General features: G+C 37.2%; 224 protein-coding genes, 2 tRNA genes, 6 pseudogenes, 1 riboswitch and 2 other annotated features (1 of these 235 only partly in view). Of the genes and pseudogenes, 182 read left to right on the top strand and 50 right to left on the bottom strand.

Annotation, left to right across the window (positions count from 1 at the left end; genetic code table 11):
• The first annotated feature begins 77 nt into the window (after positions 1-77).
• Positions 78-1,709, top strand: a complete 1,632-nt coding sequence (locus IGL17_RS02720) for a peptide ABC transporter substrate-binding protein (protein WP_016616963.1) — start codon at positions 78-80, stop codon at positions 1,707-1,709.
• Between the two features lie 106 nt (positions 1,710-1,815).
• Complete coding sequence (locus IGL17_RS02725) at positions 1,816-2,064, top strand: GlsB/YeaQ/YmgE family stress response membrane protein (protein ID WP_002355684.1); 249 nt, start codon at positions 1,816-1,818, stop codon at positions 2,062-2,064.
• A 65-nt stretch (positions 2,065-2,129) separates the two neighbouring features.
• Here IGL17_RS02725 and IGL17_RS02730 read toward each other — a convergent pair whose 3' ends face one another.
• Entirely contained in the window at positions 2,130-2,453 is a 324-nt protein-coding gene (locus IGL17_RS02730) for a DUF960 domain-containing protein (protein WP_002355697.1), read from the bottom strand.
• A 251-nt stretch (positions 2,454-2,704) separates the two neighbouring features.
• On the bottom strand, positions 2,705-3,313 hold the full coding sequence (locus IGL17_RS02735) for a 50S ribosomal protein L25/general stress protein Ctc (RefSeq protein WP_002358773.1): 609 nt from the start codon (positions 3,311-3,313) through the stop codon (positions 2,705-2,707).
• Positions 3,314-3,643: 330 nt separating this feature from the next.
• On the opposite strand from IGL17_RS02735, the gene IGL17_RS02740 reads away from it, so the two are divergent.
• Complete coding sequence (locus tag IGL17_RS02740; protein ID WP_002361308.1) at positions 3,644-4,426, top strand: pseudouridine synthase; 783 nt, start codon at positions 3,644-3,646, stop codon at positions 4,424-4,426.
• Positions 4,423-5,103, top strand: coding sequence for a YjjG family noncanonical pyrimidine nucleotidase (locus tag IGL17_RS02745; RefSeq protein ID WP_002355700.1), 681 nt, complete (start codon positions 4,423-4,425; stop codon positions 5,101-5,103). Before IGL17_RS02740 ends, IGL17_RS02745 begins: the two co-directional genes overlap by 4 nt.
• A 176-nt stretch (positions 5,104-5,279) precedes the next feature.
• Here the strand turns inward: IGL17_RS02745 and IGL17_RS02750 are convergent, their stop codons facing one another.
• The gene (locus IGL17_RS02750; protein WP_016618180.1) at positions 5,280-5,735 is read right to left on the bottom strand and encodes a GNAT family N-acetyltransferase; all 456 of its coding nucleotides are present in this window, start codon (positions 5,733-5,735) and stop codon (positions 5,280-5,282) included.
• Between the two features lie 174 nt (positions 5,736-5,909).
• Between IGL17_RS02750 and udk the strand changes: the two genes are divergently transcribed.
• From udk to cshA, 27 genes are all read left to right on the top strand, one after another.
• Positions 5,910-6,539: a uridine kinase gene (gene udk, locus IGL17_RS02755; protein WP_002355702.1), complete on the top strand. Its 630-nt coding sequence runs from the start codon at positions 5,910-5,912 to the stop codon at positions 6,537-6,539.
• Between the two features lie 168 nt (positions 6,540-6,707).
• Positions 6,708-7,049, top strand: coding sequence for a type II toxin-antitoxin system PemK/MazF family toxin (locus IGL17_RS02760; RefSeq protein WP_002355703.1), 342 nt, complete (start codon positions 6,708-6,710; stop codon positions 7,047-7,049).
• 247 nt (positions 7,050-7,296) lie between these two features.
• Positions 7,297-7,626: a DUF1310 family protein gene (locus tag IGL17_RS02765; protein ID WP_016618179.1), complete on the top strand. Its 330-nt coding sequence runs from the start codon at positions 7,297-7,299 to the stop codon at positions 7,624-7,626.
• Between the two features lie 86 nt (positions 7,627-7,712).
• Positions 7,713-8,111, top strand: coding sequence for a DUF1310 family protein (locus IGL17_RS02770; protein ID WP_078126872.1), 399 nt, complete (start codon positions 7,713-7,715; stop codon positions 8,109-8,111).
• The gene (locus IGL17_RS02775; RefSeq protein ID WP_016618178.1) at positions 8,095-8,880 is read left to right on the top strand and encodes a hypothetical protein; all 786 of its coding nucleotides are present in this window, start codon (positions 8,095-8,097) and stop codon (positions 8,878-8,880) included. Before IGL17_RS02770 ends, IGL17_RS02775 begins: the two co-directional genes overlap by 17 nt.
• Before the next feature lie 53 nt (positions 8,881-8,933).
• The gene (locus IGL17_RS02780) at positions 8,934-9,341 is read left to right on the top strand and encodes a hypothetical protein (protein WP_146098374.1); all 408 of its coding nucleotides are present in this window, start codon (positions 8,934-8,936) and stop codon (positions 9,339-9,341) included.
• A gap of 17 nt (positions 9,342-9,358) precedes the next feature.
• A complete protein-coding gene (locus tag IGL17_RS02785; protein WP_229206990.1) occupies positions 9,359-9,700 on the top strand; it encodes a hypothetical protein in 342 nt (113 codons plus the stop codon).
• Positions 9,701-9,702: 2 nt separating this feature from the next.
• Positions 9,703-9,951, top strand: coding sequence for a hypothetical protein (locus IGL17_RS02790; RefSeq protein WP_002373479.1), 249 nt, complete (start codon positions 9,703-9,705; stop codon positions 9,949-9,951).
• A 148-nt stretch (positions 9,952-10,099) separates the two neighbouring features.
• Positions 10,100-11,065 carry a Gfo/Idh/MocA family protein gene (locus IGL17_RS02795; RefSeq protein WP_025193399.1) on the top strand — a complete coding sequence of 322 codons (966 nt, stop codon included), beginning with the start codon at positions 10,100-10,102 and terminating at the stop codon, positions 11,063-11,065.
• 369 nt (positions 11,066-11,434) lie between these two features.
• Entirely contained in the window at positions 11,435-13,354 is a 1,920-nt protein-coding gene (locus IGL17_RS02800) for a BglG family transcription antiterminator (RefSeq protein WP_002388793.1), read from the top strand.
• Complete coding sequence (locus IGL17_RS02805) at positions 13,320-13,643, top strand: PRD domain-containing protein (protein WP_002386165.1); 324 nt, start codon at positions 13,320-13,322, stop codon at positions 13,641-13,643. Before IGL17_RS02800 ends, IGL17_RS02805 begins: the two co-directional genes overlap by 35 nt.
• A gap of 14 nt (positions 13,644-13,657) precedes the next feature.
• Positions 13,658-14,014 (top strand): glycine-rich SFCGS family protein, encoded by a 357-nt coding sequence (locus IGL17_RS02810; protein ID WP_002355707.1) that lies wholly within the window; start codon positions 13,658-13,660, stop codon positions 14,012-14,014.
• 30 nt (positions 14,015-14,044) lie between these two features.
• Positions 14,045-14,401, top strand: a complete 357-nt coding sequence (locus IGL17_RS02815) for a DUF4312 family protein (RefSeq protein WP_002355708.1) — start codon at positions 14,045-14,047, stop codon at positions 14,399-14,401.
• Between the two features lie 15 nt (positions 14,402-14,416).
• On the top strand, positions 14,417-15,196 hold the full coding sequence (locus IGL17_RS02820) for a DUF4311 domain-containing protein (protein WP_438839732.1): 780 nt from the start codon (positions 14,417-14,419) through the stop codon (positions 15,194-15,196).
• Positions 15,197-15,215: 19 nt separating this feature from the next.
• Complete coding sequence (locus IGL17_RS02825; protein WP_002361314.1) at positions 15,216-15,911, top strand: DUF4310 family protein; 696 nt, start codon at positions 15,216-15,218, stop codon at positions 15,909-15,911.
• A 130-nt stretch (positions 15,912-16,041) separates the two neighbouring features.
• Entirely contained in the window at positions 16,042-17,355 is a 1,314-nt protein-coding gene (locus tag IGL17_RS02830; RefSeq protein ID WP_016618174.1) for a PTS sugar transporter subunit IIC, read from the top strand.
• A gap of 25 nt (positions 17,356-17,380) precedes the next feature.
• Positions 17,381-17,680 (top strand): hypothetical protein, encoded by a 300-nt coding sequence (locus tag IGL17_RS02835; protein ID WP_016618173.1) that lies wholly within the window; start codon positions 17,381-17,383, stop codon positions 17,678-17,680.
• 8 nt (positions 17,681-17,688) lie between these two features.
• A complete protein-coding gene (locus tag IGL17_RS02840; RefSeq protein ID WP_002358782.1) occupies positions 17,689-18,777 on the top strand; it encodes a DUF871 domain-containing protein in 1,089 nt (362 codons plus the stop codon).
• 8 nt (positions 18,778-18,785) lie between these two features.
• Complete coding sequence (locus tag IGL17_RS02845; RefSeq protein ID WP_002355715.1) at positions 18,786-19,895, top strand: amidohydrolase/deacetylase family metallohydrolase; 1,110 nt, start codon at positions 18,786-18,788, stop codon at positions 19,893-19,895.
• Positions 19,885-20,991, top strand: coding sequence for a DgaE family pyridoxal phosphate-dependent ammonia lyase (locus tag IGL17_RS02850; protein WP_010707792.1), 1,107 nt, complete (start codon positions 19,885-19,887; stop codon positions 20,989-20,991). Before IGL17_RS02845 ends, IGL17_RS02850 begins: the two co-directional genes overlap by 11 nt.
• Before the next feature lie 3 nt (positions 20,992-20,994).
• On the top strand, positions 20,995-21,738 hold the full coding sequence (dagF, locus tag IGL17_RS02855; protein WP_002361094.1) for a 2-dehydro-3-deoxy-phosphogluconate aldolase: 744 nt from the start codon (positions 20,995-20,997) through the stop codon (positions 21,736-21,738).
• A 9-nt stretch (positions 21,739-21,747) separates the two neighbouring features.
• Entirely contained in the window at positions 21,748-22,758 is a 1,011-nt protein-coding gene (locus tag IGL17_RS02860; protein ID WP_002415894.1) for a sugar kinase, read from the top strand.
• A 93-nt stretch (positions 22,759-22,851) separates the two neighbouring features.
• Entirely contained in the window at positions 22,852-23,880 is a 1,029-nt protein-coding gene (locus IGL17_RS02865) for a DNA topoisomerase II (protein ID WP_016618067.1), read from the top strand.
• Entirely contained in the window at positions 23,877-24,323 is a 447-nt protein-coding gene (locus tag IGL17_RS02870; protein WP_002376042.1) for a YaiI/YqxD family protein, read from the top strand. The genes IGL17_RS02865 and IGL17_RS02870 overlap by 4 nt, the downstream gene beginning before the upstream one ends.
• A gap of 140 nt (positions 24,324-24,463) precedes the next feature.
• Positions 24,464-25,534, top strand: a complete 1,071-nt coding sequence (locus IGL17_RS02875; RefSeq protein WP_002355721.1) for a D-alanine--D-alanine ligase — start codon at positions 24,464-24,466, stop codon at positions 25,532-25,534.
• Positions 25,535-25,612: 78 nt separating this feature from the next.
• On the top strand, positions 25,613-26,986 hold the full coding sequence (locus IGL17_RS02880; protein WP_002355722.1) for a UDP-N-acetylmuramoyl-tripeptide--D-alanyl-D-alanine ligase: 1,374 nt from the start codon (positions 25,613-25,615) through the stop codon (positions 26,984-26,986).
• A gap of 302 nt (positions 26,987-27,288) precedes the next feature.
• Entirely contained in the window at positions 27,289-28,836 is a 1,548-nt protein-coding gene (cshA, locus tag IGL17_RS02885; RefSeq protein ID WP_002355724.1) for a degradosome RNA helicase CshA, read from the top strand.
• A gap of 60 nt (positions 28,837-28,896) precedes the next feature.
• Here cshA and IGL17_RS02890 read toward each other — a convergent pair whose 3' ends face one another.
• On the bottom strand, positions 28,897-29,163 hold the full coding sequence (locus IGL17_RS02890) for a hypothetical protein (protein WP_016618066.1): 267 nt from the start codon (positions 29,161-29,163) through the stop codon (positions 28,897-28,899).
• Between the two features lie 304 nt (positions 29,164-29,467).
• On the opposite strand from IGL17_RS02890, the gene acpS reads away from it, so the two are divergent.
• The 7 genes from acpS (at position 29,468) to lepB (ending at position 34,810) form a co-directional block, all read left to right on the top strand.
• A complete protein-coding gene (acpS, locus tag IGL17_RS02895; protein ID WP_002355727.1) occupies positions 29,468-29,821 on the top strand; it encodes a holo-ACP synthase in 354 nt (117 codons plus the stop codon).
• Positions 29,822-29,850: 29 nt separating this feature from the next.
• Complete coding sequence (alr, locus tag IGL17_RS02900; RefSeq protein WP_010712068.1) at positions 29,851-30,966, top strand: alanine racemase; 1,116 nt, start codon at positions 29,851-29,853, stop codon at positions 30,964-30,966.
• A 15-nt stretch (positions 30,967-30,981) separates the two neighbouring features.
• Positions 30,982-31,359: a type II toxin-antitoxin system PemK/MazF family toxin gene (locus IGL17_RS02905; protein ID WP_002355729.1), complete on the top strand. Its 378-nt coding sequence runs from the start codon at positions 30,982-30,984 to the stop codon at positions 31,357-31,359.
• Between the two features lie 321 nt (positions 31,360-31,680).
• Positions 31,681-32,376, top strand: a complete 696-nt coding sequence (locus IGL17_RS02910; RefSeq protein WP_016618065.1) for a hypothetical protein — start codon at positions 31,681-31,683, stop codon at positions 32,374-32,376.
• 24 nt (positions 32,377-32,400) lie between these two features.
• Positions 32,401-33,696, top strand: coding sequence for a hypothetical protein (locus IGL17_RS02915; RefSeq protein WP_010775656.1), 1,296 nt, complete (start codon positions 32,401-32,403; stop codon positions 33,694-33,696).
• Positions 33,677-34,003 (top strand): hypothetical protein, encoded by a 327-nt coding sequence (locus IGL17_RS02920; protein WP_016618064.1) that lies wholly within the window; start codon positions 33,677-33,679, stop codon positions 34,001-34,003. Before IGL17_RS02915 ends, IGL17_RS02920 begins: the two co-directional genes overlap by 20 nt.
• A gap of 57 nt (positions 34,004-34,060) precedes the next feature.
• On the top strand, positions 34,061-34,810 hold the full coding sequence (gene lepB, locus IGL17_RS02925; RefSeq protein ID WP_016618063.1) for a signal peptidase I: 750 nt from the start codon (positions 34,061-34,063) through the stop codon (positions 34,808-34,810).
• 54 nt (positions 34,811-34,864) lie between these two features.
• Here the strand turns inward: lepB and IGL17_RS02930 are convergent.
• Positions 34,865-36,339: pseudogene (locus IGL17_RS02930) on the bottom strand (helix-turn-helix domain-containing protein).
• 173 nt (positions 36,340-36,512) lie between these two features.
• Between IGL17_RS02930 and IGL17_RS02935 the strand changes: the two are divergent.
• From IGL17_RS02935 to IGL17_RS02960, 6 genes are all read left to right on the top strand, one after another.
• The gene (locus tag IGL17_RS02935; protein ID WP_016618060.1) at positions 36,513-37,265 is read left to right on the top strand and encodes a tyrosine-protein phosphatase; all 753 of its coding nucleotides are present in this window, start codon (positions 36,513-36,515) and stop codon (positions 37,263-37,265) included.
• Positions 37,266-37,343: 78 nt separating this feature from the next.
• Positions 37,344-37,574, top strand: coding sequence for a hypothetical protein (locus IGL17_RS02940; protein ID WP_002355737.1), 231 nt, complete (start codon positions 37,344-37,346; stop codon positions 37,572-37,574).
• A gap of 120 nt (positions 37,575-37,694) precedes the next feature.
• Positions 37,695-40,367 (top strand): YhgE/Pip domain-containing protein, encoded by a 2,673-nt coding sequence (locus IGL17_RS02945; RefSeq protein ID WP_078126792.1) that lies wholly within the window; start codon positions 37,695-37,697, stop codon positions 40,365-40,367.
• Positions 40,368-40,587: 220 nt separating this feature from the next.
• Positions 40,588-41,757 carry a cation diffusion facilitator family transporter gene (locus IGL17_RS02950; RefSeq protein WP_016618058.1) on the top strand — a complete coding sequence of 390 codons (1,170 nt, stop codon included), beginning with the start codon at positions 40,588-40,590 and terminating at the stop codon, positions 41,755-41,757.
• 297 nt (positions 41,758-42,054) lie between these two features.
• Positions 42,055-43,878, top strand: a complete 1,824-nt coding sequence (locus IGL17_RS02955; protein WP_002379167.1) for an APC family permease — start codon at positions 42,055-42,057, stop codon at positions 43,876-43,878.
• A gap of 110 nt (positions 43,879-43,988) precedes the next feature.
• Positions 43,989-45,133 (top strand): IS3 family transposase gene (locus IGL17_RS02960; protein WP_202255333.1). Its coding sequence is split into 2 segments (ribosomal slippage): positions 43,989-44,262 and positions 44,262-45,133, totalling 1,146 coding nucleotides; the frame shifts between segments, so codons are not numbered across the junction.
• Between the two features lie 63 nt (positions 45,134-45,196).
• Here IGL17_RS02960 and IGL17_RS02965 read toward each other — a convergent pair.
• The 6 genes from IGL17_RS02965 to IGL17_RS02990 form a co-directional block, all read right to left on the bottom strand.
• Positions 45,197-45,661 (bottom strand): GNAT family N-acetyltransferase, encoded by a 465-nt coding sequence (locus tag IGL17_RS02965; RefSeq protein ID WP_010828598.1) that lies wholly within the window; start codon positions 45,659-45,661, stop codon positions 45,197-45,199.
• A 71-nt stretch (positions 45,662-45,732) separates the two neighbouring features.
• The gene (locus IGL17_RS02970; protein ID WP_002363261.1) at positions 45,733-46,395 is read right to left on the bottom strand and encodes an ABC transporter permease; all 663 of its coding nucleotides are present in this window, start codon (positions 46,393-46,395) and stop codon (positions 45,733-45,735) included.
• Between the two features lie 3 nt (positions 46,396-46,398).
• Positions 46,399-47,319 (bottom strand): osmoprotectant ABC transporter substrate-binding protein, encoded by a 921-nt coding sequence (locus IGL17_RS02975; RefSeq protein WP_002355743.1) that lies wholly within the window; start codon positions 47,317-47,319, stop codon positions 46,399-46,401.
• Between the two features lie 2 nt (positions 47,320-47,321).
• Positions 47,322-47,957 carry an ABC transporter permease gene (locus tag IGL17_RS02980; RefSeq protein ID WP_438759943.1) on the bottom strand — a complete coding sequence of 212 codons (636 nt, stop codon included), beginning with the start codon at positions 47,955-47,957 and terminating at the stop codon, positions 47,322-47,324.
• Positions 47,958-47,960: 3 nt separating this feature from the next.
• Positions 47,961-49,154 carry a betaine/proline/choline family ABC transporter ATP-binding protein gene (locus tag IGL17_RS02985; protein ID WP_002355745.1) on the bottom strand — a complete coding sequence of 398 codons (1,194 nt, stop codon included), beginning with the start codon at positions 49,152-49,154 and terminating at the stop codon, positions 47,961-47,963.
• Positions 49,155-49,780: 626 nt separating this feature from the next.
• Complete coding sequence (locus IGL17_RS02990) at positions 49,781-50,671, bottom strand: ring-cleaving dioxygenase (protein WP_002361334.1); 891 nt, start codon at positions 50,669-50,671, stop codon at positions 49,781-49,783.
• 165 nt (positions 50,672-50,836) lie between these two features.
• On the opposite strand from IGL17_RS02990, the gene queA reads away from it, so the two are divergent.
• On the top strand, positions 50,837-51,868 hold the full coding sequence (gene queA, locus IGL17_RS02995) for a tRNA preQ1(34) S-adenosylmethionine ribosyltransferase-isomerase QueA (RefSeq protein ID WP_002355747.1): 1,032 nt from the start codon (positions 50,837-50,839) through the stop codon (positions 51,866-51,868).
• 344 nt (positions 51,869-52,212) lie between these two features.
• On the opposite strand, the gene IGL17_RS03000 is transcribed toward queA, so the two are convergent.
• Entirely contained in the window at positions 52,213-52,518 is a 306-nt protein-coding gene (locus IGL17_RS03000) for a helix-turn-helix transcriptional regulator (protein WP_002355748.1), read from the bottom strand.
• 821 nt (positions 52,519-53,339) lie between these two features.
• Here IGL17_RS03000 and IGL17_RS03005 point away from each other — a divergent pair.
• On the top strand, positions 53,340-55,985 hold the full coding sequence (locus tag IGL17_RS03005; protein WP_016618006.1) for a calcium-translocating P-type ATPase, PMCA-type: 2,646 nt from the start codon (positions 53,340-53,342) through the stop codon (positions 55,983-55,985).
• Positions 55,986-56,318: 333 nt separating this feature from the next.
• Positions 56,319-58,325, top strand: a complete 2,007-nt coding sequence (locus tag IGL17_RS03010; protein WP_002381294.1) for a KUP/HAK/KT family potassium transporter — start codon at positions 56,319-56,321, stop codon at positions 58,323-58,325.
• A 69-nt stretch (positions 58,326-58,394) separates the two neighbouring features.
• On the opposite strand, the gene IGL17_RS03015 is transcribed toward IGL17_RS03010, so the two are convergent.
• On the bottom strand, positions 58,395-59,093 hold the full coding sequence (locus IGL17_RS03015) for a helix-turn-helix domain-containing protein (RefSeq protein ID WP_016618007.1): 699 nt from the start codon (positions 59,091-59,093) through the stop codon (positions 58,395-58,397).
• Between the two features lie 125 nt (positions 59,094-59,218).
• Between IGL17_RS03015 and IGL17_RS03020 the strand changes: the two genes are divergently transcribed.
• The 16 genes and pseudogenes from IGL17_RS03020 (at position 59,219) to IGL17_RS03095 (ending at position 80,194) form a co-directional block, all read left to right on the top strand.
• Positions 59,219-61,363, top strand: a complete 2,145-nt coding sequence (locus tag IGL17_RS03020) for a heavy metal translocating P-type ATPase (protein WP_016618008.1) — start codon at positions 59,219-59,221, stop codon at positions 61,361-61,363.
• A 123-nt stretch (positions 61,364-61,486) separates the two neighbouring features.
• Positions 61,487-62,910, top strand: a pseudogene (locus IGL17_RS03025) (helix-turn-helix domain-containing protein).
• A gap of 68 nt (positions 62,911-62,978) precedes the next feature.
• Entirely contained in the window at positions 62,979-63,890 is a 912-nt protein-coding gene (locus IGL17_RS03030; protein ID WP_002355754.1) for an aldo/keto reductase, read from the top strand.
• A 188-nt stretch (positions 63,891-64,078) separates the two neighbouring features.
• Entirely contained in the window at positions 64,079-66,727 is a 2,649-nt protein-coding gene (polA, locus tag IGL17_RS03035; protein ID WP_010828604.1) for a DNA polymerase I, read from the top strand.
• A gap of 99 nt (positions 66,728-66,826) precedes the next feature.
• Positions 66,827-67,669 (top strand): DNA-formamidopyrimidine glycosylase, encoded by an 843-nt coding sequence (mutM, locus tag IGL17_RS03040; RefSeq protein WP_002355756.1) that lies wholly within the window; start codon positions 66,827-66,829, stop codon positions 67,667-67,669.
• The gene (gene coaE / locus IGL17_RS03045; RefSeq protein WP_002358808.1) at positions 67,666-68,265 is read left to right on the top strand and encodes a dephospho-CoA kinase; all 600 of its coding nucleotides are present in this window, start codon (positions 67,666-67,668) and stop codon (positions 68,263-68,265) included. Before mutM ends, coaE begins: the two co-directional genes overlap by 4 nt.
• A 178-nt stretch (positions 68,266-68,443) precedes the next feature.
• Positions 68,444-68,926: a transcriptional regulator NrdR gene (gene nrdR, locus IGL17_RS03050; RefSeq protein ID WP_002381296.1), complete on the top strand. Its 483-nt coding sequence runs from the start codon at positions 68,444-68,446 to the stop codon at positions 68,924-68,926.
• A 15-nt stretch (positions 68,927-68,941) separates the two neighbouring features.
• On the top strand, positions 68,942-70,351 hold the full coding sequence (locus IGL17_RS03055; RefSeq protein ID WP_016618010.1) for a replication initiation and membrane attachment family protein: 1,410 nt from the start codon (positions 68,942-68,944) through the stop codon (positions 70,349-70,351).
• A complete protein-coding gene (dnaI, locus tag IGL17_RS03060; protein ID WP_002355760.1) occupies positions 70,351-71,280 on the top strand; it encodes a primosomal protein DnaI in 930 nt (309 codons plus the stop codon). The genes IGL17_RS03055 and dnaI overlap by 1 nt, the downstream gene beginning before the upstream one ends.
• Positions 71,281-71,361: 81 nt before the next feature.
• Complete coding sequence (locus IGL17_RS03065; protein ID WP_002385036.1) at positions 71,362-72,570, top strand: hypothetical protein; 1,209 nt, start codon at positions 71,362-71,364, stop codon at positions 72,568-72,570.
• A 13-nt stretch (positions 72,571-72,583) separates the two neighbouring features.
• Positions 72,584-74,104 (top strand): glycan biosynthesis hexose transferase WsfD, encoded by a 1,521-nt coding sequence (wsfD, locus tag IGL17_RS03070; protein WP_202255335.1) that lies wholly within the window; start codon positions 72,584-72,586, stop codon positions 74,102-74,104.
• Positions 74,094-75,677: a hypothetical protein gene (locus IGL17_RS03075; protein ID WP_002355763.1), complete on the top strand. Its 1,584-nt coding sequence runs from the start codon at positions 74,094-74,096 to the stop codon at positions 75,675-75,677. Before wsfD ends, IGL17_RS03075 begins: the two co-directional genes overlap by 11 nt.
• Positions 75,674-76,936: a glycosyltransferase gene (locus IGL17_RS03080; RefSeq protein ID WP_002355764.1), complete on the top strand. Its 1,263-nt coding sequence runs from the start codon at positions 75,674-75,676 to the stop codon at positions 76,934-76,936. Before IGL17_RS03075 ends, IGL17_RS03080 begins: the two co-directional genes overlap by 4 nt.
• Positions 76,937-76,950: 14 nt before the next feature.
• Positions 76,951-79,017, top strand: a pseudogene (locus IGL17_RS03085) (cellulose biosynthesis cyclic di-GMP-binding regulatory protein BcsB).
• A complete protein-coding gene (locus tag IGL17_RS03090) occupies positions 79,007-79,867 on the top strand; it encodes a hypothetical protein (RefSeq protein ID WP_002385041.1) in 861 nt (286 codons plus the stop codon). The pseudogene IGL17_RS03085 and the gene IGL17_RS03090 overlap by 11 nt, the downstream one beginning before the upstream one ends.
• A 15-nt stretch (positions 79,868-79,882) precedes the next feature.
• A complete protein-coding gene (locus tag IGL17_RS03095; protein ID WP_016618012.1) occupies positions 79,883-80,194 on the top strand; it encodes a hypothetical protein in 312 nt (103 codons plus the stop codon).
• 45 nt (positions 80,195-80,239) lie between these two features.
• On the opposite strand, the gene IGL17_RS03100 is transcribed toward IGL17_RS03095, so the two are convergent.
• From IGL17_RS03100 to IGL17_RS03110, 3 genes are read right to left on the bottom strand one after another with little or no spacing between them, the layout of a single operon-like run.
• Positions 80,240-81,394, bottom strand: a complete 1,155-nt coding sequence (locus IGL17_RS03100) for a pyridoxal phosphate-dependent aminotransferase (protein WP_016618013.1) — start codon at positions 81,392-81,394, stop codon at positions 80,240-80,242.
• Positions 81,395-81,409: 15 nt separating this feature from the next.
• The gene (locus tag IGL17_RS03105) at positions 81,410-82,132 is read right to left on the bottom strand and encodes an amino acid ABC transporter ATP-binding protein (RefSeq protein WP_002355769.1); all 723 of its coding nucleotides are present in this window, start codon (positions 82,130-82,132) and stop codon (positions 81,410-81,412) included.
• Complete coding sequence (locus IGL17_RS03110) at positions 82,125-83,588, bottom strand: ABC transporter substrate-binding protein/permease (protein WP_438839733.1); 1,464 nt, start codon at positions 83,586-83,588, stop codon at positions 82,125-82,127. The genes IGL17_RS03105 and IGL17_RS03110 overlap by 8 nt, the downstream gene beginning before the upstream one ends.
• A gap of 170 nt (positions 83,589-83,758) precedes the next feature.
• On the opposite strand from IGL17_RS03110, the gene IGL17_RS03115 reads away from it, so the two are divergent.
• The 9 genes from IGL17_RS03115 to IGL17_RS03155 all read left to right on the top strand — a co-directional run bounded on the left by IGL17_RS03115 (position 83,759) and on the right by IGL17_RS03155 (position 93,466).
• Positions 83,759-84,865 (top strand): iron-containing alcohol dehydrogenase family protein, encoded by a 1,107-nt coding sequence (locus tag IGL17_RS03115; protein ID WP_016617482.1) that lies wholly within the window; start codon positions 83,759-83,761, stop codon positions 84,863-84,865.
• A 158-nt stretch (positions 84,866-85,023) separates the two neighbouring features.
• Positions 85,024-86,169, top strand: coding sequence for a tRNA guanosine(34) transglycosylase Tgt (gene tgt, locus IGL17_RS03120; RefSeq protein WP_002355772.1), 1,146 nt, complete (start codon positions 85,024-85,026; stop codon positions 86,167-86,169).
• 60 nt (positions 86,170-86,229) lie between these two features.
• On the top strand, positions 86,230-86,628 hold the full coding sequence (yajC, locus tag IGL17_RS03125) for a preprotein translocase subunit YajC (RefSeq protein ID WP_002383336.1): 399 nt from the start codon (positions 86,230-86,232) through the stop codon (positions 86,626-86,628).
• Between the two features lie 261 nt (positions 86,629-86,889).
• A complete protein-coding gene (locus IGL17_RS03130) occupies positions 86,890-87,195 on the top strand; it encodes a post-transcriptional regulator (RefSeq protein WP_002355774.1) in 306 nt (101 codons plus the stop codon).
• A gap of 157 nt (positions 87,196-87,352) precedes the next feature.
• The gene (gene adhE / locus IGL17_RS03135) at positions 87,353-89,950 is read left to right on the top strand and encodes a bifunctional acetaldehyde-CoA/alcohol dehydrogenase (protein ID WP_010774536.1); all 2,598 of its coding nucleotides are present in this window, start codon (positions 87,353-87,355) and stop codon (positions 89,948-89,950) included.
• A gap of 312 nt (positions 89,951-90,262) precedes the next feature.
• A complete protein-coding gene (locus IGL17_RS03140; RefSeq protein WP_016618016.1) occupies positions 90,263-90,628 on the top strand; it encodes a lactococcin 972 family bacteriocin in 366 nt (121 codons plus the stop codon).
• An 87-nt stretch (positions 90,629-90,715) separates the two neighbouring features.
• Positions 90,716-92,632 (top strand): hypothetical protein, encoded by a 1,917-nt coding sequence (locus IGL17_RS03145; protein ID WP_010828613.1) that lies wholly within the window; start codon positions 90,716-90,718, stop codon positions 92,630-92,632.
• Positions 92,626-92,844, top strand: coding sequence for a hypothetical protein (locus IGL17_RS03150; RefSeq protein ID WP_010828614.1), 219 nt, complete (start codon positions 92,626-92,628; stop codon positions 92,842-92,844). Before IGL17_RS03145 ends, IGL17_RS03150 begins: the two co-directional genes overlap by 7 nt.
• Positions 92,834-93,466 (top strand): ABC transporter ATP-binding protein, encoded by a 633-nt coding sequence (locus IGL17_RS03155; RefSeq protein ID WP_010828615.1) that lies wholly within the window; start codon positions 92,834-92,836, stop codon positions 93,464-93,466. The genes IGL17_RS03150 and IGL17_RS03155 overlap by 11 nt, the downstream gene beginning before the upstream one ends.
• Positions 93,467-93,528: 62 nt before the next feature.
• On the opposite strand, the gene fni is transcribed toward IGL17_RS03155, so the two are convergent.
• From fni to IGL17_RS03185, 6 genes are all read right to left on the bottom strand, one after another.
• Complete coding sequence (fni, locus tag IGL17_RS03160) at positions 93,529-94,551, bottom strand: type 2 isopentenyl-diphosphate Delta-isomerase (protein ID WP_010828616.1); 1,023 nt, start codon at positions 94,549-94,551, stop codon at positions 93,529-93,531.
• A complete protein-coding gene (locus IGL17_RS03165) occupies positions 94,535-95,641 on the bottom strand; it encodes a phosphomevalonate kinase (protein ID WP_002355777.1) in 1,107 nt (368 codons plus the stop codon). The genes fni and IGL17_RS03165 overlap by 17 nt, the downstream gene beginning before the upstream one ends.
• A gap of 2 nt (positions 95,642-95,643) precedes the next feature.
• Positions 95,644-96,639, bottom strand: coding sequence for a diphosphomevalonate decarboxylase (gene mvaD / locus IGL17_RS03170; RefSeq protein ID WP_002358822.1), 996 nt, complete (start codon positions 96,637-96,639; stop codon positions 95,644-95,646).
• Entirely contained in the window at positions 96,639-97,583 is a 945-nt protein-coding gene (gene mvk, locus IGL17_RS03175) for a mevalonate kinase (RefSeq protein ID WP_002355780.1), read from the bottom strand. The genes mvaD and mvk overlap by 1 nt, the downstream gene beginning before the upstream one ends.
• 269 nt (positions 97,584-97,852) lie before the next feature.
• Positions 97,853-98,488: a pentapeptide repeat-containing protein gene (locus IGL17_RS03180; protein WP_002376088.1), complete on the bottom strand. Its 636-nt coding sequence runs from the start codon at positions 98,486-98,488 to the stop codon at positions 97,853-97,855.
• The gene (locus tag IGL17_RS03185) at positions 98,485-99,558 is read right to left on the bottom strand and encodes an FUSC family protein (RefSeq protein WP_002355782.1); all 1,074 of its coding nucleotides are present in this window, start codon (positions 99,556-99,558) and stop codon (positions 98,485-98,487) included. The genes IGL17_RS03180 and IGL17_RS03185 overlap by 4 nt, the downstream gene beginning before the upstream one ends.
• A gap of 243 nt (positions 99,559-99,801) precedes the next feature.
• Here IGL17_RS03185 and opp1A point away from each other — a divergent pair, with 243 nt between their 5' ends.
• Positions 99,802-101,472, top strand: coding sequence for an oligopeptide ABC transporter substrate-binding protein Opp1A (opp1A, locus tag IGL17_RS03190; protein WP_010816372.1), 1,671 nt, complete (start codon positions 99,802-99,804; stop codon positions 101,470-101,472).
• A 78-nt stretch (positions 101,473-101,550) separates the two neighbouring features.
• On the opposite strand, the gene IGL17_RS03195 is transcribed toward opp1A, so the two are convergent.
• Entirely contained in the window at positions 101,551-101,901 is a 351-nt protein-coding gene (locus IGL17_RS03195; RefSeq protein WP_002355784.1) for a DUF3899 domain-containing protein, read from the bottom strand.
• Positions 101,902-101,991: 90 nt separating this feature from the next.
• Here IGL17_RS03195 and opp1B point away from each other — a divergent pair, with 90 nt between their 5' ends.
• From opp1B to rplT, 8 genes are all read left to right on the top strand, one after another.
• Positions 101,992-102,933 carry an oligopeptide ABC transporter permease Opp1B gene (gene opp1B / locus IGL17_RS03200; RefSeq protein WP_002381304.1) on the top strand — a complete coding sequence of 314 codons (942 nt, stop codon included), beginning with the start codon at positions 101,992-101,994 and terminating at the stop codon, positions 102,931-102,933.
• A complete protein-coding gene (opp1C, locus tag IGL17_RS03205; protein WP_002355787.1) occupies positions 102,933-103,985 on the top strand; it encodes an oligopeptide ABC transporter permease Opp1C in 1,053 nt (350 codons plus the stop codon). Before opp1B ends, opp1C begins: the two co-directional genes overlap by 1 nt.
• 9 nt (positions 103,986-103,994) lie before the next feature.
• Positions 103,995-105,053, top strand: a complete 1,059-nt coding sequence (opp1D, locus tag IGL17_RS03210) for an oligopeptide ABC transporter ATP-binding protein Opp1D (protein WP_002355794.1) — start codon at positions 103,995-103,997, stop codon at positions 105,051-105,053.
• Positions 105,053-106,009, top strand: coding sequence for an oligopeptide ABC transporter ATP-binding protein Opp1F (opp1F, locus tag IGL17_RS03215; protein ID WP_002355795.1), 957 nt, complete (start codon positions 105,053-105,055; stop codon positions 106,007-106,009). Before opp1D ends, opp1F begins: the two co-directional genes overlap by 1 nt.
• Before the next feature lie 40 nt (positions 106,010-106,049).
• Positions 106,050-107,120 (top strand): RNA-guided endonuclease TnpB family protein, encoded by a 1,071-nt coding sequence (locus IGL17_RS03220; RefSeq protein ID WP_010775667.1) that lies wholly within the window; start codon positions 106,050-106,052, stop codon positions 107,118-107,120.
• 213 nt (positions 107,121-107,333) lie between these two features.
• Positions 107,334-107,465 (top strand) — a sequence feature (ribosomal protein L20 leader region).
• A 54-nt stretch (positions 107,466-107,519) separates the two neighbouring features.
• Positions 107,520-108,041 (top strand): translation initiation factor IF-3, encoded by a 522-nt coding sequence (gene infC, locus IGL17_RS03225; RefSeq protein ID WP_002355797.1) that lies wholly within the window; start codon positions 107,520-107,522, stop codon positions 108,039-108,041.
• A gap of 113 nt (positions 108,042-108,154) precedes the next feature.
• The gene (gene rpmI, locus IGL17_RS03230; RefSeq protein ID WP_002355798.1) at positions 108,155-108,355 is read left to right on the top strand and encodes a 50S ribosomal protein L35; all 201 of its coding nucleotides are present in this window, start codon (positions 108,155-108,157) and stop codon (positions 108,353-108,355) included.
• A gap of 60 nt (positions 108,356-108,415) precedes the next feature.
• The gene (gene rplT, locus IGL17_RS03235) at positions 108,416-108,775 is read left to right on the top strand and encodes a 50S ribosomal protein L20 (protein WP_002355799.1); all 360 of its coding nucleotides are present in this window, start codon (positions 108,416-108,418) and stop codon (positions 108,773-108,775) included.
• A 47-nt stretch (positions 108,776-108,822) separates the two neighbouring features.
• On the opposite strand, the gene IGL17_RS03240 is transcribed toward rplT, so the two are convergent.
• Positions 108,823-109,203: an MmcQ/YjbR family DNA-binding protein gene (locus IGL17_RS03240; protein ID WP_016618020.1), complete on the bottom strand. Its 381-nt coding sequence runs from the start codon at positions 109,201-109,203 to the stop codon at positions 108,823-108,825.
• A 67-nt stretch (positions 109,204-109,270) separates the two neighbouring features.
• On the opposite strand from IGL17_RS03240, the gene IGL17_RS03245 reads away from it, so the two are divergent.
• The 3 genes from IGL17_RS03245 to IGL17_RS03255 all read left to right on the top strand — a co-directional run bounded on the left by IGL17_RS03245 (position 109,271) and on the right by IGL17_RS03255 (position 110,725).
• Positions 109,271-109,630 (top strand): DUF1304 domain-containing protein, encoded by a 360-nt coding sequence (locus IGL17_RS03245; RefSeq protein ID WP_002358829.1) that lies wholly within the window; start codon positions 109,271-109,273, stop codon positions 109,628-109,630.
• A gap of 67 nt (positions 109,631-109,697) precedes the next feature.
• Positions 109,698-110,192 carry a GNAT family N-acetyltransferase gene (locus tag IGL17_RS03250; RefSeq protein ID WP_002368164.1) on the top strand — a complete coding sequence of 165 codons (495 nt, stop codon included), beginning with the start codon at positions 109,698-109,700 and terminating at the stop codon, positions 110,190-110,192.
• Between the two features lie 17 nt (positions 110,193-110,209).
• Positions 110,210-110,725: a GrpB family protein gene (locus IGL17_RS03255; protein ID WP_002361365.1), complete on the top strand. Its 516-nt coding sequence runs from the start codon at positions 110,210-110,212 to the stop codon at positions 110,723-110,725.
• A gap of 15 nt (positions 110,726-110,740) precedes the next feature.
• On the opposite strand, the gene IGL17_RS03260 is transcribed toward IGL17_RS03255, so the two are convergent.
• Positions 110,741-111,916, bottom strand: a complete 1,176-nt coding sequence (locus IGL17_RS03260) for a SulP family inorganic anion transporter (protein WP_016618021.1) — start codon at positions 111,914-111,916, stop codon at positions 110,741-110,743.
• Between the two features lie 167 nt (positions 111,917-112,083).
• Here IGL17_RS03260 and IGL17_RS03265 point away from each other — a divergent pair.
• Positions 112,084-113,228 (top strand): IS3 family transposase gene (locus IGL17_RS03265; RefSeq protein ID WP_202255337.1). Its coding sequence is split into 2 segments (ribosomal slippage): positions 112,084-112,357 and positions 112,357-113,228, totalling 1,146 coding nucleotides; the frame shifts between segments, so codons are not numbered across the junction.
• A gap of 63 nt (positions 113,229-113,291) precedes the next feature.
• Here the strand turns inward: IGL17_RS03265 and IGL17_RS03270 are convergent.
• A complete protein-coding gene (locus tag IGL17_RS03270) occupies positions 113,292-114,320 on the bottom strand; it encodes a YeiH family protein (RefSeq protein ID WP_010775670.1) in 1,029 nt (342 codons plus the stop codon).
• A gap of 112 nt (positions 114,321-114,432) precedes the next feature.
• Here IGL17_RS03270 and IGL17_RS03275 point away from each other — a divergent pair, with 112 nt between their 5' ends.
• The 9 genes from IGL17_RS03275 (at position 114,433) to IGL17_RS03315 (ending at position 123,462) form a co-directional block, all read left to right on the top strand.
• Positions 114,433-115,263, top strand: a complete 831-nt coding sequence (locus IGL17_RS03275; RefSeq protein ID WP_010817110.1) for a LysR family transcriptional regulator — start codon at positions 114,433-114,435, stop codon at positions 115,261-115,263.
• A gap of 64 nt (positions 115,264-115,327) precedes the next feature.
• Positions 115,328-116,200: a VOC family protein gene (locus tag IGL17_RS03280; protein WP_002355807.1), complete on the top strand. Its 873-nt coding sequence runs from the start codon at positions 115,328-115,330 to the stop codon at positions 116,198-116,200.
• Positions 116,201-116,474: 274 nt separating this feature from the next.
• Complete coding sequence (locus IGL17_RS03285; RefSeq protein WP_002355808.1) at positions 116,475-116,699, top strand: hypothetical protein; 225 nt, start codon at positions 116,475-116,477, stop codon at positions 116,697-116,699.
• A gap of 88 nt (positions 116,700-116,787) precedes the next feature.
• Positions 116,788-117,462 (top strand): two-component system response regulator SapR, encoded by a 675-nt coding sequence (sapR, locus tag IGL17_RS03290; protein ID WP_002355809.1) that lies wholly within the window; start codon positions 116,788-116,790, stop codon positions 117,460-117,462.
• 13 nt (positions 117,463-117,475) lie between these two features.
• Positions 117,476-118,501: a two-component system sensor histidine kinase SapS gene (sapS, locus tag IGL17_RS03295; RefSeq protein WP_002358842.1), complete on the top strand. Its 1,026-nt coding sequence runs from the start codon at positions 117,476-117,478 to the stop codon at positions 118,499-118,501.
• 147 nt (positions 118,502-118,648) lie between these two features.
• Positions 118,649-119,512 (top strand): GRP family sugar transporter, encoded by an 864-nt coding sequence (locus tag IGL17_RS03300; protein WP_002355811.1) that lies wholly within the window; start codon positions 118,649-118,651, stop codon positions 119,510-119,512.
• A 40-nt stretch (positions 119,513-119,552) separates the two neighbouring features.
• Positions 119,553-120,944 carry an amino acid permease gene (locus IGL17_RS03305; protein WP_002361373.1) on the top strand — a complete coding sequence of 464 codons (1,392 nt, stop codon included), beginning with the start codon at positions 119,553-119,555 and terminating at the stop codon, positions 120,942-120,944.
• 187 nt (positions 120,945-121,131) lie between these two features.
• Positions 121,132-123,141, top strand: coding sequence for a methionine--tRNA ligase (metG, locus tag IGL17_RS03310; RefSeq protein ID WP_002355813.1), 2,010 nt, complete (start codon positions 121,132-121,134; stop codon positions 123,139-123,141).
• A 99-nt stretch (positions 123,142-123,240) separates the two neighbouring features.
• The gene (locus tag IGL17_RS03315; protein ID WP_002366304.1) at positions 123,241-123,462 is read left to right on the top strand and encodes a hypothetical protein; all 222 of its coding nucleotides are present in this window, start codon (positions 123,241-123,243) and stop codon (positions 123,460-123,462) included.
• 57 nt (positions 123,463-123,519) lie between these two features.
• Here IGL17_RS03315 and IGL17_RS03320 read toward each other — a convergent pair whose 3' ends face one another.
• Together IGL17_RS03320 and IGL17_RS03325 are read right to left on the bottom strand one after the other, a co-directional pair.
• Positions 123,520-124,125 carry a hypothetical protein gene (locus tag IGL17_RS03320; protein ID WP_016617966.1) on the bottom strand — a complete coding sequence of 202 codons (606 nt, stop codon included), beginning with the start codon at positions 124,123-124,125 and terminating at the stop codon, positions 123,520-123,522.
• Between the two features lie 120 nt (positions 124,126-124,245).
• The gene (locus IGL17_RS03325; protein WP_002397939.1) at positions 124,246-126,468 is read right to left on the bottom strand and encodes a HelD family protein; all 2,223 of its coding nucleotides are present in this window, start codon (positions 126,466-126,468) and stop codon (positions 124,246-124,248) included.
• 134 nt (positions 126,469-126,602) lie between these two features.
• On the opposite strand from IGL17_RS03325, the gene IGL17_RS03330 reads away from it, so the two are divergent.
• From IGL17_RS03330 to IGL17_RS03345, 4 genes are all read left to right on the top strand, one after another.
• A complete protein-coding gene (locus IGL17_RS03330; RefSeq protein WP_002358846.1) occupies positions 126,603-127,373 on the top strand; it encodes a TatD family hydrolase in 771 nt (256 codons plus the stop codon).
• Positions 127,370-127,954, top strand: a complete 585-nt coding sequence (rnmV, locus tag IGL17_RS03335; protein ID WP_016617967.1) for a ribonuclease M5 — start codon at positions 127,370-127,372, stop codon at positions 127,952-127,954. The genes IGL17_RS03330 and rnmV overlap by 4 nt, the downstream gene beginning before the upstream one ends.
• 18 nt (positions 127,955-127,972) lie before the next feature.
• Entirely contained in the window at positions 127,973-128,860 is an 888-nt protein-coding gene (gene rsmA / locus IGL17_RS03340; protein WP_016617968.1) for a 16S rRNA (adenine(1518)-N(6)/adenine(1519)-N(6))-dimethyltransferase RsmA, read from the top strand.
• A 126-nt stretch (positions 128,861-128,986) separates the two neighbouring features.
• Positions 128,987-129,604: a hypothetical protein gene (locus IGL17_RS03345; RefSeq protein WP_002355821.1), complete on the top strand. Its 618-nt coding sequence runs from the start codon at positions 128,987-128,989 to the stop codon at positions 129,602-129,604.
• Between the two features lie 50 nt (positions 129,605-129,654).
• Here IGL17_RS03345 and IGL17_RS03350 read toward each other — a convergent pair whose 3' ends face one another.
• On the bottom strand, positions 129,655-130,758 hold the full coding sequence (locus IGL17_RS03350) for an ABC transporter ATP-binding protein (protein WP_002355822.1): 1,104 nt from the start codon (positions 130,756-130,758) through the stop codon (positions 129,655-129,657).
• Between the two features lie 185 nt (positions 130,759-130,943).
• On the opposite strand from IGL17_RS03350, the gene mgsA reads away from it, so the two are divergent.
• Together mgsA and IGL17_RS03360 are read left to right on the top strand one after the other, a co-directional pair.
• Positions 130,944-131,366: a methylglyoxal synthase gene (gene mgsA, locus IGL17_RS03355; protein ID WP_002355823.1), complete on the top strand. Its 423-nt coding sequence runs from the start codon at positions 130,944-130,946 to the stop codon at positions 131,364-131,366.
• 66 nt (positions 131,367-131,432) lie between these two features.
• A riboswitch (THF riboswitch) is annotated at positions 131,433-131,600 on the top strand.
• A 30-nt stretch (positions 131,601-131,630) separates the two neighbouring features.
• The gene (locus tag IGL17_RS03360; protein ID WP_002385065.1) at positions 131,631-132,179 is read left to right on the top strand and encodes a folate family ECF transporter S component; all 549 of its coding nucleotides are present in this window, start codon (positions 131,631-131,633) and stop codon (positions 132,177-132,179) included.
• Positions 132,180-132,230: 51 nt separating this feature from the next.
• Here IGL17_RS03360 and IGL17_RS03365 read toward each other — a convergent pair whose 3' ends face one another.
• Together IGL17_RS03365 and IGL17_RS03370 are read right to left on the bottom strand one after the other, a co-directional pair.
• Entirely contained in the window at positions 132,231-133,997 is a 1,767-nt protein-coding gene (locus tag IGL17_RS03365) for an ABC transporter ATP-binding protein (protein WP_002355825.1), read from the bottom strand.
• Entirely contained in the window at positions 133,987-135,714 is a 1,728-nt protein-coding gene (locus tag IGL17_RS03370; RefSeq protein WP_002364705.1) for an ABC transporter ATP-binding protein, read from the bottom strand. The genes IGL17_RS03365 and IGL17_RS03370 overlap by 11 nt, the downstream gene beginning before the upstream one ends.
• Before the next feature lie 125 nt (positions 135,715-135,839).
• Between IGL17_RS03370 and IGL17_RS03375 the strand changes: the two genes are divergently transcribed.
• The 3 genes from IGL17_RS03375 (at position 135,840) to IGL17_RS03385 (ending at position 138,736) form a co-directional block, all read left to right on the top strand.
• Positions 135,840-136,607: a putative ABC transporter permease gene (locus tag IGL17_RS03375; RefSeq protein WP_025193352.1), complete on the top strand. Its 768-nt coding sequence runs from the start codon at positions 135,840-135,842 to the stop codon at positions 136,605-136,607.
• 248 nt (positions 136,608-136,855) lie between these two features.
• The gene (locus tag IGL17_RS03380) at positions 136,856-138,076 is read left to right on the top strand and encodes a 3D domain-containing protein (RefSeq protein ID WP_002385067.1); all 1,221 of its coding nucleotides are present in this window, start codon (positions 136,856-136,858) and stop codon (positions 138,074-138,076) included.
• Between the two features lie 96 nt (positions 138,077-138,172).
• Positions 138,173-138,736: a GNAT family N-acetyltransferase gene (locus IGL17_RS03385; RefSeq protein WP_016617970.1), complete on the top strand. Its 564-nt coding sequence runs from the start codon at positions 138,173-138,175 to the stop codon at positions 138,734-138,736.
• A gap of 184 nt (positions 138,737-138,920) precedes the next feature.
• Here IGL17_RS03385 and IGL17_RS03390 read toward each other — a convergent pair whose 3' ends face one another.
• Together IGL17_RS03390 and IGL17_RS03395 are read right to left on the bottom strand one after the other, a co-directional pair.
• The gene (locus IGL17_RS03390; protein WP_002355833.1) at positions 138,921-139,445 is read right to left on the bottom strand and encodes an LURP-one-related/scramblase family protein; all 525 of its coding nucleotides are present in this window, start codon (positions 139,443-139,445) and stop codon (positions 138,921-138,923) included.
• Positions 139,446-139,496: 51 nt separating this feature from the next.
• A complete protein-coding gene (locus IGL17_RS03395; RefSeq protein WP_010826433.1) occupies positions 139,497-140,366 on the bottom strand; it encodes a Cof-type HAD-IIB family hydrolase in 870 nt (289 codons plus the stop codon).
• Between the two features lie 133 nt (positions 140,367-140,499).
• Here IGL17_RS03395 and IGL17_RS03400 point away from each other — a divergent pair, with 133 nt between their 5' ends.
• The 5 genes from IGL17_RS03400 (at position 140,500) to IGL17_RS03420 (ending at position 143,848) form a co-directional block, all read left to right on the top strand.
• Positions 140,500-141,180 (top strand): uracil-DNA glycosylase, encoded by a 681-nt coding sequence (locus IGL17_RS03400; RefSeq protein WP_002363309.1) that lies wholly within the window; start codon positions 140,500-140,502, stop codon positions 141,178-141,180.
• 155 nt (positions 141,181-141,335) lie between these two features.
• Positions 141,336-142,319, top strand: a complete 984-nt coding sequence (pta, locus tag IGL17_RS03405) for a phosphate acetyltransferase (RefSeq protein ID WP_002355836.1) — start codon at positions 141,336-141,338, stop codon at positions 142,317-142,319.
• 141 nt (positions 142,320-142,460) lie between these two features.
• The gene (gene tsaE, locus IGL17_RS03410; RefSeq protein WP_016617971.1) at positions 142,461-142,955 is read left to right on the top strand and encodes a tRNA (adenosine(37)-N6)-threonylcarbamoyltransferase complex ATPase subunit type 1 TsaE; all 495 of its coding nucleotides are present in this window, start codon (positions 142,461-142,463) and stop codon (positions 142,953-142,955) included.
• Positions 142,948-143,469: a GNAT family N-acetyltransferase gene (locus IGL17_RS03415; RefSeq protein ID WP_002366315.1), complete on the top strand. Its 522-nt coding sequence runs from the start codon at positions 142,948-142,950 to the stop codon at positions 143,467-143,469. Before tsaE ends, IGL17_RS03415 begins: the two co-directional genes overlap by 8 nt.
• 169 nt (positions 143,470-143,638) lie before the next feature.
• Positions 143,639-143,848 carry a hypothetical protein gene (locus IGL17_RS03420; protein WP_002355840.1) on the top strand — a complete coding sequence of 70 codons (210 nt, stop codon included), beginning with the start codon at positions 143,639-143,641 and terminating at the stop codon, positions 143,846-143,848.
• Positions 143,849-143,921: 73 nt separating this feature from the next.
• Here IGL17_RS03420 and bopD read toward each other — a convergent pair whose 3' ends face one another.
• Genes bopD through IGL17_RS03440 form a run of 4 tightly spaced genes read right to left on the bottom strand, consistent with a single transcriptional unit; the run spans position 143,922 to position 148,908 of the window.
• Positions 143,922-144,932 (bottom strand): LacI family transcriptional regulator BopD, encoded by a 1,011-nt coding sequence (bopD, locus tag IGL17_RS03425; protein ID WP_002358859.1) that lies wholly within the window; start codon positions 144,930-144,932, stop codon positions 143,922-143,924.
• Between the two features lie 23 nt (positions 144,933-144,955).
• Positions 144,956-145,963: an aldose epimerase family protein gene (locus IGL17_RS03430; RefSeq protein ID WP_016617972.1), complete on the bottom strand. Its 1,008-nt coding sequence runs from the start codon at positions 145,961-145,963 to the stop codon at positions 144,956-144,958.
• On the bottom strand, positions 145,953-146,621 hold the full coding sequence (gene pgmB, locus IGL17_RS03435) for a beta-phosphoglucomutase (RefSeq protein WP_016617973.1): 669 nt from the start codon (positions 146,619-146,621) through the stop codon (positions 145,953-145,955). The genes IGL17_RS03430 and pgmB overlap by 11 nt, the downstream gene beginning before the upstream one ends.
• A complete protein-coding gene (locus tag IGL17_RS03440; RefSeq protein ID WP_025193353.1) occupies positions 146,614-148,908 on the bottom strand; it encodes a glycoside hydrolase family 65 protein in 2,295 nt (764 codons plus the stop codon). The genes pgmB and IGL17_RS03440 overlap by 8 nt, the downstream gene beginning before the upstream one ends.
• Positions 148,909-149,188: 280 nt before the next feature.
• Between IGL17_RS03440 and IGL17_RS03445 the strand changes: the two genes are divergently transcribed.
• Together IGL17_RS03445 and mapP are read left to right on the top strand one after the other, a co-directional pair.
• Positions 149,189-151,357 (top strand): PTS transporter subunit IIBC, encoded by a 2,169-nt coding sequence (locus IGL17_RS03445; RefSeq protein WP_016617975.1) that lies wholly within the window; start codon positions 149,189-149,191, stop codon positions 151,355-151,357.
• A gap of 65 nt (positions 151,358-151,422) precedes the next feature.
• Positions 151,423-152,247, top strand: coding sequence for a maltose 6'-phosphate phosphatase (gene mapP / locus IGL17_RS03450; protein WP_002397929.1), 825 nt, complete (start codon positions 151,423-151,425; stop codon positions 152,245-152,247).
• Positions 152,248-152,306: 59 nt separating this feature from the next.
• On the opposite strand, the gene proC is transcribed toward mapP, so the two are convergent.
• Entirely contained in the window at positions 152,307-153,122 is an 816-nt protein-coding gene (proC, locus tag IGL17_RS03455) for a pyrroline-5-carboxylate reductase (RefSeq protein WP_002355848.1), read from the bottom strand.
• Positions 153,123-153,248: 126 nt separating this feature from the next.
• On the opposite strand from proC, the gene IGL17_RS03460 reads away from it, so the two are divergent.
• The 12 genes and pseudogenes from IGL17_RS03460 (at position 153,249) to IGL17_RS03515 (ending at position 159,656) form a co-directional block, all read left to right on the top strand.
• On the top strand, positions 153,249-154,211 hold the full coding sequence (locus tag IGL17_RS03460; RefSeq protein ID WP_010828632.1) for a helix-turn-helix domain-containing protein: 963 nt from the start codon (positions 153,249-153,251) through the stop codon (positions 154,209-154,211).
• Entirely contained in the window at positions 154,192-154,491 is a 300-nt protein-coding gene (locus IGL17_RS03465) for a hypothetical protein (RefSeq protein ID WP_002358867.1), read from the top strand. Before IGL17_RS03460 ends, IGL17_RS03465 begins: the two co-directional genes overlap by 20 nt.
• Positions 154,484-154,801 carry a nucleotide pyrophosphohydrolase gene (locus IGL17_RS03470; RefSeq protein WP_002403727.1) on the top strand — a complete coding sequence of 106 codons (318 nt, stop codon included), beginning with the start codon at positions 154,484-154,486 and terminating at the stop codon, positions 154,799-154,801. The genes IGL17_RS03465 and IGL17_RS03470 overlap by 8 nt, the downstream gene beginning before the upstream one ends.
• Positions 154,802-154,945: 144 nt before the next feature.
• Positions 154,946-155,377: a VOC family protein gene (locus IGL17_RS03475; RefSeq protein ID WP_002355856.1), complete on the top strand. Its 432-nt coding sequence runs from the start codon at positions 154,946-154,948 to the stop codon at positions 155,375-155,377.
• A 305-nt stretch (positions 155,378-155,682) separates the two neighbouring features.
• Positions 155,683-156,048 carry a hypothetical protein gene (locus IGL17_RS03480; RefSeq protein ID WP_002388829.1) on the top strand — a complete coding sequence of 122 codons (366 nt, stop codon included), beginning with the start codon at positions 155,683-155,685 and terminating at the stop codon, positions 156,046-156,048.
• A gap of 12 nt (positions 156,049-156,060) precedes the next feature.
• A pseudogene (locus IGL17_RS03485) lies at positions 156,061-156,336 on the top strand (hypothetical protein); the annotation flags it as partial.
• Positions 156,337-156,417: 81 nt separating this feature from the next.
• Positions 156,418-156,801, top strand: a complete 384-nt coding sequence (locus IGL17_RS03490) for a hypothetical protein (protein WP_016617977.1) — start codon at positions 156,418-156,420, stop codon at positions 156,799-156,801.
• Positions 156,802-156,846: 45 nt separating this feature from the next.
• Positions 156,847-157,062 (top strand): hypothetical protein, encoded by a 216-nt coding sequence (locus tag IGL17_RS03495; protein WP_029679792.1) that lies wholly within the window; start codon positions 156,847-156,849, stop codon positions 157,060-157,062.
• Between the two features lie 35 nt (positions 157,063-157,097).
• Complete coding sequence (locus tag IGL17_RS03500) at positions 157,098-157,496, top strand: hypothetical protein (protein WP_078126798.1); 399 nt, start codon at positions 157,098-157,100, stop codon at positions 157,494-157,496.
• The gene (locus tag IGL17_RS03505; RefSeq protein ID WP_016617979.1) at positions 157,483-159,039 is read left to right on the top strand and encodes a cutinase family protein; all 1,557 of its coding nucleotides are present in this window, start codon (positions 157,483-157,485) and stop codon (positions 159,037-159,039) included. Before IGL17_RS03500 ends, IGL17_RS03505 begins: the two co-directional genes overlap by 14 nt.
• 19 nt (positions 159,040-159,058) lie before the next feature.
• The gene (locus IGL17_RS03510; RefSeq protein WP_016617980.1) at positions 159,059-159,343 is read left to right on the top strand and encodes a hypothetical protein; all 285 of its coding nucleotides are present in this window, start codon (positions 159,059-159,061) and stop codon (positions 159,341-159,343) included.
• A gap of 7 nt (positions 159,344-159,350) precedes the next feature.
• On the top strand, positions 159,351-159,656 hold the full coding sequence (locus tag IGL17_RS03515) for a hypothetical protein (protein WP_016617981.1): 306 nt from the start codon (positions 159,351-159,353) through the stop codon (positions 159,654-159,656).
• A 49-nt stretch (positions 159,657-159,705) separates the two neighbouring features.
• On the opposite strand, the gene IGL17_RS03520 is transcribed toward IGL17_RS03515, so the two are convergent.
• Positions 159,706-159,779, bottom strand: a tRNA-Arg gene (locus tag IGL17_RS03520).
• 172 nt (positions 159,780-159,951) lie between these two features.
• Positions 159,952-160,027 (top strand) — a sequence feature (ribosomal protein L21 leader region).
• Between the two features lie 19 nt (positions 160,028-160,046).
• On the opposite strand from IGL17_RS03520, the gene rplU reads away from it, so the two are divergent.
• From rplU to psiE, 4 genes are all read left to right on the top strand, one after another.
• Positions 160,047-160,355 carry a 50S ribosomal protein L21 gene (gene rplU, locus IGL17_RS03525; protein ID WP_002355866.1) on the top strand — a complete coding sequence of 103 codons (309 nt, stop codon included), beginning with the start codon at positions 160,047-160,049 and terminating at the stop codon, positions 160,353-160,355.
• 32 nt (positions 160,356-160,387) lie between these two features.
• Positions 160,388-160,732 (top strand): ribosomal-processing cysteine protease Prp, encoded by a 345-nt coding sequence (locus tag IGL17_RS03530; protein WP_002355867.1) that lies wholly within the window; start codon positions 160,388-160,390, stop codon positions 160,730-160,732.
• Positions 160,733-160,744: 12 nt separating this feature from the next.
• Positions 160,745-161,032, top strand: coding sequence for a 50S ribosomal protein L27 (gene rpmA, locus IGL17_RS03535; protein WP_002355868.1), 288 nt, complete (start codon positions 160,745-160,747; stop codon positions 161,030-161,032).
• 195 nt (positions 161,033-161,227) lie between these two features.
• Positions 161,228-161,680: a phosphate-starvation-inducible protein PsiE gene (gene psiE / locus IGL17_RS03540; protein WP_002355869.1), complete on the top strand. Its 453-nt coding sequence runs from the start codon at positions 161,228-161,230 to the stop codon at positions 161,678-161,680.
• A gap of 70 nt (positions 161,681-161,750) precedes the next feature.
• On the opposite strand, the gene IGL17_RS03545 is transcribed toward psiE, so the two are convergent.
• A complete protein-coding gene (locus tag IGL17_RS03545; RefSeq protein WP_002363393.1) occupies positions 161,751-162,566 on the bottom strand; it encodes a metallophosphoesterase in 816 nt (271 codons plus the stop codon).
• A 171-nt stretch (positions 162,567-162,737) separates the two neighbouring features.
• On the opposite strand from IGL17_RS03545, the gene IGL17_RS03550 reads away from it, so the two are divergent.
• The 11 genes from IGL17_RS03550 to recN all read left to right on the top strand — a co-directional run bounded on the left by IGL17_RS03550 (position 162,738) and on the right by recN (position 171,871).
• On the top strand, positions 162,738-163,802 hold the full coding sequence (locus tag IGL17_RS03550; protein WP_025193354.1) for a M24 family metallopeptidase: 1,065 nt from the start codon (positions 162,738-162,740) through the stop codon (positions 163,800-163,802).
• A 13-nt stretch (positions 163,803-163,815) separates the two neighbouring features.
• Positions 163,816-164,136, top strand: coding sequence for a MazG nucleotide pyrophosphohydrolase domain-containing protein (locus IGL17_RS03555; protein ID WP_002355872.1), 321 nt, complete (start codon positions 163,816-163,818; stop codon positions 164,134-164,136).
• Positions 164,137-164,468: 332 nt separating this feature from the next.
• Complete coding sequence (locus tag IGL17_RS03560; RefSeq protein ID WP_002355874.1) at positions 164,469-164,900, top strand: Asp23/Gls24 family envelope stress response protein; 432 nt, start codon at positions 164,469-164,471, stop codon at positions 164,898-164,900.
• A complete protein-coding gene (nusB, locus tag IGL17_RS03565; RefSeq protein WP_002355875.1) occupies positions 164,893-165,345 on the top strand; it encodes a transcription antitermination factor NusB in 453 nt (150 codons plus the stop codon). Before IGL17_RS03560 ends, nusB begins: the two co-directional genes overlap by 8 nt.
• A 103-nt stretch (positions 165,346-165,448) precedes the next feature.
• Positions 165,449-166,294: a bifunctional methylenetetrahydrofolate dehydrogenase/methenyltetrahydrofolate cyclohydrolase gene (locus IGL17_RS03570; protein WP_002355876.1), complete on the top strand. Its 846-nt coding sequence runs from the start codon at positions 165,449-165,451 to the stop codon at positions 166,292-166,294.
• Positions 166,295-166,303: 9 nt separating this feature from the next.
• Entirely contained in the window at positions 166,304-167,650 is a 1,347-nt protein-coding gene (gene xseA / locus IGL17_RS03575; RefSeq protein WP_002355877.1) for an exodeoxyribonuclease VII large subunit, read from the top strand.
• A gap of 1 nt (position 167,651) precedes the next feature.
• Positions 167,652-167,882: an exodeoxyribonuclease VII small subunit gene (locus tag IGL17_RS03580; protein WP_002355878.1), complete on the top strand. Its 231-nt coding sequence runs from the start codon at positions 167,652-167,654 to the stop codon at positions 167,880-167,882.
• Positions 167,882-168,763: a polyprenyl synthetase family protein gene (locus tag IGL17_RS03585; RefSeq protein ID WP_002379200.1), complete on the top strand. Its 882-nt coding sequence runs from the start codon at positions 167,882-167,884 to the stop codon at positions 168,761-168,763. Before IGL17_RS03580 ends, IGL17_RS03585 begins: the two co-directional genes overlap by 1 nt.
• Before the next feature lie 13 nt (positions 168,764-168,776).
• A complete protein-coding gene (locus IGL17_RS03590; RefSeq protein ID WP_002364633.1) occupies positions 168,777-169,592 on the top strand; it encodes a TlyA family rRNA (cytidine-2'-O)-methyltransferase in 816 nt (271 codons plus the stop codon).
• A gap of 138 nt (positions 169,593-169,730) precedes the next feature.
• A complete protein-coding gene (locus IGL17_RS03595; protein WP_002358881.1) occupies positions 169,731-170,180 on the top strand; it encodes an arginine repressor in 450 nt (149 codons plus the stop codon).
• A gap of 17 nt (positions 170,181-170,197) precedes the next feature.
• Positions 170,198-171,871, top strand: a complete 1,674-nt coding sequence (gene recN, locus IGL17_RS03600; RefSeq protein WP_002387037.1) for a DNA repair protein RecN — start codon at positions 170,198-170,200, stop codon at positions 171,869-171,871.
• 90 nt (positions 171,872-171,961) lie between these two features.
• On the opposite strand, the gene IGL17_RS03605 is transcribed toward recN, so the two are convergent.
• Both IGL17_RS03605 and IGL17_RS03610 read right to left on the bottom strand, forming a co-directional pair.
• Entirely contained in the window at positions 171,962-172,072 is a 111-nt protein-coding gene (locus IGL17_RS03605) for a DUF4044 domain-containing protein (RefSeq protein ID WP_002383399.1), read from the bottom strand.
• A gap of 67 nt (positions 172,073-172,139) precedes the next feature.
• Positions 172,140-173,105, bottom strand: coding sequence for a magnesium transporter CorA family protein (locus IGL17_RS03610; protein ID WP_002387038.1), 966 nt, complete (start codon positions 173,103-173,105; stop codon positions 172,140-172,142).
• A 244-nt stretch (positions 173,106-173,349) separates the two neighbouring features.
• Between IGL17_RS03610 and IGL17_RS03615 the strand changes: the two genes are divergently transcribed.
• The 17 genes from IGL17_RS03615 to ileS all read left to right on the top strand — a co-directional run bounded on the left by IGL17_RS03615 (position 173,350) and on the right by ileS (position 191,845).
• Positions 173,350-173,742 (top strand): DUF3397 domain-containing protein, encoded by a 393-nt coding sequence (locus tag IGL17_RS03615; RefSeq protein ID WP_002383401.1) that lies wholly within the window; start codon positions 173,350-173,352, stop codon positions 173,740-173,742.
• 233 nt (positions 173,743-173,975) lie between these two features.
• On the top strand, positions 173,976-174,461 hold the full coding sequence (mraZ, locus tag IGL17_RS03620; RefSeq protein ID WP_002383402.1) for a division/cell wall cluster transcriptional repressor MraZ: 486 nt from the start codon (positions 173,976-173,978) through the stop codon (positions 174,459-174,461).
• A 14-nt stretch (positions 174,462-174,475) separates the two neighbouring features.
• Positions 174,476-175,432, top strand: a complete 957-nt coding sequence (gene rsmH / locus IGL17_RS03625; RefSeq protein WP_002355891.1) for a 16S rRNA (cytosine(1402)-N(4))-methyltransferase RsmH — start codon at positions 174,476-174,478, stop codon at positions 175,430-175,432.
• A gap of 16 nt (positions 175,433-175,448) precedes the next feature.
• Positions 175,449-175,856, top strand: coding sequence for a cell division protein FtsL (gene ftsL, locus IGL17_RS03630; RefSeq protein ID WP_002358883.1), 408 nt, complete (start codon positions 175,449-175,451; stop codon positions 175,854-175,856).
• Positions 175,856-178,084: a penicillin-binding protein gene (locus IGL17_RS03635; protein ID WP_010777493.1), complete on the top strand. Its 2,229-nt coding sequence runs from the start codon at positions 175,856-175,858 to the stop codon at positions 178,082-178,084. The genes ftsL and IGL17_RS03635 overlap by 1 nt, the downstream gene beginning before the upstream one ends.
• A gap of 27 nt (positions 178,085-178,111) precedes the next feature.
• Positions 178,112-179,077, top strand: coding sequence for a phospho-N-acetylmuramoyl-pentapeptide-transferase (mraY, locus tag IGL17_RS03640; RefSeq protein WP_002355894.1), 966 nt, complete (start codon positions 178,112-178,114; stop codon positions 179,075-179,077).
• Positions 179,078-179,099: 22 nt separating this feature from the next.
• Positions 179,100-180,470, top strand: a complete 1,371-nt coding sequence (murD, locus tag IGL17_RS03645) for a UDP-N-acetylmuramoyl-L-alanine--D-glutamate ligase (protein ID WP_016617985.1) — start codon at positions 179,100-179,102, stop codon at positions 180,468-180,470.
• 4 nt (positions 180,471-180,474) lie between these two features.
• Positions 180,475-181,566 (top strand): undecaprenyldiphospho-muramoylpentapeptide beta-N-acetylglucosaminyltransferase, encoded by a 1,092-nt coding sequence (gene murG, locus IGL17_RS03650; RefSeq protein WP_002355896.1) that lies wholly within the window; start codon positions 180,475-180,477, stop codon positions 181,564-181,566.
• A gap of 8 nt (positions 181,567-181,574) precedes the next feature.
• Positions 181,575-182,699: a cell division protein FtsQ/DivIB gene (locus IGL17_RS03655; protein WP_016617986.1), complete on the top strand. Its 1,125-nt coding sequence runs from the start codon at positions 181,575-181,577 to the stop codon at positions 182,697-182,699.
• A gap of 173 nt (positions 182,700-182,872) precedes the next feature.
• Positions 182,873-184,195 carry a cell division protein FtsA gene (gene ftsA, locus IGL17_RS03660; RefSeq protein ID WP_002355898.1) on the top strand — a complete coding sequence of 441 codons (1,323 nt, stop codon included), beginning with the start codon at positions 182,873-182,875 and terminating at the stop codon, positions 184,193-184,195.
• Between the two features lie 26 nt (positions 184,196-184,221).
• Positions 184,222-185,454: a cell division protein FtsZ gene (ftsZ, locus tag IGL17_RS03665; protein WP_002355899.1), complete on the top strand. Its 1,233-nt coding sequence runs from the start codon at positions 184,222-184,224 to the stop codon at positions 185,452-185,454.
• Positions 185,455-185,470: 16 nt separating this feature from the next.
• Positions 185,471-186,148, top strand: a complete 678-nt coding sequence (locus IGL17_RS03670; protein WP_016617987.1) for a YggS family pyridoxal phosphate-dependent enzyme — start codon at positions 185,471-185,473, stop codon at positions 186,146-186,148.
• A 13-nt stretch (positions 186,149-186,161) separates the two neighbouring features.
• The gene (locus tag IGL17_RS03675) at positions 186,162-186,806 is read left to right on the top strand and encodes a cell division protein SepF (RefSeq protein WP_002355901.1); all 645 of its coding nucleotides are present in this window, start codon (positions 186,162-186,164) and stop codon (positions 186,804-186,806) included.
• Positions 186,807-186,834: 28 nt separating this feature from the next.
• The gene (locus IGL17_RS03680; RefSeq protein ID WP_002355902.1) at positions 186,835-187,092 is read left to right on the top strand and encodes a YggT family protein; all 258 of its coding nucleotides are present in this window, start codon (positions 186,835-186,837) and stop codon (positions 187,090-187,092) included.
• A 26-nt stretch (positions 187,093-187,118) separates the two neighbouring features.
• Positions 187,119-187,901, top strand: coding sequence for an RNA-binding protein (locus tag IGL17_RS03685; RefSeq protein WP_002355903.1), 783 nt, complete (start codon positions 187,119-187,121; stop codon positions 187,899-187,901).
• Between the two features lie 151 nt (positions 187,902-188,052).
• Positions 188,053-188,754 carry a cell division protein DivIVA gene (gene divIVA / locus IGL17_RS03690; protein ID WP_002355904.1) on the top strand — a complete coding sequence of 234 codons (702 nt, stop codon included), beginning with the start codon at positions 188,053-188,055 and terminating at the stop codon, positions 188,752-188,754.
• 310 nt (positions 188,755-189,064) lie between these two features.
• Entirely contained in the window at positions 189,065-191,845 is a 2,781-nt protein-coding gene (gene ileS, locus IGL17_RS03695) for an isoleucine--tRNA ligase (RefSeq protein WP_010713806.1), read from the top strand.
• 51 nt (positions 191,846-191,896) lie between these two features.
• On the opposite strand, the gene zwf is transcribed toward ileS, so the two are convergent.
• From zwf to IGL17_RS03710, 3 genes are all read right to left on the bottom strand, one after another.
• On the bottom strand, positions 191,897-193,420 hold the full coding sequence (gene zwf, locus IGL17_RS03700) for a glucose-6-phosphate dehydrogenase (RefSeq protein WP_002355906.1): 1,524 nt from the start codon (positions 193,418-193,420) through the stop codon (positions 191,897-191,899).
• Positions 193,420-194,088 (bottom strand): metal-dependent transcriptional regulator, encoded by a 669-nt coding sequence (locus IGL17_RS03705; protein WP_002358896.1) that lies wholly within the window; start codon positions 194,086-194,088, stop codon positions 193,420-193,422. The genes zwf and IGL17_RS03705 overlap by 1 nt, the downstream gene beginning before the upstream one ends.
• A 171-nt stretch (positions 194,089-194,259) precedes the next feature.
• Entirely contained in the window at positions 194,260-194,628 is a 369-nt protein-coding gene (locus tag IGL17_RS03710; protein WP_002355908.1) for a DUF4828 domain-containing protein, read from the bottom strand.
• 198 nt (positions 194,629-194,826) lie between these two features.
• On the opposite strand from IGL17_RS03710, the gene sfsA reads away from it, so the two are divergent.
• From sfsA to IGL17_RS03790, 16 genes are all read left to right on the top strand, one after another.
• Positions 194,827-195,558, top strand: a complete 732-nt coding sequence (gene sfsA / locus IGL17_RS03715; RefSeq protein WP_002379206.1) for a DNA/RNA nuclease SfsA — start codon at positions 194,827-194,829, stop codon at positions 195,556-195,558.
• Between the two features lie 105 nt (positions 195,559-195,663).
• A complete protein-coding gene (locus tag IGL17_RS03720; protein WP_002355910.1) occupies positions 195,664-196,662 on the top strand; it encodes a Gfo/Idh/MocA family protein in 999 nt (332 codons plus the stop codon).
• Between the two features lie 26 nt (positions 196,663-196,688).
• The gene (locus IGL17_RS03725) at positions 196,689-197,990 is read left to right on the top strand and encodes a DEAD/DEAH box helicase (protein ID WP_438759972.1); all 1,302 of its coding nucleotides are present in this window, start codon (positions 196,689-196,691) and stop codon (positions 197,988-197,990) included.
• 44 nt (positions 197,991-198,034) lie between these two features.
• Positions 198,035-200,740, top strand: coding sequence for a sigma 54-interacting transcriptional regulator (locus IGL17_RS03730; protein ID WP_002373633.1), 2,706 nt, complete (start codon positions 198,035-198,037; stop codon positions 200,738-200,740).
• 228 nt (positions 200,741-200,968) lie between these two features.
• A complete protein-coding gene (locus IGL17_RS03735; protein WP_002355913.1) occupies positions 200,969-201,286 on the top strand; it encodes a PTS sugar transporter subunit IIB in 318 nt (105 codons plus the stop codon).
• A gap of 141 nt (positions 201,287-201,427) precedes the next feature.
• On the top strand, positions 201,428-202,891 hold the full coding sequence (locus tag IGL17_RS03740) for a PTS sugar transporter subunit IIC (protein ID WP_002369870.1): 1,464 nt from the start codon (positions 201,428-201,430) through the stop codon (positions 202,889-202,891).
• A gap of 43 nt (positions 202,892-202,934) precedes the next feature.
• The gene (locus IGL17_RS03745; protein WP_002355915.1) at positions 202,935-203,153 is read left to right on the top strand and encodes a hypothetical protein; all 219 of its coding nucleotides are present in this window, start codon (positions 202,935-202,937) and stop codon (positions 203,151-203,153) included.
• A 13-nt stretch (positions 203,154-203,166) separates the two neighbouring features.
• Positions 203,167-203,367, top strand: coding sequence for a DUF3188 domain-containing protein (locus IGL17_RS03750; RefSeq protein WP_002355916.1), 201 nt, complete (start codon positions 203,167-203,169; stop codon positions 203,365-203,367).
• Entirely contained in the window at positions 203,367-203,777 is a 411-nt protein-coding gene (locus IGL17_RS03755; RefSeq protein ID WP_002355917.1) for a DUF3284 domain-containing protein, read from the top strand. Before IGL17_RS03750 ends, IGL17_RS03755 begins: the two co-directional genes overlap by 1 nt.
• A 275-nt stretch (positions 203,778-204,052) precedes the next feature.
• On the top strand, positions 204,053-204,379 hold the full coding sequence (locus IGL17_RS03760) for a PTS sugar transporter subunit IIB (RefSeq protein WP_002355918.1): 327 nt from the start codon (positions 204,053-204,055) through the stop codon (positions 204,377-204,379).
• A gap of 22 nt (positions 204,380-204,401) precedes the next feature.
• A complete protein-coding gene (locus IGL17_RS03765; RefSeq protein WP_002355919.1) occupies positions 204,402-204,722 on the top strand; it encodes a PTS lactose/cellobiose transporter subunit IIA in 321 nt (106 codons plus the stop codon).
• 65 nt (positions 204,723-204,787) lie between these two features.
• Entirely contained in the window at positions 204,788-206,065 is a 1,278-nt protein-coding gene (locus tag IGL17_RS03770; protein ID WP_002355920.1) for a PTS sugar transporter subunit IIC, read from the top strand.
• 83 nt (positions 206,066-206,148) lie between these two features.
• Complete coding sequence (locus tag IGL17_RS03775; RefSeq protein WP_002355921.1) at positions 206,149-207,543, top strand: glycoside hydrolase family 1 protein; 1,395 nt, start codon at positions 206,149-206,151, stop codon at positions 207,541-207,543.
• A gap of 57 nt (positions 207,544-207,600) precedes the next feature.
• Positions 207,601-208,794, top strand: a complete 1,194-nt coding sequence (locus IGL17_RS03780) for a GNAT family N-acetyltransferase (RefSeq protein WP_002355922.1) — start codon at positions 207,601-207,603, stop codon at positions 208,792-208,794.
• Between the two features lie 320 nt (positions 208,795-209,114).
• Positions 209,115-209,188, top strand: a tRNA-Arg gene (locus IGL17_RS03785).
• A 33-nt stretch (positions 209,189-209,221) separates the two neighbouring features.
• Positions 209,222-209,554, top strand: coding sequence for a putative quinol monooxygenase (locus IGL17_RS03790; protein WP_002358903.1), 333 nt, complete (start codon positions 209,222-209,224; stop codon positions 209,552-209,554).
• Positions 209,555-209,667: 113 nt separating this feature from the next.
• Here the strand turns inward: IGL17_RS03790 and ppdK are convergent, their stop codons facing one another.
• Positions 209,668-212,313, bottom strand: coding sequence for a pyruvate, phosphate dikinase (gene ppdK, locus IGL17_RS03795; protein ID WP_016617845.1), 2,646 nt, complete (start codon positions 212,311-212,313; stop codon positions 209,668-209,670).
• Positions 212,314-212,482: 169 nt separating this feature from the next.
• Between ppdK and IGL17_RS03800 the strand changes: the two genes are divergently transcribed.
• Both IGL17_RS03800 and IGL17_RS03805 read left to right on the top strand, forming a co-directional pair.
• Entirely contained in the window at positions 212,483-213,112 is a 630-nt protein-coding gene (locus IGL17_RS03800) for a helix-turn-helix transcriptional regulator (protein ID WP_002355926.1), read from the top strand.
• 12 nt (positions 213,113-213,124) lie between these two features.
• Positions 213,125-213,937, top strand: a complete 813-nt coding sequence (locus IGL17_RS03805) for a pyruvate, water dikinase regulatory protein (RefSeq protein WP_002396488.1) — start codon at positions 213,125-213,127, stop codon at positions 213,935-213,937.
• 70 nt (positions 213,938-214,007) lie between these two features.
• Here IGL17_RS03805 and mprF read toward each other — a convergent pair whose 3' ends face one another.
• Together mprF and IGL17_RS03815 are read right to left on the bottom strand one after the other, a co-directional pair.
• A complete protein-coding gene (gene mprF, locus IGL17_RS03810) occupies positions 214,008-216,539 on the bottom strand; it encodes a bifunctional lysylphosphatidylglycerol flippase/synthetase MprF (protein ID WP_002358907.1) in 2,532 nt (843 codons plus the stop codon).
• A complete protein-coding gene (locus tag IGL17_RS03815; RefSeq protein WP_002361424.1) occupies positions 216,536-217,270 on the bottom strand; it encodes an alpha/beta fold hydrolase in 735 nt (244 codons plus the stop codon). Before IGL17_RS03815 ends, mprF begins: the two co-directional genes overlap by 4 nt.
• A 176-nt stretch (positions 217,271-217,446) precedes the next feature.
• On the opposite strand from IGL17_RS03815, the gene IGL17_RS03820 reads away from it, so the two are divergent.
• Both IGL17_RS03820 and IGL17_RS03825 read left to right on the top strand, forming a co-directional pair.
• Entirely contained in the window at positions 217,447-218,031 is a 585-nt protein-coding gene (locus tag IGL17_RS03820; protein ID WP_002364651.1) for an AAA family ATPase, read from the top strand.
• Between the two features lie 22 nt (positions 218,032-218,053).
• Positions 218,054-219,109 (top strand): endonuclease/exonuclease/phosphatase, encoded by a 1,056-nt coding sequence (locus IGL17_RS03825; RefSeq protein ID WP_016617844.1) that lies wholly within the window; start codon positions 218,054-218,056, stop codon positions 219,107-219,109.
• Between the two features lie 48 nt (positions 219,110-219,157).
• Here IGL17_RS03825 and IGL17_RS03830 read toward each other — a convergent pair whose 3' ends face one another.
• A complete protein-coding gene (locus IGL17_RS03830) occupies positions 219,158-221,395 on the bottom strand; it encodes an ATP-binding cassette domain-containing protein (protein WP_016617843.1) in 2,238 nt (745 codons plus the stop codon).
• A gap of 161 nt (positions 221,396-221,556) precedes the next feature.
• Here IGL17_RS03830 and IGL17_RS03835 point away from each other — a divergent pair, with 161 nt between their 5' ends.
• The 8 genes and pseudogenes from IGL17_RS03835 to IGL17_RS03870 all read left to right on the top strand — a co-directional run bounded on the left by IGL17_RS03835 (position 221,557) and on the right by IGL17_RS03870 (position 230,470).
• The gene (locus IGL17_RS03835) at positions 221,557-223,815 is read left to right on the top strand and encodes an amidase family protein (protein WP_438759976.1); all 2,259 of its coding nucleotides are present in this window, start codon (positions 221,557-221,559) and stop codon (positions 223,813-223,815) included.
• A 214-nt stretch (positions 223,816-224,029) separates the two neighbouring features.
• Positions 224,030-224,236: pseudogene (locus tag IGL17_RS03840) on the top strand (aminoglycoside phosphotransferase family protein); the annotation flags it as partial.
• Between the two features lie 89 nt (positions 224,237-224,325).
• Positions 224,326-225,470 (top strand): IS3 family transposase gene (locus tag IGL17_RS03845; RefSeq protein ID WP_202255337.1). Its coding sequence is split into 2 segments (ribosomal slippage): positions 224,326-224,599 and positions 224,599-225,470, totalling 1,146 coding nucleotides; the frame shifts between segments, so codons are not numbered across the junction.
• A gap of 45 nt (positions 225,471-225,515) precedes the next feature.
• Positions 225,516-226,256 (top strand): annotated as a pseudogene (locus IGL17_RS03850) (aminoglycoside phosphotransferase family protein); the annotation flags it as partial.
• A 42-nt stretch (positions 226,257-226,298) separates the two neighbouring features.
• A complete protein-coding gene (locus IGL17_RS03855) occupies positions 226,299-226,952 on the top strand; it encodes a DUF4767 domain-containing protein (RefSeq protein ID WP_002376227.1) in 654 nt (217 codons plus the stop codon).
• A 109-nt stretch (positions 226,953-227,061) separates the two neighbouring features.
• Positions 227,062-227,472 carry a nucleoside-diphosphate kinase gene (gene ndk, locus IGL17_RS03860; protein ID WP_179117017.1) on the top strand — a complete coding sequence of 137 codons (411 nt, stop codon included), beginning with the start codon at positions 227,062-227,064 and terminating at the stop codon, positions 227,470-227,472.
• Between the two features lie 159 nt (positions 227,473-227,631).
• Complete coding sequence (gene aspD, locus IGL17_RS03865) at positions 227,632-229,242, top strand: aspartate 4-decarboxylase (RefSeq protein WP_010828674.1); 1,611 nt, start codon at positions 227,632-227,634, stop codon at positions 229,240-229,242.
• A 142-nt stretch (positions 229,243-229,384) separates the two neighbouring features.
• Positions 229,385-230,470, top strand: coding sequence for a hypothetical protein (locus tag IGL17_RS03870; protein WP_016617838.1), 1,086 nt, complete (start codon positions 229,385-229,387; stop codon positions 230,468-230,470).
• Positions 230,471-230,584: 114 nt separating this feature from the next.
• On the opposite strand, the gene IGL17_RS03875 is transcribed toward IGL17_RS03870, so the two are convergent.
• Positions 230,585-230,686, bottom strand: the 3' end of a protein-coding gene (locus tag IGL17_RS03875) for a Cof-type HAD-IIB family hydrolase (RefSeq protein ID WP_002355941.1). 702 nt of this gene lie beyond the right edge of the window; 102 of the gene's 804 nt are visible here — the last part of the coding sequence; its start codon lies off the right edge, out of view — the gene reads right to left on this strand; its stop codon occupies positions 230,585-230,587.

Here is a 230,686-nt window from a genome sequence, read left to right on the forward strand (position 1 = left end):
GTGCTGAAAAAAGACAAATGTATGGAAAATCATGTAAAATGTAGGTAAGTTGTTTGAACAGAAGGAGGAGTTTTGGTATGAAACAGAAAAAGTGGTTAATCGGACTTGTTGCACTGGGCTTGGTTTTAGCAGCATGTGGAAGTGGCGGTTCGAAAACAACCTCGAACGAACCAATTACACAGAAAATTAACGTCGCATCTGGTGGTGAACTCTCGACATTAGACAGCGCTCATTATACAGATGTCTATAGTTCCGATATGATTGGTCAAGTAGTTGAAGGCTTGTATCGACAAGATAAAAACGGAGATCCTGAGCTAGCTATGGCGAAAGCAGAGCCACAAGTTAGTGAAGACGGGTTAGTCTATACATTCAAGTTACGAGAAGCAAAATGGACAAACGGGGATCCAGTTAAAGCAGGGGATTTTGTAGTTGCGTTTAGAAACGTGGTCGATCCAGCGTATGGTTCAAGTAGCAGTAATCAAATGGATATTTTTAAAAATGGGCGTGCGGTGCGGGAAGGACAAGCCACGATGGAAGAATTTGGTGTCAAAGCAATCGATGACCAGACACTAGAACTAACATTGGAAAATCCAATTCCTTATTTAGCCCAAGTCTTAGTTGGAACACCTTTTATGCCTAAAAATGAAGCCTTTGCCAAAGAAAAAGGTACTGCCTATGGGACTTCTGCAGATAATTTTGTTGGCAATGGACCATTTGTAATTTCAGGTTGGGATGGCAATTCCGAAACTTGGAAATTGAAGAAGAATGATCATTATTGGGATAAAGAACACGTAAAATTGAATGAAATTGATGTTCAAGTAGTGAAAGAAATTGGCACAGGAGCCAATCTTTTTGATAATGGCGATTTAGATTACACTGTTTTAGCAGATACTTATGCACTTCAGTATAAAGAGTCAAAACAAGCGCATTTTGTGCCTAAAGCCATGGTGGGTTATTTAAGTCCCAATCATCGCCGTGAAATTACCGGCAACGAACATGTTCGAAAAGCTTTTTTACAAGCGATTGATAAAGAAACTTTTGCAAAAGAAATTTTAGGAGATGGCTCGACAGCTTTAAATGGTTTTGTACCAGCTAATTTTGCAAAAAATCCAGATACAGGTGAAGATTTCCGCAAAGAAAATGGTGATTTATTGCCATATAATATTAAAGAAGCCCAAGCTAACTGGAACAAAGCGAAAGAAGAGTTGGGCAAAGATAAAATTGAATTGGAACTAATCTCAGCGGACTCAGCGATTGCCAAGAAAACCATTGAATTTGTTCAAGGGCAATTGCAACAAAATTTACCAGGTTTAACAATCAAATTAAAATCATTGCCTTTGCAAAATCGTTTGGATTTACAAACAGCAGGTAATTACGATTTAGCCTTTGGAACATGGACACCTGACTATGCTGATCCCATTAATTTTTTAGAATTTTATGACTCAAAAAGTGGCTTAAATACTTCTGGTTATAACGATTCAGCGTATGATGCGGGTCTCCAAAAAGTTAGAAAAGATTACGCCAATGAACCTGAAAAACGCTGGAATGAATTACTAAGTTTAGAAAAAACATTAATTGAAAAAGATGCCGGCGTTTTACCACTATTCCAAGGAGCCATTGGTTACTTGAAATCAGATCGCTTACAAGGTTTGCAAGTATTTTCTTTTGGTCGCACAGTATCCTATCGTTTAGCTTATGTAGAAGAATAAATTGACTTCTGAAAAGTCCTATCTTTTGAAAAAGTCTGCTTTCTGTTTTATCCTTAAAGTAGGAAAATTAACTAAAAAAATCAACTATGAAAGGTAGGTTTTTCAAATGTTTAGCTTTCTATGGGCATTAATTGTCGGAGGAATTATTGGCGCAATTGCTGGCGCAATTTTAGGAAAAGATGTGCCAGGTGGCATTATTGGAAATATTATCGTGGGCTTTTTAGGAAGTTGGGTAGCATCACTCTTGTTGCCTTCTTTAGGACCAGTCATCGGCGGCTTTCCAATTATCTCAGCGTTGCTAGGAGCGATTATCTGTATCGCAATTTACTCTTTTATTGTAAACCGCAAGGCGTAAAATTTTAAAATTAAAAAATACCACCGAGTGTTTCATTCGGTGGTATTTTTGTTTGTTGAAATTATTTAAGATTCTAACATTTCTGCAGGTAATAAAATCGTTTCACGATGGCCATCATCAAAAGCAAAAATTCGCGACGGATATGCCGTAGAATAACTAAATGGTAAGTCGATGGCCATTTCTACTGAACTATTTTCTTGAGAAAAATGGACAGTCACTTTGCCATTATTGTTCAACAAATCAAAGTGAAGTAAGTCGTTTAAAGGGATAACCCCTTTTAGATTTAAGTCAATAATCAACCAAATACTATCAATTAAGCCACTAGGTAAGCTGGAAACAACACCTAATGAAGCATAGCGGCTACGGTCACTATCAAAACGTTCAAACATATGGATGACCTCCTTTTTGTTTACTTACTTTTAGTATACTGCAAATTTAAAAAAAAGAAATTGTTTCGTTTGAAAATATTGCGTAGATTAGCAAAAATTTAATATTCCTCTGTAGCTTCCTAGCTTTGCAGGTGTCATCATTTATGTGAAGAAATCAAGACATGCAGTAAAAAGAAAATGGGACGTACGTTGTTTCAACGTACATCCCATTTCTAAAACTTAAGAGAATCAGCTGAACAAAAGTGTACTCTTTATTCGGCTAATTCTGGTTCAGTCGTTTCAGCAGCTGTTCCTTCTTCTTCTTCAGGAGCAGTTTGTGCTTCAACAATAGCAACTAGTTGTTCTTCTGGATCAGTTAAAATTTCATAGTCTTTGTGTTCAGGTAAATCAGCGATTGTAAGAGCATCACCAATTTCTAAGTTTGTAATATCTACTTCAATTGATTCTGGCAATTTATCTGGTGTGGCTGCCACTAAAACAGTGTACAAGTTTTGAGCTAAGGTACCCCCAGCTTTCACACCTGCAGATTCACCAATTAATTGAACTTCTGCTTCGACTTCTGTTGTTTCTTTCATATTTACAGATAAGAATTCAACATGAAGCATTTGACCAGTAAAGGTATCTAATTGTGCTTTCGACATTAATGTGTTGATGTTTTTCCCATCAACTGTCATTTTAATAACGGTGTTAGCACCATGTTCGCGTAAAATTTTTGATAAGTCTTTTTCTTCAAAATAGATTGGTGTACTTTCAATTTGGTAACCGTAAACAATGGCAGGTACTTTCCCTTCGTGACGTAGCTGATTTCTTAGTGAACGTGGACGGATAGCTCTTTCTTTAACTTCTAATTGTACTGACATAACCTAATTCCTCCTTGAAATAATGAGTGATTTGGTTAAACTCAGAAACAAAACATAATGGAAAAAAGAAACTCTTTTTTCAGTTGTTCTTGTCTAGAAAAATGCTAACAATAATCAAAAAATCCCCACAAATATTGCCAGGCAACACTCATGGGAATGGTTCATTGTTATCGTTGTTCTCTCCCAGGTCATTACGCTGTTTTTGAGAAACCTTTATTTACTTTACTTATTAACCGTAACACTTATATTTTTATACGTCAAGGAATTACCTTTTTCCACTTTTCATCTTTAACGGATTCCACTATACTTATACCAGAATGGAGCTGAACAATGCGATTAGATAAATTACTAGAAGAACTTCAGTTTGGATCACGCAAAACGGTGAAACGATTAATCAAAGGCAAGCAGGTCACTGTGGATGGCATCGTGACTTTAAATGAAAGCCAAAATGTCGATGCGCAATTACAAATGATTAAAGTAAAAGGACAATTAATTTCGCATAAGACCCATGTGTACTATATGTTGAATAAGCCAAAAGGTGTGGTTAGCGCTGTCTCAGATGCATCTAAAAAAACAGTTATTGATTTGATTGCGCCACAAGACAGACGCCCTGGTCTTTATCCAGTGGGCAGACTCGATGGCGATACGGAAGGGTTACTTCTATTAACAGATAATGGACAATTAGGGTATCAATTAATTCGGCCAAATAAAGAAGTAGCGAAATGTTATGAAGTGAAAGTCAATGGTTTGGTCTCTGCAGAAGATTGTGCTAAATTTAAAGATGGGATTGTTTTGCAAGGAGGCATTCAATGTAAGCCAGCAAAAATAACTGTTCTTGCAGCGACTGAAACGGAGAGTCATGTTTTCCTGACTATTCAAGAAGGAAAATTTCACCAAGTGAAAAAAATGTTTTTATCTGTGGGGAAAAAAGTGACTGCTTTAAAACGTCAAACTATGGGGCCGTTGCGGCTAGATCCGCAATTACCTTTAGGTGCTTATCGTTCATTAACAAGAGAAGAGTTACAATTGCTATTGCCTTATTTTTTTATTGAAAAACAACAAACAAGCAAAGCGTTACCGAGTAATTTGAAAAGAGAAGAGGAACGGAAATGAAAACATTGCTTTTTGATGTTGATGATACATTGTTAGATTTTAAATTGGCTGAAAAGAAGGCGCTCCATGCCTTATTTGAAGAAGAAAATGTACCATTTACATCTGAAGTCGAGTCAACATACCACCGAATTAATCAAGGATTATGGCGTTCATTTGAAGAAGGAAAAATAACAAAAGATGTTCTCCTTGATACACGGTTTGGTTTATTGTTTGACGCGTTTAATCGAGAAGTTGATAGCGTTAAAATGGGAGAAAACTACCGAGAATATTTAAGTCAAGGACATGACTTGCTTGGCAATAGTCAACGTATCTTGGAAAAATTAGCACCCCATTATGATTTATATATTGTGACAAATGGAGTGGCAAAAACACAGTATCGTCGATTGGAAGATTCGAAATTAATGCCTTATTTTAAAGATATTTTTGTTTCAGAAGAAGTGGGTTATCAAAAACCAATGAAAGAGTATTTTGATTTTGTTTTTGAACGGATTCCTAATTTTAGTCGAGAAAAAACAATGATTATTGGCGATTCTTTGCATTCAGATATTCAAGGAGGCCAACAAGCGAAAATTCAAACTGTTTGGCTCAATCCGACCTCCGCTCCAGCAACACCAACCATTCAACCCAATTATACGATTCAACAGCTAGATGAGTTGTTACCAATTCTTGGGCATTAAAAAGAGCGTGGGACAAAAATCACTTTGGATTTTTGCTCCACGCTCAAAAACTGATAAACGGCGGGAACAGAACCAACTCCTTCGGAAATAAGCCGAAATTCTCCAAAAATTAAAGAGCAATTTTCGGAAATTTCTTCTTATTTCTCGGAGCTAAACGGTTCTGTCCCGACCTCTTTTTAACTTAAATGTAACCGTAAGCGAACCATATCCTTTAAAGGCAAGCCGTTTTCTATAATAGGCTCATCATAATGATGGATAAAAAAATCTGGTTCAATATGTGTCATTCGAAAACCGACTTTTTGGTAGAGATATAGCTGTTGAAAGCCTGTGCTCCCAGTCCCAATCTCCAAGTAATCATACTTTTCTTTTTTGGCAAAATCAATGGCAAAATGTAATAATTCTTGCCCGATGCCCCGCTCTCGGCTTTCTTCTGAGACAGCGATGTTTACGATTTCCAATGTCCGTGGGTGAGTCGGCAACAAGACTAAAATTCCTTGAAGTTCTTCAGTCTGATAGTCAAAGCAAATGCCGCGGGTAATATAATCTGCCACCATTTTTTTTGCTGGATCTGCCTCATAAAGAAGAGCGTAATGCGCCGTTGTAAGTGTTTCTTTTTTGACTTTTTTAATCATAGGTAGGATTCTCCTTTTATTGATAAGTATACTGTAATTGAAAGAAGTGTGGGCAGATTTTTCATAAGAAGATAAAAATCACATGAAAAGTCTTGGAAAAGGTCTGGCATTCTTCAGAGTTTTCATTATAATAGTAAAAGACAATGAAGTTTTTGAAAAGAAAGAGGTTTATACATGAAAGATAGTCAGCCAATTATCATTGGTGTTACTGGCGGATCAGGAAGCGGAAAAACCAGTGTTAGCCGTGCGATTTTTAATAATTTTCCCGATCATTCAATTATGATGTTAGAACAGGATTCTTATTATAAAGATCAGAGCCATTTGAGTTTTGAAGAACGTTTAAATACCAATTATGATCATCCTTTTGCGTTTGATACAGATTTATTGATTCAACATGTTGAACAACTGTTAAACTATCAAGCCATTGAAAAGCCAGTTTATGACTATGTTGCGCATACAAGAAGTACAGAAACGGTGATCCAAGAACCGAAAGAAGTAATTATTCTTGAAGGGATTTTAATTTTAGAAGATCGCCGCTTAAGGGATTTAATGGATATTAAAGTGTATGTGGATACAGATGATGACATCCGTATTATTCGTCGAATCAAGCGTGATATGGAAGAACGTGGCCGTACGTTGGATTCTGTGATTGAACAATATTTGACAGTCGTCAAGCCCATGTATCACCAATTTATTGAACCTACGAAACGTTATGCAGATATCATTGTGCCAGAAGGTGGCGAAAACCACGTCGCTATTGATTTAATTAATACAAAAGTGGATAGTATTTTAACAAAAATGTAATAGTTAGCTTAAATAGCCGTCTCTATATCAGAGTCGACTGTTTAAGCTTTTTTTGACTTTTAAAGGGTGGTTTTATCAAATATTTTAAGGGATAGCTAAAAAGTTGAAAATATTGCAAGAAACAATATGCTATAATTTTTTAAAGGAAAAGGAGGGAAGGGAATCTGAATGATAAAAAGAGGTGAGGTTTTTTATGCGAATCTCTCACCAGTTGTTGGTTCTGAACAAGGTGGGATTCGACCTGTCCTGATTATTCAAAATAACAAAGGTAACTTATTTAGTCCAACGTTGATTGTTGCACCGATTACCCGTAACGTAAGCAAGCGGCTGCAACCAACGCAAGTCCTCATCGAAATTCCCCATAACGAGTGCAGGACGCCATCACTTATTTTGTTAGAACAAATTCGAACATTGGATAAAGAACGAATGCTACACAAGGTTTGTCAGCTTTCTCGTGAAGAGATGGAACAGGTCAATCAAGCTTTAAAAGTTAGCGTTGGTATCCGTTAATTTACATATAAAGAAATCGTTTTGGGGAAACGGTTTCTTTTTTTTGAAATAGTTTCTAACTATTCGCTTTTCTCGTATAGTAAAAGAATTTCGTACATATCTAAATGATATTCAGATGATGGAAAATACTTTAATTTAGCAATCAAAGTATTTGAGGAGGGTAACCATTGACTAAAAAAAAGAAAACCATCATTCTAATTAGTTGTTTATTGCTCATTTTCATTTTAGGAATAGGAGGAAAAAATACATGGATAGTAAAAGATTTCATGAAGAAATGTTGGTGATTGTTAAAAGTGATGAAGCGAAAAAAGTGTTTGAAGAAGGACTGCGAAATTTGGATTCAAAAGCTTTAACTAGTGAAGGAATTATTAAGTCCTATGAAATTGATGAGGAGAGTGTGAAGCATAACCCAATGGGAGGGATTGATGGGACACTATATATAAATAAAGATAAAGAGTTATACATTTATTTTCATCTATTAAGAGAGAATAATCTTTCTTTTTCTAGTGAATATGTCATTTCAGGTAATTCACATAGGTTAGGGAAACAACTTAGAAAGGAAGATGGAAATGAGTAAATCATATTCTGGTGCATAGCGAGTAGAACAACGAGAATCTCTTTTTAGAAAAAGGAGGTGAACCATTGACTAAAAAAAAGAAAACCATGATTCTAATTAGTTGTTTATTGCTCATTTTTATTTTAGGAATAGGAGGAAAAAAATACATGGATAGTAAAAGATTTCATGAAGAAATGTTGACGATTGTTAAAAGTGATGAAGCGAAAAAAGTGATTGAAGAAGGACTGCGAAATTTAGATCCAGATGCTTTAACTAGTGAAGGAATTATTAAGTCCTATGAAATTGATGAGGAGAGTGTGAAGCATAACCCAATGGGAGGGATCGATGGTGTAATATTTATCAATTCGGATAAAAATTTAGATATATTATTTAATTTAGATAAAAATAAGGATAATGGATTTTCCAGCAAATATGTAATTTCAGGATATTCAAATGATTTGAAAGAGGAATTAAAAAAGGAGAGAGAGAATGACTTTTACAGGTAATGAAAGAGTTGAAATCGCAAAAAAAGAATATCAAAATTGGGGTTTAAAAAAAGTAGTAGTACTTGATAATGGAAAAACAATTGGTTATGTCTCCCAAGTAAACGATAAATCCACTGGTGAACAATCTTTTGTCATAACCGATCAATACGTTCCACCGACAGCATCTTTAAGCGAACGACAAGCGGTTACAGAAGTTACTGTTTTGTACCGAGGTTCAACAGCTCCTGATAAAGGGAATTTATTTGATTCGTCTAATCCGACGTATCAAGATGTTCGTTCAGATTGGTTGGAAAATGATATCCCTGCCGCGATGCAAATTATGAATGGCGGTGAAAGCGCAATTCCTCAATTAAAATCAGCCTCAATTACGTTACAAGAAACAATGAAAGCGTATCCGAATGCTTTAGTAGATATTTATGAACATTCGTTAGGTTCGATGAATGGTCAATATGCAGTTTCGGATTTGCCAGAAGTTTTTCATACACGTATTTCTGGTGTCTATATTTATCAAGGCCCTAACATTTATAGTATTTTAAATGAACAACAACAAACCACTGCTGATAAGTTAACGGATGCTGGGAAAATTTTTAATTTTATCGACACAAAAGATTTGATACCAATTGATTATTCTTCTTCAAAAAAACAAGTGGGAACCTTGATTGAGGTGGAATCAAAAAAGTTGATATGGTCACGCAACATATGTGGGGAGGCTATCAGTTCGATAAAGCGGGGAATATTATTTCTCGTTCTAAAGGAAATGCTCAGTTAGCACAACATGAGGCCAACAAAGAAATTGAGCGACTTACTACACTTCGTAAAAAAATGATACAAGTAAATGGTGGCTTATCTTCGGCACAAGAAATTTTTATTGATGCGATGCAAGCAAAAGCAATTACTACAGGCTATAAGCATATAATTCAGACAGAAATTGATGGCCTTACAAAATGGTTAAAAAAAGAGATAGAGAATGCCCATGAACTTTGGCAACATACAAAAGCAGATGCTCAGCGTTGGGGGCAGCATCTAAGCGAAACAGAAAAAATAACTGCACTCGCAGAAGGAAATGTGACCGAATTTTCAACTGTTCATCAGCCAGTGAATGAATATGAAACTATTTTAACAATGTTACGAAATATCCAAGCAGAATTAGATCAATTAGTGGCTCAAATTAAGGCAACGATTGATCAACAAGTTGCAACAGATAGCGAGTTAGCAAATTATTTTTCTTAACTATGGGAGGACTTAGGATGGAAAGAGAACTGGATAATCAATTTATGCTAAAAGAGGACCATTATTTTTCAGAAAAGAGACAATTAGAGAATCAGTTAGCACAAGTAATGGAGGAGAAAAGATTTTTTTTACGATATTTAGAGCAGCTCTCTCTCCAAGTGCAACGACCGGCACCTTATTATGATGTTGAGCCAAATCGACAAATCGTATATCGGCTATTAATGAATAGCCGAGAAGAAGCAGAGCAACGCGTCAAAAAAGAGCAAGTAGCGATTGATCATCAATTAGAAGAGATAAAACGAGTATTTTATCAAGAACGACAGCATTATGAAGAAATGAAAAGACGAGCGAGGAGATAGGGATGTTAGAAGAATTACAAAAATCATTAGAAAAACAACTTATTCGAAATTTTGTTGCTAGTCAAAGTCAGGCAACGACTCAAAATAGAAAAAAGATGACTCAACAAACGCTTCAACAAATAAAGAAAACAATAAACGGAGCAACGACTACGTATTCAACTGATTTAAGCAAAGCAGCACAAGGAAAATGGGTAACTGCAGCAAAACAAGCTACTGAGAAAGTGACAAAAAAATTAGATTGGCTTGCTTAAGTAAAGAAGTGAAAATAATCTCTAAAAATAGTGAAGTATGAAGGATTGTCTCCTAAAAGAAATTTATTTGATTACATAGCTCTTTAATTTTTCAATGAGATGCTTTATCTTTATAGAAGTATCAGAAAAAGAAAGAGGAGGCGATCATATGGATAAAATTCGTTATGGAATTATGAGTACTGCCCAAATTGTCCCAAGATTTGTAGCAGGGCTTCGAGAAAGCGCGCAAGCTGAAGTGCGCGGGATTGCATCAAGGCGTTTAGAGAATGCTCAAAAAATGGCTAAAGAATTAGCGATTCCGGTGGCTTATGGCAGTTATGAAGAGTTATGTAAGGATGAAACAATTGATATTATTTATATTCCCACCTACAATCAAGGACATTACTCAGCAGCTAAGCTTGCGTTATCACAAGGAAAACCCGTCCTACTGGAAAAACCATTTACATTAAATGCTGCTGAAGCAGAAGAACTCTTCGCAATCGCACAGGAGCAAGGGGTTTTTCTAATGGAAGCTCAGAAGTCTGTCTTTTTACCAATTACCCAAAAAGTAAAGGCGACGATTCAAGAAGGGGGATTGGGAGAAATTTTATGGGTTCAGTCAGTTACTGCCTATCCCAATGTGGATCATATTCCCTGGTTTTACTCGAGAGAAGCGGGTGGTGGAGCGCTTCATGGCTCAGGAAGTTATCCATTACAATACTTACAATACGTATTAGGGAAAGAAATTCAAGCGGTTACGGGAACCGCAACATATCAGCAAGGGGCGACGGATAGTCAATGTAATTTAGCTTTGAAATTTGCTGAAGGGACGTTGGGCAATATTTTTATTAATGTTGGTTTAAAGATACCTAGTGAAATGACCATCTGTGGGACAAAAGGGCAAATCGTTATTCCTAATTTCTGGAAAACAGATTGTGCTTATTATACAGATGCTCAAGGCAACACTGTCAAATGGTCTGAACAATTCACTAGTGAATTTACCTATGAAATCAATCATGTGAATCAATGTTTACAAGACAAAAAGTTAACTAGCCCCGTAATGACGAAAGAATTAACGATAGCAACCGTTAAAATTGTTGAAAGTTTTTATCAAGAATGGTTCGATAAAGAATAATTACCATCACTTGCTATCCAAACTATTCTGTGTTAAAGTGTGTTTTATGCGACGAGTTGACTCAATCAGATAGCTTCGGCTATTCCGTTTTGACGGCTAGTGATTGTCAAACACAACGACACCCGATAGTACGGCTATCAGTTACCGGATTTGTAACGTGTCGGACAGAATACTTTTGTGGAGAAGGTTTCTGTCTATTTATGCAAATAAATAGTGTGGTATCCCTTAGCAGTTACTACTGTTAAGGGATTTTTTTGTATGAAAAGAGAAGTGTTGCACTTTTATAAGTGCAACTTTTTTGTGTTGTGGAACAGATAAAATAACGCTATAGTTTTAAGTGTAAAGGGAAAAGAAAAGAGGTGACAAGGTATGACCGTGTTGTTGTCCAAAAGAGCGATAAATATTTTATTGATGCTTTTGGATTTGGAAGGGAGTATTACCACGCAAGAATTAGCTGAGAACTTTACTGTCAGCGTTCGAACAATTAAGTATGATTTAGAAGATATTCGTGCTTGGTTTGAACAGCACGATGAGACACTTTATTCAAAACGGAATAAGGGAATCTGGCTAGATTTACCTGACTCTAAACGCTTACTGTTAAAAAATGAAATTATCGATGTCGATCGATTTGAAACCTATCCTGATCAAAAAAGACGAGTCAATGTATTGATTTTTCAGCTATTGTCAGTCAAAGGTTACTTAACGGCACAGCAGCTAGCAGATGAATTATTAGTGAGTCGAAACACAATTGTCAGTGATTTGGAACAGGTCGAACGGTTGCTGCAAGCATATGATTTAACCTTAATTCGCCAAGCACGGCAAGGGTTTACAATCAGTGGTGAAGAAAGCAATGTACGCTTACTGATGGAATTTATCACTCAAAAAGAACTTACAGAATACGATATTTACCAAATTATGAACTATGTGACAAAGACAAAAGGGGCTGAAAAAATCCCTAAAATTAAATTTGGGTCAGGGACATTGTTTCAAGGTTGTTATCGTAGTGCATTGAAAAAAATGCGAAATTTAATTAATCCACTCGATCAAAATCAATTTGATTATGCCGAAATATTATCTATTACGTTGAGAGTGGCAATTGCCGCAGCACGTATGCAGATGGCACATACAATTGGGACTTACCGAGTATTATCGCAAAAAACACGCTTTGAACAACGGAACGAAGTACCACTTTTACTTTTACAAGAGGTGTTTGAACGTTATGACTTGCCTTTATTAGCGGATGAATATTTTTATATTTATAGTGATTTATTCGGAACCCATCAACGGCAAGATATGGTTCAATTAACAAAGCAAGTGATTGAAAGCGTTTCAAAAGAGCTGAATTATCCTTTTGTAAATGATCGCCAATTATTTACGAACTTGTTTGCACACCTGTCCTTACGTTTTACAAAGAAACATTTATTTATTAATGAATACAATCCGTTTTCTGAAGAAATCAAAGGAAAACACCCAGCGTTATTTTTAGCTATTCAAAGTGCTTGTAAACAATTAATTCAACGTTCTGTTTTGTTAGTCAACGATTCTTTCTGCGCATATATTGCGTTGCATTTTTTGGCAGCTCAGGAACGACAACAGCAGGAAGCTAAAGTTGTTAGGATTGTGTATGTTTGCTCGACGGGCTTAGGTGTGACCAGTTTAATTGAACAAAAAATTTTAGAGGAAGTACCAAACGTTGAACTCGCAGGATTTGCTTCTGTTTTAAATGCAACTGAAGTGATTCAAGCAGAAAAGCCCGATTTGGTATTGAGTATTTTCCCAATTGAAGAAATGACATACCCATTTATTAAAGTTAGTCCATTGTTGACGGACACAGACTTAAGTTTGATTCGGGAAGAGGTCGATAAAATTTTATTAGGGAAACGTCAAGGAAAAGGTACTGCTCGCTCCACGAAATCTGATGTAATTGAAAAAAATGAACGGATACAAAGCCAAGATTTATTAGTAAAAGCGTATATTATTTATGAAGAGTTAAAACGAATGTTTCAAACAAAGTTACTGAGCGAATATCAAGAAGCCTTTTTACTTCACGTTTTATTAATGACACATCGGATTACGTTTAATAAACAATACGAAGAGATTCCTTGTAATAGAGAAGTATCTCATGAACGGCAAGAAGAAATTCGGCAAATTGAATGTTTATTTGCTAAAAATGAGTTACCTGTCAATCATGCTGAAATTTCAGCATTACTTAATTATTTAGAACAACCAAAGGAGGAAGAGGATGGAACTAGCAATGGAAGCACAGGAGATCATTCGACAAAGTGCTGAACCAGAAAAGCTACAATCGATTATCAAACAAACCAGTGCGCGATTAGCAGAAGCACAAATTGAACCAACGGAATTACAGTGGACGATTTTGATTAACCATCTCAATGAGATGCTGAATCGTTCAAGAGAAGGAACGACATTAGCTGGTGTTGATCGGACGTTATTTACGGAACTAACACCAGAAACGTTGAAAATTGCACAAGAAACAACAGAAGCAATTGGTCAGTTATCAGAAGATGAATGGTATGTTTTAGCTGTTCATTTTGAAGTTGCTAAACAAAACAATTAATAGGAGGAAAAGTTATGATTACAGTAGTTATCGCAGATCGTTTAGGAAAAGGACAAAATGTTGCAAAAGGAGTGGAGCAAGCCGGTGGTCGCGCGGTTGTTGTTCCAGGAATGGGCGCTGATATGCGTTTAGGAGATGTGATGCAACAAGAAAAGGCTGATTTAGGCATTTCTTTCTGTGGCAGTGGTGGTGCAGGAGCGTTAACGGCTGCTACTAAATACGGGTATCCCGAAAGACATGGCATGCGATCAATCGAAGAAGGGGTAACAGCAATTAACGATGGGAAAACTGTTCTTGGATTTGGTTTTATGGATCAGGAAGAACTTGGTAAACGAGTAACTGAAGCATTTATTAAGAAACACGGAGCATAGAAAGTAGTAACTTAGAAAGGAGCGGTAATTATGGATGCCACAAAACGGTCAACACAAACCGTGATTGTTTCTGGAAAAGGTAATAAGAAGAATGAAGCTTTTGCAAGTGCGTTGAATGATGTTTCAAAAAAAGTATTAAAAGAAACAACAGAGGTCCTCATCCGGATTGAACCGAAAGAAGTAACTATTCGTCAGGCAAAAGAACAAGTTTATACAGAAAAATTTCTGTTCTTCTTCTTTCCTAGAAAGAGAGTGATTTATCATGTCGAACTAGCTGTAGAAGTGGAAATCCAAGCCATTGCAGTCGAAGAAGTTGATTTTTTAACGGAAACAATTAAAGAACCGAACGCAGTAGTAGTTCCGTTTCTTTCAAAAAGAGGCGTATAAAGGGAGGAAGAAGGAATGGAATTTGTAATCATTTTGCTGAAGTCATTGCTTATTGGTGGTTTACTAGGTTTTGCAGCTGGCGCAGGCGCTGCTCGGATGTTTCATGCACCACAAACGCAAGGGTTAGGGGCATTTAGAACATTAGGAGAAATGAACGCGGCACAAGGAGATCCAGCATCACACTTTTCTTTTGGTTTAGGTTTTTTCTTTAATGCTTGGGCTTCGGCCGTCGGAGCAGGTGCCTTTACACAAGATGTGACCCACCGGATTGTGCCTAACTGGGCTGCAGCAATTTTATTGGTAAAGGATAAAGATGTCACTAAAACGATGCATAATCCCAAAAAAATGGGGATTGTCGGGGCCTTTGTAGGAATGGCGACTGTGGCTTTCTTAAATAGTACAGCTGCAGCAATTCCAGAATCGCTACAAGTAACAGCAGTTGCGGTGTTGGTACCTGCAGCAACGATTTTAATCAATACTGTGATGCCCGTTTTATTCTGGCTAGCGGCTTTAGATGCAGGAAAACGGACGGGTTTTTGGGGAACGTTATTTGGCGGATTATTTCAATTAGTCATGGGCAATGCTGTCCCAGGAGTTGTATTAGGGATCTTAATCGGTAAAGGTGTCGATGATTTAGGGTGGACCCGAATGACACGCGGCATGCTTGGTGCCATTATCTTATTATTTATTTTAAGTGGCTTCTTCCGAGGGTTCGACTTAGAAATGATCGAAAGTTTCCGCTTGTCTATTCCTCAATGGTTAAATAATTTACACAATGTCTTCACCGTTAAATAGAAAAAAGGAGGTCTCATAGATGGAACAGCAAGAAAAAAATGAATGGGCACAACAAGAACAAGAAATTCAAGAAGGTTTAAAAGGCAAAAGTTTTTGGTATGCTGATTGGGGCTTTCCCATTTTAGTCGGGATTATGTCAGCGGCAATTTTTGCAGGAACACATATGTATGTAGTTTATGGTGTGGGCGCCTTTAATGAAGTTTCAATTGTTGCGATGCTAAAAGCTGGTTTAGATGGTGGTTCTTATGGCGCTGCCGCAGCATTTGGTGCAAGTTTCCTGTTTGCACGAATTTTAGAAGGTTCTTTAGTCGGAATTTTAGATTTAGGTGGCTCAATTTTAACGGGGATCGGGATTGGCGTACCTGCAATTTTCCTCAGCATGGGTATTAAAGCACCTGTAGAAAACTTTGGCTTAGCACTTTTAACAGGTGCGCTACTAGGGTTAGCAGTTGGTGGCGTAATTGTGTTGATTCGGAAATTTACTATCAATCAAGGAAATTCCACTTTTGGTGCGGATGTGATGATGGGGGCTGGTAATGCCTCAGGACGTTTCTTAGGCCCGTTAATTATTTTGAGTGCGGCGGGTGCTTCGATTCCTATTGGGATTGGTGCTACATTAGGAGCTTTAGGTTTTTACATTTGGAAAAAACCAATCGCTGGGGGCGCAATTTTAGGCGCAATGATTTTTGGTGCAATATTTCCGGTTTCTTTATAATAAGAAAAAGCCTTTTGATTTGCACTTTCTCTGTCACAAATAAGAATAAGCGTTTACATTATAATGTTACTATGTTATTATAAATGCGAAATAATTATTATTTTTATTAGTTGAACGGAGGAATTAACAAATGAATGGTTTTGTACAGTGGATGGAAGTTAAGTTAATGCCGATTGCGAATAAATTTGGTTCGCAACGCCATATGACAGCGATTAGAAAAGGATTAATTGCAACGATGCCTTTAACAATTGTGGGCTCATTCTTTACAATTTTTCAAAATATTCCAATTGAGGCATACACAAAATTGATTGAACCTTATCAAGCAATTTTAGATATTCCTTCCCGCTATACGATGGGGTTACTTGCACTTTATGCAACATTTGGGATTGCTTCATCATTGGCCAAAAGTTATAAGCTTGACTCTTTGACGTGCGGAATTTTAGCATTAATGGCCTTTTTAGTAACAGCGGCACCACCAACACGTGTCTTTGAAGATGTTGACAACGTCATTACAGCAGGGCGCTATATTAATTTAGCAAATTTAGGTTCAGCTTCTTTATTTGGTGCGATTGTAACAGCGCTGTTATCTGTTGAAATTTATCGCTTCTTTATTGAAAAAGATATTATGATTAAGATGCCAGATGGCGTACCGCCTGAAGTGTCAAATTCATTTATTGCGTTAATTCCAGGAGCAGTTATTCTTTTATTATTCTGGGTTATTCGCCACGTAATTGGTTTTGATTTGAATGGTTTCTTGAGTACGTTATTAATGCCACTTAAAGGTATCCTTGCTGGTAACAGTTTATTTGGCGGCTTACTAACAGTCTTCTTAATCTGTTTCTTCTGGGTTTTAGGGATTCATGGTCCAGCGATTATGGGCCCAGTTATTCGTCCTTTCTGGGATATGTCGATTGCAGAAAACCTTGAAGCTTTTACCAATGGCGCAAACGTTCATCAGTTACCTAATATTTTTACAGAACAGTTTTTACAATGGTTTATCTGGATTGGTGGCGCTGGAACTACGCTTTCTTTAGTTGTTTTAATGATGTTTTCTAAATCAACGTATCTGAAAAGTCTTGGCCGTTTATCGTTCTTACCAGGCTTGTTTAATATTAATGAACCAGTTATTTTCGGAACGCCGATCGTAATGAATCCTATTTTAGGTATTCCGTTTATCGTGGCACCGTTAATTACCACAACGTTATCTTATTTCTTAACAGTCGCTAATATAATTCCGATGATGGCTGCACGTTTAGCGTTTGCAATTCCAGCACCAATTGCTGCTTGGATGAGTACCAATTGGAGTTTCTCGGCCGCAGTATTAGTGATTGTTAACTTCTTAATTACAATGGCTATCTACTATCCATTTTTCAAAGTTTATGAAAGACAACAATTGGATAAAGAAGCAGAAGAATTAGCAGCTGAACAAGCAGCGAAAAATTAAAAAATGTTAGGGCGGGTGTTCTGATATGGATATCCTGCCCCTTCTAAGTCAGAGAAGAAAGTCAGGAGCGTATAAGATGATTATTTGGTTCATTTTCTTTTTTATCGTTAGTCAAATTATTATAGAAAAAGGGCAGTTGCCTACTGTTGTTTATCAACTTGGTTTAGTAAAGACATTGGTTTTTACGGCAGTTTGTATTACTCTTTCCATGATAATTGGCGGATTTCTAAATCAACCAGTATTGCTCGTTGGCTCTACAACAATCCTGTGTAGCTCGGTGATTGCTTGGAAATTTCGAAATAAATTTGAAAATAGCGGAGTGTGAGAACGAAGATGAAAAGAGCATTAGGTGTATCAGTTTATCCAGATCATAGTGATATCAATCAAGATAAAGCGTATTTAAAAAAAGCCAGCGAATGTGGGTTTACTCGAATTTTTATGAGTATGTTAGAAGTGACCGATGGCAAAGAAGCGGTTCAGAAAAAATTTAAAGAATTAATTAGTTATGCGAAAAATTTAGGATTTGAAACAATTTTAGATGTCGTTCCAAGTATCTTTGATGAATTGGAAATTTCATATGATGATTTGACTTTTTTCAGCGAATTAGGAGCTGATGGGATTCGGTTGGATACAGGGTTTGATGGAAATAAAGAAGCCATGTTGACGTTTAATCCATTCGGCGTGGCTATTGAGTTGAATATGAGTAATGATGTCGCTTATCTTGATAACATTTTGACGTATGAAGCGAATCGATCTTTTTTATATGGTTGTCATAACTTTTATCCACAAGCGGGAACTGCATTGCCGTATGATTTCTTTGAAAAATGTAGCATCCGTTTTAAAAAGGAAGGTATTCGGACAGCTGCTTTTATTTCATCACAGGTAGGTGAAATTGGTCCTTGGGATGTGAATGATGGGCTACCTACTTTAGAAATGCATAGACAGTTGCCAGTCACTGTTCAAGCTAAACATTTATTTGCAACAAATTTAATTGATGATGTTGTTATTGGAAATGCTTATGCTTCCAACGAAGAATTAGAAGCATTGGGTCAGTTGAATCGTTATCAAACAGAATTGACCATTGTTTTTGAAGAAGCGACTTCTGAAATTGAAAAAGAAATCGTAACAAAAAATCAACATTTTCGCCGTGGAGATATCACTCAGCAGATGATTCGTTCCACAGAAGTGCGTAAAAAATATAAAAATGAAGCTAATCCCCCACATGATAATCAAGCAATGCTACAACCTGGAGATGTTGTTGTGGGAAATGATGCATTTGGAAAATACAAAAATGAATTACAAGTCGTTTTAGAACCACATCAAGACTCACGCAAAAATCGAGTAGGGCGTATTATAGAAGAAGAACTTGTATTATTAGAATTCATTAAGCCTTGGACAAAATTTAGATTTATAGAAAAGTAGGGAAGAATATGGACTACGATTTACTTATAAAAAATGGACAGACAGTAGATGGTATGCCTGTTGAAATTGCAATTAAAGAGGAAAAAATAGCTGCTGTTGCAGCAACTATTTCAGGTTCTGCAAAAGAAACTATCCACTTAGAACCAGGTACTTATGTATCCGCAGGCTGGATAGATGATCACGTTCATTGTTTTGAAAAAATGGCTCTTTATTATGATTATCCAGATGAAATTGGGGTCAAAAAGGGTGTTACGACAGTGATTGATGCTGGGACAACAGGTGCTGAAAACATTCATGAATTTTATGACTTAGCGCAGCAAGCAAAAACAAATGTTTTTGGATTAGTCAATATTTCTAAATGGGGCATCGTTGCTCAGGACGAACTCGCAGATTTAAGTAAAGTACAAGCGAGTTTAGTCAAAAAAGCGATTCAAGAATTACCAGATTTTGTTGTAGGGATTAAAGCCCGTATGAGTAGGACCGTTATTGGCGATAACGGCATTACGCCTTTAGAATTGGCCAAACAGATTCAGCAAGAGAACCAAGAAATTCCCTTAATGGTTCACATTGGATCAGCACCGCCTCATTTAGATGAAATTTTAGCCTTGATGGAAAAAGGGGATGTCCTAACCCATTGTTTTAATGGGAAAGAAAATGGCATCTTAGACCAAGCAACGGATAAAATAAAAGATTTCGCTTGGCAAGCGTACAACAAAGGAGTCGTATTTGATATCGGGCATGGTACGGATAGTTTCAATTTTCACGTAGCTGAAACAGCGTTGCGCGAGGGAATGAAAGCTGCATCAATTAGCACAGATATCTACATCCGTAACCGAGAAAATGGTCCTGTTTATGATTTAGCCACAACGATGGAAAAACTCCGTGTGGTCGGCTATGATTGGCCAGAAATTATTGAAAAGGTAACCAAGGCTCCTGCTGAGAATTTCCATTTAACGCAAAAAGGCACGTTGGAAATAGGTAAAGATGCTGATTTAACGATTTTCACGATTCAAGCAGAAGAAAAAACATTGACTGATTCTAATGGATTGACACGAGTAGCCAAAGAGCAAATTCGCCCAATCAAAACAATTATTGGAGGACAAATCTATGACAATTAGTTACGAAAAATTCCACTTAAAAGAAGTCATCAATGCTTCTGGCAAAATGACCATTCTAGGTGTCTCCAAAGTTTCGGAGGCAGTCCTAGCAGCTCAACGATTCGGCGGCGAACATTTCTTTGAAATGAGTGAACTTAGTGTGCAAACAGGGGCCTTTTTAGCCAACTTGTTGAAGGTAGAAGATGCCCAAATCGTTTCCTCGGCTTCGGCGGGGATTGCCCAATCGGTGGCTGCCTTGATTGGAAAAGGCAGCTTGTACCACGCATATCATCCCTATACAGAAAAGATCGAACAGCGAGAGATTGTTTTACCTAAAGGGCACAACGTGGACTACGGCACGCCTGTAGAAGTCATGGTAGCGCAAGGCGGCGGCCAAGTGGTGGAAGCTGGCTACGCCAACATGTGCAGTCCAGAACACGTGGAAATGATGATTTCCGAAAAAACAGCGGCCATTCTATACATCAAAAGCCACCATACCGTGCAAAAAAGTATGCTGACGGTGGCCGAAGCGGCCAAAGTGGCGCAACGCCACAAGGTGCCGCTAATTGTTGACGCGGCAGCAGAAGAAGATCTTTTCAAATACACCGAAGCAGGCGCTGATTTGGTGATTTACAGCGGCGCCAAAGCCATTGAAGGGCCAAGTGCTGGTTTAGTGGTCGGGAAAAAAGAATACATTGACTGGGTGCGCCTGCAAGGCAAAGGCATTGGTCGAGCAATGAAAATTGGCAAAGACAATATCCTAGGCTTTACGCAAGCAGTGGAAGAATACTTGGCACATGGCAGTGAATCAGGGGCTTCGATGCAAGAGCGCTTAAAACCGTTTGTTGAAGCCATCAACAACCTGTCAGATTTAACCGCTAAAATCGTCCAAGATGGCGCCGGACGAGACATTTATCGCGCCAGTGTCAAAGTGGACGGCAGAAAAACCGCCAAGGAAGTCATCCAAGCGTTAAAAGCAGAAAGTCCAGCCATTTATACGCGAGAATATCAAGCAAACAATGGCATCATTGAGTTTGACATTCGTTCTGTCAATCAAGAAGAAATGAACAAAATCGTGCAACGATTACAAGAAATTATGGACACAAAGGAGAAATAAGCCATGTCATTAAAACCTAATTATTTAGAAGAACGCATTTGTTTAAACGTTTTAGCCAATTCAGTAGAAAATGCCCAAGCCTGTTATGAAGCAGCAGAAGGGCATGTTGTGTTAGGCGTCCTTTCAAAAAACTATGAAACCGATGAAGCAGCCATTGACGATATGAAAAAATACCAAGCAGCAACCAACAACGCTTTATCTGTCGGTTTAGGAGCTGGTGATCCAAATCAAAGTCAAATGGTGGCTCGCTTATCAGAAGTTTTACAACCGCAACACGTGAACCAAGTCTTCACAGGTGTCGGCGCTTCGCGGGCCTTACTTCGTCAAGACGAAACAGTGATTAATGGCTTGGTTTCACCCACAGGCAAAGTTGGCTATGTCAACATTGCGACAGGTCCGTTAAGCTCTGGTGCGCCAGCGGCGGAAGTACCTATCGAAACCGCCATCAAATTGTTGAAAGACATGGGGGGCAGTTCCATTAAATATTTCCCGATGAAAGGCTTGGCTCACAAAGAAGAATACCAAGCAGTAGCAGCAGCTTGTGCCAAGTATGACTTTTATTTAGAGCCAACAGGGGGCATTGATTTAGAAAACTTTGAAGAAATTGTTCAAATTGCGGTGGATGCCGGCGTTAAAAAAATCATTCCTCATGTCTACAGCTCAATTATTGATCAAGAAACAGGGGACACTAGAACAGAAGACGTGAAAACGTTACTAACCATGATGAAAAACACATTGAATAAGTAGGTGGCAAAGATGAAAATTGCTGCGTTTGGTGAAGTCATGCTTCGTTTCACTCCGCCAGAGTATCTAATGTTAGAACAAACAGAGCAGTTAAGAATGAACTTTGTAGGGACTGGCGTAAATCTCTTAGCAAATTTGGCTCATTTTCAACTAGAAACAGCATTGATTACGAAATTACCTGCCAATCGTCTTGGTGAAGCTGGCAAAGCAGCGCTAAGGAAGTTAGGAATTTCAGATCAATGGGTAGGAGAAAAGGGCGATCATATTGGTAGTTTTTTTGCAGAAATGGGTTATGGAATCCGACCCACACAAGTAACTTATCAAAATCGCCATCAGAGTGCTTTTGGCATCAGCGAGGCGAAGGACTACGATTTTGAGGCCTTTTTAGCGGAAGTAGATATGGTGCATATTTGTGGTATTTCGTTAAGTTTAACTGAAAAAACTCGTGATGCTGCTTTGATACTTGCTCAAAAGGCGCATGCCTGTCAAAAGAAAGTTTGTTTTGACTTTAATTATCGACCTAGTTTGAATACAGCAAATAGCGCACTCTTTATGCGTCAACAGTACGAACGCATTTTACCTTATTGTGATATTGTTTTTGGCAGTCGACGTGATTTGGTCGAGCTATTGGGTTTCATTCCGCGAGAAGATTTAGAAGGTGAGGCACAAGAAACTGAACTGATTCAGCGTTTCATGTCTCAATACAATTTGGAATGGTTTGCTGGGACAACGAGAAGTCATTCCCAAAATCAAAACTACTTAAGTGGGTATTTATATACCCAAAATGAGTACCAACAGAGTGAAAAAAGACCGCTTCTTAATCTTGATCGAATTGGTGCTGGTGATGCTTATGCGGCGGGGATTTTATATGGCTATAGCCAAAATTGGTCGTTAGAAAAGGCAGTTACCTTTGCCACAGTCAATGGGGTCCTTGCACATACGATTCAAGGAGATATTCCTTTGACAACGGTCAAACAAGTGAATCACGTTCTTGAGCATCCGAATATTGATTTAATTCGTTAAAGAAGAAAACCAGAAGAAAAGTCGTGTGTGGCTTTTCTTCTGGTCTTTTTTTCATTATAATTAAAAGAAACAGATTGCAAAGGAGGCAGCAGGATGAGTGTTGCACATCTTTTAACAGTTTTAGAAAATGATGAATTTATTGAACGGATTCAAAAACGACCAGAAGCGTTCATTGGAACGACTGGCTTAGTCGGCTTAGAGAATTTACTTGTTCAGACAATTAACGGTTTATTAGAGTTTTTCATTGAAAAGAATCAAGGGAAAATTGCTATACAGTTATCGCGTCAACAAATCTCTTTTCAGGTATCTTCCACACGACCGCTTGTTTTTGAACAAAAGCAAGTCGATTTAGAACCACCTTTTCTGTATTTATCTGTTTTACAAGCCTTCTCAAAACAAGTAGGAATCAGTATCGATCAAGAAAAACAGCGGACTATTTTTATTTATCATCAAGGGCAATTGAAAAAACGATTATTATTACCTATTGAAGAAACCCAGGAACGAATTGAAGTCTTGTTTTGGCCAGATACGCAAATTTTTGGTACAGAATCACTTTCTTATATGCGTGTTTTACAACAATGTCAACAGATTGCCATGTTGAATCCAGGCTTAAAGATTCTCTTAACACAAGAAGAGGAACAAAAAAATCTTTGTTATTACCCTAAAGGTTTAAGTAATTATTTATTTGAAAAAGATAACCCATTAACTAGAAAAGCTGCACCGATTATTCAAGCAAAGCAAACAGAATTGGCCCTTGTTCAATTTATTTTGAGTAAAAATCATGCACCGCAAGTGCAAAAAACATTTGTTAATGGGCATTATCCCAGTCTTGGTGGAACCCACTATGAGGGTTTTCTTGATGGCGTAGTGGCCGCCTTTAATCAATTTTTAGAGGAACAACATTACTCATTATCTGTGACAGCAGATAGTTTTTTAGCAGAATTTGATTTTGTTTTAGCCATTACGATACCAAAGCCCCGCTACACGGATGCAACGAAAACCATTTTAAGAAATACAGAGTTATATGAAGTGGTTAAAGAAGTCGTTTTTGACGAATTACAACACTACTTTCAACGTCATCCCAAATGGTTAGAGCAAGGAAGAATCGAGAGAAATGAATGAAAATTTTTGTCGATGGCGATGGTTCACCTGTGAAAGAGACGGTTATTGAAGTCGCTGTAGAGAAAGCTTTGGATGTGGTGATTGTTACTAGTGTAGATCATTATTCCTTAAAAGATTATCCAGAAAATGTCTCTTTTGTGTATGTTGATAAAGGAGCGGATGCTGCTGATTTTAAAATTGTGCAGTTAATAAAAAAAGGGGATCTTTTAATTACACAAGATTATGGCTTAGCTTCCTTGGTTTTGCCAAAAGGAGTGTTGGTTTTACATCAACTGGGTTATCAATATACGAAAGAAAATATTGATGGCTTGTTAGAACAACGCTATTTTAGTGGCCAAATTCGGCGAAAAGGTGGCCGAACGAAAGGACCTAAACCTTTTACAGACAAAGATAGAACAACGTTTAAACAAGCCCTTATTGAGCTGGTGGAACGGAGTCTTTAGCAAGGAAAAGGCAAGCAAAGAATTTTTCCTTCACTAAATTTGCTTCTATTATGAAACTGGGTTTTATGCTAAAATAAGTAAGGATAATTTGAAAAATAATTTTTTCTAAAAGACAGGAAAGAAACTAGGAGGACAAGCATTTGAAGATTATTTTGTTGTATGGCGGCAGAAGTGAAGAGCACGATGTGTCTGTTTTGTCTGCATATTCCGTTTTAAATGCAATCTATTATAAATATTATCAAGTACAGTTAGTCTTTATTAGTAAAGACGGTCAATGGGTAAAAGGCCCTCTCTTATCTGAACGACCACAAAATAAAGAAGTTTTACATTTAACTTGGGCACAAACACCTGAAGAAACAGGCGAATTTTCAGGAAAACGAATCAGTCCTTCGGAAATTTATGAAGAAGAAGCGATTGTTTTCCCTGTTTTACATGGGCCAAATGGTGAAGATGGAACAATTCAAGGATTCATGGAAACCATTAATATGCCTTATGTAGGCGCAGGTGTCTTAGCTAGTGCTAACGCAATGGACAAAATCATGACGAAATATCTTTTACAAACTGTTGGCATTCCACAAGTACCATTCGTGCCAGTTTTAAGAAGTGACTGGAAAGGAAATCCAAAAGAAGTCTTTGAAAAATGTGAAGGTTCTTTAATTTATCCGGTCTTTGTTAAACCTGCCAATATGGGTTCTAGTGTCGGAATTAGCAAAGCGGAAAATCGTGAAGAATTGCAAGAAGCATTGGAAGAAGCTTTCCGTTATGATGCCCGAGCAATTGTTGAACAAGGGATTGAAGCACGTGAAATTGAAGTAGCCATTTTAGGAAATGAAGATGTCCGTACGACTTTACCTGGTGAAGTGGTGAAAGATGTCGCTTTCTATGATTATGATGCAAAATACATCAATAACACGATTGAAATGCAAATCCCAGCGCATGTTCCAGAAGAAGTAGCTCATCAAGCGCAAGAATACGCTAAAAAAGCGTATATTATGTTAGATGGAAGTGGCTTAAGTCGCTGTGATTTCTTCTTAACAAGCAAAAACGAATTATTCCTGAATGAATTGAACACCATGCCTGGTTTTACTGACTTTAGTATGTATCCTTTACTGTGGGAAAATATGGGCTTGAAATACAGTGATTTAATTGAGGAACTGATTCAGTTAGCTTTGAATCGTTTTAAACAACGCCAAGAATTTTATAATAACTAAGAAGAAAAAATCACACAAGACTGGGACATGACAAGACTTTGGCATGTCCCAGTCCCTGTGTCAGAGGAGCAAAACATAATGAAATTAACCTTCTGGGAAGTAGCGCAAGCGGTTGAAGCCAGTAATGATTGGCAACAATGGCCTGATTTTCCTTTAACAGGCATTGAATTTGATAGTCGTAAAATTGTGAAAGGAAATCTCTTTGTTCCTTTACAAGGTGAAAATGATGGTCATCGTTTTATTGAGAGTGCCATGGCTAATGGCTGTCAGGCCGCTTTTTGGGGACAGGATTTAGTCGATGCGCCGCAACAATTGCCTGTTTTGCATGTTACTGATCCACTGGTTGCTATGCAAAAATTAGCTACCTATTATTTAAATAAAATGCAACCGAATGTCATCGCTGTGACTGGCAGTAATGGAAAAACTACCACTAAAGATTTGATTGCTGCTGTGTTATCTGAAAAGTTTGTGACTTACAAAACGCAAGGCAATTACAATAATCAAATTGGCTTACCCTATACTATTTTACACATGCCTGATGAAACAGAAAAACTGATTTTAGAAATGGGCATGGATCATGCTCAGGAAATTTCTTTCCTTTCCAATCTGGCTCAGCCAGAAGTTGCTGCCATCACAATGATTGGCGAAGCCCATGTGGAAAATTTAGGCTCACGAGCAGGCATTGCACAAGCAAAAATGGAAATCGTAGATGGTTTAGCCAAAGACGGTAGTTTATTTGTGCCAAGCGATGAACCTTTGCTAGAACCATTGGTGGAAAAAGTCACGCAACAAGTGATTACTTTTGGTTTTAGCCAGGAAAGTCAACTTCAAGGAATCGTCACAAATGAAGCCAAAGAGCAAACCTCATTCAAAATCAGTGATACACAAATGACGTTTACGATTCCAGTGCCAGGAACCTATAATGTCACCAATGCATTAATCGCAATTGGCATTGGTCGGTATTTCCAATTAACGGATAGTGAGATTCAAAAAGGGTTGGCTACAGCGGAACTAACAAAGAATCGGACAGAATGGCTGAAAGCAGCGAATGGGGCCGAAATTTTAAGTGATGTGTACAATGCCAATCCGACAGCTATGGGTCTTGTTCTGGACAGTTTTAGCAAAATGTCCAAAGTAGGAAAACGAATTGCTGTTTTAGGAGACATGCTGGAATTAGGTCCTGATTCTGCTGCCATGCATCAAGCAATGGCGCAGCATTTAGCCCCAGATGCGATTGAAGAAGTCTTTTTATATGGTTCTGAAATGGCTTATTTAGCTGATAAATTGCAAGAAACCTATGCACCAGCTAACATTCATTCTTTTAAAAAAGAAGAAAAAAATGAGTTGATTGAAGCTGTCAAAAAAGTTTTACAGCCAGAAGACATGGTGGTTTTAAAGGGAAGTAACGGGATGGGACTTCGTGAAGTCATCGATGCACTTTTGGAAAAGTAAATAAGTTTCATAAAACTTGCTGAAAATGGGATTCTATGATAGAATGACCTATTGCCGGAAGATGACGAGAAAAATTGAATCGTAGTAAATAAAATAGATCTATTTCTATGTTTAATAATAAATGTGAAGCTGAACGACCACGTTTGGCTTTTCTAATGCCATAAGGTGAATTTTTCGGTGAAATCAGGAAAGAAGAAATAGTTGGCACACTATAATGGATTTCTTTTTAACAACTGAAAGTGAAGACACCTGAAACTAGGAAGAAATCGTTCTTTCCGAAACAAAATCTAGGAGGATATCATTTGAAATTTAAAGAACTTGGTTTAGCGCCAGAATTATTATCAGCGGTAGAACGCGCAGGCTTCGAGGAAGCAACCCCTATTCAATCAGAAACAATTCCGTTAGCGTTAGCAGGAAAAGACGTAATCGGACAAGCACAAACAGGAACAGGGAAAACCGCTGCTTTTGGCTTACCAATGCTTAACAAAATTGACGCAGACAACCGCGTTATTCAAGGATTAGTCATTGCACCAACCCGTGAGTTGGCTATCCAAACACAAGAAGAGTTATTCCGTTTAGGCCGCGATAAAAAGATTCGCGTCCAAGCCGTTTACGGTGGGGCTGATATCGGTCGCCAAATCCGTGGACTAAAAGATCGTCCACATATCGTTGTAGGTACACCAGGACGTTTACTAGACCATATTAACCGTCGTACCTTGAAATTAGAAACTGTTGAAACATTAGTTTTAGACGAAGCAGATGAAATGTTAAACATGGGCTTCTTGGAAGACATTGAAAAAATCATCTCACAAGTGCCAGAACAACGTCAAACACTTCTATTTTCAGCAACTATGCCGCCAGCAATCAAGAATATTGGCGTGAAATTCATGAAACAACCAGAACATGTGAAGATTAAAGCCAAAGAAATGACGGCTGATTTAATTGATCAATATTATGTACGTTCAAAAGACTTTGAAAAATTTGACATTATGACACGTTTACTAGACGTGCAAACCCCAGAATTGACCATTGTCTTTGGTCGGACAAAACGCCGTGTTGATGAACTTGCCCGCGGGTTAGAAGCGCGTGGTTACAAAGCAGAAGGCATCCATGGCGACCTATCACAACAAAAACGGATGAGCGTTTTACGTTCATTCAAAAATGGTAACTTAGATATCTTAGTGGCAACAGATGTAGCAGCACGTGGGTTAGATATTTCAGGTGTCACCCATGTCTATAACTACGATATTCCACAAGATCCAGAAAGTTATGTTCACCGTATTGGTCGGACAGGTCGTGCTGGTAAAGGCGGTATGTCTGTGACGTTTGTAACACCTAACGAAATGGGTTACTTACATGTCATCGAAAACCTAACGAAAAAACGGATGACACCATTACGCCCACCAACCGAAAAGGAAGCATTTAAAGGACAATTAAGTGCAGCTGTTGAAACCATCGAAAGTGATCTAGAAGAAAATGGTTTAGACAAATATCTAGAATCTGCTGAAGCGTTATTAGAAAAATATTCAGCGACAGACTTAGCTGCGTTATTATTAAAAACAGTAGCGAAAGATCCAGCAGATGCGGTTCCTGTAAAAATTACCCCAGAACGTCCATTGCCTTCAAATAAAAAAGGCTTTAACAAAAATGGCCGTGGTGGTGGCGGTGGGAACAACCGTAATCGCAACCGTGGTGGCAATGGTAAAGGTGGCAGCTATCGTGGCAACAAAAACCATAAAGATGGCGACCGTAATTACAAAAATAGCGACCGCAAAAATAAAGATCAACGTGGCGGCAAACGTCATAACGATAAAAAACGTGGTTTCGTCATTCGCGAAAACGCTAAATAATCAAAAGAGCGAGTGTTCCGTCTATGAACGGAACACTCGCTCTTTTTTGGTAGATAATCGTTAAATAGAAAAACTTAAAAAAAGTAAAAAAGGCATCAAAATGATATAGAAAAAGAAAAACGCCAAAATTATCCAAGTTTTCAACGAGGAAGTTAGATTGAAGAGTTTCAGTTTTTGTTGTAGCAAATGAATGGTTATAATCCAAACCAGTTGCAAGAGAAAAAATAGGCTGGGATTTTTAAAGAAGATTGGAAATATGTAGAGCAACAAAGTAAAAATAAACAGGGCGCAACGAAGTAACTTTTTTTGCCGAGAAGTTAAAGTCATACGTTTTTCTCCTTTTTCTTTTTATTCTCCCATAAGTAGACAAAATTTGCTATAAAATATTAGAACATCCGCTTAGTTTCCTGATTTTTTTCCGATACTTCTTAGTTGTTGTCTTACTTTTATAAAAATTCAGAAAAATTTTATAAAAATGTAAATAGGAAGAAAACGTATGGTACTTCAATTTGTGTGAGGATCTTGTAAAACATTCTTTATTTTTTTAGCGAATCAGTGGAAAAATTTTGAAATTTTGTTAAAATGAAAGGTAATTCGGAGTAACTATATTAAATAGGAAGTAAGGCGGAAAATGATAAAGGGAATTGGTATTGACGCAGTAGAATTAAGTCGGATAAAACCGATTGTTGAAAAACAAGGATCATTTATTCAACGGGTTTTAACACCTAACGAATTGACCCTTTTTGAAAAGTTATCTACAAAACGTCAAATAGAATTTTTAGCTGGTCGTTTTGCTTGTAAAGAAGCGTTCTCTAAAGCATGGGGCACAGGGATTGGTAAAGTTGGTTTACAAGATATTGAGGTGCTGACTGAAAAAACAGGTGCACCATACGTAGCAAACTCGCCCCATAATGGTAAAGTGTTTGTCTCGATTACGCACACAGATACTATGGCGATTGCACAAATTGTTTTAGAAAGCGAATAATAGAAGCAACGAAGAAAGAAGGATGTACAATGGTCGTTGGATGGCATCGTCCTACACGGTTACATATCGATACGCAAGCAATTACTGAAAATGTCCAAAAGGAATGTCAACGTTTGCCAGAAGGAACCGCTTTATTTGCGGTTGTAAAAGCGAACGGCTATGGGCATGGCGCCGTAGAAACCGCCAAAGCGGCGAAAAAAGGTGGCGCGACAGGCTTTTGTGTCGCCTTATTGGATGAAGCAATTGAATTGAGAGAAGCAGGTGTTCAGGACCCCATTTTAATTTTGAGTGTGGTAGACTTAGCTTATGTGCCTTTGTTGATTCAATATGATTTGTCTGTAACGGTAGCTACACAAGAATGGTTAGAAGCTGCTCTTCAACAACTAACGCCTGAGAGTAACACGCCATTACGTGTTCATTTAAAAGTCGATACTGGCATGGGACGGATTGGCTTTTTAACCCCGGAAGAAACTAAGCAAGCAGTGCGGTTTGTTCAATCCCACAAAGAATTTTTATGGGAAGGGATTTTTACTCATTTTTCAACAGCTGATGAAATCGATACAAGCTATTTTGAAAAACAAGCAGGGCGTTTTAAGGCTGTTCTAGCAGTTTTAGAAGAGTTACCTCGGTATGTCCATGTTAGCAATAGTGCGACAGCGTTATGGCATCCTGATGTGCCAGGAAACATGATTCGCTATGGGGTAGCCATGTATGGATTGAACCCTTCAGGTAATAAGCTTGCCCCAAGCTATGCGTTAAAGCCGGCCTTACGGTTGACCAGTGAACTCATCCATGTAAAACGCTTAGCGGCTGGTGAAGGGATTGGCTATGGCGAAACCTACGTAACTGAAGCTGAAGAATGGATTGGGACAGTGCCAATCGGCTATGCAGATGGCTGGTTGCGTCATCTCCAAGGATTTACAGTGCTCGTGAATGGTAAGCGTTGCGAAATCGTCGGACGAGTGTGTATGGATCAATGTATGATTCGTTTAGCAGAAGAAGTTCCTGTCGGCTCAGTCGTTACATTAGTTGGAAAAGATGGCAATGAAGAAAATACGTTACAAATGGTAGCCGAAAAATTAGAAACCATTCATTATGAAGTTGCATGTACTTTCTCACAAAGAATCCCCAGAGAATATAACTAGATAGGAGGTTCCACTATGGTCAAACGCGGAGATATTTATTTTGCAGACCTTTCCCCAGTAGTGGGCTCGGAACAAGGTGGCGTCAGACCTGTCCTTGTTGTCCAAAATAACTTAGGTAATCATTTTAGCCCAACGATTATCGTTGCGGCGATCACAGCCAAAATGGCAAAGCCAAAATTGCCAACACATATCGGGATTAATTCTGATGAAACGGGCATTGAAAAAGATTCAGTGATTCTTTTAGAGCAGATTCGAACAATCGATAAGGGTCGCTTGAAAGAAAAAGTTTGTCATTTGAGACTTGATATTATGGAAGAAGTTGATCGTGCCTTAGGCATCAGTGTTGGACTTAGTAGCGATTCAGCCCCAGCAAAAGCAAATTCAGCTACATAAAGAACGATAGCTACTATGAAATCAACAAAGACTAATTGGATTTTTTTAAAAGCGACTGATCTAGTTCGGTTCGTTAAACATAGTTTGAGTAAAAGCGAGAGAGATAGCCAAGTGGCATCTCTCTTGTTTTTTTGTTTTGTATTTAAAAAATTAAAATATAAATATAAAATTCAAATTTTTATCATCTTATTTTAAATAAAGTTGTTGGCAAGGCTCAAACGGAATGTTACAATCAATACTATATAGAGTTTTTAAAGAGCGTAACAGGTGATTTTACAAGTTTTGATTGTCGAGCGATGACATAAAGGAGATTATATTTGTATGATGATTGTTGTACTTTTAATGAGTAGTTGCTTATTTTTATTTGTAAGCTATCAATTGTATTTGCGATTACTTGTCGAAAAACTGGATTCAGAGGACCGGATATTAAAGAGGAAAATAAATTTCTATAAGTATCAGAAAAATAGTCGTTTAATGATTTATTTATTGTTTAGTGTTTGTCTACTTAGCGTATTATTGTTAGGAATTGTTTATACATATTATCAATTAAATCAACGAAATATCCGCATGGAACAACGGATCGAGCGTTTGGCACAGGGCCAAGCTACTCAAGGTGACAAAATAAAAAAACAAGCGATTAAAAAAACAGCCTTAAATCAGTTTCCCTGGAAGCAAGCTGTTTCGGCAGAATCGGCCGCTGTCTTGACGAATTATGAATTACAATTAGCGCGTGAATGGCGTCCTTACCTCGGAGAGACGAGTATCACAATGATTAGAAGTGAAAAAACACAAACCTTGACACTGTCTGTTTTTTTAGTTGGCTTAAGTTACCATGAATTTCAAACAGGCCAAGACAATATTGTAGCACTTATTGCAGCGTTGAATTCAGTTAAAGAAATTACCATGATTGATTTTAATTTTACTTATCGAGATCAAGAGCAAACCCTTGTCAAATCCATTGATACGTATGCTCGTGAGACACTTGAAACAAATTTGGAGCCTGTAGTGATTAGTTAAAAGGACGAGAGAAAGGACATATATATGACAAAAAGACGTTTAATCAAAAAAATTAAAGATATTTCGGATGATACGCTTGAAAAAGAAGTCTTTTTTCAGCCAGGATTCGAACCAGAAAAAATAATTAGCGGAATCAAACCAGAACAACAGGAAAAAGAAATGGCGACGTTAAGAGAAAGGCTCGCCTACTATCAGAAAAAAGAAACAGCCTTTAAAAAACTTCAAGAAGAAAATGAGCAATTAAAGAACCAACAAGAAACGGAAAAACAAGCATTAGAAGAAAAAAATCAGGCATTACTTGAAACACTAAATCAAAAAGAACATGAAATTTTTGAATTGGAAGAGCAACTGGAAACGAACAGTGAAACCACGACAGAGGCTACTGCTCTTCAAACAAATCTGCAAAATGCAGAAAAACAATTAACCACTGTACATAATCAAATGGAACGTTTAGAAAGTGAATTAACGCAGCAAGTGGCAGAATTAGAAAAAGAATCGGCTGAACAGCAACAACATATCCAGACATTACACAACCAGTTAGCAGAAGAAAAAGGAAAGTTGGAGAAAAAAGGGGATATTACAGGAATGGAAAAGCAAGTAGAAACGTTAACGACAGAATTAGAAGAAAGTACAACGACTCAACAAGCATTGCAGGAACAAATTGAAAAACTAACTGTACAATTACAAAAAGTAGAAGCCGAAAAACAAGCCTTACAAGAGGCTGCCCAACAAGAAGTGATTGTGAAACAGCGCATGGAGGAGCTAAAGAATGAGCTTCAAAATAGTTTACAACAAAAAAATGAAGCAGAAGTAAAACTAGGTCGACTACAAGGTGTCAATGACAAACATCTTGCTGAAAAGCAAGTTTACCAAGGAGAATTAGCTGCTCTAAGAAAAGAAGTAGAGGCCAAAGAAGACAATTTAGAACAAGTTCAAAAAGAATTGAAGACACTACAAGCCGTTTCAAAAAATATTGAACCGAGTAGTGAGCAGTTAACAGAACTGCTACGCGCAAAACAGCAAATTAACGATTTATTAATGAAAAATCAGCAATTACAAGAAGAGGCTTTAAAATCGCAACAAGAAATTGGCGAAGTGATGGTTTCTGCCAAAAAAGAAGCCAATCGGATTGTTAATGAAGCGAAAGTAGAAGCAAAACACCTAATCAATTCTGCAGAATTAGAAATGTTAAATATTGGTAATCGAGCGAAAAGTATTTCGAATGAAGTCGAAGCATCAAAAGTAGAAGTACTTGAGATTTATCGCGAATTAGAGGAACGCTTAACTAAACTGACACGTCTTGAACAAGATAACTATTAATAAAATGGTCAGTAAAAAGTTAACGGGAGCAAGGAAACTACATTGTCTTGGGGTCCTTTTTTTAGCTGTTACACTAAGTGGCTCTGCAGAACGATTACAGGCTGCTGCTGTCTCAAAGGAAGAGCAGTCGCTAAGGCAACCGCTTATCAGGAAAAACATAGTAACAGAGAAGAGCGAATATCTTGTAGAAGCAAATCAAAGTATTTGGGAGCTGGCACAAGATGCGCAGAAACCATTGAATCAGTTTATGAAGGAAAACCAGTTACGTAGTAGCTATATTAAAAAAGGAACGCAATTAGTTAAATAGAAAAAAGGAGCAAGAAAGGAAAAGTTTATTTAAGAAGCTTTTCCTTTTAAGAAAACGATGAAAGAATGGATAAAGCCCGTTATGCGAACAATTCGCCACATTAAGCGCGCCTTCTTGAAGCAAAAGTTGCCTGCGACATATCAGCTAAAAAAGCAAAAGACTAACAAAGCAACGGAATATTTGCTTGAGCAAACAGATAACCATCAATCAATAAGAGGACCGAAAAGAAAAATGACTGCTGAAGAGATTAAAAAAAAGCGGCAAGCCTACCAAAAGAAACAACGCATCCAAGTCGTTAAATTTTTTATGCCAGCTATTCTTTTCGCCATTTTTGTGTTCTTTTTTGTGTTAAAGACATCTAGCTACCCAATTGCTGGGCAATCCATGAAGCCGACACTTAACGCAGGGGAACGAGTCTTAGTACAACGGACGAAGCAAGTAACAAGGTACGATGTGATTGCATTTAAAGCACCGTTGGCTAGCACAGGTACGTACGTCAAGCGAATTATCGGGGTTCCTGGTGATCAAATTTGGGTAAACGAGACAAAACTTTATCTTTCGGAAGGACCTACAGCAAGTGATAATGAGGCACTGCCTGAGAATGCCAGTCGTTTTGACTTATCAGAAGAAGCGGCAGCCCAACTTCGCCTGTTTCAGAAGATTCCAGCTGGTCATTACTTTGTCTTAGGGGACAATCGTACGCATTCAAGTGATAGTCGTACGTTCGGCTTTGTCGAGATACAAGCGATTGAAGGAATCGTGGTGTTTAAAATGGCGCCGTTTAAGGAAATAGGGAAAGTAAAATAAAAAGCTTAAGTCAGCCATTTAAGAGTAGGGCACTTAAGCTTTTCTTTTTAGAGATTATTTGCCCAATAACAATTGAATGATTTTTTCAATTGATTGCAGGTCATAACGATTACTAATATCCGAAAAAATATAGTAATGGTCATACTGGGCAACGAGCTGTTCATTATTGGTATTCATTAAAAGCAAATCATAATGGTTTTCTGCGTTGTAAGGCTCAATTTTCAGCGGATATTTTCCAGCGATACTCTGTTGTATTTTTTGTGCTACCAACTCGCTATAGGCACTGCTCAGTGAGTGATAAACACCAATCGTTATTTTTTTTTCATTTAATTCAGCAATGTGATTCAAAATAAGCGTATAATTAATTTCAGTAAATTGATTTTGGTATTTAGAAATAGTGGCTTCTGTGGCAAAGTTCGTTGTAGCGATTTCCACTAATTCGTAAACTTCACTTTCACTAAAAGGATGACGTAAGACTTTCAAAAGTGACTGAATTGTCCAATAATCAAAGGGTAAAATAAATCCAGAAAAATAGTAGAGTTGCGCATGTAATTGAAAAAGTAAATTTTCAATATAAAGTAATCGAATAGGCAGTACGTAATGAGATAGATAACCATGTGCTTTAAGATACGTTAAAATAACTCGGTTCATTTCGTTAAGATACGTTTTTTCGATTCGTTGTTGTTTTGCTAAACGAAAGGCGAAAGCAGCATTCGCAGAATAATTATGCATGGAACAGAAAAAGTCATAAAACATATAGGCTTCGTTGATTGTATATGGACGGTCGATTCTTTTCATATATGTATAGATAAATTAATTTCTTCAAATAAAGGTCGATCAAGTTGCGCATCATGCGGACTAATCGTTGGCAGAGGTTCTAAAACCATACGACGAAAAGAAATTTTCATCCAAAGCTTAATTTGAAGAATTTCTGTATGGTCAAAGGTAATTCTGGGGATTTCTTGTAATATCTCGATTAATCCTAGGTATTGATTGGCCAGTTCTTTTTCTAAATCTGTTTTTTCTTCAAAGATAAACCAGAAAAAATTAAAAAAGAAAAAGCGAATTTGTTTTTCTTCGCCGATAAGTTTTCCTCGTTTGATACATAAATTAAACTCATTGAGTAAGTCATTTAATTCAACAATTTTTCGATAATAGGTAGCAGAGCTGATGGCATAATTCTGTTGAAAATACCCGCCATTTATTTTATTTTTATGAAAGAGTTGCTGAACCATATGAAACTTAATAGATTTATTCAAGAACAACATGATCATTGCTTTCATGGAAAAGGTTGGCGCTTTATTTAGATAAAGGGTATCACCTAGTACAGTCATGGTGAGGCTTTCTTGGAGTTGCTCTTCTTTCAAAAATTGCTCTAAAAAAGAAAGATATTCATTCAATGTTGGTAAACTAATATTGAAAAAATCTACTAATTCATTTCGTGTCGCTTGGCCTTTATTATTATATAGGAACAATAGAATATCATTCATATAATCATACGGTTTTTCTAAAAAATCTCGTTTTAACATCGTTGCTCACCTCTCTTTTAAGAATACTGTATCTATGATAAAATGGCAATAAACAACTGATAAAAAGATTGTTTTTTGAAGTGTTTTTTATTATCATTGAGAAAAAGAAATAAAAAGAAAAAACAAAGTATTTAAATGACAACAAAATAATTAAAATGAAGGAGCGATAGAACATGAACAGCGTAGTGAACTTTAGAGATATTGGAGGATTTCCAACGCAACAAGGTACAGTTGTCAAGACAGGGCATTTTTTTCGGAGTGGTGAACTCGTCAATGTTGCACAAGCGGATCAACAGAAACTGGTAGAGGACTATCAAATTAAACGAATCTATGATTTTAGAAGTGCAGCAGAAACGCAAGAACGACCAGATGATTCAATTCAAGGAACCAACTATTTACATATAGATATTTTGGCCGATATTCAGGCACAGACCGCTTCATTAGAAGGAATGCTTAAAACGGTTGGTTCACCCGATGCAGCAATGGACATGGCTTATAAAGAGATGGTTCTTTCCAATTCGGGCCGCAAAGGTTACCAAACATTTTTTGAAAACTTTTTAAGTTATCCACAGGAAGCTATTTTATTTCATTGTTTCGCAGGAAAAGATCGAACAGGAATCGGTGCAGCCTTGATATTAAGTGCTTTAGGTGTGGAACATTCATATATTTTAGAAGATTATTTAAAGACGAATGAGCAAAGAAAAGCCGCTAACGAGCAGATTATTGCACAATATCAAGCAAATGGAACCTCTTCAGCAGAAATTCAACAATTAGAAACGCTGCTTTATGTGAAAAAAGAGTACTTAGCGACCGCTTTACAGGCGATTGAAAAAGAATTTGGTTCGGTAGAGGGCTATTTAAAAGAGGGACTCGGCTTACCTTTATCCGCCAAAAAAGACATGCTAAGTCTGTACACAAAATCATAGATCCTAAAAAAAGGACTATCCTTTCTAAAAAAGAAGTTTTATAATAGAAAAGAATCTGTTTGTAAGGAGGGATAGGGAATGAAAGAAGGACAAGAACAATTCTTAACGTTCATACTAGATCGAACAAAAGAAGATAAAAAAGAAAAAATGCAAGCGCTACTTGCAGAAATGTTTGAACGCCAACAAACAGGCAAACTAGATAAAATGTACTTGATGACAAAAGCACCAAAACTTTTGGCTTATTTAAAACCAGAAGCCATTGATGAAGTTAAACAAGTCGTTTCGGAATTTTCTAAAAATATGAAATAAACAATCTTAGCTTGAACTTACGACATTTTAAAAATGTGTCGTAACATTCAAGCTTTTGTTTGTTATTCTCTTGTATTTTATGCTAAAGTTATTCAGGCACAAAAAAAAGCAGGTGATTTTATGAAACATATAAAAAATACATGGGAACTATTTATTTTAGATTGGAAAAGAATTTTTAAAAACCCAGTAGCAACATTTTTGATTGTTGCCTTAATGATTATTCCATCATTATATGCATGGTTTAACATTAAAGCACTATGGGATCCGTATTCAAATACAGGAGAGTTACCAATAGCGGTCTATAGTGATGACCAAACAGCAACTTTTCAAGATAAATCGGTCAATATTGGTGATGAAGTCTTGAAAAACTTGAAGAAAAACAAGCAATTAGGTTGGCGTTTTGTTGATTCGAAAAAGGAATTAGACAAAGGGGTCCAATCAGGAAAATATTTTGCCGGGATTTATTTACCTAAAGATTTTTCCAAAGATTTGCTAAGTTTTACTTCTGGTGATATCAATAAACCTAAAATTGAATACTCAATCAATGAAAAAATTAATGCAATTGCGCCGAAAATTACGTCAAAAGGCGCTTCTTCCATTCAGTCACAAATTTCGGAAGAATTCATCAAAACAGCAAGTAGTACGTTAATCAAAACATTCAATGATATTGGCTATGATATTGATAAAAACATGGTCAGCATTCAAAAAGTTAAGAGCATGATTTTAGATACAGATGCCAACATTGGAACCATTGATACGTATGCAAAACAAGTCACAGACTTACATGGTAAGATGCCTGAGCTAAAAGAAAAATTAGCGAAAGCCAACGATGCGATGAAATATTTACCTGAAGTGGATGCTTTAGGAGAGAAGATTGTTGAGCTAAATGGCAAAATGCCAAGCATCAAAGAACAAGCTAGTGTTATTTTGACGTTACAAGAAAAAATTCCAGAAATTCAAAACGCTGGCCGACAAATTGCTATGATTGATGAAGACTTTGCCTCTGTGGAACAAACAATGAGCGAAGGAATCCAAGAAGCAAAACAAGGATTAGAAATCATTCAACAAGTTCAAACGGCGTTACCAGATATTCGTAAACTAGGTGATCAAGCCAATGATTTAGGGAATGTCACATTAGATGGCGCCACTCAATTGGAAAAGGCGTTACCTGGAATTACTCAAAGTGTGGGGACGATTTTAAAAGCAATTGGAACAATTAGCGCTGGTGTAAATACAGCACTAGAAGATTTAAAAAATCATCGTTTACCAGTTGAAGAAAGAGAAGCAATTAAGCAACAACTGTCTGAAAGTTTAGGAAAACAACATGAAAATATCCAACAGCTGATTCAACTGTTTACACAAATGCAAGAAGCAACAGGTAGTGAGGCGTTACAAGATACTATCAATAAATTGAAAACGATTGATGGTATTGTAGTTAGGTTAAAAACAGATGTTGATAACATTGATGTGAACGCGGTAACTGATGAACGATTGGAAGAAATTCAAAAAGAAGCACAACAAATTGAGAGCTTCGTAAGTGAAAAAAATATTGACCCTGATGCAATTGAAAATACAGTAAGCACCATTTTAAACAAACTAACTAGTACCATCCAAAACGCTCAAGGTCAACTAAACAAAGCGCAACAAATTGACTTTGAAGGATTATTGAGCTCAACAAGTCAAACGGTCACTAATGCGATTTCTTTATTAGAAAAATATCAAGCCGAAATGCCGGCAATTAAACAAGAAATTCATGATGCGAATACGATGTTGAATGGCAATATGGAAACCATTGTCAATGGCATTAATCGTGGTGCTGATTTGTATAAAAATGATTTACCAGTCATTCAAGACAAAGTCAGCAAAGCGGCAGCCTTTATGCAAAATGACTATCCAGGTATCCGAAAAGATTTAACGAATACCTTGAAAACAGTCAATGAGAAAATGCCAGATGTTGAAGCGGCCTTAGACAAAGCCAACGAGCTGATTATTAATGATTGGCCAAATATCAAAACAGGATTACACAAAGCAGCGAATGCAATCCGTAAAGGTGAAAAAGAAGTTGACTTAGGCGAAATTCTTAAATTACTAAAATTAGATGCCAATAAAGAAAGTGACTTCTTTACACAACCAGTTGAAGTCAAAGAACATGCTGTTTATCCGATTGCTAATAATGGTTCGGCAAGTACGCCATTCTATACAGCTTTGTGTTTATGGGTTGGCGCTGTGTTATTCTCAAGTGTTGCGACAACGGATGTTTATCTCGAAGGAAAAGATAAAAAACGCTTCTCTAAACGGGAACAATTTTCAGCACGGATGTTTACCTTCATTGTCATGGGGATTGGTCAAGCACTGATTGTAACCTTAGGTAATTACTTTGCGTTAGGCGTAGATGTTCGTAATCCAGCGTATAGTGTCTGGTTTGCGGTATTGATTGCCATTACGTTTATGATAATGGTTTATGTGCTCGTTGCTCTCTTTGGCAATGTAGGGAAAGGAATTGCGATAATAATCTTGGTACTATCCATCTCTGGTGGGGGTGGGAACTACCCAATTCAAGTCTCAGGTAAATTCTTCCAAATGATTAATCCGTTCTTGCCGTTTACGCATGCCGTGAACTTGCTAAGGGAATCAGCAGGAGGCATTTACTGGCCAAATGCTTGGTTTGCCATTTGGATTATGGTGGGGATTTCAGTCGTCTTTAGTATTGGCGGCGCAATTCTTTATCCACATCTGGAACACAGATCGAAAAAATTTGCGGCTTTAGCACAAAAGAGCCATTTATTCCATTAAAAAACAAAAAGCTGAAAACGTCTCTAGCGTTTTCGGCTTTTTGTTTTTCTTTATTTTCAAGGCAACCCTAACAAAGAAGTTTTGGGGGCTCTTGCTTTTGACTTTTTGGCAATGCTAAATAATAAAATCTCCCTCAGAAAGTGAGGTTTTTTGTGTACAAATGTATAAAAAGGTTTTATAGTATTTTTTTAAGAAATAAAAAGTGGGTAGGGGTTGTAAAATGATTCAAGCATTGCTTCAACGATATGAGAAAAAAATTGAACGTCGTAAATTGGAAAAACGAACAGCATTCGGTGCTTTTGCCGGGCGGATTGGGCTTGTTTCTAATTTATTTTTATTCGTTAGTAAATTTATGATTGGCTTGCTTTCAGGTAGTGTTTCAATCATGGCAGATGCCATTAATAGCTTGTCCGATACTATTTCTTCAGTTTTAACATTAGTCGGTTTTTATATTGCTGGTAAGCCAGCGGATAAAGAACATCCCTATGGCCATGAACGTTTTGAATATATTAGTGGAATGCTTGTATCATTAGTGATTACGTTTATTGGGTTTGAGTTTCTAACGACCTCCGTTGATCGCATCCTGCATCCAGAATCAATCAAGGTGACACCCATTTTATTTGCTGTTTTAGCTTTATCAATTGGGATTAAAATTTGGCAAGGGCTGTTTTACAAAAAAGTATCAGCAAAAATTGATTCTCAAGCATTAGTTGCTTCTGCTAAGGATAGCTTTAATGATGTTTATACTACATTAGCTGTTTTGGTTTCTGCATTTATTGAAGGCGTCACTGGTTTGCGAATTGATGGATATATTGGTTTTTTAATTGCTGCATATATTATTTATAGTGGCTTGCAGTTAATTCGCGAATTTATTAATGAGTTGATGGGCATGCGTCCGAGCCAAACAGAAATTGATGAAATGAAGAATGTCTTATCAAAAATGGAAACAATTGTAGGGTATCACGATTTACTGATTCATAATTATGGTCCTAGCCAAACGTTTGCGTCTGTTCACATTGAAATTGATGATCGCTGGGATTTAAATAAAGCCCATCAGACAATCGATGCGATTGAAGAGAAGTTTAAAGAAGAATTGGATGTTAATCTTGTTTGTCATATTGATCCAGTGAATTTGTATGACCCAACACAACAATTTGTTCATCAAACAATCAAAAAGATTATTCGTTCTTTTGATGCGTCTTTAAAAGTTCATGATATCCGTTTAGTTACCCATGGCGAAGAGCCGAAGATTTTGTTCGACTTGGTTTTGCCTACAGAATCAAAATTATCTGAATTTGAACTGGGTGTGGAAATTCAGCGGCAAGTTTATGAAAAAATTGGTCGTTATAAAGTGGAAATTACCTTCGATCATACGTACTTGTTACAATAAAAGGGAATAATTAACTAAGTTTTTAAGCGAGAGCCAAAAGGTCAAATAGACTTTTAGCTCTCGCTTTTTTGTTTAGAGAATGCAAATCCTTTTGTTATCTGGATTCTCTTGATAAGATAAAGGAAGCGGGGGACTTTAAATGAGTGTCTGATTAAAAAAAGATGGTGATTTTTTTATCTTTTTCAGTAACAAAAATCAATTGACTTTTCATTGTGAGAAGCGTAGCATATGGATTTGTTTGATAAAAAATAATGAAAAAAGTGAGCGGGTCACTCTAGAGAAAAGGAGTAGAAAAAAATGGCGGATTTAAAACGACTGTTCATTGGGAAACCATTGAAATCAGCCGAAAATGATGAACATAAATTAAGCAGATTTGCAGCGCTTGCGTTGTTATCTTCTGATGCACTTTCATCCATTGCGTATGGTACAGAACAAATAGTGGTGGTTCTGGTTACTTTGTCGGCGGCTGCGATTTGGTATTCATTGCCAATTGCTGCATTTGTTATTATTTTACTTATTTCTTTAACATTGTCGTACCGACAAATTATTCATGCGTATCCGCATGGCGGCGGCGCATACGTTGTTAGTAGTGAAAACCTCGGCAGAAATGCCGGTTTATTGGCTGGTGGTTCGTTGTTAGTCGATTATATGCTAACAGTAGCCGTTTCAGTTTCAGCGGGCGCAGAGGCGATTATATCGGCGATTCCGGCGTTATATGGTCATCAAGTAGCAATTTCTATTGGGATTGTGATATTGATTACCTTAATGAACTTGAGAGGCCTGCGAGAATCTGCTTCGTTCTTAATGTTGCCAGTGTATAGTTTTATCGCAATTATTACCTTACTGATTGTTGTTGGGCTATTTAAAATTGTGACTGGCGCACAGCCATTGAATGCGACAGCTTTACCAGGAGCCGTGGTTCCAGGAATTTCTATTGCCTTAGTTTTACGGGCGTTTTCATCTGGTTCTTCTTCCTTAACAGGGGTTGAAGCAATCAGTAATGCAGTGCCATTCTTTAAGAAACCACGAGCAAAAAATGCTGCTGGGACGTTAGCGTTAATGGCAACGATTTTAGGGTTCTTCTTCGTGGGGATTACGTTTATTAACTATTGGTATGGGATTGTGCCAAAAGAAGAAGTGACAGTTCTTTCACAAATTGGGAAAGCGGTCTTTGGTCAAAATATTTTATATTATTTATTACAGTTTGCGACAGCCTTAATTTTAGCGGTTGCCGCTAACACAGGATTCTCAGCCTTTCCAGTTTTGGCTTATAACTTAGCCAAAGATAAGTTTATGCCGCATATGTATATGGATCGTGGCGACCGTTTAGGCTATTCAAATGGTATTTTAACTTTAGCTGCTGGTTCCATTGTTTTATTATTGATTTTCCAAGGTTCCACAGAACGTTTAATCCCATTGTATTCAATTGGTGTGTTTATTCCGTTTGCTTTGTCTCAATCGGGGATGGTTGTAAAATGGCGAAAAGAAACTAAAAATTGGTTGCCAAAATCAATTGCTAACATTGTCGGCGCCTTTATCTCTTTCGCGATTATCGCCATTTTGTTTATTTATCGATTAGGGGACATCTGGCCGTTCTTTATTATTATGCCGGTGTTGATTTATGCATTTTATCGAGTCAATACTCACTATAAGAATGTGGCGGAACAGCTACGTTTAGAAGATGGGGCACAGTTGCATGAGTTTGATGGGAATACAGTTATTGTTCTAGTAGGGAACGTAACCAAGGCAAATGTCGGCGCCTTGAACTATGCGCGTTCCATTGGTGATTATGTTGTTGCTATGCATGTCTCAATGGATGAAAACGTTGAGAAGGAAAAAGAAATTCAGGAAGAGTTTAAAAAACACTTCCCGGATGTTCGTCTATCAATTGTCCATTCTTCGTATCGTTCACTGCAAAACCCTATCTTACGTTATGTTGATTTGGTTAGTAAAAATGCCACGAAGCATAACTACAGTACAACGGTTTTAGTACCACAATTTGTACCGAATAAACGTTGGCAAAATATTTTGCATAACCAAACAAGTTTACGCTTGCGGATTCGTTTAGCGTGGCGGGAAAATATTATTGTGGCTACCTATAGTTATCACTTGAAAAAATAAATAAAAAAGTCTGCCATCTTTTGAACTGACCCAATAAACTGAGACAAAATAAAAAAGCACCTCTTGTTGAATTCACGTTAAAATGAATTTAACTAGGAGGTGCTTTTTCAATGGGAAATCGAGTGTCTTATCCGATTCACATCAAAGAAATGGCTATACAGATGAAAAAAGAGAATATTCCTGTAAAAATGATTATGGAAGAATTAGGCATTAAAAACAAAACACAAATTGAAACATGGTGGCGTTGGTACCGTAATGGCGAGAATCATCGTCTGGTTCAACCCGTTGGAAAACAATATGCTTATGGAAAAGGTCCAGAAATTCGATCAAATGAACAACAGCTTAGAAATGAAAATAACTATTTAAAAATGCATATTGAGGTGCTAAAAAAGTACAAAGAATTGGAAAGGACGTGGAGCCAGAAATATTTGTAGAATTAGTTAAAAAAATGAAAGGAAAAATAACCATTACTGCATTGTGTCAACTTTTCGGCGTTTCGCGAGCTACTTATTATCGTTGGACTCATCGAAAAGACTTGGGAAAGTTAACACCTCTTGAAGAAGCCGTTCGTCGACTTTGCTTCCAGCATAAGTTTCGATATGGCTATCGAAAGATTACTGCGTTGATTAATCAGGAATACAAAGTAAACAAAAACACCGTACAAAAGATTATGCAGAAATATCATTGGAATTGTCGCGTGAAAATGAAGAAACGCAGTAAAGTGGGACAACCTTACACGGTTGTCGAGAACAAGCTAAATAGACAATTTTCTTCAGACGCTCCTTTAAAGAAATTGGTAACAGATATTACTTATCTGCCTTTTGGTCAAAAGCAATTGTATTTGTCTTCAATTATGGATTTATACAATGGTGAAATTATCGCCTATACCATCGGTGATAAGCAAGATACGGCTTTTGTTCTGGATACACTTGATCAATTGCCCCAAACAACGGATTGTCTATTGCATAGTGATCAGGGCTCTGTTTATACTTCTTTTGACTACCAGAATCAAATAAAAACAAAAGGCATTACCATGAGTATGTCCCGCAAAGGGACACCTTCAGATAATGCCTGCATCGAATCGTTTCATGCCTCACTAAAGTCTGAAACGTTCTACTTAGATGGGCTCACAAATGAACCTACATCTATTGTAATAGAAATTGTAAAAAAATACATTACTTATTATAATGAAAGTCGAATTCAACAAAAACTAGACTACCAATCGCCGATAGATTATCGGAAATCAGCAGTCTAGGAAAATGCTTTTTTATTCCTGTCTCACAATCTTAGGTCAGTTCCCTTTTGATGGCAGATTTTTTTATTGACGTAATTGTTTTTGATAAATTCTAGCGCAAGACTGCTCTTCAGTGGTTACCATTGTCAAAAATTCCCAGTCATATCTTTCATAAAAAGTAGTATGGTCTGTAAGCAAATAAAACTTTTTAAATCCAGAATTAGCAAGAAAATCACCAACTGTTGTTAAAAGAATTCCTGCTAAGCCTTGGTGACGAAATGTTGGTTCAACATACAATGCACAAAGGTTTGGCGTAAGGTCTGCACGATGGTGGAAGTCATTATCAATTACGCCCACGCCTGCAACGATGTCCTGCTGTTTATTCAAGCAGACCCACCAATGTGGTACGTGGTTTTCACTAGTTAGCATTTCCTGCATACTTGCTTGATACGCTTCAGCGGGGATTTGCCACTTTTGGCTAAACCATTGAGCAGCTGACGGAATTAAGCGTGGTTGTTGGTTTAAATCGATAATAGTATAGTTAGACATTATTAATCTCCTAGATAAAAGAACAGATCCCATTGAAAAGAAACAATGTTGGATCTGCTCTTTATTTTTTATTAATTGGAATGTTTGCTAGCTGGGTCTAAACGACGTTCAATAATCCCTAGAACCCAATCTGTGATAATCGCCATAAAGGCCGTTGGTAAGGCACCGACTAAAATGATAGAAGCACCATCTGTGGCATTGGTTCCACGAATAATAATATCCCCTAAACCACCAGCACCAACGAAAGCACCAATCGCAGTAATCCCGATTGCGACGACTAACGCATTTCGAATACCTGCCATGATTACTGACACAGATAAAGGTAACTCGACCATATAAAGGAGTTGTACTTTTGTCATACCCATTCCTTTACCAACATCTAAAATATTGCGATCCACTTGAATCATACCAGTGTACGTATTTTTGATAATTGGTAGGAGAGAATAAAGGAAGACCGTTACAACCACCGTGTTGACGCCTAAGCCCATTCCCAACATTAAAATCGAAAGCATTGCCAAAGCTGGTACTGTTTGGATAATGTTCGCTAAACGGATAATCCAGTTGGCTAAGCTACGTTTACGTGAAATCATAATCCCGATAGGAATCCCGACAATTGCAGCAAAGATTACGCCATAAATCGAAATTAAAAAGTGACGTAAAAATTGTTGAAAGACGTAGCCGCCATTTTGTTGGAAATAGTAGATAAATTGTTGGAATAAATTCATATTATTCATCTGTTACTCCCCCTCAAAATAGTTATTTTCTTTTAAGAAACGTTCGGCTACGACCGCAGGTTCAATTAAATCATTATCTGCTTGATAGTTCAATTCTTGCATTTTTTTGGTAGAAATTTTACCATCTAAGCGATTTAAGACATCTTTAATTTCCGGCGTTTCTTTTAATAATTTGTCACTAACCACAGGAGCGGCATCATAAGGCGGGAAGAAGCGCTTGTCATCTTTTAACATGACTAAATCGTAACTACCAATCCGGCCATCTGTTGAGTAACCTAAGATGACGTCCATTTTTCCAGCGTTGACTGCATCGTACACCAAGCCAATTTGCATTGGTAAAATAGATTTAAATTGGAAGTTGTATTCCTTTTTAAAGCCTTCATAACCGTCGCCTTCACGTGTGATCCACGCAGTATCGACACCAGCAACTAATTTGTCTGCGACTTTCCCTAAATCACTGACTGTTTTTAAATTGTATTTCTCAGCCGTTTCTTTTGTAACTAAGAATACATAAGTATTTTCAAACCCATATGAAGGGAACCAAGTTTGTTGATAACGTTTTTCAAATTCTGATTGAACTAGATTGAACGCTTTTTTAGGGTCTTTTTCCGCTGGTAAACCAAGCGTAGTAGTCACGTCAGTACCAGTATAACGAGCTGCAGAAATTGAGGCATCTCCGTTTAACATTGCTTGGTGATTGATGGTAGTAGTGGCTAAGTTGTTAATCACATTTGTTTTTTTATCTGTGTAATGCTCAACCATATCCGCTACAATGCTCCCTAAAATCTGCGCTTCTGAAGTAATCCCACCTGTAATGGCGACAGTGTTATCATCAGAAGTTGAAGCGAGACCAGGTAAAGAACAACCTGCCAATAAAAGTAAACTGCTTAAGAAGAGTAAGCTTAACTTGAGTTTCTTTTTCATCATTATTCGCCCTCCCTTAAAGCTTTTGGCGTTAAACGATTTTCTAATAATCCAAGAAGAACATCTGCTAAAAGCGCTAAAATAGTTATCGGAATAGTCCCGCCAAAGATTAATTCTGGCTGATAGTTATTTAATCCACTGAAAATCATATCACCAAGACCACCTGCACCAATATAAGAAGCCAGTGTAGCCCAAGCTATGACATAGACAGCAGCTAAACGAATGCCGGCCATAATTGTTGGCATGGCAATGGGTAATTCAACACTAAAAATAGACTGTAAATTGGTCATGCCCATGCCTTTAGCAACATCTCGGTAATTTTCATCGACATTTTTCATTCCGATATACGTGTTTCTTAAAATAGGTAGAAGGGAATAGATGAATAGCGCGATAATAGCGGGTGTTTTGCCGACACCAAAAATTGGAATCATCAAAGCTAATAAAGCCAACGAAGGAACCGTTTGTAAGGCACTTGTTAAACCAATGACAATATTGGCTACTTTGGGCAAACGTGTTAACCAAACGCCAACGGGCACAGCGATAGCGACCCCTAATAAAAGTGCAAAGAATGAAATATAAATATGTTCAATACTTTTTGAAATCATTTCTGATCCATATTCTTGAAAGAAGCTACTCATTGCTTACGCCTCCTCTTTATCAGTTTCGGACTCGCTTTGTTTTGCTTCTACAGCTTCACTAATCGTTGTTTCATCGCCCCAGATAACATCATAAACAATGTCAACAAGGGAAGCACGTGTTAAGATGCCCACCACTCGTTTTTGTTCATCAACGACTGGCACATATTTTAAGCCACGTTTTAAGATTCTTTGTAAAGCATCACGTAAAAGAGCGGTTTTTTGAACAAAGAAGACATCTTTATTCAAGATATCACCGACACTAGAAGCTTTGCCACGTTGCTGATCTAATGTTTCAACATCGATAAAGCCTTTAAGCACATGGGAATTATCAACAACTAATAAGGTATCAACCCGTTTTTCACGCATCAATTTAATCGCTTCTTGTAAAGATTTTTCCGGCGTGATAGTAATAGCTGAATTTAACATGACTTCATCAACAGTGGTGAAATCAGGTTTGGCTTGTAATAGGCGATCTTCTCCGATGAGTTCTTCTACAAATTCATTGGCTGGATGACGTAAAATATTATCTGGTGTGTCAAATTGAATTACTTTGCCTTCGCTCATAATGGCAATTTTATTTGCTAATTTCAACGCTTCATCCATATCATGAGTAACAAAGACGATAGTTTTTCCTAAACGTTCTTGCAAATCTTTCACTAAATCTTGTAATGAATCACGGGTGATAGGATCTAAAGCACCAAAAGGTTCATCCATTAGAATAATATCTTGATTGGCAGCTAAAGCCCGCACAACGCCGATTCTTTGTTGTTGTCCGCCAGAAAGTTCATTGGGATAGCGGTCCAACATTTCTCGTGGTAACTCAACCAAATCAATCATTTTTTCAGCTATCTTATTGCGTTCTTCCACAGGTACTTTTAATAATTTAGGCACTAAAACGATATTTTCACGAATGGTCATGTGAGGCATCAAGCCGATATTTTGAATGACATAGCCAATTTGGCGACGTAGCTCTACAGGATTGATTTTTTGAATATCTTGGCCATCAATTAAAATTTTTCCTTTTGAAGGGTCGGTCATGCGGTTAAGCATCCGCATTGATGTTGTTTTTCCACTACCACTTGTTCCGATGAAGCAGATAAATTCACCTTTATCGAAAGACAAATTAATGTCATCAACGGCGACTTTTCCGCCTTTATAAAATTTTGATACATGCTGAAATTCTATCAACTTACTCACCTCAACTAAATATTTTGAAAATGTATCTTATTACTAGTATGCTATAAAAATGCGATTTCGACAAATGTAATCTATTTTTAATGGGAAAAAGAAGGCGGTAAAATTTTTTTAATTCGTTCTAAAAAAAAGAAAAGATAACTATTGTTTAGTAAAAGTTATCTGAACGAAACAAGATGTTAAAAAGAGTATTCTGAGAAGGAAGAAAAGCCGCTATAACAAAGAAAAGTGTCCTTTGTAGCAAGTTGACGGGAGCTGAGTTTTTCATTAGAATGGAAAGAGAACAAGGGAATAAAATAAAAAAAGGCGCTTCATGATTTAGCGGCAACTAAATCACGAAGCCTTGAATAGTCACCTGTGCAAGTGGACCATCAAGTTGCCCGTTCAATCAATGGAAACCATTGATCACTTTTATTTTACTGAATTTTTGAAAAAATTACCAGTTTTTTTAAGAAGTAAGAAGTGGAAGAACGAAGGATGCTTTTTATGGAATGTGCAATGACGTTCAGAAAAATCTGAAGGTCATTTTTTATTCTCTTGTTCAAACATTCAAACATAGGGGAAGAGAGACGGACGTAATTTTGTCACCGATTATTACGTCCGTCTTCCGTTGTTTTCTAAAGCGTTGGTTACATGTCTTTGTAGAGGTTGGCTTCAATTGCAGTCCGTTTTGGTTCTAAAAAAGGCGGTAAAGCCAACGTTTCCCCTAAATGTTCCAGAGGCTCATCCAATGTAAAACCAGGAGCCAAAGTAGCAAATTCAACCCGATTCCCGCCTGGTTCACGAATGTATAAACTTTTAAAATATCCACGACTTACATACATTTCAATTTCCCAGCCTTGTGCTAAAGCGCGCGTGTGTAGTTCTTGTAATGCTTCATCATCAGCCACAGAAAAAGCAATATGATCCATACTGCCACGCCCCATTCGGCTTGTTTTATCCGACGTTGTTTGATGAACAGAAAAGCTTTCCGTCTCACTTAAAATAATCGTATTGCCAACTGCTTGCCAACCAAGAAATGTTTCAAAAAAGGCCAAGGTTTTTTCAGAATCTGGCACATGAAATTCAGTAGAGGCCAAACCGATAATTTGAACCGCTGCTGGAATGTCGTTAGAAACAACGAGTGTTTCTTTTAATGGATTTTCAGGAACTTCTGTCAGGATAATATGCGTATCATCTGGATCACTGAAATGTAGGCTCTTTTCTTTTTTGTTAAATGGAATTTTGTTTTCTGTTAAACGTTGTTCCCAAAAGGAAAGGCTGTTTTGGGGAATTTTTAAGCCAATCGTGGCTAAATAATTTTTTTCTTCATAGCGGTTGCCTAATAAGGGCACGATAAAAAAAGTTACTAAGCTTCCCGGTGTGCCTTGATAATCGCCATAAAAATAATGAGGCATGCGATTGTTGTCTTGATTGACGGTATTTTTGACAAAACGTAAGCCTAACAATTTTGTATAGAATGATTGGTTTTCTTGACCATGACGCGCTAATAGTGAAACATGATGAAATTGAGCATGCATTTTGAGTTCCTCCTCTAAATAACTATGTATACTTACTTAAAGTAAGTATAGTGCTTCTGACATTTTTTGACAACTATTTAGTTTGATTCAGAAGGCTGACATAGCCAGAAACAAGAAAAAGTGTTAGAATAACCAAGATAAAAACTAGTAGAAAGAGTGACGGAAATGCTAAGTACAGAAGATTTTGATTTTGATTTACCAGAAGAATTAATTGCTCAAACCCCACTAAAAGATCGCGCTAGTTCACGATTATTAGTTGTAAATAAAGAAACAGGGGACATGGAGGATAAACATTTCCATGATATTCTTGATGAATTACAGCCTGGGGATGCATTAGTCATGAATAATACCCGGGTACTGCCGGCCCGTTTATATGGAGAAAAACCTGAAACAGGCGGTCATTTGGAAGTTTTACTTTTAACAAATACAGAAGGCGATACATGGGAAACCTTGATTAAACCCGCGAAACGTGCAAAAGTCGGCACGGAAATTCAATTTGGCGATGGTCGCCTAAAAGCGGTGGTTAAAGAAGAGTTGGAACATGGTGGTCGAATCATTGAATTTAAATATGATGGTATTTTCTTAGAAATTTTAGAATCGTTAGGAGAAATGCCATTGCCGCCATATATCAAAGAACGTCTAGATGACCCAGATCGTTATCAAACGGTTTATGCTGAAGAAAATGGTTCAGCTGCAGCACCAACAGCGGGTTTGCATTTTACAAAAGAACTATTAGAAGAGATCAAAGCAAAAGGTGTTCATCTCGTTTATTTAACTTTACATGTCGGTTTAGGAACATTCCGTCCCGTGAGCGTTGATAATATAGAAGAACATCATATGCATAGCGAATTCTATCGTTTAACTGAAGAAGCGGCTAAGCAATTAAATGAAGTGCGCCAAGCAGGCGGTCGGATTGTTGCGGTTGGAACAACTTCTATTCGTACGTTGGAAACAATTGGCACAAAATTTAATGGTGAAATCCAAGCTGACAGTGGCTGGACCGATATTTTTATCACACCAGGGTATCAATTTAAAGTCGTAGAGGCTTTTTCAACGAACTTCCATTTACCAAAGTCTACGTTGGTGATGCTTGTGAGTGCCTTTGCAGGAAAAGACTTAACATTGGCTGCTTATCAACATGCAATTGAGGAAAAATATCGTTTCTTTAGTTTTGGCGATGCAATGTTTATTAAATAAGCGACACTTTGTGAGCAGAATACTTGGGATTGAAACAAAAATATATTATGATAAACACGTGATTTTTGGAATCACAGTAAAGGTGTGCTTTATTTTTTCTTCCCCTGTAAATAATAAAGTTAGAAACCAAAACGCTACTAGAGCAAAAATGCTTAGTAGACAATCTTAGAATAAAAAGAACGACGCAACCAAGGTTGCGCCGTTCTTTTTTTATGTAAGAAAAGATTAATTATTGAAACAACAATACGAAGAAGTGCTTTCTTCGTATTGCCGGTACTAAGTTGTACCTCGGCAACTCCAAGTACAATCAGAAAAATTGTCTTGTTAAGTACAGCTTATACTGTTTAGGCTTCTTGTTCTACATCGTCATTCAGTGTTTCTTTGAAGGTGAACACATCATCAATGGTTACGCCAAAGACGTTCGCGATGTCATGCGCAAGAAGTAATGAAGGATTGTACTTGTTTCGTTCCAGTTGAATAATTGTTTGTCGAGAGACACCGACTCGATTAGCCAAATCTTGCTGGGTCATACGAGCCATAGCACGATAAACATGAATTGAACTTTCAAACGAAGATTTTTTCTTTTTTCGCATAGCATTCCCTCCTTTAAAAGAAGATAAAATAGAATGTGCACCTTGAATATAACACATATGATTATTTGATACAAATATATTTTATTGCCTAAAAGAAAAAACCGAGCTTAAATTTAAGCTCGGCCTTGTTAACGGGAAGACATCAATTGGTTGAATAAGTGTTTACATTTCGCGATACATGTAAAGCAAAAGGTGAACGTGATGTGGTGAAACTAAAACCTTGTTTTCATACAGTTTCGACGCTTGGATGGTGGATAACTTGCGTTAGGTGATAACAGATAGGGTAAATGCTTTATAGAAACTCCATCCTTCTATAACCTTTCCCTATTTTCCGATACGAGTTATCACTAACAATTACTCTACACGTATTGTTTACAGGTGAATCTTGCAATTCTAACAACTTTGAGTTTACCGATTTTTATCTACTGAGAAAATCTTCAACCAATTGATTTGCATGTCCTCCTTACACTTAAAGAATAGCACCTTTTGGAAGCGTTTGCAAGTTATAACACTTATTAATAAGATTAAATATAATATTTTTCTGGTTATTTTATAACATGTAAAATAAATAATTGTGCGAACTAAATAACATTGTATTTTTTGTTGTTTTTGTGTTGAATATATAGAAATAAACTATTTTTTATCAGACAAAATGAAAAAAATGTCCATTGCTTTTTGGCTGAATTCGTTTCTTTTTTCATAAAATTCCCATAATCAAATAGAAACATTGCTGTAGCAACAACGAAAATACCAGTTTTTTCTGGACATATGAGAGAACGCTAAGCCAAAGATGAAAAAAGTTGCGTGTTCAAAAAAAATCATGTTATATTTAATAGAGACACTATTATATAGGAAGAAAAAATTAGAGGGGGAATAGGATGGAAGCTTACAAGCAAACTGTCGATACTGTCACAAAAGAAGTTTCAGTCAATACTGAAACTGGTTTAACACAACAAGAGGCCCAACAACGGCTGAAAGAAAATGGCCGCAATCAATTTGAAGAGGCTAAGAAGGATTCTGTGTTAAAGAAATTCATTCACAGTTTATCTGATTTTACAACGATTATTTTATTAGTTGCTGCGGCAATTTCGTTTTATACAGCAATCGTAACAGAACATGGCGAATATTTTGAAGGAATCTTAATTATTGCAATTGTGATTATCAATGCTGTTTTAGCCATTGTTCAAGAAGGAAATGCTGAAAAATCTCTGGCGGCTTTACAAGACATGAACAAGCAAAGTAGTGCAGTCTTACGAGATGGCAAGGTAATCGAAGTCGATGCTGAAGAACTAGTAGTAGGAGATGTTCTAGTTCTTGAAGCTGGTTCAATGATTACAGCCGATGCACGACTTATTCAAGCTTCTCAAATGCGCATAGAAGAGTCAGCACTAACAGGTGAAAGTGAACCTGTTGAAAAAGATCCTACATACGTGGGGCATGACGATGATGGCTTAGGAGATCAAATAAATATGATTTTCAAAGGCTGTACCGTTGTGAATGGCCGCGGACGAGCAGTAGTAACTGCAACAGGAATGAATACAGAAATGGGTAAAATTGCTGGGTTACTGAATAACAGCGATCAGCAAAAAACACCATTACAAAAACGCTTGAATCAATTAGGTAAACGTATTAGTTTGTTAGCCTTAGGGGCTGCGGCAATTGTTTTCATTATTGGTGAACTGCAAGGAGAACCGCTTCTTGAAATGTTTATGACAGCCGTTTCCTTAGCGGTGGCAGCTGTACCAGAAACACTAACCGTGATTGTAACGTTAACCTTAGCATATGGTGTTCAAAAAATGGCTAAGAAACATGCGATTATTCGTCGATTGCCAGCAGTAGAAACGCTAGGAACTGCGAATGTTATCTGTTCTGATAAGACAGGAACACTGACACAAAATAAAATGCGCGTCCGCCGAGTATGGCATCGTGGTGATGAAGTAACGGATACGGAAGATGCCATGACCGATGAAGCCATGGAAGTATTGAAAATGGCTGCTTTATGTACAGATGTCATTGTGGAAAAAGAAGGCGATGAACTAACTGTTACAGGGAATCCGACAGAAGCGGCAATTGTTCGTGCTGTCGAAGAAAATTATCATACTAAAGAAGAACTTGAAGAAAAATATCCTCGTATTGGTGAAATTCCCTTTGATTCAGAACGAAAAATGATGACTACGGTCCATCAATGGGGGAAAAAGTACATCTCAATTACTAAAGGAGCCTTTGATGTGTTACTACCACGTTTTGGTTTCGGAGATGTCGATCAAGCGGCTATTGTTAATGATCGTTTCGGAAAACGAGCGTTACGAGTTATTGCTGTCGGTTATGCCGTATATGATGAACCACCCAAGGAAATTACATCAGAGGCTTTAGAAAAAAATCTTCGCTTGTTAGGCTTAATTGGCATGATTGATCCACCACGTCCAGAAAGTAAGGGCGCCATTGCTCGTGCGAAAAAAGCTGGAATTAAAACAGTCATGATTACTGGTGATCACGTGGTAACAGCCAGTGCAATTGCTAAAGAATTAGGAATTTTAAAAGATAAAAGTGAAGCCTTATCTGGTTCAGAACTGAAAAAAATGAGTGATGAAGAATTAGATAAACGTGTTAAAGATTTATCCGTTTATGCACGTGTAACCCCTGAAGATAAAATTCGAATTGTTCAATCATGGCAACGTTCTGGCGCTGTTGTAGCAATGACCGGAGATGGCGTGAATGATGCGCCAGCCTTGAAAGCTAGTGATGTCGGTTGCGCAATGGGGATTACTGGAACAGATGTGGCCCAAGGCGCTTCAGATATGATTTTGACGGACGATAACTTTGCAACTATTGTTGATGCAGTGGCGCAAGGACGTGCCGTGTACCGAAATATTCGTAAAGCCATTAACTTCTTGTTAAGCTGTAATATTTCTGAGATTTTTATTGTTTTAATTGCCATGTTACTTGGTTGGGGTGCGCCATTTACTGCAGTTCAATTGTTGTTTGTTAACGTGGTCGCAGATGGGTTACCTGGTTTTGCATTAGGAAAAGAACCAGCGGAAAAAGGAATTATGGATGAGGCACCAATCCCTAAAAACGAAGGGATTTTTGCACGAGGCTTATGGCAAAAGATTGGGATTAATGCAGCAGTGTTCACAGTCATTACTTTGTTTGGTTTTTACCTAGGTGCCTTTGTACCAGGTGTTTCAGCCTATGTTTCAAACAGCTATGAAGTTGGACAAACAGTGGCATTTTTAATCTTAGCTTATTCCTCTATCTTACATGTCTTTAATGTTCGTAGTGCGAACTCTGTTTTCCGTGTAAAATTATCAAGCAACAAGTCGCTCTTTGAAATGGTCGTTTTAGCATTACTAATTACCACAACCATTGCTTTATTACCATTCACACAAGAACTATTTGGATTAGTGCATATTAGTTTAAATCATTGGATGTTAGCAATTTTCCTATCCTTTGTGCCAATTTTCGTCAATGAAATGATTAAGTTCCATTTCTCTGAAGTCGAAGAGGAAGAAGAAGTAATTTAAATTTAACAGGAATAAAAGGAGCTACCTTTGTTCAGAAAATTATCTTAATAGTTAGCAAGTGGGGCAGCAGTCGTTTCGACTGCTGCCCCACTTATTTTTGATTTTTCTTTTTTCAAAATAGGTGGGTTTCTTATCTAAGATGAACATTCTCTAACAAAAAGACTTGCTAAACGATTTAAAACGTATTATAGTGAGTAGCATCGTTAGTCAAAAAGCGCTTTTTGACTAATGAAAAAGATATATAAAACGTTATATAATAAAGAGTTTTAAAAGTTTTTATGGAGCTGTTGGTTAAACTAAACGAAGTCATTTCTTTTGTAGGAGGAAAGTATTGTGTTACACAAAGCAGAGGGGTTTGATCGTCGGAAATTTACGATGGCAGGGATCTTAGTTGCCATGGGCGTTGTCTATGGAGATATTGGAACGAGCCCTTTATATGTAATGAAAGCCATTGTAGGAGATAATGGTGGCTTGGCACGGGTTTCTGAATCGTTTATTTTAGGTTCGGTCTCGTTAATTTTTTGGACATTGACTATCTTAACCACGATTAAATATGTTGTTATTGCTTTAAATGCTGATAACCATGGAGAAGGTGGGATTTTCTCTCTTTATACATTGGTTCGTAAAAAAAGTAAGTATTTGATTATTCCCGCAATGATTGGCGGCGCCGCTTTACTGGCTGATGGCGTTTTGACCCCAGCTGTGACAGTGACGACAGCGATTGAAGGCTTACGGGGGATTCCGGCATTTTTTGAACGTTTTGGCAATGACCAAACGATTATAGTGGTCATTACGTTGACGATTATTTTAATTCTTTTTTCTGTTCAACGATTTGGAACAGAATTGGTCGGGAAAGCTTTTGGGCCGATTATGTTCTTGTGGTTTACTTTTTTAGGCATCATTGGTTTAATGAATTTTAGCCAAGATTGGACGGTTATTCGTGCATTAAATCCATATTATGCTTTGCAATTACTAGTCAGTCCAGAAAATAAATTAGGTCTATTTATTTTAGGGAATATTTTCTTGGCTACAACTGGTGCTGAAGCTTTATATTCTGATTTAGGGCATGTAGGAAAAATGAATATCCGCATTAGCTGGCCGTATATTAAGATTTGTTTGATTCTTAATTATTTAGGGCAAGCTGCGTGGTTGTTAACGGTCAAAGAAAACCCTGAAATGCAGGCATTAGCTGAAATTAACCCGTTTTTCCAAATGATTCCACGAGGTATTCTTGTATTTGGCGTTGTTTTTGCAACAATCGCCGCAGTGATTGCTTCGCAAGCGTTAATATCAGGTTCGTATACTTTAGTTTCTGAAGCGATTAAATTGAAGTTATTACCAAGACTTAAAATTATTTATCCTGGGAGTAATATCGGTCAAATGTATATTCCAGCGGTGAATTTAATTTTATGGTTAGCTTGTTCAGCAATCGTGCTGGCTTTTAGAACATCGACACACATGGAAGCTGCGTATGGTCTATCGATTACGATTACGATGTTAATGACAACCATTTTATTGTTGTTTTATCTTTTGGATAAAATTCCAGCTTGGTCTGCGTATCTAATTTCCTTGTTCTTTGCTGCCATTGAAGTTGTCTTTTTCTTTTCAAGTGCTGCGAAGTTTTTCCATGGTGGATATGTTGCTGTGGGAATGGCAGTCTTCTTGTTATGCATCATGATTATTTGGGAACGCGGCAACGAGATTAAGGAAGCGACGGCGGAACAAGTGTCGTTGGAAAAATATGTACCACAACTTAAAGCTTTGAAAGAAGATACATCTGTACCTATGTATCAAACCAACGTGGTCTTTTTAACCTCCGATCGAGTGGACGGCGAAATTAATCGTAATATTATTTATTCGATTTTGGACAAACAACCAAAACGAGCGAATGTTTATTGGTTTGTTAATGTTCAGGTAACAGATGAACCCTTTACTCAAGAGTATTCTGTTGATATGTTAGGGACTGATTTTATTGTGCAAGTTCAGCTATATTTAGGCTTCCATATTTCTCAAGAAGTGAATGTATATTTAAGACAAATTGTTCATGACTTGATGAAAACAGGCCGCTTGCCAAAACAGCCACAACGTTATTCATTAACGCCAGGAAGAGAAGTTGGCGATTTCCAATTTGTATTAATTCAAGAAGAATTATCTAACGTTTCTGAACTGAAAAAATGGGATCGACAAATTATGCAGGCAAAATTAGCTATCAAAAACTTAACTACCTCTCCTGAAAGTTGGTTTGGCTTGGAATACAGTGAAGTCAAATATGAATCCGTTCCTTTAATCATTGGTCCACAACGGAAAACGCACTTAGTTGAACGAAAGAATCGTTCATAAATAGAAGAAATTTAACTAAAAGATTGAGCCTAAGTCCTTGAGATACATGGCTCAATCTTTTTTGTAGAATCAGAGTAAATACTGTAATTCCACAAAGAATTCATTTAAAAGTGTTTGGTCTTTAAAGGAATTCATTCGCTTAAAGATGGCCAGTAAGACTTCTTTTTGTGGTTCAGTTAATTGATCTACTTTTAACAAAGGAAGAAAAGCGATAATCAGAGAATAATCCAATTCTGGATTTTGAGAATGTGTAAATAATTCATGGAGTTCTGACAAAATAAACGGATGATAATAAGATTGGTCAGACTGTTCTTCTGCAGTTGTTGGTTCATAAATAGAAATACTCTCTCGGGAATGAGAGGGGGCTTCTACTGTTAAAGGAAAAGCATAAAAGGACTGCTGTAACTTTTGCGCTTGAATCATAATTTTTAAGGAATCGTGATAGGATAGCTGTTCTTCAGATAAACGTACCATCAACTGAGTAAAAAAAGGTGGTTTTAGCAGTTGTTTATTTTGAAAATTTTCTTTTAATAGCTGGCGCACAAATCGATCAAAATCACCATAAAGTAGCCAATCTACTGTTGTGTCACAGGCTTTAGCGATTTTTTTTAAGTATCGTTTATTGGGTAAATTCAAACCTAATTCCCAGTTACTAATTGTACTTCCACTAGATAAACCAATTTTATTGGCTAAATAACGTAAAGTGTACTTCTTCTTTTTTCGAGCTTCACGCATGCGCGCCCCGACTTGCTTTGTAGTAATTTTCATTGAAACACTCCTTTTGTAATAAATATGAGGATAAGGTGTTCTTAAAATATACATACGCAAAATTCGGCTCTTTTTTTTTCTAAACTAAAAAAAGTAATTATTTCTAACAATTTTCATCTTGTGCTATGCTTAAGATGAAAATACTTAAGAAGAGAAGGGATCATATGTCAGCAAAACATAATCATGAACAACACCAGGAAAAACAGCCAACAGTGTCCCACGATAAAATGAATCACATGAATCATGACATGGCGCATGAACAAATGGCTATGTCACACCAACATGAAGGAATGAAGGGAATGGACCATTCAATGCATATGGGGAATTTTAAACAAAAATTCTGGCTGTCATTGATTTTAGCTATTCCGATTATTGTTCTTTCACCAATGATGGGTTTTCAATTACCTTTTCAATTTACTTTTCCAGGTTCTGATTGGTTGGTCTTAATTTTAGCAACAGTGTTATTTTTTTATGGTGGACAACCATTTTTAAGTGGCGCTAAAATGGAATTACAGCAAAAGAGTCCAGCAATGATGACGTTAATTGCGATGGGGATTTCGGTATCATATTTTTACAGCCTATATGCGTTTTACATGAATCATTTTACGAATCAGGCCCACGTGATGGACTTTTTCTGGGAATTAGCCACTCTGATTGTTATTATGCTTTTAGGCCATTGGATTGAAATGAATGCTATTTCTAATGCTGGTGATGCCTTGAAAAAAATGGCTGAACTGTTACCTGACACAGTCAAGCGAATGACTGAACATGGGGAAGAAGAAATTCCTTTGCAAGATGTTCAAGAAGGCGATCGCTTGATTGTTCGTTCGGGAGATAAAATTCCGACAGATGGTAAAATTTTGAAAGGAAGCACAACAGTCGACGAATCGATGGTTACAGGGGAATCAAAAACAGTAGAAAAAAACATTGGCGACTCCGTGATTGGTGGAGCTGTCAATGGCAACGGAATGATTGAAATTTCAGTAACTGGCACGGGTGAAAATAGTTACCTGTCAAAAGTTATGGAGATGGTTAAACAAGCGCAATCGGAAAAATCAAAACTAGAATCCATTTCAGACCGTGTAGCCAAGTGGTTATTCTATATTGCCTTATTCGTAGGTGTGTTAGCATTTATCGGTTGGTTACTCGTAACGAAAGATCTGTCGCTAGCATTTGAACGAATGGTTACAGTTTTTATTATTGCCTGTCCCCATGCGTTAGGCTTAGCAATTCCTTTAGTGATTGCTAGAAGTACCTCCATTGCTGCTAAAAATGGCTTACTTTTAAAAAATCGGAATGCATTAGAACAAGCCAATAAGGTTGAATATGTGTTGCTGGATAAAACTGGTACTTTAACAGAAGGACAATTTACAGTTACTGGCTTAGAATTAATGAGTAAGCAGTTTACTAGAGAAGAAGCACTTAAATATATTGGGGCATTGGAAAAAAATGCAAACCATCCGTTGGCAATTGGGATCATGAACTATTTAAATAAACAAGCCGTTCAACCTTATGAAGCCCATAATCTGCAAGCTTTATCAGGCGTAGGACTGGTTGCTACTGTTCAAAACCAAGAAGTCAAAATAGTCAATGAAAAAGAAGTTGCACGGTTACAGTTAACCTTCGATGAAACAATTAAAACAAACTATCAAGAGCAAGGAAACACCTTGAGCTATTTAATCATCGCTGGTCAATTAGTCGCACTGCTTGCTTTAGGGGATAAAGTCAAACCAGAAGCTAAAACATTTATTGCAGAGTTACAAGCGCAAGGAATTACGCCAGTCATGTTAACAGGGGATAATCAAACAGCTGCCAGTGCAGTTGCTAATTATTTAGGAATGAAGGAATACTACGCAGAGCTCTTACCAGAAGATAAAGAAAAAATTGTGCAACAGTATCTTACTGAGGGGCATCAGGTCATGATGGTAGGAGACGGTATTAACGATGCACCAAGTTTAGCCCGTGCTTCAATCGGCATTGCGATAGGCGCTGGTACAGATGTAGCGATTGATTCGGCAGATGTTGTACTGACGGATAGTGATCCTAAAGATATTTTAAGGTTCTTAGATTTAGCCAAACAAACACGACGTAAAATGATCCAAAATCTTTGGTGGGGAGCTGGGTACAATATTGTCGCCATTCCTTTAGCGGCTGGGGTTCTTGCACCAATTGGGATTGTTTTAAATCCAGCTGTAGGTGCTGTCTTGATGTCATTAAGTACAATTATTGTAGCAGCAAATGCTATGACACTGCATATTTCAAAAAAATAATTCGATATAATTGTAGAGAGCGGAAAGTAATCAATACTTTTTGTTCTCTATTTTTTTCTTCTTAAAAAAATTTTTGCCTTATTTGACGTATTCTTATAACAAGGGAGTGAAAGGGGACGATATATGGATTTCAAGGAATTATTGTCTTTTGAACATAAAAATATGTTGGAATTGTTGGATTTACTGCAACAAGAGCAGACATTTTCTGTTTTGATGGCTGCAGAAAAACTAAAGGTGAGCGACAAAACCATCCATTGTTACATTCAACGTTTTGAAAAAAAGCAGGAAACGTTTAAGATAGAAGGGCTTTGTAAGATTTATACAACGACCAAAGGAATTGTAAAATATCGTGAATTATGCGTTTGTGGCTTGGCTCGATTTAGACAAAAATTTTGTTATTTTATTCCCGAATTTTATATTTTACGTTGTCTAATTGAAGAGCGAATCAATTATGCGCAATTGACCCAGGTATTGGGATTACAGGAATCAACTCTTCGGAAGAAACTTTCTAATATTCGACGTTGGCTAGTTAATTTTGATATTATTGTACGTCAAAAACATTACGATTTAACTGGCAATGAATGGCAAATTCGACAGTTAATCCTTTGTTTTTATTTGTTTTTTCAAGAAAGCTGTCTGGAAGAAAACAGAGAAATGACTCGGAAAATCATTACCTTTTTTGAGTTGGATTTAAATGTAGCACAACAGAATCATCTTAGTTGGCTAATTTATATTTGGGAGAAACGATATAGAGGCGGGCATGAAATTTCAGTGCCAAATGCTAATTTATTTCAACAAACAAGTGCTTTTTTTTATTTATTTCGTGTGGAAGTGTTGAGCACTTCTTTTATGTCTCTTAAAGAACAAAAAGCGTTATTTGTGATTCTTGAAGCACATTTTGGTGGTTGTTTTGGCAAGAGAGCGCGAAAGTATTTTATTCATGAGCAAATGAAAATAGAAAGTTTATGCTTAAAAACAGCTATTTTTATTATGAAAGAAATTAGGAGAAATTTTACACAACATCATTTTAATTATCAAGAAATTCATTTATGTCGATTTTTAAGTACGCATATGAATAGTTTATTAGACGGACAAGCATGGTTGCCAGCTCATAAACAGGAACAAACACTTGCTGCTCGTTATCAACAAACCTGGCACAGATTACAAAAACTTATTAGGCTTTTAAAACGCCTATATCCAGTCTTTACTTCAGTAAAAGAACGGGAATTGACGAGTTGCTATTTTTATCACATCCTAGATTTATTTGACCCGATTTTATATGAAAAAAATATATTATTTGCCTATTGACGGACTTTCCTCCAGAAAAGGAACAAGCGTTGGGACAATCTATAAAAAGCTATTTCAGTGAAAAAAAGAATATTACAATTATTTATGGAAAACCAACGTATCAACTTCACCAAGCACATCTAGTAATCGTCAATCATTTGTTTCAGATGAACGTAGCGCTTTCTTCTGAGACAGTTGTTTATTTGCCAGAGGAATTATCTCCTGCTTTTTTTGAAAAAGTCGAAGCGAATCTATCGTAAGAAGTCCAATTTTGTCTAAATAGTGTTAAAATGAAGAAGTAAGAGGAATGGATGAGGAGGATATTAAAATGAAACAACTGCAATTTGGTACAAGTGACGAAACAGTTTCTTCGGTTATCTTAGGATGTATGCGCTTAAATGGTGCTGAAAATCCTCAACAGGTAATTGAAACTGCTTATGATCATGGCATTACATTTTTTGATCACGCCGACATTTATGGTGGCGGCGACTGCGAAACCATTTTTGGTAAGGCCTTAAAAGAAAGTACCATTCGTCGTGAAGATATTTTTATACAAACAAAATGTGGGATTCGTCAAGGCTTTTTTGACTTTTCAAAAGCTCATATTTTAGAAGCGGTCGAAGGGAGTTTACAGCGTTTAGGTGTAGATTCAGTCGATGCATTATTATTGCATCGTCCAGATACTTTAGTGGAACCAGAAGAAGTAGCTGAGGCTTTTCATTTATTAGAAAAACAAGGGAAAGTTCGCTATTTTGGTGTAAGTAACCAAACGCCAGGACAAATTGAACTTTTAAAAACAGCTGTTAAACAACCATTATTAGCCAATCAATTACAATTTGGCATCAAGCATACTGGCATGGTGGATCAAGGCTTACAAACAAATATGGAAATATCAGGAAGCATTGATTATGATCATGGTATTTTAGATTATTCACGGTTGAAACAAATGACTATTCAAGCATGGTCACCGTACCAATATGGTTATTTTGAAGGTGTCTTTATTGGAAATGAAAAATTCCCTGAGTTAAATCAAAAATTAAGCGAATTGGCTGAAAAATATCAAACAACGCCAACTGGCTTAGCCAGCAGCTGGATTCTGCGCCACCCTGCTAATATGCAAGTCATCGCAGGAAGTATGAATCTTGGTAGAATTGAAGAAATTGCTAAAGCAGCAGACATTGTGATTAGTCGCGAAGATTGGTACGATATTTATCGTGCAGCGGGAAATGTTTTGCCGTAAAAAAGATTCTCATACTTGTGAAGATCCAGCGTGTATTGCTGATTGATTTTGGTATTTGATATAGTTGTCACTAAGGAACTATGTCAAATACCTTTTTCTTTCATTCTGCAATCGCCGTCTACTGCAAATTCTGTAGTTTTTTGTTAAAATAGAAAGGAAACTAGTTTGCTAAAGATGAGGGGAAAAAAATGACCAAAAAAAAATTATTACTCGTTGATGGAAACAGTGTAGCCTTTCGTGCATTTTTTGCGCTACATAACTCATTAGAACGATTCAAAAATAAGAACGGCTTGCATACAAATGCTATTTATGCATTTAACAATATGTTTGAAAATGTAATGCAAAAAGAAATGCCTACTCATGTTTTAGTCGCTTTTGATGCAGGGAAAACCACATTCAGAACAGAATTTTATTCAGAATATAAAGCCGGACGTTCAAAAACACCGGGGGAATTTAAAGAACAAATGCCGTATATTCGTGAACTTTTAGAAGGTTTAGGCGTAAAATATTATGAACTACCTAACTATGAAGCAGATGATATTATTGGTACATTAGCCAACAAAGTTGATAAAGATGAATTTGATGTTGTCGTGTTATCAGGGGACCGAGATTTGACACAATTAGCGACGGACACTGTCAAAGTAGATATCACTGTTAAAGGAGTTAGCGATATTGAATCATATACGCCTGAGCATATTGCTGAAAAATATGATGGGTTAACGCCTAAGCAAATTATTGATATGAAAGGGTTGGCTGGCGACACGTCGGATAACATTCCAGGTGTAACGAAAATCGGTGAGAAAACCGCGATTAAGCTGTTAAAACAATATGGCTCAGTTGAAGGGGTTTATGAGAATATCGATGAAATGAAAAAAAGCAAAATGAAAGAAAACTTGATTAATGATAAAGAGCAAGCCTTTCTTTCTAAACGTTTAGCGACAATTGAAGTCAATGCACCAGTCGAAGTCAATGTGGAAGACTTGGCATATGAAGGGAAGAACTTAGAAAAATTGGTTCCTTTTTATAAAGAAATGGACTTTAAACAATTTTTAGCTAAGTTGGACATTACAGAAGAACCTGTTGAAATGGAAGATATTTTATTTGAAGTAGTTGAAGATCAGTTAACCAATGAAATGTTTACAGACGATATGGCTCTTTATGTTGAGATGATGGCAGATAACTATCATACGTCACCGATTGTCGGCCTTGCTTGGGGCAATAACAAGAAGATTTATACCACGAATAATTTAGCTGTTTTTGAAAGTCAGCCATTTATCGACTGGTTGATGGATGAGACACGTAAAAAAAATGTCTATGATGCAAAACGTACGTACGTTGCACTAAATCGCTATGTAGGAAAAATGACAGGAATTGCCTTTGATGTTTTATTGGCTGCTTATTTACTTGATACCAATGACAATAACGCTGATATTGAAGGCGTAGCACAACATTACGGATATGATGCGATTCAATCTGATGAAGCGATTTATGGAAAAGGGGCCAAAAAAGGCTTGCCAGAGGACGAAGAAGTTTTCTTTGGTCATTTAGCACGTAAGATTAAAGCAATTCAATTTTTAACAAGCAAATTAGATAGCGAATTAACAGAAAAGAATCAAGCTGATTTATTCTATAAAATGGAATTACCACTTTCTCGTATTTTAGGCGATATGGAAATAACTGGTATCCGTGTTGATGCCACGCGCTTAAAAGAAATGCAAGTAGAATTTTCAGAACGTCTGAAAGAAATCGAAGAAAAAATCTATGCAGAAGCTGGCGAAGAATTTAATTTGAATTCACCTAAACAATTAGGCGTTATTTTATTTGAAAAAATGGGCTTACCTGTGATCAAAAAGACGAAAACCGGCTATTCAACAGCGGTAGATGTTTTAGAACAACTAAAAGAACAAGCACCAATTGTGGCAGATATTTTAACTTATCGTCAAATTGCCAAAATTCAATCGACCTATGTTGAAGGACTCTTAAAAGTAATTCAGCCAGATAATAAAATTCATACTCGGTATGTACAAACACTGACACAAACAGGACGATTAAGCTCAGTAGATCCCAATTTACAAAACATTCCTATCCGTTTAGAAGAAGGCCGAAAAATTAGAGAAGCCTTCGTACCAAGAGAGGATAATTGGTTGATTTTCTCTTCTGATTACTCTCAAATTGAGTTACGTGTGCTCGCGCATATTTCTAATGATGAGCATTTAAAAGAAGCGTTTGTGGAAGGACAAGATATCCATGCCAGCACTGCAATGCGAGTTTTCGGTGTTGAAAAAGCAGAAGATGTCACACCTAACATGCGTCGTCAAGCTAAAGCAGTGAATTTTGGAATTGTCTATGGTATCAGTGATTATGGCTTGTCCCAAAACTTAGGCATTACTAGGAAGCAAGCACAACAATATATTGACACCTATTTTGAAAAATATCCAGGCGTGAAGCAGTATATGGAAGAGATAGTCCGCGATGCCAAAGACAAAGGCTATGTGGAAACATTGTATCATCGCCGTCGTTATTTAAGTGATATTAATTCAAGAAACTTTAATCTACGTTCGTTCGCTGAACGTACAGCGATTAATACACCGATTCAGGGAAGTGCCGCAGATATTTTAAAAATTGCGATGATTGAAATGGCGCGTCGTTTAAAAGAAGAAAAATTACAAGCGACAATGTTATTACAAGTGCACGATGAATTAGTTTTTGAAGTACCAGAATCAGAATTAGAACAATTAAATCAACTCGTCAAAGAAGTGATGGAGCACGCAGTTTCCTTACATGTGCCACTTATCACCGATAGCAGTTGGGGAAAAACATGGTATGAAGCAAAATAATAGCTTACCCATTAAGAACGATGAATAAAATAAGGATAAGTAGGATCTGGACGTTGATATCTAAGCGTTCAGACCTCTTTATATAAAGGAGCAAAAATAATGCCAGAATTACCAGAAGTAGAAACAGTGCGAAAAGGACTTGAAAAACTTGTTGTAGGAAAAACCATTCAAGAAGTCATTGTTTTTTGGCCAAGAATTATTGAATCACCAGAAGTTGATGTATTTCAAGGTCAATTAGCTGGTCAAACGATTGAAGGGATTGAGCGAAGAGGAAAATTTCTGATTTTTAAATTGTCTGATAATGATATGATTTCTCACTTACGGATGGAAGGAAAATATGAGTTTCATCAGGCTGATGATGAAATTGCCAAACATACCCATGTAATGTTTACTTTTACAGATGGCACGCAATTACGTTATTTAGATGTACGGAAATTTGGCCGTATGACATTGGTTCCTAAGAATCAAGGTCATCAATATAAAGGTATTTTAGCTTTGGGCCCAGAGCCAACACCAGACGTTTTCCAATTAGCTACTTTTCAACAAGGCTTGAAAAAGCATCATAAAGCAATTAAGCCATTGCTGTTAGATCAAAAGCTAGTGACGGGTTTGGGGAATATTTATGTAGATGAAGCACTTTGGCAAGCGCAAATCCATCCAGAACAACCAGCAGATTCCTTAAAACCTGCGGAAGTTGCTACGTTGTATCAAGCAATCATTGACGTCTTGGCACGCGCTGTTGAAGCAGGTGGAACCACCATCCGCACCTATCTAAACGCGTTAGGAGAAGCAGGGACTTTTCAAGTAGCGTTGAATGTCTATGGGCAAACAGGCTTACCTTGCAATCGTTGTGGTACGCCAATTGTTAAAACAAAAGTGGCGCAACGTGGTACGCATTATTGTCCACAATGCCAACAATTGAAAGGTCGTCGATTGAAATGACAAAAGTTTTAGGCATTACAGGAGGGATTGCGACAGGTAAAAGTACGGTTGTTGCTCTTTTTAAAAAAGCAGGTTATCCAATTGTTGACGGCGACATTATCGCCCGCGAAATTGTTGCAAAAGGGCAACCAGCCTTAGCCGCAATCGTTGAAACTTTCGGACCAGAAATAGTATTAACAACTGGTGAATTGGATCGGAAAAAATTAGGACAATTAATTTTCGCTAGTCCTCAAAAAAGAGAGCTGTTAAATGAAACGCTGAAACCTTTTTTAAGAAAAGAAATTTTACGTCAAATTGAAGAAGCTAAAAAGAAAGCCTCCCTGGTTATTGTTGATATTCCTCTGCTTTATGAAGCTCATTATGAGGCGATTATGGATCAAGTTGCTGTGGTATATGTACCAGAAAAGATTCAAAAAGAGCGTCTGATGGCCCGAAACCAATTAACAGAAGAAGAAGCGCAACAACGAATTGCTAGCCAATGGCCGATTGAAATGAAAAAAGAACGAGCAGATATCGTGTTTGATAACCAAGGAACTAGAGAAGAAACGGAACAGCAAGTGAAGAAGTGGCTAGAGGAACAAACTGGAAAGAAGTGAATATTTTTTAAATGGCGTAAAATGTTTTGAAAATTTCAGAAAAACAGTGAAAGTCTTTGTTTTTATTAAAGAATGGCAAAGATTCAACTAAGAACCAGTTCTAAAGACCTAGTAATAGCGCAATTTCATGTTATAATATAGGCAACAAAAATTATACAGAATAGAAGAGGTGAACGTTATGCGTTGTCCAAGATGTCATCATAATAATTCCCGTGTTATTGATAGCCGTCAAGCAGATGATGGACGTGCAATTCGCCGTCGTCGTGAATGTGAAAATTGCAGTTATCGGTTCACTACATTTGAAAGAATTGAAGCGGCGCCATTACTTGTAATCAAGAAAAATGGGGATCGTGAAGAATTTAATCGTGATAAAATTTTGCGTGGGCTCATTCGCTCTGCGGAAAAAAGACCCGTTGCTATGGAACAAATGGTTCAGATTGTCGATAATGTTGAAAATCGAGTGCGTAGTTTAGGGGAAAATGAAGTCTCTACAACGCTTATCGGTGAATATGTGATGGAAGATTTAGTCAATCTAGATGAAATTGCCTACATCCGCTTTGCGAGTGTTTATCGACAATTCAAAGATATGAGCGTGTTTTTGAAAGAGTTACAGGACATTGTCGACAAAGCAAAATCTTCTTCTCCTGACTCAGAAAATTAAAAAGGAGGTCTTTCTTTGAAAGGAAATCGGCAAAGAATCCAACCAAAAAATATTTTTCAAGCGGTTATTGATTCACCGCTTTCTGATCAAGAGAAAGAGGTTTTAACCTTTTTATATCAACCAATTGTCGGCGCCAATGCGTTTAGTTTATATTGGCTTTTGTTATCTGAAACAACAGACTCAGAGGAGGATGGCTCGCTGTTTCATGCAGATTTAATTAGTTTGCTGGACTTGAGTTGCCAACAATTAGAAGAAGCTTGCTACAAATTAGAGGGCATTGGGTTGCTAGAAACGTATAAAAAAACAGATCGGGAATTAGGAGATTGTTATTTATATTATTTAAAAGCACCTGAAACAGCCGCTCGTTTTTTTAAAGATGAAGTGTTAGCTTTAGTGTTATTTAATCGGGTTGGACAACGGAAATTTGATCAATTAGTGCAAAAGTTCCAACCGCATCCTACTAAAACAGAGGGCTATCAAAATGTTTCCGCTAGCTTTCAAGAGGTTTATGCCTTTAAAGAAGAACAAATTGTTTCCGAAGCGAACCGATTGACAACGATTCAAGAAACTTTTTCTCAACAAGAAAAAGCGAAGAAAATTTCTGTATCAACGGATTCTTTTGATTGGCACTATTTTGTGGAAGGTTTGCACCGCTTAGGTTTACAATTGCCTGAAGATGAGGCTAGTTTTCAAGAAGAAGTCTATGTTTTTCATCAATTATATGGCATCAATGAGTTAGATATGGTAGACTTTGCTTCGAAATCATTTGACTATTATACAAGTCGAATTTTGCCTAAGGAATTAGTGCGAACGATTCATCAAGCGTTTGATCCTGATAAAAAACCACAACCAACAAACGTAGTGACAAACAAGCAAGCACAATTGACGGTGGAAGAGCAACAAACGTATCGATATAACGCATTAAAAATGAATGGTTTTTCTGAACTGGATATCCAAATGATTATGGATAGTGAAAAGAATCCGCCTATTCAATATTTAGAAGCTTTAAAAAATAGTCGAGGCGGCTATACGACACCACAAGAACGTTCATTAGTGAAATATTTGGTTGCTAAATCAGGCTTACCGACTAGTGTGATTAATATTTTGATTAACTATGTTTACAATATTCAACAACAACCGACTTTAAAAGCGGAGTATGTGAATCGAATCGCGAATGAATGGGGACAAAGTGGCATTCATTCACCAGAAAAAGCAATTGAACATGTCAGAGAATTGGCAAAACAAAGCCAAACCAAACAAAAACAGCGACAACAAAATTATTCAGGGAAACGCCAAACTGTTCGACAAGAGCGATTGCCAGAATGGGCAGATCAGCCAAACGATGAAACAAAACTTTCCCCAGAAGAACAAGCCGAGTTAGATCGACAAATTCAAGAATTTTTAAACCAAGGAGGTGACCAATGATGGAAGACGTAGGAAAAGAAATGTCAAAAATTATCCAGAAGCGTGACATCAATGAACGATATGAAGAGCTGGTTAACGAAGTATTGAAAGATCAAGATGTTCAAGCCTTTATACAAGCAAACCGAGAGCGTTTAACCGATGAAGATATTCGTAAAAGTTATGCTAAGCTGTATGAATTTGTTCAAGAAAAAAAGAAATTTCAATTAAACGATCCGGCAATGATTGCTCCAGGCTATGAGCCAAGATTAATGTTGAATTTTCATTACATTGATGTAACGTATGTCCCAACGGCTGATTTAATCGCCCGTCAGAAGGAAGAAGAAATTCGTAATCGAGTAAGGGCAATGGACATGCCAAAAGATGTCCGAGAAGCAAATTTACGAGATTTCGATCCATCTTCTCAAGGTCGAGCCAAAGCGTTAGCAGAAGCAATGCAATTTTTAAGAGAATATCCTGCGACACCAAAAGAATTTCATAAAGGGCTCTATTTACAAGGCCCCTTCGGTGTAGGAAAATCTTTCTTATTAGGTGCGATGGCTAATGCTTTAGCAGAACGTGGATTTACTACGACAATTGTTCATTTTCCAACATTTACAGTAGAAATGAAGCAAGCCATTGGTCGCGATCAAGTTGGTGAAAAGCTCGATGCAGTAAAAAAATCCCCTATATTAATGATTGATGACATTGGTGCGGAATCCATGACTAGTTGGATTCGTGACGACGTTTTAAGCGTAATCTTGCAATACCGAATGCAAGAACAATTAGTTACTTTTTTCTCTTCCAATCTAGATTTAAAAGCTTTAGAAGAGCATTTAACCGTGACGCAACGAGGAGAACAAGAGCCGCTAAAAGCCAGACGAATTATGGAACGTGTGCGTTATCTGTCAAAAGAGATTACGATGACAGGAAATGATCGACGAAACGGTTAAAGCAATCCTTTTATTTTTATGGATTGCTTTTTTTCTTGCGCTTGAAGAGGTAGCGTAAGTTTCGCAAAAACAAGTACTTTTGTGTACACTGACAATAAAGAAGTGAGGAAAAGAGGCGTAACAATGAAGAGAAAACTTTGGATTTTTATTGGGGTATTCGTGGTGCTTCTGGGAGGATATTTTCTTTTGTTTAGAGAAAAATCCTATAAAGTAGAGGTGGAAAAAGTGAATCCAAAAATTCAACGCTTAATGTCGACAGACAAACAACATTTTTTAACAAAACATGAATTTCACACAAAAGAAACCGCTGAACGCAAAGATTTGTTGAAATTTTTTATTGAAACCCGGCTCAAAACAGACGGCGGCTTTTTAACCAATTATTTACCAGATGCTGAACGCAAAGATGTCGCCACAGGACATGAGTTGCTAAGTGAGTCTTCGGGTCTATATTTGCGTAATTTAGCTTTTGATACGCAGGGACGTTTTGATAATTTTTACAAGCAGACGAAAGACACCTTTTACGACGGCGTCCAATTTAGTTACCGAATTGACGAGCAAGGCAATAAGTACAATGTCAATGCCTCGATTGATGATTTACGGATCATTCGTTCATTAATTGAAGCAGGGGGGCATTTTAAAACAGATCAGTACGATCAAGAAATTAAAAAATTAGGCAAGAGTTTTATGAAAACCTCTATGAAAGATAATATTCTAATTGATTTTTATGATAGTAAATCAAAACAACAGTCTTCAGAAACTTCTTTGTTTTATATTGACTTAATTACGCTGGGTTATTTATACAAAGAATTTGGGATTTCAGCAGACTACTTGCAGTATCATTACCAATTAATAGACGATGGCTATATTTCTGATGATTTACCTCTTTATCAAACGAAGTTTAATCATCAAACAAATAAATACGAAAACAACGGAACACTTAATATTATTGAATCTTTATTAACGATTGTTCATTTAAGTGAAGTGGGTATGGCGAAACAGACTAGTATTGATTTTGTACGAAAACAAGTTCAGCAAGGAACGCTTTTTAACTCGTATGATTTAAATGGATCGCCCGTGGATAAAAATCAATCTGCAGCTAGTTATGCGATAGCGGCTTTAATTGGTGTTGCCGAAAATGACAAAGAGTTGTATCGTGCGGCAATTACAGTACTTAATAATTTTCAAATTATGGATTCAAGCAGTCCGATTTATGGAGGATTTGGTGATAAAGTTACGAAACAAGTCTATTCCTATAATAACTTAATGGCTCTTTTGGCCTATGATTTCTAGATGAGGTGAAAGCATGGAAAAGATCAAAAAATACATGAACTCGGCTTTTGAATGGTTGAGTCGTTATATTTCTCCAAGTCTTTTGGCCGTTTTAGGGATTGGGTTAGTGACAAGCATTTTGTTATTTGTTTATCCGATTAATGGCTTGGGAGATAATGGCGAGTATTTTCGTGTGTTAAATTCAAATAGTCTTTATCGTGTCAATGGTGATAGCTACGACAATGTGGCCTATTTTGTTAAGGACTTTTCAATTATGCGTTATTTTAATGAAACAACGACGCACTTTGTTTCCACTCAACAATTTTTCATCACCGTTGCCATTTGGCTTAATAAACTTTTTTATAGTCAGACACTTTTCGATATTCGTTTCTTAGGTTTCGTTTATCTTAGTTGTTTTTTAGTGTCAATTTATATTCTGGTACGAGGCTTAACCGAAGGCGTATCTTTGAAAAAAAGTTATCTTATCTCCTTGTTGGTTATTTTCATCTTGGGGGATACCTCCTATACGATTTATTTTAATTCCTTTTATACAGAAGCGACGAGTTTTTTACTTTCTGTGAGTGTCTTAGCATTTTCAGTCTATTTTTATCGGGTGACGAAACCACGAACTTGGCTCAGAAGAATAGTTTTGGTTATCTTGGCACAAGCAGTAGTACTTTTAATAGGGACAACACGCCAAGAATATTTGCTGATTATTGGCGTAATTATTGCTGGATTAGGATTTTTTGTCTACTTGTCACAACGTTACCAAAGATTGTCAATGATGGCCTTTTTAATTGCGTTGATTGGTTTTACAACGTTAGCAGCTTTTATCGTTCCTAACGATATCTATGAACGTGATGTCTACCACAGCATGACGCGCGGTGTAATGAAGGATAGTAAGGTTCCGGATAAACGGATGTCAGAGGGCGGAATCAACCCGCAATATGGGTTGCAAAAGGGACGTTCCTACTTTGAAGAATACAGTCCTGTATCACCAACTTCTGAACAAATGAAAAAAGATTTTTTTGATAAAACGAGTTTTGGATGGGTGTTATTGAATTATTTAAATTATCCATCTGAATTATGGCAAGGACTGAATTCAGCGGTCCCAAATGTTTACTTAGTAAAGCCTAATAATGTGGGGAATTTTGAGAAAACGACGGGGCGTGCACCGCTGGAACAATCTAAATTTTTTATGGTGTATAACCGTATTAAAGCCAGTTTTTTCCCTAAAAACTTTGCTTTCTATCTATTATTAGGCGTGATTCTGTTTGGTTTATATGGCGTTGGTTTATACAGAGGAATCAAGAGAAACGAACCCAGATTAGTTTTTCGCTTCTTTTTAATGACAGGAATTTATCTAAATTTATTAGTTGTTTTCATTTCAACAATTATTATTGATGGGGATAGTGACTTAGTACGTCATTTGTTTTTAGTCTCAGTATTTTTAGATTTTCTCTTGTTACAAATTGTTTCTGATGTTATTGGTAAACGAATGTGGCAAGATACAACACCACAAGTCATTGGGGAGGTAGAGGGAATTGAAAAATAAACAATATCTTATTGGCTGGGTGTGTTTCTTACTCTTTTTCGTTTTTTGTGGCTTTGCCAAACCGGCGCTGGCTGCACCAAGTAAACATGTCTTACTTGTCTATGACAGCTTGAATATTGCTGGGAAAAAAGAAAATGATGTGGATGCTTTACAACGAGTGTTGACGAGTTTTGGGGTAGAAGTTCAGAGTGTGGCGGTGTCAGACTATGTGCCTGGCGAATTGCTAAATGATGGCTATGACAGTTTGATTTCTATGGTGAATTGGCCTGAACAAGCCGGCGTTATTGCCTCTGATTTTCTAGCAGATCGAGTTCATTTTAAAGGCAAACAATTACACATTGGTCGAAACATGCGTGACGATGAAAAACAATATTTTAGCGGTACGTGGAAAGAATTAAGTCATCGTCAATATCGGTTAGAAGATGAAAAAAACCGCTTTTCTCAAGTATTGCCTTTTCAAGATCAATCAGTTGTGCTGGAAAATACGCAAGGTCAGACGGTTGGCCGATTAAAAACACAAGAATTAGCACCAGAAGAATATCCATTTGGTGTAATTGAGAATGGGCATGCTTTTCTCCCAATGTTTGAACGCAAAGGCGCTGTTTTTTTAGAAAGCTTAGACGTAATTAGTCAATGGCTGGAAAGTGAAAAAATGTCACGGCCGTTTTTGACGATTTCTGATTTTAACCCGTTAAGAGATATGTCTGTGGCAACCTATTTGCAAGAAGAATTAGTTAAAACCACGTATCCTTATATTTTATCCAGTACGAGCGTTTCACAAAACAATACGATTTTACCTTATAAACTATTTACGAATGCGTTACGTGCGTTTGCTTCGACGGGGGTCATTTTCTTAGAAACACCGGTCGTTAACAATGTTGATTTAAATGACCAACGTGCCTTGAAACAATTGATGGAGCAGCAGATTAGTTTATTGGTCGACAGACATGTCTATCCAGTAGGCATTTCTGCTCCAGGATACTGGAATCAAGACCTTCAATACCAAGAGGATGGTCTAGCAATTAGTGATACAGTGATTCTAAGAGAAAATCCGCCGATTGAACGCGTTTTTTATCGGAACCAAACGGGAGAATCAATCACTTATAAGAATGCTTTGTTTGATTTACCGTATGATTATTTATCGGGGATTGAATGGACGGATAAAGATAATCCGAATGACTATCGATTTCCAATGCCGACCACCATTAGTTTTTCATTTCCAAATTCTAAAAAAGAAGTGGATCATCTAATTCAAGAAGTCAAGGAAGCACCAATAGTGTTTAGTGTTTCAGAAGCGGATCAACATTTCACTGTTCAAACACAAACGCAGAAAATCGAATTTCGGAATAATCGGTTCTTCTTAAACAATCAAATTGTCAATGGTTTGGCTGATACAGGGGCCTCAACAGTTGAAAAACAACGATTTACAGGCTTATTTTCATTCTTTTTCAGTATTACAAACAATATTTTGATTGGCGTTGTCACGCTGACTTTAATCATCCTGATTATTTTGTTTATGATTGGACGAAAGAATTATCGGTCGAAATATATTAATAAGGAGGAAGACAAATGACCATTGCTGACATTGTAATGTTAACAGCAACTATCATTATTTGGAGTCTACTAATTGTAAATATTCTCTTAGTTATTTTTGGCTATGTTTATTATTTAAAAACAGATCCTGTCGCACCACCACCTGTAGAGGACGAAGACGCGCCGTTTGTTTCAATTATGGTGCCGGCCCATAATGAAGGAATTGTCATTGTGCGGACAGTTGAAGCGTTATTGAATTTTAATTATCCGCAAGATCGCTATGAAATTATTGTGATTAATGACAACTCAAGTGATAATAGTGCTGAGCTTTTAGCTAACGTCCAAAAAAAGGCGGTTAATCGAAATTTGCAGATTATTAATACAGACAATATAACAGGTGGGAAAGGTAAGTCTAATGCCTTAAACATTGGTTTCAAGCAAGCCAAGGGGGACGTGATTGCCATTTATGATGCGGACAATACACCTGAACCGAATGCACTCCGTTATTTAGTTGGAGAGTTAATCGCTAGTGAGGAATACGGCGCGGTTATTGGTAAATTTAGAACGAGAAATCGCAATGCAAGCTTGTTGACACGCTTTATTAATATCGAGACACTGGCCTTTCAATGGATGGCACAAGCCGGTCGTTTTCAATTATTTAAGTTATGCACGATTCCTGGCACAAATTTCATTGTTCGTCGTAGTATTATTGAAGCCATTGGCGGCTGGGATGACAAAGCGTTAGCCGAAGATACAGAAATCAGTTTCCGCATCTATATGATGGGCTATAAAATTAAGTTTCAACCAAAAGCAGTGACGTGGGAGCAAGAGCCACAAACTTTGTCAGTTTGGTTCCGACAACGGACGCGATGGGTCAAAGGCAATATTTATGTCATTGTTAAAAATGCTAAATTATTGTTTAATCCTAAAGCGAGTCGGATCCGTTTTGATATTTTATATTTCTTGTCCATTTATTTTCTCTTAATGACATCGCTCGTTTTGTCAGACATCATGTTAGTTTTATCAATGTCTGGTTACTTAACAACGACCCTGCAAGGATTTAGCAATTCCTTGTGGTTGTTAGCGATTTTGTTATTTATTTTCAGTACTTTTGTCAGTATTACAACCGAAAAAGGCGAAATGACTTTAGAGAATATCTTAATTATTGCCTTGATGTATATTACATACAGTCAGATGTGGCTAGTAGTCGCCGCTTATGGCATGGTGATGTATATTAAAGAAAATGTTTTTCATAAACAAACACAAACAAAATGGTACAAAACTGAACGATTTAAATAAGGAGGAAACGTGCAATGAAACAAAAAACAGTCACTTTAATAGGGTTGTTCTTTCTGGCAATTCTGATTGGTGTCGCAAGTCCGACCGTATACGCCGAAAACAAAGAACAAGACAACCATACCTTTACACAATCTTTTCAAAATAAAACAATCTCTTTAACAGGTACTTCTGTCCGTAGCACCATGTATTTTACAAAAATTGATTATTGGGACGTAAAAAAAGCATCATTCAATATGACTTACCAAATCACACAATTAAAAAATAATCAGACCTCAGATTTAACTGTGGCAGTTAATGGTGTGAAGTTTTATTCTTGGCGTCCTGAAAATACGACTGGTATTCAACAAAAGACGATTGAAATCCCTTTGGAACTGATTAAAGAGACAAATACATTGACTGTTGAGGGCCAAATTATTAATCAGGCAGGAAACGACATGTATAATTTAATTGAAACTCCGGCAAATTGGTTAACGATGTATGAAGGATCTAACGTAAACTTCCAATACGATTTACAATTACCAGAGAATACAATTCATTCTTTTTATAATCATTTTGTGGGAGCAGACACGATTGCAAATAAACACAGTGTTATTTTGACACCAGAAAATGCATCGGAAAAAGAATTAGCTGCAGCGACCCATGCGTTAGCTGGTGCTGCTCGTTTGATTACTACCTCAGAAGAATTGTTGCCAATGGCTTCTTTGAACAAAGAACAGTCAGCACCCTATCAGTTGATTATTGCCAGCTATGATAAATTACCAGATCAGTATAAAAGTCAAATTGATAGCAAACGTGTGTAGGACCAGGCTGTCTTAAAATTTTTCAATCAACCAGATAAGCATGTTTTAGTAGCTACTTCTAAAGATGAGGACTTACTTGTTCGTGCGGGACGTTATTTAGCCAATTATGAATTAATGACCCAAACAGATAAAGAAGAGACAACAGTTGATGAGAATACCGATACGTTTAGTTCAACTTTAGAATTTGATGGAAATTATCCATTAACCTCAACGGGGGACAAACTAGAAGGGGCCTATCACCAAGAACAAACGTACTTTGTCAATTTACCAGTGGATCGAAACAATGCCAATGGAAGTCGCGTGCATTTACATTTTAAATACGCTGAAAACTTAGATTTTGATTCTTCTTTAGTGACGGTCTATGCCAATGATAAACCAATTGGCAGCAAGAAATTAACCGCTGCTCGTGCGAACGGTGATGAATTAAATCTCGAATTTCCAAAGAACTTAGAAATTGCTGATAGTTTTGTTTTAAAAGTTGCTTTTGATTTGAATGTTAAATCACCAGAAGTTTTGCGAAATGGTCAGACTCCATGGGCCTTTATTGAAAATAATTCGAATGCGTTTATTCAAACAGAAGAACTGAATGACATATTATTTAACAACTATCCGAACATTTTTATCAGAAGCCGTTCTTTTGCTGATTTAGCGATTTTATTACCAGAAAAAATGGACGACAACTATTTTAAAGTGTTGACCAATTTATTTAACTTAATTGGTAATTATGCCGAAAGTAATGTCGGTGAGATTACGTATTATAAAAAAGCGCCTAAAAATGCGGCATTAGAAAATCATAACTTGATTATTTTTGGTACGCCTAAGGATAATCCGATGATTCGTAAGTTAAACGATCAGTTATATTTCCATTATGATAAGGACTTCACACGTTTTGTTTCAAACGAGAAACTAAGCATTGAAAAAGATTATGGCAAACAAATCGGTACGGCGCAGCTAATGTTTTCTCCATATAATGCGAAAGCCGCGGCGTTAATCTTAACGGGAGCTAAATCACAAGGTGTCTTTTTAGCCTCTACACAAGTGAATACAGAGAAGAATACTTCTATGTACAAAGGAGATGCCATTGTGGTCGATCCGAACTATCGTCGCTATGATTATCGTTTCAAAAAACGTGTAAGCAACGTTAGCAACGAATCATTAGGTAAACGAATTGTCAATAATCATAAATTAATGATTTATCTATTTGTCTTCTTAATTGGTATGACCATTATTGGATTAAGTGCGTTCTTCATCGTGAAGAAGAATTTGAAAGGTGGGGAATAGAGTGAATCAAAAACGAGTGACCTTACTTTTGGATTTAACTTTGTTGGTAGGAATTGTTTTGGTTGTCGGCACAACCATCTTTATGGCCTTAGGAACGAATGATTTCTTTGTGGACTTAAGTTGTCTATTAATTTCAGTTATCTTAATTATTGTTACCTATTTTGTAGGAATTACAGCGGGGTTAACATTTTCGCTTATATTTATTTTTCTACAATTGACTTATGTTGTATATCAGTATGTCTATCATGATTTGTTTAGCTATGGCTCATTATTTTGGCTAATCATGCCGCCACTCTACTGTTTAACAATCTATGCAGTGACTTATCAAATTCGTACGATTGAAGAAGAAAATATTCGCTTACGTAAAGAAACTTCACGGTTAAATGCGTTAGATGCAGTAACTAATTTAAGAACAGCAAAAATGTACGAGGAAGGATTCGATTTATTTTCTGATATTTCTACACGTTATGAAGCGCCGTTATATTTAGTCGTAATCCGAGTGGCCTATTGGGAAAGTATTCGTAACTTATTAAGTCCTGAACAAAAGAATGAATTGCTACAAATCGTGACAGCGGCGATTAAAGAGACAACGGATGATCGCTTCTTACCATACTTTATCGACGGCACACCGCCGACTTGGGCGTTATTAATTTTCCGCGATGGGGATGACGGATACACTACTAGAAAAGAATTCAAACAACAAGCTCAAGAGAAATTTGCCCATTCTGAAACCTTAAGAAATATTACTTTGACATTACAAGTTTCCTATACCAAATATGATCCTGCCGAATTTAACAACGCTTCAGAATTTTTAGGGGATGGAATTAATTCTCTTCAATATGATGTTTAAAAAGGAGGCAAACAAATGACTGAAAAAATTGCTGTTTTTACAGGGAAATTAGCAGAGGCTGGTGTGTTAAATGAGACGCAGCCATTGTCAATGCGATTACATTTAGAAAATATCCAAGCAGAAAGTGATCCAGAATCCATTGTTCCCTTATTTTCTCATGGGGTAATTTTAAACATATTTGTTGAACAGTTAGAGGAAAGTATCCCACTGTCTCACTTGAAAAAAGGAACCAAAGTCCGTTTCACAGTCGTGGGCTTGCCACCGATGACTATGTCGATTCCACCGCATGTTGGTGGGCAAGCGATTGAATTGATAGAAGAAATCTAAAAAGCTTCTGCATTAGCTATGATTATTAGCTAATGCAGAAGCTTTTTATTCAAAGGTCATTCTTTCAATTCGATCGAACGCTTCCTTTAATAAATCTAAATTTTGTGTTGCGGCTAAACGAATGTACTCATCGCCCGTTTTTTCACCAAATGCTTTTCCAGGAATCACTAATACCTGTGTCTCTTTTAAAAGCTTTTCCACAAAAGGAACGGAAGTTAGTCCGGTTTTTTGAATGTTAATGAAGGCGTAAATACTTCCTTTGACTGGATGAAGCGAAAGGAAAGGGATCTTTGCTACTCGTTGGGCCACATACTCTAAACGTGTTTGGAACACTTCAACGATTGGGTCTACAAATTCGTCAAAATGTTGTAACGCATAGATTCCTGCTTGCTGTGACAACGTAGGCGCAGAATACGTAACGCCTTCATTAATTAATTTGGCTACTTCGTTAATATAGTCTGGGGCAATCATATAACCAATACGCCAACCAGTCATTGCAAAGGCTTTTGAAAAGCTACCAAAAGTGATAGTATTTTCTGGAGCAAACGTAGCCATGGGAGTAAACGTTTCTTGGAAACAAAAGGCTTCATAAACTTCATCTGAAAGAATGTATAAGTTGTGTTCAATCGCTACCTGTGCAATTTCTCTGAAAGTTTCTTCAGAGAAAACAGCGCCTGTCGGGTTATTAGGTGAATTAAGAATAATCGCTTTGGTTTTAGGCGTGATTTTTTCTTTCAAAAGAGCTACATCAATTTGGAAACCATCTTTTTCATAGGTTGGTAAAAAGACCGGAACGCCATCTGCTAAAAGAACTTGGTCTTTATAAGGAGAGAAGTAAGGTTCATGAATAATCACTTCATCTCCAGGATTTAGAATCACTTGTAAGGCAAGGTACATCCCGTGCAGAGCGCCAACTGTGGCCCGGACTTGATTCGGTTGAAAAGATAATTGATAATGTGACTGATAAAACTGAATGACCGCCTCAATGAATGCCTCGCTACCATCAGAAGCGGTATATTTTGTATGCCCATTTTTGGCATCGTTAGCTGCTTGTTCGATAATCCGCTCATCGGTAATTAAGTCAGGATCACCAATCGATAAATCGATTAAATTTGGGGTCTTTTTCGCCAATGTTGCAATATCCATGAGTAAATTTTCAGTAGGTTGTTGGTAACGTGTTGCGATATTCTTGCGATCCATACCAGGTGCTCCTTTTTATAAAACTTTTCTTAGAAAATCTTGTGTTCTTGGGTTTTGTGGCGCATCAAAAATTTCTTCAGGTGTGCCTTCTTCTTGAATAATTCCTGCATCCATAAAAATGACACGGTCCGCGACTTCTTTTGCGAAGCCCATTTCGTGGGTAACCACTACCATTGTCATCCCTTCAATAGCTAAATTTTTCATAACGGATAGCACTTCACCCACCATTTCAGGGTCTAAGGCAGAAGTTGGTTCATCGAACAGCATCACGTCAGGGCGCATGGCTAAAGCACGAGCAATCGCTACCCGTTGTTGTTGCCCACCAGAAAGTTGAGCGGGATAATTTTCTTTTTTATCTGATAAACCAACTTGTTCCAGTAAAGAAAGAGCATGTTCTGTGGCTTCGGCAGCGGCTTCTTTTTTTACTTTAACAGGACTAATCGTTAAGTTCTCCAAGACATTTTTATGCGGGAAAAGATTGAAATTTTGGAATACCATGCCCATTTTTTGACGAAGTTGATCAATGTTGGTATTTTTATCTAATAAATTTTTTCCTTCAAATTCAACGCTGCCACCAGTTGGTGTTTCTAATAAGTTTAAGCAACGTAAAAAAGTACTTTTACCACTGCCAGAAGGGCCAATAATTACGACAACTTCACCAGCTTCAATTTCTAAGTCAATTCCTTTAAGTACTTCATTTTTTCCGAATGTTTTCTGTAAGTTTTTAATGTTAATCACTAGTACTCATTCTCCTTTCAGCAACACCTAATAGACGTGAGATAGTAAAGGTTAGGACGAAATAAATCAACGATACAATTAAGTAAGGTAAGAAGGGTTTAAAACTTGCTCCTTGAACGTTGCCAGCTTGGAAAATTAGTTCCGAAACACCAATGACTGAAACAACGGAAGATTCTTTAATTACTGTAACAAATTCATTGCCTAACGCTGGTAAAATATTTTTAATAGCTTGTGGGAAAATGATGTATCGCATTGCTTGGTTTTGATTCATTCCCAAAGAACGAGCAGCTTCCAATTGTCCTTTATTAACCGCCTGAATACCAGCACGAATAATTTCTGCTACATATGCACCACTGTTTAGAGAAAGGGCAATACAACCAGCTGCTACTTTTGATAAGTCTAAACCAAGAACGCCTGTCCCGAAATAGACAATAAAAATTTGAACAAGCAAAGGAGTGCCACGAACATATTCAATATAAGCAATGGCAATGCCACGTAAAATTTTGGAATTGGCTAACTTCATTAAGGCAAGTAATGCCCCTAAAATGGCACCAAACAAAACACCAATGAAAGCTAGGAAAATGGTATAGCCTGCACCGTTAAGGTAGAACTTTCCATACTTTTGTAAAAAGCTTTGATCTTTTTGGAACATTAATTGATTGGCTTCTTTTTTATAACCGTCCATTAATTTTTGATCATTAATTTGTTTAATAGAGGCATTTACTTTCTCCGTCAAAACGGGCGCATCTTTAGGAAAAGCAACGGCAGTATCTTTTGAGACTTTTTCAAAGGTAACATCAGCAAAAGCTAAATCCTCATTTTGAGAAACATAGGCTTCGCCAACCGGTTCTTCCATAACGACTGCATCTAATTTATTATTTTTTAGATTCATAATTAAATCTGGAATTTTTTGAAGAGAAGTAGGGACAGCACCGGTTAATTCGGTTTTAATTAATTCTTCTTGTGTCGTTTGCTTTTGGGCACCTGCACGAACGCCTTCGAAATCTTTAGTGGAATGAAATTTATCTTTGTCTTCTTTCCGAACAATGACTCTTTGTTGAACGTTCATATATGGTTGAGAAAAAGCTACTTCTTTTAATCGTTCAGGCGTTGGCGACATGCCAGAGATGACCATGTCAATCTTGCCAGTTTTTAAGGCCCCTAACAGAGCATCGAAGCCTAGTTCTTCGATTTTTAATTTAACGCCTAAATCGTCGGCAATTTTTTGAGCAATAGAAATATCAAAACCGACAATTTTATCTTCACCATCTACTTTTGCATGAAATTCATAAGGGGCATAGTCTGCGGATAGGCCGACAACTAGTTCTCCCTTTTGGATGATTTTGTCATAGACTGGATCGTTTTCGGCTGCAAAAGTTTCTTTAATAGGTAATAATGAGAGCAACAAGAATAAAATTGGTAAAATCGTCTGTAGCCATTTTTTACATTTGGTCATTTGCGTAAACTCCTTTTTGTATTATTTTTATAAATATTCAAAAAAAGCGAATAAATGTATAAAAATTTATTGTGTTATGATGTGGTTTATCATATCATAGAATATGTAAAAGGAAAAGTAGTAGAGTTGAAAAAATACAACTTTTTCAAAAAATTTTTCAAAAGTCAAAAATGAAGGGGATTTTCAAGATGGAACAATCATTAATTGTGAGAGGGACACCACAAGAGTATCTTTGTGAAATTGGTTCGTGGGAATTATTAGAAGGACAACTATTATGCAGAAATATTCATCGTGTATTCATTTTACACGGGACTGAGTCATGGCAAGCGGCAAAACCGTATTTTCCGACGTTTCAAAAAGTAACAGCTGTTTTTGAAAACTATGGAGGTGTTTGTACAGATCAACGTGTGCAAGAGTTAGAAGCACAAGTGCTGGACAATCATTTAGAGGCCATCGTCGCTGTTGGTGGAGGAAAAGTGGCCGACTTGGGCAAAGCCTTAGCACACAAAATGGCATTACCGGTAATTATTTTACCCACTTTAGCAGCTACTTGTGCGCCGTGCACGCCATTGAGTGTAATGTATCGAGAAGATGGAGCAATGGAACGGTATGACGTTTTTCCGCAAGCAAACGCTTTGGTGTTGGTAGAACCAAGAGTGTTATTGCATTCGCCTCGGTCCTTAATGGTGGCAGGTATTGGGGATACATTAGCTAAATGGTACGAAGCAGATGCGATTATTTCGCAGTTAGATGTCCAAGTGTTACCTATTCAAGTTTCTCATTTTGCCGCGGAAAAATGTCGCGATATTTTGTTAAATGAAAGTATCAATGCTTTAAAAGCGATGGAAGAGCAGCAATTAAATCAATCGTTTATTGATGTCATCGAAACGAATTTAATTATTGGTGGAATGGTGGGTGGCTTTGGCGATGATTATGGTCGGACAGCGGGTGCCCATTCCATTCATGATGCACTAACTTTGCTGCCAGCTAGCCATCAACAATTGCATGGAAACAAAGTGGCGTATGGTGTGTTTGTTCAATTAGCCATTGAAGAGAAATGGCAAGAAATCGATGAATTAATTCCTTTCTATCACCAACTAGGTTTGCCTATTTCTTTAAAAGAAATGGAGATGGACTTAACTGAAGCCGAGTATCAAGAAGTAGCAGAACGTGCTTGTATAGAAGGCGAAACGATTCATTATATGAAACAAAAAATTACCCCTGAAATTGTGAAAACAGCGATGCAAGATTTAGAAAAATATACAGCGACAAAATAAGTGCCAAACAGCAACTAGCTCATTTGAATTATTTGAACTAGTTGATGTTTTTTAAGGATCCTTTTTTGAAAAAAGAAACCTTGAGAAATCCTTGCAAATTCAATAAAAAAAAAGTATGATGATGGGAGGACAAATTATAGTAGAAAGTAGGGAAATGAATGACGGAACCAGCCATTCGTTATCGTTTAATCAAAAAAGATAAACACACAGGTGCGCGTTTAGGTGAATTAATTACTCCTCACGGCACATTTCCAACACCAATGTTTATGCCGGTAGGTACACTTGCGACAGTTAAAACAATGTCACCAGAAGAATTAAAAGAAATGGGTGCCGGTGTTATTTTAAGTAATACTTACCATTTATGGTTACGCCCAGGTGAAGATTTAGTCGAAGAAGCAGGCGGTTTACACAAATTTATGAACTGGGATCAACCTATTTTAACTGATTCAGGTGGCTTCCAAGTCTTCTCATTAAGTGATATGCGGAAAATCGAAGAAGAAGGTGTGCATTTTAGAAATCATTTAAATGGTTCAAAAATGTTCCTTTCTCCAGAAAAAGCGATCAATATTCAAAATAAATTAGGATCAGATATTATGATGAGCTTTGATGAATGTCCACCATTTGATGAAAGCTATGAGTATGTCAAACGTTCGATTGAACGGACTTCTCGTTGGGCTGAGCGTGGCTTAAAAGCCCATGCGAATCCTGATAGACAGGGATTATTCGGTATTGTTCAAGGTGCGGGATTTGAAGATTTACGTCGTCAAAGTGCTAAAGATTTAGTGAGTATGGATTTTCCTGGCTATTCGATTGGTGGCTTATCTGTTGGTGAGTCTAAGGAAGAAATGAACCGAGTCTTAGACTTTACGACACCGTTAATTCCTGAAAATAAACCACGTTACTTAATGGGTGTGGGTGCCCCTGATTCATTAATTGATGGAGTGATTCGTGGGATTGACATGTTTGATTGTGTGCTACCAACACGTATTGCGCGCAATGGTACTTGTATGACTTCACAAGGTCGCTTGGTTGTTAAAAATGCCCAATATGCAAGAGATTTTCGTCCGCTTGATGAAAAATGTGATTGTTATGTTTGTCGTAATTATACGCGGGCCTATATTCGTCATTTGATTAAATGTGATGAAACATTCGGAATCCGTTTAACATCGTATCATAATTTATACTTCTTGTTAGACTTAATGAAAAATGTCCGTCAAGCAATTATGGACGACAATTTATTAGAATTCCGACAAGCGTTTTTTGAAGAATATGGCTTTAATAAAGCGAATGCAAAAAGTTTCTAAAAATTAGAGGAAAAAACTAGTTCTTCAAGCATTTTTTTGATACAGTTAGTAGTGTGAATAATGCAGAGTGAGGTGAAACAAATGGGTGGCGGATTTACAATGATTTTTACATTAGTCCTTTTAGGAGGAATGATGTTTTTCATGACGCGTTCTCAAAAGAAACAACAACAAGAACGTCAAAAACAACTAAACGCAATGAAAACTGGCGATAGTGTTGTCACAATTGGTGGTTTACATGGTGTTTTAAGTGAAATCAACGAAAAAACAGTTTTAATCGATTGCGAAGGTATTGTCTTAGAATTTGACCGTGCAGCAATTCGAACTGTAACACCTGGAACTGCTGTTACAAATGATTCAGCAGTAACTAGTGTACCAGTCACAGAAGTTGAAGAGACAGTCACAGAAGAAGTAACTGAAGTTCCTGAAACATCAGATCCTTCAAAAGAAAAGAAAGACTAAACGGTTCAACTAATTCATTTAATGGTTAGAGAGAGCGGAACAGGCTTTTCAAAGGCGAAACTGTGACCAGTAGTCACACGAGAAAGCCAATAAGAAGAGATAATTCCTATTCCGCTCGTGTCGTTTATCTTAAAATGTAGGACTAGGAAGGTAGGTCATTTGGACTTACGTCCTAAGTCCTTTTTAACTATTAAGTTTACAAAAAAGGTTCCTTTTTATAGTGTTGGAAGATAGTTAAAAAGTGAGCAATCTTTCGCTTGGTTGGAAGGAGAAGAGCCCATGACAAAGGAAAAATTAAGTTGGTTACAACAAAAAATGCTCAATAAAAGTATTAAAAAGAAGTGCCAAAATTTTCGTGAACTAGGTTATTCTTCCATCAACGAAGAAGATTTATTGACTTATTTACTCACCTATCGTTGGAAAAAACAAACCCATTTATCTGTCAAAGACTGTCGTAAAGACATTCAGAAGGTTAAGCCAAATGAATTTTTTGACTATCAACAATTATTGGCACAGACATCAAAAAATCCTTTAAGGGACTGGCATGATATTGAAGACTTATTCTAGAAAAAAGAATAGGTCTTTTTTTTTGAGATAAAAAAAATTATAAATAGTTGTGAAAAATATCACAAAAACTATTTACAAGATTCGTTTTATGTTGTATGATGTGAATGTGAAATAGTTAACAAAGTTTTTTTAAAATGAAACTCTTAGGAGGATGAACATGGTTAAAACAGTAAAAAAAGAAAAGACAGAAACGGTTGATGTTTCATCAATGATTGATGAATTAGCAACAAAAGCGAATGTCGCTTTAAAAGCAATGGAAGATTTTACACAAGAACAAGTAGATCACATTGTCCATCAAATGGCGATGGCGGCGTTAGACCAACATATGCCTTTAGCAAAAATGGCTGTCGAAGAAACTGGCCGTGGAATCTATGAAGATAAAGCAATCAAAAATATGTATGCATCTGAATACATTTGGAATAATATTAAACATGATAAAACAGTGGGTGTAATTAACAAAGACGAACAAACCGGTTTAATGGAAATTGCTGAGCCAGTTGGCGTGGTATGTGGGGTCACACCAACAACAAACCCAACGTCAACAACTATTTTTAAATCACTAATTGCCTTAAAAACAAGAAATCCAATTGTTTTTGCTTTCCATCCTAGCGCACAAAAATGTTCGGCAGAAGCGGCACGTATTGTACGGGATGCGGCGATTGCAGCAGGTGCACCAGAAAATTGTATTCAATGGATTGAACAACCATCGATTGATGCAACATCTGCTTTGATGAATCATCCAGGGATTGCCATTGTTTTAGCAACTGGTGGCGCAGGCATGGTAAAATCTGCGTACTCAACAGGTAAACCAGCACTAGGCGTTGGTCCTGGGAACGTACCAGCTTATATTGAAAAAACGGCTAAAGTAAAACGTGCGGTTAATGATTTAATTGTTTCAAAATCATTTGATAATGGAATGATTTGTGCTTCTGAGCAAGCGATCATTGTGGATAAAGAAATTTATGCTTCTGTCAAAGCTGAGTTTGAAGCACACAATGTTTACTTCGTGAAACCGAATGAATTACAAAAACTAGAAGATGCAGTGATGAATGAAGGTAAATACGCAGTAAATCCAGCGATTGTCGGTAACTCTGCAGAAAAAATTGCTGAATTAGCAGGAATTAGCGTACCAAAAGGCACAAAAATTTTAGTCGCTGAATTAGAAGGTGCAGGTCCAGAATATCCATTATCAAGAGAAAAATTATCGCCAGTTTTAGCAATGATGAAATCAAACAATGCAGAGCATGCATTTGAACTATGTGAAGCGATGTTAAACTTAGGTGGTTTAGGACATACAGCAGTAATTCATACAGAAGATGAAGAGTTACAAGTTGCTTTTGGTTTACGTATGAAAGCTTGTCGTATTTTAGTGAATACTCCATCAGCAGAAGGCGGTATCGGTAACATTTATAACGAAATGATTCCATCCTTAACACTTGGTTGTGGTTCATACGGGAAAAACTCTGTTTCTAAAAACGTATCAGCCATTAACTTAATTAATATTAAAACGGTAGCGAAACGGAGAAATAATATGCAATGGTTTAAATTACCTCCAAAAATTTTCTTTGAAAAAAATTCTTTACAATATCTACAAAAAATGGAAAATGTTGAACGTGTCATGTTAGTTTGTGACCCAGGTATGGTTCAATTTGGCTATGCAGATATCGTACGTAAAGAGCTACAAAAACGTAAAAATGATGTGAAAATCGAAGTATTTTCTGATGTTGAACCAAACCCATCAACAAATACTGTTTATGCAGGTACCAAAATGATGGTTGATTTCCAACCAGATACAGTGATTGCCTTGGGTGGCGGTTCTGCAATGGATGCGGCGAAAGGCATGTGGATGTTCTATGAACACCCAGATACAGAGTTCTTTGGTGCAAAACAAAAATTCTTAGATATCCGCAAACGGACATATAAAATTGCCAAACCAGAAAAAACACAATTTGTTTGTATCCCAACTACTTCAGGAACTGGTTCAGAAGTTACACCATTTGCCGTTATTACTGATAGTGAAACACACGTGAAATATCCGTTAGCAGACTATGCGTTAACACCAGATGTAGCGATTGTTGATCCACAGTTCGTAATGTCTGTGCCAGCTTCAGTCACTGCAGATACAGGTATGGATGTTTTAACACATGCTATTGAATCTTATGTTTCCGTGATGGCTTCAGATTACACACGTGGTTTAAGTTTACAAGCAATCAAGTTAGTTTTCGATCATTTAGAAAATTCAGTGAAACGTCCAGATATGGAATCTCGCGAAAAAATGCATAATGCATCAACCATGGCAGGGATGGCATTTGCCAATGCATTCTTAGGTATTTGTCACTCTATTGCTCATAAAATTGGTGGGGAATATGGCATTCCACATGGTCGTACAAATGCGATTTTATTACCACATATTATTCGTTACAATGCGAAAGATCCATCAAAACACGCAATGTTCCCTAAATATGATTACTTCCGCGCCGATACTGATTATGCAGACATTGCAAAATTCTTAGGCTTAAAAGGAAATACTACCGCAGAATTAGTAGAAGCTTTAGCAACAGCAGTAGCAGACCTAGGTAAATCAGTCGGAATTGACATGAACTTGAAAGCCCAAGGTGTCTCACAAGAAACATTAGACACCACGGTTGATCGTATGGCAGAACTTGCATATGAAGACCAATGTACAACTGCAAATCCGAAAGAACCATTAATTAGTGAACTAAAACAAATTATCTTAGATGCTTATGTAGGATAAAAGTATTTAGGAAAAGACCTGGCAAAAACGCCAGGTCTTTTATAATTATAATTTTAAATTATTTTTATTATAAAAAAATGATTTAAAAAATTATAAATATTTCTTCATATTTATTTAGAAACTTGAATTTTCAGTATCTTTGATGAATTATAATTTATATGTGTTTTTTTGTAGGTGTTAATATTATATAGTAAGGTTACTTTCGATAGTTCGTTATTTTTATAAAATATTTATTAATTTTTTTTTGAAAACCCTTTTAATTTATTTTTGATTATAGTATAATTAATTTATTCTTAATTAAGGGGTGTTTTTATGAGGAAAATTATTCTTTTAGGTTTGTTGGTTGTTGTATCAGTCTTTGGAAGTGGGTATGCTTATGCTAACGGGAATGAGGACAGTGAGGCAATAGCTGGTGGTGGAATGGATGCAACTTTTGTTGGAGAACCTGATGAATACAAAACTAAATTTAGAGCTGCTGCAGGGGGCGGAGATTTTTCTTGTGGAGTAAATGGCTTTAAAGTATGGGCTAGTTACTCTCACGGAAGATTAACTCACAGTGCTACAGCAAAGAATGGTTGGGGAGGCTCTGTCCGAGACAAACAAAGAGCTGGGAGACGAGCTTATGCTACTTGTAATGCAACGTTAAGAGGAAATACAGGTTGGTGGAATATTTATTAAATAATAAGCTTGGAATATAAATTAGTTCTTATATTCCAAGCTATTTTTTATAATAAGAAAATAATTATTGATTAGGGAAGAAAAGAGATGCTAAAAAAGTTAATTTTTTTATTGAGTAGTGTGATATTCACATTATCAATGTTTACTTTATTTATTGTTTTAGAAAATAATCTTTTAGAAAATCTGTTATATGATGACGTAAAGGAACTCCATATAACTTATGATAAAGATAAAGATACCGATAAGTTAGCCGAAGAATTACAAAAAGTTTCTTTAGAAACAAAAAGTACAGTGGCTCAATATAACTTTACTGAGATAAATAAACTAATGATTATTTCGGCAAATCCACAGAAACAATTAAAGTTAGAATCTGGGGGATATCCTACAAATAATTCGACTAAGTTTGCTTCAAATAGGAGCGGGAAAAACAATATAGGAAGGTTGAAAATTCCTAATAATCTTATGGAAGTTAATTTATTTTCATTTTTCCAATTGAAAAATGTAGGCATGGGTAGCGTTTTTTATGTTAAAGGGGATTTAAAGAAATTCATTGAGGTATTCAAAAATTATGGACATGTTACAGTGCAAGAATCAATAAAAGCTTCAATATTAAATGCTGACGATATCCAATTAACTATTCTACTTTATTTAGTGCTTTTCTTTAGTATAAGCCTTGTTATGTTAGTATTTACCCAAAAAAAAGTGGTTGCTATAAAAAAAATGTTGGGGTATCCTTTGAAAAGTATGCTAATTGCTTCGTTTAGGAATTTTTTACCGGTTCTATCTGGTTTTTTGTTAGCAAGCACATTTTGTATCATTCGTTTTTGGACTGTAGATAGAACACTAATAGTAAAAACAATTCTATATACTACTAGTGCTGTTTTGCTGTTAAGTTTGGTTTATTTATTGTTAATGGGAATTTTGATACAAAATATTAACATTATAAATATAATAAAAGGTTTTTTTAGAGGAAGAGTAGCATTAGCTGTTTTAGCAGTTTTGTTAGTTCTTTCTTTAACACTGTTTTTTAAACAATCTATGGTTACACAAAATAATTTTCAAAAATTAGTTAAGTTAAATTTACAAGAAGAAAATTGGCTACAGACAAAAAAGTTATATACCTTGAGAATTACGAATCAATTAAACAGAAATAATCAACAGGAGGAAAAGGCTTATCTTGAGAAGGCTCAAAAATTTTATCATAATATTTCCAAAAAATATCCTACATTTATTGTAGCACCTTACAACTACGTAGAACTCCAAAAAAACAAAGCAAACAAGCCTATTTATGTAGGTGAGATGCGGGGGTTAACTGCTGAAGAATTTTTAACAGAACCAGGTGGAATTGATATTATTATCGATAAAAATTATTTAGAAAGAAATCCAATTGCTTTTGTCAATAATAATGAGGTAGATAGGATAAACACGCATTCAAATGAATTGTACGTGTTAATTCCAGAAAAGTACAAACATTTAATAAGTAAAATTAAAGAAAATTATGAAGAAGCAACACGTTTTTATTTACAAGAAGAACCACCGAATCAAGAGATTATATTGAAAGAAATAAAAGTAACACCTATTTTAGTAAAAAATAATCAGAGATATTTTACTTATAGTACGTATTATGGAACAGAAGAAAATCAAAATATGATTGTAGACCCGATTGCAATAATTATGAACCCTCATCTTATGAGTGGTTTATTCTGGGGGAATATTTTAACTGAAAATGGTGGTTTGGTTATTGATTTTGAACATATAGGAGTAGATGAACCGTTTAATTTGTTGCAAACAGATATTAGAAGAGAGAATTTACAAAATGTAATCATTTCAACAGAATCTGTTTACAGAAATGTTGGCGATGCTATTTTTCGAAATAAGAAACGTTTTATTGAAAATAGTGTTCAGTTAGCTCTTTTGATTGTCTTACTTACAGCATTAAATAGTTTGTTTGTATCAGGAATCTATACTTTATATCTAAAAAAAGTGTTTGTAAAAAAATGTTAGGCTATTCAATCGTAGAGCAAGCAATGGATGTTATTTTTTTTCCGATAGGGTTAGAATTACTTACGTTAATCGTCACTCAATATTGGCTGGGCATAAATCAATTAAATGTAGTATTTATTTTATATTTAATTTTATTAAATATTATTTGTTTTACTGTTTTTTCAAAAAGAAAGACAAAGGAATTTTTTAAGGAGAGTATTTATGATTATTGAAGCTGAGAATTTATCGATTAAGAGAGGGAATAAACAAATCGTTTCCAATTTTTCTTTTACAGCAGATTTTGGAGAATTCATTATTATAACTGGAAAAAGTGGTTCTGGAAAGACCACATTAATCAATGAATTGAGTTTGTTAGAAAATCAGCATTCTGGCATATTGAATTACTATAATAAAAGTGAATTAACAAATAAAAGAATTCAATTGTTGAGAAGAAACTGTATTAGTTATATGTTTCAAAATTATGGGTTAATCGAGTCAATGAGTGTACTTGACAATCTTAAATTAGCATTGAAATTTAATAAAGAAACAGATGAATCAGCTGTCGATGCGTATTTAGAAAAATTTGAATTGTCTAACTTAAAAAAGAAAAAAGTTTCTTTTTTAAGTGGAGGTGAACAACAAAGAGTGGCTTTAATTAGAAGTTTGTTGAAACCCTTTGATATTCTTTTCGCAGATGAACCTACAGGAAATTTAGATCAAGAAAATGGAATGATTTTAGTAAACTATTTACAAAATTTAGTTACACAAAGTAATAAGTCAGTAGTTATGGTAACCCATGATGAAAATCTGTTTCAATATGCAAATCAAATTATACATTTGACAGAAAATAAGTAAATTTTTGGTAAATAAAAAATAAGCAAGATTTAAGTATTCTTACTTAGACCTTACTTATTTTTTTATTTAATTCCTCGTTGTTGGCACCAATTGACTAAGATTGGATCGAGCACCAATTCAGCTGTTCTTATCTCAGCTGTGGTTCTTTTACCTAAAAGAGTATAAAGCATTTTCACTTCTTCTTGCCATTGCTGTACAAGGGCTAGGGTATTTTCTAAACCATTTTTACTCATAAGGGAAGCTAAGATAGTCCCAGCAACTCCCATGCTTTTGGCACCTAAAGCGAGTCCTTTGACAATATCAAGAGAGTTACGCACACCGCCAGAACCGAGAATAGTTAGTTTCTTTTGCCAATTTTGTGATTCCAGAAGAGAGATGACCGTTGATTGCCCCCAATCATCTAAGAAAGAAAGTTCTCGTTTTTTCCGCCGGGCATTTTCAATTTGTGTAAAACTCGTTCCGCCTTGGCCGCTCACATCCGCTGCTTGAACGCCGATAGAGGTAAGTTTTTCTAAGGTTTCTTGGCTCATGCCAAAGCCAACCTCTTTGACAATGACAGGCACTTCTACGGCCTGTACGATAGCTTCAATTTTGGTTAGCCAATTAGTGAAATCACGATCTCCTTCAGGCATGACCAATTCTTGGGGCACATTTACATGGATTTGTAAGGCATTCGCTTGAAATAAATCAAGCGCTCGCTTTGCTTCTTCCACACCCAAGCCTGCACCAATATTGGCAAAAATGAGTCCATCTGGGTTTTCTTTTCGCATAATTTGATACGTATCCGCTAAACTAGCATCTTTTAACGCTGCCGAGACAGATCCTGTCGCAACTAAAAGGCCAGTTTCTTTGGCAATAATGCCTAATTGCTGATTAATTTCTTTTGCACGCTGACTACCACCTGTCATTGCATTGACATAAAAAGGTTGGGGAAGCTGAAAAGAAAGAAACGAAGTGGAAATATCCACTTCGTTAACAGCGGATTCAGCAAACGATTGGTGAACAAAACGCACACGATCAAAGTCATTACTTTTTTCTTTGTGGAACGCTTTAGCTAATGATAGATGTTCATCTTTTCGATTCATGCTTCTCCTTACACTCCTTTTGACCATAGGTATAGACGTGAAGTGGCAGTGGGGTAATTCCGTCTTTTTCCCAAGCAGTCATTAATGGTAAAATCCCAGATTTTTGGCGGAAAATTACAATCCCACAATCGCCCCCGCCAGCGCCAGAAGATTTCGCAGCTCCTGTATAAGATTCAGCCAAATCACAAAGATTTTTCAAGGCTTCTGTTTCGATTACCACACCAGTCAGTGAAGATAATTCGGCGAGCAATTGGCGATTTTTAGTAATTTGTTTTTGAATAACAGAAATTTTTCCTGTGTTAAAGCCATTAATCATTGTTTCGACACAAAGCCGACTTTTCATTAAGAACTGCTCATAAGCCGCTTGTTTTTCTTCTTTTGATTGATGGACTCGATCAACTAAGTCTGAAGTGGACGCAGGACTACCTGTCCAACCAATTAGTAAACGTAGTTGTTTCGGTACTTTTAACGGAAAAATCATTAATTCAGGCCAGTCCATTGCTAACAAATCAGTTAATGTTTCAGTGGCTACTTTTTGATTGACCCAATCATGATCGAAGGTTGAAAAGGCAATCCAGCCCCCGTAACAGCTGGCGGCGATATCTCCGCAAGAACCATTTCCTTGAACGGCTAAGTGAGCTAATGCTGATAATTTGAAAATTTCCTCATTTTCCAAACCTAAATCATAAAAAATATTCAAGGCTTTGACAGTTCCAACGGTTACCGCACCGCTTGAACCAAGACCATATTTTCTTCCATTTGAACTATCTAATTCACTCGTCACTTTTAAATGATAAAATGACAATTCTTTGTTTTGCTCTTGCGCATATTTTTCAGTTAGATGAATCGCCGCTAAAACATAATGAAAAGGATTTTCGCGAATATCTAATACAAGCTCACCATTTCGGCGTGTCCAACGAATAGGTAAAGAGCTGTATTGTGCAGATTGAATACTGCCTTCATCTGTTGTTTCTTCGACAGTTACAGTTACGAATTGATCCACAGCAACGATAATGGCAGGGTGGCCAGGTTCAACAACGGCATATTCTCCTGCAATAAATAACTTTCCTGGCGTAGTAACTTCAATCATGCTTATTTATCCATTCCTTTCGTTTCAAACAATTCAATTCCGGGACCAGCAAAAGCTGGGACTAACTGCTCTTTTGAAAAATGTTCACTTAAAAATGTTTTTAATGCTTCTAAGTTTTTCTTTTCGACTAAGACCTTGACATTCGGACCTGCATCCATTGTAAAGTAGCAAGGAATTCCTTTGGCCCGTGCTTGGCGAACTAAAGCCATCGCTTGTAAGCTGCCTGGGGACCAGTAAGTAAATGGAGGGACAGCGCCTAAGGTTGTTCCATGCATCCTTAACCCATTGGCTTCAATGATTTCTCCTAAACGAGGGAAGTCTTTTGTTTTAATTGCTTCATGAACTTGGGATAAATCTTTTTCCACATTGTCCAACCAACCTTGATAAAAGCTAGAAGTTTCTACTGTTCGTTTCATTCCATCACGGCTGGAAACATCTTTTTCGCCATCGTTAATTAAGATAAAGAGCATGGCCAATTCGTTTTCCCAATTATTGGCTGGAATATTTTCAGCAAACGAAGTTTCATCAGAGTGGCCTTTGTTCCATTGAGCAAAACCACCAAAAATGCTGCGACAAGCAGAACCTGAACCACGTCGCGCTAAACGGGATAAGTCTTTTGCTGAAAGATTTAATCCTAAGGCTACGTTACAGGCCCCAGCTAAAGCAGCTAGACCACTCGCTGAAGAAGCCAAACCAGCTGCAGTAGGCACAAAATTTTGACTTTCCACTTTTGCAAACCAAGTACAATCGGCTTGTTGACGAACAAGGTTCAAAAATTCTTTGACTTTTTTTGTTTGTTTTTCGTTTTGCAAGGTACCATCTAAAATAAATACATCTTCTGAATAATGGGCATCAAATGTCACAGTTGTTTCTGTGTAAAAGGCATCTAATGTTAATGATAAACTACTATTCATTGGTAAAATGTATTCTTCATTGGCTTTTCCCCAATATTTAATCAGAGCAATATTTGTATGCGCTCGTGCTTTTCCTGAAAGCATTACTTTTTCACCTCTAATGATTGAATCCATGTAGCAACAGCTCCATTTTCTTCTAAAGTCTGTGCAATGGTTTGTGCGGTCTTTTTATTATCTGTTAAGGCAATCATACAGCCACCGCGACCGCCGCCGGTTAATTTTGCTCCTAGAGCGCCATGTTCTAGAGAGAGAGCCACTAGTCGATCCAGCATATCGTTGCTGACGGTTAATTGCTGGAGTTGCTCTTGCGCTAACGTCATTAGCTGACCTAATTTTTGTTTATCATCTTGTAAAATCGCTTGCTTTGCTTCTTTAGTAAAAGAACCTAATTGTTTCATTGTTTCAGCGATTGCTGTGGGATTATTTTGAGCTAGCTGCGCAATGTCTTTCACGGCTTCACGTGTTTGACCTTTAATTCCCGTATCAGCTACTACTAAGTAGGCATTAGATAAATTCATCGAGAAATGTGTGGGCGGAAATCCTCTAGTAAAAAATAAGGGATCAGCGCCGCTTGTTGCTGCGGCATCGATACCACTAGGATTGCCATGAGCAATTTTCTCACTTAAGGAAACAAGCTCAAACAATTCTTGATATGTATAAGCGTAATCAAAATAATCAAAAAGGCTTCGAACGATGGCCACAGCGGTTGCTGCGCTTGAGCCCATTCCTCGTTCAGCGGGAATCGTACTTGTTAAGGTCAAAGTGCCTTTAAACGTATCTTCCTTTAAAAAATGTAAGGTTTGCTGAACAACTTCCTTGATATTTGCTAGCTCTTGGGGCACGTCTTCAAGCAATCCTGTAAAATATGCACAATCTATCTGCATAGTTTTTGCCGGGGTAAAGACGGCTGTGATTTCTGTCGCTTGAAAAGGAAAGGCGATTGCTGGTTCGCCGTAAACAACGGCGTGTTCCCCCATTAAAATGATTTTTCCCGTCGCTTGACCGAGGCCTTGTTTTTTTATATTCATTCACTGACATTCCTTTTGAGTAGAATCGAGTATAGGACAAAAGACGTTCTTGGATTAGAAGAACGTTTGTCATAATCTCTTCATGATTTATAGGAAATGATTCCAAAAGTTTCTCTTGTTCCAAAAAAAGAGATTGCTTAACCTAAGATAGTTTACCTAAAAATAAGGCACAAGTAAAATGGTTCCGTTGGTTTTTCCAAAAAATTAATAACAATTTAATAAGAAAGAACCGACAGAACCAGTTATTCGGCTATTTTTTTAAAATTTTCTTAGGTAATCACCAAACCAAGGGCACTTGCTAAATAAATGGCTTGTTCAGGGGTGACTTTAAGACCTGATAAATAGTTTGGTGAGAAAGTCAAGCGTTCAAAGGTGTTTTGGGAAAAATCCAATCCTTTTAAAGAAGTATTTAACCAATTACTTTCGGTTAAATCGCAAGCTTCTAGAAGGAGTTTCTTCCAAGTGACCTCGAAAAATTCACTTTCGACTAAACGAGTCTGATTAAAGTGAACAAGATTAAAATTTGCAAAACGAAAAGAAGCATAATCGGCTTTGCAATCCTCAAATAGACAATCTTTTAAATAGCTATCTGCAAAATTCGTTCCTGTCAAATTGCAACGAAGGAAAGTCACTCGATGAAAACTGCCAGACAGCCATTCGACGTTAGAAAAATCGCAAGCTTCAAAACGCACATTACTACAATCAAAAGAAGCAAACTGGCCATTTGCTAATGAAAGATGATCGAAAACAGCATCCCGAAAGACTAAGTTACGAACTTCTTGATTCGATAAATCAATCTGCTGATACAAATGATTTTCTAAGATTGCCTCATCTTCTAATTGACAGTTCGTTAATAGAGGAAGTTGTTCTGGCAGATTTGGTGGCAAGGGATAAGTTATTTTCATAAAACGCCTCTTTCTTCTTGTTGATTTTCAAAGGTTTCATCAATTGAGTAGGCCCGATTATAGAAACGTAGCGCAGTTGTGAAAACATAAGCGCCGGCAAAACCAAGTAAACTACCTAACACAATCCCGACTAATCGATAGTTTAAAAGATTACTAATGACTTGCTGTCGTGCAAGATTTGATAATAATAAGGACATCGGGGTAATAAAAAAGCTGGCAATCGCATAGTTTCTGTTAATGAATCCTTCAAAAGCTGCATATAGAATACTAATGATACCGATTGTTTGTAAAGGTGTAAAGGGAATCATTAATAAAATTGCAGAAAGCAACAAACCAAGACTCGTACCTAGAATCCGTTGCACATTTCGCTGCATCACAGAATGTAAATTTTCCCCTTGTAAAATGGCTGCGCAAGTAAACGTCATCCAATAGGCGTTGACTAAATGAAGCGATTGACTTAAATAAGCCGCTAAAAATAAAATGGCCGCATAATGCAAAGCATCTAATAAAGAAGCGGGATCGATATAAAGTCGTTCTTGAAGAGACATCCGTTTTTGAAAAACGTAGGGGCGCTTGTCGATGAAATGAAGCACAATGCCCATGATAATGCCGGTCACTACTCCTAAAAGAACAAAACTGGCCATGATGGGAATCTTATGTAAAGGAAAATTGTTGCTTGTTCCCATTGCGGTTGACATGATAACTAACAAAGCACCAGGCTTCTCAATGCCATACAATCTAAAAAGTAAGCGTGCAAGAAAAGCGACGATGGCAATTGTAATGGGAATCAACCAAGGTACATGGTGACTTAGCATTCCTAAGCTGTTGCCCAGAACAATAAAAAAGCCAACAATATTCAGTCTGCGCAATAATTGAGGCAAAGGAAGCGGCTGATAATAAATAAACGTATAAATGCCCATCGAGCCAAAGGTCCCAATGAGTAAATTATTGGAAAAATAACCAATTAATAATGGAATTGCCATACAAATTGCGACACCAACTAACCGAAATAATTCGTCATTTGCTTTATCGATAGCAAACAAATCCTTTAAAAACGTAGAATTTTTCATATTTTGTCACTCCTTTACTTCCTAATTTACCATAATGTTTAGAAAACTGACAAAAGAATTGCAATAAAAGACAGGAAGAAAAAGAGTGGTTTCTGATAGGAAGAGAAGAAAAATTAAAAAAAGTTAACATTTTGACTTGCAATTTTAATATGAAAAATGTAAGATATATTCCATAGCAATAAATAATTATTAAATTCTGATTTTTCAGAAAATACAGATTGCATTATTTTAGGAGGCAACACTATGAAATTGAAAAAGTCATTAACATTCGGTGTGATTACATTATTTAGCGTAACAACTTTAGCGGCTTGTGGAGGCGGCGGAACGTCAGATAGCTCAAGCGCGTCTGGTGGCGGTAAGGCAAGTGGCGAACAAGTTTTACGTGTCACAGAACAACAAGAAATGCCAACAGCTGATTTATCACTAGCAACAGACAGAATTAGTTTTATTGCATTAAATAATGTATATGAAGGAATTTATCGTTTAGACAAAGATAACAAAGTCCAACCTGCAGGTGCAGCGGAAAAAGCAGAAGTTTCTGAAGATGGACTAACATACAAAATTAAATTAAATAAAGATGCAAAATGGTCAGACGGTAAACCAGTGACTGCTAATGACTATGTTTACGGATGGCAACGAACAGTTGATCCAGCGACAGCTTCTGAATATGCTTATCTGTATGCCTCTGTAAAAAATGGTGATGCCATTGCTAAAGGGGAAAAAGATAAATCAGAATTAGGAATTAAAGCAGTCAGTGATACAGAATTAGAAATCACTTTAGAAAAAGCAACACCATACTTTGATTACTTATTAGCTTTCCCATCATTCTTCCCGCAACGTCAAGATATTGTGGAAAAATATGGTAAAAATTATGCATCAAACAGCGAAAGTGCTGTCTACAATGGTCCATTCGTCTTAGACGGCTTTGATGGTCCTGGTACAGATACAAAATGGTCATTCAAGAAAAACGATCAATATTGGGATAAAGACACAGTGAAACTGGACTCAGTAGATGTGAATGTTGTGAAAGAATCACCAACCGCGTTGAACTTGTTCCAAGATGGACAAACAGACGATGTCGTTCTTTCTGGTGAATTAGCCCAACAAATGGCCAATGACCCAGCTTTTGTTAGTCAAAAAGAAGCATCAACACAATATATGGAACTAAATCAACGTGATGAAAAATCACCATTTAGAAATGCGAACTTACGTAAAGCAATTTCTTACTCAATCGACCGTAAAGCGTTAGTTGAATCAATCTTAGGGGATGGTTCTATCGAGCCAAACGGTTTAGTACCAGCAGATATGGCAAAAGACCCAAGTGGCGGCAAAGACTTTGCTAAAGAAGCAGGTAGTCAAATTGAATATGATACGAAAAAAGCTAAAGAATACTGGGAAAAAGCGAAAAAAGAATTGGGGATTTCAACCTTAACAATGGATATTCTTTCTTCAGATGCAGATTCTTCTAAGAAAACAGTTGAATTTGTTCAAGGGTCAATTCAAGATGCTTTAGATGGTGTGAAGGTAACGGTTAGTCCGGTTCCATTCTCCGTTCGTTTAGATCGTTCAAACAAAGGCGACTTTGATGCAGTAATCGGTGGTTGGAGTGCTGACTATGCTGATCCAAGTAGTTTCTTAGACTTATTTGCTTCAGATAACTCATATAACCGTGGACGTTATAACAATCCAGAGTTTGACAAGTTAGTGAAAGCTGCAAGTAGTGCAGATGCGACAAATCCTGAAAAACGTTGGGATGATATGTTAAATGCAGAGAAAACGATTATGGGAGACATGGGTGTGGTACCATTATTCCAAAAATCAGAAGCGCATTTACGTGCTGAAAAAGTCAAAGATGTCGCAGTTCATCCTGCTGGCGCAACGTATGACTACAAATGGGCATACATTTCAGAATAACCTGACAAAAGATCGATAGCAAACAAAAAAGGACCTTTGCCATGGAATAAAAGGCAACGGTCCTCTTGCTATCTTGTCTTAGACCAAGTAAAATAGTAGAAAGCCTAAAGACAGAATCAGTAAGATGCCCCCAGTTTTTAGCCAGAAAGAGCGATGTGCATCGCCAATGACTGAAAGCGGGATAAACTCTTTCGGTTCATTTTTCTTTTTAAAACGAAACGCGTTTTTCATTGAGCGCTGAAAGTTATCGAAAAAGCCAGAGGACATAATCCATAAAGCAATGCCGATAATTAAAAAGAAAAGCGAAACGATAAAGAAGGTATCTGATAATGAGGAGGTAGTGATAGGTTCTTTACTTATTAATAAGTAAAGAAAAATGCCGATACTGGAAATAACGGCTGTAATAATTGGCCATTTAAAAGTTTTCATGTGTTCACCCTATCTATTATTGTGGTCTATCTAGTCATTACTTTAACGAAAATAACTGAGGAAGTCAAAAAAATCTCGGAGGTGTCATTATTGAATAGTTTTGGAAAATATTTTCTTAAACGGATCTTTTTCATGATTATCACTTTGTGGTTAATCGCAACGATTACGTTTTTCTTAATGCAATTATTACCAGGTACGCCTTATACCAACCAAGAAAAACTTAGTCCAGAAACAATCGCTATGTTGAATAAACAATCTGGCTTAGATAAACCAGTGATTGTTCAATACGGAATTTACTTAAAGAACCTGGTAACAGGAGACTTTGGTATTTCATTCCAATTTAAAAACCAACCTGTTGCTAAGTTATTAGCTGGTCGAATTGGGCCATCCCTTCAACTGGGAGGACAAGCGATTATCTTTGGTACGTTAGTCGGTATTTTATTGGGGATTATCGCAGCGATGCGTCAAAATACTTGGGTAGATACGTTGGCAACATTGTTAGCCATTTTAGGTCGTTCTATTCCAAACTTTGTTTTCGCGGTATTATTACAATACATTTTTGCAATGAAATTAAGAATCTTACCAATTGCTATGTGGAATGGTTTTGCCTACACAATCTTGCCAACTATTGCCTTGGCAATGAGTCCCATGGCCGATTCGGCTAGGTTTATTCGAACCGAGATGGTAGAGGTCTTGCATAGTGATTATGTCGAATTAGCTAAAGCAAAAGGCTTGAGTCGCTGGCAAGTTGCATTCCGCCACGGGTTAAGAAACAGTTTAATTCCATTGATTACCTTATTAGGACCTTTAGCCGTTGGTTTAATGACAGGTTCTTTAGTAGTAGAAAATATTTTTGCCATCCCTGGAATTGGGGAACAGTTTGTAAAATCAATTATGACAAACGACTATCCAACAATTATGGCAGTAACTATTTTGTATTCAACAATGTTAGTTGTTGTAATTCTGATTGTTGACTTACTTTATGGTTTAATTGATCCAAGAATTCGCGTATCAGGAGGTGCAAAAGGCTAATGGAAACAGTCAATAAAAATAATCTACCACAAGCGATTAAAGATATTCCGGCAGATGAGTTTCAGCCTCTAAACACTTCAACTCTAAAAGAAAGAGAGCGTATTGCCACACCGTCTTTAAGTTTCTTACAAGACTCATGGCGTCGTTTGAAAAAGAATAAAGCTGCAGTTATCTCAATGAGTTTCTTAGCAGTTATTATCTTTATCTCTATTATTACCATTTGGGTTTCACCACATAACCCAACGAAACAAAATGTTTCTTACATTAACTTACCACCACGAATTCCTGGCTTGGAAAGCGTGAATGGTTTAAATGGTAAAACAACAGTTGCTGGTCAATTAGTTGATAAATATGCACAAGCAAACGTTCCAGATAACGTAAACTTTTATCTAGGAACAGATGGTTTAGGTCGTGATGTCCTAAGTCGTTTATTTATGGGAACACGTATTTCCTTATTAATTGCGTTTATCGCGGCGATTCTAGATATTACGATTGGGGTAACGTATGGACTGATTTCCGGGTTAGTCGGCGGTCGTGTCGATACAGTAATGCAACGTATTTTAGAAGTTCTTTCTGGTATTCCTAACTTAGTTGTTATGATCTTGATGCTAACAGTCTTTGATCCAGGGATTGTTTCGATTGTTTTAGCCATGGTTATTACAAACTGGATATCAATGGCCAGGATTGTGCGAGCCCAGACCATGAAACTAAAAGACCAAGAGTTTGTCATGGCAGCAGAAACATTGGGCGAATCTCGTTGGAAAATTGCTATTAAACATATTTTACCGAATATCTCAAGTGTTATTATTGTCCAAATGATGTTCAGTATCCCATCGGCAATTTTCTTTGAAGCGTTCCTAAGTTTTATTGGGTTAGGCTTACGTCCACCAACCGCATCTTTAGGAACCTTGTTAAACGAAGGATACAAAACTTTCCGTTTCCTTCCATATTTAATGTGGATTCCAGCGGCAACACTTTCAGTTATCATGATTTGTTTCAACTTGTTAGCTGATGGTTTACGTGACGCATTTGATCCTAAGATGAAAGAGTAAGAGTGGTGAATGACTATGGAAAAAGTATTAGAAGTTAAAGACTTAAGAATCTCCTTTGATACATTTGCAGGTAAAGTCAACGCCATTCGTGGTGTGAGTTTTGATCTTTATAAAGGTGAAACGTTAGCCATCGTAGGTGAATCAGGGAGTGGTAAATCTGTTACAACCCGCAGTATTATGCGTTTGTTGAGCAGTAATGCCAATATTGATAACGGGGAAATTTTGTTTAAAGGGCAAGATATTGTTCATAAAACAGAAAAACAAATGCAAGCCATTCGTGGTAAAGAAATCGCAATGATTTTCCAAGATCCGATGACTTCATTAGACCCAACGATGCCAATTGGCAAACAAGTGGCGGAATCATTAATCAAACATAATAAAGTCTCAAAAAAAGAAGGCTTAGCGCAAGCATTAGAATTACTAAAATTAGTCGGCATTCCTAATGCTGAAAAACGTTTGAAAAACTATCCACACCAATTTTCTGGTGGGCAACGTCAACGGATTGTCATTGCAATTGCTTTAATTTGTTATCCCGAAGTTCTAATTGCAGATGAACCAACTACAGCGTTGGATGTAACCATCCAAGCACAAATTTTAGAGTTATTAAAAGATTTACAAGAAAAAATTAGCACTTCGATTATTTTCATTACCCATGATTTAGGGGTAGTAGCGAACGTGGCTGACCGTGTCGCTGTCATGTACGGTGGACGTCTGGTTGAAGTGGGAACAGCAGAAGAAATTTTCTATAATCCACAACATCCATATACTTGGGGACTTTTAGGGTCAATGCCAACGATGGAAGGAACAGAAGACAAACTTTATGCGATTCCAGGTTCACCTCCAGATTTATTAGATCCACCAACTGGAGATGCCTTCTATCCACGGAATGAGTTTGCTTTAAAAATTGATACAGAAAAAGAACCACCTTATTTTGAAGTATCACCGACACACAAAGCAGCAACGTGGTTATTAGCACCACAAGCACCAAAAGTTACGCCTCCAGCAGAGATTGTTCGTCGTTGGGCAATTTATGCAGAGCGTCAAAAAAATCCAGGAGGTAGTAATTAATGGCAGAAGAGAAAAAAGTCCTATTAGAAGTCACTGGTTTGAAACAGTATTTCAATGTTGGTCGTAAAGACGAAGTAAAAGCCATTGATGACATTAGTTTTCATATTTATGAAGGCGAAACCTTTGGATTAGTTGGCGAATCAGGAAGTGGAAAATCAACAACTGGTCGCAGTGTCATTCGTTTATATGATCCAACTGCTGGTGAAATTCTTTTCGATGGAAAAGACATTAGCAAAATTAAATCAAAAGCGGACATGCAAGCATTCCGCCGCGATGTTCAAATGATCTTCCAAGATCCATATGCTTCATTGAATCCAAGAATGAAAGTCAATGATATTATTGCTGAAGGAATCGATGTCAATGGATTAGCTAAAACACCAAAAGAGCGGGAAGAAAAAGTCAATGAACTTTTAAAAACGGTGGGCTTAAATCCAAGTCACAGTACGCGTTATCCTCATGAGTTTTCTGGTGGGCAACGTCAACGGATTGGGATTGCTCGTGCTTTAGCGGTTAATCCACGTTTCATTATCTGTGATGAGCCGATTTCGGCTTTGGATGTGTCGATTCAAGCCCAAGTAGTAAACTTATTACAAGATTTACAAAAAGAACAAGGCTTAACTTACTTGTTTATCGCACATGACTTATCGATGGTAAAACATATTAGTGACCGAATTGGCGTAATGCACAGTGGGAAATTATTGGAAATGGGCACAAGTGATGATGTCTATAATTTCGGCGTTCATCCTTATACAGAAAGTTTGCTTTCTGCGATTCCATTACCAGATCCAGACTATGAACGCACACGTAAACGGATCGTTTACCAGCCTGCAGCGGCAGATGGGAAAGATCGTGAGCTCCGTGAAATTCTCAATGGACACTATGTTTATTGTGCTGAAGACGAAGTTGCAATGTACCGTGAAAAAATTGAAGAGAAGAAAAGAAAAGCTGGTTTATAACCAGCTTCTTTTCTAACTATCTTGGTAGGGTGGTTATGAGATGAAGGCTCTGAAAGCTTATAAATACAGACTTTATCCAACCTCAAAACAAGAAGAGTTTATTCAAAAAACATTTTCTTGTGTTCGCTTGGTGTATAATTTAATGTTACAAGACCGGATTGATATCTACAAAGAGATGCGAAAAAATCCTCAACAAACGTTTAAAATGCCAACGCCAGCTAAATATAAGAAACAATACCCTGTCCTCAGAGAAGTTGATAGTTTAGCCTTGGCAAATGCACAAGTTTATTTGGATCGAGCCTTTAAAAATTTTTATCGGGAAAAAGGGATGGGCTTTCCAAAAAAGAAAAAGAAAGAAACGGTGCATTCCTACACTACAAACAATCAACATGGCACGGTCAAAATTTTGGATAATCGTTATTTGAAAGTACCTAAATTGAAATCTTTAATTAAAATGAAGGTACACCGCCAACCGCTGGGGGAGATAAAATCTGTAACTATTTCTATGAGTGCGAGTCACAATTATTATGTTTCCATTTTGTGTGAAGCACCGATTGAAACGAAAACAAAGCAACAAAAAATGGTGGGAATTTGTAGCAGTAGGGAAAAATTTGCGCTGCTTTCGAATGGTGAAAGCTTCGAAAAAAGCTATTGTTCAAAGCATTTAAAGCAAAAACTACGTCAAGAAGAACGAAAATTAAACAAGCGTAAAATGATTGCTTTGGAAAAAGGTGTCGATCTTTCGCAAGCAAAAAATTATCAAAAACAAAAAATAAAAGTCGCAAAAATTCGCGAAAAAATAGCCAACCAACGAATGGATATTTTAAACAAAATTACAACGGAATTGGTTTCAAGTTACGATGTTATTTGTATTGAAAAAGCCCATCACAGTAATGAGCGGCCGCCAAAACATGATCGTTCTGAACTGGCTTGGTCTTTATTTTTAGCTAAACTGTTGTATAAAGCACAATGGTATGGCAAAGAACTCATTTGTATTGAGTCAGAGGAGATCGAAACAGAGTTGTCTTTTTCTGAAAGTACAGAAAATTCAGAGTATCTTAGAAGCCAAAAAATCTTAGAACGTGGCTTGTCTAAACGAGAAACCTTATAAATAGAAGAACTGTAGGGACTACAGGGATCGCCTAGGGGATAGAAAATGCACACCATGTGTTGAACCATTTGTTTCTAGGAAGTCACATTGGGACAGTCCACTAATTATTAATAATCAAAATACGAGTTCAAACGAATCTAATGCTAGATTCGTTTTTTTTTGAGGAAATATATTGACAACTAGGATAAACTAAGGTAAACTAGTGAAGTTGAGAAATGAAAGCAGAAGCACCCGCTTCTCGCCTTAGTTGAGTATATCGCTGGGCTAGATAAAGTATTCCTTATTTTTTTAAGTAAGGCAGACTGTTGGCGGGTTCTGGATAGGAACCTGTTTTTTTATTGCATTTAGCAAACAAAGCAGACTTCCGTTAGGATTTTCTCTTAAAAATTTTGGAGGTGAATGACCATAGCAAAGGATATGATGGTTAACGACGGCATTCGTGCACGCGAGTTACGTTTGATCGGACAAGATGGTGAACAATTAGGTGTAAAAACCAAAGCAGAAGCATTACAAATCGCTGAATCTGCAAACTTGGATTTAGTACTTGTAGCGCCAGGAGCGAAACCACCAGTTGCGCGAATTATGGATTATGGAAAATTCCGTTTCGAACAACAAAAGAAAGAGCGTGAAGCTCGCAAGAAACAAAAAGTGATCAACGTCAAAGAAGTTCGTTTAAGTCCAACAATTGACGTAAATGACTTCAATACAAAACTTCGTAATGCGCGTAAGTTCTTAGAAAAAGGAGACAAAGTGAAAGCTTCTATCCGTTTCAAAGGCCGTGCCATTACCCATAAAGAGATTGGTCAGAAAGTTCTTGATCGCTTAGCTGAAGAAACTGCGGACATCGCCACAGTGGAACAAAAAGCGAAAATGGACGGACGCAGCATGTTTCTAACGCTGGCACCGAAAAACGACAAGTAAACGAAGAGACCGAGCATTCGGACTTTTGGTAATTTCTACAAGAAGGATATTCGACAGTTGTGACTGTTAGAGTCTTTCACTTGAAGCAAAGATTTTGAGGAGGAAAATTAGTCATGCCAAAACAAAAAACACACCGCGGATTAGCAAAACGTGTAAAACGTACTGGTGGAGGCGGCTTAAAACGTGGCCGTGCCTTTACATCTCACCGTTTCCACGGTAAAACTAAAAAACAACGCCGTCAATTGCGTAAAGCAAGCATGGTTGCAAAAGGCGATTACAAACGTATCCGCCAACAATTAGCAAGAATGAAATAAAACAACTCGGTGACTTTTAGATTACCGTCAAGAGAAACAAGATATTAGGAGGAATTCAACATGGCACGTGTTAAAGGTGGAACAGTAACCCGTAAACGTCGTAAAAAAGTCCTTAAGTTAGCGAAAGGCTACTACGGATCAAAACATACTTTATTTAAATCAGCAAAAGAACAAGTAATGAACTCTTATTACTATGCATTCAGAGACCGTCGTCAAAAGAAACGTGACTTCCGTAAATTATGGATTGCACGTATCAACGCGGCAGCTCGCATGAATGGCTTAAGCTATTCTAAATTAATGCACGGTTTGAAATTGGCAGAGATTGATATCAACCGCAAAATGTTAGCTGACTTAGCCGTTAACGATGCAGCAGCATTTACAGCGTTAGCTGAACAAGCAAAAGACGCTTTAAGCAAATAAGCTTAAATAATCTTTCACACCCTACTCCTTGAGTAGGGTGTTTTTTTTTAATAACTCCGTTGGTAACTTTCATCTACAAATGAAAAAACTTGTGAGAGCGGAATTTCTTCAGAAAGACTTAACCAATGCTCTTTATTCATATGATAGGCAGGAAAATAGCCAGGTTGGTTCTTTAATAAGGCAATCAATTCAGGCGCAAGTTTAACGGTTAAAATAGTGAGCTGCTTATTCTCGGTAGCGCCGAGCAGTTGTGCATCCAGTGGCATAATTAAAGCAAACCATTTTGCATTTCTAGGATGACGAAAGACGAGATAGTCTGGGTGTTTTTCAAAAGGGAAATCGGGCGTTATCTGATAACGTTCTTGGATATAGGCGCTAATAGTTTCTTGAAAAGTCATAGGTTTCTTCCTTTCGTTAAGGCTAGGCATATCTATTTACATCATAGCAAAAATTACATAAAATTACTTCGTTCAAAGGAATGGGAGGAGGGAGCAGATGACATTAATTTCAACAATTTTAGTAACCTTGGTGGCTGTAGAATTTTTCTACATTATGTATTTAGAAACGATTGTACCAACATCTGAGACAACAAGCCGTGTTTTTAAAATGGATAAGCAAGAGTTACAAAGAAAATCAGTGACTACATTGTTTAAAAATCAAGGAATCTATAATGGACTAATCGGTGCAGGACTTATTTATAGTGTCTATTTTGCGCAAGCAACGATGGAGATGACAAAATTTTTATTGATTTATATTATTTTAGTGGCGGCGTACGGTAGCTTAACTAGTGATAAAAAAATCATTTTAACACAAGGCGGTTTAGCTATCGTGGCTTTGATTAGTTTACTCGTTTAGCCATCAGAGTTAATAGAGAGAGACAGTCAAATCGACAGAAAAAACACGGTTGATTTGACTATTTTTTATGGAATTGAGAGAGACAAAATGTGGTATACTTTGTTTATTAGATAGGGAGGAATTAAAAATGCTGAACCAAAAAGAAGTAAAAAAAACCGATTATCCTCAATTAATTTCTCTATGGCGTTCTTCAGTAGAAGCTACCCATTTGTTTTTGAGTCAGGCAGATATTGATAAAATCGAAGTGGTTTTACCTGATTATTTTCAACAAGTTCAATTAAGTATGTGGTTAAATGAAGAACAGAAATGCGTGGGCTTTAGTGGAACAAATCAACAAACGTTGGAAATGTTATTTATTGACCCAGTCTATTTTCGTAAAGGCTATGGTGGAGAAATTATCAAAAAGTTAATAGAGCAAGAATCAATTGTCTTTGTTGATGCTAATAAACAAAATGAAGGGGCAGTGAAGTTCTATCAATCTCAAGGGTTTCAAGTAATTGGTGAATCAAAGGAAGATCCTCAAGGAAATCCGTTTCCTATTTTACATATGAAACGGATATAGAAAAGAGGGAAGAAATCATGCGGGTAATCGTTACTGAATACCAACCAGCCTGGGTGGAACAGTTTGAAGAAGAAGCCCAAGCGTTGAAACAGATTCTAAAGGAAAATTGTCTTAAAGTTGAACATATCGGTAGCACATCTGTGCCTAATTTAGCAGCCAAACCAATTATTGATTTTTTGGTCATTGTTGAAGAAATTGAAAAAGTAGACCTGTTACAAGGGGAATTTGAAAGAATCGGTTATGAATATATGGGGGAATTTGGGCTATCAGGACGTCGTTATTTACGAAAAGGACCGATAAAAAGAACACATCATGTGCATATTTATCAGTTTGACAATACGCAAGAAATTTTGCGCCATCTTGCTTTTCGAAATTATTTACGAGAAAATCCGGCAATTGCTACAACCTATGGTACATTAAAAAAGCAATTGGCCCAAGCACACCCCGATAGCATTGATAAATATATGGATGGCAAAGATGCGTTCATTAAGAAAATAGAAAAAGAAGCGTTGAAGAAATATTGGGAAAAATAAAAAAAGTTGCTAAAGCTAGCAACTTTTTTTTGGTTCTTTTTTGAAAAAATGATAAAGAAGACCACTTAAAAGAACACCTAGAATAATTCCAATAGCTAAATTATGCGTATAGACGATCACACCCACTGTCACGAGTAAAATAACAATTTCAGTAACTTCAAAAGTTCGGAAAAGCTGCAAACTTTCCCAATCAAAGGTGTCGACTGCCACTGTCATCATGATCCCAATCAATGCAGCTGTAGGAATGGCTACCATCACGGATTTAAAAACAAAAATGAATAGAAGGAGGGTAATACCTGAAATCAAAGTAGAAAGCCGTTTTCGTCCCCCTGATTTAACATTAATGACCGCTTGCCCAATCATCGCACAGCCAGCTTGGCCACCAAAAAAGCCGGTAATTATATTAGTGAATCCTTGCGCCTTAACTTCTCGTTGGCTATCACTTTGGCTCGCTGTCATTTTGTCCACAATGGGGATCGTCAATAAAGATTCAATTAACCCGACCATTGCTAAGGCGACAGAGCTAGGTAAAATAATCCACAACGTTTCTAAGTTGACGGGTACATTAGGACAACGGATCGCTGGATGAAACTGACTCATTTCACCAAGATCACCTACCGTTTGTAAATGACCTTTTAAAAAATAGGACAGGATAGTCATGAATAAAATAACAATTAAAGCAGGAGGCACAATTGTAATAAACTTAGGTAATAGATAAATAAGTAAGATACTACAGATAATCATGCCGTAGGACCACAGTGTTTGATGAGGCAATTGTTGTACTTGCGCCATGAAAATTAAAATGGCTAACGCATTGACGAATCCGTACATCACTGTCTTGGGAATAAAGCGCATCAATTTGTGGATACCTAAATAACCTAAAATAAATTGTAGAAAGCCTGTTAAAATAGTCGCAGCAAGCATGTATGACAAACCGTGTGCTTGAATTAAGCCTGCAAGGACTAAGGCCATTGAACCAGCAGACGCCGAGACCATTGCCGGACGGCCGCCCGTAAAAGTAATCACAAGTAAAGTAACAGCTGAAGCAAACACTGCAGAAAGCGGGTGAACACCAGCAATAATCGCAAACCCGATTACTTCTGGTAAAATGGCGACAGAAGAAACGAGACCGGCAAATAGATCATTTCGTTCATTGCCTAACCATTCGCTTTTTTTAATACTAAATAACATCGAAAAACTCCTTTAAGTTAATAAAACCTTATTCATAATAGCATGAATAAGCTGAAATAAAAAAGTTTGACGTGTTAATGAACTGACCCAATAAACTGAGACAAAATAAAAAAGCACCTCTTGTTGAATTCACGTTAAAATGAATTTAACTAGGAGGTGCTTTTTCAATGGGAAATCGAGTTTCTTATCCGATTCACATCAAAGAAATGGCTATACAGATGAAAAAAGAGAATATTCCTGTAAAAATAATTATGGCAGAATTAGGAATTAAAAACAAAACACAAATTGAAACATGGTGGCGTTGGTACCGTAATGGCGAGAATCATCGTCTGGTTCAACCCGTTGGAAAACAATATGTTTATGGAAAAGGTCCAGAAATTCGATCAAATGAACAACAGCTTAGAAATGAAAATAACTATTTAAAAATGCATATTGAGGTGCTAAAAAAGTACAAAGAATTGGAAAGGACGTGGAGCCAGAAATATTTGTAGAATTAGTTAAAAGAATGAAAGGAAAAATAACCATTACTGCATTGTGTCAACTTTTCGGCGTTTCGCGAGCTACTTATTATCGTTGGACTCATCGAAAAGACTTGGGAAAGTTAACACCTCTTGAAGAAGCCGTTCGTCGACTTTGCTTCCAGCATAAGTTTCGATATGGCTATCGAAAGATTACTGCGTTGATTAATCAGGAATACAAAGTAAACAAAAACACCGTACAAAAGATTATGCAGAAATATCATTGGAATTGTCGCGTGAAAATGAAGAAACGCAGTAAAGTGGGACAACCTTACACGGTTGTCGAGAACAAGCTAAATAGACAATTTTCTTCAGACGCTCCTTTAAAGAAATTGGTAACAGATATTACTTATCTGCCTTTTGGTCAAAAGCAATTGTATTTGTCTTCAATTATGGATTTATACAATGGTGAAATTATCGCCTATACCATCGGTGATAAGCAAGATACGGCTTTTGTTCTGGATACACTTGATCAATTGCCCCAAACAACGGATTGTCTATTGCATAGTGATCAGGGCTCTGTTTATACTTCTTTTGACTACCAGAATCAAATAAAAACAAAAGGCATTACCATGAGTATGTCCCGCAAAGGGACACCTTCAGATAATGCCTGCATCGAATCGTTTCATGCCTCACTAAAGTCTGAAACGTTCTACTTAGATGGGCTCACAAATGAACCTACATCTATTGTAATAGAAATTGTAAAAAAATACATTACTTATTATAATGAAAGTCGAATTCAACAAAAACTAGACTACCAATCGCCGATAGACTATCGGAAATCAGCAGTCTAGGAAAATGCTTTTTTATTCCTGTCTCACAATCTTAGGTCAGTTCCTTAACGTCAAACTTTTTTATTAGAACTGTAGCAGTGCCAACAACAAAATGGCTAGGACGACTTGAACAGTTCCTACTGATAAACCATAGATTAAGAAACGTTTGCCTTCTTGGAAAAACTTTTTAAAATCGAGTCGTAACCCGATTGCTGCCAAGGCAGTAATTTCAAACCAAGAACTAAAGAAATGAGCAGTCTCACTGATCACGACGGGGAAATGAATCAAACTATTAAAGACACAGGCAATGAAAAAGCCAACTACATACCAAGGTAGGGCGCTGCTTTTTTTGGTGACTTCTACCAACTCAGCCTCTGATTCTGTCGTCTTACTTTGCTTGAAACGTCCAAATAAATAGACAACTGCTACGAGTAGGACAATCCGCATAATTTTAAAGAGCATCGCAAGTTGAACTGCGTTCTCATTGACCATATTGGCACTGGCGACAACCTGACCAACTGATTGTAAAGTCCCTCCGATTAGTGCGCTACGAGCCAACAAATTGGTACCATAGAGAATCCCACTTAAAATGGGTAAGGTCAACATTAAAACGGTTCCTAATAAGTTTACTAAAGTAATGATTTGGCCTTTTTCTTCCTCATCTGCTTGAATTGCTGGAGCAATCGAAGCAATAGCAGAAGACCCACAAACGGCATTACCACCAGCCATCAATAAAGACATATTATCAGAAAAAGCCAGTTTTTTACCGATCAAATAGGCAAAAATAATGGTCAGCGACATTTGAATGAGAATAAATGCGACACCTTGTAAGCCAATTTGGGCAATCGTTTGAAAGGTCACGGTGGTTCCCAATAAAACAACAGAAAATTCTAGTAATTTACTTTCGGCTACTTTGGTTCCGCGATTTAAATTGGCACCGCGAACAAAGGTATTTCCCAAAAAGATTCCTAGTAAAATAGCTATCGTTGCGGCGCCTAAGCTAGGTAACCAGATGGCAAGAAACTTGCTAAGGCAGGCGACAAGGAAAGCTGTTAGCAAGCCGGGAAGAATTTGGAATAAAGATTGGATATAATCATTTTCTGAATTTTTCATTGAAAAAATCTCTCTTTCTTGTTCATTACTTCCAGTATAACGAAATTTTTTACATTTGAGAAATAAATAGTTAAAATAATATTTATAATAGAAAGTTATCGAAAGGATGCCTATGTTTAAATTATTAAAGACTTTTCAAATTGTGTATGAGCAAATGAACTTTTCCAAAGCAGCTACCTGCCTATATATCTCACAACCAGCCGTTTCTAATCAAATCAAACAATTAGAAGAAGAATTAGGCTGTTCATTGTTTTTAAGAAATGGTCGACAAGATGTAGTCCCTACTAGGCAAGCGGAAGTCTTGTATAATCGTTTGCTAAATTTAGCTGATGATTGGCAAGAAACATTAACAGCTCTTCATCAGGCGAGATTACCTAAAGAAACTTGCCGAATTGCTGCGTCTAATACTTTTGCAGTTTATTATTTGCCGCAACTGATGCAGCATTTACAGACACAGTATGCAACGATCAATTTTGTTTTAGAAATGAACAATTCAGAAGAAGTAGTGGAAAAAGTTGAAAAACATCAAGTTGATTTTGGCTTTATCGAAAAACCATTAATTACGAAAGGCGCCTCTCGTGAAGAAATTATTCAGGATCAATTGGTTTTAGCTGGGGACCCTGCCAATCAGAATTGGTTGGTACGTGAAAAGGATTCTGGGGTCTTTCATTATACCCAACAGTATTTAGAAGAAAGTAATCAAAGCCCAACACTCATGACGGTTAAAAATAATGAAATGATTGTTAAAATGTTGGAATTGGGCATGGGGCAATCGTTGCTTTCAAGAAAGGCGATTACTGAAAAAATCCCCTTCCAAACGTTAGGTGAAAAGTATTGGCGTTCCTTTTATTTTTTGACACGGGGACATTTAAAATCCTCCTTGCTTCAAGAAGTAAAACAAGCAATTTATCGATTCTATCAGAAGGAAATGAATAAATACTAAAACGTTCTCTTTGTTTATTTATCAATCTTTGACTACACTAAAGAAAACGAAGGAGGGAACCACAATGCCTAAATTTTCACCATGTTTATGGTTTGACACACAAGCGGAAGAAGCTGCTAACTTCTATACAACAATCTTTGAAAAAGGTGCGATTCTAAGTAAAACGAACTACGTTAATGAGGAGCATCAACCTCAAGGAACATCATTAATGACCATTGAATTTACCTTGGCGAACCAAACAATCATTGGTTTAAATGGCGGACCAGAATTTTCCTTTACGCCAGCTAGTTCATTTTTTGTTGAATGTAAAACATTATCACAAACAGAAACGTTGTGGAAAAATTTAACAGCAGATGGACAGATATTGATGCCTTTTGGGGAATATCCTTTTAGTCCTTTATATGGTTGGGTAGTGGACAAATTTGGTGTCTCTTGGCAAGTGTCTTTTTCAGGAAAAGAACAAACAATTGTACCAACCTTTATGTTTGCTAATGAAAAATATGGCGAAGCAGCCAAAGCTCTATCAGAATGGTTGGCGATTTTCGGTCCAGGCGAAATAATTGAAAAAGTTGAATATGAAGATGGGAACATTGCGCAAGCACTTTTCACATTACAGGAGCAACCGTTTCGAGTAATGGATGCACGAGATAAACATGATTTTGATTTTACCATGGCCTTCTCCATTTATATTGATTGTGAAAATCAGGAGGAAATAGATCGGCTATGGCAACAAGTGACTGCTAAAGGGAAAGAATGGCCGTGTGGCTGGATGGAAGATCAATTTGGGGTCAGTTGGCAAACAGGCAATCCTGAACTGAAACGTTATTTATCTGACTCAAATCCAGCTAGAGCAAATGAAGTGACCAAAAAATTGTACCAAATGAAAAAAATAGATTTAAACCAGTTAAAAGAAGTGTATGACAAATATAATCATTAGAAAAACTGAGGTTGTCTGATCCACTACACTTTGGTACGTTGGTATCAATTCCAATACATGGAACATACTAGAGTTGAAGGACTTGTCTTTTAAGGATCAAGACCTTCAACTCTTAAAAAAGGCTCGATTCTTGCGAGTTCCAAAGAAGCCACTTCTATTATGTTGTTTATCTTAAGGGTTGGGACTCTGCCGATTTTTTTATAAGATTATGCTATAATTAAGAGTAGTAAATTATTGAAGGAAAAATGAAAAGTCCAAAATAGGAAGTGGTAAAATGATTGAGTTAATTGTGTTGTTAACAGTTTTTACTTATGGAACGAACTTTGTTTTATATCTTATTTTGAAAAATAAAAAGTCCATGCCAATTGTCGAAAAAGCTTCTATTGTATTAGGAATTAATATGTCTGTGTTATTATTAGATGGTATTTTTGCTTTTGTTGGTAAATTCATCATGTTATCAGAATGGGAATTATTAGCGCCTATTTTTGAAATAGTGTAAAAATCATCATAAAGTCCTATATCCAAAAAGAATGAAGTTTGTTAGGATAAGAAAGATGAAAATTTAGAAATAAAAGAGGTGGGATTGCATGGCTAAAATCATGATTGTCGAAGATGAAACAACCATTCGAGAATTAATTAGCGAGGAATTACAAAAATGGCAATTTGAAACGATTGGAACAACCGATTTTAATGATGTATTGGATGATTTTCAAGAGGAGAATCCTCAATTAGTCTTGATGGATATTAATTTACCTGTGTACGACGGGTACTATTGGTGTCAAAAAATTCGTGAAGTTTCTAAAGTACCAATTATTTTTATTTCGAGTCGTAGTACCAATATGGATATGATTATGGCGATGAACATGGGCGCGGATGATTTTGTTACAAAACCGTTCCAGATAGATGTTTTAATTGCTAAAATCAATGCTTTGTTGCGCCGCTCTTATAACTATTCCGATACGGATAGTGAAGTGCTTTCACATAATGGCATTACTTTAAATGTGGACAATGGACGAATGGAAATCAAAGGCGAAATGATCGATTTAAGTAAAAATGAATACCGATTACTATATCTTTTAATGAAAAAGCACGGAAAAATTTTAACACGTGAAAAACTATTGCGCGCTTTATGGGACGATGAACGTTTTGTGGATGACAATACGTTGACGGTAAATATCAATCGTTTACGAAAAAAAATTGAGCAAGCGGGGATTGCTGGCTATATTGAAACCAAAGTGGGCGTCGGTTATATGGTGCCCTAGATAGGAGTAGACAATGACCATTCTAAAGTATTTAAAAGATCGCTGGTTATTACTAATTGGCTGGTTATTTTTTCTGTTCTTAACTTGTTTTATTTTATGGTTGGCTCCTAATGTCCGCTTAGATTGGACAGTGGTTGGCTATATCTTTTTACTGCAAAGTGTTTTTTTATCGCTATTTTTAACAATTGATTATTATTTAAAACGTAAGTGGTGGCTTTCGTTGGCAACGGAAAAAGAGCCGCCTTCTTTACAAGAATATTTGAATACAGCAGAAAAAGAAGAAGAACTACTTGTCCAAACGTATATTAACGGTTTATTGCAAGAGCACCAACAAACCATGCAGCAAGCAATTAACAACCAACAGGACCAAAAAGATTACATTGACTCTTGGGTTCATGAAATCAAAGTCCCCCTAGCGGCTATCACGTTACTGGTACAATCTGTCGAAGATGATATTCCAGAGAAAAAATATTATCTATTGGAAAATGAGTTAGGGAAAATTGATGAATATGTCGAGCAAGTCCTATATTATGCTAGATTGGACAGCTTTTCTCGAGATTATTTACTTCAAGAATATTCTTTAAAAGAAATTGTGCAATCTGTTGTTCGTACGCAAGCAAATTATTTTATCCAAAAAAGATTGCAATTCTCAATTGAAGGAGAAGATGAAGCGGTTTTAACCGACCGAAAATGGGTCATTTTTATTTTCCGCCAATTATTAAGTAATGCAGTCAAGTATACGCCAGAAGGCGGCACGATTACGGTCCTAATTTCCAAAAATAAACAAGGTATTTATTTATCTTTAAAAGATTCTGGGATTGGCATTCCGATGCAAGATCAACGACGCATTTTCGATAAAGGATTTACTGGTGAAAACGGGCGAAAAAGCGAACAGCATTCGACTGGTCTTGGTCTGTATTTGGCTCATAGCTTAGCGAAAAAGTTAGGTCATGATTTAACAGTCGAATCGACAGAAGGGCAAGGTACGACGATGACATTGTTTTTCCCTTCCCTCAGTTATTATAATGAAGTGAAATAAAAAGTAGGTCTATCAGCAAACTAAAGAGGTGATAGGCCTTTTTTTATTTATTAAAACTTTCTTGCTAACTTCTCTTACTCTTCTTAGTTGTTTAGAAAACGTTTTTATTGTTAGAATGAAATGAAATAAATTTGTTAGGAGAATATTATGAGTTTACTTATCGCTTTAGTGCCCATGATTGCGTGGGGCAGTATTGGTTTAGTCAGCGGTAAAATTGGTGGAAGCGCCAATCAACAAACGTTAGGTATGACAATCGGCGCATTACTATTTTCAATTGTTGTCTTTTTTGTCATCCAGCCTACGTTGACGACAGCCACATTAATTGTTGGATTTATATCTGGTTTATTCTGGAGTTTGGGACAGAATCAACAATTTCATAGCATGAAATATATGGGCGTTTCAGTTGGCTTACCAATTTCAACTGGGATGCAGTTAGTTGTTAATACCGTTGCAGGGGCTGTTTTTTTCCATGAATGGACAAAAACAAAAGACTTTGTTGTGGGCTTTATCGCTTTAGCCTTTTTAGTTTTTGGGGTGTATTTAACAGCTCGACAAGATGATGATAGTCAACCGAAAACCTCAAACAGTATGTTAGATTTTAATAAAGGGATTCGGGCGTTGATTTTCTCAACAGTTGGGTATGGTGTCTATACCATCATTATTAATGCCACTGGTTTAGATCCGTGGGGAATTATTTTGCCACAAAGTATTGGCATGTTAGTGGGGGCTAGTTTCTTTGCCTTCAAAAAAGTCAAAGTTGATCGTTTTGTTTGGATGAATATGACGACGGGTCTGCTTTGGGGCTTAGGAAATATTTGTATGTTATTAACCATGCGTGAAATTGGCTTAGCTATTAGCTTCTCTTTATCACAAATGGGGATTATTATTTCGACTCTTGGGGGCATCTTCCTTTTAGGCGAAAGAAAATCAAAAAAAGAAATGTTTTATGTTATTTTTGGTTGCATTTTTGTTATTCTAGGTGGTATTCTTTTAGGGTATATGAAAGCGTAAATAGTTTATTTACGCTTATTTTTTTTACGGGGGTAAACACATGTCTATTTTCAGAAAAAAAGAAATCACTGTGCCTGTCAATGACAGTGGTGGGATGAAAAAAAATCTTAAGACGATGGACTTAATTTTTCTAGGAATTGGGGCTGTAGTAGGAACAGGGATTTTTGTTGTGACAGGTGTCGCAGCGGAACGCTATGCAGGTCCAGGGCTCGTCTTATCATTTCTGGTAGCAGCAGCCGCGATTATTTTATCTGGTTTATGCTATGCAGAATTTGCATCACGTATTCCGGTCATTGGTGGGCCGTATGCCTACATGTATGTGGTCTTTGGAGAAATTGTGGCTTGGATGACTGGTTGGATGATTATTTGTGAGTTTTTCTTGGCGGTTTCATCCGTTGCTTCAGGTTGGTCAGGCTATGTCCATGGCTTTTTGGATAGCTTAGGTTTTTCTTTGCCGCAAGCGTTAAGTGGCGCTTATAATCCAACAAATGGTACATATATTGATTTGATTGCCATGTTGGTCGTTGTAGCCGTAACTTTTTGGGTATCTTTAGAAGCGAAAACAGCGTTACGTTTAAATAACTTAATGGTTTTCGTGAAGTTTGGGATTATTTTATTATTTGTTCTCGTGGGAATCTTTTATGTGAAACCAACGAACTGGCAACCATTTATTCCTTATGGTTTTTCAGGCGTTTTCAGTGGTGCTGCTTTAGTTTTCTTTGCCTTTCTAGGGTTTGATGCGGTCAGCATGGCCGCGGAGGAAGTGAAGAATCCGAAAAAAGATATTCCAAAAGGGATTATTGGTTCCATTATTATTTCAACATTGTTATATATTGTTGTTACGTTAGTTTTAACTGGAATTGTTCCATTTACGGATTTAGGGGTCAAGGATCCGGTGGCTTTTGCGATGCGTTTCATTAATCATGGCGCAATTGCGACAATCATTTCAGTTGGTGCTATTTTAACCTTATTAACAGTGACGATTGCGATGATGTACAGTTTAGCCCGTGTGATTTATGCGATTAGTAAAGATGGATTATTGCCGCAGTTTATGAGCAAAATCGATGAGAAACGGCACACACCTAAGAATGCAACCTATGTAGCTGGATTTTTAGCAATGGTTTTTGCTGGTGTTGTTCCAATGGAGATGTTGGCTGAACTTACAAATATCGTGACACTCTTTTATCTGATGTTTCTCGCTTTAGGAATTATCAAATTACGGACAATGAAAGGAGAACCGCAAGCAGGTGAATTTAAAGTACCACTTGTGCCGGTTCTACCATTAATTTCAATCGTGGTTTGCGCGGCTTTGATGTTCCAATTGTCTTTAGCTACTTGGCAAGTATTTGGCGTAGCCGTAGTGATTGGTTTGGCTATTTATTTCTTTTATGGACGACACCATAGTATCGTTCGTTTCGAGACAAAAGAATAAAAATGAACGAAAAAAGAGAGGAATACTTGTCAAATAGACAGGTGTTTCTCTCTTTTCTTTCTGGCATTTTCTTCATTTTCAAGAGAAAACCGACAAGAAATATAGTTTAATAATGTCTAATTATGGTATACTGTTTAGGAGTAAATCCTGAGGGTTTAGGAAAATGACTAAAGGAGGTTTTTTCTGTATGTCACAGAAAGAAACATTTTATATTACCACCCCAATTTATTACCCAAGTGGGAAGTTACATATTGGGAATTCATATACAACAATCGCCTGCGATGCAATGGCCCGTTACAAGCGTTTAATGGGTTTTGATGTATTTTATTTAACAGGTGTGGATGAACATGGCCAAAAAATTGAAAAAAAAGCTGCTGAGTTGAATGTGACACCAAAAGAGTACGTTGATAAAATGGCAGCAGATGTTCAAAAATTATGGAAAACATTAGATATCAGCTATGATAAATTTATTCGGACAACGGATGATTATCACATGGCAGCCGTGCAACAAATTTTTGATCGTTTAGTAGAACAAGGAGATATCTACCTTGGAGAGTATGAAGGTTGGTATTCAGTTTCTGATGAAGAATTTTTCACTGAAACACAATTAGCTGAAGTATATCGTGACGATGAAGGCAATGTCATTGGTGGGAAAGCACCAAGTGGTCACGAAGTCGAATTAGTTAAAGAAGAATCCTATTTCTTCCGCATGAGTAAATATGCGGATCGCTTGGTACAATATTACGAAGAACATCCAGAATTTATTCAACCAGAATCTCGTAAAAATGAGATGCTAAATAACTTTATCAAACCAGGATTAGAAGATTTAGCCGTTTCAAGAACGACTTTCTCTTGGGGAATTCCATTGAAAAATGATCCAAAACATGTGGTTTACGTATGGATTGATGCGTTATCAAACTATATTACAGCACTAGGTTATGGCTCAGAAGATGATTCATTATTCCAAAAATATTGGCCTGCGAACGTGCAAATGGTTGGGAAAGAAATCGTGCGTTTCCATACGATTTATTGGCCAATTATGTTAATGGCCTTGGATTTACCATTACCGAAAAAAGTCTTTGGACATGGTTGGTTATTGATGAAAGACGGAAAAATGTCTAAATCTAAAGGAAATGTTGTTTACCCTGAAATGTTAGTAGAACGCTACGGTCTAGATGCGTTACGTTACTATTTATTACGAGCAATTCCATTTGGTAGTGATGGCGTCTTTACGCCAGAAGATTTCGTTTCTCGCTTAAATTATGATTTAGCTAATGACTTAGGAAACTTGTTGAATCGAACAATTGCGATGATTAATAAATATTGTGATGGCAAAGTACCAGCCTATGCTTCAAAAGTTACCCCATTTGATAGTGAACTATCGACAACTGCGGCGAATGTTATTGGAAAATATCATGAAGCAATGGAAAAAATGGAATTTAACACGGCCATTGCAGAAATCTGGACGCTAGTTTCTCGTGCCAATAAATATATTGATGAAACAGCGCCTTGGGTATTGGCTAAAGAAGAAGAGAAACGCAACGAATTAGAAAGTGTCATGATCCATTTAGCGGAAAGCTTACGAATTGTGGCAATCTTATTGCAACCAGTCATGACAGAAACACCAGGGAAAATTTTCGAACAATTAGGCTTAGATCCAGAAACAATGAACATGGAAAATATTCATTTTGGTGAGTTCCCAACAGACGTAACAGTAACAAGTAAAGGAACACCTATTTTCCCACGTTTAGAAATTGAAACAGAAGTAACGTATATTCAAAAGAAAATGTCCCAAAGCGAAAGTGCTACAGAAGAGGATATTAAATGGAATCCAGAAGAAACAACGTTAGTTTCAACGAAAGAAAAACAAATTAAGTACGATGATTTCGATAAAGTGGAATTAAAAGTTGCCGAAGTTATTGACTGTAAAAAAGTCAAAGGAGCAGATAAATTATTGCAATTCCGTTTAGATGCTGGAGATGAAAACCATCGTCAAATTCTTTCAGGTATTGCTGAATTTTATCCAGATCCAGCTGCGCTAATTGGCAAAAAAGTAGTCATTGTGGCTAACTTAAAACCAAGAAAAATGCGTGGTCAAATTAGCCAAGGAATGATTCTTTCAGCTGAATCACCAGAAGGGAAACTTCAAATTGTTGAAGCACCAAAAGAAATGCCAAATGGTGCAGGAATCGCATAAAAGCATAAGTAGTAAAGATAAAAGGTGAATTATAACCTTTTATCTTTACTACTTTTTTTGTATACTAGAAGAAAAGTGATTTGATGTGGGGGAAGTTTGATGGCTTATCATACTTATGAATTTTTAAAAAGACGTAAAAATGATCCAAAATGGAGAAAGGCCTATACATCTGCTAGGAATAAACGTATTATTGGTGCTTTAGTTACGATAAATATAATTATTTGGGGCTTTGTTTTGTGGAAAAAAATAGAAAGTGGCGATATAGAAGTAAATAATATTATCGACGTCCTAAAATCAAAAATCAACGAATTTTTAAATTAAAAGAATCGAAGAAAAGCCTAGAAAAATCATTTGCGATTTTTCCTAGGCTTTTCTATTTTAGAGTTTCACTTTTTTAGGTATTCGTTTTTTACCAAAACGGCCTTTCGTTAGGCGACTTGGTAAAATGATCAGTAAGAGTGAAAAAGGGACACTAATAATTTGCCACGTGAGTAAACGACCTAAGCTATTATTTTTATAGAGCCACTCTAATATAAAATGCAGTCCTAAAATACTTAACAAAGCCAAGCCTGTCAGGAAATAAGGCGTTGATACCCAGTCGGTCGTTTTCAAGAGACTAAAACCTAAAGGAATTAGATAAAAGTAAGCACTTGTTAAAGTAATACGCCAACTTTTCATAACGGTGCCTAAATTAATTATAAAAAAAAGTAAAGATAGGACTAAAGCAAAAGGTGGAAACAAAGCCACTAACGCCGAATAGATGGTTCCCCAGACGATCATTAAGGGACCTTTAACAATAGCGGCAATAAGTGTAAACAAGCCAATTAGGAGTAACTGCTGTGTCAGTGAGCCAAAGGTCAGCAAGCCAAATAAAATAAGCAGTAGCCAGTGCCAAATGGTTTGGTTTTGTTGTTTTCGCTCAATAGTTACATTTTTTTGGATAGAGGTTTTTAAAAAATTTTCTAAATCAGGTGATTGTTTCACCTTCTCACGCTCCTCTCAACTTAAGAGACAACAAACGAGTAGGTCTGCTAATTAAAAAGCAGTACCTACTCGTCTATTATAAGTGGTTTTTCTAAAAATAAAATCCGCCTTAAGTCTCAGTTACTGGGCTGCCAAGTAAGGTGTAAACCATTCAGAAAGTGTGCCGGTATAAGGTAAAACGACCCGTTTCATTCCACGAGAAATAGCAGTATACAGGATTTTTTTATCTCGTTTATTGTCGGAATAACGATTAACATTTGGGTTATGAAGAATTACATTATCAAATTCTAGACCTTTTGCCATATCAATTGATAAAACTTGCAGTGACGGATGTTCTTCCAATGAAAGAGAAGCACTAAGTTCTTTTGTTAATTGTTCTTTTTCTGCAAATGTTTTAGTAATAATGGCGGTGCTTTCTTTCGGATCAAAAGTTGCAATGGAAGTGACGATTGCTTTAAGATAGTCAGACGCAGAGTCACAAGGAATAAATGTCGGCTTTTCTCCATCATGCCGGATGGGCACAATGGTTAATTGCTCTGGTTGAGTGCCTAATGTTTGGAAGAGTCGTGTAATTTCTTTACTTGAACGGTAACTGTTTAATAATTGATAGGTTCCAACAGAACGGCTGGTTTCGTTAACCAATAAATCATGGGCTTCAGAAAATTCAATGGCTGTATTAAAAATGGCTTGATTTTCATCACCAGCTAAAGTAAAACTAGCTTTAGGGAAAAGTGTCAGCAGTAATAATAATTGGGCTTCTGTATAATCTTGGACTTCATCGACTAGGATAAAAGCCATTTGCTGGTTGGCGAGATTTTCAATAAATGCATGTTTCACCAAAATAAGGGCCACAATTTCATCGGCTGTGAAAACAGCTGTCTCTTTTTGATACGATTTTTCAGTGAATAAAGAATAAAACGTTTCAAAAAAGGCCCATTGATCTAGCCAAGCATCATTTTTGATAGCGGCAGTGATAGAGCGATATTTTTTCTTCAAACGTTTTAAAGCAAAATCAGCCAGATGTTTTTCATTATCTTCGGTAATCACTGTGCCAAAATAACGAACTTGTTCAGCTTCTGTTAAATCTTGGAATTGATCCAACATTTTTTTAGAATGGGCTTGTTTTAATAAGTACCGTGTCCAAAGACTGGTTAACTTTTCTTTTGTGGCTGAAATTCGTTGGCGAATACTCAAGTCAGCTGGTGTTTCTTGATAAAGTTTAAAAATTGTTTCTGAAGTAAATAAGGTCTGCTTTTTAAAAGTTAAAGGACGGAAAAAATGTGGCTGCACAACCGCTTTTTCAGGATTGCTTAAAAGAAACGTTGCAAATTCTTTTGAACGAATAACGTGCTCTTGCTCCGTTGCCTCAGAGCGAGTAATGCGTTCGAAATAGTCCGTTTCTTCTTCCATTGGCCATGCTTCTTTGGTAGTGAAGCGCAAAAATTGTAAAAGAGTCAAATTCAAGGGATTTCGTTCGCCTAAATTCGGTAAAACTTGAGAAATATAATCAATAAATGTTGAATTTGGTGAAAGTAATAAAATATTATCCGCTGTAATTTCTGCTCGATGTTGATAAAGTAAATAAGCAATCCGTTGCATAATCGCAGACGTTTTCCCACTACCAGCAATCCCGTTGACTAGTAGGAGTGGCTGCGTTTCGTCACGAATTATTTGATTTTGTTCTTGTTGAATGGTTGTCGTAATGTCCTTCATATAAGGAGAAGCATCTTCTTCTAAAGAATGCAATAACACATCATCTTGAATCGCAATGGTTGTGTCAAAATAGTTGATTAATTGATCTTTTTCAATAATTAACTGTCTTTTCAAATCAAGTTGTACAGGAATGGTTTGTTGATGTGCCATGTAGGCTGTTTTTCCTAAAACATTGTCATAAAATAACGAAGCAATCGGTGAGCGCCAATCGTGAATGCGCGTTTCTTCTTCTAAAGAAGTAAAATCGTTTACGCCAATATAAAAGTTTTCTGGCTCTTCAGGGCTGTCTTCAAAAGTCACGCCAATTTTGCCAAAATAAGGAACTTGTAATAGGCGTTTCACTTTGTCTAAATTTTTAGCCGTTGCTTCATTTTTTAAGTTCCACTGATCAATTTCACGGTTCTTCATTTCCAACATGGCAAACGTTTCTAGATTATCGGCATAACTATCAAAATTCAGCTTAGAATCGCGACCAAATTCCTCTAGCATATGTTTGCCATCTTTCATTGTGTTCGCCAATTGCTCTTCGTAAACTTTTTTAGCCGCTTGCAGCTCATGATAAACCGTTGTTAAATGCTGTTGTTCATAAATTTTTTCATCGGTCATGGAGATTCCTCCTTTTAATAACATGACTGAATAGTATACGTTACTTTTAGCATAAATGCAAGCGCTGTTTATGAGGAAATGGCGAATCTTGTCGCCTAGTCATTCAGATTTTTCAAGAAATATGATAAAGTAGAGAGGAGATAAAGGAGGCAATCATAATGATTTTTGATACACATACACATTTGAATGCAGAACAATTTAATGATGATATTCCAGAAACGATTGCACATGCCCAAGAATTGGGTGTTACAGAGATGGCCGTGGTCGGTTTTGATGAACCAACGATTGAAAAATCTCTTTTACTTAGTCAGGAATATGCCAATATTTATAGTATCATTGGTTGGCATCCAACAGAAGCGGGTAGCTATACGCCAGAGGTTGAACGACGATTACAAGAACAATTAACGTTGCCAAAAATTGTCGCATTAGGTGAAATCGGTCTTGATTATTACTGGATGGAGGATCCTAAAGAGGTGCAAGAAAAAGTTTTTCGCCGTCAAATTGCGATTGCTCGGGAAATGAATTTACCGTTTAGTGTGCATACGAGAGAGGCATTAGAAGATACCTATCGAATTTTAAAAGATGAAAAAATTTCAGATATTGGTGGAATCATGCATAGTTTCAGTGGCGATGCTGAGTGGATGAAGAAATTTTTAGATTTAGGTTTGCATATTTCTTTTAGTGGAGTCGTAACGTTTAAAAAGGCATTGGATGTTCAAGAAGCGGCGATGGCGGTACCACTCGAACGAATGTTGGTGGAAACAGATGCACCCTATTTAGCTCCCGTTCCTTATCGTGGTAAACGGAATGAACCAGGCTATACACGATACGTAGTGGAAAAAATTGCTGAATTGCGTCAACTAACCTTTGAAGAAGTGGCAGAACAAACGAGAGTCAACGCTCATCGCTTGTTTCGGATAGATAAATGAAGGAAAAAATGAAAGTTGCAGAAATCATTGTCGTTGAAGGAAAAGACGACACACGCCGCATTCAAGAGGTAGTTGCAGCGGATACGATTGAAACGATTGGTTCTGCTATCAATGATGAAATTTTGACACAAATTGAACACGCACAAGAAACGAGAGGCGTGATTATTTTTACAGATCCAGACTATTCGGGCGAAAAAATTCGTAAAACAATAATGGAAGTCGTTCCTGATGCAAAGCATGCTTTTTTATCAAGAAAAGTTGCAGTTCCTAAAAAAAATGGTGGTAGCCTAGGGGTTGAACATGCTAGTGATGAAGCAATTATTGAAGCCTTAAAAAAAGTCGTAACACCTGTTCAAGCTGGTGAAGACTATCAAGAAATTCCTAGACAAATACTAGTTGAATATGGTTTAATAGCGGGAGCAAATGCAAAAAAATACCGTGAATTATTAGGTGATGACCTAAGAATTGGCTATACAAATAGCAAACAGTTAGTCAAACGGTTAAGCATGTTTCGGATTACAGAAGCAGAATTGAAAGAAAGCATGACACGTATTTTAAAAGAACTTGCAAACGAAGAATAACTACATGGAGGAACAAGCGTGACGGACTATAAAGAAATTGCCACACCATCCAGAACCAAAGAAATACTAAAAAAGCATGGATTTTCATTTAAAAAGAGTTTAGGTCAAAATTTTTTGACAGAGCCTAATATTTTAAGAAAAATTGTAGAAACAGCGGGAATTAATCAGCAGACAAATGTTGTCGAAGTCGGGCCTGGAATTGGTGCATTAACAGAGCAATTAGCGATGAACGCGGCACAAGTTGTGGCTTTTGAGATTGATGATCGCTTGATTCCTGTCTTAGCGGATACCTTAAGTCGCTATGATAATGTGACAGTGGTTCATCAGGATGTTTTAAAAGCTGATTTGGTCAAGACAACCAACCAAGTTTTTCAAGAGAAGTATCCGATTAAAGTGGTAGCTAACCTACCTTACTATATTACTACGCCAATTATGATGCATTTTTTAGAATCTTCTTTAGATGTAGCCGAAATGGTTGTGATGATGCAAAAAGAGGTCGCTGATCGAATTGCTGCTAAACCAGGAACGAAAGCTTATGGCTCATTATCAATTGCTGTCCAATATTTTATGGAAGCAAGTGTCGCCTTTATTGTGCCAAAAACGGTTTTTGTGCCGCAGCCCAATGTTGACTCGGCGATTATTAAATTGACGCGCCGTGCTACACCAGCAGTGACAGTGACCAATGAAAAAGAATTTTTCAAATTAACCAAAGCCAGTTTCCAATTAAGACGTAAAACATTGTGGAATAACTTAACGCATTTTTATGGGAAAGATGAACAAACGGTGGCTTGGCTAAAAGAGAGCCTAGGTGAAGCAGAAATTGATCCTTCTAGACGTGGTGAAACATTGTCTTTAGAAGAATTCGCTCGTTTAAGTAATGCTTTAGAAAAAAATAAACCAGTATAAAAAAGAACTTTCTGTTATTTATGAGAAATAACAGAAAGTTCTTTTATGTGTCTTGACACATTGCGGCCGTTCAGCTACACTTGAGAAAAACAAAAGGTGTCATGACACCTTCAGGAGGCAGTTTTAATGAAAACAAACTCAGTAAAACGTTTAACAATTTCAGCACTTTTAATTGCAATGGGGATTATCATTCCAATGGTTATGCCAAGAATTACCATTGGTCCAGCCAGTTTTACGTTAGCAAGTCACGTCCCAGTTTTTATTGCCATGTTTATTTCTCCAGTGGTGGCAATTGCGGTTAGTCTAGGAACAGGTTTTGGTTTTTTCTTATCCGCAACACCGATTATTGCTTTGCGGGCCTTATCTCATTTGATTTTTGCAGTCATTGGCGCAGTGATTTTACAAAAGCATCCAGAAATTTTAATCAATAAAGAGGGGAAATTCACTTTATTAAATGGGAAATTACAGTTGTTTAACGTGGGAATTGGAGTGATTCATTCCGCTGCCGAGCTAGTGGTTGTTTCTGTATTTTACACAATGGGCAACTTGCCAGGAACCTATTATACAGCCGGCTTCATGTATTCTATTTTTCTTTTGATGGGCGTTGGTGGATTAATTCATAGTTTGGTGGATTTCAGTATTGCCTACTTTTTAGCAAGTACCTTAAGTAAACATGTAGATATTCCAACTTTTACAGAAGCGAAACAACCCAAAGTGATAAAGAAGAAGGTTAAATTAGCATAAAGAGAAACAATCGAGGCATCCGTCATTGTGACGGATGCCTCGAGATTTTTTTATTTAATGACTTCTTCTGTTTGAGGGTCGAAGAAATGTCCTTTGTTAATATCAAAAGCTAAGTCAATCATTTCACCAGGATGGTGGAAGTCACGAGCATCTACTTTTGAGATAAACTCTGTATCACCAATTTTTGTATAAAGCATGGATTCAGCCCCTAATAATTCAGAAACAACGACTTCAGATTTAATCACCGCATCTTTCATTGCCGTTAAAGCCACTTGTTCGCTATGAATATCTTCTGGACGAATACCGAAAATTAATTCTTTGCCTTCATAACCATGTTCAACAAGCTCTTTGTTTCTTCCTTCAGGAATTGCTAGTTTTAAGCCATGTTGGTTAGAAATAACCCCATTGTTTAAGGTAACTTTGAAGAAATTCATGGCAGGTGAGCCGATGAACCCTGCTACGAACATATTTTTAGGTGTATTGTAAACTTCTTTTGGTGAACCAATTTGTTGAATAAAGCCATCTTTCATAATTACGATTCGGTCAGCCATGGTCATCGCTTCGGTTTGGTCATGTGTCACATAAATTGTCGTAGTTTCTAAACGTTGGTGTAGTTTAGCGATTTCAGCACGCATGGCTACACGTAATTTTGCATCCAAGTTTGATAAAGGTTCATCCATTAAAAAGACTTTGGCATCACGGACAATTGCCCGGCCAAGTGCAACACGTTGGCGTTGTCCACCAGAAAGCGCCGCAGGTTTACGTTGTAAGTACTCTGTTAAGCCCAGAATATCCGCAGCATTTTCCACCCGTTTTTTAATTTCAGCTTTATCATATTTTCTTAGTTTTAAACCAAAGGCCATGTTATCAAAAACAGTCATATGCGGATAAAGCGCATAGTTTTGGAAAACCATGGCAATATCACGATCTTTCGGTGCAACGTCATTCATGACTTTGTCCCCAATTGATAATTCACCTTCAGTAATATCTTCTAAGCCAGCAATCATGCGCAATGTTGTTGATTTACCGCAACCAGAAGGTCCGACAAAGACGATAAATTCACGGTCTGTAATTTCTAAGTTAAAATCTGTAACAGAATAATGTTCTGCATTGTCATATTTTTTATACACATTTCTAAGCGCCATTTCCACCATTTGATACGTCACTCTTTTCTTTTTGATTTGTTACTCATAGTTTAAATGAAAACGCTATCTTTCGGCAAGGGAGAGTTGCACAAGAAAAAGAAGACTTTTTCGTCAAGGTGACAAAGGGCAAACACTCTCAGCGGATTTATCGATAAACTTTTGTTATAATATAACAAAGACAGGAGTTGGATAACATGAAAATCGCTTTAATCGCTCATGATCGTAAAAAAACATTAATGATCAAACTAGCAACCGCTTATAAACATATTTTAGAAAAACATGAATTGTATGCAACGGGAACGACAGGCATGAAAGTGATGGAAGCAACTGGCTTACCCGTGCATTGCTTTAAATCGGGGCCATTAGGTGGGGATCAACAGATTGGCGCAATGATATCAGAAGACAACATTGATTTAGTTATTTTTTTAAGAGATCCTCTTTCCGCACAACCGCATGAACCAGACGTGACGGCTTTGATTCGTCTAAGTGATGTCTATGAAATTCCTTTAGCGACCAATATCGGCAGTGCTGAAATTCTTTTGAGAGGTGTCGAGGCGGGGTTTGCGGACTTCCGTGAGGTTATCCATGAAGGGGATCGTCGACCGTTAGCTTTTTAGAGAACCTTAATGGTTATTTTGACTATTTTGTGGTATATTTTATGAGGACTTTTGTCCAAATAAAATAACAGAGTAGGAGACAAAGCGTTAAGTGCTAAAAGGATGGGATGTTGCCTTTTGGACGAAGAACATAAACAGTGTGTTGCTAGAAAGCAAAGGTTCTTACTTTGCTTATCATCAGAACAACACGTTCAGCTTTTTAATGTTCGCGGTTTTGTTTTCGCATTCGCTGCATGGTTCGTCATGTAGCAGCTCTTAGAGGAGATGCTAAAAATGACAAAGAAAAAATTTGGCACAAAATCCATTGCGTTAATGGGCGTACTCATTGCGGTGGTCGTTGTCTTTTCACGCTTTTTTGCGTATGAAACAACGTTTTTAAAAATCAGTTTCACGTTTATCCCAGAATCATTGATTGGGATGATTTTCGGACCTTTTTGGGCTGGAATCGGCACGGCGGTGGCTGATGTGGTAGGAATGCTGCTTTTTCCAAAGGCAGGCTATTTTCCTGGGTTTACTTTAAATGCCTTTTTGGCTGGTGCTATTTATGGTTATTTCTATTATAAGAAAGAAATGACATGGCAACGAGTGATTTTGGCGACATTGTTGGTCACCGTTTTAATTAATATCATTTTAACTCCTTTGTGGTTAAGTTTAATGTATGGCGTCAATCTAGCAAATTTTGCTTGGTGGGTGCCACGCTTAATTAAAACAGTTATTTTCTTTCCTATTCAAGTAATTGCCACTTATTATTTAGGCAATAAAATTCCCTTTAAACGTTTATTTGGAAAACCATTATCTGAATTAGATCAATAAATTTAAAATTAAAAGAGTCACTTTTCATCATCCCAGAAAAGTGACTCTTTTTTATTGTGCTTTTTGATTAAACTGTGCTTCGTAAAGGTCACGATAATAACCCTGTTCTTTTTGCAATAATTCGTCATGGGTGCCAATTTCAACTACTTGACCATTGTCCATAACTAGAATTTTTTCAGCACTTTTGATTGTTGCTAAGCGATGGGCAATAACAAAACTGGTCCGGCCAGTCATCATTTGTAAAAAAGCATCCTGAATTTTTTGCTCGGTCAATGTATCAACTGAACTGGTCGCTTCATCTAAAATAAGCATCGGCGGATTACTAATCATCGTGCGTGCAATAGTCATTAATTGTCGTTGTCCTTCAGAAATTTTAACGCCTTGGGAACCAATCTCGGTATCTAGTCCTTGAGGTAAACGCATGACGAAATCAAAAATATGGGCTTTTTTCATGGCTTCTATAATTTCTTCGTCAGAGGCTTCAGGATTTCCGTACGTTAAATTTTCCCGAATGGAGCTATCGAATAGCCAAGTATCTTGGAGAACCATACCAAAACTTTTTCGTAAGCTATCCCGAGTAATTTGAGTAATGTCGTGAGTATCAACCGTAATTTGGCCACGGTCGACCTCGTAAAAGCGCATTAACAAATTCACTAATGTTGATTTACCCGCACCAGTTCGCCCAACAATGGCAATTGTTTCTCCTGGTTCAGCAATTAAATTAAAGTTTTCGATTAAAGGTCGTGTCGGCGTGTAAGAAAAATCAACGTCTTTAAATTCAACACGGCCTCGCGCTTCTTTCAAAACAATTGCGTTCGGGGCATCAGGACGTTCAACTGGTTGATCCATCATATCGAAAGTACGTTCCAATCCAGCTAAGGCGGCTTGGATTTGGTTGGTGATTCCTGAGAGTTCAATAAAAGGTTTAGAAAACTGACTAGAGTAAATGGTGAAACTGGAAATAACACCAACTGTGACTAAAGGATTGCCACTTAAAACTAACAAGCCACCGACTAATCCAATCGATAAGTAAGATAAATGGTCGATAAATCGAGAAAGTGGGTTGGTTAAGGAGGAAGAAAACTGAGCCTTCTGTCCTTTTTCATACAACGTTTGATTCAATGCTTCAAATGTTTCTTGCGTAGCTTGTTCTTGTTGAAAGGCTTTAACAATTTTTTGGTTGCCAACCATTTCTGAAACGAAGCCGGAAATTTCACCAACAATCGTTTGTTGTGCAGCAAAGTTTTTTTGTGAAGCTTTTGCAACAAGCCAGTTTACAATAAAAATAATCGGCGTACTGATAAGAACCACTAATGTGAGCAGGGGACTTAGCCGAATCATAAAGAGCAAAGCAACAACGACGGTGGCCATGCCGGAAAATAATTGGTTGAAGACAGCCGAGCAAGCCATTGAAATATTGTCAATATCGTTGGTAAAGCGACTGACGATATTTCCGTGTGATGTTTGGTCATAATAACTTAACGGTAATTGATTTAAATGGGCAAAGGCGTCTTTTCTCAGCTGTGTGGTCGATAAATAAGACACACGATTACCGAGACGTTGAATCAGCCATTGACTTAGAACGGTTACGAGTAAAATTCCTGCTAATAAACCTAAAATTTTGATGAGTTGCGCAGCATTGACTTGTCCTTTACCAACCATTGTATCAACGGATTTACCTATATAATAAGTCATGAGGACAGTCGAAAAACCACTGAGAATTCCTAGGATTAAGGCGCCGATAATTTCTTTTGGATAGCGTAGTAAATACGGCTTAAAACGTGAGAAGGCACCAAAATGAATTTTTTTAGTTTGCATGGGTATCCTCCTCCTGTGACGCAACGATTTCTTGATACTCTTTAGAAGAAGTAAGTAATTCTTCGTGGGTGCCAAGGCCAGCGACTTTTCCACTATCTAGGACTAAAATTTGATTCGCCGTTGCAATCGAACTCACGCGTTGTGAAATTAAAATAACGGTTGTCTCTGCTCGTTCTTTTTGTAAAGCACGGCGCAGATTCAAATCTGTTTGATAGTCGAGGGCACTCAAGGAATCATCTAAAATAAGTAAATGCGGTTTCCTAATCAAGGCACGGGCAATGGTCAACCGTTGTCTTTGTCCACCAGAAAAGTTTTTTCCGCCTTCGTTAACAGGCGTGTCTAACCCTTGGTCTAATTGTTCAACAAATTCTTTACATTGGGCGATAGCTAATGCTTCCCAACAGTCTTCATCAGTTGCATTTGGTTTGCCCCATTGTAAGTTTTCTCGAATAGTCCCTGTAAATAAGACGGCAGTTTGTGGGACACTTGCCACTTGTTGGCGTAAAGTAAAGAGCGGCCAATCGCGCACATTTACACCATTAATAAAAAGGTTTCCTGCACTCACATCATAAAATCTGGGAATGAGTTGGGTTAAGGTACTTTTCCCGCTGCCGGTAGGTCCCGTGATGCCGAGAATTGAGCCTTTAGGAATCGTAAAATTGATATTTTCCAAAGCCAAACCGGCCTCTGGTTCATAGCGAAAATCTACATGGTCAAAGGTAATATCACCAAATTGTGGAGATGTTTTTGCTGATTCTGGTGTATCTGTTAACTGACTTTCTACAGTTAAAACCTCATTGACACGGTTTGCGGAAGCGGCAGCTCGCGTAAAAATTACCACGAGATTAGAAGCAACAATTAAAGCGAGCATCATTTGATTCATATAATTGATCAATGCTAAAACTTCCCCTTGTTGCAGGGAACCAAAAGAAACTTTTAAGCCACTAAAATAAAGTAAAAATAAAATTCCAACATTCATAATCAAAGTGGTTAAAGGCGTTAATAAAGCAGAGACATTCGATACGCGAATGTAAATATCGCCTAAATCATCGGAAGCTTTATCAACATGTCGTTGCTCTGTTTCCTTTCTAGCAAACGCACGGATTACACGGACACCGCTTAAGTTTTGACTGATTTGACGGTTTAACCGATCCAAATATTCTTGGACTTTTTGATATAAAGGCACAGTCACTTTAATGATAATAAAGAGAATAAGGCTAAAAATTGGTAAAAGTAATAGGAAAAGAAAACCCATCTGCACGTCAATGTAAAAAGCCATGACCACAGAACCGATACTTAAAAAAGGTGTCCGAATGACCAACCGAATAAACATCGCTAAAGCCAACTGAAGCTGGTTGATATCGTTTGTGATCCGGGTGATGAGGGTATCTGTACCAAAACTATTCAATTCTTTGTGTGAAAGCTGATTAATTTTCTTCATTAATTGATTTCTTAGCTCCGTCCCAAAACCTTGCGAAGCGACTGAAGCATAGTATTGACAAATCATGACAAAAAATAAACCAACTAACGACATAACAAGCATCCAGAGGGCCATTTCTATGACAGTCTGTCGGTCGTTTTGACGAATACCGACATCGACTAAGTGAGCCATGAATAAGGGCAAGACTAACTCGAAACAAGCTTCTAAAAATTTGAAGACTGGACCGAGGATAATTTGTTTTCGATAATTTTTTGCGTATTTCAATAAACCAAACATAAGATTCCTCCCTTTGCTGCTCTCATTGTAGCCTAATCTTTCAATGAAAGAAAGTTGTTCGCTACATTTTCTCAACTTCTGTTAAAATAGAAGAAAAGCGCAAAGAAGTGGAGTGTGACAGAAACGTGGAAAAAATGAGTCAGGTTATTTTGTTATTTTTTATTTATTCCTTTATCGGCTGGTTATGGGAAACGGTGTATTGTTCATTAAAAGCCAAAAAATTTATTTATCGAGGATTTTTGGTAGGGCCTTATTGTCCTATTTATGGATTTGGGGTCTTAAGCGTTCTCTATTTTGTGGAACCCTTTGAGAACAATCTCTTGGTATTGTATGTCGGATCGGCTGTTTTAGTGACGATTTTAGAATATGTCACTAGTTATGGCTTGGAAAAACTGTTCCATGCCTCTTGGTGGGATTATCATGATGTACCTTTTAATTTAAACGGTCGCGTGGCTTTACCGGTTTCTCTTTTTTGGGGATTGGGGTGTGTCTTGATTGTCAAAGTTATTCAACCAGAAATCGCCAAAGTTGTCAGCTTTTTACAAGCAACCTTTGGCAACTACTTAGCACTTTGCATAGTGATTGTAATGGGGCTTGACTTAATTTATACGTTGCTGAACATGCAAGGTTTCAAAAAACTTATTACCGAGATGGGCCAAACGTTGGAAACGAACCAACAAGAATTTAAGCAACGGTTGAACACAAAAATGGAAATCGCTACAGCTGATTGGCAGAAGTTAAAAGAACGAACCAAAAAAGAGCATTTCCAAAATCGGTTAAATTTCCAACAACGTCGTTTTATTAACAATTACCCAAAACTAACTTTAAAAAACATTAAAAATTCCAAAGAAGTTCGGCATCTCTTAGAAGATTTGAAGAAAAAGGGCCAATAATTAACAAAAAATATTACAAAATATTTCAATCAATGGTCTAATGGGATGAAAAAAAGAAAAATCGTCAAAAGCTAGTTTTTAAGCCGTCTTAAGAAATTCTTAAAGAATTTAGATAGAAATGGACTAATGAATAAACGCAGGATAAAAAAAGAGTTGCATTTAAATTGTAATAAATTGTAACATTATTGAAATAAAACAAGCCCTCCTGACTAGTATAATGAGTAGGTGTTTTAGATAAGTTAGGAAAGGTGTTGGATTTAGTGAAGGTTAAAAAGTTGATACCATTTTTAACAACAATGATGCTTATCAATTTTGGACTTCCAGTCGCTGCTGCAGCAGAATCACTTGATTCATTGCAAGAAAAAGAAGCGCAAGCGAAACAATCTGGGGAGTTAATTAGTAAAGAAATCAATTCAGCCTTAGACGATGTAAATGCTAAATATGCGGAAATCGAACGTTTAAAAACGCAAATTTCAAAAGCGGAAGATACGTTGAAAACTTCGAAAGAGGAAATAGAAAAAACAGAAAAAAATATTTCTCGTCGTAAAGAAGCTGTTGGCGATCGTATGAAGGATATTCAATTAAATGGCGACCAACGTACTTGGCAAGCCTTATTAGATGCAGAAAATTTATCAGATTTCTTTAATCGGGCCTACGCCATGACCGTTTTACAAAACTTTGAACGGGAAAAGATTGAAAGCTTAACTAGCGAAAAAGAAAAGTTAGCTGCATTACAAGAAAAAGTTGAAAATACGCAAACAACTTTAAAACAAAATGAAGAGAAATTACAAGTTGAAGCTTCTTCAATGAATAATAAAGTCTCTGAGTTAAAAGAAAAAATGGCGAATAATGAAGAATTATTGGCTCAAATTTCGACAGACAAACAGAAAGAGCAACAACGCTTAGTCAGCGAAAAAGCAGCAGCTGAGGCACAGAAAAAACGTGCGGCAGAAACTGCAAAAGCAGAAGCAGCGAAGAAACAAGCAGCTGCCGACAAACAAGCGCAAGCAGATGCGGCGGCTAAACTAGAAGCCGAAGCTGCTGAAGAGTCAAGCAGTCAAGCATCAAGCTCTTCTACAAGTACGGAAAGCAGTAGCACTGAATCTTCAAGTTCTGCTAGTTCATCCGAATCGTCATCAACGCCAGAATCATCGACAGGCGAATCATCAACACCAGGAACTGGCTCTGGTCGTGTGCTTCAGATGGAATCAACTGCTTATTCTTGGCGCGAAGCTGGTGCAAGTAATCTAAGTGCTACTGGTATTGACTTAAGTAAAGAAAGCAATGTAGTTGCAGTCGATCCAAGTGTAATTCCTCTAGGTTCATTAGTGAAAGTCTCTGGTTATGGCTTTGCTATTGCTGGAGATACAGGTGGCGCTATTCAAGGAAATATTATTGATGTTCATTTTGATTCAGTAGACCAATGCCGTCTTTGGGGACGACGTCAGGTTACAGTAGAAATTCAATAATAAATTTGTTATACTAAAGACAAGATAAAAGGAATTGGCTAAGTCAGTAATGATAGTAGCCAGTTCTTTTTTAGTTAAATGTAAAGGAGAATTACAATGATTCGCTCGGCAACAAAAGAAGACGGTCAAGCGATTGCTCGGCTGGTCTTAGTTATTTTAAAAGATATGGAGTTACCAATTTTAGAAGAAGTCTCAGAAGAACAAATGATTGACCTGTTAGCAGAGGCAACGGCGTATCCAACCTATCGCTATGGCTATCAACGAATTTTAGTTTATGAACATGCAGATGAAGTTGCAGGGATTGCTGTCGGCTATCCTGCAGAAGATGAAAAGATTATTGATGAACCTTTAAGAGAAGTCTTTAAAAAACATGGCTTAGCAGAAGATGTTCGGCTATTTATTGAAGAAGAAACCTTGCCTAATGAATGGTATTTAGACACGATTTCTGTGGATGAACGTTTCCGTGGAATGGGAATTGGTTCTAAGTTATTAGATGCTTTACCTGAAGTAGCTAAAGCTAGCGGGAAGCAAGCCTTGGGTCTAAATGTTGATTTTGACAATCCAGGGGCGAGAAAGTTATACGCAAGCAAAGGCTTTAAAGATGTCACAACAATGACTATTAGTGGTCACTTATACAATCATATGCAAAAAGAAGTGTAAAAATAGAGGTCGGGACAGAAGCGTTTAACTCCGAGAAATAAGAAGGAATTTCCGAAAATTGTTCTATAATTTTTGGATAATTTCGGCTTATTTCCGAAGGAGTTGCTTCTGTTCCCGCCGTTTATCAATTTTTAAGCCTGGGACAAAAATCCAAAGTGATTTTTGTCCCAGGCTCTATTTTTCATTAATCCGTTAAAGGATCAAAATCTAATCCAAAATCATCGGAAGTTTTTTGTTTTTTCTTATTATATAACCAGTAGTCAAGGACAGCTGCTATACAGATGCACAACGGTGCGTCCTCATCATTGGCAACAGTTAAAACAAAATAGTCGCCTGTACAAAGCATGGTTTTATCCATTGACATAATTTTTTTATGGACTTGATAAATTGAATATTGATGCGCTTTGATATCACCAACAACTGCCCAGTGAAGGCCTTGAACATAATAGAAATCAGCATTCAAATTGAACAGTTTTCGTAGAGTACCCACTTTTTCAAAACGCTGATATAACTCAAATCGTGTACCAAAAGTCCAAGAAACTTGTTTAATACTGGCTAAAATTTCTCCGTTCATTGCATATAAAGAAAGCGCATCTCCTCGTGTGCCCCAGCGCCCCACCAATAGAAAAAGTGAACGGCCTGCTTGGTCTTTCACGATGGTTCGCGTAACTTTTCCTAACTGTTGTTCTTGAATAAAAAATTCAGACACGACACGATCTCCTTTCTATATATAAATGAGTGCTGTAACTGGTAGTGCTTATTACAAATCTTCTCTTATTGCACGCAGGATGGCTTCGCCAACACCATTTTCTAAATTAGTGGCTGTTTCATATTTAGCATATTCTTTTAATTCCAGTTCGGCATTGCCCATTGCAAAACTTACTCCGGCCCATTGAATCATGCTGACGTCATTTAAATTATCACCAATAGTCATGACTTGTTCAGCGGGAATCCCACGTTCTTTAGCGACGCGCGCAACCGCAATCCCTTTTTGTGCTAGGCGGTGGTTAATTTCAATATTATTAAGCGCAGAAGAGGTAACAACCAAGTCATCTAGTTCTTCTACTTCCATCCCAGCAGGACCTAATACTTTCGGCCCATTCATACTGAAGCCAATAATTTTAAGGACTTCAATCGAGTCATCTTTTAAAATGTCGTCTAAACGATCAACATAGGTAATATGCAATAAAGATAGGTGTGCTGAAGCCATGGCAATCGCCACTTTATAAGTTAAATGGGGCATGGATTCTGCAATATGAGCGGCAAAGTTTTCAATTCTTTTTTCTTGATGTTCAGAAAAAATACCTTTATTTGTAGAGATTTCATAGTAAACATTGTGTTGACTCAAAATAGTTAGTACTTCTGTTACTGTTTCTTTTTCGATCCCAGCCGTGAAAAGTGAGTGTCCATCTTTGTCGAACACTTGGGCGCCGTTTAAAGTAATCATGGCGCAGTCAATTCCAGCTTCTTCTAACGCGGGCTTCGCTTCGGTATATGCGCGGCCAGTAGCAACCATAAATTCGATTCCTAAACGTTCCGCTTCGCGAATTGCTGAAGCGTTATCATTTGTGATGCTCATTTTTGCATCTAAAAGTGTTCCATCCATATCTGAAGCAATTAATTTAATCATCGATTCTCTACACCTCATTATCTATTTAAAGCTTACCTATAGTTTACCACGTTTTTCCAAGAGAAAGTACCCAGAAATTTCTTGTCAGGTTTGGAGAAATTCGTTATGCTTAGAGAGCGAAGGAGTGAGCATTATGAAAGAAATTATTCACAATAGTTGGCAAACTGTTTTATCTGCTGAATTTGAAAAACCGTATTATCAAGAATTGCGGGAATTTTTGAAAAAAGAATATCAGACACAAACGATTTATCCAGATATGTATCATTTATTTTCAGCGTTAGAACTAACCCCTTTTGAAGAAGTAAAAGTAGTAATTTTGGGACAAGACCCATATCATGGACCCAATCAAGCACACGGACTAAGTTTCTCTGTCCAGCCAGGTGTGAAAGTGCCGCCATCTCTTGCGAATATTTACAAAGAATTACAAGCTGATTTAGGGTACCAACCCGTCAACCATGGCTTTTTAGAAAGCTGGGCCAAACAAGGCGTGTTATTATTAAATACTGTGTTGACCGTTCGGGCAGGTCAAGCCTATTCCCATCGAGGCAAAGGGTGGGAGCAACTGACAGATGTCATTATCGAAAAGTTGAATGAGCGTGAAAAACCCGTTGTTTTCATTTTATGGGGACGTCCAGCTCAAGAAAAAATTAAAATGATTGATACGACTCGGCATGTGATTATCAAATCGCCACATCCAAGTCCATTGTCAGCGCATCGTGGTTTTTTTGGCTCACGTCCGTTTTCTCAAGCGAATGCCGCTCTAGAACGTTTAGGGGAAACGCCGATTGATTGGCAACTTCCTGAAACAGTGTAATGTAACAGTGCAAGCTGTTATAGTGTAGAAGAGTTAGTTTGTGAAAAGTTTATCGGATTATTGGTTTTTTTGACTAATACAGCTAGAAAAAACTGTTATTTTCTTTGAGAATAGTGTATGATGGATTTTGTAAATATAAAACTGGAGGGTTTATCGTGGAATTATTCGATAGCTTAAAATTTAAAGTCGTACGCCGTAATATCAAAATTGTTTTCCCTGAAGCAACAGATCCTAGAATCTTAGGTGCTGCTGCCCGCTTAAAATCTGATGAATTAGTAGAACCAATCTTAATTGGTGATCCAACAGATATCGCAAATGCTGCTATGGCTCGTGGAATCAACACATCAAACTTTATTATTATCAATCCAAATGATTATGAAAAATGGGATGAAATGGTCGAAGCATTTGTTGAACGCCGTAATGGAAAAGCTACTAAAGAAGATGCTGAAAAAATCTTAAAAGATGTCAACTATTTCGGTACTATGTTAACTTACATGGGTATTGCTGATGGTATGGTTAGTGGTGCTATCCACTCAACAGGTGATACAGTTCGTCCTGCGTTACAAATTATTAAAACAAAACCAGGCGTGAGCCGTACAAGTGGTGCTTTCTTAATGATTCGTGGTCGTGACCAAGAAAGATATTTATTCTCAGACTGCGCGATTAACGTGAACCCAACTGCACAAGAATTAGCTGAAATTGCTGTTGATAGTGCCAAAACAGCTGAATTATTTGACATTGAACCAAAAGTTTCATTGTTAAGTTTTTCAACAAAAGGTTCTGCAAAAGCACCAGAAGTAACAAAAGTTGCTGAAGCTACAAAAATTGCGCAAGAATTAGCACCTGAATATGCGATTGATGGTGAATTACAATTTGATGCTTCTTACGTATCTTCTGTCGCACAATTAAAAGCGCCTAACTCAAAAGTTGCTGGAGAAGCAACAGTCTTTGTATTCCCAGATTTACAATCAGGAAATATTGGCTACAAAATTGCTCAACGTTTAGGTAACTTTGAAGCAATTGGCCCAATCTTACAAGGATTGAACAAACCAGTTTCTGACTTATCACGTGGTGCAAACGAAGAAGATGTTTATAAATTATCAATCATTACAGCTGCTCAAACATTAATGAACGACTAATTAACTATGTCGAAGCATGATAAATAAGCAAAGTAGAAGTTGAGGTTCCCAGGACACTTGGGCCTCAACTTTATTTTTTTGAAGCTGCTACTAGTCAACTTATTGAATTTTCGGTATACTTTCATACATAGATTCTTGCAGATGGGAGGCAAAAAAATGAACATTGTCCTGAACAATCTATTGGAAACAGAAGCAATTGCTAAAATCATTGGACAAAAGGCACAAGCTGGTGATGTAATTGTCCTGACTGGTGATTTAGGGGCCGGTAAGACGACAATGACGAAAGGGATTGCTTTAGGATTAGGCATTTCCCAAATGATTAAAAGTCCCACCTATACGATTATCCGCGAATATCCACAAGGACGACTTCCGTTATACCATATGGATGTCTATCGTGTTGAAGAGGGTGCGGATGAATTAGGGTTAGATGAGTATTTTGAAGGAGATGGGCTATCCGTTGTAGAATGGGGCAGCTTGATTGAAGAAGAATTGCCAGAAGATTATTTAGAAATTATTTTAAATAAAGATTCTCAAGAAGCTGACAAGAGAGTTCTTGAATTCCGTGGAACTGGTCCATTGGCAGAAGAAAGAATAGCAGAGATTTTACAAGCGTGGGAGGCTCGCGAATATGACTGAACAAACATTTTCTATTCGAGAAGCAGTGCCTACTGATGCGGATCAATTACTATCTGTGATGTCAAAAATTGGGAGTGAAACGCCCTATTTGGTAATGGATGAGCGAGGAATGGCCATGTCGACAACAGAATTGGCTGAAAATCTAGCAACACTCTATGAATCGCCAAATAATGTTTTATTGGTGGCATTAGCGGGAGAAGCGATCATTGGGACCGCATCTGTGTCTGCTTCTTCTAAAAAGCGGATGGAGCATATTGGTGAAATCGGCATTAGTATTTTAAAAGAATACTGGGGCTATGGACTAGGCAGTATCCTAATGGAAGAACTTATTCGCTGGGCGCATGAAAGTCATGTTATTCGTCGCTTGGAATTAACGGTACAGGATCGCAATCAACGAGCGATTCATGTCTATAAAAAATTAGGGTTTGAAACAGAGGCAATTATGCCTCGGGGTGCCAAAACAGACCAAGGTGAATTTTTAGATGTTCATTTAATGCGTTTGCTGATTGATTAATTATTGGTTAATAATTTTAATTTCTTAAATAATCGAACGATAATTGCATGAAAAAACAAAATTTTCGCAATTATCGTTTGTTTCATATTTATTTTTCTGATATTTTTGTTATAATTATAGAAGAATTTAACGAAAAAATGAAAATTTATTTTGGGAAGGAATGTAAGAAATGGCGAAGGCAACGAAAATGAATGTTAACTATCGAGAGTCGATCTTGGATCGTGCGTATCGTTTAGAGCTAATAAAAAAAGATGAGTATGCAAAACATCAAGAAAAATTATCATTATTAAATGAAAAATTGTCTGACGGGGAACCAGCTCAATTTGATGCAAAAGAAGAAACGTTTTGGAAAAAAATTTCGCAAAAAGTTATTTTATAAAAGTAATACATACGAATAAGAGCGTACACATAGAAAGAAGCATAAGCAGTGTCAAACTGCTTATGCTTCTTTTTTAATGAATAGGAATAACTGTTTCACGCTTAATTAATTTGTGAGGAATAACGAGACGGACACCATTCGTCAATTCTTCGTGGATTAATTCATATAATTTTTTCATCGCCATTCGACCTAATTCTGACGTGTCGATGTCAATACTTGTTAGATAAGGATGTGTCAATGTTGAAAAGATTGAGTTGTTAAAACTAATAATGGATAACGTTTCAGGAACTTGATAACCATAGATTTGCGCAAGTTGCATCGTCCGCAAAGCAAAGATATCATCAATCACCACCAACGCCGTGGCATTATTTTGATGAAGAATGTCATCAAAAGCCATGTAATCTTCAGGTTTTTCTAACGCAACGCTTGGTAAAACAGTTAATCCTTGCATCATCATTGCTTTTTGATAACCAAAGTAACGTTCAAAGTACAAACTTTCATGCGTTGTATTGGTCACAAATAAAATATTTTTATGGCCGTTTTCAATTAAAAATTCCGTCGCTTGTTTCCCTAATAATTGATTATCATTATCCACGTAAACTATTTCCGTTTCATGTTGGTAAGGTTGACCAATTAAAGTAAAGGGAATGTTGTTTTCATATAAGTAATCAATGACGGGGTCCTTACTATCTGAATACACAAGAATAAAACCGTCCACTTGTTTTTGAAGATGCATTCTTTTAACGTTTTCCAATAGTACATCAAAACTTTTGGCAGTTGCAATAGCAGTAGTCATATCATAAAGACGGGCTTCCTCGTTGATGGCTTCCATAATTTCTAAATAAAATGGATTCCCTAACCGTTCTTTCGAATCTAAAGGAGGTAAAATTACGCCAATGGCACTTGAAATTCGTTTACCCAAATTCCGTGCCGTCATATTTGGCACATAGCCTAAGTCATCCATGACTTTTCGCACTTTCTTTTTTGTCGATTCAGAAATACTTGGATGATCGTTAATGACACGCGAAACGGTTGAAGTTGCAACCCCCGCTTTCTTAGCGACATCTTTTACTGTAATTGCCATTTTTGCCACGCCTTTCTTAGTGATTATAGAAGGTTAAATTGATAAACCGTTTGGTAGGTTTGCTTTTTATTAGCTGGTAATAAAATAGAGCCCCACTGAAGATGATGAACAATGTCTGGATACTCTTGTGGTTCAATTGCTAAGCCATAGTTTGAATGCATCGTTTGTCCATTAATAGAAAATGGAGCCTCAAAACCAGTCGTAGAAAATAATACCATACTTTGGTTCGTTGTTGCTATCGTCATTTTTCTTCCAGAAGTAGGCTCTTGTAAGCATAATTGTGGCTGTCTTAAGTCAGAGCCAACTAAGGGGAAAACATCATCTAACCCAGTTGGATAGCGTTGGAGGATTGTTTCGATAGGTGTCAGTTCATTAAAACGTATGGATAGTTCAGAAGCTGGTAAAATCCGTCCAGTAGGCAGCTTATTATCGTCTAATTCTAACATACCTTGACAGTTCAAAGATAGCAAATGTGACAGAATGTCTAACTTTCCATCGCCAGATAAATTAAAGTAGGCGTGGTTTGTAGGATTAAAAAGTGTTTCCTGTTTACTCCGTCCAGTACTGATCATTCGTAATTGATTATCCTCTAGCTGATAGGTTATGGTGGCCTCAATTGGTCCGGGATAGCCAGAAAGGGTGTCGGTTAAATGAAAGACAACGCCAATGATATCCTTTTTTTCAAAGGGCTCGACTGTCCAATATTGAAAAGACCACCCCTTTGAGCCCCCATGGAGATGATGACCGTCGCTGTTTTGTTCTAATATTCCATTTTGCCAATGGCCATTACGAATGCGTCCAGCAACTGGTCCAACAGTGGCGCCAAAAAAGCTTTGATCCTTTAATACATCTTGATAAGAATCATACGATAAAAGGATATTTTCCCAATGATTATTTTTGTTTGGCATCAAAAGTTGATGGAGGCGCGCGCCATAATTGAGAAGAACGACTTCTAAAAAGTCGTTCTTCAAAGTAATTTTTTTTAAGTTTGTGTTTGGAATATCGGTTACGGTGATACGATTATCCTTCATGATCAAGCCACACTTTTTTTAAGTAATCAAACGTTAAAGCGCTCGTCTCTGGCACGATGGGCACCCCTTCGCCTAACTCTTCTTTGCGGCCAACGCCAACAGGTTGCGCTCCGCTAGCAAGAATCGCTTGAATCCCAGCTTTGGCATCTTCAATGCCAAGACATTCTGCTGGTGTCAAATCAATTTCTTTCGCAGCTAAAATGAAAATATCTGGAGCGGGTTTGCCTGCCTGAACGTCTGCTGGATTAGCAATGGCATCAAAAAGGGGCGTCAATTGCATTTTTTCTAAAAGGAAAGGCCCATTTTTACTTGCAGAAGCCAAGGCGATTTTAATATTGGCTTCACGTAATTCCGTTAATAAAGAAAGAATTCCTGGGTAGACATCTTCAGGTGTAATCGCTTGGATCATTTCCAAGTAATAATCGTTTTTCCGTTGCGCTAACTGGGCAAATTCTTCAGAAGAAAACGTGCCTTCTTTTTTTCCGTATTTTAACAGTAACTGCAGAGAATCTTCACGGCTTACACCTTTCAATTGTTCGTTGAAAACACGGTCAATGGAAATTCCAATTTCGTTCCCTAATTTTTTCCAAGCGTGGTAATGAAATTCTGCTGTATCAGTAATAACGCCATCTAAATCAAACAAAACGCCTTTAAACATGAACTTCTTCCTTTCTGATCGGTAAAACTAATCGATCTTTTAATGTGTATTCTTGATTGTAAACAGTTAATGGAATTGCAGGGCCGTCGAGTAAAGTGAAGGCCACTTGGTCTGCTGCAACTTCAACAAATAGTAAACGATTCCGATAATTAATGTGGAATGAGTAGGCTGTCCATGTCGCTGGTAAAAAGGGTGCAAATTTTAGTTGCTGATGGTCCGTTTTCATTTGGGCAAAACCTTGAACAATCGCTAGCCAACTACCAGTCATTGAGGTAATGTGTAAGCCATCTTCTGTATCATTATTGTAATTATCTAAGTCAAGGCGCGCTGTTCGTTGATACATTTCCACTGCTTTTTCTTCCATGCCTAATTCAGCAGCTAACACAGCATGAATGCTTGGTGAAAGGGAAGATTCATGGACAGTCATTGGTTCGTAAAAATTAAAGTTCCGGCGTTTTTCTTCTAAAGAAAAGGCATCATTGAAGAAATAAATTCCTTGAAGAACATCGGCTTGTTTAATGAAACAAGACCGCAAAATTTTATCCCATGACCAATGTTGATTTAAAGGCAGCTCACTAAGTGGTAAATCAGAAACTGGCATTAAATCTTTATCTAAGAAAGTGTCATGTTGTACAAAAATGCCTAATTCGTTATCCACTGGGAAGTACATATTTTCTACAATGTCTGCCCATTTAGCTAATTCGTCGTCTGCAATTTTGAGCGTTGTTTCTTCTTGGAATTTTAAATAAGACTCACGGGTGTAACGTAGAACCCACGCAGCGATGGTATTGGTATACCAGTTATTGTTGATATTATTTTCATATTCATTTGGCCCCGTTACGCCATGAATCATATATTGTTTATGACGTTGGGAGAAGTGGACCCGATCTGCCCAAAAACGAGCGATTGCCACAAGTACTTCTAGACCAGCATCTTTTAGATAATCTTCGTCTCCTGTATAGTTGACATAATTATAAATCGCATAAGCAATCGCACCATTTCTGTGAATCTCTTCAAAAGTGATTTCCCACTCATTATGACATTCGACACCAGTAAAAGTAACCATTGGGTAAAGCGCACCCTTTAACCCTTGTTGTTGGGCATTATGAATGGCTTGAGGCAATTGATTGTGGCGATATTTCAGTAGATTTTTAGTAACTTCGGGCTTAGCCAACGCCAAGTAAAGTGGGACAGCATATGCTTCAGTATCCCAATATGTGGCACCACCATATTTTTCGCCAGTAAAGCCTTTTGGTCCGATATTTAAACGATCGTCTTCGCCATAGTAGGTTGAGAAAAGTTGGAAAAGATTAAAACGAATGCCTTGTTGGGCTTCATCATCTCCTTCAATAACAACATCAGCTAATTGCCAACGTTTTGCCCAAGCGGCAGCTTGCCCAGCTTTTGCTTCAGGGTACAAGGTAGTCATTTCTGCAAATAATTCGTTTACTCGTGTGATTTGTTGCGTTTCTGGCACATCACGACTGGTAACGACAAGCACTTCTTTTGTGATGGCGGTCGTTTCGCCTTCGTTTAAAGACACTGTCAATTCTGCGGTTAAGGCCAAGGGCTGTTGTGTATATGTAGGCACAACAGCGGCTCCATCGATGAAATGGCGCATGCCTGCAGTCACTGTAAAACGCTCTATTTCAAAGTTGTTAGGAATGGTCTTAGTTGTAACAAAGCCAAGTGTTTCTTGTGTTTCAATAGCTATTTCTTCCCAAAAATGTTCTTCATAATTGCTGTCTTCATTTTGAACATCGCCATCCAATTTTGAGTGAAGAGTGATTGTGCCTGTACCTTCCAGCATTTCAATTGTTAAGTGGATGTAAGCCGCTTCTTTTTTTTCTAAGCTTAAAAAACGTTCAAAAGAGAAGCGCACTTTGTTCTTCGGTGTTTGGATGGTGAATTGCCGAGAAAGGACCCCATTTTGCATGTCTAATTCTAAAGAAAAATCTTCGTAAGGTGTAGTGGCTAAATCAATTGTTTGTCCATCAATTTGTAAGTCCATTGCGATGAAATTAATTGCGTTAATCACTTTGCCAAAATATTCAGGATAACCATTTTTCCACCAACCAACACGTGTTTTGTCTGGATACCAAACACCTGCTAAATAGGTTCCTTGATGGTGGTCGCCAGAATAGTGTTCTTCAAAATTTCCCCGCATCCCCATATAGCCATTGCCAATGCTCGTTAATGATTCTTGTAAACGTAAATTTTCTTTATCTAAGTGTGTAGTACGGATTTTCCAAGGATCAATTTGGAATAAACGTTTGATTTGTTTCATGAGAATCCCCCTCAGTGATTTTATTGATAGGTCTATCATAAACGCAACCGATTGCATTAGTCAATAGTCAATGCTTAAAAAGTGTAATCTTATGAATAAAAGCTGAAACAAAGGTAGGATAGAAGGAGCTTTATTTGCTTTATTAAAAGACAAAATAAAAAAGGATTAAGTAGTAGGGAGTTGTTTTCCACAATATTTTTGAAATTAAAGCATTTACAAAAAGGAAACAGGAGTATATAATGGCAACATAACGAAACCGATTGCGTAAGGAGTGGCAGGAATGAAAAAAATGTTTAGTTTTGAGTTTTGGCAAAAATTCGGGAAAGCTTTAATGGTCGTTGTGGCAGTAATGCCCGCAGCGGGTTTAATGATTAGTATTGGGAAATCGCTTCCTTTAATCGATCCTAATTTAGGCTTGTTAGTAACAACAGGCGGAGTTCTAGAGAGTATCGGTTGGGCAATTATTGGCAACTTACATTTACTATTTGCGTTAGCAATAGGTGGCAGTTGGGCCAAAGATCGTGCAGGTGGAGCATTTGCAGCGGGGATTTCTTTTGTTTTAATCAACCGTATTACTGGAGCCATTTTTGGTGTAACAAATGAAATGTTGGCAGATGAACAAGCTTTCACGCATACCTTATTTGGCACGAAGATTATGGTGAAGGGATTCTTTACAAGTGTCTTAGAAGCCCCGGCATTAAATATGGGTGTTTTTGTAGGGATTATTGCTGGTTTTGTCGGTGCGATGGCTTACAACAAGTATTACAATTATCGGAAATTACCAGATGCGCTATCATTTTTTAATGGTAAACGGTTTGTCCCATTTGTCGTTATTTTATGGTCAACAATTGTCTCAATTGCATTAGCACTTATTTGGCCAAATATTCAAGCGGGAATTAATAATTTTGGGTTATGGATTGCGCAATCTCAAGATAGTGCACCTATTTTAGCGCCATTCTTATATGGAACGTTGGAACGTTTGTTATTACCTTTTGGGTTACATCATATGTTGACGATTCCAATCAACTATACACAATTAGGTGGAACGTATGAAATTTTATCTGGCGCACAAGCTGGAACCCAAGTCTTTGGTCAAGATCCTTTATGGTTGGCTTGGGCAACAGATTTAGTGAATCTTAAAGGCGCTGGTGATATGAGCAAGTATCAGTTTGTCTTAGAAAATTGGACACCAGCTCGATTCAAAGTAGGCCAAATGATTGGTTCTTCAGGGATTTTAATGGGGATGGCTTTGGCGATGTATCGTAATGTCGATGCAGATAAAAAAGCTAAATATAAATCAATGTATTTTTCTGCTGCTTTAGCTGTTTTCTTAACTGGTGTGACAGAGCCGTTAGAATTCATGTTTATGTTTGCTGCAGTGCCGCTTTATGTAATTTATGCGGTGATCCAAGGTGCTGCTTTTGCAATGGCTGATATTTTACCATTGCGTGTGCATTCGTTTGGAAATATTGAATTGTTAACAAGAACACCGCTAGCAATAAAAGCTGGTTTAGGTGGCGATTTAATCAATTTTGTTTTAATGGTCATCATTTTTGGTGTTGTCACTTATTTCTTAGCGAATTTCTTAATTAAAAAATTTAATTACGCAACACCTGGAAGAAATGGAAACTATGACAATGATAACGGCGAAGAAATCGCATCTGGCGCGGCTGGTTCAGACGTCGTCGATCAGCAAATCGCGCAAATTGTCTACTTACTTGGTGGTAAACAAAATATCAAAGAAGTTGATGCGTGTATGACACGCTTACGTGTCAGTGTAAAGGATCGAGAAAAAGTCGGTTCGGAAGAGGCGTGGAAACGGGCAGGCGCAATGGGCTTGATTGTGAAAGATAATGGCGTTCAAGCCGTTTATGGACCAAAAGCCGATGTTTTAAAATCCGATATTGAAGATTTACTAGCTTCCGGCGTTGACATTCCAGAACCAGTTATAGCAGAAAGTACAACAGGAGTGCCGGCAACGAATTTCTTAGGCAAGAAAAAAGATTTCGTGGCTGTGGCGACAGGGGAAGTTATTCCAATGGCGCAAGTCAATGATCCTGTCTTTTCACAAAAAATGATGGGGGATGGATTTGCAGTTAAGCCTCTAGAAGGAGAGGTGGTGGCACCAATTTCGGGGAAAGTTCTAAGTGTTTTCCCAAGCAAACATGCGATTGGGCTACAAACAGAAGAAGGCATCGAAGTACTTGTCCATATGGGGATTGATACAGTTGAAATGGTAACTCCTGCTTTTGAATCTTTTGTTAAAGAAGGACAATCATTGAAAGCTGGGACGAAACTAGCTAAAATGAACTTGGATGTGATTGAACAAGCTGGCAAAGAAACAACGATTATTGTCGCCTTTACAAACAGCGAGAAAGTGGAACAAGTAGTTATTCATCAACTAGGAACCACCACTGCGGGAACTGTGATCGGACAGATTGAAATTTAAATGATTAGGTCGGGCACAATCAATAATTGTGCCCGACCTAATAACATGTAAGAGAAGGGGAAAAGATGAATCTTTTAACAATCAATACTCATAGCTGGTTAGAAGAAGAACCGTTAAAAAAATTAGAGGAGATTGCCAAGGTGATTTTATCTTCTGAAAGTGAAATAATTGCCTTACAAGAAGTGAATCAGAAAGTCGCTTCCAAGAAAGTGCCGTTAGAACAGTTAACTACTTTTTGTCCCGTAGCGACCCAAACACCGGTCCATGAAGATAATTTTGCATATCTAATCGTTCAATATCTAGCTGAAAAAGGCCAACACTATTATTGGAGTTGGGAAATGAGCCACATTGGTTATGCTATTTATGAAGAAGGGAACGCACTACTTTCGAAATGTCCGTTGACTAGTGAAGCTCTCCTTATTTCAGAAAGCCAAGAACCAACGAATTATCGAACAAGAAAAATCTTAGTAGCGGAGACAGAGAGTTCAAAAGGTACGCTTACTGTTGTCTCTGGTCACTTTTCTTGGTGGGAAACACCCTGTACAGGTTTTGCCTATGAATGGCTACAATTAGAGAAATACTTAGCGACGGGGCAACAACCGTTAGTCATTTTAGGCGATTTAAACAACCCAGCTGGTACAACTGGCTATCAATTAGTGGAAAATAGTTACTTGCCGATTCAAGATGCATTTGTTGTAGCGGAAGAGACAAGCGGTGAAGCGACAGTAGAGAAAAAAATAGATGGCTGGGAAGAAAATGAAGCAGCCTTGCGGATTGACTACGCATTTGTTCCAAAACAGTGGCACGTACAAAAATATGAAGTAATTTTTGATGGTAGGAAAACACCGATAGTCAGTGATCATTTTGGCTTACTCATTCAACTAAAATAAGAAAAAGCGCTGAATTTTCAGCGCTTTTTCTTATTTATTCGCTCATGTAACTATTCTTCTCAGTCTTGTTTGGCTAATTCTTGATCCCGAAGGATGGTGGCCTCAATCCCTTTGATGACTGTTGAAATAAACGCATTGTTTTCTAATTCGACAATCCCAGCAACCGTGGTTCCACCAGGAGAACTGACTTGGTCGATTAAAGTCCAAGGATTCTCTGTGCTATTTGCCAAAGTTTGAGCGCTGCCTAGTACAGCTTGTGTGGCAATTTCTAAGGCCAACTCTTTATTCATACCATTTTTAACGGCTGCTCGGGCAATCGAATCAATAAATAAGAAAGCATACGCAGGAGTGCTACCTGCAATAGCAGTAAAAATCGAAAAATACTGTTCCTCTAATTCCCAGGCTTGGCCAACTGCTCGAAACAACGATAAAACAGTCTGGATGTCTTCAGGGGATGCAAAAGCGTTACCACAGACAGCTGCTGCACCCGCGCCAATCAACGCATTCATATTGGGCATCACACGAACAAGGCGAAGCGGTTGGGTAGTCTCAAACAGTTGATACAATTCTGCAATAGTCGTACCTGCTGCAATGGAAACAATTAACGGTTGCTTGTCTAAAATTGCTTCTTTTGCTTCAAGTAAAGCTGCTTGAACGAATTGCGGTTTCACCGCTAAAATAACTAAGTCAGCTACTGCAATGGCTTCTTGTGGTGAAGCAACCGCGTGTGCACCAATTTCTTGTGCAAAAGCGGCGGTTTTTTCGACTTGAATATCATAAAAATAAAGGTTTTCTGCGGCAATAAATTGCTTTTTTAGCGCACCTTTGGCAATGGCGGATGCCATATTTCCAGCACCGATAAAACTAATTTTCATAAAAAATTCCTCCTAAAAACTGTTGAATCTCTTTTTTCGTGTTACCATGTATCTAGTATAGAAGGAAACGCCAAAGAAAAAAATAGAGGGAGTAAAGTAAAAAGTGTTGGATTATGAGGTGATTAATTGGCAAGCAAAGAAGAGCAATATGCAGCATTTTATCAGTTTTTAGAGACCTTAGATTGTTATTTAACCACTACCAATGCTCTTGAGAATGAAGTAGCGCAATTTAAGGAAAATCCACATCGAGAAATTGCGGGCTTTATGCTGGCATCTTCGGAAACAATTGACGTTCCGAAAGGATTTATTCGGATGCTCTATTGTTTAGAGCAAGATGGCAATGCTTATTTGGATCAACAAAGGTGTTCGTTTTCGGCTGGCCAAGTCATGATTGTCAATGAGGCCACCTCGGTTAGCTATCAGGGGCAAGGAATGTCTATGATTATATTTTATTTTAAAAAGCACTATTTTCTTGATACGCTCTTAAACCAGCTGGCGGAAGAACCAGTCATGTATCGTTTTTTTACAGAAATTGCTAGCAGTGAATTTGAAAACATTCCTCGATATTTCGTTTTTGCTAGCCAACCAAATTCGGATGTTCACGTCTATTCGCTATTATTACTGAAACAAATTGTGAAAATGGCCTATTTTAATAATAAAGTGACCAAAGCGGCCTTTGTTTTGCTAGTGGTGGAACTAGGTCAACTGCCTAGAGAAGCTTTAAAGATGCAAGATAATTATTTGTCGAATCATCAACGTGTTGAGGTGATTTTAGCGTATATTGAGCAACAGATTGCGCATGTCACTTTAGCAGAAGTCGCCGCTAAATTTCATTTTCATCCGAATTACTTATCGAATTTTTTAAAAGACAAAACAAACAAAACGTTTACGGAAATTGTCTTAGCCTACCGAATCCAATTGGCGAAAAACTACTTGAAGCAAACAGATTTATCGATTCAAACGATTGTTGAACGAATCGGCTATCAAGACAAAGCCTTTTTTTATAAACGTTTTAAAGAAGAAATGGGCATGACCCCAAAACAATATCGACAGAAAGAGGGAATGGCAGATGTACGAAGAAGTCTTTGAAGAATTTCAGTTAACTGTAGTAGAATTACCAATCGAATTCGTTGATGATTTGCCTGTCTATCGCGGACACTTAAAAGAATTAACGTTTCTTTCAGCGGAAGCCTCTTCACGAAAAAAACTCTACCAACAGCTTTTACAGGCTTATTTGTTGTATAGAGAAGAGAATCAAGCAGTTGTTGAAGAGGAAGAAATAACCTCCTCATTATTGTCTACAGAACAGTTATTAAAATACTATGATGGTGAAACGTTCGATGGGTTTCAGTTGCCATCAAATGAATAAGAAAGCAGGGGAACAGATGGATACAATGGCAAAAATTAATCAATTTCGTGATGAAAGAAATTGGCGCCCCCACCATAATGAAAAAGATTTGGCGCTCTCAATTTGTTTAGAAGCGGCAGAATTGTTAGAACTTTTTCAATGGAAAACAGCAGAAGAAGGCATCAAACAAGAAGAACGAATCAAAGAAGAATTGGCTGATGTTCTCATTTACTCCTACATGATGGCTGATAATTTAGGGTTTGATTTGGACGAAATTATCGAAGAAAAGTTGAAGAAAAATGCGGTGAAATATCCAGTGCCAGAAAAATAAGTGTTGAAACAAATGAATCGAAGAACTTCTAAAAAAGAATAATGAAGTGGAAAATAGCCAGTATTAAGAAATTCTGAAGGGTTTGCGGAAAACAGAAATAAAAAGTAGTTTTCTGCTGCAAAAAATTTTAAGGAGGAACAATCAATGATTACAGGCACAGAAATTGATTTTATTGTTAGTGATAGTTTAAAGGCATTAGCTTTATATAAAGAAATCTTTGAGGTCCATGTAGTTGAAGCGACAAAGTATCCTGTTGGAAGGAATGAAGTAGTGTTTAACTTATATGATACTCGGTTCCATATGTTAGATGCTAATGAAGAATTTGGTTTAAAAGCACCAGATTCAGAACATCCCAATACAATTTGGTTCAATATCACGGTAGCAGATATTGTGCAAACTCATAAAAAAGCCTTAGCAAATAAGTGCATTGAGATGCAACCAGTTACAGAAATGATGGAAGGAGCTATTCAAAATTCGTTATTTGTTGATCCATTTGGTTACATGTGGATGGTACATCAAATTAACCAAGAACTAAATTTTGAAGAGCGAACAGAAATTTTAGAAAAAGAAATGTAGTAAGGAGTGGTGCTCAGAGATGAGTACCACTTTTTTACTTTACAATAGAAGTAAAATACTAATGATCCTGTAGTGATCAACAAGACAGTAAAAAATTGGAGATAGAAAGTCAGTGTGTCATAGAAATACAGCATTATTCTCTAATAATTACTCTAACGTTAAAAAAATTGAGAAAATGCCAGATTGATTTTTGATAAACTGTAAACAAAGAAAAACTGGCTGTAAAAATCTCGATAAAACAATGGAATAAAAGGAGAAAGCGAAAGATTAATTCTTGTATGTAGATACAAAGGGAGACTAAATGAATGAAAAACAAAAAGCGGATAAAATTTGGTATCTTAATCGCAACAATAATAGCAATAGCCATAATCGGCACGATTGGAGTGAAAAAAATGAACGAACCAACAGAAAAAGAAAGACAAATTGCTTTTTTGGAAAAGCATGAAGAGGAAATGACGGAGTATATTAAACAATCAGAGTTAGATAAAGTGGCCAGTGTTGAGTACCTTTGGAATACGGTTAAATCAGATAAAGGCATGGCATTTACAAAAGAATTTTTAACAATTAAAACCAATATTTATGACGGAAGAAATATAAAAATAAATGGTTTTTGGATTAATATTTTTGTAGACAATGTGAGAGATCCTAAGAAAATTAGTAACATAAATTAAAGGAGAATATATATGAGTGATTTAGTAAATTATTATAATGTTTATGCCAATTTATCCCAAGCTTCGTATAAAGGGCGACCTCAGTCTAAATCGTTAGCTAAACTTGACGATAATCAATTGAAAGAAATGGAGATAAAAAAATATGCTACATTCCATTTTTCCAACGCCAAAGACGCCCACGGAAATGACGCCAGTACTGTCTACCTCCAACCAGACAACACTGTAAAAACAATCAAAGAAAAAAACTGGGTATGTAGGGAAACGGTTTATAAAAAAGGATTATCAACATAGGAAAAGTCAATCAAAAACAATCAAAATAGAAAAAATCACATAGCAACTCTTCCCCATACATATTAAGGAGGTGAAAAAGTGAAAAACAAAAAGCGGATAAAATTTGGTATATTAATCGCAACAATAATAGCAATAGCCATAATCGGTACGATTGGAGTGAAAAAAATGAACGAACCAACAGAAAAAGAAAAACAAATTGCTTTTTTGAAAAAGCATGAAGAGGAAATGACGGAGTATGTAAAGTATGAAAGTGAATATGTACTTTTAAAACAATATGATGTTAAAGAAGTAACCTATAGTTGGCAATCAGTGATTGAAGTTCGAAGTATGGCTTTTAGCCCAAAAACTATAGCTGTTGAAGTATCTATTTTTGATGGTACTGGTAAAAAATTAGATGGGTTTGAAATATATGTGCTTCCAGATAATGTAAAAAATCCGACTGAGATAAAAAATATTGCATAGTTAAGGAGATGAAATTTAACGGCAAATTTAGAAAAGTATACTAATATTTATGCTGATTTAGATCAAGGAGCATACATCGGTCGAAAAGAAGGGTTGATGTTTGCTAAATTGACACAAGTTCAAAAAGAAGATCTTAAGATAAATGAACATGCTACATTCCATTTCCCCAACGCCAAAGACGCCTATGGAAATGATGCTAGCACGGTCTATCTCCAACCTGATAATACTGTAAAAACAATTCAAATCGGAAAAAGCATATAGAAACTCTTTTCTATACATAATAAGGAGGTGAAAAAGTGAAAAATAGAAAGCAAATAAAATTTGGTATCTTAATCGCAGTAATATCAGTAGCCATAATTGGAATGATTGGAGTGAAAAAAATGAACGAACCAACAGAAAAAGAAAGACAAATTGCTTTTTTAAAAGAGCATGAAGAAGAAATGACAAAGTATGTAAAATCGAAATCATCAAATATTAAGAATATAAATTATCTTTGGGATACTACAGAAAAGTCATCTAGTAGCGTATTTACAAAAGAAAATCTATCATTACGTGTTGAAATAAAAAGTAAAGATGATTTAGAAACAGATACCTATTCTCTAGTGATTGACGTAGATGTAAAAAAACTGGATGAAATAAAAGGACTATTTTTAGTAAATTGGAAACAAGGAGAAGCTATCCATGAAAAATCTTGATAATTATTATAACTTGTATGTGAGTTTATCAGAAGCTTCATATATTAAGAGACCTATAAATTTTAGCAATGATTTTCTTACAAAGAAACAGAGAATAAGGTTTGAGGAAGGAAGATATGTCAAATTCCATTTTCCCAACGCCAAAGACGCCCATGGAAATGACGCCAGTACTGTCTATCTCCAACCCGACAACGCTATAAAAACAATCAAAGAAAAAAACTGGGTAGGTAGGGAAACGGTTTATAAAAAAGGGTTATTAACAGATGAGAAAGCTGGCTATAATTCTTATTATGTAACAGATACGCCGACCTTGAGTCCAAAAACGCAGCATACATATTTTGCCACTCGCGGTAGTGACGGCGTTTCAATGGACGTGAAAAAAGGTTGGTCAGGGAATAATTTGAATGACTGGGTCAATAATAATGGTTCCTTTACGTTATTTAATGCCTATTTGCCTCAAGCAAAATTAGCCAATGAAGCCATGCATCAAAAGATAATGGAGATGAGTGCTAAAGCCCCAAATGCGACTATGTCGATTACAGGTCATTCTTTAGGAACCATGATTTCTATTCAAGCGGTGGCCAATCTCCCCCAAGCCGATCTTGCTAAAATTGATAAAGTAGTATTGTTTCAAGGCCCTGATGCGCGAGAAAGCATTAATAAAATGTCTCAACAAGCTCAGGAAAATCTTCAACAATTAGAAGAACAAGGGAAAATCGATTATTATGTGAATGCGTTTGATATTGTCTCCATGTTGAATCGAAATAAAAAAGGGGTAGATGAAATTGGTCGGGTGCATTATCTATTACCGAAAACGTTCACCACTACTTTTGATCTGACGGACAAATACGGTTCTAGTCATGATTTTGGTCAGTATCAATTAAATCCTGATGGTACGCCCAAAGAAGCCAATCTAAAGGAACATGGCTATATTTTTGCGGCAGGAGTAAAAGTTTCCAAACTTATTGATAAATATTTAGGGAAAATCATGGATGCTTCAGGTGAATCCTTAGCTAAAAACAGTCTCCAATTTTTGTTAAGTCTGCTATCTGAAGAAAATCGCCAGAAAATCATCAAAGAATATGAAAAAATCATTCATGAAGCAAAAATTGCCAGCCAATGGCAAGGGAAAGTGAGTCGTATTCAGAAAAGTTTAGCCAGTGCTTCAGGTAGTCAAAAGATTGAATTACGTAGTGAATTAGCAGAACTAGTTGCAAAACAAGCGCAGCAAGCTGGAAAAGAATACGAACTACTTGTGAAAAATATCCTCCAAGAAGCAGAAGATGAAGTCCAGACAGTTTCAAAGGAAATTCGTGAAAGTGCAATGAATATCCGACAGTATCTATCCTATGCAGAAGTCCAAGCAATGATTGCTCCTTACGAAAAAAGTCGTCTTTGGGATAGCGCTGAAGCAACAAATACTAGCAACCAAGCCAAGCAATACAAGCAAAAATTAACTGATTTTAGCGGAAAATTAACAACTGTTGCTAAAAATATTCAAGCATACGATCAACAAGCAAGAAGTAGTTTATTTCAAAAATAATAAATGAAAGGGTTTTCCTATGGATGAAAGAGAATTTCAAGAAAAATTAGAAATAGAACAAAAAGCTCGTGAACGAGTAGCAATCCAGACAGTAATTACTGCTAAAAAAACACGAATTGCTACAACCAAACAAAACACAACCGCAAGTTTGACAGAACTTTCAGAAGCCATGTTTCAACAAACAAATAGCGCCCTACCTAATGCCTTGAACGGAGCTTTGCAGGGGAAAAGTGCAGAATCAGCAGGAAAATTTTTAAAAGGAAGCCAGAGACCAAATTTAAAAACACCTGTCAAGGGAGAGTGACCGACAAATGGATGAACAGCGAAGAAAACGGCAATATTTAGAAGAACAATATTATGAAGAAAAAAATAAAATTCACCGCCAACAAGAAGTGCTGAGTAATCAATTAGTAAACTTTAGAAGAGAAACTGGACAATTGGTAGATAAAGTCAATTATTTAACGAAAAATGATCAATGGCACAAACAGCAATTTTACCATGCAATGGAACAAAGTGATCATCTGATACATCAAGAAGGAAATCGTTATAGACAACAATTAGAGGAAAAAGAACGTGAATGGACGAGAACATATCGAAAAGAATTGGATAAACTCTAAAAAAAACAGCGTCACCTCTAAAGGTAACGCTGTCTTTGTCAGTCTGTTACGTCACAGGAGGGATTCGAACCCCCGACCGTCCGCTTAGAAGGCGGATGCTCTATCCTGCTGAGCTACTATGACAATAGTTGTAACACAACAAAGCTAATTATAATGGAAGTAGTGTTAGAAAGTCAATCGGAAATTTAAATAACAGAAGAAGTTTTTTTGGAGAGAGAAAGTGAAGAAAATAGAGAGTTTATATTGACGAGGTTTTCTGGTTCTGTTATTATAGTTAGTGTTGTAATTGTGGTCTCCACAGCTACAACCGCACAGAACAAGTTTTTAAGCATGAGTAATCATCACTTGGGATGGCGAGTCTAAGTCTAGAAGAAGGAGGTGCTGTATAGCATGTACGCAATTATCAAAACTGGTGGTAAACAAGTGAAAGTTGAAGTAGGTCAAGCAATCTACGTTGAAAAATTAAACGTTGAGGCTGGCGAGAAAGTTGTTTTTGACGAAGTTATCTTAGTAGGTGGCGAATCTACAAAAGTTGGTGCGCCAACTGTTGCAGGCGCAACTGTTGAAGGAACTGTTGAAAAACACGGCAAACAAAAGAAAGTCGTGACTTTCCAATACAAACCTAAAAAACACTCTCACCGTAAACAAGGTCACCGTCAACCGTATACAAAAGTTATGATCGAAGCAATCAACGCTTAATCTCTCTTGTTGACAGGAAAGAAGGCCTATCAATGATTAAAGGTTCTTTTAAACGAACAGGCTCCGGCCGAATCGTTTCATTCGAATTAACCGGGCATGCTGAAGCAGGTCCTTATGGCAGCGATGTGGTTTGCGCGGCAGTTTCTGCCTTAGCAATTAGCACAGTCAATGGGATTGATGCCTTAGCAGGTTTTGAACCGATTGTCGAAGTTGACGATGTAGAAGGTGGCTACCTTTATGTCGAGATGTTAACAACTGTCAATCAGGAACAAAAAAATATTGCCCAAATTCTATTAGAAAATCTTTTATTAGGTTTACAATCAATAGAGAACGAAAATACTGAATTTATTCAAATAAAAACAATCACTGAGAAATAGGAGGTGCAAACTATGTTATTGACTATGAATTTACAATTATTTGCCCATAAAAAAGGTGGCGGTTCTACATCAAACGGCCGTGACTCTGAATCTAAACGATTAGGCGCTAAAAGTGCTGATGGCCAAACAGTTACAGGTGGTTCAATTTTATACCGTCAACGCGGAACTAAAATTTATCCAGGTGTGAACGTTGGAATCGGTGGCGACGATACGTTATTTGCAAAAGTTGACGGTGTGGTACGTTTCGAACGTAAAGGCCGCGACAAAAAACAAGTATCAGTTTATCCAGTAGCTAACTAATACGATTAAAAAGCTGAATCTGCGGATTCAGCTTTTTTTTGTCTTGCATAAAGGGTTAGCCGTAAAGAAACATCTCAAAATAAAAAAAATCTCACATTGGGTTTAACTGCTTGTCTGACAAGGTTAATTGATGATATATTTAATGTAATAACAAGCATGTTATAAAATAATTGAGTCAAAAGAAAGAAGGGTATTATGCAGAAGAATTTTAGTGTAGTAAAGAAGTACGTGAATTTGATTTTGGATATTGTATTAGGGATTTTAGGAGTTTTCTTATTAGTATTTATGGCTAGTTATTTAGTTGACCTCGCTACATATCTCATGAAGCCAATGACGCCGGATAATTTTTCAGTTATCATGCAAGAAATTATTTCATTCTTTATGTTATTTGAGTTTATTATGATGATTCTTCGCTATATTCAAGAAGGACACCATATTCCGATTCGTTATTTGATTTTAATTTGTTTAACCGCAATTTTACGTCAATTAATGGTTGCACATGGCGATGGCTTGCAGACCTTATTGTTATCTTTATCAATTCTTTTACTAGTGGTTGTGCTATTTATTCTCGGGTTAAATGGCAGCAAATTTTATACGCTAGGAAAAGCGAAAGTAGAAGAAGATCACGAGCAAGATTTTCATCATTAATCGAACATAATCAAAGACCGTCCAACGTGAGAATTTTTCTCTAACGTGGGGCGGTCTTTTTAATGCATAGTTAAATAGTTAACTCAATCAGTTCAATTGTTGGTAAGACACCAAAGCGTGCGCTGATTTTAGTGGTTCCGATTCCTGGGTGAACAATTAGCGGCGTTTCATCTTCTAAATGATAAAGCCCATGTGTATATTTTTTAGCAAGCTGATTTTTGTAAGTGAAAAAAGGCAAGCGAATCTGTCCGCCGTGACTATGTCCTGCTAAAATGAGGTCAATGTTTTTGTTGACTGCTGAGTCTGCGACATCTGGCTCATGGGTTAGTAGCAGAGTGGGCGTTCCAGTAGGGCGGTTGACTAAAGCTGCAGCTAAGTCGGTTTGTCCATATAACGAATCTTCTAAACCAGCGACGTACAAGGAGATGCGGTGTGAGACAGGCAGTAATTTGCCCGTGTTTTTTAGTACGGTAAAGTCGGCAGCTTCTAAGATTGTTTCGTAAAAATTGGTATCTAACCCGCTATACTCGTGGTTGCCATAAATAGCGAATTTGCCATATGGGGCGTTAATTTTACGGAAAAGTTGACTCACTTCATCCTGAATTTCGATACCGAAACGGGCATAATCATCAAATAAGTCTCCTGTAAAAACGACTATGTCTGGTTGTAATGTATTTGTTTTTTCAACAATCTGTTTTAAGGCCTTCACAGAATAATTCTTTTTTAAATGAATATCAGAGAGTTGAACAATCCGTAAGGTTTTCCCTGATTCTGTTACTTTAATTTGATTTTTGTGTATGACTAAGCATTTAGGTTCAATAAAAAAACTATAGCTTAAAATGCCGATAATAATGAAAAATAGTGCCAGAAATAAATAAACGTTCATAATTTCCTCCTTGAAGTCGCTAAAGTAGTTTACTACAAAAGTGTTAAGCAAAAAATAAGGAAAGGTAAAATTTTCAGTAAACTTTCTCGATGAAGTTTTTTGGTGATTCATGCTTTTCTGAAGTAAATTTGCTATAATGAAAAATGAGAAAAAAGAAAGAAGGTCGAACCAATGATGGCAAGAGTCGAAAAGCTACGGGAGTTAATGAAAGAAAATAATTTACAAGGATTTTTAGTGACAAGTCCGTATAATTTACGTTATTTAACCAATTTTACTGGGACAACAGGCTTGGCAATGATTACATTAGATAAAGCTTTTTTTGTAACGGATTTTCGTTATACGGAACAAGCTGCGGAACAAGCAACTGGTTTTACTATCGTTAAAAACACAGGACATATTTTTGACGAAGTAGCAGATTTAGCTGAACGTTTGCAATTAGATAATTTAGCTTTTGAAGAAACGCAAGTTAGTTTCGCTGATTATAGCTTATTGGAAGAAATTTTACCATGTGAATTAGTTCCTGTAATGGGTTTGATTGAAGAATTAAGAGAAGTGAAAGATGAAGAAGAAGTAGCGATTATTGAAAAAGCGTGTGCCATCGCGGATCAAGGATTTGCCTTTGTCTTAGAGATGATTAAACCTGGAATGACAGAGATTGAAGTGGCTAATCAATTAGATTTCTTCATGCGTTCAAAAGGAGCCAGTGGTGTTTCTTTTGAGACAATTGTGGCCAGCGGTCTACGTTCAGCGATGCCACATGGCGTTGCTAGCCATAAAGTCATCGAAAAAGGTGAGTTAATCACTTTAGATTTCGGTTGTTATTATGAAGGCTATGTTTCTGATATGACACGGACATTCGCTATTGGTAGTATTCAGCCAAAACTAAAAGAAATTTATGACATTGTTTTAGAAGCACAATTAAAAGTGTTAGCAGAAGCTAAACCTGGGTTGACGGGCATTCAATTAGATGCGATTGCACGGGATCATATTGCTTCCTATGGCTATGGCGATGCGTTTGGTCACAGCACTGGTCATGGCATTGGGTTAGAAATTCATGAAAGACCAAATGTTTCATTCCGAGCAGATAAACAGTTTGTACCAGGGAATGTGATTACGGACGAACCTGGAATTTATTTGCCAGGAATTGGTGGCGTGCGTATTGAGGACGATTTATTAATTACTGCTGAAGGTAATCGTGTATTAACACATGCGCCAAAAGAATTAATCATTTTATAAAGGTTGGGAGAACATGGATATCCAAGAGTATCAGCGGTTTATTAGTGCGTTTTATAAAAAACGTAACTGGTATCAATATGATCCGTTTATTCGTTCCAACTTTTTAACAGAAGAAGTCGGCGAAGTTTGTCGGGCCATTCGGACAATTGAAATTGGCCGTGATCGACCGGATGAAACAGTTTTGGCGGATGAAGAGAATCTGGAAAATTTAACGGAAGAGTTAGGCGATGTGTTGGATAATTTATTTATTTTAGCCGATAAATATGACATCTCTTTAGAAATGATTATGCAAAAGCATCGGACGAAACTAATGGAACGTTATCCTGAAGAATAAAGATGTAAAAATAAGAAAGCCAAAATTACTTGGTCTTTCTTATTTTTACGTCTAAAGGCTTGAATTAGAAATTTATGACAAGAAATTATCTGTTCTTTTAGTCAGAACTTAGCTTTTCTGGTAGCGAAATAGGCTAATTAATGATAAACTAAGAACGAGTATTGATAAGCAAAATTTGGACGTTCTTTCACAACTAACTGAAGAAACCAGTGTTGTTTTAATTTTTAAGAATCATCCGTTGCTTAAAAGAGAATCCTTAAGAGACTTAGTGATTCATCAAATAAATCGTTTATTTAACGATTTTGTGCGTAATAGATAAGGAGGACAACCAAATGTCAGAAGAAAAAAATCTTGTAATCAATGCAAACGATTCTTTAGGAGAAATCGTGATCGCTCCTGAAGTCATTGAAGTAATTATCGGAATCGCTGCTTCAAAAGTAGAGGGCGTTTATGGGATGCGCGGCACGTTTGCCAATAATGTGAATGAATTATTAGGCCGTGCAGCACACGGCAAAGGTGTATATTTACGAACAGAAGAAGAAGGCTTAAAAGTCGATATCTATTGTTACTTGAACTACGGTGTTTCTGTACCAAAAGTTGCGTTAGAAATGCAAGACCGTGTGAAACAACAAGTCTTATTTATGACAGATATTGATTTAGTTGAAGTGAATATTCATGTTGTAGCGGTAGTACCTGAAAAAATCCCTCAACCAGACTTAAATGAATTATTCCCAGAAGATGAAGATGGAGAAGAGAATGAGTAAAACAGAATTAACCCGTCACGAGATTCGTGAAAAAGCGCTCCAAGCCCTTTTTCCTTTAGATTTTAATGCTGATTTAACCAAACAAGATGCCATTGATTATGCATTGGCTTATGATAATCGGGAAATCGTCAGTGAAGATGGCGAAGACCTAGTCCCTACGTATTTAGATTTACTTGTCGGCGGTGTGTGTAGCCGCAAAGCAGAACTAGACGAAGTGATTACGAACCATTTAGGTAATAACTGGTCTATGCAACGCTTAGCAAAAATAGATATTGTTATTTTACGTTTAGCTATTTTTGAAATGCTATACGTTTCAGATGTGCCAAACATTGTGGCATTAAATGAAGCCGTTGAGTTAAGTAAAAAATACAGCGACGACCGTTCACGTAAATTTGTTAATGGTGTGTTATCAAATGTAATGAAAGAAATTGATTCAGAGGCGTAAGCTCTGAATCTTTTTTTACTATCTAACTGGTGTTAAGATACTGGGTTATATGCTAAAATAAATACTATTAAAGAAGTAAAGAAACAATAGAGGGAGCGAAGGAATGAGTACAGTAATTAACGGTCGTGAATTAGCAGATCAAATGCAAGCAGAGATTCAAAAAGATGTAGAAAAGATGACACAACAAGGCATCCAACCAGGATTAGTTGTTTTATTAGTTGGGGAAAATCCTGCCAGCCAAACGTATGTGAGAAATAAAGAACGTGCAGCAGCCAAAATTGGCATTCTGTCAAAGGTCGAAAAACTGCCAGAAACTATTTCAGAAGAAGAATTATTGGCTGAGATTGACAAATATAATCAAGATTCACGCTTTCATGGCATTCTTGTACAACTACCTTTGCCAAAACATATTGATGAAGAAAAGATTTTATTAGCGATTGATCCCAAAAAAGATGTAGATGGGTTCCATCCAATGAATTTAGGCCGTTTGTTTGTAGGCAAACCTGAAATGATTCCTTGCACGCCGTATGGAATTATGAAGATGTTTGAAGCTTATGATATTGATTTAACAGGTAAACGTGCGGTGGTTATTGGTCGAAGCAATATTGTTGGCAAGCCAATGGCACAATTATTGTTAATGAAAAATGCGACCGTGACGATTGCCCATTCTAAAACTGAACATTTAGCAGAAGTTGCAAAAGAAGCGGATATTTTAGTTGTAGCAATTGGACGCGGGCATTTTGTCACCAAAGAGTTCGTGAAACCAGGTGCGGTAGTGATTGATGTGGGCATGAATCGCAATCAAGAAGGAAAACTGATTGGTGATGTAGCATTCGATGAAGTTTCTGAAATTGCAAGCTATATCACGCCGGTTCCCAAAGGTGTTGGCCCAATGACGATTACCATGTTAATGTATCAAACAGTCGAGGCAGCAAAAAAACAAAAGTAAGGTGAAAAAATGACGCAACAGTATTTAACAGTAACAGCCTTAACGAAGTATTTAAAACGTAAATTTGATGCAGACCCTTACTTAGGACGTGTCTATTTAACAGGTGAAATTTCGAACTTTCGCTTCCGAGCGAACGCGCATCAGTACTTCAGTTTAAAAGATGATCATGCGAAGATTTCTGCAATTATGTTTAAATCAGCCTTTCAAAAATTGAAGTTTCAACCAAAAGAAGGCATGAAAGTCATGGTGGTGGGGCGTATTTCGCTTTATGAAAACAGCGGCTCCTATCAAATTTATATTGAACATATGGAACCAGATGGTGTAGGTGCACTTTATCAAGCATTGGCAGAATTAAGAGAAAAACTAGGAAAAGAAGGACTTTTTGAAGGGCCTAAACAACAGTTGCCTCGTTATCCCAAACGAATCGCTGTGGTTACAAGTCCTAGTGGTGCTGTTATTCGGGATATCATTACGACAGTCAAAAGACGGTATCCGATTGCACAACTGGTCCTTTTTCCAACCTTGGTCCAAGGCGAGCAGGCGGCGGATGACATTGTGCGGAACATTCAGCGAGCCGATGCGCAAGGCGATTTTGATACGATGATCATCGGCCGTGGCGGTGGTTCAATCGAGGATTTATGGCCATTTAATGAAGAAAAAGTGGCTCGAGCCATTCATGCTGCCACCACACCGATTATTTCATCGGTTGGTCACGAAACAGATGTGACAATTGCCGATATGGTAGCAGATGTTCGTGCAGCAACGCCAACGGCAGCAGCGGAACTAGCGGTACCAGTTTTAAATGAAGAACTATTAAGAATTAGTGAACGGCGTAGTCGTTTAGAACAAAGCTTTTTATATCTCTTACAACAACGAACAGAACGTTTCCAACGACTACAAAATTCTTATGTGTTTAAGCAACCTGAGCGACTTTATGAAGGTCAAACGATTAAATTAGATCGAATGACGCAACGTCTTTTCCAAGCAATGACAACAATTCATCACCAAAAACAACGTCAAGCCCAAGGAATTATCGCTCAATTGCAACAACAGACACCAAAGGGACAATTAAGAGAAAGTCAGCAACAATTGGCATTTTTACAACGAAACTTGCAAACACAAATGACACAATTGTTCCTAAACAAACAAAAGCAATTCACGTCTGCTGTTCAACAACTAGACTTACTCAGCCCACTCAAAATTATGGGTCGAGGATATAGTTATACTACAAAAGAGGACCGTGTCGTTAAAACTGTTACCGAGTTACAGCCAGCAGATCAATTAACGATTCATTATGCTGACGGTACAGTTCAAGCAAACGTCGAAACAATAACAGCGAAAAAAGAGGAGTTTTAACATGCCAGCAAAAGAAAAAACGTTTGAAGAATCATTAAATGCCTTAGAAGAAATCGTTCAGCGCTTAGAACGAGGAGATGTTCCTTTGGAAGAAGCCTTAGCTGCCTTTCAAGAGGGCATGGCATTAAGTAAACAATGTCAAGATACATTGGAAAAAGCGGAAAAAACTTTAACGAAAATGATGACAGAAAACAATGAAGAAATTGTTTTTGAAGAGAGCGAGGAAGCGTAATGACGAATTTTAGTCAACAGCATTTACCGTTGGTTGAAAAAGTCATGGTCGATTTTATCGCAGAATATACTGAAAATGAGCGTTTGAAAGAAGCAATGCTCTACTCAATACACGCAGGTGGCAAACGATTACGCCCGCTATTAGTGTTAACAACAGTGGCCGCTTTTCAAAAAGAGATGGAAACACAAGACTATCAAGTGGCTGCCTCTTTAGAGATGATTCATACGTATTCATTAATTCATGATGATTTACCAGCAATGGACGATGATGATTTACGTCGTGGCAAACCAACCAATCATAAAGTGTTTGGTGAAGCGACTGCCATTTTAGCAGGGGACGGCTTATTAACAGGTGCATTTCAGTTGCTTTCTTTGAGTCAATTAGGCTTAAGTGAAAAAGTTTTACTGATGCAACAACTGGCAAAGGCAGCGGGGAATCAAGGCATGGTTTCCGGCCAAATGGGTGATATTGAAGGAGAAAAAGTCAGCTTGACTTTAGAAGAGTTAGCGGCTGTTCATGAAAAGAAAACCGGAGCGCTAATTGAATTCGCCTTAATTGCTGGGGGCGTATTAGCCAATCAAACAGAAGAAGTCATTGGTTTACTGACACAGTTTGCGCATCACTATGGCTTGGCTTTTCAAATTCGTGATGACTTATTAGATGCCACAAGTACAGAAGCAGATTTAGGTAAAAAAGTAGGCCGAGATGAAGCGTTGAATAAAAGTACGTATCCAGCTCTTCTAGGGATTGCTGGCGCGAAAGATGCGCTAACACATCAATTAGCAGAAGGTAGCGCTGTTTTAGAAAAAATCAAAGCAAATGTTCCCAACTTTTCAGAAGAACATTTAGCAAACTTGTTAACTCAGTTACAATTGAGATAGAAAGAAGGCACTTATGAAAAAAGAACGCGTCGATGTCTTGGCGTTTAATCAAGGACTATTTGAAACACGAGAAAAAGCCAAACGTAGTGTGATGGCTGGTTTGGTTTACAATGATAAAAATGAACGTTTAGATAAACCAGGGGAAAAAATTTCTGTGGAGACACCCTTACATACTAAGGGCCAAGTAATGCCTTATGTTTCTCGTGGGGGCTTAAAACTAGAGAAGGCACTAAATGTTTTTGCAATCAACGTTCAAGGCAAAACAATGTTAGATATTGGTTCCTCCACAGGTGGTTTTACCGATGTTGCTTTACAAAATGGGGCTCGTTTGAGTTACGCTTTAGATGTTGGCTATAACCAACTAGCATGGAAAATTCGGCAAGATGAACGCGTGGTGGTAATGGAACGTACCAATTTTCGCTATAGTAAACCTGAAGATTTCACTGAAGGGGTGCCGGATATTGCAACGATTGATGTTTCCTTTATTTCATTACGCTTAATTTTGCCACCTCTTCATGATATTTTGAAAAAAGGCGGTAGTGTGGTGGCGTTAATTAAGCCACAATTCGAAGCTGGCAAAGAGTTTGTTGGGAAAAAAGGAATCGTGCGTGATCCAGAAACCCATCAAATGGTTGTGGAGGAAATTACACGCTTTGCCATGAATAACGGTTATGATGTGAAAAACTTAGATTTTTCACCAATCACTGGTGGCGAAGGAAACATTGAATTTTTGGCACATTTAGTTTCTGTTGAAGGGGAAGGATCCTATCAAGCGCCAGAATCCATTGAAGAAGTTGTCGCGCATGCGCATCAAAAATTAGCGGAATGATGAGAAAAGTTAGAAGAAAGAAGTGGACGCCTATAGGTGAAAGCTTCTTTTTTGTATAAATCTAGTAATTCATCTTTTAAAATGCATAAAAATAAGCTATGATGAGGGCAAGAGTAAACTGAAAAGGAGAGCGGCGCCATGAGAAAGCAAGATAGACACCGTTTAATTACACGTTTATTGACTGAAAAAAATATTCAAAAGCAAGAAGATTTTGTCAACTACTTACAAGAAAAGGGCGTAGCTGTAACACAAGCAACAATTTCTCGCGACATTAAAGATATGAAACTGATCAAAGTTCCATCTGCAGAAGGGGGTTATCGATATAGCCTTCCATTAGAAACACAAGCTAATACGAGTGCTAAACTTGCAAAGCTTTTAAAAGATGCCTTTGTAGCTGCAGAACAAATGGAAAAATATGTCGTATTACGAACCATTCCTGGCAATGCGGCGGCGTGTGGTAGTTTAATCGAAAAGAATTACCAAGAGAAACTTTTTGCCGTCATCAACGATGATGATAGTGTCCTCATGATTGCACGAACTGAGGAAGCAGCAGAAAAACTTCATAAAGAGCTGTTAAGCTATCTATAAAGAATGAGGTGAACAAGATGTTACAAGAACTTTCCGTGAAAAATTTTGCGATTATCTCTTCGTTACAATTAGAGTTTCAAATGGGTATGACCGTTTTAACGGGAGAAACGGGTGCGGGGAAATCCATCATTATTGATGCAATGGGATTACTCACAGGCGGACGCGGCTCCAGTGACTATATTCGTCAAGGAGCAAATAAATGCACCTTAGAAGGACTTTTTTCAATGCCGAAAAGTCAAGAATTAAAGAAATTATTAGAAGAATTAGGTATTGAAACAGAAGAAGATTCTTTAGTGATTCAACGAGATATTTCCGCTTCTGGTAAAAATGTTTGCCGTGTCAACGGACGGATTGTCAACATTACTAATTTAAAAAGAATTGGGGAATATTTAGTAGATATTCATGGCCAAAACGAACATCAAGAATTGATGCAAAGTGAACGCCATATTGATATGTTAGATGAATTTGGTGGGAAAAAACTTTTAGCAGTCAAAGAAAAATATACACAGGCGTATCAAGAGTATCGCGCACTCGAAGCCAAAGTCAGAAAGCGACAAAAAAATGAAAAAGAATTTGCCCAAAGAATGGACATGCTTCATTTTCAAAGTGATGAAATTGCTAGTGCACAGTTAGTCGCTGGCGAAGAAGAACAATTGTTAGAAGAACGCAATAAACTGAACAATTTTCAAAAGATTGCTGATGCACTGACGATTAGTTATGCCGCGCTAAATGGTGAAGACGATAGTAGTTTGGATAAAATCGGAACAAGTATGAATGAACTCGCTTCGATTGAATCCCTTGATTCAGAATATAAAACATTGTCAGATACTGTTCAAAATGCTTACTACTTACTACAAGAAGCCAGTGGAGATCTTTCTAGGTTGATTGATGGCTTAGAACTAGACGAAGGCCGCTTGAATGAAGTAGAAAATCGTTTGGAATTAATCCGTCAAATGAAACGTAAATATGGCGATTCAATCGAAACGATTTTATCTTACTATGAAGAAATCACCAAAGAGTTAGCAGAGGCTGATTTTTTGGAAGGCGGTACAGGTGACTTAGAAGCGTTGCTTGCAGAGAAACAACAAGCGGCTCATCAACAAGCGTTAGCTTTACGAAAAGAACGAAAGCGCCTAGCCAAAGAGCTCGAACAACAAATTTTAACCGAATTAAAAGAACTATATTTGGAGCGAACTGAATTTGAAGTCCGCTTTACAGAACTTGAGCATTTACAAGAAAATGGCTTAGACGGAGTAGAATTTTATATTACTACTAACCCAGGGGAACCATTAAAACCGTTAGTTCGGGTGGCTTCTGGCGGAGAACTTTCGCGAGTGATGTTGGCTATGAAAACAATCTTTTCTCAAACGCAAGGGATCACTAGTATTGTTTTTGATGAAGTGGATACAGGAGTTAGTGGCCGAGTAGCACAGGCGATTGCCGATAAAATTTATCAAATTTCAGAAAATTCGCAGGTGTTGTGTATCACGCACTTGCCACAAGTGGCGGCCGTTGCCGATGAACATTATTTTATTGAAAAAGAAATTGTGGCGGGGCGGACAGAAACAAGCGTCCGAATTTTATCTGAAAAAGAGCGAGTAAACGAAATTGCGCGTATGCTCGCAGGAAGTGAAATTACGAAATTAACCATTGAACATGCACAAGAGCTGTTGGCGATGGCGAAAAAATAGCCGCTCTATTTGAGCAAGTAAAAAAACAGCCCTTTCAATTGATAGAAGGGGCTGTTTTTTTACTTTTAATGTGTGAAAAAGTTCTCCAGTTTAAAGACTAAGAATCGCTGTTAAAACAGTTGAACCTACAATTGCGATCAGCATTAGCCAAACCACGACTTTCGTGATTTTTGAAAAGCGACTTTGTTCTTTGTCGTTCATAAATGACACGTCCTTTTTAATTTCTGCTAATAGTGTACAACCTTTTCCTGAAAACAGCAACCTAAAGTTATAAGAGATTCTTTTTCTTTAAAATTCGAATACTAATTACGCAGATTAAGGTAGTGATGGCAAAAATAATCCAAAAAGAATATTCATGCTCTGCAAAAGGGAGTTTCACATTCATGCCGTAAATTCCTCCGATGATGGTCGGAATGGTCAGGACAATTGTTAAGGATGTTAAAATTTTCATGACATTATTTAAGTTATTTGAAACGATTGCTGAAAAAGTATTACTAATGTTATCAACTAATTTTAGTTGTATTTTAGTCGTATTCAGTCCTTGTTCTAGTTCAATCAGAATATCCCTTAAAAATGGCAAATGTTTTTCTGGATGATTAAAAATTTCAGCGCTATATAAACGTTTTAATACTTTTAAATTATCCGTTAAAGCTGCTTCGAAATAAACTAGACTTTTTTGAATGTCCATAATCTGATACAATTGACTATTTTCTGTGGCTACTTGGAGCTCTCCTTCAAGTTTGTTGGTTTGTTGGATAAGTGCTTGTAAGTTTTTATTGAAGGAAAGGGCCATCTTCCATGAAAGGGCTAAAATTAAGGCCTTCTCAATAGAAAGATCTTGATGGGTGAACGCCTCTTTTTGAATCCCATGAACGATGTCGTTAGGCCCGTTGCTAACAGTAATTAGTTTGTTATCGATGGTTGCGATTAAAGCAATCGGCACCGTTTCTACTTGCAGATAGCCACTAGGACTGATACTAGCTTTGGGATAACGAAATAAAAGTAACGTAGGCGTTTGTAATTTTTCGTGGCGGAAGCCTTCCACTCGAGCATTTTCTTCATCATCTAAAACGCCGGTAAGATAATCTGTTGGTAAGTGGTATTGATTGACGAGACGCTCGATTTCTTCTTCTGTAGGAGATTCTACCGAAATCCAACTTAGGGCTTCATCGTCTGGTGAACAAGGTTCAAAATAGTCATTTTTCAATAATAAATAATTAATCAAAAGATTCACCCCGAATCAACATTTTTTGTTCTAAATCCATTATAATAGAAGTATGACACAATACGAGAAGAAAAGCTTATAAAAAACATTCAAAAATAAGTGGCCGCGATAGGTGAGGCCTCGTTTTGAAAATGGTTTGATAAGTAATCCGTTTTTTATATGAAAAAGCAAGCAAAAAGGGCTTTTAGCACATATATTTAAACGAAATGAAACATCTGTGTAACGTTGATGAAGTATAGTTATAGCAGGTGGAATGAAAGGATTTGTTGAGAGAATGGTGTCGTTTTCGGCAATAATGTTATTTTGGTATATTTTTCCGGTAATTGTGCTCTTTGCGTGCAATTTTCTCGTGTCCACTTTTTCCCTAACGGAACGTTGGAAAATAAAAGCACCGGATTTGGCCATTCCGTTTTTATTCATAGGGATCCATGAGTTATCCAAAGATAGTTATGATGAATCGATTATGCCGTATTTTGTGATTTCTATTTTGTTATTAGGAGTCGCTGTTGCCCTGTTTCAAGCTTATTATTATGGAGAGATTTTATATAGACGATATTTCAAGATGTTTTGGCGGTTGACGTTTTTACTAACGTTTGTGTTGTATGTGTTGCTTATCTTGCTAAATATCAGTCATTATCTACTGTAATAAAGCGTGGAGACAATAGGGGAAATACGCTGTGGGAAAATGTCCCCCACAACTCCCCACTCCGTGGGGTTTTTTTGTTATTTGTGGGGTTATTTTATAAAAAATATAGTAAAAACCTTGTTATAATAACATTTTTTGTTGGGTGATGCTTGTTACATAAAACCCTGTAAATATTACAGAAATTTTAAATAACAGTTAAAAAATAGAAGTTTTTAGATTTATAGTGGTAGAAAGTGGTGGGATGTGGTAGACTTGTTCTATCAAGTGGAAAAGCGGGTGTATTGGCTATGCTTATGGGTGAATACCAACATAATATCGATGCCAAAGGCCGCCTAATCGTTCCATCAAAGTTTCGTGAGGAACTTGGTGAAAAATTTGTGGTAACGAGAGGGATGGATGGCTGTTTATTTGGTTATCCTTTAAATGAATGGTCACAACTTGAAGCAAAACTTCAAGAAATGCCCTTAGCTAAGAAAGATGCACGTACCTTTGTACGATTCTTTTATTCCGCTGCAACAGAATGTGAGATTGATAAGCAAGGTCGTATCAATATTCCGGCGAATTTACGAACACATGCCAGTTTAGAAAAAGGCTGTGTTGTTATTGGCGTCTCTAACCGAATTGAAATTTGGAGTGACGAACGTTGGCATGCATTCTCTGATGAAGCTGAAGAAAACTTTGATGAATTAGCAGAAACAATGATTGATTTTGGATTTTAGGAATGAGGCAAATGATGACTGAAGAATTTCGCCATTACACCGTTCTTTTAAAAGAAACAGTGGATGGATTACAAGTGAAGCCGGATGGCGTATACGTAGATTGCACACTCGGTGGTGCCGGACATAGTGAATACTTACTGACACAATTGAATGAGCACGGTCATTTATATGCCTTTGATCAAGACCAAAAAGCGTTGGCACATGCTAAGACTCGTTTGCAGAAATATGTAGACAAAGGTCAAGTGACCTTCATCAAATCAAATTTTAGAAATATTAAAGAAGAATTGGCAGAACACGGGGTGTTCCATGTTGATGGGATTCTATACGATTTAGGTGTTTCTTCACCACAATTAGATGAAGCAGAACGTGGTTTTAGCTATCATCAAGACGCGCCCTTAGATATGCGCATGGATCAAGACGCACCCTTGACGGCTCGCGAAGTGGTGAATACGTATAGCTATAGTGAGTTAGTAAAAATTTTCTTTCGTTATGGGGAAGAGAAATTTTCGAAACAGATTGCTCGAGAAATTGAACGTGTTCGTGAAAAGCAACCAATTGAAACAACAGGTGAACTCGTTGAGATTATTAAGACGGCGATTCCAGCTCCAGCAAGACGCAAAGGTGGACATCCTGCAAAACGAATTTTCCAAGCAATTCGCATTGCCGTTAATGATGAATTAGGGGCAGTTGAAGAGTCGCTAGAACAAGCAATTGATTTGCTAGCGAAAAATGGCAGAATCAGTGTGATTACGTTCCATTCGTTAGAAGATCGTATTGTTAAAACAATGTTTAAAGAATACAGTACGGTACAAGATTTGCCACCAGGCATTCCAGTGGTACCAGAAGAATTTCAACCAGAATTAAAAGTAATTACCAGAAAACCAATTTTACCAAGTGACAGTGAGTTATCTGAGAATAATCGTTCACGAAGTGCGAAGTTACGCATTGCCGAAAAAATAAAATCTAGATAGAGAGAGGGGTAGACACATGGCTGAATTGAAGAAAGTAAATGATTTCCATTATGAAGCACCAGAAATGGATCAGCCAACTGTGGCAACAGAGCAAGACAGAAAAATGCAAGAGGAAACACTACCTGTCCCCACTCTATTACCCAAAAAGAAACTAAAAAATGTCTCTTTACTAGAAAAATTAATCGGTGTTGTATTAGTTTGTGCAACGATTGGTATTGCAATTGCGACAATTCAAGTAAGAACGACAATTGTCCAAACCATGAACGATATTACAGAAACACAAGCAGTCATTAAAGAAAAGGAAGATAACGCTTTGAAATTGGAACAAGAAAGAAGCGAACTTTCTAAATCAGATCGAATCAAAGATGTCGCTAAAAAGCAAGGACTAGAAAATAACGGCGACAATGTTAGGACTGTTAAATAATGAGTAAAAGACATAAATTTAAACAATTCATGAAAAAGAAAAACTTAAATCCGATGAACAATCGTAAAAAAGTAGGCATCATTTTATTCGCTACGAGTATTGGATTGTTCTTTTTATTTGCCTTTAGAACGACATACATTGTGGCAACAGGCAAAGTAGCCGGTGTATCACTAAAGGAAAAAACAGCTTCTCTATATGAAGGAAGCCAAGTGGTAAAAGCTAAGCGAGGATCAATTTTAGATCGATATGGTAATCCAATCGCAGAAGATGCTACTTCCTATTCGTTATATGTCGTATTATCAAAAAAATATACGGGACAAAATAATGAAAAGCTATATGCGGAGAAAAAAGACTTCGATGATATTGCTGAAATTTTAGCGAAATATACCAAACTAGACAAAAAAACAGCATTGAAATACTTGAATAATGGGATCCATGAAGATGGGTCAACACAATATCAAGTGGAATTTGGTACAGGTGGTCAAAACATCACCTTGGAAACACGCCAAAAAATTGAAGCAGATTTGAAAAAGAAAAAAATCTCAGGTGTTTATTTCAATGAACATCCAGCCAGATTATATCCCAATGGGCAGTTTGCTTCTCACTTTATTGGCTATACAAAAGCAGCCAATCCAGATGATGATAAAGAAGGCTTAGTAGGCGCGATGGGACTAGAACAGGCCTATAATGATATTTTAAGCGGAACCGATGGCCGTGTGTATTTTGAAAAAGATATTTACGGTAATGCCTTACCAGGAACTGTGGCGGAAGAGAAAAAAGCAGTGGATGGTCAAGATATTTACACAACGCTGGATAGTCGCTTGCAAAATACCTTAGAGGATTTAATGACGCAAGTTAATGAAAAATATGAACCAGTTTCCATGACTGCCATGTTAATGGAAGCAAAAACAGGCGAAATTGTTGCCATGTCTCAACGGCCAACATTTAATCCTGAAACGAAACAAGGATTAGACAATAATGGCACGTGGCAGAACCTATTGGTTGAAAGTCCGTATGAACCTGGCTCAACGCTTAAATTATTTACGTCGGCGGCGGCCATTGAGCAAGGATTGTTTAATCCAAATGAATCATTTAACCGTATAGGTGGTATCACTGTTGGTGACACCACGATTAACGACCATGATGTCGGCAATTTAAAAGACAAAACGTCTTTAACTTATCGTCAAGCTATTTCTTGGTCTAGTAATATCGGAATGGTGAACTTGGAACAACGAATGGGTGGCGACAAGTGGGTCGAATATTTGAAAAAATTTGGGTTTGGTTCAAGCACACATTCAGGTTTAACTTCAGAACACACTGGGAAACTTCCAGATAATAATATTGTTGATCGGGCCAATTCAGCTTTTGGTCAAGGGATTACGGTTACTAATTTCCAAATGATGAAAGGTTTCTCAGCTATTGCAAATGACGGTTCAATGTTGCAACCTCATTACATCAGCAAAATTGTTGACAAAAATACAGGAAAAGAAACGATTACGGAACCACAAATCGTAGGAACCCCAATCAAAGCGCAAACAGCTCAACAGATTCGTACGTACATGATTGATACTGTTGAAGACCCGACTTACGGGATTGCGTATGATATTTATAAAGTACCAGGCTATCATGTTGCTGCCAAAACAGGAACTGCGCAGATTTCAGATGGTAAAGGGTACGTTGATGGAGCAAGTCAAGTCTTGTCTTCTGTAGTGGAAATGGTCCCAGCGGATAATCCTGAATATGTTTTGTATATTACACTGAGACAAGCAAAATCAGGTTCGCCTTCAGAAGCAATGGCGGCAATTGCAAATCCATTAATGAAATTAGCGTTAGACATTAAAGAGACAGATCCGGAAACAACGAAAGTAGCTTCTGATAAAGTCACAGTTGCTGATTATAAAAACATGACACCAGCGGAAGCGTTGGCCAATGCCAAAGTGAACGGGGTTGATCCTGTGATTATCGGCGATGGTGAAAAAATCAAGAAACAATCAACGCCGTCTGGTCAAACATTAATGCCTAATCAGAAATTGATTTTGATCACAAATGGAACGAACTATATGCCTGATTTAACCGGCTGGTCGAAGAGCGATGTTACCAAGTTTGGCGATCTATTAGGTTTGACTGTCGAGTTTAAAGGTGAAGGCTATGTGACGAAACAAAGTATCGCTGCTGAAACTGAAATTACGGAGAAAAAATTAACCGTGACTTTAGAAGGCACAGAATAATAACGTAGAATAATTAGGAGAGATAACATGGAGTGGACACAGATTTTTATTCCCATAGTGGTGAGTTTTGCCATTACAGTGAGCGTAATGCCACTATTCATTGGCTATTTTCAAATGAAAAAACAAGGGCAGGTTACTCGTGAAGATGGCCCGACTTGGCATAGCGTGAAAACAGGTACCCCTACAATGGGGGGAGTCGTTTTCCTTGTAGCCAGCTTGATTACTTCATTAGCAATGGGGTTGTTTTTCCACCAATTTACGCCGTCTCTACTAATTATTCTATTTATTTTAGTATTATACGGTTTGCTAGGTTATTTAGATGATTTCATTAAAGTCTTTAAAAAACGGAACATGGGCTTGAATTCTCGTCAAAAATTAATTGGTCAAATTTTTGGTGGGTTGGTTTTCTACTTTGTTTATCGAAGTGAAGGCTTTTCAGACACCTTAGATTTGTTTGGAGTAGCAGAAGTTCCGTTAGGTATTTTTTATGGCGTGTTTATTATTTTTTGGTTAGTCGGTTTTTCTAATGCCGTGAATTTGACAGATGGGATTGATGGCTTAGTTGCTGGTTTAGGAACAATTTCATTTGGTACTTATGCAATTATTGCCTGGAAACAACAACAATTTGATGTTGTGATTATCTGCCTAAGTGTGATTGGTGGGCTGATTGGCTTTTTCCCTTATAATAGAAAACCAGCAAAAATCTTCATGGGTGATGTTGGTTCATTAGCATTAGGTGGATTGTTAGCAGCAATTTCAATTATTTTGCATCAAGAATGGACGCTACTTTTAATTGGACTTGTCTACGTTTGTGAAACAGCAAGTGTTATTTTACAAGTTGCTTCATTTAAATTATTTGGTCGACGGATTTTTAAAATGTCACCAATTCATCACCATTTTGAAATGTGTGGTTGGTCTGAATGGAAAATTGATTTTGTCTTTTGGTCTGTCGGTTTAATCTGTTCAGGAATCACATTATGGATTCTTTTCTAATCTATCAAAGGGGAAATTGACAATGAAAAAAATAACAACCTATCAAAACAAAAAAGTGTTGGTTTTAGGACTAGCTAAAAGTGGTGTCAGCGCAGCGAAACTCTTACATGAGTTAGGTGCGCTCGTTACCGTTAATGACGCAAAACAATTTGATCAAAACCCTGACGCCCAAGATTTATTAACCTTGGGTATTCGTGTTGTTACAGGGGGGCATCCAATTGAATTGTTGGATGAAGAATTTGAACTAATCGTTAAAAATCCTGGTATTCCTTATACAAATCTACTTGTGGCAGAAGCACTAACTCGGAAAATTCCTATCATAACTGAGGTGGAATTAGCAGGTCAAATTGCCGAATGTCCAATTGTCGGCATTACGGGCACCAATGGTAAAACAACCACGACCACGATGATTGGTTTACTGCTAAATGCTGACAGAACGGCTGGTGAGGCACGTTTGGCGGGAAATATTGGTTTTCCAGCGAGTACGGTGGCTCAAGAAGCAACAGCCAAGGATGATCTTGTGATGGAACTTTCTAGTTTTCAGTTAATGGGAATTGAGACGTTTCACCCACAAATTGCAGTAATTACAAATATTTTTGAAGCACACTTGGATTATCATGGTTCGCGGAAAGAATATGTTGCTGCAAAATGGGCCATTCAAAAAAACATGACCGCAGAGGATACCTTGATTTTAAATTGGAATCAAGTAGAGCTTCAAACGTTAGCCAAAACCACAGCTGCCAACGTATTGCCTTTTTCAACGAAAGAAGCAGTAGAAGGGGCTTATCTTTTAGATGGGAAATTATATTTTAATGAAGAATATATTATGCCCGCCGATGAGTTAGGTATTCCTGGCAGTCACAATATTGAAAATGCACTCGCAGCGATTTGTGTAGCTAAATTAAAAAATGTATCGAATGCTCAAATTAGACAAACTTTGAAAAACTTTTCAGGCGTTCCCCATCGAACGCAATTTGTTGGCGAAGTTCAGCAAAGACGTTTTTATAACGATTCAAAAGCAACCAATATTTTAGCTACAGAGATGGCGTTAAGTGGGTTTGACAACCAAAAGCTACTTTTACTTGCGGGTGGCTTGGATCGCGGTAACTCATTTGATGAATTGATTCCTGCCCTGTTGGGACTCAAAGCAATTGTTTTGTTTGGAGAAACCAAAGAAAAATTGGCGGAAGCTGCTAAAAAAGCGAACATTGAAACAATTTTATTTGCTGAAAATGTTCAAACGGCGGTTACCATTGCCTTTGATTATTCGGAAAAAGATGATACTATTTTACTATCACCTGCTTGCGCAAGTTGGGACCAATACCCGAATTTTGAAGTACGCGGGGAAGCCTTTATGCAAGCTGTTCAACAATTAAAAGAAAGTGAAATGTGAGAAAATGAAGATACTAGTAACTGGTGGTGGCACAGGTGGGCATATCTATCCTGCGTTATCCTTCGTCGAACACGTCAAAAAAGAAGCACCTGCAACAGAATTCTTGTATGTGGGAACAGAAAATGGTTTAGAAAGTCAAATTGTGCCAAAGGCGAAAATTCCATTTAAAACGATTAAAATTCAAGGATTCAAGCGTTCGCTAAGTCCTCAAAATTTTAAAACAATTTATTTATTTTTAACAAGCATTAATAAAGCAAAAAAAATTATTCGTGAATTTCAACCAGATGTGGTCATTGGTACAGGCGGTTATGTTTCTGGTGCAGTGGTTTATGCGGCCCATCAATTGAAAATACCGACAATTATTCATGAACAAAATAGTATCCCTGGAATGACAAATAAATTTTTAAGTCGTTATGTGGATAAAATTGCGATTTGTTTTCCAGATGTCGCTAGTTTTTTCCCGAAAGAAAAAACAATTTTAACAGGGAACCCGCGGGGACAAGAAGTCGTAACGGTGGAAAAGTCAGCTATTTTATCAGAGTTTGGCTTGGATCCAGCAAAGAAAACGGTGGTTTTATTTGGCGGAAGTCGTGGCGCCTTGAAAATCAATCAAGCGTTTGAACAGGCCTTTCCTTTGTTTGAAGAGAGAGAGTATCAAGTTTTATACGCTTCAGGAGAAAGATATTATCAGGAACTTCAAGAAAGTCTAAAGCTTTCTGAAAAGAAATTGACAAACATAAGTGTGCAACCGTATATTGATAAAATGGTTGAAGTGATGGCTAATACCGATTTAATGGTGGGACGTGCAGGAGCAACCTCAATTGCGGAGTTCACCGCATTAGGATTACCAGCAATTTTAATTCCGAGTCCTTACGTCACGAATGATCATCAAACGAAAAACGCGCAAAGCTTAGTAAAAGTTGGTGCTGTTGAAATGATTCCAGATGCAGAATTGACCGGCGCTCGTTTAGTTGCGGCAATTGATGATATTTTATTAAACAATGAAAAAAGACAACAGATGGCAACGGCGTCCAAAGGGGAAGGCATCCCAGATGCAAGTGATCGTTTGTATCAAGTTGTGAAAACGTTAGTCTGAGATAGGAGGTGTGGAAGATTAGTAACGAGAACGATATATTCAAAAAAAGAAAACCATTACCTCCAAAAAAATCGGAAGAGTCTCAACCTGAACTGACACCTTGGCAAAAACAAAACCAAGAATATTTGAAGAAGCAAGCGGAAGAAGCTGCTTCAAAAGGTGAAAACGAACAAGCAGAAGTCACCATCACTTTACAAGAACAAAGTCAAGAAGAGCCTCAACAACATCTTCCACAAGAAACAGTGGAAGATGAGGAGCATTTTGCAGATCGTTTACCGAACGTTAAGAAAACACGGAACAAGCGCTTATATAGGCGTTTAGCCTTTATTTTAACTTGTTTAGGGACAGCCATTTTAGTGGCATTGTATTTTGTTTCGCCTCTTAGTCGATTGAGTGAAGTAACAGTTTCAGGTAACAAAAGTGTGGAGAGTCAAGCGATTATTCAGCAGTCAAAACTTGAAACTGGCAGTGGCTTATGGGAGCAGTATTCAAATAGAAATTATTTTTCTGCAAATATTCAGAAAAAGTTTCCAATTATAAAAAAGGCGAACATTAAGTTAAATGGTATTAATTCATTTAAAATTGATATTCAAGAGTATCAAATTGTCGCTCTTGCTGCGACTAAAGGCGGCTATCATCCGATTTTAGAGAATGGTAAAACTTTGGCGGAAACCACCAAAGCTGCTGAAAGTGGCAAACCAATTTTTGAGAATTTCAAAGAGGATAAATTAATCCCTGAATTAATGGCCTCTTACAACAAATTACCTCAAGAAATTAAACAAGGAATTTCAGAAATTAAATATGCACCATCAAAAACCAATAAAGACTTGATTAATGTCTATATGAATGATGGAAATCGAGTGATTGTTAATATTTCTGATTTAAGTGAAAAAATGGCTTATTATTCACAAGTAGCCGAGCAAATGGACAAACCTGGAATCGTTGATATGGAAGTCGGCATTTTTTCTTATCCGTATGAAAAAGAAAGTGAAGAAACGGGCAGTGAAGTTTCCGAAGATTCAGCGGTTGAAAATCAAGAAGTTGTGGACCCAAATGCAGGCGTAGCAACGGATGAAGCGAATAACGGTACGCCGACAAATGGAGAAAATCAAGAAGTGCAACAAGCAGAATAAGTTTTTTACAAAAATGTTTCAAAAATTAACGAACAAATTCGTATAATCTGCTTTCTAAAACCCCCATTTTTATGGTAAAATTGGAAGAAGTGAATAATACTAAAAAAGAGATAGTTAAACGGACGCCTTTGTCCGCTTAGATATTGGAATTAATAGGAGGAGGAATTCCGTTCATGGCAAAAACAGGAATGTATGTAGGCCTCGATATTGGTACAACTTCTGTCAAAGTAGTTGTCGCTGAATATATTGAAGGTCAAATGAACATCATCGGCGTTGGAAATGCAAAATCAGACGGTTTGAATCGAGGGATTGTCGTCGATATTGATCAAACAGTTCAAGCAATCCAACGGGCCGTTCGACAAGCCGAAGAAAAAGCCGGCATTCAAATTAAAAGCGTAAATGTTGGATTACCAGCGAATTTATTAGAAGTAGAAAGCTGTCAAGGAATGATAGCTGTTAGCAGTGAATCAAAAGAAATTACAGATGAGGATGTGCGCAACGTCGCATCTGCAGCTTTGGTTCGTTCAACTCCTCCTGAACGTCAAATTGTTGCAATCTTACCGCAAGACTTTACCGTCGACGGCTTTGAAGGCATCAAAGACCCACGTGGAATGCTTGGCGTTCGCATGGAGATGTTTGGCGTTGTCTATACTGGACCAAAAACAATCATCCATAACATCCGTAAATGTGTTGAAAAAGCTGGCTTAGGAATTAACGAATTAGTGATTACACCGCTTGCTTTAACAGAAACAATTTTAACAGATGGCGAAAAAGACTTTGGAACAATTGTCATTGATATGGGTGGCGGTCAAACAACGACATCTGTTATTCACGACAAACAATTGAAATTTACTCATGTTAACCAAGAAGGCGGCGAGTTCATCACGAAAGATATCTCAATCGTATTGAATACTTCTTTTAACAACGCCGAAGCCTTAAAAATTAATTATGGGGATGCTTATCCAGAAAGAACTTCAGCAAACGAAGAGTTTCCTGTTGATGTTATCGGTAAGTCAGAGCCTGTAAGAGTGGACGAACGTTACCTTTCAGAAATTATTGAAGCGCGTGTGGAACAAATTTTGAGAAAATCAAAAGAAGTTCTGGATGAAATTGATGCGTTTGAATTACCTGGAGGCGTTGTGTTAACTGGTGGCGCCGCTAGTATGCCAGGTATTGTCGATTTGGCGCAAGAGATTTTTGAAGCCAACGTAAAACTATACGTACCAAATCACATGGGCTTACGTAACCCAGTCTTTGCTAATGTCATTAGCATTGTGGAATATTCAGCGCAACTAAACGATATTTATCACATTGCCAAATATGCAATCCCTGGTGAAAAATCGAAACCAGCACAATCAGTCGCTGTCCAACAAGAAGTTCGCTATGACACATATGCTGAACAGCCTCAAGAAGAATACGAAGAATTCAACGAACGTGAGTCTGGTGAAAAAGTGACAGGCAAAATCAAAGACTTCTTCTCGAACATTTTCGACTAATCACATAAACAGGAGGATACGATATCATGGAATTTTCATTAGACAATAACATTAACAACGGTGCAGTCATTAAAGTTATCGGTGTAGGTGGCGGCGGCGGAAACGCTGTAAACCGTATGATCGAAGAAAACGTTAAAGGCGTGGAATTTATCACAGCCAATACAGACGTTCAAGCATTAAAACATTCAAAAGCAGAAACAGTGATTCAATTAGGCCCTAAATACACTCGTGGTTTAGGTGCTGGTTCACAACCTGAAGTTGGCCAAAAAGCTGCAGAAGAAAGTGAACAAGTGATTTCAGAATCATTACAAGGCGCGGATATGATTTTCATTACTGCTGGTATGGGTGGCGGAACTGGTACAGGTGCTGCCCCAGTAGTTGCAAAAATCGCTAAAGAATTAGGCGCTTTAACAGTTGGTGTAGTAACTCGTCCATTTAGTTTTGAAGGTCCAAAACGTGGTCGTTTTGCCGCTGAAGGAATTGCCTTATTAAAAGAAAACGTTGATACACTATTAATTATCTCAAACAACCGCTTATTAGAAGTCGTTGACAAGAAAACGCCAATGCTTGAAGCATTTAGAGAAGCTGATAATGTATTACGTCAAGGTGTTCAAGGGATTTCAGATTTAATCACTGCACCAGGTTACGTAAACTTGGACTTTGCTGACGTGAAAACAGTGATGGAAAACCAAGGAACAGCTTTAATGGGGATTGGTGTAGCGAGCGGCGAAGAACGCGTAATTGAAGCAACGAAAAAAGCTATTTCTTCACCATTGTTAGAAACATCAATCGATGGTGCGGAACAAGTCTTATTAAACATTACTGGTGGCTTAGATATGACCTTGTTTGAAGCGCAAGATGCTTCAGATATCGTTACAAATGCTGCTTCAGGTGATGTGAACATCATCCTAGGTACATCAATCAATGAAGATTTAGGCGACGAAATTCGTGTAACAGTAATCGCTACAGGTATTGATGAATCAAAAAAGGATAGAAAACCGCACCGTCAAACAAGACAAGCGGTTCAACCAATGCAACAAACAACTCAATCTGTGGAAATGGATCAACCAAAATCACAAGAAGAAGCAAGTGCTTTTGGCGATTGGGATATTCGCAGAGAACAAAATACACGTCCAAAAGTTGATGAATCTTCATTAGAACAAGTAGACAAAAAAGAATTTGACACATTCCACCGTGAAGAACCAAATCACAATGATGACGAATTAAGTACGCCACCATTTTTCCGCAGAAAACGATAAGGAGCATCGATTAGAAATGATAGCTGAAAACTTAACAAATATTAATAATCAACTTCAGCTAGCATGCAAAAGCTCACAGCGCTCTGTTGCTGATGTGACAATGATTGGCGTCACTAAATCAGTAGGAATTGAGGAATCAGCAGAGCTTGTTCAGCTTGGTGTCCAGAATTTAGCTGAAAACCGAGTAGATAAGTTACTAGAAAAGAAAGCTGGATTGGAAAAATTTAATGATATTCAGTGGCATTTAATTGGTAATTTACAACGTAGGAAGGTAAAATTAATTATTAATGAGATAGATTATTTTCATGCATTAGATAGTCTGAGTCTAGCCAAAGAAATTCAAAAAAGAGCAACGAAAGTTATTCGTTGTTTTGTTGAAGTGAATATAACTGGGGAAGAAAGCAAGCACGGCTTTCGTAAAGAAGACGTCTTACCTTTCATTCAAGAACTTGCTGATTTGGACAAAATTCAAATCGTCGGTCTAATGACTATGGCACCTTTTGGGGCAAGTGAAGAAGTATTACATGCAACATTTAGAGAATTAAAAGAGCTGCAAATGACCGTAAATGAGAAACATTTATCTTTTGCTCCTTGTACAGAACTTAGCATGGGAATGAGTAACGATTTCCCAATCGCAGTTGAAGAAGGTGCAACTTTTATACGAATCGGAACAGCGTTATTCAGAGATGCGTAAAGGAGAGGAATTTATGTCAATTTTTAACAAGGATGCGTTATCGAGCTTTTTTGGCTTATCTGGCGAAGAAGATGATTATTATGATAACTACGAAGAATATGAAGAGCGCAAAGCAGTTAATGAACCACCGCGTCGTGCAGCTCGGCCTAAACCACAACGCCCTGTTCAACAACAGGAAAGTTACAGTCAGCCAGCTTATACACAACAAAGTGAGCCTGTAGTTGAAAAACCTTCTGCACGCTATCGTTCTGCTGAAGCGCATCAAGAAAGAGACACACAACAAGCTGCTTACACAGAGAAAAAAGTGGTTTCTATGCGTAGTTCTAATCAATCAGCGACTACGAATACAAGACGAGCACAAGAAAGCACCGCCAATGCAAAAACACATAAAATTACTATTATTGAACCACGTGTGTATTCAGAAGCAATGAGCATTGCGAAACATTTATTTGCTGAAGAAGCCGTGCTAGTTAATTTTACATTAGTAGAAGAAGACCAAGCACGACGCATCGTTGATTTCTTAACTGGTACTGTGTATGCTTTAGACGGAGATATTCAGCGCGTTGGCAATGAAATCTTCTTATGCACACCAGCGAATATGGAAATTGATAGTGCGACAGCACAATCTTTAGCCAACAAACAATTCTTTGATTTCTAAGCCTTAGGGAGGTGTTATTATCGCAACACTGATTACTCTATTATACAAAGGCGTTCAAATCTATTCAGGATTACTAGTGATTTACGCGCTACTTTCATGGTTTCCAGGAGCATATGATTCTGCTTTCGGGCGTTTGCTCTCTAGAATTTGTGAACCATACTTAAGTTTGTTTGACCGTTTGAATTTAAGGATTGGAATGGTTGGATTTAACGTAATGGTAGGGATTATTGTCCTTAACCTAGCAGCGGGTGGCTTAGCAGTCATTTTACGAGCTATTGTTTATTAATAACTTTTAGAAAGGATGATTTATCTATGAACGCAAATGTGTATCAACATTTCCGCAAAGATGAACATCCTTTTATTGACACTGTCGGGGATTGGCTAGAGCAAGTGGAGATGCAATACGCGCCTTATTTGACAGACTTTCTTGATCCTAGACAGGCGTATATTTTGGAAACGTTGATTCGACAAAACAGTGATTTATCGTTTACTTTTTATGGTGGTTATGAGCAAGCAGAACGAAAACGCTGCTTGATTTATCCAGCGTATTACATACCAGAAGAGACAGATTTTGGTGTTGTATTATTTGAAATTATTTATCCATCTAAATTTGCGACATTATCTCATGGGAAAATTTTAGGCACCTTGATGAATGTTGGGGTTCGTAGGGAAGCCTTTGGAGATATTATTTCCGATGGTGATAAGTGGCAGGTTTTTATAGCACAAGAAGTAGCTGGCTTCGTTGTTAACCAAGTCGACAAAATTGGTAAAATTACTGTTCGCTTAGAAGAGCGGGATTATACACAAATTTTGATACCGAAGGATGGTTGGCAAGAAGAGCGAACGACTATGAGCTCTTTGCGGCTGGATAGTGTGATTTCCGCCGTATTTAATATTTCAAGGCAACGATCAAAACAATTGATCGAATCTGGTAAAGTAAAAGTCAATTGGACAGAAACGACACGACCAGATTTTGCTTTAGATTTATTAGATATTGTTTCGATACGGGGATTTGGGCGCCTTCAGATTCAAGAATTAGAAGGAAAAACAAAGAAAGAAAAATTTCGTGTCCTCTTAGGGGTATTGAGAAAATAATCTCGAACTTTTGTTTAAGAAAACCATTTTGGCTGTTCATTCAGACGAAGTTGTGTATAATAAAAAAAGTAAGATATTTGCTATTTCAGGATTAGTATGAGAATGTGTTCATAAGGGGTTTTACAAAAATAATCCAAAGAGGTGAAGGAATATGGCATTAACTCCATTAGATATTCAAAACAAAGACTTCTCAACAAAAATGAGAGGCTATAACCAAGACGATGTAGATGACTTTTTAGATCAAGTCACACGTGATTATGAAGATGCATTACAAAAAAATCGTGAACTTGAGAAATCATTAAAACACGCAGAAGAAAAATTACAATACTTCAATGAATTGAAAGATGCATTGAACCAATCAATTATTGTTGCACAAGATACCGCTGATAAAGTGAAATCAAGTGCCAATAAAGAATCAGAAATGATTATCACTTCGGCAGATAACCAAGCCAAAGAAACCTTGGTAGAAGCTGAACGTAAATCAAATGCAATGATTGCAGATGCTGAAGCGAAATCAACACAAATCTTAGCAGAAGCAATTGAACGTGCCCGTCAATTAGCTGGGGAAACAGAAGACTTGAAGAAGAAAACACGTGTCTTCCATCAACGCTTAAGCTTAATGCTTGAAACTCAATTAGAGCAAGTGAAGAGTGAAGAGTGGGAAGAGATTTTAAAGCCTTTTTCTAGTTATGTCGGAGACAAACATACAGCAGTTAAGGAAATTCTTGATGAACAAGACCTTGACAACGAAAATGAAACTGTTGTAAACTCTGAAGAGAACACAGATGCTGTAGTAGAAAAAAAGCCTGTAATTGAAGTAACTGAAGAAACAATTGAAGAAGAATCAAAATAGATAGAACAGAACGTTTAATGTTTATTCTTAGCAGCGAGTCAATGATAGTGAAAGTTTGACAGACACTGGCATTAAACAGATCCTCTATCCTAGATGCAGTTCTGAACACTTGAGTAGGAACTGCCGGATAATTACCGTTATCAATTTCAGAGAAAGTAGGGGCAACTCTACTTTGAATTTGGGTGGTAACACGAGTACTTCGTCCCTTGGGATGGAGTACTCTTTTTTTATCTACTTTTATCAGCTATCGTTCATCTTTAGTATGAACTAACACAATTAAATCGATAAAATGAAAGCGAGGCAAATGCATATGAAAATGAAAGAAACATTGCAATTAGGAAAAACAGCTTTTCCAATGCGTGGGAACTTGCCAAACCGTGAAGCAGAATGGCAAAAAGACTGGGAAGAAAAAGGCTTATATGAACAACGTCAAAAATTAAACGAAGGAAAACCAACCTTTGTTTTACATGATGGCCCTCCGTATGCAAACGGAAATATTCATTTAGGACATTCTTTGAATAAAATCAGTAAAGATATTATTATTCGTTCAAAATCAATGTCTGGTTTCCGTTCTCCTTATGTGCCTGGTTGGGATACCCATGGTTTACCAATTGAGCAAGTGTTAACCAATAAAGGGGTTAAACGTAAAGAAATGACTGTCGCTGAGTATCGCGAAAAATGTAAAGAGTATGCCTTATCACAAGTCGATAAACAACGTAACGATTTTAAACGTTTAGGTGTGTCAGGCGATTGGGAACATCCATACATTACGTTAGATCCAGAGTATGAAGCAGCAGAAATTCGTGTTTTTGGTAAGATGGCAGAAAAAGGCTATATTTATAAAGGCTTAAAACCAATTTATTGGTCTCCTTCAAGTGAATCTTCTTTAGCAGAAGCAGAAATTGAATACAAAGATGTAAAATCACCTTCTATTTACGTAGCTTTTAATGTGGTCGATGGTAAAGGTCTTTTAGATAACGAGACAGCCTTCGTCATCTGGACGACAACCCCTTGGACATTACCAGCCAACTTAGGTATTTCAGTTAATCCTGATTTTACGTATGTTGAAGTGAAGGCAGACGGTCGTAAATTTGTAATTGCTAAAGATTTATTAGCAACAGTTAAAGAAGCGATTGGTTGGGAAGAAGTAGAAGTCTTGCGAGAATTTTCTGGTGAAAAATTAGATCGTATGACAGCTCAACATCCATTCTATGATCGAACATCACTTGTTATGCTAGGCGACCACGTGACGCTAGATGCCGGGACTGGCTTAGTTCATACCGCACCAGGACATGGTGAAGATGACTATATCGTTAGCCGTAAATATGATTTACCTGTTATTTCTCCTGTTGACAGCCGTGGGGTCTTTACAGATGAAGCACCTGGTTTTGAAGGAATTTTCTATGACAAAGCGAATCCAATGATTACTGAGTTATTAGAAGAAAAAGGCGCATTATTAAAATTAGATTTCTTTACGCATAGTTATCCACATGACTGGCGTACCAAAAAACCAGTTATCTACCGTGCAACGCCACAATGGTTTGCTTCAATCTCTAAATTCCGTCAAGATATTTTAGATGAAGTTGAGAAAGTTGACTGGCTAATTCCTTGGGGAAAAACACGTTTGTATAATATGATTCGTGACCGTGGTGATTGGGTAATCTCTCGCCAAAGAGCGTGGGGTGTACCATTACCGATCTTCTATGCTGAAAACGGGGAAGCCATCATTACGCCAGAAACAATTGAACATGTAGCGAATTTATTTGCAGAACATGGATCAAATATCTGGTTTATGCGTGAAGCAAAAGAGTTACTACCAGCAGGCTTTACACATCCAGGTTCACCAAATGGCGAGTTTACCAAAGAAACAGATATCATGGACGTTTGGTTTGACTCAGGTTCTTCACATGAAGGAGTTTTACGAGAAAGAGAAGAGTTAACTTTCCCAGCAGATATGTATTTAGAAGGTTCTGACCAATATCGTGGTTGGTTTAACTCAAGTATTACAACAAGTGTCGCTATCAATGGGGTAGCGCCTTATAAATCAATCATTTCTCAAGGGATGGTTCTCGATGGCGAAGGCCGTAAGATGAGTAAATCGTTAGGCAATACTATCTTACCTGAAAAAGTTATCAACCAAATGGGGGCAGATATCTTACGCTTGTGGGTAAGTAGTGTTGACGCGGAAGCCGATGTGCGTGTCTCAATGGATATCTTAAACCAAGTATCTGAAGTGTACCGGAAAATCCGTAATACTATGCGTTTCTTGTTAGCGAATACGAGTGATTTTAATCCAGCTGAGCATACTGTAGCTTATGCTGATTTACGTTCTGTAGATAAATACATGACGGTTCGTTTAAATCAAGTCATTCAAGAAATCCGTGAAAATGGTTATGAAAAATATAATTTCATGCATATTTATCGAACGGTTATGAACTTCTTAACTGTAGATTTATCTTCTTTCTATTTAGACTTTGCGAAAGATGTCGTTTATATTGAAGCAGAAAACGATTATCAACGTCGTTGTATGCAGACTGTTTTCTACCAAACATTGGTTTCATTAACAAAATTATTGACACCAATTATTCCACATACAGCGGAAGAAATTTGGAGTTTCTTACAAGAAGAAGAAGAGTATGTGCAATTAGCTGAATTCCCAGGTTACGAAACGTTTACTAATGAAGAAGAATTAATGGATACATGGGCAGCCTTTATGGATTTCCGTGACAATGTCTTAAAAGCGTTGGAAGAAGCTCGTCATTCTAAATTAATCGGTAAATCGTTAGAAGCCAAAGTGACCGTTTATCCAAATGAACAAATTCGTCAATTAATGACAGCTGTTGATGCAGATATTGCTCAATTACTAATTGTTTCCGACTTTGAAGTATCAAAAGAAGTAGCACCTAGTGAAGCTGTTCAATTTGAAGACATGGCTATTTTAGTTGAAAAAGCAGAAGGCGAAACGTGTGACCGTTGTCGTTCCGTTCGTCAAGATGTCGGCTCAGATGAAAAATTACCAACACTTTGTGGCCGTTGTGCACACATTGTTGAAGAAAATTATCCAGAAGCGGTTGCTGAAGGATTCGAATAAACAAGAAAAAAGATCCGCTAGTCGTTAACTAGCGGATCTTTTTTGGCTTATTTATTGATCAAGTTGACCGCGGTCACGGTACCAGTTATCTGGTTGCCATTCCCAAGTAAAGCCATCTTTTTCTAATAAGTCGAAGGCAGCTTGCGGGCCCATTGTGCCAGCGGCATAATTAGGGAAAGAAACGTCTGTTTTATCCCAAGCATGTCGAATAATGTCAACAATGCGCCAAGATTGGGCAACTTCGTCCCAATGAGAGAAGTTTGTACTATCGCCATTTAGGCAGTCTAATAGAAGTTTTTCGTATGCTTCTGGACTATTTTCAGTCATTTCAGCACTTTGACGGAAATCAAGTTTCACTGGAGTTGTATTGAACCCTTGACCGATTTCTTTTCCATTTAAGGTTAATGAAAATCCTTCAGTTGGTTGGATATAGATAGTTAAAACATTCGGTGGTAAATCGGTTTTATCGCATTCTTCACACGTATCATCTTTAAAGACATTAATAGGTACTTGTTTAAAGACGATGTTAATGCGTGTACCTTTTTCAGTTAATCGTTTACCTGTGCGAACATAGAAAGGGACGCCAGACCAACGGAAATTATCAATTAAAAATTTACCAGCAACAAAAGTTTCAGTGGATGAAGTTTCTGCCACATTTGGTTCATCACGATAGGCTGCAAATGTTTGATCAGCTAGCTGACCTTCGCCGTATTGTCCACGCACGAAATTTTGAAGGGCTTCTTCTTCAGAATAAAGGCGGATGGCACGTAAAGCTTTTACTTTTTCAGTCCGAATTTCTTTTTCAGAAAAGGCAACAGGAGGCTCCATAGAAAGCAATGCAACGACTTGTAAAATATGATTTTGAACCATATCTTTTAGTGCGCCACTGTGGTCATAATAGCCGCCACGATCCTCGACACCTAAGCTTTCAGCGAAGGTGATTTGGACATTATCAATGTAACGATTGTTCCATTGTGATTCAAAAATATTATTGGCAAAACGAATGGCTGAAATATTTTGGATCATTTCTTTGCCTAAGTAATGGTCAATTCGGAAAATATCTTGTTCAGGAAATGCAGCACGAATTTCTTCATTTAATTCGTAGGCAGATTCATAATCAGAACCAAATGGCTTTTCGATAATTAGACGATCAAAGCCTTCTTCCGAAATAATATGTTGTGATTTCAAGTGATTAACAATGGTTCCAAAGAATTGAGGAGCCATAGCTAAATAGTAAACATGATTGCCTTCTAAGTGGTATTGTTCATTTAGGCGATCAGATAATTCTTTTAAGGTATTATAATGTTCCGTATCATTCACATTATGTGATTGGTAATAGAAATGACTAGAAAATTCAGTCGCCTCTTCGGCCGTGGGATTTAAGTCTTGAATGGTTTCACGAACGATTTCACGATAGTATTCGTCTGTCCATTCCCGACGTGCGGTACCAATCACCGCAAAACGCTCAGCTAATAATCCTTTTTTATATAAGCGGAACAGGGAAGGATACAATTTGCGTTTGGCAAGATCACCTGTCCCCCCGAAAATAGTAAATAATGCTACTTTTTCATTCATTAGTTTTCCTCACTTTCTCTAATCAACGGCTCAACAAAAATTGTGTTTGCTGCTTTAAAGCTGACGGATAATTCTTTGTTTTCATTATAAATGGTGATCGGTCCTTCATATGCAGCAATTTCTTTAATCGTATATTCTTCTTGAATATTTAAATCAATGGAAACTAAATAATCCAGTAATTCTTTTTCGTCTAAGACACGTGCAATCCGAATTTTTGTGCCAACAGGGTAGTCTGTTAACGTTTGGCGTTTCTCCTCATGAATGGGTTGATTATCTTCGGGAATAACACCACCGTGTGGACAAAATTCTGGATGATTTAAATAATCCGCTAAACGGTTCACAAGCGTCTGTGAAGTAACATGTTCTAAAACTTCTGCCTCTTCGTGCACATCATTCCAAGTGTAATTTAAGTGCTCTACTAAAAAGACTTCCCAGATTCGGTGTTTGCGAATTAACGTACTCGCTTTTTTTAAGCCTTTTTCAGTTAATTGTACCCCTTGATAAGGAGAATGCTCAACCAAATCTTCTTTTACTAACTTTGAAATCATCTCACTAACCGAAGCTGCCGAAACATCGAGTCCAGAAACAATTTGTTTATTATTCACTTTAACTTCGTCGCCACCTAATTCAAAAATTAATTTTAAATAGTCTTCGCGATTTGGTGTCATAGGGGCTCATCCTTTCAAAAAAACATCATCCTAAGTTTATCAGAAAAAGGCGCATTTGACTATTTAATAATATTCAAGTTGTAAGAAAACTTTCTGAATGCTTTTGCAAGGGATGTAAAAAAATAAATCACCCACCGCACATACTTCATTTTATGTGTCGTGGGTGATTTATTAATTGTAAATGGCCCGTTCTAGTGTGTAGGTTTCGTCGTCGGCTTCATCGTAAAGCGTCGCAGGGACACCATTTTCACATTGAATGATTAAATGGTAACCTAACTTGTCTAAGATAACTAAGCGTTTAGGGGTTAATTCAACAAGCAAGGCATGCGTTTGTTTGCCATCAATGAAAACATTGAAAGATGAGGTGATTTCTAAGGTGTGTTGCGTGGCTTTCTTCACGTCCACAAACCACCAATGCCCAGTATAGTTGTGTTGAAGCTCCTGTGGGGAAGGGAGCTGTTTATTTTTTTTCCAGAGGATAGAGCCTGCTAATCCAGTAAGTAAAGATGCACCAACCAAGAAAGTCCAATGTTTTTTCAAAGAAATTCCTCCTAACCTTCATTTTCATTTATTCGTCTTCGTTACCTTTATTATATAGAACTTGTCTAAAATATTCGACTAAATCGCTGAGAATTGACAAATATTTAATGATTGACACAAGATAGTAAAATTGTTGGTTTTGGTCTATACTTTTCCTTGTTTTTTTATGGTATAGTGTGTAAGAAAGGAAGTCTGTGTATGAAGTACCCGAATGTCCAACTTGCTTATTTTATCGAACGACCCAATCGGTTTATTGCACACTGTCGTTTAATGGAAACGAATGAAGAAGTAATCACACATGTCAAAAATACTGGCAGAGGGAAAGAAGTTTTTTTACCAGGTGCTGTTGTGGCGCTTAGTTATCAACCATCGCCTAAAAGAAAAACAGATTACGATTTGATTGCAGTAAAAAAAGGTTCTTTTTGGATTAATATTGATAGCCAAGTACCGAATACATTAGTCAATGAAGCGTTAAAAAATGGTCAAATTGTGCTTCCTGGTTTAGTTGGTACGATCCAAACTGTTAAACGTGAGCAACGATTTGCACATTCAAAATTTGATTTTCTAGTGGAAACGGATGCGGACGAACAAGCTTTTGTCGAAGTGAAAGGCATGACTTTAGAAAATAAAGGCATCGGTGCTTTTCCTGACGCGCCAACACTTCGTGGCTTGAAGCATGTCACTGAACTAATGGCTGCAACTAAAGCGGGTTACCGCTGTTACATTTTGTTTGTGGTCCAATTTGAAGAAATTAAGCAAGCAACGCTTCACCAAGAGATGCAACCCGCCTTTGCTGAAAATGTGGGTGCTGCAATTGATCAAGGTGTGCAAGTCCTTGCTTACAATTGCCACGTAACACCAGCAACGATTGAACTTAAGTCACAGGTAACCTTTGATTTATTACAGGCATTTGATGATCCTAATAAATAACTTGAAGAACTCCTAGCGCTTTAAGGCAGGGTAATTACGTGACTTTTGTACGAGAGATTACTATTATAAAGAGAGTAAATAAACAAAAAATGGAGGTTTTTGATTATGATACATTTAGGCGTAATTGGTACCAATTGGATTAGTCATCAATTTGTTGCAGCAGCTTTAGAAACGGGTGCGTATGATTTAACGGCTGTTTATTCTCGGAAACTAGCAACGGCACAAGAATTTGGTTCTCGCTATGGGGATGTGGAATATGCAATTGATTTAGAGACGTTTTTTGGTATTGCACATATGGATACGGTTTATATTGCCTCACCAAATTCATTACATTTTGAACAAGCGAAACAAGCAATTTTAGCGAAAAAAAATGTAATTGTTGAAAAACCAGCTTTTTCAACGCCTGATGAGATGGCAGAAATTATTGAATTAGCGAATAAAAATCGTGTGTATTTCTTTGAAGCGGCCCGTAATATTCATGAGCAAAGTTTCCAAAAAATTGCTGAATTATTGCCATTAAAAAACCAAATTTTAGGTGCGAATTTTACGTATATGAAATATTCTTCTCGCTATGATCAAGTATTAGAAGGCAAAGAGCCAAATATTTTTTCTCCTCATTTTTCTGGGGGAGCCTTAGCGGATTTAGGCGTTTATTTAGTTTATGCAGCCTTAGGCTGGTTTGGCGTACCAAACGAAAGCCATTATTTTGCTAGTAAAATTGCGACAGGTGTCGATGGCTTAGGAACAATTATTTTACGATATGATCAGTTTGACGTGACGTTAAACACTGGGAAAATTAGTGATTCTTTTGCGCCATCCGAAATTTACTTTGAAAACGGGACCTTGATTTTAGATAGTGTCAATGCTATTTCTTCGGCTGAGTACCATGATCGCGCACATGAAGAACGTGATGTCTTAGATATTCAAGTAGCCGATAATCCAATGATTGAAGAAGCCCGTGATTTTGCAGCAGTTTTAAATAACCCAACAGATAAGTATTGGGGCACCAAGTATGAAGAATGGGTTGAGCTTGCTCGAAATGTCAATAAAGTAGTCACTGATTTACGTCATAGTGCCGGCATTATTTTTGATGCTGATAAATAAGAATTAAGCGATAGGAAAGGAACAATATGAGATTTTTAGAACAACTTCCAGAGGCTTGGCAAGAACAGTGGCAAGCTTCTGGCTTTAACGAACCATCAACAATTCAAGAAAAAAGTTTTACGCCCCTTCGCGAAGGAGAAAATGTTTTAGGAATTTCGCCGACAGGAACTGGAAAAACACTTGCTTACATGCTGCCTTTACTCTTAACTGTTGAAAAAGGACAGGGAAATCAATTGTTGATTATTGCTCCGTCTCAAGAATTAGCTATGCAAATTGCTGAAGTTGCTCGGATTTGGGCTAAGCCACTTCAATTAAAGGTTCAAACGTTAATCGGCGGGGCAAATGTTTCACGCCAGATTGACAAGTTAAAAAAACGTCCCGAAGTGTTAATCGGAACACCAGGTCGAATTTTAGAGTTAATGAAGAATAAAAAAGTCAAAGCTCAGTTGTTAAAAACAATCGTAATGGATGAAGTTGATCAACTTTTCCAAGAGGAAGAGCTAAGTTTAACCAAGCAAATTTTGACACACACACCAACCGAATACCAACTTGTTTTTTATTCAGCGACTGCTGATCGTGTCGTGAATCAAGCGCAATCTTTAAGCCAAAAATTACAGGTGATTGATGTGACGGAAGAAGATACTTCAGCAGGCCAAGTCGCCCACTACTTTATTCGGTTAGCACCAAGAAAAAAAGCTGATTACTTACGTCGTTTGGCCCATACAGAAGCATTCAGAAGCATGGTCTTTTTCAATCAAGTTGCTGATTTAGGTGCAGCAGAAGAAAAATTAGTTTATGAGAATGTTCCGGCTATTGGTCTGGCTTCAGATCAAAGTAAACAGTTGCGTAAATTGGCGATCGATCAATTTAAAGCAGAACGAGTGAAGTTGTTATTAACCACGGATATTGCGGCACGGGGCTTAGATTTCACTGGGGTCCCTTACGTCGTAAACGTAGATGTTCCTTTAACCGAAGAGAGCTATATTCATCGTTCTGGTCGCGTTGGCCGGATGGGTGCACAAGGGGCAGTGATTACGTTTATCAACGATGGCACCAAAAGGGATTATCAACGTTTGATGAAACAATTGGCCATTCCTTATCAGGAAATCTTTTTATATGATGGTGCACTTCATGAACAGCCAAAAGCCAAAGATGAACTAGAAAAAAAGAACGTAGTCAAAGATACGTATTCAGAAAAAAAGAGTACGAAAGAAAGAAAACCAGAAACAGTAAATTCTGTTGTCAAAGAACCACAAGAAACACGCAAAAAGAAGAAAAACAAAAAGAAAAACACGAAAAACAAAGGAGCTCGTAAAGCGAAGAAATAACGCTTTACGAGCTTCAAGCAGAACGTTGTATCGAGGAGGATTCCATGAAATCTCGGAAGGAAGAAATCTTAGCGTTACTTCAAAAAAATGAAACTGGCTTAACGGCAGGAGCGGTAGCAGAACAGTTAATGATTGATCGCAGTAATGCCAGCCGTTATTTAAATGAATTATTCAAAGAAAAGAAAATTACTAGAAGTACTGGACGTCCTGTTATCTATTCAGTGCCAACAATCAATGAAGGAGAACAAGTCCATGTAGATGAGTCCACCTCTGTTAGTTTTGACACATTAGTAGGTGCCAATGATTCTTTAAAAGTGAGTATTCAGCAGGCTAAGGCGGCTATTTTATATCCACCAAGAGGTTTGCATACGATTATTTTTGGGAAAACAGGAACAGGGAAATCTCTTTTTGCTGAATGTATGTACCGTTTTGCCATTGATTCAAAAACCTTAGATGAAGATGCCCCTTTTGTCTCTTTTAATTGTGCTGATTATGCACAAAACCCACAATTATTATTTGGTCATATCTTTGGCGTAAAAAAAGGTGCCTATACTGGTGCGAATGAAGATAGTCCAGGCTTAATGGCAAAAGCAGATGGCGGGATTCTCTTTTTAGATGAAATTCATCGCTTACCGCCAGAAGGTCAAGAAATGCTCTTTACGTTTATTGATAAAGGCGTGTACCGTCCATTAGGAGAAAGTGGTCAAACCTATGAAGCCTCTGTTCAAATTATTGGTGCGACAACGGAATCCTCAGAAAACTTTTTAACCACTTTTAATCGGCGGATTCCGATGTCGATTACATTACCATCTTTAGATGCACGGACGCTAGATGAGCGTTATGCCATCATTTCGTTATTTATTCAGCAAGAGGCAACACGTTTGGGCCAACAAATTGATATCGAACGTGAAGCAGTTTTGGCTTTTATGTTATACGATGCAGAAGGAAATATTGGTCAGGTGAAGCGGGACTTAAAATTAGTTTGTGCTAAGTCATTCCTTTATTATCGGACGCACAATTTAGAACATTTGGTTATCCGTAAACGGGATTTGTCGTTACCTGTCCAAAAAGGATTATTAAAAATTAAAGAAGTACCTGAGCGCTTGGATCAATTTGTCGATAGTAAAAGTAATTATTTATCTTTCCAGCCAGGCACCAACAAAATTGTTTGGTCACAAGATCCAGCTAGAGACATGCAAGTTTACAATGAAATCGAAGAAAAAGTCGCTGACTTGTCCGAAGCTGACTTAGAAAATGTTGATTTAGAAGAATTGATTTCCAAAGATATGAATGCGTATTTTAAAAATTATGTCGAAGAATTAACCCAACATTCTTTACATAAGGAGTTATTACCAGAAGCTATTTGGGACTTAACGAATCGTCTTTATGATATCGCAGAAGAGCGTTTGGAACACACGTACAACGAAACTGCGCGCTTTGCCTTTGCGCTTCATTTACAAAGTACGATTGAACGTGTCAAAGAAGGTCACGTGATTGTCCATCCTGATTTAAATAATGTCCGTAAAAATATGAAAAAAGAATTTCAAGTAGCCTTAGATTTATCTTCTATTATTGAAGAAGAGAACAACATAGAGATTCCTTTCGATGAAATTGGCTTTATTAGTATGTTTTTATCTATTAATGTCGGTAAAGAAGAAAGAACTCCAGAAAATAATGTTGGTGTGTTCGTCTTAATGCATGGGGATTCTACTGCCTCAAGTATGTTGAAAACCGCCCAAGAACTTTTAGGAACGTCAATCGGAACAGCGATGAATATGCCGTTAACGATGGAAGTTCAAACAATGTATGAACAATTACGAAACCAAGTAATTACGCAAAAAGAATCGTTAAATAATGGGATTTTATTACTGACCGATATGGGTTCATTAAATTCGTTTGGAAATATGTTGTTTGAAGAAACAGGTATCCGAACGAAGGCGATTACAATGACGAGCACAATGATTGTCTTAGAAGCTATTCGAATGGCAAGCGTGGGACGAAGTTTAGAGGACATTTACCAAAATATTCAACTTTCTTTTGAAAGCGTTGTGAGAGAACAATTTCGCTCTAGTCTGCAAAAACGTCAAAACGTAAAAAAAGCAGTAATCGTGACGTGCTTTACAGGAGAAGGGGTCGCCGCAAAACTATACCAACGAATCTTACCCGTTATTGATGAAACAAAAGTAGAACTGATTCAAATGCAATTTATTGAACGAGAAACGTTTAAAAAGCATATCGACAACTTGATGGAAGAATATGAAATTAAGGCCATTGCGGGAACTGTGGATGTTGAATATCAAAATATTCCCTTCTTTTCCGTCTATGATATTTTTGATGATGAAAAATTAAATGTATTGAAACGGATTGCTAGTGATGAAGTGGCAATTGATACAATTGTTCATTCACTAAGTGGCGTCATTACTTCTGTGGACTCCTTACAAAAATTAATTCTCATGTTACAAAAAACAGTTCATCAAATACAAACAGACATGCATATTATTGTTGAACCAGGGGTGGATGCCGGAATCATGATTCATTTGGCTTTTCTGGTAGATGCTTTAATTAAAGGAGAAGAAACAAGAAATTTTCCAAACTTAGCGGAATATGTTAAAACACATCGTTTAGAAATCGATGTCGTACGCACGAATTTTATGTTAATTGAACGGGCGTATCGTGTGACGATTCCAGAAGCGGAAGTTGCGCATGTTACCCAAATGTTTTTAGAAAATGAAATTAAAAGTAAACAATAATAAATAAAAAAACATCAAGAAATGAGAAAACGCTCTCTTTTTTCTTGATGTTTTCTTTTTGTAAGTTACACACAATTTCATGTGTGTAAGCGTTTTCTTTTAGTGTGTGCACGCTTTTTTTGATGGTGAAAGCTGTTATATCAGTATTTTAATGAGGAAAAAACTTGGCACAATTATTGCTATAAATAAAGTGTATAACGTCATAATTTTTAAGGAGATGAAGAAAAAATGGCAAAAAAAACAATTATGTTAGTTTGTTCCGCAGGAATGAGCACGAGTTTATTAGTAACAAAAATGCAAAAAGCAGCAGAAGATCGTGGCATGGAAGCAGACATCTTTGCAGTATCGGCTTCTGAAGCTGATACAAACTTGGAAAATAAAGAGGTGAATGTTTTACTTTTAGGTCCACAAGTTCGTTTCATGAAAGGGCAATTTGAACAAAAATTACAACCAAAAGGGATTCCTTTAGATGTAATTAACATGGCAGATTATGGCATGATGAATGGCGAAAAAGTTTTAGATCAAGCAATCTCATTAATGGGATAAGGAATTAAAAGGTTTAAGAAAAGTGAATAGCAAACAAGGATAGTGCATGTTACCAAAGGTTTTATTTTGTACGCTCGATTCATTCGTTTAATGAGGCTACTGCCTTTTTAATAAATATAAATGGATACAGGAGGAATAAAAATGAACGGATTAATGGCATGGATGGAAAAATATATCTTACCAACTGCCGCAAAAATTGGTGCACAGAAACATCTGGTGGCACTAAGGGATGCTTTTATTGGTACATTACCTGCGACAATGGCTGGATCAGTCGCCGTAATGATTAACGCAATTATTCGAGATCTTCCCCAAGAGTTTGTCTCAACTTATGCGGCAAGTTTGGAAGCAGACAAAGGTATTTTTGCAGTATTGAATGTCATCATTGGGATTAATGGTTTTGTTTGGAATGGTACATTGGCTATCGCTGGTTTGATTTTCGCTTTTTCTTGGGGCTATAACTTAGCGAAAGCATACAATGTGAATGAGCTAGCTGGTGGGATTGTCAGTTTAGCTACCTTAATTTCAGGTGTTGCTTTTGCACCGAATAACACAGCTGAATTAGCTGTAAAAGTGCCAGAAAAGATTGCCAACGCAATTAATGGGGCAGAAATTGGTGCGTCAATTGCTAATAATCAATTGACTGTCAATCCATGGGGTTGGTTAAATCTCAACCATCTAAATGGTAACGCTTTCTTTACAGTGATGATTATGGGCGCTTTATCAACTATTATTTTTTGTAAATTAATGCAAGCGGATTTAACAATAAAAATGCCTGATTCTGTTCCGCCAGCAGTTTCAAAAGCGTTTGCGGCAATTTTACCAGCAACAATCGCGTTGTATGTCGTAGCGATTATTAACTTTACGGTGTCAAAACTTTCAGGCGGTCAATTATTAATTGATTTAATTCAAAAATATATCGCGGAACCGTTCCTTGGGTTATCACAAGGACTAGGCGCTGTGTTAATCGTAACAGTTTTTGTTCAAATTTTCTGGTTCTTTGGTATTCATGGGCCAAACGTTTTGGCACCAGTTCTTGAAGGAATTTGGGGACAAGCACAATTAATCAATATTGATATTTTCCAAAAAGGTTATGAAGGAAAAACAGGAACAGCTGCGGTTTTAGCCGCTATTGACGACGGTAAAGCCTACATGTGGGTCCGTGGTTCGTTTGATGCTTTTGCTTGGTTTGGTGGTTCAGGCGGTACAATTGTCCTAATTATTGCAATCTTGTTATTCTCCAAACGAGCAGATTATTTAACAGTTGGTAAATTATCATTAGGACCTGGGATCTTTAATATCAATGAACCGATTATGTTTGGTTTACCAGTTGTTCTGAATCCAATTATGTTTATTCCATTTGTAATTGCGCCATTAGTTGCTACTACAATTGGCTGGGTTGCAACGTATCTTGGGCTAGTCGCCCCAGTTTCTCAACAAGTCGCATGGGTGACACCGCCGTTGCTATTATCTTTCTTAGCGACAGGTGCCGACTGGCGCGCACCAATTGTAGCGTTGGTATGTATGGTAGTCACTTTCTTGATTTGGACACCGTTTGTTATCGCTGCTAACAAAATGGATCCTGCATTAGGCGAAAGAGAGCAATAAGCAATAAAAACAGCAATTACTTGTATAGAAAGGAGCAAGCGGCATGATTTCGATTGCAAGTGCAATGAAGCAAGAGGAAATTATTACTTTATTAGAGGCATATCAAGGGGAAAATGAAACATTTACTTTTAAAGAAAAGAATGGTATTAAGTTATTTTTTGAAGTTGAAGGAGATCCTGAAACTGCTGCACAAGTAGCAAAACAGCTGATTAAGGAACAACCTTGGGGAGGCGTTTTATACTTCCAAGCAACGGTAGTCTAAAAAGATAGGATGGATGAAAATGATTAGAAATGGATTATTTTTATGTAGTATTGGCTTCTTGATTGTTTTGTATTCGTTGAATCCCAGCTCCTTAAACTATGATTTATTAAGTCTGACAACGGGGATTTTTTTCATTGGACTTGGTGGTTACCTGTTTTTTAAAGGAAAAAAAGTTGCTGAAGAAGAGGCGACAAAGGATGAGGTGAAACGGTAATGGAAATTACGAAAACATTAACTATTTCAGCAGATGAATTTTACACGCAATTAATGAATTCTGTTATTTTTGATATCCGTAAGCAAACAGGCAAAACTCTTACAAGAAAGCAGTTGCGTAAGTTTGAATACATCAAAGAATATAGTAAAAATAGTCGCGCGAAAATAGTTATTGAAGAAGCTGTAGAAAATAAGACCTATCAATTTCGAACATCCACAACTAAAAATGATTTCTCGGTGCGGTATGAGCTCCAGCCAATTGATGAAAAAAGCTGTGAACTGCGTTATACAGAAACAATGGTTTCTTATGGGGCGTTACAAAAACTGAATGATGCAGTATTAGGTATCTTTTTAAGTTATTTTAAAAAGAAACAGTTTTATAAAATGCTTAAAATGATGGAAACTGCTTAAAGGGAAAAAGTGGCTTTTGTCCAGTTGATTCTCTTCAGCTTTAGAAAGTGAGCGATGAGTCGTTTCGACTTATCGCTCACTTTCTTTTGTTGCCCTATTATTTTGGAAACGCACACAAAAAAGCTGTGTGTAATCGTTTTATTTTTAGTGTGTACACGCTTTCCATGTTGAAAAACGTTGTCATATCAAGGTTTTCAATGTGTTAAAACTTGGCACGCTTCTTGCTTATATAAAGGTGTAAAGCAAAACAAAGAGAATTTAGGAGATGAAGGAAAATGGCAAAAAAAACAATTATGTTAGTTTGTTCCGCAGGAATGAGCACAAGTTTATTAGTAACAAAAATGCAAAAAGCAGCAGAAGATCGTGGCATGGAAGCAGACATCTTTGCAGTATCGGCTTCTGAAGCAGATACAAACTTGGAAAATAAAGAGGTAAATGTTTTATTATTAGGCCCACAAGTTCGTTTCATGAAAGGGCAATTTGAACAAAAATTACAACCAAAAGGAATTCCTTTAGATGTAATTAACATGGCGGACTATGGCATGATGAATGGCGAAAAAGTTTTAGATCAAGCAATTTCATTAATGGGATCATCAAACTAGAGCAGAAAATGGGGTAGAGGTAATGGACGGACAACAGAACTTAGAAGCAATCATGGGTTTAATCATGTATGGCGGAAATGCTAAAAGCGATGCAATGGAAGCGATTGCCGCAGCAAAATCGGGGGATTTTGAATTAGCAGACAAAAAAATTGCAGATGCAGAAGAATCACTTGTACATGCACATCATTCGCAAACAGGAATGTTAACAGAAGAAGCAAAAGGCAATAACATGCAAGTAACATTGTTAACAGTGCACAGTCAAGATCATTTAATGACTGCGATTGCATTTACAGATTTAGCAAAAGAAATTATCGATCTTTATCGCCGTATTGATAACGAGTAATCTCGTTGTCAATACGTCTTATAAGAAAAACGCGCTTGAGAAAGCGTTAATTAGGAGGAATAACAATGGACGGATTTGTTCAATGGATGGAGAAACACTTTATGCCGAAAGCGTCAGTAATCGCAGCGCAACGGCACTTGGTAGCAATTCGTGACGCGTTTGTCGTAACGATGCCATTAATGATTTTAGGGGCTTTGGCGGTATTAATTAATAATATTCCAATTCCAGGATATGAGGACTTTTTAAACAAAATTTTCCCAATGATGTATAACGATGCACCAATTTGGAAAAGCTTTGGTGGTAACATTTGGAACGGTACATTCGCAATCTTTGCCGTTTTAGTAGCCTTTTTAGTAGCACACAATTTAGTTAAATCTTATGGAAAAGACGGCATTGCAGCCGGTACAGTTTCTGTAGCTTCATTCTTCGCAGTTGGCGGCTTAGAAGGCATGGGCGCAACTGGATTATTTATTGCTTTGATTATTGCACTTATTTCAGGAGAACTATTCCAACGTTTATCTGGCAATCCTAAATTAGTTATCAAAATGCCTGATGGTGTACCACCAGCAGTAGCAAAATCATTTGCGGCATTATTACCAGCAATGATTACAATCAGTTTATTTAGTTTAATTACATCAATTCTATTTGCTTTAGGAATTGACAATATCGTTATTTCATTCTATGAAGCAGTTCAACAACCATTTATGGGACTTGCAAACAGCTACCCATCAGCATTATTGTTAGCTTTCATTACACCATTCTTGTGGTTCTTTGGTTTACATGGTGCCAACATGGTTGACCCATTAATGCAAACAATCAACGTACCAGCGATTGATGCGAACATTAAAGCTTTAGAAGCAGGTAAAGCAATTCCTTATATTGTAAACAAACCTTTCTTTGATTCATTTGTAAACTTAGGTGGAACAGGGGCAACATTAGGTCTGTTAATTGCTATCTTTATCGTAGGTCGTCGTAACAAACCATACAAAGTCATTACAAACTTAAGTTTAGCACCAGGACTATTTAATATTAATGAACCAGTCATGTTCGGTTTACCAATTGTTTTAAACCCAATTATGTTTATCCCATTCATTTTAGTCCCAATGGTTCTTGTAACTGTTGCGTATGTGGCGACAGCAACTGGTTTAGTGCCAGCTGCAACCTTTATGCCACCTTGGGTAACACCACCAATTATTGGCGGATTTTTAGCAACGAAGAGTATCGCCGGCGGAGTTTTAGCAGCTGTTAACTTATTGATTTCTATTTTGATCTACATGCCTTTCGTAAAAGTAGCAACAGATCAATACTTGAAACAAGAAGCAGCCGCAGAAGCAGCTGAGTAAAAAATCGAAGGATTGAATCGTCCGGACTCTTACGGAGGGTTCAATCCTTTTTTTAATGATTAAATCGTAAAGGAGCAAATAACATGAAATATCAATTTCCAGAAAATTTTTGGTGGGGTTCTGCAGCCAGCGGTCCTCAAACAGAAGGCGTTTTTGAAGGTGATGGTAAAGGTCAAAATATTTGGGATTTTTGGTATCAAGAAGCGCCAGAAAAATTTTTTCAACAAGTCGGTCCAGATAAGACCTCACAATTTTATAAAAAATACCAAGAAGATATTCAGTTAATGAAAGAAACGGGACATAACTCTTTTCGAACATCCATTCAATGGAGCCGTTTAATTCCAGACCCTACAACAGGGAAAGTCAATCAAACAGCAGTTGATTTTTATAATCAAGTGATTGATGATTTATTAGAACACGGGATTGAGCCCTTTATGAACTTGTATCATTTTGATATGCCGATGGTACTTCAAGAAAAAGGCGGTTGGGAAAGCCGTGAAGTGGTTGATTTGTATGTCGACTTTGCCAAAACCTGTTTTGAATTGTTTGGCGATCGCGTGAAAAAATGGTTTACGCACAATGAACCAATTGTACCAGTTGAAGGTGGTTATCTCTATGGCTGGCATTATCCTGATAAAGTGAATCTAAAAGAAGGGATTCAAGTACTCTATCATGAAGCTTTAGCTAGTGCCAAAGCGATTGCTGTTTATCATTCTATGAACTTATCAGGTGAAATTGGCATTATTTTAAACTTAACGCCGACTTATCCTCGTGATGAGCACAATGAAGCCGATGTAAATGCGGCTAAATTTGTCGATGGTTTCTTTAACCGTTCGTTTTTAGATCCGGCAGTTAAAGGCCATTTTCCAGAAGATATGGTTGCCTGGGCGAAAGCAAATGACTTGTTGCCAGAAACAACGCCAGAAGATTTAGCAATAATTGCTGAAAATACTGTGGACTTATTAGGAGTAAACTACTATCAACCACGTCGTGCCAAAGCAAAAGAAACACCTGTTGAAACACGACCAGAAGGCTTACTTCCAGAAGATTTTTATGATGTCTACGATATGCCTGGCAAAAAAATGAATCCTTACCGTGGCTGGGAAATCTACGAAAAAGGCATTTATGATACATTAATGAATTTAAAAGAAAATTATGGCAACATTCGCTGCTACATTTCAGAAAATGGCATGGGCGTAGAAGGAGAAGAACGCTTTGTCAATGAACAAGGAGTCATTGAAGATGATTATCGGATTGAATTCGTGCAAGATCACTTGAAATGGGTGCATCAAGCGATTCAAGAAGGTAGTAATGTTCAAGGATATCATATGTGGACGTGTATGGATAACTGGTCTTGGCTTAATGCCTATAAAAATCGTTATGGCTTCATCGCTGTGGATTTAGATGATGATGCGAAACGGACCATTAAGAAAAGCGGTCGTTGGTTCAAAGAAATGACAGCAAATAACGGCTTTTAGAAAGAGAACCGTTTCTGTGATAAAATGAATTGATACAATGTGCGAGGAGGAAAGAAAATGACAACTAAAAGAGTCAAAAAAATGGGCAAAGAAGAAATGAAAGAGATGTTTGATCTTGTTATCTATGCTTTTAATCAGGAACCCACGGCGGAACGCCAAGAACGTTTTGAAAAATTGTTGTCACATACGCAAAGCTATGGCTTCCTAATTGATGAGCAATTAACAAGTCAAGTGATGGCGACACCTTTTCAAGTGAATTTCCATGGTGTCCGCTATCCCATGGCTGGAATTGGCTATGTGGCTTCTTATCCAGAATATCGTGGTGAAGGCGGCATCTCTGCTATTATGAAAGAAATGTTGGCTGATTTAGCGAAACAAAAGGTTGCCCTTTCTTACTTAGCACCGTTTTCATATCCATTTTATCGTCAATATGGCTATGAACAAACATTTGAACAAGCAGAGTATACAATTAAAACGGAAGATTGGCCACGTGTTAAACGAGTTCCAGGTACCATTAAACGAGTTTCTTGGGCTGACGGTAAAGAGGTCATTAAAGACGTATACCTTGAAAATCAAAGAGCGCACTCTGGTGGTGTGATCCGTGAAACTTGGTGGCTGGATTATACGCTGAATCGTGCAAGTAAACCAAATAATCAAGCGATTTATTATTCGTCAGAAGGGAAAGCGGAAGGTTATGTGATTTATCGGATAGCTGCTGGCACCTTTGAAATCGTAGAATGGAACTATTTAACTAATACAGCTTTTAAAGCTTTAGCTGGGTTTATTGGCTCACATAGTGGTTCCGTTCAATCGTTCCATTGGATTAATGGTTTTGCTGGAAAAGATTTAAATGATTTAATGCCAACGCCAGCAGCTTCTGTAAAAATTTTACCTTACATGATGGCACGAATCGTTGAGTTACAAACATTTCTGGAAAAGTATCCATTTCAATCAGGAGAAAAAGAAACGTATTCTTTAGAGATTGAAGATTCCTATGGGCCATGGAATGAAGGCATTTGGACAATCACAATTGACGAACAAGGAAAAGCGACAGTGACTAAAGGTGCTGCGGAAAAAGAAGGGACTGCTGCTTTGAAAGCAGATATCCAAACGTGGACGCAACTATTCTTGGGCTATCGTTCAGCAGAGACGTTATCTTTTTATGAACGCTTGCAAGGAGACGCAACGACAGCTCAACGTTTAGGCCAACGTTTAGTCAAAGGTATGCCAATTTTAGAAGATTATTTTTAAAAGTGTGTTTATTCGCAAAAAATGACAGAACCTACTATAATAAAAATGTAAAAAGAATTATTTTAGAAAGGTGATGGGGACAATGGCGAAAACGAAACAAGAAAAAGTTGCACGCAATAATAAAATTGGGCAATATATAGCTATTGCGACAGGACTTTATTATTTAGGAAAAATGATTCTTGATCGGCGGCAAAAAAAATAATAGATAAACGAACGACGTGTTTCACTGAAAGAAAGTATCTCGCATAATTGTTTATGCGAGATACTTTCTTTTTGTCTATTGACAGATGTAGTGAAGACTTCTAAAATTAAAACAGATTGTTCTCGTAGCTCAGTAGGATAGAGCAACCGCCTCCTAAGCGGTAGGTCGCTGGTTCAATTCCAGTCGGGAACGTAAAAAGGCAAGTAAATTTAGGGAGGAAGACAGATGGCGATTACTATAAATATTTATTATAGTGGGACAAATGGACGTGCAAGAGAATTTGCCAAAGAAATGATTGCCAGCGGAATTGTAGAGGCGATTCGTGCAGAAAAAGGGAATAGTCGCTATGAATACTTTTTTCCAATGGACGATGAAGAAACAGTTCTGCTGATTGATAGTTGGACAGACCAGGAAGCATTAGACAAGCACCACGCTTCTCCAATGATGACCCGTATTACGGAACTTAGAGAAAAATATGATTTGCATATGAAAGTAGAAAGATATGTATCAGATGTAACAGACCCCTTGACAAAAGATGCCGCGTTTATAAGAAAATAACCAGAGTGCAATCATTGATCTTAAAATTTAGTGCTAGGAACATCAGCCGTTTCGACTGATGTTCCTAGCACTTTTTATCTTGTAAGGATGAATCATTTGTTACACACGTTAAATTAAAGAAGGACCATTTGTTCTTCAGTCACAGCCGGTTCGGTTAAAATTTTGGCTTGGGCAGCTGCGAGTTTCGCAATAGGTACCCGATAAGGTGAGCAAGAGATGTAGTTTAGGCCAAGTGTTTGGAAAAACGTGATGGATTGCGGATCACCACCGACTTCTCCACATACGCCAATACTCATGTTTGGTTTAGTGCGACGCGCTTTCTCTACAGCTAATTGAATCAATTGACCAACACCTGTTTGATCTAATGATTGAAACGGATCTTGGGTAATGATTTTCTTTTCCCGATACGTATTAATGAATTTACCGATATCATCACGAGAAAAACCATAGGTCATTTGTGTTAAATCATTTGTTCCAAAGCTGAAAAAGTCTGCTTCTTCTGCTAACTGATCCGCAATCAGACAAGCTCTAGGTAGTTCAATCATTGTCCCGATTTCGTAAGGGAAAGGAGTCATTTTATGTTCTTCAAAGAGACCGTCAATCGTTTCTTTTAAAATGCGTTTGAGATAGAGAAGTTCTTCTTTTTCGGCGATTAGAGGAATCATCACTTCTGGATAAACAGTAATTCCTTCTTTGACTAATCGAATGGCACTAGTAAATAAGGCTGTAACTTGCATTTTGTATATTTGTGGTTGGGTCACACCTAAGCGACAACCACGATGACCCAACATTGGATTGGTTTCTTGTAACCGTTCAATTTGTTTGGCGATGGTCACCGGGAACCGTTGTAGTTGCTTCGCTAATAATTGAATATCATTCTTTTCATGAGGTAAAAACTCATGCATCGGCGGATCTAACAAGCGGACCACCATGGGCTTGTCTTGAACTACTTTCAGCATTTGATAAAAGTCTTCCTGTTGAAAATGAAGAAGTTGTTCCAACGCATAGGTTGCTTCCTTTTCAGACTCTGCTAAAATCAGGCGACGCATTTCCAAGACACGCTCTTCACCGAAAAACATATGCTCTGTTCGCGCTAAACCAATCCCCGCTGCGCCAAAACGGATAGCAGTCTCTAAATCTTGTGTAGTTTCTGCATTGGCACGAACAGTTAAATCAGCATATGCATCTGCCCAAGACAAGAGCTCTTGAAGGTCATCGTTATTATCAGCAGAAATTGTAGGAATTTCGCCAAGATAAATTTCCCCCGTTGAGCCATCGACGGAAATGATTGTTCCTTCTAAGATGACCTGTGGCCCGCAGTGTAGTTGTTTGGTTTCTTCATTAACGGTTAAACTTTCACAACCAGTCACACAGCAAGTTCCCATTCCTCGTGCGACCACAGCGGCATGAGAAGTCATTCCGCCACGACTGGTCACAATTGCTTCGCTTACAACCATGCCTTCAATATCTTCTGGTGAAGTTTCTTGACGAACAAGAATGACTTTCTTTCCTAGATTGGTCAGTTCTTTGGCTTTTTCTGCTGTAAAAACAATTTGGCCACTTGCTGCACCAGGACTAGCAGGAAGTCCCATAGCTAAACGTTCCATGTGTTGTCGTTTCTCTTGATCAAACACGGGATGAATTAATTGATCAATCGTATCAGGTGTCACACGCAACAGTGCTTCTTGTTTAGTAATACGATTTTCTTTGGCTAAGTCTAAAGCAATTTTAACCGTAGCTGCGGCGGTTCGTTTCCCGTTTCTTGTTTGTAAAATATATAATTTTTCATTTTCAATGGTAAATTCAATATCTTGCATGTCACGATAATGATATTCTAAAAGTTCTGCGTAATGGCGAAAATCTTGATAAACTTTTGGCATAGTCAAACGTAAACGACGAATGGGTTCTGGCGTCCGAATACCAGCCACTACATCTTCTCCTTGCGCGTTCAAAAGAAACTCTCCAAACAGTTGATTTTCCCCTGTGACCGGATTTCTAGTGAAAACAACGCCAGTGCCACTGTCTAGTCCACGATTGCCGAAAACCATTTCTTGAATGTTGACAGCTGTACCTAAATCATGTGCAATATGATGTAAGTTTCGATAAACCACCGCACGTTGATTATTCCATGAATCAAAAACAGCTTTGATTGCTTCAAAAAGTTGTGCGACAGGGTCTTGCGGGAAGACCACCTGATGTTGTTCAAAAACTTCTTGGTAGCGGACAATCAAGGCAAAATGATCTGCTTCTTGAAAAGTGGTAATTTTTTTGTTTAACTCTTGTTCCAAGCGCTCTTTTTGTTGGTCAAATAATTCTTTGGGAATGTGATAGACGACGTCTCCAAACATTTGAATAAGTCGGCGATAACAGTCAAAAGCAAAACCAGGAGAGGTTAAGGTCGCAAATTTTTTCACACGTTGATCATTTAAACCTAAATTTAAAATAGTATCCATCATACCAGGCATCGAGAAGGCAGCACCGCTGCGAACGGAAACTAAGAGAATCTCATTGTCCGCGGTAAAAGATTTGCCTGTTTCAGTTTCTAGATTTTTAACCGCTTTCAAAATTTCTGATTGTAAGTGTTCTTCAAAGAAAGTAGCATCTGCCAAATAGTCCATACAGCAACGGGTTGTAATCGTGAATCCTTGCGGAATCGGCAAACCTAAGCGTGTCATTTCTGCCAAGTTCGCCCCTTTACCACCAAGAGTCTCTTTACCTTCATTGTGTGTTTCGTTAAAAGAATAAATAAACTTTTTCATGCGTGACCTCCGTTTAATATGTGTCTTATATGTTCAATAAACATCATAATAGACGGAAATAAGTTTGTCAATAGAAAAATTTTCTTGTCAATATGTTGAAAAAACAATAAATATGTGTATAATTGTAAGCGAATGCACAATTTGTTTAAGAGGAATTGAGGAGGAAATGATGAAATTAAGTAAACGACAAGAGCAAATTATCGCTGTTGTAAAAGAGCATCAGCCAGTTAGTGGTGAACGCATTTCGGACATACTAGCCGTTTCACGTGCGACATTGCGTTCTGATTTGTCTTTTTTAACACTTTCAGGAATTTTAAAAGCAAGTCCGAAAGTTGGTTATACTTACGAAAGTGATAATATGGAGGCTTTTTTCTTTTTTGATGTTTTTCAAACAAAAGTTCAGGAGATCATGAGTCCACCATTGATGGTTGCCCAAGACACCTCAATTCGAGATGCGATTACCAACTTATTTATGTATGATGTCGGTTCTCTTTATGTCATGGATGAAGCAAAAGAATTATTAGGGGTTTTGTCACGAAAAGATTTATTACGAGCCTCTTTAAATACAAATATTGATGGCACACCTGTTGCTGTTTGTATGACAAGAGTGCCACATGTGAAAACCTGCACACCAGAATTTACTATTCTTGAAGCTGCTGACACTTTGCAAAAATACGAAGTGGATTCTTTGCCAGTCGTTGAAAAAGAAAATCCTAAAAAAGTTATTGGAAAAATTACGAAAACGAAAATTTTAACCTATATTACGCAACAAGCGAAAGAAGCCGCACAAAATAGATAAGGGAGCTTAATTATGAAAAAAGAGATCATTGTTTATACTATTTCCGATTCACTTGGAGAAACATCACAAAAATTGTTAGCTGCAGCAAGCGCACAATATCCAGATATTTCTTTTCTTAATCGATACAATTTTTCTTTTGTCACAACAGAAGAAGAATTATTAGAGATTTTAAAAGATGCCTTAAAAGATAAAGCCTTAGTTGTCAGTACATTAGTCAGTAAACAACTAATCACAGCGGCGAAAGAATTTAGTGAACGAACAGGGTTGTTATATTTAGATTTAATGGCGCCATTTTTTGAATTAATTCAAGCGAAAGCCGGAGTAGATCCTATTGAAGAGCCTGGACGACGCCACCAACTAGATCGTGCTTATTTTGATAAAATCTCAGCGATTGAATTTGCTGTAAAATATGATGATGGCAAAAATCCTCAAGGGTTTCTTGATTCTGATATATTGTTGTTAGGCGTTTCGCGGACCTCAAAAACGCCAGTCAGTATGTATTTAGCAAATCAAGGCTACCGCGTTTCTAACTTACCATTAATTCCAGAAGTTCCATTGCCGTCAATTTTGGAAGAAATGGATCCACAAAAAATGATTGGTTTAGTTTGTTCGCCAGAAGCATTAGGACAGATTCGTAGCAGTCGGTTGGCTTCCTTAGGTTTAGGTAATGAGACCAGTTATACCAATGTTGAACGGATTGAACAAGAATTAGCTTATGCCGAAGAAATTTTTGCGAAGTATGGTATCCCAGTGATTGATGTAACCGCAAAATCTGTCGAAGAAACAGCCTTTTTGATTAAAGAAAAACTAGATGAAAGAAATTAAAAAGCTTGGCAACCTCACTAAATTTCAGTGAAGTTGCCAAGCTTTTTATACTTAATTGGGCTTCTTTTTGTTAGTCAATATTTTTTTGATCGACAATGAGTAAAGCGATCATCACGTAGACAATCCAGCTACTTTTAGAATAAAGTGTATAGCGGGGTTGCCATTTGCTAGCAAATTTTTCCTTGTATTCGCGTAATCCTTGGAAGGAGTAGATTTCTGAACCAAATTCATAAATTAACGCAGCAATCCGTTCTTGAATAAAACTTTTTCTTGATTGACCAACGTTGGCTAACGGAGCCATCCCTAAATTGAAATAATGAATATTTTCTGTTTTCATATATTCAAATAAATGAATAAATAGGAAATCCATACTTCCAGAAGGGGCTTTTTCTTTATGGTGACGCATCAAGTCGATGGTACCAACTTCATTTGTGTAACTAGGAATGATATTAGCGAAAGAGACCATTTCTCCTTCAGCATTTCGGACAACAGCAATTGGGTTTCTTTGAAGATACGCTTCATCGAAAAATCCTAGTGAAAAGCCTTTTTCTTTTCGATTGTCTAACCAACTATCCGAAATAGCTTTTAATTCGTGCATTTGTTCGGCACTAAAAGGAGGTTGGAGTACGTCAAATGAATAGCCGGCTTTGGTAATTTTATTAAACACTGCGCGGGTGCCTTTGAATTTTTTCCCAGACATCGTAAATGTTTCTAGATTAACTAAGGCTTCTTCGCCCATTTTGATAAATTCGTAGCCATATTCGTGTAGTAACATCACGCTGTCCTCATTGGTTTCGTAAAAGACGGGGACATAGCCGAAACGATCTGTTTCTTTAAGGAATGCATCAATCGCCGCAGGAAAATCTTCTTTGTTCCCCGAAGGATTGCCCATCACAACGCATTTATTATTAATGGTGTTGAATTGTAAAAAGACAGTCGGTTCTTCTTTGGGATATAAGAAAACCTGTTTATCATGAAGAAAGACAAGTTCACTGTCAATATTCCCGCCATAAGTTGTTAAGATATTATGCAAGATACTATCTTCTGGAAACTCACCCACTTGGTGTTTTTTCCCTTGGAGGTAGCGAACAAATAGAAAGTTAAAACTCATAACTAAGAGGATAGCGATAAATCCTGACAACCAGATCCGTTCGGAAGGGAACAAGAAAAATTCCACAAAATGATGACGATGGTGTGGGAAGTTCGGTAAATTATAAACACCAATTACCAGGTATAACAAAGTCAATAAGCCAAAGATAAACCCATCAATCGTCATCCACTCCCAAGAGTAAACCAGTTGTTCACGGTACAATTCTGATTTTGAAAAAATAACGATAAATAATAAAATAGCTAAATAGAAAATGGAAAACATACTAAAGTCAACAACAAATGAATACAAGATAGCACCAATTAATAAAATAATCGTTGGATAATAGGCTCTTTTAACACGATCAGCAATCCCACGTCCCATAATTAATAATGCAAAGCCTAAAACAATACTCGGAATTTGAATAATAATATGTGAACGGAAGGGGTTAATATCTCTTAACCAATGCACTTGAGTGAAGGCTTCTGGAATAGTGGCTAGGAGCACCATCATAATTCCTGAAAAATAAAGTAAAACCACTTCCAATTTGTGGGCAATTTCCAAAGTAATTTGTTTCAGTAATTGTCGATAATGAGTATCCAATTTTTGGCTTAAGTGTTTTGTAAAGAACAAACAGCCAATTAAGAAAGGAATAATATAATAGAATAAACGATAGAGCAATAACCACAAAACAATAATTTCACGATCGACACCTAAGTTGCTCAGTCCTAAAATCATCATGACATCAAAACTACCTAAAGCCCCTGGAATCATCGAAGCAATCCCAATAATCGAAGCTGCTACATATAAAGGAACAATATCAATTAAAGGAATCGGCACGTCCAATAAGTAACCAATACTAATAAAGGTAATTAAAACACCTGTCCATTCTAAAAACGAAGAAACAACTAAAGATAAGCGATTTTTTGCATCGAGGTTACCAAAGGAACTATTTTTTTGGAAATGTAAAATAAGATAAAGTAACGGGAAATAAAGACCGCCACCTAATAACCAAATCCAATATTGCTGTAAATAAGCCATCTTTGGATCAAACTGAACAAGGAAAAAGCAAAGAATACTATAAATAGATAGACCGGATAACACAAAAAGTAAAATATGGGTTAACGCAGGTAAAATTTTCTTTTCCTCTGTTTTATTTCCATAAAATTCAGAACGAAGTCCCATGCTGACCAAACCACCGAATCCACCAATATTATTGATTGTATTGACAATCCAGCTAGATTCAAGGAGTTCCCGTTTTGAGACTTTCAAGTTTAAAATGCGATTTAATGTTAAGTCATAATTTAGCATCGGAGTAACGGAAACTAAACCGATAACCATCATCAATAACAATTTCCATAGCGGAATCTCATCAAAAATCTGTTTTAACTGTTCAAATGAGATCGTTTTACCAATTGATAAAAGTTGGGCAACAACAATAATTGAGACCGCAATAACAAACAGTGTTTTTAGTAATCCTGTATGCGTTTTGATCCAATGAATAATTTGTTTCATTTAGACACCTTCATTTCCTTTAAGAATTTTTCGATTGTTTTATTAAAAATATCTGGTGAGTTTTTGGCAAATAAATGACCCTGTTTATTTACCAAGACCAATTTGCCATCAGGAATGGCATCAGCAATCGCCCGTGAATGGGAAAGCGCAATTAAATCTCGACTGCCAGTAATAACAAGAGTAGGACAGGGGATGTGTTCTAAATCTTGTTTTGTCAGTCCAGTATCTTCAAATAACAGAGCCACGATAGGGAGCCGTGCGCGCAATTTTTTTGAAAAAAAGGCGCCAATACGACAAAACCAATATTGAAAATAAGTGGCAATCGTTACATATTTTTTCAGACCAGACATGGTGACATTTCCAGAATTTAAGACGAGTTTGTTGACGAAATCAGGATATAAATGGGTAAAAACCATGGCAATATTTGCTCCGTCACTAAAGCCCAATAAATTAATTTTTGTTAAGTGTTCTTGTTGAATAATACCAGCTAAATCTTCTGCCAAAAGCGGAAAAGTTAATTGACTTTGTGTATTGGTGGAACGTCCATGTCCGCGGGTATCCACCGCAATAACTTGATACTCCTTGGAGAAATAAGAAATTTGATAATTAAAAAAAGTATGATCATTGCCATTACCATGAAGTAACACAAGGGGGTAATTTGTTTCTTTGCCAAAAATTTGATAAAAAATTTGACTGCCATCTATTGTTTGAAAATATTTTTCTATTGCCATTCTCCGTCACCTATCTCATCTATAATCAATCGAGTCCTCTCTCATTATAGAGTCTTTTGTCTTTTTTTTGTAATAAAAAACAGAAAATTTTCCGAACAGTTTTGTAAGGTGTTGTAATATAGTGTGATATAGTAGAAGATAGCCACCTAAAAATTAGACTAGAGGAGGGAAAGTTGATGTCTTTAATCGTTTTAATTGGTGCCCAAGCTGTCGGGAAAATGACCGTTGGCAAGGCTTTAGAAAAGCAGTTAGATGCTAAATTACTATTTAATCATCAAACCATTGACTTATTTGCAAACTATCTTGGGTATACGGAACGTGCGTTTCAATTGTCTGATTCCGTTAGAAAGGAACTTTTTCATGCCTTTGTAGAAAATCCAGCCACAAATACAACAAAAAACATTATTTTTACAGTGGTGATTGCTTTTGATCAAGAACAGGATTTTCAATTTTTAGAAGAAATATCAGAAATTTTTCTTAGTAAACATGAGTCCGTTTATTTCGTCGAACTCGTCTCTTCAACAGAAATCCGCCTAGAACGGAATGTTCATCCAGAGCGGCTAGAGGCAAAACCTTCAAAACGCGATGTCGACTTTTCTCGAAAAGAATTACTCAATACCTTCAAAGAACATCGGTTAGTAAGCCACGAAGGTGAACTAGAAAGTACATTTCCAAATGTAAAAATAACGAAAATAAATAATTCAAACATGACACCAGAAGAAGTAGCAACGAAGATAATTGCTACTTTTGGTTTGACATAATGTGAAAGGAACATCGGAATCAATGAAAAAGTTTTTTAAATATCTCGGTAGCTTGATGGTCCTTCTTCTAAGCATAGCTTTAATTTTGATAGGATATTTAACCTTCCGAGAGTTTCGACCACGAGCGGTTGAACCAGTTGCTATAAATAAACAATTTTCAGAGCAAACCATCGAAAAAAAGCAATCCATTTCTTTAGTCACGTATAACATAGGCTATGCTGGCCTAGGACAAACAGAAGATTTTTTTATGGACGGTGGCAAAACTGTCCAACCAGTTAATAAGGCAATGGTCCAACAGAATTTAACAGGCATTGAAGGAACTTTAAAAGAATTACCAGCGATGATTTACTTATTCCAAGAAGTCGATCGTCGCTCGCAACGTTCTTATGAAGTCAATCAAGAGGAAGAATTACAAAAACAGCTACAGCTGAACAGCGCATTTGCTTATAATTTTAAGGTAGATTATGTGCCCATTCCTTGGCCGCCGATTGGACGAGTAGAAAGTGGTTTATTAACATTATCAAATGAAAAAATAACAGAGGCCCAACGCATTGCTTTACCCAATCCCTTTCGTTGGCCCGTTAGCATTAGTAACTTAAAACGAGCGCTTCTAGAAACGCGCTTTCCAATTAAAGGCACAGACAAAGAATTAGTGGTTTTTAACTTACATTTGGAAGCCTATGACAATGGGGAAGGGAAGATTGCTCAAAGCAAAAAGTTAGCTGAGGTATTATCCCAAGAATACGCTAAAGGAAACTATGTAATTGCTGGAGGTGACTTTAATCAAGTTTTCAAAGGCAGTCATCGATATCCTGACTTAGGGGAAGCTGGTTGGGCGCCAGGAGAAATTGATCCTGCAGACTTACCTAAACATTTTTCACTTGCTTATGATGATCAACAACCGACTGTGCGGGTGCTTAATAAGCCTTACACTGGCTCTTATGAAACATCCCAAGTGTATGTAATTGATGGTTTTGTTGTTTCTGATAATGTGGCTGTTCATAGCGTGAAAACAAAGGACGAACAATTTAAATATACAGATCACCAACCTGTGAAGATGGAAGTTGGGTTAAAATAGAAAAAGTACAAACGGTGCTTGTTGCTTGCACCGTTTGTACTTTTTATTTTACAGATAGCCTTTAGTAATAGAATGAGTGGAATTTAACATATTTGCTGGCGTTCCTGTAAAAAGAAGCTGTCCGCCATTTTCTCCACCTTCGGGACCTAGTTCAATCAACCAGTCGGCACTTTTAATCACGTCAATGTGATGTTCTAATAAAATTAAGCTGTTTCCTTCTTCTACCATTCGATTGAAAAGTTGAAGACTTTGTTGGATATCAATTAAGTGTAAACCATCTGTAGGTTCATCCATTAAATAGATAGCTTTTTTTTGGTGAAGTGTGTCTGCTAATTTTACCCTTTGCAATTCGCCACCAGATAATGTTGAGAGCGATTGATTGAGTTTAAGATAGCTTAAGCCAACTTCTAGTAAATTTTTTAATGAAAGAGCAAAAGGCTGGTCTTTGAAAAAATCATAGCCATCTTTAACGCTTAAAGCTAGTACTTCAACGATATTTTTTCCGTTATACAGATAATGAAGCACCTCTTCTTTGTAACGCGTTCCGTGACAGGTTTCGCAAATACTAGTGACATCCTCCATAAAAGACATATCGGAGACAATTATTCCTTTCCCCTTGCAAGTAGGACAGGCGCCTTTGGAATTATAGCTAAATAAAGCTGGACTAACATGATTTTCTTCCGCAAACAGTTTGCGGACCTTATCAAAAATATTGAGATAGGTCATTGGTGTGGATCGTAAATTTGCGGTAATGCTTTTTTGTGAAAGATGAATAATTTCTTGGTTATCAGCTTGGGCTTTTTGATAAATTTCTTCCGCTAATGATGATTTACCTGAACCAGCGACCCCACAAATAACAGTCAAAACTCCTAACGGAACTTCGACAGATAGATTGTTTAAATTATGCAGTGTCGCATGTTCGATTGTTAAAGACTTCCTTGCTTTTCTTGGTTGGTCGTTTAAAGGGAGCGGCTCTTGAAGCGCTTGACTAGTCAAGGTTTTGGAGGCTAAAAATGCGTCATACGTTCCTGAAAACTGGACATGGCCACCATTTTCGCCTGCGAAAGGTCCTATATCGATGATAAAATCAGCTTCTCTAATTAATTGTGGATTGTGTTCCACCAGAACCACGGTGTTTCCTTTATTTTTTAAATTGAGCAATGCACGACTGATCCGTTCGATGTCCTTTGGATGTAAGCCAGCACTTGGTTCATCTAAAATATACATAATATCGTTTAAGGCGCTGTTTACATACTTAGCAATTTTAATCCGCTGTGCTTCACCACCAGAAAGTGTTTCAGTTGCCCGTCCTAATGTGAGGTAGGAGAGACCGATATTAATTAATGCTTCTAGACGTACAAGTAGCTCTTCTTGAATAGTTTTTATTAAGGATAGGTCCATTGAACGAATAAAAGAATGTAATTCAGTGAGTGGCATGTCAACAGCATCAGCAATACTTTTCTGATTAATTTTGCAGCTACGAACACGTTCATTGACTCTACTTCCTAAACAATCAGGACATCTTTTTACGGTAACAAAGTGATTAAGGTATTTTTGATGACGTTTGCCTTCGTCTGTATGCAATATGCTACGTTGCATACGCGGGACGATTCCTTCATACAAAGCTGTATGAGGCCACTCTTTGGGTGGATTAGCTAGTTTTTGTTGTGGAGCATATAAAAATAATGCTAACTCTTCAGGAGAATAGTCCTTGATTTTTTTATCCAAATCAAATAGACCACTATGAGCATAACGCTTCCACCGCCAGTTGCCAACTGTAAATGTGGGGAAATCGATAGGCCCTTCGTTTAATGATTTGTCATAATCAACTAGCTGATGAAGATTGATTTCGGTAATCTTTCCTAAGCCATCGCATGTTGGACATTTTCCATCCGGATGATTAAACGAAAAAGTATCTGAATAACCAACAAATGGAGAACCTGCTCGTGAAAACAGCAAACGTAAAAACGTATAAATATCTGTGTACGTTCCCACTGTCGAACGAGAATTACCTGCTACTTTTTTCTGGTCAATGACAATTGCAACAGGAAGATTCTCGATTTTTTCAACTTCTGGACGACCATATTTGGGTAAGTAATTTTGAACAAACGAACTAAATGTATCATTTAGTTCACGACGTGATTCAGCGGCTAATGTGTCAAATACTAAGGAGGACTTTCCTGAACCCGAAAGTCCAGTAACAACAGTTAGTTGCTTTTTAGGGATATTGACAGAGATATTCTTCAAATTATTTTGTGTTGCGTGCTTAATTTCAATCCATTCCATTAAAAAACCTCCGTTTCTATTCTATTTTAGCATATAAAAAGAACCTAGCCTAAAAGTTGAACATGGGAATTTTCAAGAGAACTTTACTTTTTAATCGCTTTCATTTATGCTATAAGTAATACAGATTTTTTATCTGTATTAATAGATAAAGGATGTGACTTATGAAGAAGTCGATTTTGTTCAAAAAGTTAGGGATTATTTTATTAATTAGCCAAACACTGGTAGGGGTACCAATGTTGGCACAAGAAAGTATACTAGAAACAACCGTTCAAACAGAGACGGAATCAGTAACAACAGAAACCAGTCAGACTGTAGCTAATTTGGAATCTGAAACTACTAGCCAAACGGTGATGCAGGAAAAAGAATCCTCTTCGGCAATCGCCGAAAGCAGTAGCGGAAATGTGGTTGCAGTAACTACTGAAACCACAAATGAGATACAAAATAGTGATACAGATAGAAAAGCTGTTTCTGCAGAGAATGTTTTTTCAGAAGCAGATTATAAACAAGCAACTGCACTGGAGTTAGCAACTTTAGTAAGAGAAAAAAAGGTAACGAGCGAAGAATTAGTAAAAATTGCGTTGGCCATCACTAAACGTGAAAATCCTACATTAAATGCGGTCATTACTTTACGAGAAGAAGCGGCTTTGACAGAAGCAAAAGCTTTACAAGATACAGGTCAACCATTTCTAGGTGTGCCGCTCTTACTAAAAGGGTTAGGACAATCCTTGAAAGGTGAAAGCAACACGAACGGTTTTGGTTTTCTCCAAGATCAAGTAGCTGGTGGGACATCGACCTTTGTCAAAGCACTACAAAATGCTGGATTCATAATCATTGGTCAAACGAATTATCCAGAATTAGGTTGGAAGAATATTTCAGATTCAAAGTTATATGGCGTTTCCGTCAATCCATGGAATCCTAACCATTATTCAGGTGGTTCTTCAGGCGGAGCGGGCGCTAGTGTCGCCGCGGCATTTGTTCCCATTGCTTCTGGAAGTGATGCTGGTGGCTCTATCCGCATCCCTGCTTCTTGGACAGGCACCGTAGGCTTGAAACCTTCTAGAGGAGTAATCATTGGCAATTCTAATAGTGCAAAAGGTCAAACTGTTCACTTTGGTTTAAGTCGAACCGTGGCGGATACAAATACATTATTTGAAACCTTATTAACCAAAAAAGATCTTCCTGCGGGACATTTAAGTCAAGCGCAACCCATTGCTTATACAACAGAATCCCCTGCCGGAACGCCTGTAAGTGCCGAAGCAAAAGAGGCGGTCGCTGAAGCTGTTGCTTTTTTAAAAGACCAAGGGTACACATTGGTTGAAGTGAAGCACCCTGTTGATGGGGAACGTCTAATGAAAAATTATTATACTGTAGCTGCTGGCTCAGCAGGAATTGCCGATTTTATGGCGCGGCAGAAATTGAAAAGACCGCTTGAACGAAATGATGTAGAACTGTTAACATGGGCGCTTTTTCAAACAGGAAAAAATATAACGAGTGAAGAGACAACTGCGGCTTGGACAGATATTGCTTTACAAGCACAAGCGATGGACGAATTTTATCAACAGTATCCTATCTTATTAACACCAACGACAGCTGCCACCGCACCTAGTATTGATAATCCGTTACTAAAACCAGAACATGCAGCACAGATGGAAAGAATTGATCAATTGTCACCAGCAGAACAAAAACAATTGATTTATGACCAATGGCTGACGGCGTTCACATATACACCGTTTACACAACAAGCAAATTTATTTGGACATCCAGCATTAAGTGTGCCAACTTACGTTTCAAAAGAAGGACTGCCTTTGGGGATTCAATTTAATAGTGCATTAAATGAAGACCGAACATTGCTACAATTAGGTGCTTTATTTGAAAATAACCACAAGATAAATCAACCACATGTAGAAGAACCAGACAAAGACAAAGAACCAAATGCAAGCGGCGAACCAGAAAAAGACAAAGAACCAGATGAAAGTAGCGAACCAGACAAAGACAAAGAACCAGATGCAAGCGGCGAACCAGACAAAGACAAAGAACCAAATGCAAGTGGCGAGCCAGACAAAGACAAAGAACCAGATGCAAGTGGCGAACCAGATAAAGATAAAGAACCAAAAACAAGCGAAGAACCAAGCGAAGGAAAAAACCAAAACCAAAACCAAAACCCAGACAAATCTGGAAAAACTACTAGTGAGTCATCCTTAGATAATTCGCTGAATTCATCAGCCAATCAGGGAACCAAATCAACAGAAAGTACGCATGCTTTTTCTAATAAAAGTATGATTGGGAAACAAGAACAGCTTCCAAAAAAAGTATTACCAAAAGCAGGTGCAGAAGTACCTAGTACTTTCTGGATTGTTTTAGGAGGAGCTTTCTTAGTAACGAGTGGAACGATTTATATAAGGAAAACTAGAAAACGATAACCAGTGACGAGGTCGGGACAGAAGTGTTTAACTCCGAGAAATAAGAAGGAATTTCCGAAAATTGTTCTTTAATTTTTGGAGAATTTCGGCTTATTTCCGAAGGAGTTGCTTCTGTTCCCGCCGTTTATCAATTTTTAAGCCTGGAACAAAAATTCAAAGTGATTTTTGTCCCAGGCTCGCCTTTTTTCTTTGGTATACTAAAACCAATAGGGAAATGGAGGCGAAAGTAATGAGGGCGTTTGAGAAGATTCCAGCGTTTCAGCAATGGCAAAAAGTTGAAGCTATTCACCGTGGTTGGTCAACTGATTTAAAGTTTAAAGTTACCAAAAATCAAGAAACCTTTTTATTGCGAATTTTTCAACAAGAAGAGTTATTAGCCAAACAACAAGAATATCAATTTATCAAAAAAGTAGCGGCGTTATGAACTGACCCAATAAACTGAGACAAAATAAAAAAGCACCTCTTGTTGAATTCACGTTAAAATGAATTTAACTAGGAGGTGCTTTTTCAATGGGAAATCGAGTTTCTTATCCGATTCACATCAAAGAAATGGCTATACAGATGAAAAAAGAGAATATTCCTGTAAAAATAATTATGGCAGAATTAGGAATTAAAAACAAAACACAAATTGAAACATGGTGGCGTTGGTACCGTAATGGCGAGAATCATCGTCTGGTTCAACCCGTTGGAAAACAATATGTTTATGGAAAAGGTCCAGAAATTCGATCAAATGAACAACAGCTTAGAAATGAAAATAACTATTTAAAAATGCATATTGAGGTGCTAAAAAAGTACAAAGAATTGGAAAGGACGTGGAGCCAGAAATATTTGTAGAATTAGTTAAAAGAATGAAAGGAAAAATAACCATTACTGCATTGTGTCAACTTTTCGGCGTTTCGCGAGCTACTTATTATCGTTGGACTCATCGAAAAGACTTGGGAAAGTTAACACCTCTTGAAGAAGCCGTTCGTCGACTTTGCTTCCAGCATAAGTTTCGATATGGCTATCGAAAGATTACTGCGTTGATTAATCAGGAATACAAAGTAAACAAAAACACCGTACAAAAGATTATGCAGAAATATCATTGGAATTGTCGCGTGAAAATGAAGAAACGCAGTAAAGTGGGACAACCTTACACGGTTGTCGAGAACAAGCTAAATAGACAATTTTCTTCAGACGCTCCTTTAAAGAAATTGGTAACAGATATTACTTATCTGCCTTTTGGTCAAAAGCAATTGTATTTGTCTTCAATTATGGATTTATACAATGGTGAAATTATCGCCTATACCATCGGTGATAAGCAAGATACGGCTTTTGTTCTGGATACACTTGATCAATTGCCCCAAACAACGGATTGTCTATTGCATAGTGATCAGGGCTCTGTTTATACTTCTTTTGACTACCAGAATCAAATAAAAACAAAAGGCATTACCATGAGTATGTCCCGCAAAGGGACACCTTCAGATAATGCCTGCATCGAATCGTTTCATGCCTCACTAAAGTCTGAAACGTTCTACTTAGATGGGCTCACAAATGAACCTACATCTATTGTAATAGAAATTGTAAAAAAATACATTACTTATTATAATGAAAGTCGAATTCAACAAAAACTAGACTACCAATCGCCGATAGACTATCGGAAATCAGCAGTCTAGGAAAATGCTTTTTTATTCCTGTCTCACAATCTTAGGTCAGTTCCGTTAGGATTTCCCAGTTCTAAACCTTTTTTATGTGCACCTATTCCTGAAAGTGAACAAGGATACATGTTATTAACGTATCTAGAAGGTGAAGACTTAAGCGATGTTTTACCCGCTCTTTCTCCTAAAAGACAACTGAACTTAGGCGTAGAGGCGGGCCGCTATTTAAACAAAATCCATAAGCTTTTGTTGCCTGAAAGGATTAGTCAAAGAGAGATTGCGCGAAATTTATACGAAAAAAAGCAGAGCCAACTAAATAAGTATAAGGAATCTCAATTTTGTATGCCGTACCAGCAGCCAATAATTTCATATTTAGAAAAACAATTACCGTTATTGCAACAACGGCCTGTGGTTTATCAGCATGGAGATTTCCATGTGGGAAATTTTATTTACTTGCCAACTAGGCAGGTCGGTGTGATTGATTTTAATCGATGGGATTTTGGGGATCCTTATGAAGAATTTTACAAGTTACAATTTTTTTCAAGAAATGTTTCGCCATTGTTTGCTTATGGTCAATTACAAGGTTATTTTGCTGGGAAAGTTCCTACCTTGTTTTGGCAGTTTCAAAAGCTTTATACTTTTCACGCAGGACTCTATTCTTTAGTTTGGGCACTGAGCTTTGGTGAAAAAGAAATCAGGACTATGGAACAGCAATACCAACAATTACTAGAGGACTATAATTGTGGAGAATTACTAGTTCCCAAATGGTTTTCAACTATCCAAAGAAAGGGATTGAGATTTTAGGTTTATTTCGATAGAATAAAAATAAAAACAGGAGTTTAAGGAATGAAACTAAATGGGATTATTATGATAGCAGTTGTTGGAAGCGTTTTATCTAGCTGTGGTTGGCAAAAATCGAAAGAGGAATCACAGAAAGTACAAACCGTACAAACAAACAATGTAAATACTGAAGAAACAAGAGCAATTTCAGCAACCGAAGTTAGTCAAACTACGGCGTTGGAATTAGAGCAAACAACGCAAACACAAGAATTAACTGAATTAGTTACAGAAGAAGGGACGATTTGGAATCAGCAAAAAGCAAAACAGTTAGGACAATACATGGAAACCTGGGGTCAAGAACGCAATCAGAACTATCAAGCGTACCAACCAGGTCACTCTGTAGCTTTTTACACGATTCAAGTGCCTGATGATTTATTGAGTTATGAACCTAAAATACAACCAGCTATTGGGAACAATCCCATTTGGTTAAATTGGTCAGAAACAGGCAGCGAAGGGGGTTATTGTCTGGTGGCAGTATACTCTGACAGTGCGACACAAGTTGCCCAGAAGCATGTCTATTTATTTACTTTAGTGAATGGTGAAGCCAAAGTTTATGTGAGTAAAGAACAGCCAGTAGAAGAGCAACCTTATTTGTTTTTAAAAGAAACAAGTAATACAGAACTGAAAGAACAATTCACAAACCTTGTGAATAATCTTTAATTTTTTATTTAATCAAAAGGAAAAGAAAATTTATCATTGACAAAGTATCCGCTTTCATTTTATTCTGTAGCTACCCCTTGGGAAAGGGGAAAAGGAAGTTTTGAAAGGGATGGAAAAAATGAAGGAAACAAGTTTAGTAATTATTAAGCCAGATGGCGTTGAACGAAAGTTAGTTGGCAAAATCATTCAACGTTTTGAAGATAAAGATATTGACTTATTGCACCTTAAATTCGAACGACTAACAGTAGAAACAGTGAAGGAACACTATGAGCATTTAAAAGATGAACTATTTTTCCCTGAATTATTAGCCTATATGACAAGTGGCCCAGTGGTTGTGATGGTCGTTGTAGGGGACAATGTGGTTAAAAAAGTGCGTAAATTAGTTGGAGCAACGAATCCGTTAGATGCTGAAAGTGGCACCTTACGAGCGGATTATGGGTTGTCTGTCACCAAAAATTTAATCCATGCTTCTGATTCTGTTCAATCAGCAAAAATTGAGATGCAACGGTTCTTTGGTTAATCATCAAAAAAGAAGCAATCCTTTATTTTTTATAAAGGATTGTTTCTTTTTTATTAATTGTCAGAATATTCCGCTTAAATGGTTGACATCTGGAGGTAGAAGAGTAGTATAGACTACATACTAAATACTAAATGACCGCGTGTGCTTCAGGAGGATAAAATGATAACAAGTGATGAATTGACAGAAAATCTTAGTCCGTTTGAATTAAGTCTATTTTTAGAGAAGAAATTACATGAAGAAAATCATAATTTAGAAACATTGTTAAATGCAGGGCGAGGCAATCCTAATTGGACGGCGCCAACACCAAGGGAAGCCTTTTTTTTATTAGGTCAATTTGCTACAAAAGAAACGTTAAGAGAGGGGAGCGAACAAACGGCTGGTATGATTCAGCCAAGTTTTGGTAGAACACAACGCTTCTTAAACTTTTTAGCAGAAAATCCAAGCAAAGGGGCAACCTTCTTACAAGAAATTTGGACAGCAGAGCATAACTATTTTGGGATGGATAAGGAAATGTGGTTAGATGCCATGTTAGACTATGTGATTGGGGATAATTATCCGAATCCTGTTCGTTGCTTGAAGGCGTGTGAACAACCGATTAAAGCCTATTTAAATCAAGAATTATTTTCCAGCGAAGCACAACCGTTTGATATTTTTGCCGTTGAAGGTGGTACAGCAGGGATTTGTTACTTGTTTGATACGTTGGCAAATAATTATTTACTAGAAAAAGGTGATCGTATTGCGTTGTTATTACCAACGTTTGCTCCTTATCTAGAAATTCCAGAACTACCACGTTATGATTTTGACGTGGTTAAAATCAAAGCAGAGCAAATGATTATTGATGGAAAAACGACGTATCAATACTCAAACAAGGAAATTGATAAATTAAAAGACCCGTCCATCAAAGCGGTTTTTGTCGTAAATCCCAGCAATCCAACTGCTAATGCTATGGGAAAACCTACCATTGAACAAATCAAAGAAATCGTTGCAGTGGATAACCCTAAGTTAATGATTTTAACAGATGACGTTTACGGAACCTTTGTGCCAGCTTTCCGTTCACTATTTACGGAGTTACCTTACAATACAGCTTGTATCTATTCTTATTCTAAATACTTTGGCGCTACCGGTTGGCGTGTGGGGACTATTGCGGTTAGCCAAGAGAACATCTTTGACCAATTATTAAAAGAATTGCCAGTGGCTCGAAAAATGGAATTACAGGCACGTTATGCTACATTGAATGCAGACACAAGCCAAATTAACTTTATCAGCCGCTTAGTCGCAGACAGCCGCGATATTGCGTTGAACCATGCAGCGGGACTTTCTTCTATTCAGCAAGCAATGATGGCTTTATTTAGTTTGTATGCTTTGTTAAAAGACGGTCAAGCATATAAAGACGAAGTGATGGATATTTGTCATACGCGTGAAAAGCTCTTGTTCCGCACCTTAGGCATTGAAGAGCCTTTAGCAAGTTTAAATACAGCATACTATTGTGAAATTAACTTTAGAGATTGGACAGAAAAACGTTATGGCCCAGAATTTTCAAGTTATTTAACGAAATCGTGGACGATCACAAAAGTATTAACCTCTTTAGCAGAAAAAGAAAAATTAATGCTTTTAAAAGCGGATGCTTTCGGGAGTGACAAATGGTCAGTTCGAATTTCTTTAGCCAATTTAGCTACTAACCAATATAGTGAAGTTGGTAAACGAATGATTCGCCTATCTGAACACATTAAAGAAGAGTGGTTGCGCCAAAAGCGCCAAGCAATTAAATAAAAAAACGCTAAGTCTCTTAAGCTGCAGGAGACTTAGCGTTTTTGTTTATTATTTATTCATTTTTCCGTCAGTTTTGGTTTATAAATGTTTGCTACACTGGAGATAAGAGGAAATTAAGCGTTTATAAAAAGGAGAGAAGTGAATGAAACATATTAAAGGAATGTTGGTTTTTATCGGATTATTTATTTTGGTTGGTTGTGCGCCAGATCAAGAGCCAACGAAACAAACAACAAGTGGACCGCAAGAGACAAAGCAAGTGAAGCAAGTTACCGTCACCAATCAAACGACTTCTGCGGTGGAAAAACAAGCGCCGACTAAAAATGACGAACTGATTGCTAATCAATTGACTTTTGATTCTCATGAATACACGTACGAAGTGGTTACAGGGGCCACACAAACGACATTTGGGACAACCCCACCAGCAAAATATACACCAGAAGAAAAAAAGGAAAAAATGTTTTGGTCCAATCAACCGCCTTTGGGATTAATGACGGGTAACTATTATAAAAATGAAGGTGTATTTACTGGCGGAAATTACGGCATTGTAGAGATTATTACGGAACCTGAAACGCAACGGATTCTGAATGTTGAGTTTACAGAGTTTGCTAGTGATCCTTATTACGATACACGCTATTCGGGTGTCAACAAACGCCTGTCGGATTATCCTGAATTTCAAGCAAGCAACACGCGCACAGACGATACGTTAGTCACCGTTGTTAATGGTATTACTTATGTAGAAAAACAAATGCGTGACGAAAATCGTGTCACAGGTAATTTTTATACGGTACGCGGTTCATCAACTTCTGCGCGTGAAGGTTTAATGCCTTTAGCAGCAGAGATGGACACTTGGCTAAAAGAGCCATCGAAAGAAACGTATATCAGTTACGCAGAAGATTTAGGCAATGGCCTAATCGCTCGACTTCAAGTGATAACAGAAGAGCAGAAAATAAAACATGTCAGCTATGATGAATACTTTTCAGATGAACAGGAAAAAATCACAGAAACAGCCCTGCGGCCTTTTTATCGTCAATCGAAATATTATTCACCAGGATACAATAAACAAACCAACAATTCTTTTATTCATTTTGTAGATGCACTAACAAAGGCCATTACGACACAACAAACTTTATCCGTTAACGAAGAACAAGAGCTAAAGCATCCGTCTTTTACTACTTATCAAAGATTGGCTGAAAAAATCAGCACGTTTCAAAATTCATTGAAGGAATAAAAAAACGAAAGTAGGGCATAAGTCGTTTCGACTTATGCCCTACTTTTGTAGTCTTAAGATTATCAGCTAAACCAAAGTGAGTTCTTTTTAAAGAAATACTTTTATTTTAGCCTTTTATAGATCTAAATAATTTTCTAAGTAATCTGCTAAACCATCTTGATCATTTGTTTTTTCAGTGACATCGTTGGCTACGGATTTAATTTTATCCGTGGCATT

It is taken from the genome of Enterococcus sp. AZ088, assembly GCF_051714845.1.
Taxonomy (GTDB): Bacteria; Bacillota; Bacilli; order Lactobacillales; family Enterococcaceae; genus Enterococcus; species Enterococcus faecalis.

Coding starts and splice junctions, on each gene's coding strand:
- IGL17_RS03470 (WP_002403727.1), top strand. CDS start 154,484: ATGAATAAGAAAGCAGGGGAACAGATGGATACAATGGCAAAAATTAAT.
- IGL17_RS03765 (WP_002355919.1), top strand. CDS start 204,402: ATGGACGGACAACAGAACTTAGAAGCAATCATGGGTTTAATCATGTAT.
- alr (WP_010712068.1), top strand. CDS start 29,851: ATGGTCGTTGGATGGCATCGTCCTACACGGTTACATATCGATACGCAA.
- IGL17_RS03155 (WP_010828615.1), top strand. CDS start 92,834: ATGATTATTGAAGCTGAGAATTTATCGATTAAGAGAGGGAATAAACAA.
- IGL17_RS02815 (WP_002355708.1), top strand. CDS start 14,045: ATGGATGCCACAAAACGGTCAACACAAACCGTGATTGTTTCTGGAAAA.
- mapP (WP_002397929.1), top strand. CDS start 151,423: ATGAATCTTTTAACAATCAATACTCATAGCTGGTTAGAAGAAGAACCG.
- IGL17_RS02735 (WP_002358773.1), bottom strand. CDS start 3,313: ATGTCAGTACAATTAGAAGTTAAAGAAAGAGCTATCCGTCCACGTTCA.
- IGL17_RS02950 (WP_016618058.1), top strand. CDS start 40,588: ATGATTCAAGCATTGCTTCAACGATATGAGAAAAAAATTGAACGTCGT.
- ileS (WP_010713806.1), top strand. CDS start 189,065: ATGAAAATGAAAGAAACATTGCAATTAGGAAAAACAGCTTTTCCAATG.
- proC (WP_002355848.1), bottom strand. CDS start 153,122: ATGAAAATTAGTTTTATCGGTGCTGGAAATATGGCATCCGCCATTGCC.
- IGL17_RS03275 (WP_010817110.1), top strand. CDS start 114,433: ATGTTTAAATTATTAAAGACTTTTCAAATTGTGTATGAGCAAATGAAC.
- IGL17_RS03530 (WP_002355867.1), top strand. CDS start 160,388: ATGATTAAAGGTTCTTTTAAACGAACAGGCTCCGGCCGAATCGTTTCA.
- IGL17_RS02975 (WP_002355743.1), bottom strand. CDS start 47,319: ATGAAAAAGAAACTCAAGTTAAGCTTACTCTTCTTAAGCAGTTTACTT.
- IGL17_RS03360 (WP_002385065.1), top strand. CDS start 131,631: ATGCTAAAAATGACAAAGAAAAAATTTGGCACAAAATCCATTGCGTTA.
- IGL17_RS02850 (WP_010707792.1), top strand. CDS start 19,885: ATGACAATTAGTTACGAAAAATTCCACTTAAAAGAAGTCATCAATGCT.
- IGL17_RS03725 (WP_438759972.1), top strand. CDS start 196,689: ATGAGATTTTTAGAACAACTTCCAGAGGCTTGGCAAGAACAGTGGCAA.
- IGL17_RS03735 (WP_002355913.1), top strand. CDS start 200,969: ATGGCAAAAAAAACAATTATGTTAGTTTGTTCCGCAGGAATGAGCACG.
- queA (WP_002355747.1), top strand. CDS start 50,837: ATGCTAAGTACAGAAGATTTTGATTTTGATTTACCAGAAGAATTAATT.
- IGL17_RS02880 (WP_002355722.1), top strand. CDS start 25,613: ATGAAATTAACCTTCTGGGAAGTAGCGCAAGCGGTTGAAGCCAGTAAT.
- IGL17_RS02935 (WP_016618060.1), top strand. CDS start 36,513: ATGAACAGCGTAGTGAACTTTAGAGATATTGGAGGATTTCCAACGCAA.
- nrdR (WP_002381296.1), top strand. CDS start 68,444: ATGCGTTGTCCAAGATGTCATCATAATAATTCCCGTGTTATTGATAGC.
- IGL17_RS03615 (WP_002383401.1), top strand. CDS start 173,350: ATGAAAGGATTTGTTGAGAGAATGGTGTCGTTTTCGGCAATAATGTTA.
- IGL17_RS03670 (WP_016617987.1), top strand. CDS start 185,471: ATGATAGCTGAAAACTTAACAAATATTAATAATCAACTTCAGCTAGCA.
- IGL17_RS03505 (WP_016617979.1), top strand. CDS start 157,483: ATGAAAAATCTTGATAATTATTATAACTTGTATGTGAGTTTATCAGAA.
- rpmI (WP_002355798.1), top strand. CDS start 108,155: ATGCCAAAACAAAAAACACACCGCGGATTAGCAAAACGTGTAAAACGT.
- mvk (WP_002355780.1), bottom strand. CDS start 97,583: ATGAATATAAAAAAACAAGGCCTCGGTCAAGCGACGGGAAAAATCATT.
- IGL17_RS03740 (WP_002369870.1), top strand. CDS start 201,428: ATGAACGGATTAATGGCATGGATGGAAAAATATATCTTACCAACTGCC.
- IGL17_RS03755 (WP_002355917.1), top strand. CDS start 203,367: ATGGAAATTACGAAAACATTAACTATTTCAGCAGATGAATTTTACACG.
- IGL17_RS02945 (WP_078126792.1), top strand. CDS start 37,695: ATGAAACATATAAAAAATACATGGGAACTATTTATTTTAGATTGGAAA.
- IGL17_RS02795 (WP_025193399.1), top strand. CDS start 10,100: ATGGATAAAATTCGTTATGGAATTATGAGTACTGCCCAAATTGTCCCA.
- IGL17_RS03855 (WP_002376227.1), top strand. CDS start 226,299: ATGAAACTAAATGGGATTATTATGATAGCAGTTGTTGGAAGCGTTTTA.
- IGL17_RS03270 (WP_010775670.1), bottom strand. CDS start 114,320: ATGAAAAATTCAGAAAATGATTATATCCAATCTTTATTCCAAATTCTT.
- sfsA (WP_002379206.1), top strand. CDS start 194,827: ATGAAGTACCCGAATGTCCAACTTGCTTATTTTATCGAACGACCCAAT.
- IGL17_RS03870 (WP_016617838.1), top strand. CDS start 229,385: ATGAAACATATTAAAGGAATGTTGGTTTTTATCGGATTATTTATTTTG.
- IGL17_RS03300 (WP_002355811.1), top strand. CDS start 118,649: ATGAGTTTACTTATCGCTTTAGTGCCCATGATTGCGTGGGGCAGTATT.
- IGL17_RS03005 (WP_016618006.1), top strand. CDS start 53,340: ATGGAAGCTTACAAGCAAACTGTCGATACTGTCACAAAAGAAGTTTCA.
- IGL17_RS03165 (WP_002355777.1), bottom strand. CDS start 95,641: ATGATTGAAGTTACTACGCCAGGAAAGTTATTTATTGCAGGAGAATAT.
- IGL17_RS03830 (WP_016617843.1), bottom strand. CDS start 221,395: ATGGAATGGATTGAAATTAAGCACGCAACACAAAATAATTTGAAGAAT.
- rplU (WP_002355866.1), top strand. CDS start 160,047: ATGTACGCAATTATCAAAACTGGTGGTAAACAAGTGAAAGTTGAAGTA.
- IGL17_RS02955 (WP_002379167.1), top strand. CDS start 42,055: ATGGCGGATTTAAAACGACTGTTCATTGGGAAACCATTGAAATCAGCC.
- IGL17_RS02725 (WP_002355684.1), top strand. CDS start 1,816: ATGTTTAGCTTTCTATGGGCATTAATTGTCGGAGGAATTATTGGCGCA.
- lepB (WP_016618063.1), top strand. CDS start 34,061: ATGAAAGAATGGATAAAGCCCGTTATGCGAACAATTCGCCACATTAAG.
- tsaE (WP_016617971.1), top strand. CDS start 142,461: ATGGGAGGCAAAAAAATGAACATTGTCCTGAACAATCTATTGGAAACA.
- IGL17_RS03350 (WP_002355822.1), bottom strand. CDS start 130,758: ATGGTGGAAATGGCGCTTAGAAATGTGTATAAAAAATATGACAATGCA.
- IGL17_RS03240 (WP_016618020.1), bottom strand. CDS start 109,203: ATGCCTAGCCTTAACGAAAGGAAGAAACCTATGACTTTTCAAGAAACT.
- IGL17_RS03100 (WP_016618013.1), bottom strand. CDS start 81,394: ATGGATCGCAAGAATATCGCAACACGTTACCAACAACCTACTGAAAAT.
- IGL17_RS03465 (WP_002358867.1), top strand. CDS start 154,192: ATGTACGAAGAAGTCTTTGAAGAATTTCAGTTAACTGTAGTAGAATTA.
- IGL17_RS03080 (WP_002355764.1), top strand. CDS start 75,674: ATGACCATTGCTGACATTGTAATGTTAACAGCAACTATCATTATTTGG.
- IGL17_RS03115 (WP_016617482.1), top strand. CDS start 83,759: ATGAAGGGGATTTTCAAGATGGAACAATCATTAATTGTGAGAGGGACA.
- pgmB (WP_016617973.1), bottom strand. CDS start 146,621: ATGTTTAAAGGCGTTTTGTTTGATTTAGATGGCGTTATTACTGATACA.
- IGL17_RS03475 (WP_002355856.1), top strand. CDS start 154,946: ATGATTACAGGCACAGAAATTGATTTTATTGTTAGTGATAGTTTAAAG.
- adhE (WP_010774536.1), top strand. CDS start 87,353: ATGGTTAAAACAGTAAAAAAAGAAAAGACAGAAACGGTTGATGTTTCA.
- acpS (WP_002355727.1), top strand. CDS start 29,468: ATGATAAAGGGAATTGGTATTGACGCAGTAGAATTAAGTCGGATAAAA.
- opp1C (WP_002355787.1), top strand. CDS start 102,933: ATGGAAACAGTCAATAAAAATAATCTACCACAAGCGATTAAAGATATT.
- bopD (WP_002358859.1), bottom strand. CDS start 144,932: ATGGCAATTACAGTAAAAGATGTCGCTAAGAAAGCGGGGGTTGCAACT.
- IGL17_RS03030 (WP_002355754.1), top strand. CDS start 62,979: ATGAAACAACTGCAATTTGGTACAAGTGACGAAACAGTTTCTTCGGTT.
- IGL17_RS03330 (WP_002358846.1), top strand. CDS start 126,603: ATGATTTTTGATACACATACACATTTGAATGCAGAACAATTTAATGAT.
- IGL17_RS03280 (WP_002355807.1), top strand. CDS start 115,328: ATGCCTAAATTTTCACCATGTTTATGGTTTGACACACAAGCGGAAGAA.
- mraY (WP_002355894.1), top strand. CDS start 178,112: ATGGAGTGGACACAGATTTTTATTCCCATAGTGGTGAGTTTTGCCATT.
- mprF (WP_002358907.1), bottom strand. CDS start 216,539: ATGAAACAAATTATTCATTGGATCAAAACGCATACAGGATTACTAAAA.
- IGL17_RS03730 (WP_002373633.1), top strand. CDS start 198,035: ATGAAATCTCGGAAGGAAGAAATCTTAGCGTTACTTCAAAAAAATGAA.
- IGL17_RS02870 (WP_002376042.1), top strand. CDS start 23,877: ATGAAAATTTTTGTCGATGGCGATGGTTCACCTGTGAAAGAGACGGTT.
- IGL17_RS02830 (WP_016618174.1), top strand. CDS start 16,042: ATGAATGGTTTTGTACAGTGGATGGAAGTTAAGTTAATGCCGATTGCG.
- IGL17_RS03605 (WP_002383399.1), bottom strand. CDS start 172,072: ATGAACGACAAAGAACAAAGTCGCTTTTCAAAAATCACGAAAGTCGTG.
- IGL17_RS03560 (WP_002355874.1), top strand. CDS start 164,469: ATGTCAGAAGAAAAAAATCTTGTAATCAATGCAAACGATTCTTTAGGA.
- recN (WP_002387037.1), top strand. CDS start 170,198: ATGTTACAAGAACTTTCCGTGAAAAATTTTGCGATTATCTCTTCGTTA.
- ftsA (WP_002355898.1), top strand. CDS start 182,873: ATGGCAAAAACAGGAATGTATGTAGGCCTCGATATTGGTACAACTTCT.
- IGL17_RS03420 (WP_002355840.1), top strand. CDS start 143,639: ATGGCGAAGGCAACGAAAATGAATGTTAACTATCGAGAGTCGATCTTG.
- IGL17_RS02865 (WP_016618067.1), top strand. CDS start 22,852: ATGAGTGTTGCACATCTTTTAACAGTTTTAGAAAATGATGAATTTATT.
- xseA (WP_002355877.1), top strand. CDS start 166,304: ATGACGCAACAGTATTTAACAGTAACAGCCTTAACGAAGTATTTAAAA.
- IGL17_RS03480 (WP_002388829.1), top strand. CDS start 155,683: ATGAAAAACAAAAAGCGGATAAAATTTGGTATCTTAATCGCAACAATA.
- yajC (WP_002383336.1), top strand. CDS start 86,230: ATGCAGAGTGAGGTGAAACAAATGGGTGGCGGATTTACAATGATTTTT.
- IGL17_RS02965 (WP_010828598.1), bottom strand. CDS start 45,661: ATGTCTAACTATACTATTATCGATTTAAACCAACAACCACGCTTAATT.
- IGL17_RS02790 (WP_002373479.1), top strand. CDS start 9,703: ATGTTAGAAGAATTACAAAAATCATTAGAAAAACAACTTATTCGAAAT.
- rplT (WP_002355799.1), top strand. CDS start 108,416: ATGGCACGTGTTAAAGGTGGAACAGTAACCCGTAAACGTCGTAAAAAA.
- IGL17_RS03145 (WP_010828613.1), top strand. CDS start 90,716: ATGCTAAAAAAGTTAATTTTTTTATTGAGTAGTGTGATATTCACATTA.
- IGL17_RS03515 (WP_016617981.1), top strand. CDS start 159,351: ATGGATGAACAGCGAAGAAAACGGCAATATTTAGAAGAACAATATTAT.
- divIVA (WP_002355904.1), top strand. CDS start 188,053: ATGGCATTAACTCCATTAGATATTCAAAACAAAGACTTCTCAACAAAA.
- IGL17_RS03370 (WP_002364705.1), bottom strand. CDS start 135,714: ATGTTTGGTTTATTGAAATACGCAAAAAATTATCGAAAACAAATTATC.
- ppdK (WP_016617845.1), bottom strand. CDS start 212,313: ATGAAAAAGTTTATTTATTCTTTTAACGAAACACACAATGAAGGTAAA.
- mgsA (WP_002355823.1), top strand. CDS start 130,944: ATGAAAATCGCTTTAATCGCTCATGATCGTAAAAAAACATTAATGATC.
- opp1A (WP_010816372.1), top strand. CDS start 99,802: ATGAAATTGAAAAAGTCATTAACATTCGGTGTGATTACATTATTTAGC.
- IGL17_RS02980 (WP_438759943.1), bottom strand. CDS start 47,957: ATGAGTAGCTTCTTTCAAGAATATGGATCAGAAATGATTTCAAAAAGT.
- IGL17_RS03395 (WP_010826433.1), bottom strand. CDS start 140,366: ATGATTAAATTAATTGCTTCAGATATGGATGGAACACTTTTAGATGCA.
- IGL17_RS03305 (WP_002361373.1), top strand. CDS start 119,553: ATGTCTATTTTCAGAAAAAAAGAAATCACTGTGCCTGTCAATGACAGT.
- IGL17_RS03705 (WP_002358896.1), bottom strand. CDS start 194,088: ATGACACCAAATCGCGAAGACTATTTAAAATTAATTTTTGAATTAGGT.
- IGL17_RS03790 (WP_002358903.1), top strand. CDS start 209,222: ATGGCGATTACTATAAATATTTATTATAGTGGGACAAATGGACGTGCA.
- IGL17_RS03095 (WP_016618012.1), top strand. CDS start 79,883: ATGACTGAAAAAATTGCTGTTTTTACAGGGAAATTAGCAGAGGCTGGT.
- IGL17_RS02805 (WP_002386165.1), top strand. CDS start 13,320: ATGGAAGCACAGGAGATCATTCGACAAAGTGCTGAACCAGAAAAGCTA.
- IGL17_RS03555 (WP_002355872.1), top strand. CDS start 163,816: ATGGATATCCAAGAGTATCAGCGGTTTATTAGTGCGTTTTATAAAAAA.
- IGL17_RS02915 (WP_010775656.1), top strand. CDS start 32,401: ATGACAAAAAGACGTTTAATCAAAAAAATTAAAGATATTTCGGATGAT.
- infC (WP_002355797.1), top strand. CDS start 107,520: ATGACCATAGCAAAGGATATGATGGTTAACGACGGCATTCGTGCACGC.
- IGL17_RS02810 (WP_002355707.1), top strand. CDS start 13,658: ATGATTACAGTAGTTATCGCAGATCGTTTAGGAAAAGGACAAAATGTT.
- IGL17_RS02890 (WP_016618066.1), bottom strand. CDS start 29,163: ATGACTTTAACTTCTCGGCAAAAAAAGTTACTTCGTTGCGCCCTGTTT.
- IGL17_RS02730 (WP_002355697.1), bottom strand. CDS start 2,453: ATGTTTGAACGTTTTGATAGTGACCGTAGCCGCTATGCTTCATTAGGT.
- sapR (WP_002355809.1), top strand. CDS start 116,788: ATGGCTAAAATCATGATTGTCGAAGATGAAACAACCATTCGAGAATTA.
- IGL17_RS02825 (WP_002361314.1), top strand. CDS start 15,216: ATGGAACAGCAAGAAAAAAATGAATGGGCACAACAAGAACAAGAAATT.
- IGL17_RS02750 (WP_016618180.1), bottom strand. CDS start 5,735: ATGATTAAAAAAGTCAAAAAAGAAACACTTACAACGGCGCATTACGCT.
- rnmV (WP_016617967.1), top strand. CDS start 127,370: ATGAAGGAAAAAATGAAAGTTGCAGAAATCATTGTCGTTGAAGGAAAA.
- IGL17_RS03195 (WP_002355784.1), bottom strand. CDS start 101,901: ATGAAAACTTTTAAATGGCCAATTATTACAGCCGTTATTTCCAGTATC.
- IGL17_RS03580 (WP_002355878.1), top strand. CDS start 167,652: ATGCCAGCAAAAGAAAAAACGTTTGAAGAATCATTAAATGCCTTAGAA.
- IGL17_RS02775 (WP_016618178.1), top strand. CDS start 8,095: ATGACTTTTACAGGTAATGAAAGAGTTGAAATCGCAAAAAAAGAATAT.
- IGL17_RS03685 (WP_002355903.1), top strand. CDS start 187,119: ATGAACGCAAATGTGTATCAACATTTCCGCAAAGATGAACATCCTTTT.
- zwf (WP_002355906.1), bottom strand. CDS start 193,420: ATGAATGAAAAAGTAGCATTATTTACTATTTTCGGGGGGACAGGTGAT.
- IGL17_RS03585 (WP_002379200.1), top strand. CDS start 167,882: ATGACGAATTTTAGTCAACAGCATTTACCGTTGGTTGAAAAAGTCATG.
- IGL17_RS03440 (WP_025193353.1), bottom strand. CDS start 148,908: ATGAAACAAATCAAACGTTTATTCCAAATTGATCCTTGGAAAATCCGT.
- IGL17_RS03245 (WP_002358829.1), top strand. CDS start 109,271: ATGACATTAATTTCAACAATTTTAGTAACCTTGGTGGCTGTAGAATTT.
- IGL17_RS03550 (WP_025193354.1), top strand. CDS start 162,738: ATGATGGCAAGAGTCGAAAAGCTACGGGAGTTAATGAAAGAAAATAAT.
- dnaI (WP_002355760.1), top strand. CDS start 70,351: ATGGAAGACGTAGGAAAAGAAATGTCAAAAATTATCCAGAAGCGTGAC.
- IGL17_RS02765 (WP_016618179.1), top strand. CDS start 7,297: ATGGATAGTAAAAGATTTCATGAAGAAATGTTGGTGATTGTTAAAAGT.
- IGL17_RS03635 (WP_010777493.1), top strand. CDS start 175,856: ATGAGTAAAAGACATAAATTTAAACAATTCATGAAAAAGAAAAACTTA.
- IGL17_RS03720 (WP_002355910.1), top strand. CDS start 195,664: ATGATACATTTAGGCGTAATTGGTACCAATTGGATTAGTCATCAATTT.
- ndk (WP_179117017.1), top strand. CDS start 227,062: ATGGAAAAAATGAAGGAAACAAGTTTAGTAATTATTAAGCCAGATGGC.
- IGL17_RS02910 (WP_016618065.1), top strand. CDS start 31,681: ATGATGATTGTTGTACTTTTAATGAGTAGTTGCTTATTTTTATTTGTA.
- IGL17_RS02820 (WP_438839732.1), top strand. CDS start 14,417: ATGGAATTTGTAATCATTTTGCTGAAGTCATTGCTTATTGGTGGTTTA.
- IGL17_RS03185 (WP_002355782.1), bottom strand. CDS start 99,558: ATGAAAAATTCTACGTTTTTAAAGGATTTGTTTGCTATCGATAAAGCA.
- ftsZ (WP_002355899.1), top strand. CDS start 184,222: ATGGAATTTTCATTAGACAATAACATTAACAACGGTGCAGTCATTAAA.
- IGL17_RS03260 (WP_016618021.1), bottom strand. CDS start 111,916: ATGTTATTTAGTATTAAAAAAAGCGAATGGTTAGGCAATGAACGAAAT.
- psiE (WP_002355869.1), top strand. CDS start 161,228: ATGCAGAAGAATTTTAGTGTAGTAAAGAAGTACGTGAATTTGATTTTG.
- IGL17_RS03345 (WP_002355821.1), top strand. CDS start 128,987: ATGAAAACAAACTCAGTAAAACGTTTAACAATTTCAGCACTTTTAATT.
- IGL17_RS03745 (WP_002355915.1), top strand. CDS start 202,935: ATGATTTCGATTGCAAGTGCAATGAAGCAAGAGGAAATTATTACTTTA.
- IGL17_RS03815 (WP_002361424.1), bottom strand. CDS start 217,270: ATGGCAATAGAAAAATATTTTCAAACAATAGATGGCAGTCAAATTTTT.
- IGL17_RS03430 (WP_016617972.1), bottom strand. CDS start 145,963: ATGAAGGATAATCGTATCACCGTAACCGATATTCCAAACACAAACTTA.
- IGL17_RS03150 (WP_010828614.1), top strand. CDS start 92,626: ATGTTAGGCTATTCAATCGTAGAGCAAGCAATGGATGTTATTTTTTTT.
- IGL17_RS02785 (WP_229206990.1), top strand. CDS start 9,359: ATGGAAAGAGAACTGGATAATCAATTTATGCTAAAAGAGGACCATTAT.
- coaE (WP_002358808.1), top strand. CDS start 67,666: ATGACAAAAGTTTTAGGCATTACAGGAGGGATTGCGACAGGTAAAAGT.
- IGL17_RS03750 (WP_002355916.1), top strand. CDS start 203,167: ATGAAAATGATTAGAAATGGATTATTTTTATGTAGTATTGGCTTCTTG.
- IGL17_RS03250 (WP_002368164.1), top strand. CDS start 109,698: ATGGAATTGAGAGAGACAAAATGTGGTATACTTTGTTTATTAGATAGG.
- sapS (WP_002358842.1), top strand. CDS start 117,476: ATGACCATTCTAAAGTATTTAAAAGATCGCTGGTTATTACTAATTGGC.
- IGL17_RS02745 (WP_002355700.1), top strand. CDS start 4,423: ATGAAAACATTGCTTTTTGATGTTGATGATACATTGTTAGATTTTAAA.
- IGL17_RS02905 (WP_002355729.1), top strand. CDS start 30,982: ATGGTCAAACGCGGAGATATTTATTTTGCAGACCTTTCCCCAGTAGTG.
- IGL17_RS03110 (WP_438839733.1), bottom strand. CDS start 83,588: ATGACCAAATGTAAAAAATGGCTACAGACGATTTTACCAATTTTATTC.
- IGL17_RS02990 (WP_002361334.1), bottom strand. CDS start 50,671: ATGCATGCTCAATTTCATCATGTTTCACTATTAGCGCGTCATGGTCAA.
- IGL17_RS02970 (WP_002363261.1), bottom strand. CDS start 46,395: ATGAATAATATGAATTTATTCCAACAATTTATCTACTATTTCCAACAA.
- IGL17_RS03220 (WP_010775667.1), top strand. CDS start 106,050: ATGAAGGCTCTGAAAGCTTATAAATACAGACTTTATCCAACCTCAAAA.
- IGL17_RS02860 (WP_002415894.1), top strand. CDS start 21,748: ATGAAAATTGCTGCGTTTGGTGAAGTCATGCTTCGTTTCACTCCGCCA.
- IGL17_RS03285 (WP_002355808.1), top strand. CDS start 116,475: ATGATTGAGTTAATTGTGTTGTTAACAGTTTTTACTTATGGAACGAAC.
- IGL17_RS02760 (WP_002355703.1), top strand. CDS start 6,708: ATGATAAAAAGAGGTGAGGTTTTTTATGCGAATCTCTCACCAGTTGTT.
- IGL17_RS03545 (WP_002363393.1), bottom strand. CDS start 162,566: ATGAACGTTTATTTATTTCTGGCACTATTTTTCATTATTATCGGCATT.
- IGL17_RS03015 (WP_016618007.1), bottom strand. CDS start 59,093: ATGAAAATTACTACAAAGCAAGTCGGGGCGCGCATGCGTGAAGCTCGA.
- murG (WP_002355896.1), top strand. CDS start 180,475: ATGAAGATACTAGTAACTGGTGGTGGCACAGGTGGGCATATCTATCCT.
- IGL17_RS03445 (WP_016617975.1), top strand. CDS start 149,189: ATGAAAAAAATGTTTAGTTTTGAGTTTTGGCAAAAATTCGGGAAAGCT.
- IGL17_RS02840 (WP_002358782.1), top strand. CDS start 17,689: ATGAAAAGAGCATTAGGTGTATCAGTTTATCCAGATCATAGTGATATC.
- IGL17_RS03800 (WP_002355926.1), top strand. CDS start 212,483: ATGAAATTAAGTAAACGACAAGAGCAAATTATCGCTGTTGTAAAAGAG.
- nusB (WP_002355875.1), top strand. CDS start 164,893: ATGAGTAAAACAGAATTAACCCGTCACGAGATTCGTGAAAAAGCGCTC.
- IGL17_RS03770 (WP_002355920.1), top strand. CDS start 204,788: ATGGACGGATTTGTTCAATGGATGGAGAAACACTTTATGCCGAAAGCG.
- ftsL (WP_002358883.1), top strand. CDS start 175,449: ATGGCTGAATTGAAGAAAGTAAATGATTTCCATTATGAAGCACCAGAA.
- IGL17_RS02770 (WP_078126872.1), top strand. CDS start 7,713: ATGATTCTAATTAGTTGTTTATTGCTCATTTTTATTTTAGGAATAGGA.
- IGL17_RS03595 (WP_002358881.1), top strand. CDS start 169,731: ATGAGAAAGCAAGATAGACACCGTTTAATTACACGTTTATTGACTGAA.
- IGL17_RS03385 (WP_016617970.1), top strand. CDS start 138,173: ATGATTCGCTCGGCAACAAAAGAAGACGGTCAAGCGATTGCTCGGCTG.
- IGL17_RS03140 (WP_016618016.1), top strand. CDS start 90,263: ATGAGGAAAATTATTCTTTTAGGTTTGTTGGTTGTTGTATCAGTCTTT.
- IGL17_RS02800 (WP_002388793.1), top strand. CDS start 11,435: ATGACCGTGTTGTTGTCCAAAAGAGCGATAAATATTTTATTGATGCTT.
- IGL17_RS03820 (WP_002364651.1), top strand. CDS start 217,447: ATGTCTTTAATCGTTTTAATTGGTGCCCAAGCTGTCGGGAAAATGACC.
- IGL17_RS03020 (WP_016618008.1), top strand. CDS start 59,219: ATGCTTAAGATGAAAATACTTAAGAAGAGAAGGGATCATATGTCAGCA.
- IGL17_RS03825 (WP_016617844.1), top strand. CDS start 218,054: ATGAAAAAGTTTTTTAAATATCTCGGTAGCTTGATGGTCCTTCTTCTA.
- IGL17_RS02780 (WP_146098374.1), top strand. CDS start 8,934: ATGATACAAGTAAATGGTGGCTTATCTTCGGCACAAGAAATTTTTATT.
- IGL17_RS03315 (WP_002366304.1), top strand. CDS start 123,241: ATGGCTTATCATACTTATGAATTTTTAAAAAGACGTAAAAATGATCCA.
- IGL17_RS03510 (WP_016617980.1), top strand. CDS start 159,059: ATGGATGAAAGAGAATTTCAAGAAAAATTAGAAATAGAACAAAAAGCT.
- mutM (WP_002355756.1), top strand. CDS start 66,827: ATGCCAGAATTACCAGAAGTAGAAACAGTGCGAAAAGGACTTGAAAAA.
- opp1F (WP_002355795.1), top strand. CDS start 105,053: ATGGCAGAAGAGAAAAAAGTCCTATTAGAAGTCACTGGTTTGAAACAG.
- tgt (WP_002355772.1), top strand. CDS start 85,024: ATGACGGAACCAGCCATTCGTTATCGTTTAATCAAAAAAGATAAACAC.
- IGL17_RS03675 (WP_002355901.1), top strand. CDS start 186,162: ATGTCAATTTTTAACAAGGATGCGTTATCGAGCTTTTTTGGCTTATCT.
- dagF (WP_002361094.1), top strand. CDS start 20,995: ATGTCATTAAAACCTAATTATTTAGAAGAACGCATTTGTTTAAACGTT.
- IGL17_RS03325 (WP_002397939.1), bottom strand. CDS start 126,468: ATGTTATTAAAAGGAGGAATCTCCATGACCGATGAAAAAATTTATGAA.
- IGL17_RS03255 (WP_002361365.1), top strand. CDS start 110,210: ATGCGGGTAATCGTTACTGAATACCAACCAGCCTGGGTGGAACAGTTT.
- rsmH (WP_002355891.1), top strand. CDS start 174,476: ATGACTGAAGAATTTCGCCATTACACCGTTCTTTTAAAAGAAACAGTG.
- polA (WP_010828604.1), top strand. CDS start 64,079: ATGACCAAAAAAAAATTATTACTCGTTGATGGAAACAGTGTAGCCTTT.
- IGL17_RS03760 (WP_002355918.1), top strand. CDS start 204,053: ATGGCAAAAAAAACAATTATGTTAGTTTGTTCCGCAGGAATGAGCACA.
- IGL17_RS03570 (WP_002355876.1), top strand. CDS start 165,449: ATGAGTACAGTAATTAACGGTCGTGAATTAGCAGATCAAATGCAAGCA.
- mvaD (WP_002358822.1), bottom strand. CDS start 96,639: ATGCTTTCAGGAAAAGCACGAGCGCATACAAATATTGCTCTGATTAAA.
- IGL17_RS03780 (WP_002355922.1), top strand. CDS start 207,601: ATGACAACTAAAAGAGTCAAAAAAATGGGCAAAGAAGAAATGAAAGAG.
- IGL17_RS02740 (WP_002361308.1), top strand. CDS start 3,644: ATGCGATTAGATAAATTACTAGAAGAACTTCAGTTTGGATCACGCAAA.
- IGL17_RS03835 (WP_438759976.1), top strand. CDS start 221,557: ATGAAGAAGTCGATTTTGTTCAAAAAGTTAGGGATTATTTTATTAATT.
- IGL17_RS02845 (WP_002355715.1), top strand. CDS start 18,786: ATGGACTACGATTTACTTATAAAAAATGGACAGACAGTAGATGGTATG.
- opp1D (WP_002355794.1), top strand. CDS start 103,995: ATGACTATGGAAAAAGTATTAGAAGTTAAAGACTTAAGAATCTCCTTT.
- IGL17_RS03365 (WP_002355825.1), bottom strand. CDS start 133,997: ATGCAAACTAAAAAAATTCATTTTGGTGCCTTCTCACGTTTTAAGCCG.
- IGL17_RS03180 (WP_002376088.1), bottom strand. CDS start 98,488: ATGAAAATAACTTATCCCTTGCCACCAAATCTGCCAGAACAACTTCCT.
- aspD (WP_010828674.1), top strand. CDS start 227,632: ATGATAACAAGTGATGAATTGACAGAAAATCTTAGTCCGTTTGAATTA.
- IGL17_RS02835 (WP_016618173.1), top strand. CDS start 17,381: ATGGATATCCTGCCCCTTCTAAGTCAGAGAAGAAAGTCAGGAGCGTAT.
- IGL17_RS03000 (WP_002355748.1), bottom strand. CDS start 52,518: ATGTGTTATATTCAAGGTGCACATTCTATTTTATCTTCTTTTAAAGGA.
- wsfD (WP_202255335.1), top strand. CDS start 72,584: ATGGAAAAGATCAAAAAATACATGAACTCGGCTTTTGAATGGTTGAGT.
- fni (WP_010828616.1), bottom strand. CDS start 94,551: ATGAATCGAAAAGATGAACATCTATCATTAGCTAAAGCGTTCCACAAA.
- IGL17_RS03775 (WP_002355921.1), top strand. CDS start 206,149: ATGAAATATCAATTTCCAGAAAATTTTTGGTGGGGTTCTGCAGCCAGC.
- IGL17_RS03400 (WP_002363309.1), top strand. CDS start 140,500: ATGAAAGAAATTATTCACAATAGTTGGCAAACTGTTTTATCTGCTGAA.
- rpmA (WP_002355868.1), top strand. CDS start 160,745: ATGTTATTGACTATGAATTTACAATTATTTGCCCATAAAAAAGGTGGC.
- IGL17_RS02720 (WP_016616963.1), top strand. CDS start 78: ATGAAACAGAAAAAGTGGTTAATCGGACTTGTTGCACTGGGCTTGGTT.
- IGL17_RS03415 (WP_002366315.1), top strand. CDS start 142,948: ATGACTGAACAAACATTTTCTATTCGAGAAGCAGTGCCTACTGATGCG.
- murD (WP_016617985.1), top strand. CDS start 179,100: ATGAAAAAAATAACAACCTATCAAAACAAAAAAGTGTTGGTTTTAGGA.
- IGL17_RS03590 (WP_002364633.1), top strand. CDS start 168,777: ATGAAAAAAGAACGCGTCGATGTCTTGGCGTTTAATCAAGGACTATTT.
- IGL17_RS03805 (WP_002396488.1), top strand. CDS start 213,125: ATGAAAAAAGAGATCATTGTTTATACTATTTCCGATTCACTTGGAGAA.
- udk (WP_002355702.1), top strand. CDS start 5,910: ATGAAAGATAGTCAGCCAATTATCATTGGTGTTACTGGCGGATCAGGA.
- IGL17_RS02940 (WP_002355737.1), top strand. CDS start 37,344: ATGAAAGAAGGACAAGAACAATTCTTAACGTTCATACTAGATCGAACA.
- metG (WP_002355813.1), top strand. CDS start 121,132: ATGTCACAGAAAGAAACATTTTATATTACCACCCCAATTTATTACCCA.